This is a genomic window from Phenylobacterium koreense, from assembly GCF_040545335.1.
Taxonomy (GTDB): Bacteria; Pseudomonadota; Alphaproteobacteria; order Caulobacterales; family Caulobacteraceae; genus Phenylobacterium; species Phenylobacterium koreense.
Genome location: NZ_JBEPLU010000002.1, coordinates 110,733 through 332,629, shown reverse-complemented (window position 1 = coordinate 332,629; position 221,897 = coordinate 110,733). Strand labels below are relative to the sequence as shown.

The window sequence follows — 221,897 nt, the reverse complement described above, 5'->3', positions numbered from 1 at the left end:
TTCGCCGCCGAGCTTTGGGCCAGGCGGCGCGGCCTGACGCCGGCGGAGGGTTCGGCCGCGCGGGAGGTCGCCTTCGACTGCGATCGCTGGTCCTGCGCCCCGCGCCAGGGAAGCGCCGATCCGAAGGTCGCGGCGATCTTCACCCGCCGGGCCTCGACCATAGCGGCCAAGCAGCCGCTGTTTTGCGGATGGGCGGAGGTGGTTATCGTCCGTGGATCTGCCGAACCTTGCAGGAACGCGCTGACGCTCACCGAGGCGGACTTCGCCAGGGGCGGGTCGGCCGAGCTCTACAGAAGCCCGTCCGGCTGGCGGGTCGTGTGGGCCCAGGACCTGCGCGGCCAAAGACCCTGGACGATCAGTGGTAGCGGCGGATGAGGCCGACCAGCCGACCCTGCACCTGAACCTGGTCCGGTCCGAAGATGCGGGTCTCATAGGCCGGGTTCGAGGCTTCGAGCGCGATCGAAGCGCCTTTCTTGCGCAGGCGCTTCAGGGTGGCTTCCTCGCCCATCACCAGGGCCACGACGATGTCGCCCGAATTGGCGGTGTCGGTCTTGCGGATGACCACATAGTCGCCGTCAAGGATCCCGGCGTTGATCATGGAATCGCCCTGGATCTCGAGGACGAAATGCTCACCCGCGCCCAGGATCGTCTCTGGGACCGGAATCCGGTCGCGCTCCTGCTGGATGGCTTCGATGGGCGTGCCGGCGGCGATGCGGCCGAGGATCGGCAGCTCGCGCGTATCGTTGGCGATGGGCAGGGCGTTCGGGTCGCCGCCTTCGACTACCTGGGGCTTGAACGGCGCGCGCCCCTTGGGCGGGGCGGTCGTCGTCGCCTGCTGCGGCAGCTTCACGACTTCGAGCGCGCGGGCCCGGTGCGGAAGACGGCGCAGGAAGCCGCGTTCCTCGAGCGCAGTGATCAGGCGGTGGATGCCCGACTTCGACGCCAAGTCCAGGGCCTCCTTCATTTCGTCGAAGGACGGCGAAACCCCCGTTTCCTTGATCCGCTCATGAATGAACATGAGAAGTTCGTGCTGTTTACGGGTGAGCATGGCTGTCGAGCCCTTGGAGAACAAAGCGCTAACGTCAGGAATGTTCTCTAGGTGTTCTTCATTAATGTCAAGTTACTGCTGAGCCCTTGAAAGGCTTAGGGTTTTCGAAGCTTGACGATAGGTCCGAGGCGACTCAGCCGAGCAGGGCGCGGGTCGCCGCCGTGACATCAGCCTGCCGCATCAGGCTTTCGCCGACCAGCATGGCGCGGGCGCCGACCTGCTCCAGCCGGGCTACGTCCGCCGCCGTGAAGATGCCGCTCTCGGTGACGAGGAGGGCGTCCTTGGGCGCCAGCGCCGCCAGGCGCTCGGTGACGGCCAGGTCGATCTCGAAGGTGCGGAGGTCGCGGTTGTTCACGCCGACCAGGGTGGCGCCGAGCTGGCCCGCGCGGGCCATCTCCTGCTCGTCATGGACCTCGACCAAGGCGTCCATGCCCAGGCGGGCGGCTTCCGACATCAACTCGGCGGCGAGCGCGTCATCGACCATGGCTAGGATCACCAGGATGGCGTCCGCCCCAAAGCCGCGGGATTCGGCCACTTGCCACGGATCGACCAGGAACTCCTTGCGCAGGGCCGGGATCGAGACCGCATCGCGCGCAGCGGTGAGGAAGGCGTCCGCGCCCTGGAAGCTCGGGGTGTCGGTCAGTACCGAGAGGCAGGCCGCGCCGCCGGCCTCGTAGGCGCAGGCCAGGGCCGGCGGATCAAAGTCGGCGCGGATCAGGCCCTTCGACGGCGAAGCCTTCTTGATCTCGGCGATCAGGGCGAGCTTGCCCGGCGCATGGGCGCGTTCGAGGGCGTGACGGAAGCCGCGAGGCGCCGAGGCGGCCTTGGCGGCGGCGTCGATGTCGGACTGGGATCGGGCTGCGCGGCGCGCGGCGACCTCTTCGCGCTTGTAGGCGGCGATCTTCGAAAGCACGTCGCTCACGCCGTCACCTGGACCAGCTTGGCGAGGGCGGCCTTGGCGCGTCCGTCATCGAGGATGTCGCCGGCCAGGGTGACGCCTTCGCGCAGGGTCTCGACCTTGTCGCCGACCAGGAACGCGGCGGCGGCGTTCAGGAGGACGATGTCGCGATAAGGGCCCTTGGCGCCGTCGAGCAGTTCGCGCAGCGCTTTGGCGTTGTCAGCGGGGGAACCGCCGCTGATGTCGGCCAGGGCCGAGCGGGGAAGGCCGACCGCTTCCGGCGTGATGGTGAAGAGGCGGACTTGGCCATCGCGATATTCGGCCACGCTGGTCTCGCCGGTCGTGGTCATCTCGTCCATGCCGCCGCCATGGACGACCCAGGCGCGCTCAGCGCCCAGGGCGCCCAGCACCCGCGCCAGCGGCTCCACCCAGCGGTCGGCGAAGACGCCCATGACCTGGCGCTGGGCGCCGGCGGGGTTGGTCAACGGGCCGAGCAGGTTGAAGATCGTCCGGAAGCCGAGATCGGTGCGGATCGGCGCCACGTGGCGCATGGCGCTGTGGTGGGCGGGAGCGAAGAAGAAGGCGACGTTCGCCTCGTCCAGCGCCCGGCGCTGCTGGTCGGCGTTGACGTCGAGGTTGACGCCCAGTTCGACGAGCACGTCGGCGGCGCCCGAGCGCGAGGAAACCGCTCGGTTGCCGTGCTTTGCGACCTTCAGCCCGCCGCCTGCGGCCACGAAGGCGACGGCGGTCGAGACATTGAGGGTGTGCAGGCCATCGCCGCCGGTGCCGCAGACGTCCATGACCTGGAAGTCGTGCTCCAAGGTGATCGCGGCCTTGCGCATGGCGCGGGCGCAGGCGGTTATTTCGCCGGTCGTCTCTCCGCGCATGCGCATGGCGGTGACCGCGGCGGCGATCTGGGCAGGGGTCGGCTCGCCGCGCAGGCAGGCGGCGAAGAACTCGCCGGCGTCCTCTTCGGTCAGGGTTCCGCCATCGGCCAGGCGGCCGAGAAGGGGCTTGAATGCGTCGGACATGTCTAGGCCTCAGCCTCCTCGGTGAGGCCCGTAAGCTTGAGGAAGTTGGCGAGCATGGCGTGCCCGCCCTCGGTGGCGATGGATTCCGGGTGGAACTGCACGCCATGGACCGGCCGCGACCGGTGGCTGAAGCCCATGATCTCGCCGTCCTCGGTCCAGCCGGTCACTTCCAGCACATCGGGCAGTGTCGACTTCTCGACGGAGAGGCTGTGATAGCGGGTGGCCGTGAACGGGTTCGGCAGGCCGGCGAAGATACCCTTGCCCTCGTGGTGGATCAGGCTGGTCTTGCCGTGCATCAGGGTCTTGGCGCGAACCACCTCGCCGCCGAAGGCCTGGCCGATCGCCTGGTGCCCGAGGCAGACGCCCAGGATCGGCAGGTCCTCCGGCGCGGCCGCCAGAAGGTCCAGGCAGATGCCGGCCTCGTTGGGGGTGCAGGGGCCGGGGGAGAGCAGGACGCCATCGGGTCGGAGGCCCAGGGCCTCCTCCACGCTGAGGGCGTCGTTGCGGTAGACGAGCGTCTCCGCGCCCAGTTCGTTCAGATAGTGAACCAGGTTGTAGGTGAAGCTGTCGTAGTTATCGATCACCAGGATCATGAGCTTCCTCTAGGCTCCAGCCGCTCCCGCGCCAAGCGATTGCGGGGATCGGTCGTTCGAAACATGCTGCGGCCATGACCCCAGGCGATTCCGCCCTCGATCGTGACCGAATGGTCTATGCCCGTGCGCTGCTGCGGATTCCGGTGGCTCGGGAGAGCGCCTGGCCGGCCCTGGCGGCGGCTGCCGCGGCGGCCCTGGCGGCTCTCGCCCTGGCGGCGGCGATGATCACCGCGCCGCCCGTCACCACCACCCACGTGGTGCAGCGCGACCTCTAGAGCACGATGCGATCAGACGGAATCATCTGATCGTTGAATCGTGCTCTAGATTCAAAGTTTGAGCGCGTTCTAGTCGCAAAACCGGTTTCCACTTTTGCGGAACGCGCTCTAGACGAAGCGCCAGGATTCCTCGGCGGCGCGGCGCAGGGCGCGGGCCTTGTGCAGGGTCTCGTCGTACTCGGCGTCGGGATCGGAGTCGGCCACCACGCCGCCGCCGGCCTGGACGTACATCTGGCCGTCCTTGAAGCAGGCGGTGCGCAGCACGATGCAGGTGTCGACCGAGCCGTCGGCGCCGAAATAGCCGACCGCGCCGGCATAGGCGATGCCGCGCTTCTCAATCTCCAGCTCGTCGATGATCTGCATGGCCCGCACCTTCGGCGCGCCCGACAGGGTGCCGGCGGGCAGGGCGGCCATCAGCACGTCGACCGGGTCCAGGCCCTCAGGGGCGTCGCCCTCGACGTTGGAGACCAGGTGCATGACGTGGCTGTAGCGCTCGACGAAGAACGAGTCGGTCACACGCACCCGCGGCGCGCGGCTGGCCGCCGCCGGCTCGTTGGCGCCGGCGCTCTTCAGCATGGCCACTCGGCCGACGTCGTTGCGGCCCAGGTCCAGCAGCATGAGGTGCTCGGCCCGCTCCTTCGGGTCGGCCTTCAGCTCGGCCTCCAGCGCGCGGTCCTCCTCGGGGGTGGCGCCGCGCGGGCGGGTGCCGGCGATGGGGCGGATGGTGATTTTGCCGTCGCGCAGCCGCACCAGGATCTCCGGCGAGGAGCCGGCGAGCTGGAAGTCGCCGAAGTTCAGGTAGAACAGGAACGGCGAAGGGTTCATGCGCCGCAGCGAACGATAGAGCGCGAACGGGTCGCGCTCGAAGGGTGCGCGGAACCGGTGGCTCGGCACCACCTGGAAGATGTCGCCGGCCAGGATGTAGTCCTTCGCCCGGGCGACGATCTGGCGATAGTCCTCGCGGCTCACCGGCGTGGTGAAGCGGTCCGGCTCGGGACCGGCGTTTCCGGTCAGGGCCGGCGCGGAGGTCTTGAGGTCGGCGACCACCTCGGCAAGGCGAAGCTGAGCGTCGTCATAGGCCGCGCGGGCGGTGATCTCCGAGGGGCGCACGGTCGTGACCAGGATGATCTCCTGGGCGATGGCGTCGAAGATCGCGACCATGGAGGGCCGGATCATCAGTCCATCGGGCAGGTCCAGCGGATCGGGATTGATGTTCGGCAGCTTCTCGACCAGCCGGATCATGTCGTAGCCGATCGCGCCGAACACGCCGGCCGACATCGGCGGCAGGCCCTCGGGTAGGTCCAGCCGCGAGCGGGCGACGAGGTCGCGCAGCGAATCCAGCGCTCTGCCGGCCTGCGACTGGAATCGGCCGGCCTCGATGTCCGGACCCACGGCGATTTCCGCCTTGTCGCCGCGGCACCTCCAGACAAGGTCGGGCTTCATGGCGATCACCGAGTAGCGTCCGCGGTGCGCGCCGCCTTCGACCGACTCGAAAAGGAACGCGTAGGGCCGGCCGTGGGCGATCTTCAGGTAGGCCGAAACCGGCGTCTCCAGATCGTCGATCAGGCGGGTCCAGACGACCTGCGGCGCGCCTTGAGCATACTTCGCCTCAAAGTCCGCAAACGCAGGGTCGATCGTCACTTGGCCTTCTCCGCCTTGCCCGCCGTGGCGGGCGCCTTTTCTTCTTTGGTCAGGGGCGGCAGGCCGAGGGCCGCACGCGCCTTGTCGGGATAGATTCTCGCGCCGACTTCGGTCCGGGCCGCCTTGCGGGCCGCCACGCCAAGGTCCTGGAACAGCGCCATGGTCACCTGCGGGCGCACTTCCTCGGTGATGCGGGCGACGGTCGGGCCGGTCGGGGCGCGGACGGCCTCCAGCTTGCCGACGATCAGGCCGAACTGGGTGTGCTCGGCGGTGAACACGTCACCGGGCTTGGCGCTGAAGGCCTTGCCAAGTCCATCGCGGGAAAGCTGGGTGCTCTGGGCTGCGGTGCGGCGATCGAGGTTGGTCACATGGACGACCTTGGCGCCGGCGGCGGCTGCGACGGTCTCCAGGCTCTCGCCCTTGCGCACGCGGGCGGCGAACTCGTCGGCGCGCGCCTGCATCCGCTTGACCATCTCGCGCATCATCCAGAACCGGGTGAGCTGCGGTTTGACCTCGGCGAGCGGGGGCAGGGCCTTCGGGATCACCCGATCGACGCGGACGGCGAAGTAGGAGCCTTCGCCGGCGTCCTGCAGCTCGCTCTCGGCGCCAGCGGCCAGGCCGAAGGCGGTCTCGAGCATCTTCGGAGTGACGCCCTGCAGGGGCTGGCCCTGCTGGCCCTGGCCCGCCTGGGTGACCGGGCCGATGGTCACCGCCGGCACGCCGGCCTTCTTGGCGGCGTCCACGAGGTTGGCGCCTTCGTCGCGGGCGGCCTCATAGGCCTGGGTGAGGGCGTAGACCTTCTCGGCCGCGGCGTCCTTGCGAACCTCGGCCTCGATCTGCGGCCGGACCTGTTCGAGGGTGACGGCCTGGCCGGGAGTGACCTTGGTCACCTTGACCACCGCCATGCCCAGGTCGCCCTGGATCGCCGAGGAGACCTGGCCGGCCTGCAGGGCGAAGGCCGCGACGCCGACGCGTTTGTCGGAGACGGCGCTTTGCGGCTTGTCGACATAGCTCACCGCCTCGACGCCAAGCGACTTGGCGATGGCGGCGGGATCTTCGCCCTTGGTCAGGCGCGCGGCGACGGCCTGGGCGGTGGCGGCGTCCTTGACGGGAATCTGGACCAGCGAGCGGGTTTCCGGACGCGACAGGGTATCCTTGCGGAAGTCGAAGCGCTTCTTCACCTCGGCCTCGTCGACCGGGATCTCGCCGGAAAGCTGGGCGGGCGTGAAGGCGACGACGGTCAGAACCCGGAACTCCGGCAGCGTCAGCCGGTCGGCGTTTTCCTTCATCAGCGTCGTGAGCTGGGCGTCGGTCGGCTGCGCGGGCGGCTGCACGCTGCGCGGGTCGATCACGAAGTAACCGACGTCGCGCGCCTCCAGCTCGAAGATGGCGCCGAGCGCGCTATAGGCCCGCGGCACGTTCAGGCCGTTGAGCATGGCGGTGCCGACGTGCTGCACGGCGATCTGGTCGCGCATCAGGTTCTCGAACCGAGCGGGCGTGAAGCCGTTCTCGCCCAGCCGCTGCTGATAGAGCTCTCTGTCGAATGCGCCGGAGATCGGATTGAAGAAGGCGGGAATCTTCCGCAGCTCGGCTTCCATCAGCCGGTCGGAAGGCCGAATCCCGATGCGGCTCAGCATTTCGCCAAAGGATTCGCGGGTGGCGATCTCTTCCAGGAGGCGGCGGTCGAGCCCGGCCTGGACGGCCTCCTCGATGCTCACCGGACGCTTGGCCTGCTCCTCGGCGTTCTTGCGGAAGTTGTCGAACTCCTGGCGGAAGACGGGGCCGGACACCCGACGCGAGCCCGCACGGACCACATCGTTGGTGTAGTTGCCCTTGAACGCGTCATTGACGCCGAAGATCGCGAAGCTGACGACCAGGAGGCCGATCAGAACCGCGGCGACCCAGGATTTGGCGAAGTTGCGTGTGGCGGACAGCATTTGACCTACCGGGAGCCCTTTCGGCGCGAACGTGGAACGGCGGGTATAGTTGAGGCGGCTTCCCCCCCGCAAGCGCGTGACAGAACAAGCCGCTTGGCTTAACGCCGCTGCGACCCATCAAACACGAGGCAGGACATGACGTCACCGACCCCTTTGATCGCCGGCAATTGGAAGATGAACGGACTGGCTTCAGGCCTGTCCGAGGCGCAGGCCGTCGCGGCGGGGATCGGAGCGTCCAAGGCCCGGGTGGCGATCTGCCCGCCGGCGACGCTGGTCGAGCGCGCCGCCGCGGCTCTTAAGAACACCAAGGTCGCGGTCGGCGGCCAGGACTGCCGCGCCGAGGTTTCCGGCGCCTTCACGGGCGACGTCGCCGCCGAGATGCTTGCTGACGCCGGCGCCAGCCTGGTGATCCTGGGCCACTCCGAGCGCCGCGCCGGCTACGGCGAAACCGACGCGGTCGTGGCGGCGAAGGTCGGCGCGGCCCTGCGTGCGGGCCTGGAACCGATCATCTGCGTCGGCGAAACCCTGGACGAGCGCAAGGCCGAGCGCGCCATCGAGGTCGTCACCGCCCAGGTGAAGGGCTCGCTGCCTGCCGAGCTGGCCGGCAAGGCGTTCTCGGTGGCGTATGAGCCGGTCTGGGCCATCGGCACCGGCCTGACGCCCACCACCCCCGAGATCGAAGAGATCCACATCGCCATCCGCGCGACTCTGGTCGAGCGCTTCGGCGAACACGGCAAGACCGCGCCGATTCTCTACGGCGGCTCGGTGAAACCCTCGAACGCGGCCGAAATCCTCCATGCGGCCGAAGTCGGCGGCGCCCTGGTCGGCGGCGCCTCCCTGAAGGCCGAGGACTTCCTGGGAATCATCAACGCACTCTAGATCCTGGGCGCTTATGGGTCCCGGTCTCGCTTCGCAAACCGGTATGACACAGTGGTCGGAGCGGCGTGGCCCCTAGCCGACGGGTCAGCCCTCCGAGGGCCCCTTCAGCTCGACCGTGTTGCCTTCGGGATCGAGCACATAGATGGACGGACCTTCGCCCTCGGCGCCGTAGCGGGGGCCTTCATCGGCGATCCGGATGCCGTGTGCGGCCAGGTGCGCGCGGATGGCCGGCTCGTCGAATGGCCGGATAGCGAGGGCGAAGTGGTCGAGATTGCGCCCCTCCTTGCCGGGAGCAGCCCCGCCGACGGCGCCGAGCTTCCCGTCCACGGTCACCAGATCGATGAGTGAAGCGCCGGCTCGAATATGCGTGAGGCCAAGTTCGGGCCGGTCCCAGTTGACCTCACAGCCCAGGACGTCGCGATAGAAGGCGATCATCGCGTCCTTGTCGACGACGCGAAGGACGATGTGGTCGAAACCGGCGGGGCGGATCGGGTGGGTCATATCGATCAGCTAGGATCGGCAGTCCCCGGCGGCTAGAGCAGCAGGCCGAAAAGCCGGCAGTCGCGGTGTTCGCCGTCGCGCAGCACATGGCCGCGCAGCAGGCCTTCCTGTTCGAACCCCAGCTTCTCCAGAACCGAGTCGGAGCGCTTGTTCCCAAGGTGGGTGCGGGCCGCCAGCCGCCGCACGCCCTTCGCCGCAGCGAAGGAGATGACCGCCCGCATGGCCTCCAGGGCGTAGCCATTGCCCCAGGCGCCGCGTCCGAGCAGAAACCCGATTTCCCCGCGCTTGTGCCACCAGTCGATGTCCGAGAGATCGCAGGCGCCGATCACCTGGTCGTCCTCGAGGGCGCGGATGGTCCAGTGAAAGGCGCGCCCGGCCTCCACCGCCGCCACCTGGCCCTCGACGATGGCGCGCACCAGGTCGGGATCGTCGATTTCCGGGACGTCCCAGTGCGCCATCACCTCCGGATCGTTGAGGATCGGGAACAGCCATTGAGCGTCGGCGGCCTCCAAGGGACGCAGGCGGAGACGTTCGGTTTCGAGTATCATGGACTTGCCTGCCCGATGCGACGCCCTAGCTATGGCCTTATGCGCCGCCTAGTGGTAGAGCGCGCGCTTCATTTCGGCGCGGGTTTCCGGCCGGAGGCATTGGATAGGTCATGCTGCTCGGCATTCTGCTCACGGTTCACGTCCTCGTCTGCATCGCGCTGATCGCGGTGGTCCTGCTGCAGCGCTCCGAAGGCGGCGCGCTTGGCATGGGCGGCGGCAACGCCGGCTTCATGACGGCGCGTGGGGCAGGGGACCTCCTGACCCGCACCACCTGGATCCTCGGTTCGATCTTCTTCGTGCTCAGCCTGGTGCTGACCATGCTGGCCGGCCAGCAGCGCGGCTCATCGTCGGTCGTCGACCGGATCAAGGTCCAGGGCATCGACATGGGCAAGCTGAACCAGCCCGCAGCTCCGGCTCCAGCCGCCCCGGCGCCGACCAGCCCCAGCGACGCTCCCGCGCCGCTGACCGCCCCGACCCCGCAGGTCCGCAATCCCTTCACCGGCGCAGCCCAGCCCGCGCCGGCGCCCGGCCAGACCGCGCCCGCCCCGACCGCGCCGTCCAACCCCTAAGCCCCAGAGTGATCGTGAATCTCGACCAAAAGCCGCTTCGGCGGCTCGTTTGGCGTTTGTGCGCCGTTCCGAAAGCTGAACAACGGCTTCAATCCACAAGCTTCGGCGATACGTCGCAGAGCTTTCTGTCCGAATCACTGGTACTCTGAACGCCCATGGCCCGGTACATCTTCATCACCGGCGGCGTGGTTTCCTCTTTGGGAAAAGGTCTCGCGTCCGCCGCCCTTGGCGCGCTCCTGCAGGCTCGCGGCTACAAGGTCCGCCTTCGCAAGCTGGACCCCTATCTCAACGTCGATCCGGGCACGATGAGCCCCTATCAGCACGGCGAGGTCTTCGTGACCGACGACGGCGCCGAGACGGATCTCGACCTGGGGCACTACGAGCGGTTCACCGGGGTGAACGCCACCAAGGCGGACAACATCACCACCGGCCAGATCTACAAGACCATCATCGAGAAGGAGCGCCGCGGCGACTATCTCGGCGCGACGGTCCAGGTGATCCCTCACGTCACCGACGAGATCCGTAACTTCGTGCTCTCCGATCCGGGCGAGGGCGTCGATTTCGTCCTGGTGGAGATCGGCGGCACGGTCGGCGACATCGAGGGTCTGCCGTTCTTCGAGGCGATCCGCCAACTGGGGCAGGAACTGCCGCGTGGCCACGCCTGCTACATCCATCTGACGCTGCTGCCGTACATCAAGACGGCGGGCGAGATGAAGACCAAGCCGACCCAGCACTCCGTGAAGGAGTTGCGGTCGATCGGCATCCAGCCCGACATCCTGCTCTGCCGCTGCGAGCAGCCGATTCCGGCGAGCGAGCGCCGCAAGATCGGGCAGTTCTGCAATGTGCGGGAAAGCGCCGTGATCCAGGCGATGGACTCGCCGAACATCTATCACGTGCCGCTCGACTACCACGCCCAGGGGCTGGACCGCGAAGTGCTCTCGGTCTTTGGCCTGCTGGACACCGCGCCCGCCCCGGACCTCTCGCGCTGGCAGTCGATCTCGAACACCCTGACCAATCCGGACGGCGAGGTGAACATCGCCATCGTCGGCAAGTACACCGGCCTGACCGACGCCTATAAGTCGCTGGTCGAAGCCCTGGTGCACGGCGGAGTCGCCAACAATGTCCGCGTCCGCTTCGACTGGATCGAGGGCGAGGCCTTCGAGCGCGAGCAGGGGCTGATCTCCGAGCGGCTGACCGGCGTGCACGGCGTGCTGGTGCCCGGCGCCTTCGGCGAGCGCGGCTCGGAAGGCATGATCCGGGCGGTCCAGTTCGCCCGCGAGCACGAGATTCCCTATTTCGGCATCTGCTTCGGCATGCAGATGGCGATGATCGAGGCGGCCCGGAACCTCGCCGGCATCAAGCACGCGTCCTCGACCGAGTTCGGCCCGACCTCGGAACCGATCGTCGGCCTGATGACCGAGTGGGTGCGCGGCAACCAGCGCGAGATGCGCCGGGAAGGGGACGATCTCGGCGGCACCATGCGCCTAGGGGCCTACGAGGCGGTGCTGACGCCGGGCTCCAAGGTCTCGGAGATCTATGGCGCGACCACGATCAGCGAGCGCCATCGCCACCGCTACGAGGTGAACATCACCTATCGCGAGGCGATCGAGGGAACCGGCCTGGCCTTCTCCGGCCTCTCGCCGGACGGCGTGCTGCCGGAGATCTGCGAGCGGGGCGATCACCCGTGGTTCGTGGGCGTCCAGTTCCACCCGGAACTGAAGAGCCGCCCCTTCGACCCACACCCCTTGTTCACCGGCTTCATCGGGGCCGCGAAGGAACGCAGTCGGCTGGTCTGACGCTCCTTACATAGGACGTGGTCGCGAACCTCGGTCTTCTCCCGCTTGGGGAGAAGGATTGAGCCGCGTCTGGCCCCGAAGGGGAGGGATGCTATTCTTCCCCATGCTCTCCCGCGACGACATCCGCCGGATCGCGCTGGCGCAACCGGAAGCCTATGAGGCCGATCACTTCGGGATGCCGTCGTTTCGGGTCGGCAAGAAGATCTTCTGCACGATCCACCAGGATCAGCCTCGGACGATGCTCAAGCTGGACGTCGAGGATCAAAGGAACCTGCCGAGGACGCGCCGGGCGTGATCGAGCCGGTTCCCGGATACTGGGGCCGGCAGGGCTCGACCTTCGTCTGGTTCGAGAAGATCGGCGAAGAGCGATTCGCTGAATTGATGCGCATGGCCTGGGTTCAGGTCGCACCAAAGCGCCTGATCAGTAAGTTTTCTTCCAACGCTTGATATTCGAAGGGTTATCGGGCATAGACCCGCGCTCACGTCGGCGGCCCCGTTCGGCCGCCGTCTCCGTTTTTCACGCCTGCGAGATTATCCGATGGCCGTTCCGAAGCGAAAAGTATCCCCCTCGCGGCGCAACATGCGGCGCGCGCACCACGCCCTGGGCGCCAACTCCTATGTCGAAGACAAGGAAACCGGCGAACTGAAGCGTCCGCACCACGTGGACCTGAAGACCGGCATGTACAAGGGCCGCCAGGTCATCACCCCGAAGGCCGACTAAGGCCAGCGGGCGGGGGCCTTCCGCCCCAGCAAAGCTTTCGACCCCGTCCGGTTCACCGGGCGGGGTTTTGCTTTTTGGCCATGCCGGCGTGTTTGCCCCTGGGGGCGAAGGCCGCTAAACGATCCGGCGCCTTCCCAAAACGCCTGGAGCTCCCATGACCGAAATCGTCGACATCACGGCCCGCGAAATCCTCGACAGCCGCGGCAATCCGACGGTGGAGGTCGATGTCATCCTCGAGGATGGCTCGCTCGGCCGCGCGGCCGTGCCCTCCGGCGCTTCGACCGGCGCCCACGAGGCGGTCGAGAAGCGTGACGGCGACAAGAGCCGTTATGGCGGCAAGGGTGTCCTGGCAGCCGTCGAGGCCGTCAACGGCGAGATCTACGACGCCCTGTCCGGTTTCGACGCCGAAGACCAGCGCCGCCTCGACCAGCGCCTGATCGAGCTGGACGGCACCCCGAACAAGAGCCGCCTGGGCGCCAACGCCATCCTCGGCGTCAGCCTGGCCGCCGCCAAGGCCGCCGCGATCAGCGCCGACCTGCCGCTCTACAAGTACGTCGGCGGGGTCTCGGCGCGCGTGCTGCCCGTGCCGATGATGAACATCATCAATGGCGGCGCCCACGCCGACAATCCGATCGACATCCAGGAATTCATGATCCTCCCGACCGGGGCCTCGACCTTCGCCGAGGGCCTGCGCATGGGCGCGGAGATCTTCCACGGGCTGAAGAAGGCCCTCAAGGACGCTGGCCACAATACCAACGTCGGCGACGAGGGCGGCTTTGCTCCCAACATCGGCTCGGCTGAAGAAGCCCTGGCCTTCATCGTGAAGGCGGGCGAGGCGGCCGGCTACCGCGCCGGCGAGGACTTCCAGCTCGGCCTCGACGTCGCCTCGACCGAGTTCTTCAAGAACGGCAAGTACGTCCTGGAAGGCGAGGGCAAGACCCTCGATCCGGCCGGCATGGTCAAGTACCTGGAAGGTCTGGTCGGAAACTTCCCGATCGTGACCATCGAGGACGGCGCGGCCGAAGACGATCTCGAAGGCTGGAAGCTGCTGACCGACGCCCTCGGCGGCAAGGTCCAACTCGTCGGCGACGACCTCTTCGTGACCAACCCCGCGCGCCTCTCCATGGGCATCGAGAAGGGCCTGGCCAATTCGATCCTGGTGAAGGTCAACCAGATCGGCACGCTGTCGGAGACCCTCGACGCTGTCGATATGGCGCACCGCGCGGCATACACCGCCGTGATGAGCCACCGTTCAGGCGAAACCGAGGACTCGACCATCGCCGACCTGGCGGTCGCCACCAACTGCGGCCAGATCAAGACCGGGTCGCTGGCCCGTTCGGACCGCACCGCCAAGTACAACCAGCTGCTGCGCATCGAGGAAGAACTGGGCGACCAGGCGATCTATCTCGGCGCCAAGGCGCTCAAGCGCCTCTAAACCGCCTCAGGGCGAGCGGAAAGATTTGCTTCTCCGCTCGCCTTTTGCGCTTTGTGTAACTGGAAATTAAGCACGTTCGCGTGAAATGCCTCCTATCAGGAGTGACAAGTTTCGATCGTGCTCGCTCGCCTTCGCACATATCTGCCGACAGCGGCGCTCGCCTTTCTGATCGTCTATTTCGGGTTCCACGCCTTTACGGGCGACCGTGGCCTTTTGTCGTCGAAACAAAGGGATGCGACCCTGGCGGCCAAGTCGCAGGAACTCGCGCACCTGCGCGCACAACGCCAGGATCTCGAAGCCCGCGCGCGGCTTTTGCGGGACACCAGCCTCTCCGCGGACCTACTGGAAGAACGTGCCCGTTCCCTGCTAGGTTTCGCCCACCCGAACGACTATGTGATCCGCGTGAAGCCCTAAGGGCGGATTCGACGTTTGATCGAAGAACCTAAGCGCGGAGCGTAACCGCGAAAATGCATTCCTACGGGAGAGACGAATGGCGCGTGGGCAAACTGGCTCCGCAGCTAGGCGGAAGACTCATGAAACCGGTGGCTCCGGCGCCCAAGAGGGCTCCGTAGGCCAGGATGAGCTCCTCCGCTACTACCGCGATATGCTGCTGATACGTCGCTTCGAGGAGCGGGCGGGGCAGCTTTACGGCATGGGGCTGATCGGCGGCTTCTGCCATCTCTACATCGGTCAGGAAGCCATTGCGGTCGGCGTGCAGTCGATCAAGGAGCAAGGCGACCAGGTCATCACCGGCTACCGCGATCACGGCCACATGCTGGCCTGCGGCATGGATCCCAAGGAGGTGATGGCCGAGTTGACCGGCCGCGCCGGCGGCTCCTCCAAGGGCAAGGGCGGATCGATGCACATGTTCTCGACCGCCGAGGACTTCTACGGCGGCCACGGCATCGTCGGCGGCCAGGTGGCGCTGGGCACGGGCCTGGCGCTCGCAAACCGATACCGCGACAACAAGAAGGTCGCCTTCGTCTATTTCGGCGACGGCGCGGCCAACCAAGGCCAGGTCTACGAGAGCTTCAACATGGCCGAGCTCTGGAGCCTGCCGGTGGTCTACATCATAGAGAACAACCAGTACGCCATGGGCACGTCGATCGAGCGGTCTTCCTCCGAGACCCGGCTCTTCAAGCGCGGGGCCTCGTTCCGGATTCCGGGCGAAGAGGTTGACGGCATGGATGTCCTGGCGGTGCGCGAGGCGGCCAAGAAGGCGGCCGAGCACGCCCGTTCGGGCGAGGGCCCCTACATCCTGGAAATGAAGACCTATCGCTATCGGGGCCACTCGATGAGCGACCCGGCGAAGTATCGCACCCGCGACGAGGTCGACGAGGTCCGCAAGACCCGCGACCCCATCGACCATGTGCAGGAACTGCTCTCGAAGAACGGCTGGGCCGACGAGGGGGCGCTGAAGGCCATCGACGCCGAGGTGAAGGCGATCGTCGCCGACGCCGCCGAGTTCGCGCGGACCTCGCCCGAGCCCGAACCATCCGAGCTCTATACGGACGTCTATCTGGAGGCCGCCGAGTGACCGACGTCCTGATGCCCGCGCTTTCTCCGACCATGGAAGAAGGCACGCTCGCCAAGTGGCACGTGAAGCAAGGCGATACGGTCAAGTCCGGCGACGTGATCGCCGAGATCGAGACCGACAAGGCGACCATGGAGGTCGAGGCGGTCGATGAAGGAACCGTCGAGGAGATCCTGATCCCCGAGGGCTCCGAGGGCGTGAAGGTCAACACGCCGATCGCCCGCCTGAGCGGCGACGGCGCGCCGGCCGCCAAGGCCCCGGCCGAAGCTCCGCCCGTCCAGTCGGCCGGCGATCCGGAGAAGAGCCAGCCCGAAACCGCGCGGCCCCAGCCCGAGGGCGAGGCCACGGCGCCGGTGACGCCGAAGGTCGAACTGCGGGACCCGGAAATCCCCGAGGGCGCCAAGCTGGTCAAGACGACGATCCGCGACGCCCTGCGCGACGCGATGGCCGAGGAGATGCGTCGGGACGACAAGGTGTTCCTGATGGGCGAGGAAGTCGCCCAGTACCAGGGCGCCTACAAGGTCTCGCGAGACCTGCTGCAGGAGTTCGGCGACAAGCGCATCGTCGATACGCCGATCACTGAATACGGCTTCGCCGGGCTCGGCGTCGGGGCGGCCATGGCCGGCCTGAAGCCGATCGTGGAGTTCATGACCTGGAACTTCGCCATGCAGGCGATCGACCATATCGTCAACTCGGCGGCCAAGACGCTCTACATGTCCGGCGGCCAGATCCAGTGCTCGATCGTGTTCCGGGGGCCCAATGGCGCCGCCGCCCGCGTGGCGGCCCAGCACAGCCAGGACTATTCGGCCTGGTACGCCCAGGTGCCCGGCCTGAAGGTCGTCGCGCCCTATGACGCGGCCGACGCCAAGGGCCTGCTGAAGGCGGCGATCCGCGACCCCAACCCCGTGGTCTTCCTCGAACACGAGATGATGTACGGCCAGGAGTTCGACGTCCCGGCGGACATCGACTGGGTCGTGCCGATCGGCAAGGCGAAGGTCCGGCGAGAGGGCAAGGATGTGACCATCACCGCCCACTCGCGGATGGTCGGCCTGGCGCTGAAAGCAGCCGAAGAGCTGGCTGCCGAAGGCATCGAGGCCGAGGTCGTCGACCTGCGCACCCTGCGGCCTCTGGATCACGAGACGATCGTCGAGAGCGTCAAGAAGACGAACCGCATCGTCACCGTCGAAGAGGGCTGGGGGCCGATGGGCGTCGGCGCCGAGGTGGTCGCCCGCGTGCTGGAACATGCCTTCGACTATCTGGATGCGCCGCCTACGCGGGTCCACCAGGAGGATGTGCCATTGCCTTATGCGGCCAACCTCGAGGCGCTTTCGCTGCCGTCGGTCGAGAAGATCGTGAAGGCGGCGAAGGCGGTCGCCTATCGGAAATGACGGCGCGGTCTCGTCCATGACGACGCTCGCGGGTCATTGCCACTGCGGCGCCATCCGGGTCGAGCTGGACCCCGGAAGGCCCGTGGACGAGCTGCCCCTGCGCTCATGCCAGTGCGGCTTCTGCCGCCGGCACGGGGCGCGGACCATGAGCGATCCGGCGAGCCGCCTGCACATCGAGGCCGCGCCTGGGGTCCTGAACCGCTATCGGTTCGGCGCCCGGGCCGTCGACGCGCTGCTCTGCGAAGAGTGCGGCGTCTACGTGGCTTCGGTCCTTCAGACCGATGATGGGCGACTACTGGCGACCCTGAATGTCGCCGGCGTCGATCTCGAAGGGTTCGGCGGGCGGACCGCCGAGCCCGTCAGCTACGAACACGAAACCCAGGACGAGCGGCTGGAGCGGCGCATGGCGCGCTGGACGCCAGCGGTGCTTGTCGAAGCCCTGCCCAGCGCCTGAGAAGCTTGAAGATGACCATTGATGTCCTGATGCCCGCGCTTTCTCCGACCATGGAGGAGGGCACGCTCGCCAAATGGCACGTGAAGAAGGGCGACGCCGTGAAGTCCGGCGACGTGATCGCCGAGATCGAGACCGACAAGGCGACCATGGAGGTCGAGGCGGTCGATGAGGGAACCGTCGAGGAGATACTGATCCCCGAGGGCTCCGAAGGCGTGAAGGTGAACACCCCGATCGCCCGCCTGAGCGGTGATGACGCCAGCGCGGCCAAGCCTGCTCCGGCGCCCGAAGCCCCTAAGGCCGAAGCGACCAAGGCTGAGGCGCCGAAGGCCGAGCCGGCCAAGGGCGAGCCCCCTCCGGCGGCTTCCGCCGAAGCACCCAAGGCGGCTGCGCCGACCCCGGCGCCGGCGCGCGTGGCCGGCGCACGCATCTTCGCCTCGCCGCTGGCCCGCCGCATCGCCGAGCAGAAGGGCCTGGATCTTGCGCAGATCGAGGGTTCGGGTCCGCACGGCCGGATCATCAAGCGCGACGTCGAAGGCGCGGCGCCCCGGGCCAAGGCGGCGCCCGTCGCAGCGGCCGCGCCGGCCGGCGCCCCGCGGCCGGTCCAGACCCTGGCGCAGATGGGCATCCCGGACGGAAGCTACGATCTCGTCCCCCTCGACGGCATGCTCAAGACGGTCGCCCGGCGCATGACCGACAGCTTCCGCGACGTGCCGCACTTCCCGCTGAACATCGACCTGGAGATCGACCAACTGCTGGCGGCGCGGGTGAAGATCAACGGCCTGCTGGAGAAGCAGGGTGTGAAGGTCAGCGTCAACGACCTGGTCATCAAGGCCGCCGCCCTGGCGCTGAAGCAGGTGCCGGAGGCCAACGCCTCCTATTCCCCCGAAGGCATCGCGATGCACCACCACGCGGACATCGCCATCGCCGTGGCGCTGGAGCATGGCCTGATCACCCCGATCATCCGCCAGGCGGAGACCAAGGGCCTGGCCCAGATCGCGCTGGAGGCCAAGGACCTGGCCGAGCGGGCCCGGAACAAGAAGTTGAAGCCCGAGGAGTTCCAGGGCGGCACCTTCTCGATCTCGAACCTCGGCATGTTCGGCATCAAGAGCTTCGCCTCGATCATCAACGAGCCTCAGGGCGCGATTCTGTCGGTCGGCGCCGGCGAGAAGCGGCCGGTCGTCCGCGGCGACCAGTTGGCGATCGCCACGGTCATGAGCGTGACGCTCACCTGCGACCACCGCGTGGTGGATGGAGCGATCGGCGCGCGCTGGCTCGCGGCCTTCAAGGCCCTGATCGAAGACCCGATCACGATGATCGTCTGAGGTGAGTGAAATGGATTTTGACGTCATCGTTATCGGCTCGGGGCCGGGCGGCTATGTGACCGCCATCCGGGCGAGCCAGCTCGGCTTCAAGACGGCGATCGTCGAGCGCGAAGCGCTGGGCGGGGTATGCCTGAACTGGGGGTGCATCCCGACCAAGGCCCTGCTCAAGTCGGGCGAGGCCTATGAAACCCTGGGACATCTGGCCGACTACGGCCTGAAGGTCGAGAAGGCGAGCTTCGACTTCGGCAAGGTGATCGAGCGATCGCGCAAGGTCGCGGGCCAGCTGAACTCCGGCGTCGGCTTCCTGATGAAGAAGCACAAGATCGAGGTGATCGAAGGCGTCGCCAAGCTCGAGAAGGGCCAGGGCGCGCCGAAGGTCGTCGTGGCCCTGAAGGCCGGCGGATCGCGCACGGTCCAGGCCAAGCATGTGATCCTCGCCACCGGCGCGCGGGCGCGGACGATCCCGGCCATCGGGCTCGAGCCGGACGGCGAGCGGGTCTGGACCTATCGCGAGGCGATGGTCCCCAAGGCCGCGCCCAAGTCGCTGATCGTCATCGGTTCCGGCGCCATCGGGATCGAATTTGCGAGCTTCTATCGCGCGCTCGGCTCGGACGTGACGGTCGTCGAAGCGCTGCCGCGCATCCTGCCCGTCGAGGACGAGGAGGTTTCCAAGACCGCGCACAAGGCGTTCGAGAAGCGGGGGCTGAAATTCCGCGTCGGCGCCAGCGTCAAGAAGCTCGCAAAGTCCAAGACCGGCGTGACCATCGACCTGGAGGCCGGCGGCAAGGCCGAAACCCTGGAGGCCGAGGTCGCCATCGTGGCGGTCGGGATCGTCGGCAATGTCGAGGATATGGGCCTGGAGGCCTTGGGCGTGAAGATCGAGAAGACCCACGTGGTCATCGACGACCATGGCGCGACCGGCGTGCCGGGCCTCTACGCCATCGGTGATGTGGCCGGTCCGCCCTGGCTCGCCCACAAGGCCAGCCATGAAGGCGTTCACTGTATCGAGCATATCGCCGGCCTGAAGCCGACCAACCTGTCCTCCCCGATCCCGGGCTGCACCTATTCCAACCCGCAGATCGCCTCCGTCGGCCTGACCGAGGCGCAGGCCAAGGAGCAGGGGATCGAGGCCAAGGTCGGCCGCTTCCCCTTCCGCGTGAACGGCAAGGCCATCGCGTCCGGTGAGACCGAGGGCTTCGTGAAGACCATCTTCGACGCCAAGACCGGCGCCCTGATCGGGGCCCACATGATCGGCGCGGAGGTCACCGAAATGATCCAGGGCTTCACCCTGGCGATCACGATGGAAGCGACCGAGGCCGAGTTGCAGGCGACGGTGTTCCCGCATCCGACCATGAGCGAGGCGATGCACGAGGCAGCGCTCGACGCATACGGACGGGTGCTGCACCTCTAGGCTCGGCCGACGCCCTTCGCTCAGCGCGAAGGGCGTTTCGCGTCAGAACCGGCGACGCCTTCCGCGCATGGCGTCCAGGCTCCAGGGGCCCGGACCGGCGAAGACCAGGTAGAGGAAGACGAAACAGAACAGGACGGCCGCGTCGCCGCCGTTGAGACCCGGCCAGAAACCCTGGGCCGCGTGGACGGTGAAGTAGCCAACCGCCATCTGTCCCGAGCAGATGAAGGCCGCGACGCGGGTGAAGAGGCCGAGCGCGATCAGCCCGCCGCCGACCACCTCGATCACCGCCGCCGCCATCAGCATGGTCGGAAGCGGATCGGGCACGCCCGGCTGCGGGCCGGGAAATTCGATCAGCTTCATCAGCCCATGCTCCATGAAGAGCAGGGCGGCGACGATCCTGAGCAGGCTCAGGACTCGCGGGGCCCACGCCTCGAGGCTAGACATCATCGGCAGTCCCTCCCAATCAGCGTCCCGAAAGACGCCAAAGCTTGAGGATCAGGCGGCGCGGCGTCCGTCGGCCTCCGCCATCCGCGTGATCGCGACGTAGTCCGTTTTGCCGGTGCCCAGCACCGGGATTTCGGTGACCCTGATGATCTTCCGCGGGACGGCCAGCTCGGGCGCGCCGATGGTCTGGGCGTGAACGACCAGCGGTCCGGCCTCGGCGTCGCGGCGATCGGTGACCAGGACGAGACGCTCGCCCTTCTTGGGATCGGGCATGGCGATCACCGCATGGCGGCTGTCGGGCCAGACGGCGGTGGCGATGTCCTCGGCCGCCGTGAGGGAGACCATCTCGCCGCCCACCTTCGCAAAGCGCTTCACGCGGCCGAGGATCTTGATCCAGTTGTCGTCGCTGAGATCGACCACGTCGCCGGTGTCGTGCCATCCGCCGGGCGGCGGCTCCAGAACCCCGCCAGCGCCCAGATAGCCGGCCATGACGTTCGGGCCGCGGACATAGAGCCGCCCGCCGCCGGGGATGCCCTCCACCGGCTCGAGCTTCGTCTCGATGCCCGGCAGCACGCCGCCGACCGTTCCGCGGCGGTTGTCGGTCGGCTTGTTCACGGCGATGACCGGCGAGGCCTCGGTGGCGCCGTAGCCTTCCAGCACCGGCACGTCGCCGAACCGGTCACGGACCAGGTTGTGGGTCTCCTCCCGCACCTTCTCCGCACCGCAGACGATGAACTGCAGACCGGACAGTTCGTCCGGTTCGGCGGCGCGCGCGTACTGATTGAGGAAGGTGTCGGTGGCGAACAGGATCGAGGCGCCGGTGTCCTTGATCAGCGGCGGGATCTGCTTGACGTGCAGCGGCGAGGGATACTCGAACGCCTTCATGCCCTTCAGCAGCGGCAGCAGCACGCCGCCGGTCAGGCCGAAGCAGTGGAAGGTGGGCAGGGGATTGAACATCACCCAACTCGGGTCGAGGTCGATGTGGGCGGCCACCTGCTCGACATTGGCGATGAGGTTCGACTGGCTCAGCACCACGCCCCGAGGCGCGCCGAAACTGCCGGAGGTGAAGAGGATGACGCCGGGGTCCGACGGCTTGCTTGGGGTCCGGAAGCGCCGCGGGAAGGCGGCCGCGGTGGCGGCGAAGAGCTTGTCGCCCAGGCCGATCGTTTCGCGGACGTCTTCCAGATAGGTGATCGCGGCCAGCGGCTCGAGCGCGTCGATCAGGTCGTGCAGTTTGCCCTGTTCGATGAAGCGATGCGAGGTCAGCACCCGCTTCACCTCGGCCAGTTCGCAGGCCGCCTTGAGGTTCCGAATGCCGGCTGTGAAGTTCAGCATGGTCGGCGTGCGGCCGAAGGCATGCAGCGCGAAGAAGGTGACCACCGCGCCGGCGCTGGATGGCAGCATGATGCCAACGTGCTCGCCGGGCCTGGTCATTCCGGCGATCTTGCGGCCGAGTGCGAAGGCGGCCCGCATCAGATCGGTGTAGCTGAGGGGGTTGCGCTCCTGGTCCTCTAGGATCGGCTTCTTGGCGCCGTAGGTCGCGCGCGCGTCGATCAGCGCATCGAACAATGAGCGCTCAGTCGAACGCAGGTCAAAAGAAGGCGACAAAGGCGAAAACCTCCCCGAACGTCTCGCCGTTTCCGTTGGCTGCAAAACCTATCGCTCGCCTCCACGGTTGAAAAGATGCGTAACAGGTCGTGAGGTTCGGCCCCAGCGTCAAGGGTTACGCCACGCTAAGCTATTGGGCTGGAGCGAAAAATTCCGTCGCCCGGCGATCCGCGGGGCGTCCGAGCGCGGCGGCCCTGGCGAGCCGTCCGGCCCGAACCATGCTGAAGTTTGAGCCTGCGGCGCCCCTGCGTCCAATGACGCCTTGATCCAGGCGGCCAGAAGGCCGATCTAGGCCGTATGGCGACCGTCATCGACACACTCGGTGGGCAAAGGCCCCGGCATCCTGAGAAGCAGTCACGCCCGGACACGCCGGTCCTGCGAAAGCCGGAGTGGCTCCGCGTCCGCGCGCCCGGCGCACCCGGTTACAACGCCACGCGGGACGTGGTGAAGGCCCATGGCCTGGTGACGGTCTGCGAAGAGGCCGCCTGTCCGAACATCGGCGAGTGCTGGAGCCAGAACCACGCGACCATGATGATCATGGGCGAGATATGCACCCGCGCTTGCGCTTTCTGCAACGTGACCACCGGCAAGCCGAACCCGCTCGATCCGACCGAGCCGACCCGGGTGGCCGACGCCGTGGCGAAGATGGGCCTCAAGCACGTCGTCATCACCTCGGTGGACCGCGACGACCTGGCCGATGGCGGCGGCGCACACTTCGCCGAGGTCGTCCGCGCGATCCGCGCAGCCGCGCCGAACACGACCATCGAGATCCTGACGCCGGACTTCCTGCGCAAGGGGCCGAGCGCGGCGGAGATCGTGATCGACTCCAAGCCGGACGTCTTCAACCATAATCTGGAGACCGTGCCGCGGCTCTACCTCTCGATCCGGCCGGGCGCGCGCTACTATCACTCGCTGCGCCTGCTGGAGCGCGTGAAGGAGCGTGATCCGAACCAGTTCACCAAGTCCGGCCTGATGGTCGGGCTGGGCGAGGCGAAGGAAGAGGTCATGCAGGTCATGGATGACATGCGCTCGGCCGGCGTCGACTTCCTGACCATCGGCCAATACCTCCAGCCGACCCGCAAGCACGCGGCGATCGACCGCTTCGTCACGCCTGACGAGTTCAAGGCCTATGAGGAGATCGCCCGGGCCAAGGGCTTCCTGATGGTCTCCGCCAGCCCGCTGACGCGCTCGTCGCACCACGCCGGCGAGGACTTCGCCCGGCTGAAGGCCGCCCGGCTCGCCAAGGACGCGGCCTGACGCTTGCCGCGCTATCACATTGAAAAGGTGCTGCCTTACAGCCCCGACCAGCTTTTCAAGCTGGTCGGGGACGTGGACGCCTATCCGGACTTCGTGCCGTGGATCCAGTCCATGCGGACCTGGAACGCCAGGGTCGAAAGCGAGGGCGTGACCGTCGTCGACGCCCAGGCCGGCGTCGGCTTTTCGTTCCTGAAAGAGAAGTTCGCCACGCGGGTGCGCCGTGACGCGGGCGAGCGCCAGATCGACGTCCAGCTCCTGTCGGGGCCGTTCAGGCACTTGGTCAACCGCTGGCGCTTCGTCGAAGCGCCGGGCGGGACCAAGATCGAGTTCGACATCGACTTCGAGTTCAAGTCGCGCCTGCTGTCAGGGATCCTGGCGGCGAACTTCCATCACGCGGTGGACAAGCTGATGGCCTGCTTCGAAGGGCGGGCGAGGGCGCTCTACGCGGCCTAGAGCATTTTCCGCCGAAGTGGACGCCGGTTCGGCGGAGAAAATGCGCCCCCCCAAAGAGTCTAGGTCATTCGGTCGCGCAGGGCCTGCAGGGCCGCCTGCACCGCCTGCTCCTGAATCTCCGCGCGGGTCACGCCGTCGAACAATTCCCCACGGTGCATCAGCGCCTGGTTCGTACGGGCGGTGGCGATGTGGACCGTGCCCACCGGCTTCATGGCCGTGCCGCCGCCGGGGCCCGCCACGCCGGTGATAGCAACGGCGACGTGCGCGTTCGAGGCTTCCAGCGCACCCTCGGCCATCATCCTGGCCACCGGCTCGGACACTGCGCCGAGGTCGGCGATCAGGTCTCCCGGAACGCCCAGCATCTCCTGCTTGGCCCGGTTGGTATAGACCACGAACCCACGTTCGAAGACGTCAGAGGCGCCGGGGATCGAGCAGATGGCGCCGGCCACCAGCCCGCCTGTGCAGCTCTCGGCGGTGACGATCCGCAAAGAGCGTTCGCGGGCCTCGTCTATCAGCAGCCTCGCCAGGGTTTCGATTTCCAATGAAAACATAGCGCAGCTCCGACGGGCTCTAGAGCCCGATGTGATCAGACGGAGGCGTCTGATCGTTGAATCGTGCTCAAATTCAAAAGCTTGAGCACGTTCTGGTCGCAAAACCGGATTCCACTCTTGCGGAGCGCGCTCTAGGCAAGGACGAAAGCAGACCACAACATCCGGTCGCCCTGCCACACAAGCCGATTCGGAACGATGACAGCAGCAGATCAGGCCCAGCGCCCGACGGCGTCCATCTCTCCAGTCCTCTTTGCGCTGACAACCTTCGCCAGCGCCGGCCTCGTGTTCATGGTCCAACCCATGGTGGCCAAGCTCGTCCTTCCGCTGCTTGGCGGCAGTCCTTCAGTCTGGAACACCTCGATCGCCTTCTTCCAGACGGCGCTGCTTGCGGGCTACGGCTACGCCCACCTCCTGCAGCGAGTGGCGGCGGTGCGGACCCAGGCGATCATCCATGTGGCGGCCCTGGTCTTCGCCGCGCTCTCCCTGCCGCTCCGCGTGAGCGGGGCGCTGGGCGAGCCGTCCTCGGACCATCCGTCGCTGTGGTTGCTGGGTGTCCTGACCTTGTCGATCGGCGCGCCCTTCGCCGTGCTCTCGGCGACCGCGCCGCTGGTCCAGGCTTGGCACGCCCGCACCGTGCACGCCGAGACCGGCGCCGAACCCTACGTCCTCTATTCGGCGTCGAACCTCGGCAGCCTGCTGGCCCTGCTTGCCTATCCGGCGCTCATCGAACCTTTTTCAACTCTCCGCGGGCAATCGTTCGGCTGGAGCAGCGGCTATGTCGCCTTCGTCCTGCTGATGGCCGTGTTGGCCTTGCTGGTGTCGCGCGCGCGGACGGCGGGCGTCGAGGCGGCGGTCAGGGCCGGCCCAGCGCCAAGCTGGACGCGGCGGCTGGCCTGGATCGGGCTGGCGGCCGCGCCGTCGAGCCTCATGCTTGGCGTCACCACCCACATCACGACGGACGTCGCCTCGGCGCCGTTTCTGTGGGTCATCCCTCTGGCCCTCTATCTGGCGACCTTTATCATCGCCTTCTCGGACAGGCCGATCATCTCCCAGCGGACAACGCTGCTGCTCCAGGCCGCCGCGGTGGTGGCCTGCGTCCTGATCCTGCCCTTCCGCAGCGCCAACTTCCCGCTGCAGCTCTTCATCCACTTGGCCACCTTCTTCCTGACCGCGCTCATGTGCCATCAGGCCCTGGTGGCGCGCAGGCCCGACCCGGCGCACCTCACCGAGTTCTATCTCTGGATGTCGTTCGGCGGCGTGGTCGGCGGGTCGTTCAACGCCTTCCTGGCGCCGGTGATCTTCACCAATGTCTGGGAATACCCGCTGGTCCTGGCCCTGGCGTGCCTCGCCCGGCCGGGATTCGGGCCGATCGAGCCCTGGCGCTGGATGACCTTCATCGGCGCCGTTGCCGCGGCCGCGATCGCGCCGATCATCGCGGTCAGGTGGGGCGCCGAGCAGAACCGGTTCCTGATCTTCGCCTTACTGGCGGGCGCGGGTATCTGCGCCTTCCTCATCCGCAGGCGGATGATCGTCTTCTTCGGGCTGGTGGTGATCCTGTCCCTCGCCGCGGAAATGATCGGCGACCGGGTGGACGTACGGCAGAGCTGGCGCAGCTTCTTCGGGGTCCTGCGGCAGTCGGAAATGCCGGTGGGAGCCATGAGGGGGCAGGTGAAGATGCTCTCGCACGGCACCACGCTGCACGGGGCCCAGGCGACGCATCCCGACTATGACTGCCGGCCGCTGGTCTATTACGCGCCGGAGACCCCCATCGGCCAGGTATTCACCCACGGCTACTTCCAGGATCCGCCACGCCGGATCGGGGCTGTCGGGCTGGGGACCGGCGCCGTGGCGGCCTACACCCGTCCCGGTGATCGCCTGACCTTCTTCGAGATCGACCCGCTGGTGGTGCGCATATCCACCGACAAGCGGCACTTCACCTATACGACGGCCTGCGCCCTGGGCCAGATCGACTACGTGATCGGCGATGCGCGTCTGACGCTCGCCAAACAGCCCAACGAGACGTTCGACATCCTGCTGATCGACGCCTTCTCGTCCGACGCCGTCCCGGCGCACCTGCTGACGGTCGAGGCGATGAAGGGCTATCTCGCCAAGCTGAAGCCGGGCGGCGTCCTGATCGTCCACCTCTCCAACCGGAACCTCGAGCTGCGGTCGCCGGCGATGGCGGTGGCGGAGGCGGCCGGCGGCTTCGCCCTGATCCAGCGCCACGACGCGCCGGACAACTCTCCGCCGCTATGGGAGTCCTCCGAGGACGCCATGATCGTCGCGCGGAACCTCGAGGCGCTGACTCCCTATGAGGCCGACAAGCGATGGTCGCAGACCGATCCCACGGAGGCTCGGCCGTGGACCGACGACTACATGAATCTTCCGGGCGCCTTCTACGCCCAGATGAAAATCCTCTGGCCCTGGCTGCCCTAGGCGGCCAGGCCTAGGCGGGCAGGTCGACGGCGACGATCGCCTGGGCCAGAAGGCCCTCCTGACGCCCGGTGAAGCCCATGCCTTCCGTGGTCGTGGCCTTCACGCTGACGCGGTCCAGGGGGATATCCAGCAGCTCGGCCAGGCGCGCCCGCATGGCGTCGCGGTGAGGGCGGATCTTCGGGCGCTCGCAGATGAGGGTGACGTCGGCGTTGATGATCCGGCCGCCCTTGTTCGTCAGGATTTCCACCGCATGACGCAGGAATCTGTCGGAGGCGGCGCCCTTCCACTGGGGATCGGAGGGCGGGAAGTGCTCGCCGATGTCGCCTTCGCCGATCGCGCCCAGGATCGCGTCGGTCAGGGCGTGCAGGCCGGCGTCGGCGTCGGAGTGGCCGACCAACGTCTGATTGTGCTCGACGCGCACGCCGCAGAGCCAGACGGCGTCGCCCGGGCCCCAGCGGTGGGCGTCGACACCCTGGCCGATCCGCGTGACGCGATGCAGGCCAATCAAGCGCTCGGCCATCTCGAAGTCCTCCGGATAGGTCAGTTTCATCAGCATGGGATCGCCCGGCGTCAGGAAGACGCGGCCGCCGAAATGTTCGACCACGGAGGCGTCGTCGGTAGGCTCTTCGTCTGCCGGCCAGGCCTCATAGGCATCCCGCAGATAGCCCAGGCGAAAGGCCTGCGGCGTTTGGACGCGCCACAGATTCTCGCGCGAAACCGTTCCTGTCACCGTCGGTCCGCCGCGCTTCAGCGTGTCGGCGACGGGAACGGCTGGGGCGGCCCCGTCGTTCTCAATCAACGCGGTGAGTAGGGCGGTGACATGGGTGGGTTTTACGAACGGACGCGCCGCGTCGTGCACGAGCACCGGCGTTTGAGCGTCAGACACTAACTCGGAGAGGCCCGCTTGCACCGACTTGGCCCTTGTGGCCCCGCCGATAACGGCCCTTGCTCCTGGAGTCCCAACCAACAAACCGTTGGTGGGTTCCAATCGATCTGCAGTTGTGACGACGACGATTTCCTGTGCGCCGGCGGTGGCCAGTGCCTGGATCGACCAGGAGATGACCGGTCGCCCGCCCAGGGAACGCCAGGGCTTGGGGGCGCCGGGGCCGGCTCTTGTGCTGGCGCCGGCGGCCACGATCACGGCTGAAAAACACATAGCGCTTGTTTAGGGGTCGGAAGCCTTCCGTTCCAGGCTTTACGGCGCCGCACAATTTGCCTAAAAGTAAGGCGATAGGGGTGACTAAAAAATGAGCAATGGGCTCAACGTCGGGAACGTCGAGGTTGGCGGACGCGCATGGATCGCGCCGATGACCGGGGTTTCCGACCTGCCGTTCCGTAAGGCCGCCAGCAAGCTCGGCGCCGCCTATGTGGCGACGGAGATGGTCGCCTGTGCAGAGTTCGCCAAAGGTCGCGCCGATGTGGTTCGCCGCGCTGCAGTCGGCGAGGGGCTGCCGATGATGGTGGTCCAGCTGGTCGGGCGCGACCCGGCGTACATCGCGGCCGGGGCCAGGCTCGCGGCCCAGGCGGGCGCTCAGATCATCGACCTCAACTTCGGGTGTCCTGCCAAGGAAGTGACCGGCGTGCTGTCCGGCTCGGCCCTGATGCGCGAGCCCGACCTGGCGGAAACGTTGGTGGCGGCGGCAGTCGACGCCGTGGACGTTCCGGTGACGGTGAAAATGCGCCTCGGCTGGGACGAGCAGTCGAAGAACGCGCCGGACATCGCCGCACGGGCGCAGGCGAGGGGCGCTCAGGCGGTGACGGTTCACGGGCGGACCCGCTCGCAGTTCTACAAGGAAGCCGCTGATTGGCGCGCCGTTAAAGATGTATCGGCGGCTGTCACAATTCCGGTCATAGTCAATGGTGATATCGCCGACGGCGCCAGCGCGAAAAGCGCGTTGGCGGCTTCGGGAGCCGATGCCGTCATGATCGGACGTGGTGTTTACGGGCGGCCTTGGGTGGCCAGCCAGATCGAGGCGGAGTTGGCCGGCGTTCCGTTCGCTGAACCGGACGTCGAGGCGCGGCTGTCGATCGCGCTCGATCATTTCCGAGATAGCTTGAGCTTCTATGGCGACCGCCTGGGCTTGCGGATCTTCCGCAAACACCTGGCGGCCTATGTCGAGAAGGCGCCGTGGCCGGCCTCTGCCGAGGTCCGCCGCGAGGCGCGATCCACCCTCTGCCGCATGGACGATCCGCTCGAAGTCGAGGCGGGCTTGATCGCCCTGTGGCGTGACCCTGAAACGAGGCTGGCCGCATGAGCACGCAACATTACGCGACCCAGAACCTGATCGACCTTGACCTGTTGAAGGCGTCGGCTTTCGACGCTTCTCCAGAACCTTCCCTTGTGGTCAGCCGCGACGGCGCGTTGCTCGCCGTCAACGAGGCGGCCGAGGCGCTGTTCGGCCAGGGCCTCGCCCTGCTGACGCGCGGCCGGTTCGGCGCGGCCCTGCCGGCCGGTTCGGCGCTCGTCTCGCTGCTGGAGCGGGCTCGCGCCGAGGGGGTGCGGGTGCGTGAACGGGGCGTGGAGATCAGCCTCTTCGGTCACCCCTCCTTTTCCGCCGATGGCGCCGCCGTGCCGCTGGCGGACGGAACGGTGATGCTGACCTTGCATGTGCGGGGCGGCGCGCTGGGCGCCGAAGGGAACGGCGCCGAGCAGGCGGGGCTTCGAACCATTGTCGGGCTCGGCCACATGCTGGCCCACGAGATCAAGAACCCGCTGGCCGGCATTCGAGGCGCAGCCCAGCTCCTGAAGACCGGTGCGCGCGCCGAAGACGCCCCGCTGGCGCAACTGATCGTCGACGAGACGGACCGCATCCGCCGCCTGGTCGACCGGATGGAGGCGTTTTCGGACGACGCCCTGCCGGACAGCCGTCCGATCAACATCCACCAGGTGCTCGATCGGGTGAAGGCGCTGGCCGCCAATGGCGTGGCCGACGGCCTGCAGCTTTCCGACCATTACGATCCGTCCCTGCCGCCGGCCTATGGCGACGAGGACCAGCTCATCCAGATCTTCCTGAACCTGGTGAAGAACGCGGCGGAGGCCGCCCACAGCCGTGGCGACGGTCGTGGGGCGATCACCATCCACACCGCCTATCGGCACGGGGTGAAGGTACGGGCCGCAAAGGGCCAGAGCCTGCGCGGCGCGCCGCTGGAGGTGAGGATCCAGGACAACGGCCCCGGCGTGCCCGGTCACCTGCGCGAAAGCCTGTTCCAGCCGTTCGTGAGCACCAAGACCAACGGCGCCGGGCTCGGGCTGGCGCTGGTCACCAAGCTCGTCTCCGGTCACGGCGGGCTGATCGATTTCGAGTCTGAACCCGGTCGCACGACATTCCGCGTCCTGCTGCCGATCGCGTCTGAAGAGGGAATTCCGGCATGAACGTGGTCACGAACGCCAGCAAGAAGATCCTGATCGCTGACGACGACTCGTCCATCCGGTTGGTCCTGAGCCAAGCCTTCACCCGGCTGGGCTATCAGGTCCGAGCGACCGGCAACGCCACGACCCTGCTGAAGTGGGTGTCGGACGGGGAGGGCGATCTCGTGGTCACCGACGTGGTGATGCCCGACGAAAACGTCTTCGACGTACTGCCGCGCATCCGCAAGGAGCGGCCGCGGTTGCCGGTCATCGTGATGAGCGCGCAGAACACCCTGCTCACCGCGGTGAACGCGGCCGAGGTCGGCGCCTTCGACTATGTCTCCAAGCCCTTCGACCTGGACGACATGACCTCGACGGCGCGGCGGGCCCTGGCGCGGCCGGCCGACGTGGAGGCCTCCAAGGCCCAGGCACGTGCGATCCGCGACGAGCGGCTGCCGCTGATCGGCCGCTCGGGGCCGATGCAGGACGTCTACCGGACCATCGCCCGTCTGGTCGGCGCCGACCTGACGGTGCTGATCCTCGGCGAAAGCGGCACGGGCAAGGAACTGGTGGCGCGGGCGCTGCACGACATGGGGCGGCGGAAGGACGGCAAGTTCGTCGTCATCAACCTGGCCGCCGTTCCCCGAGAGCGCGTCGAGGCCGAGCTCTTCGGACGCGACGACGGCGACTATGGAAAGCTGGTCGAGGCCGACGGCGGCACGCTGTTCCTCGACGAGATCGGCGACATGCCGCTGGATGCGCAGACCAGGCTTCTGCGGGTGATCGACGGCTCCGAGCAGTCGGTGAACCCGAAGACCGGCCGCCCGCCGAACGTCCGCATCATCGCGGCCACGAACCGCGACTTGCGCGCCTTGATCCAGCAGGGCTTGTTCCGGGAAGACCTGTTCTTCCGCCTGAACGTCGCGCCGCTGCGCCTGCCGCCGCTGCGTGACCGGACCGAGGACATCCCGGACCTGGCCCGCGCCTTCCTGCTGCGCGCCAACCGGGAGGGGTTGCCGGCCAAGACCATCGACGCCGGCGCCCTGGAACGGCTGAAGCTGCACGCCTGGCCAGGCAACGTCCGCGAGCTGGAGAACCTGATCCGCCGGATCTGCGCCCTCTATGCCGAGGAGCTGATCACCGCGCGGATCGTCGAGCGGGAACTGGCGGACCAGCAGCCTGCGGTCCCGGGCCACGAAGGGCCGGTGACCTTGGCGACGCTCGTCGAACGCCACCTGGGCGGCTATTTCGCCGAACAGCCTGACGGCATTCCGCCCGCGGGACTCTACGACCGCGTGCTGGAGGAGGTGGAGCGCCCGCTCATCCAGCTCACGCTTTCGGCGACCCGCGGCAATCAGGTCCGCGCCGCCGAGATCCTTGGCCTCAACCGCAACACCTTGCGCAAGAAGATCCAGGACCTCGGCGTCGAGATGGCGCGCAGCCGCCGCTAGGCCTCGACCGCGGCCCGCCGGGCCTTAGTGCTCGCCGCCTGGCGGCGAGCCTCGACGGCCTGGGCCAGTTCCTGAAGAAGCTGGGCCGAGGTCTGCCAGTCGATGCAGCCATCGGTGATGCTCTGGCCGTAGGCCAGGGGCTGGCCCTCGATCAGGTCCTGGCGGCCGGCGACCAGGTGGCTCTCGATCATCACGCCGGTGATGCGCTGGTCGCCGCCGGCGATCTGGGCGGCGACGTCGCGGGTGACGGCGGGCTGGTTCTCCGGCTTTTTGCCGCTGTTGGCATGGCTGACGTCGATCACCAGCGCCTGGCGCAGGCCGCTGGAGGCCAGCTCCGCGCAGGCCCCCGCAACGCCGGCGGCGTCATAGTTCGGGGCCTTGCCGCCGCGCAGAACTACATGGCTGTCCTCGTTGCCCCGGGTGGCGGCGATCGCGGCGCGGCCATCCTTGCCGACGGCCAGGAAATGATGCGGCTGGCTCGCAGCCTTCACCGCATCGACGGCGATGCGCAGGTTTCCGTCCGTGCCGTTCTTGAATCCGACCGGGCAGGAGAGGCCGGAGGCCATCTCGCGGTGGATCTGGCTCTCGGTCGTGCGCGCGCCGATGGCGCCCCAGCTCACCAGGTCGGCAAGGTACTGCGGCGTCGTGACATCCAGGAACTCGACGGCTGTAGGCAGACCCAGTTCGTTGACCTCGAGCAGTAGCTTGCGCGCCAGCGGCAGGCCCTCGTCGATGCGGAAGGTGCCGTCCAGGTGCGGGTCGTTGATCAGGCCTTTCCAGCCGACTGTCGTCCGCGGCTTCTCGAAATAGACCCGCATGATGATCTCGAGCTGACCTGCGAAGCGCTCACGCTCGGCCGCCAGGCGTCGCGCATAGTCCATCGCCGCGACCGGGTCGTGGATCGAGCAGGGGCCGATCACCACGATGAGGCGATCGTCCCGGCCATGCAGGATCTCGTGCATTCGGCGTCGGGCGCCGGCGACGGTGTCGCGTACGCGCTCGCCTGCGGGGAGGTCCGCCATCACCTCCGCCGGACTGGCGAGGGGCTTGATTTCGAGTATCCGTAGGTCGTCGGTCGAGGTGGTCATTTTACGCTCCGGGTGGCTTCAGGCTCCGGCGGCGCAAAAGAAAAGCCGCCAGGTGCTGGCGGCTGGGTGGGTCTTGCGTCCTATGACAGCTTGCTGTCGCGCGATCCCCTTCCTCCGCCAGCGGCATCGGAATAGCCAAAATACCAAAACGAATATTGGCTGGCGGTGAGGATCATTGCCGGCAGCGATAACGCAGTCGCGCGAACTTGTCATCCGTCTCATTCGTCACGCGGCACGGTGACGCTTCGTTGCAACATCGCTGTTGAATTGAGAGCACACTCCAGTAGTTTCGCTGTAGATGGCGTCCCTGAGTCACGATGGCGGATCTCGACCAGCGCCCGCCGCGCGATTCTGGCGGGCGCTTCAGTCGCGCTATGTGCTCGGCGGCGGTTACGCGGTGGCCGCGCTACTGACGGCGGTGGCGATCTTGCTGGCCGCCTCGCCGCCCGAAACCGGGCCGCTGTCGCCGGCGTCCAAGAATATCCTGTTCATCCTGGCGCTGAATCTGGTGCTCATCTTCGCCCTTGCGGTGCAGGTAGGGCTGCGAGTTACGGCTCTACTGCGTGCGCGGTCCAGCGACCCCGCGGCGCGGCTGCACGTGCGGTTTGTCACCCTGTTCGCCTTGGCGGCCATGGCCCCGGCTATGGTGGTGGCGCTGTTCTATACCGTGCTGGTCAACCGGGGCGTCGAAAACTGGTTCTCGGAGCGGGTGCAGACCGTGGTCGAGAACTCGGCGACGGTGATGCGCTCCTATGTCGACGACCAGACGCGGTTCGTCGAAGACCACGTCTCGCTGATGGCGGTAGACCTCAACCGCGCCGCGCCGGCCCTGCAGGCGAGTCCGGTCACTTTCAGCCACTTCCTGGCCTATCAGGCCTCATATCACGCCTTTCCGGCCGCCTATTTGATCGACCGTGAGGGCCGCATCCTGGCGCGCGCCGAGGCGGTGGACGCTCCGCGGTTCCTTTCGCCGCCGCCCTCCAGCTTCGCGGCGGCGGACGAGGAGGGCGTGATCTCCGTCTCGCCCAACCTGACGCGGGCGCTCTACAAGCTGTCGGCCTATCCGGACGCCTATCTCTATGTGACCCGGCCGGTGCAGGCGGGGATCGTCAGCCAGCTCCACGAGGCTGACCGCTCGGTCACCGCCTATCGAGAAGCGGCCGAAAGTCGCCAGCAAATCCAACGGGTTTTCGCACTTTCCTACATCGAGACCGCCTTGCTCGTGCTGGTCGGTGCGGTGTGGCTGGGCATGGGCGCGGCCAGCGCCATCTCGGCGCCGGTCGGGAGGCTTGTCCAGGCGGCGGGCCGCGTGGCCGGCGGCGACCTCGACGTCCGCGTAGACTCCTCCAAGGATCCTGAGGAACTGGCCGTCTTGTCGCGCGCGTTCAATAGCATGACGCACGATCTTCAGGCCCAGCAGGCCGCGCTGAAGCGGGCCGGCGACGAGGCCGAGCAGCGCCGCCAATTCATCGAGACCGTGCTGGCCGAAGTCTCCGCCGGCGTCATCGGCCTGGACCCCGACGGGCGCATTTCGGCGGTCAACCGCCAGGCGCGGCTCCTGCTCGACCTGCCCGAGGGGCCGACGAGCGGCGCACGCCTCACAGACCTGGCGCCCGAGCTGGTCGCTATCGCCGAGCACGCGGACATCGCCGGCGAGGCCGAGGAGGAGGTCGATGTCGCCCGCTCACGCGAGACGCTGCGGCTGCGCGTCCGCGCCAGCCGCTCCGAAAGCGGCCTGGTGCTCACCTTCGACGACATCACGCGCCTGGTCTCTGCCCAGCGGAACGCCGCCTGGCGCGACGTGGCGCGCCGGATCGCCCACGAGATCAAGAACCCGCTGACCCCGATTCAGCTTTCGGCCGAGCGCTTGCGCCGCAAGTTCCGCAAGATCATCGCGGAGGAGGATCTCGAAACCTTCGACCGTTGCACTGACACCATCGTGCGCCAGGTCGACGGCATCGGCCGGATGGTCGACGAATTCTCGTCTTTCGCACGAATGCCTGCGCCCAAGTTCGCCCAGCAGGACGGCGCCGAACTGCTGCGCGCGGCGGTCTTCGCCCAGCGCGTAGCCACGCCCGACATCGACGTCGAACTGCTCGACACGCCCGAGGTCACCCTGCTGGCGGACGGCCGTATGCTGGCTCAGGCGCTGACCAACATCCTGAAGAACGCCTCCGAGGCGGTGGCCGCGCGCACGGCGGTTACGCCGGAGCCCAAGGGGAGGATCAGCGCGCGCATCGTCTCAGACGAACAGGGCGTGCAATTCGTGATCGAGGACAACGGCGTCGGCCTGCCCGACAAGGATCGCGACCGGCTGACCGAGCCCTATGTGACGACGCGGGAGAAGGGCACGGGCCTGGGCCTGGCGATCGTGAAACGTATTCTGGAAGACCACGGCGGCGAACTGATTCTGGCCGATACGGCCGAGGGCCAGGGCGCGCGGGCGATCCTGAAGTTACCTACGACCGCGCGGGTCCAGGGCGCGCAAACCGATGGGCTCGAACGAGCCCGAGATGCGGGAGTGATGTGATGGCGGCTGACGTTCTGGTTGTCGACGACGAGGCGGACATCCGCGAATTGGTCGCGGGAATCCTCTCCGACGAAGGCTATGCGGTCCGTACCGCCAACGACTCCGAGAGCGCGCTTGCAGCGATCAAGTCCCGCAAGCCGGCGCTACTGATCCTGGACATCTGGATGCAGGGCGGCGGCATGGACGGGCTGGAGCTGCTGGATCTGGTGAAGACGCTGGATCCCGATCTGCCGGTGATCATGATCTCCGGCCACGGCAACATCGAGACCGCGGTCAGCGCCATCAAGCGCGGCGCGTACGAGTTCCTGGAAAAGCCATTCAAGTCCGATCGCCTGCTGCTGTGCGTCGAACGGGCGCTGGAGAACAGCAACCTCAAGCGCGAAAACCGCCGGCTGCGCGCCCAGACGATCCAGCCGGACGGCCTGATCGGCAAGTCGGTCGTCACCCAGCAACTGCGCAGCCTGATCGGCAAGCTCGCCTCGGCGAACAGCCGGGTGCTGATCGCCGGGCCGCCGGGCTCGGGCAAGGAAACGGTCGCGCGCCTGATTCACAGCGCCAGCCCGCGCGCGCGCAACGAGTTCGTGGTCATCAGCGCCGCCGGCATGACGCCTGAGCGCGTCGATGCCGAACTGTTCGGGGAGGAAGTGGAGGGCGGTCGTCCCGCCAAGATCGGGGTGTTCGAGCGGGCCCACGGCGGAACACTCTACCTCGACGAAGTCGCGGACATGCCGCGCGAGACCCAGAGCCGTATTCTTCGGGTGCTGGTGGAGCAGCGGTTCCGCCGCGTGGGGGGGGAGCAGGATGTCCAGGTGGACGTCCGGGTCGTGTCGTCGACCTGCCGCGATCTGCGCGAGGAGATCACCGCCGGGCGATTCCGCGAGGACCTGTTCCATCGCCTCAACGTGGTGCCGGTGACTGTGCCCGGGCTCTCGGAGCGCCGCGAGGACATCCCCGAGCTGATCGACTACTTCGTCAATCGGATCTGCGAGGCGACCGGCATGCCGCGCCGCCGCCTCGCCGACGACGCCCTGGCGACCCTGCAGGTCCGCGCCTGGCCGGGCAATCTCAGCCAGCTCCGCAACAATGTGGAGCGGATGCTGATCCTGGCGGCGGGCGATCCGGGCGATCCGATCACCGCCGACATGCTGCCCAACGACGCCCTGGTCGCCGACCAGAGCTCGACCCTGGGCGCGGAGAAGATCATCGCCCTGCCGCTGCGCGAGGCGCGCGAGGCGTTCGAGCGCGAGTACCTGCACGCCCAGATGCTGCGGTTCTCGGGGAATATTTCGCGGACGGCCGCCTTTATCGGCATGGAGCGCTCGGCCCTGCACCGCAAGCTGAAGTCACTGGGCCTGTCGGGGGCCCGGCCCATGGAAGAAGAGGACGCGTAAGGTGGGGCGTATCGCCTATGTGAACGGGCAATTCGTGCGGCACGGCGAGGCCGTGGTCCACATCGAGGACCGCGGCTATCAGCTTGCCGACGCGGTGTATGAGGTCTGGGCGCTGTTCGGCGGCAAGCTCGCCGACGCCGAAGGGCACTTCGCGCGCCTGGAACGCAGCCTGTCCGAACTGCGCATCCCCATGCCGATGAGCCGCCAGGCCTTGACCATCGTCCTGCGCGAAGCCGTGCGACGGAACCGGGTCAGCGAAGGCCTGCTCTATCTGCAGGTCGGCCGTGGCGTCGCTCCGCGTGGGCACGCCTTTCCGGACCAGCCGACCGCGCCCAGCGTCGTCATCACCGTCTCGGCGGTGGACCGCACCGCGGCGGAGGCCAAGGCCGCCAAGGGCGTGAAGGTGATCACCACGCCTGAGGACCGCTGGGGCCGCTGCGACATCAAGACCGTCGGGCTGCTGCCCAACGCCCTGGCCAAGCAGGCGGCCAAGGAGCAGGGCGCGGCCGAGGCCTGGTTCGTGGACGAACTGGGCCTGGTCACCGAAGGCGCCTCCTCGAACGCCTGGATCATCGATGGCGACGGCGTCGTGCGGACCCGCGACACCAACGCCAACATTCTGCGCGGGGTGACTCGCCATACCCTGCTGGACGTCCTGCACGACGAAGGCTTGAAGTTCGAGGAAAGGCCTTTCACCCCTGACGAGGCCGTCGCGGCGAAGGAGGCGTTCATTACCGGCGCGGGCAGCCTGGTTCTGCCGGTGATCGCCGTTAACAATCGGCCAGTGGGCGACGGGAAGGTCGGACCAGTGGCGATGAAGCTCCGTCGGCTCTATATCGAGCGGGCGAAGGCGACCGCCGTCTGATGCGGGCCGGTGCGATTGCGCCGGTCACATACGACGGTCTAGCTTGATGCATGTGTGTGGGAGGCGCCTTGTCTCCCGAAGCAGAAAAAAGGGCGGCAAGCCATGTCCGGCAACGACAAGAAACAGAACCTTCAGGACACGTTCCTGAACAGCGTCCGCAAGTCTAAGACCCCGCTGACGATCTTCCTGGTGAACGGCGTAAAGCTGCAAGGTGTCGTAAGCTGGTTCGACAACTTTTGCGTGCTCCTGCGCCGGGACGGCCAGTCGCAACTGGTCTATAAGCACGCCATCTCCACCATCATGCCCGCCCAGCCCGTTCAGCTTTACGAGCCGGCGGAAGACGAGGCTGATTGACCTCCAAGTCCATTGTTCGCGAAGCGCCCCCGCAAGGGGCGCTCGTCATCCATCCCGAGCGCGAGGGCCGCAGCAGCGCCCGTAGCAGCGAGGCCAGGCTGGAAGAGGCTGTCGGCCTCGCCCAGGCCCTGGACCTCGTGGTCAAGGACGCGATCATCGCGCCCTTGCGCAAGCTCACGCCCGCAACCCTGTTCGGCAGCGGCAAGGTCGAGGAAATCGGCGCGCTCTGCGAAGAGCTCGATGTCGACGCCGCGGTCGTCGATGACGCCCTGACGCCGGTCCAGCAGCGCAACCTGGAGAAGGCGTGGGGGGTGAAGGTCATCGACCGCACCGGCCTGATCCTCGAGATCTTCGCCCGCCGGGCCCGCACTCGCGAAGGCCGGCTGCAGGTCGAACTGGCGCGGCTTTCCTACGAGCGCTCGCGCCTGGTTCGCACATGGACCCACCTTGAGCGCCAACGCGGCGGCTTCGGGGTCATGGGCGGTCCCGGGGAAACCCAGATCGAAACCGACCGCCGGCTGCTGGCCGACAAGATCGGCAAGCTGAAGCGCGAACTGGCCGAGGTGCGGCGCACCCGCGACCTGCAGCGGGGCGCGCGCCAACGCCATCCTTTCCCGGCGGTGGCCCTGGTCGGCTACACCAACGCCGGCAAGTCCACCCTGTTCAATCGCCTGACCAATTCCGAGGTCATGGCCGAGGACATGCTGTTCGCGACGCTCGATCCGACCCTGCGGATGCTCAAGCTGCCGGATGGCCGGCCGGCGATCCTGTCGGACACCGTGGGCTTCATCTCCGACCTGCCGCACGAGCTTGTGGAATCCTTCCGCGCGACCCTCGAAGAGGTGAAGGAGGCGGACGTGATCCTGCACGTCCGCGACATCGCCAGCGAGGAGAGCGACGCCGAGGCCGAGGACGTCCGCGCCGTGCTCGATCGCCTGGGTGTCGACGTCGAGGAGCGCAACGTCATCGAGGTCTGGAACAAGGCCGATCTCGTGGAGCCGGACCTCGCCGAGGAATTGGTCGGGGACGCGCGCCGCCATAACCCTCCGGCGGTGCTGATCTCGGCGGCGACCGGAGAGGGCTGCGACGCCCTCCTGGCGGCGATCGCGCGCATGGTCGACGACGCGCCGCCGGTGTCGATTCACGTCGCGGCCGACCAGGGCGCGGCCATCGCCTGGCTCTATCGCAATGGCCGGGTCATGGACCGGGTGGAGGACGACGACGGCGGGGTTCGCCTGGCCGTGCGCCTCACGCCCCAGGCCCTCGGTCAGTTCGAGCAGCGCTTCCCCGGAACGGACCTGACGCCGCTCTGAGGCCCCTCAGCCGGCGGGCGCTCGCTCGGCGGCCTTGGCCGCATCCCACAGCGCGTCCATTTCGGCGAGATCGGAGTCCGCTGCGGTCTTGCCGCGCTTGGCCAGTTCCGCCTCGATGAACTGGAAGCGCCGCATGAACTTGGCGTTGGTGGAGCGCAGGGCGTCTTCCGGTTCCAGGTCGAGCTTGCGCGCCAGGTTCGCGCAGACGAACAGGATGTCGCCTAACTCGTCGCGAAGCCGGGCGGCGTCGCCCGCCTCGATCTCCCGTTCCAGCTCGGCGGTCTCTTCGCGTAGCTTGTCGAAGACGAACGAGACGTCAGGCCAGTCGAAACCGACGCGCGCGGCCCGTGCCGTGAGCTTCACGGCGCGCGTGAGGGCGGGCAGACCCACCGGCACATCGTCCAGCAGGCTGGCGTTCTTGCCCTTCTCGGCCCGTTCCTTGGCCTTGATGACTTCCCAGGCGCGGGTCTGCTCGGCGCTGGTGCGCTGCTCTTCCGGGCCGAAGACGTGGGGATGGCGCCGGATCATCTTCTCGCAGATGGCGTTGGCGACGTCGTCGAAGGCGAAGGCGCCTTCCTCCTGCGCCATGCGGCTGTGGAACACGACCTGCAGCAGCAGATCGCCGAGCTCTTCCTTCAGGTCCGGCAGGCTGCCGCGTTCGATCGCATCGGCCACCTCGTAGGCTTCCTCGACCGTGTAGGGCGCGATGGTCGCGAAGGTCTGTTCCAGGTCCCAGGCGCAGCCGTCCTGCGGGTCGCGCAGCCGCGCCATGATGGCCAGCAGGCGGTCGATCGGCCGTTCGTCACTCGGCGGGGCGGATGGCGGCATTGATTTCCTTGGTGATCTTCGGCTCTGCGCCCATTTCCGGCGCGGCCTCGGCTAGGCCCGGCTCGGCCAGGTCGCGCGCGGCCAGGGCCTCGCGGATATTGGCGTGGCGTTCGGCGGTGAGCGGGAAGCCCCAGACGATGAGGCCGGCCAGGACGGACATGCCTGCGGGCACGGCGCAGAAGAGGACGGCCAGGCCTTGCAGGCCAGTGTCCAGGCCCTGGCCCTTGGGATCGAAGCCCATGAGCTGCAGCAACGGGAACGAGACGCCGACCGCCACGGCCGAGCCGATCTTCACCGTGCCCGCGAGGATGGCGTAGAGCAGGCCGGTGCGGTCGACGCCGCTCTCCAGCCGCTCTTCGTCGCCGATATCGGCCATCATGGCGCGCAGCAGGAAGGCGCCGGCGGAGAAGGGAACCCCGATCAGGAACATCAGCGCGCCGGCGACCGGCATGGAGCCTTGCGGGATCAGCAGTGAGCACATGGTCATCGCCGCGTAGACCACGCACGAGATCGCCAGGGCCCTGTGCTTGGAGATCCGGTAGGAGAGCCAGGTCCAAACCGGCGCCCCGACCAGGCCGCCGATGAAATAGATCAGGAGCAGCAGGCTGGCTTCGCCGTGGGTGAAGCCTTTCACCCGGCCGAAGAAGAAGAAGAACAGGGCGCCGGTGATAGCCGGGCCGGTTCCGATCAGCAGGTCGGCGACCAGGATGCGCACCACGCTCGGGCGCTTGAAGAGCGCCAGATATTCGCGGAAGCCGGACTTCTTGACCTCCGAAGCCACCTGCGGCTCGGGCACGCGCCACAGCGCAAGGCCGACGGTGATCGGCATCAGGAGGACGACGAACCATCCCATCGCTCGGACCCCGGCCCCGTGGCCGGTGATCCCCGCCAGCGGGAGCAGGGCGGGGAGGGTCAGGACGAAGATCATCCCGACGACGTTGCCGGCTTGCCACCATCCGTAGATGCGCGATCGCTGATCATACTGAGGTGAAAGCACCGCCGCCCAGGCGAGCTGCGAGAGGCTCGCGATGGAGACGCCGGCATAGACGACCAGCAGCCAGAGCCAGAGATAGACGCTGCTGATCCCCGGCTTGGCCATGAACAGCATGTAGGCCGCCAGCATCAGCAGGGGCGCGCTGATGGCGAACCACAGCTTGAAGCGGCCGAACCGCGAGCGGGTCCGGTCCATGACGCCGCCGATATAGGGGTCGAACGCCATGTCCAGGAAACGCACGGCCATGAAGGCTGCGCCGACGGCCGAGAGGCTCAAGCCCAGCTCGCTCGCGTAATATTCGGGGAGGTAGACCACCAGGGGCAGGCCAAGGCCGGCCAGTGGGAGACATGGGGCGGCCAGGGCCGCCAAGGTCCAGTTGGAACGCCGGTCCGCCCGCGCGGTCATTGCACTCATCCCTCAAGCGTCCGGATCTACAACGCGTCCGGCTCGCCGCGCGATGTGACAGGCCCCCACCTGGAGGCGCAAGGCCTATCGACGTTATCTGCGGGCGTAGGCCTTGCCGAGGCTCAAATGCACTGCGAACCGGTTGATGGCGTACTGCGCGTCCGACCAGGTCGTGGTTCGCGACGCGTTGCGGATGTCGGTTTCGTACCAGCGATAGCGGATCGGGGTGACGTCGCCGTCGATCGAGACGGCCTTGCCCTCGATCTCCGCGCCGCCGACGCCGAAGCTCGACATCGAGAGTCCGGGCGTGTCGCCGAGCTGCTTGAAGGTCGGACGGTTGGGCGTGGCGTCGACCAGGGTCAGCTCGATCCTACCGCCGGCCAGCACGCCGGAGCGCTGCATCTCACGCTCGGTCTTCTGCTGCAGGTCGGCGACCAGCCGCTCGACGTCGCGCACGCCGTACTCCTGCTCGGCCTTCTGGCGCAGTTCAGGGCTGATGGTGACCTCGACCGTCGGCGCGGCGTGGGGGCTCTCGGCCTGGGCCGAGCCGGCGATCGCGAGCGCCGCGAGGGCGGGAGCAAGAAGGGGACGCATGCGGAAACTCCAGAGGATGCGAATGGTCACGACCGCATTCGTTAGATGGTGGCGAGAGCGCCATTTTGCAAAGTCTAGGCCCAAGCGTGACCTTAGTGTGGCGCGCGCTCTATCGGCTTGACCTGCACGGCGGGGCGCCCAAGTCTGCGCCGCGGGGGACGGTGTAGCTTAGACGTTCAGATGGAGGCGACCTGTGGCGCACAAGTTCGAAATCTACAAAGACAAGGCGGGCGAGTTCCGCGTCCGTTTCAAGTACAACAGCGAGACGATCTTCTCGACCGAGGGCTATTCCTCCAAGGCCAGCGCCAAGAACGCGATCGAGTCCATCAAGAAGAACGGTCCGGACGCGCCGACCGAAGACAACACCGACTGAATTTAAGCGGTCGCCAGGCGCGCGAGTTCATCGCGCGCCTGCGCGGCGATTTCGAACGAGCGAACCCGCGCGGCGTGGTCATGGATCTGTGCGGTGACCATCAGTTCGTCGGCGGCCGTCCGGCGCGCGAAGGCGTCCAGCCCCTCCCGAACACGATCGGGTGAACCCACGATCGAGCAACTCAGGCTCTGCCGCAGCATGGGCCCTCCGAGCTCATCGAGGCGGCCGTCCGGATCGTCGACCGGCGCGGGCAGGGGGCCGGGCCGTCCCTGGCCGAGATTGATGAAGGCCTGCTTCAGCGACGTGAAGAGGCGCTGCGCCTCCTCCTCAGTCTCGGCGGCGGTGACGTTGACCCCCAGCATCACATAGGGCTTGGCCAGGTGCTCCGAAGGGCGGAACTGGCTGCGATAAACCGCGAGCGCCGTCTCCATCTGGGCTGGGGCGAAGTGCGAGGCGAAGGCGTAAGGCAAGCCCAGAGCGGCGGCCAGTTGCGCGCCATAGGTGCTTGAGCCCAGCATCCAGAACTCGACCTCGAGCCCGGCGCCGGGGACCGCGCGGATGATCTGGCCAGGCTTCTCCGGCTCGAAATAGTTCATCAGCTCGATGACGTCGCGCGGGAAGTCGTCGATGTCGCCGGCCAGGGTGCGGCGCAGCGCACGGGCGGTGGCCTGGTCTGCGCCCGGCGCGCGGCCCAGCCCCAGGTCGATGCGGCCCGGATAAAGCGAGGCCAGGGTGCCGAACTGCTCGGCGATGATCAGCGGGGCGTGATTGGGCAGCATGATCCCGCCGGCGCCCACCCGGATGGTGGAGGTCGCCTCCGCCACGTGGCCGATGACCACGGCGGTGGCCGCGCTCGCCACCCCGCGCATATTGTGATGCTCGGCTAGCCAGTAGCGCTTGTAGCCCAGCCGCTCGGCGTTCTGCGCGAGGTCGCGGGTGTTGCGCAGGGACTGGGCGGCGTCGCCGCCTTCCACGATGGGCGAGAGATCGAGGACCGAGAGATCAACCATGGCCGCCATATAGGAGGCCGCTTCGTCTAGCGGAACAACGCCAGCAGATAGGACGGCGCCTGGTTGGCGATCCGCAGCGCCTCAAGCGCGAGTTGCTGCTTGACCTCGATCGCCGCCAGCCGCGCGGCCTCCTTGGCCATGTCGGCGTCGACCAGGTTGCCGATCCCGGCCTCGTAGTTGTCCTGCAGCTTCGAGCTCATCTCGAACTGGCGGTCGAGCGCCCTGGCGCCCACGCCGATCTTCGACAGCGCCGACGACACCTTCTGGCTGGCGGCCTCGATGGCGGCGATGTCGGCGGTGGCCACGCCGCCGAGCAGGTCGGTGAGCGTGCCGGAGATCGCCGATCCCGTGGTCGAGAGGTCGACATGGTCGATGTTGATCGTCGCGGTCGCGTCGGTGTTGGCGAGCGCCCGAACCGCGCCCGTTGAGCCGGCGGAGATCAGGTTGATCCCGTCGAACACCGCGTTGTTGGCGATGGTGTCGATCTGCTTGCGAAGGGCGACGTATTCGTCGTTGAGCGCCTGGCGCGTCGCCGTGCTCAGCCCCGCCTCGGTGGCGGCCAGCGCCTTTTCCTTCATCTGGCCGAGGATGTCGGAGATCGATTCCGCCGCCGTCATCGCCGTGTCGGCGATCGCCTGGCCGCGTTGGAGCGAGTTCTTGACAGCGTCGAGCGACTTGAACTCGGCGCGCATGTTCTGCGCGATCGCCCAGATGGCCGGATTGTCCTTGGGGCCGGCGACCTTCAGCCCGGTCGCCAGGCGGTTCTGGACTTCGGCGTACTCGCGGTTGATCGCATTGAGGTTCTGCAGCGCAATCATCGCGCCGGTATTCGTATTGACGCTGTTCAGCGGCATGACGAAGCCTCGGTCCAAGGGAGCGGAATGCCCGCGGGCCTTTTGCCCTGCCTCGAAGCTAGGCTGCCTTGGTTGGTGGTTTGTTTACGCCGGCGCGGATTTTCCGGCGGCTTGACCTTCCAACGATTGGAAACTGCATCTGATCGCCATGACCAGACTCGGCCCCATTCATCGACGCCGCTTGCTCGGCGGCATGTCAGCCCTCGGCGGCGCGGGCGCCCTGAACGCCCTACTGCCCGGTTGGGCGCAGAGCGGGACACCGGGCAGGCCCGCCGACCTTCCCACCGTCTCGGGCCCGGACATCGCGCTTAGCGTCGGGCACACGGCCTTCAAGGTCGATGGCCGGGCGGCGCACGCCGTGAGCGTCAACGGCACCGTCCCTGGCCCCCTGGTCCGCCTGACCGAGGGGCAGACGGCGCGGATCTCCGTCACCAACGCCCTGCAGGAAGACACTTCGATCCACTGGCATGGCCTGCTGGTCCCGTTCCAGATGGACGGGGTGCCCGGGGTCAGCTTCCCCGGGATCAAGCCCGGCGAGACCTTCACCTATGAGTTCAAGGTGCGGCAGGCCGGGACCTATTGGTACCACAGCCATTCGGGGCTTCAGGAGCAGTTGGGCCACTACGGTCCGATCGTCATCGAGCCCGCGGCTGCCGATCCGGTGGCGTTCGATCGCGAGCACGTCGTGATGCTGTCGGACTACAGCTTCATGCACCCGCATGAGATCTTCCGGAAGATGAAGGCCCAGTCGGGCTACTTCAATCGCCAGAAGCAGACGGTCGCCGGCCTGCTCGCGGGCAAGGACCAGTCCTTCGTCGAGCGCAAGGAATGGTCGGCCATGCGCATGGATCCGACCGATATCCTCGACGTCACCGGCGCGACCTACGCGTATCTGGTCAACGGCCACGGCCCGCAGGACAACTGGACCGGCCTCTTCGAGCCCGGCGAGCGCGTACGCCTGCGGATCATCAACGCGGGGGCCATGACGATCTTCAACGTCCGCATCCCGGGCCTGAAGCTCAGCGTCGTCCAGGCCGACGGTCAGAATGTCCGGCCCGTCGAGGTCGAGGAGTTCCAGATCTCGCCCGCCGAGACCTATGACGTGATCGTCCAGCCGCAGGACCGCGCCTACACCCTGGTGGCCGAGGCCGCCGATCGTTCAGGCACGGGCCGCGCCACCCTGGCGCCGCGGGCGGGCATGACCGCCGAGGTTCCGCCCCTGCGCGAGCGGCCGCTGCTCAACATGCGCGACATGGGCGTGGACCACTCGGCGATGACGGGGATGGAGGGCATGGCTATGGACCACAGCGCCATGTCCATGCGCGACCCGCGAAACGCGCCCCAGGTCACCCTGGGGCCGGGCGTCCAGATGATCTCGCCCATGCCGGCCGACCGGACGGGCGACCCGGGGCAGGGGCTGGAGAATGTCGGTCACAAGGTGCTGGTCTACACCGACCTCGTCGCCCTGGAGCCCAATCCGGACCCGCGGCCGCCGTCGCGGGAGATGGAGATCCACCTGACCGGCAACATGGAGCGGTTCATGTGGGCTTTCGACGGCGTCGGCTTCAGCCACCTGAAGGACCCGATCCCGTTCCGGCTCGACGAGCGTGTCCGGGTGACCCTGGTCAACGACTCGATGATGGCCCACCCGATCCATCTGCACGGTCATTTCTTCGAGGTCGTGACCGGCAATCCCGGCCGCCATCCGCGCAAGCACACGGTCAATGTGCTGCCTGGCGGTCGCGTCGCCTTCGACCTGACGGCGAGCGATCCTGGCGACTGGGCCTTCCACTGCCACCTGCTCTACCACATGCACGCGGGCATGTTTAACGTGGTCACCATCCGCCCGCTGGAAGGGGCCGGGGCATGAGACTCCTGCTCGCGCTTCTGCCTCTCGCGATCGCGTCCGCCGCCGCGGCGCAGGACCCTCACGCCGGTCACCAGCCGCCGGCGAACGTCCCGGCGGAGACCCATGCCGGACACGTCCAGCCGGCCTGGCCGTCCGACACCCCTGCGGCGCCGCCGCCGGAGCTGGCGCGAGACCACGCCGCCGAGCGCTTCTATTCGCCCGAGGAAATGGCCGCCGCCCGCGCCCAGCTTGCCCGAGAGCACGGCGGCGGGACCGCCTGGAAGGTGATGCTGGATCAGGCGGAGATTCGTCCGTCCGGCGGCGACGACGATTTCGCCTGGAAGGGCGAGGCCTGGTACGGCGGCGACATCAACCGGCTTGTCGTGAAGTCGGAGGGGGACGTCGCCATCGGCGGCGACGTGCATGCGGCCGAGCTCCAATTGCTCTATTCCCGCGCCGTCAGCCCCTATTTCCAGCTTCAGGCCGGCCTACGTCACGACTTCGAGCCGGGCCCCACGCGAACCTATGGGGTCGTGGGCTTCGAAGGCCTTGCGCCCTACTGGTTCGATGTCGAGGGCGCGGCCTTCCTCTCGGAGAAGGGCGACGTCAGCGCCCGCCTGGAGGGCTCCTACGACCTGCGCCTCACCCAACTCCTGATCCTGCAGTCCCAGGCCGAGCTGAACCTCGCGGCCCAGGATGTTCCGGAGCTGGGCCTGGGCGCCGGCTTCACCGACGCCGAACTGGCGCTGCGGCTGCGTTACGAGTTCCGCCGGGAGTTCGCCCCCTATGTCGGCGTTTCCTACGAGCGACGCCTCGGCGAGACCGCAAAATTCAGCCGGGCCGCCGGCGAAGACGTTGAAGATACGCGCCTTGTCGTCGGCGTGCGGACTTGGTTTTGAGGAGCTTATCCATGAAGACCCCTACGCTTTGCCTGATCGCGGTCGCCCTCATGGCCACGCCCGCTGCGGCTCAGCACGCCGGGCATGGCGACCATGCCGCGGCCCCTGCGCCGGCCGCCGTCGCGTCCGCCGAAGGAACCGGTGTCGTGAAGAAGGTCGATACGGGGGCGGGAACCGTGACCATCGATCACGATCCGATCCGCGCCCTGAACTGGCCGGCCATGACCATGGCCTTCAAGGTTCCGGACAAGGCCGTGCTCGATCAGATGAAGGAGGGCGCCAAGGTGCGCTTCCTGCTCAGCGGCGGACAGACGATCGTCGCCGTGCGGCCCCAATAGTCAGAGGTCGACCTTCGCCATCAGCGGGGCGGGCAGCAGCCGGATGATCAGCATCACGTAGCGCCAGCCGAGCTTGGCGGCGGTCACGCAGGAACCTGGTCGGGCTCCAGGGTCCTGACGATCTTCACGCGGGTGAAGTCGTCCGAGGGGGTCTTTACGAAGCCGAGGTTCTTCGCCGTGGCGAGCATTGGGGCGTTCTCGCGCGCGACATCGCCCCAGACTTCCCGAAGCCCTTTGGCCGCCGCGTATTCGAGAATGGCGTTGAGCAGCAACCGACCGAGTCCCTTGTGTTGTTGGTCGGTGCGCACCATCAACGCAAACTCCGCAGTTTCCCCTTGAGGGTCGCCGGCGAGGCGGGAGACGCCGAGGATCTTGCGGTCGCGATCCAGGGCGACCAAGGCCATTTCCCGGTCGTAATCGATCTGGGAAAGCCGCTCTGGCCAACCGGGCGGCAGGGTCCGGAAACCTGAACGGAAGCGCAGTCGGACGTCTTCGGCGCTGCTGGCCTCGACCATGGCGGCGATGGCGGGGCCATCCTGGGGACGGATCGCCCGAACCACGACGCTCTCCCCGCCGATCTCGACCTCACGACGAAGATTCCGCGGATAGGGCAGGATGGCCATGCGCGCCCGCTCCGCGCCCTCCGGGCGCAGTCTCACCCTGGCGTCCAGGACGATTACGCCGTCGGCGTCGGCCAGCAGCGGATTGATGTCGAGCTCGGCGATCTCCGGTTCGCCGACCGCAAGCTGCGACAGCCGGGTCATGACCCCGGTGATCGCTTCCATGTCGGCTGGGCCGTGGTCGCGATAGCCCTGCAGCAGGTGCGAGATGCGGGTGCGGCTGACCATGTCGCGCGCCAGCACGTCATCCAGGGGCGGGAGGCCGACGACGCGGTCGGCAATGACCTCGACGCTGATCCCGCCGGCCCCAAACATGACGATGGGGCCGAAAAGGGGATCCTGGGCGACGCCGACGAGCAGTTCCTGGGCCTGGGGCCGGTGGACCATCGGCTCGACGACGAAGCCTTCGATGCGCGCCTCGGGCCGGGCCTTGGTGATCCGTTGCAGCATGGTGTGGGCTTCGGACAAGATCTCGTCGGCGCCGTTGAGACCCAGCGCCACCCCGCCCAGTTCCGACTTGTGGCTGATGTCGGGCGACAGGATCTTCAGGGCGACCGGCCCCTTCATCTCGACGGCCGCCGCGGCAGCCTCCTCGGGCGTCCTGGCCTCCTGGCTTTCGAGCACCGGGACGCCGTAGGCGCGGAGCAGGGCGCGAGCCTCGGGATCGGTTAGCGTGAGGCGACCATCCGCCCGCGCCGCTGCGATCACACTTCTGGCGGCTTCGAGGTCGGGTTCGCCCGGCAAGCCGGCCGGCGTGCGGACGAGCGCTTCCTGGTTCTTGCGGTGATTGACCAGGTGCATGAAGGCCCGCACCGCTTCGTCCGGTGTTTCGTGAGCCGGCACGCCTGCGGCCGCAAGCCGGCGACGGCCCTCGGCGACCGCGGTCTGCCCAAGCCAGGCGCTGAGGACCGGTCGATGATAACGCTTGGCCTTGAGCGTCTCGACGACGGCGTCCGCGGCGAAGGTGCTGTCTTCGACCGCCGTGGGGCAGTTCATGACCAGCACCGCATCGGCGCCCCGGTCCTCCAGCAGGATTTCCAGCGCTTTTCCGTAAAGGGGGGCGTGGGCGTCGCCGAGGATGTCGACGGGATTGGTTCCCGACCAATGGGCCGGCGCCGCGGCCGCAAGGCGCTGAAGCGTATCTTCCGAGAGTTCCGCTACACGGCCGTTGCGCGCCTCCAGGGCGTCGACCGCCATGACGCCTGCGCCGCCGCCATTGGTCAGGATCGCCAGCCGGTCACCGTAGACCCGCAGGCCGACCCCAAGCGTCGTGACCGCGTCGAAGAGTTCGCGCAGCCCCCCGACTCGCAGCATGCCCGCACGACGAAAGGCGGCTTCGTAGACGAGATCGGAGCCGGCCAGGGCGCCTGAGTGGGTGAATGCAGCCTTGGCGCCGCCCGCGCTGCGCCCGGCCTTCACCACCACGACCGGCTTGGTCCGCGAGGCGATGCGGCCTGCGGTCATGAACTTCCGCGCATCCGAGATGCTCTCGACATAGAGCAGGATGCCGTGGGTCTCATGGTCGAGCGCCAGATAGTCCAGCAGGTCGCCGAAATCGATGTCGGCGGCGTCGCCGATAGTCAGGAGGTGTGAAAAGCCGACGCCCCTCGCATGGGCCCAGTCTATGGCCGCGGCGGCGATGGCGCCCGACTGGGAGACGAGGGCAAGGCCCCCCGGCGAGGGCGACAGGTGCGCGAAGCTGGCGTTGATGCCGCGGCGCGGAGACATGAAGCCCAGGCAGTTTGGGCCAAGGATGCGCATCAGCGAGGGCTTGGAGGCGTCGAGCATAGCCTGGCGCCCTTCGCCTTCCACCCCGGCGCTGATGACGATCGCGGCGCGGCAGCCGCGTTCCGCGAGATCGGCGACGACCCTCGGCACTGCGTGCGCAGGCGTCGCAACCACGGCCAGGTCCGGCGCCATGGGCAGGTCGGCTACCGACTGGTAGGCGATCGAGGACCGGATGGCACGCGCGCTCAGCGAGACCGGGAGCACCGGACCGGCGAAGCCGCTCTCAAGCAGGTTCCGTGAAAGCACCTGGCCGACGGAACCAGGGGCGTTGCTGGCGCCGACCAGCGCGATCGACTTGGGCTGGAACAGTGCGTCCAGGTTGCGGGTGGTCATTAGCCGGTCCTCGGATGGTCGTTCCTAGAGACGAACCTGCTCCGCGCTCCCGATCAAGTCCGGCATGTCCGAAAACGCGCTCGGAACATCGAGCGCCGGGAGGTGGTTTTCGAAGGGTCCGCTGTACGAGGAGATGTCCCATGCCAGCCAAGTCCGCCGCCCAGCAGAAAGCCGCCGGCGCGGCCCTTTCAGCTAAGAGGGGCGAGATTCCAAAAAGCGACCTCAAGGGCGCTTCCAGGTCTATGGTGGAGTCGATGACCGAAAGCGAACTGGAGGAACTGGCTTCGACCAAGCGCAAGGGCAAGCCCGAGCACAAGTCGAAGCCCCACTGAGCTCGCCTCAAGGCAAAGACCTGACCATATCCGCCACGATCGCGTTCACCGTCGCCTGCGCGGCGTCACCCTGATCGACGCGTCGCTGGGAGGTGGATCGCCAGGCCAGCTTGCCGGTCTGGCGGTCGGTCAGGTCGAGCATCATCGTGCCTTCGACGTAGTTTATCGTGCGCACGTCGATGTCCATCGGGGGGCCGTACATCCCCCAGCCGAAGCCGTGAAAGCAGCCGCGGACACCGCAGACGACTGGAGGCCGGCCTCCAGTCGTGGCCACTTGAGTGTCGGTCCGGTCCCGCAGGCCGATATGATAGGAGACGAGCAGGTCGGCCGTGCTCGGATCGGCTTGGCGGTAGCCCCGGGCCGTCAAGGCGCTGACGATCGCGTTTTCGACACGGCCGCGGATGATGTCGTTGTCGACCCTCGGGTCGCCTTGCCCAGGTGTCGCATCGGGCTTCCAGGCGAAGGTCGACCCGGGGCGGATGCCTACGGTGTCGCTCTGAAGCACCGAGACTCTGCCCGCAGGGCCGGCGCAGGCGGCCAGGACCACCAGCGCTCCGAAGACGAGCGCCAACGAAAGATGCTTCCTGATGATCGTGGGGAGCATGGGGGTTCTCCGACTGGCCGACCTTTCGAGAGCGTGTGCGAAAGGATTCGTCGGGCTCCTGGCCTCGGCAATCAGGTCAAACCCTGTGCCGGCATGGGCCGTTAGGTTCAGGGGCGCGAAAGGGTGGTCACCTGCGGCGGGCGCCAATCTCCGTTCAGGACCGAGGCGGTCGGCCTATGGATCCTGAGCAGCAGATTGAATTCGGCTGGCGGCGACGGCAGCCAGTTGGCGACGTCTTCGGTCGGGGCGAGGTGCTGGATCACGAAGTCCGCGACGCCGTCGGGCCCTGGGTCGGCGATGACCTCGTAACCAGGGTGCGATGAACGAAGGGCCAGACTCCATTCAGCGTTCTCGGGGGACGCAAAGGTCAACCGATACTGCTCCGATCCGCGCAAAGGTTGGCCGGCCGCGTCGCGGTCGCAGCGAAAGCAGGCCAGGTCCTCGACCGCCGGTGAGCCCAGGCTGGTGGCTGCGGTCACTGCTCGGGAAAGCGGATCGTTATCGTCGTGTGGCGCATGGAGCAGATCCCAAGGCCCGGCGGGGCTCAGGCGGCGATGCGCTGCGCCTGCGATCTGATCCGCGCCATCCTTGAACCCCCAGGCCACCGCCCCGTCCTGCCCTGCAGTGGCAGGGTCCGGGAAAGCGCTGCCGAGGGCGCAGCCCAAGCGTCCGAGAGCCTCGCCAGTGTCCGGATCGGACGGAGGATGGCGCGCCAGAAGCGCCATCAGCCGATGCAGGAACTTGGCCGGGGCCAGGGCCAAGGCGGCCTCCACCAGATCGCGCGGCGGTCCCTCGATCGTCGCCACGCCCTGATCGGGCCAGGGCTTGGGGGCGGCGATCGAAGGCCCCATGAGAAGCCGAAGACTCGCCGCATGATCATCTGCTGAGCGCGGGGCGATGCGGGTCAACATCCAGGCCGAAGCGCTGGGCAGCCGCCAGACTGCATCCGCGTCCGGCGACTCGCGGACCTGATCTGCCCCGACAATCGCGATGCGCGCCGACGGAAGTGGCGCCGCCAGAGGCGCGATCCTGCGTCCCCATGCGTCATAGAGGACCACGCACAACCGTCGCGCCTGGTCATCCGGCCACCTGAGCGTGGCCGGCCCTTGCGAAATGTCCAGCCAGGCGCTGGTGATCAATGTTCGAGGGGCGTCATCCGCGAGCCCCGGGGCGAGAAGTCCTGCGTGATCCGGCAAGCGACAGAACCGATTGCCTCCCAACGGATGGGCGCGGCGGACCATGTCGGTCAGCACCAGGGGAAAGCCCAACACCATCAACTCGGCCGCGACCTGGCGGATTTCGGCCGCGGTCATACCCGGAGACTGGATCTGGGGCATTTGCGCCTTCCTATGGAAGACCCAGCCTTTCAGGCGCTCGCCGGCGCGGCCATCGGGTCAAACCCCCATCGACAAGGACCCGGCCATCGGATGCAGCCGGGCGTTCTTGCCCTAGGCTCGGATGAGATTGTGCTTGATGGCGAAGCGGACGAATTCAGCCGCCGTCCTCACGTCGGCCTTGCGCATCGCCGCCGCCCGATGGCTTTCGACGGTCTTGACGCTGATCTTCAGCAGGCGCGCGATCTGCTTGTTGGAATTGCCCTCGGCGATCAACTGCGCAACCTCGATCTCGCGCATGGTGAAGCTCTCCAGCCGGGAGCGCTTTCGTTCGCTGATCGCCGCCTCAAGCAGCAGCTCGGAGACAAAGGAGGAAAAGTAGGGGCGGTTCGCGCCGAGGGCCGAGATCGCCGCCTCGAGGTGATCCTCACTGTCGCTCTTGAGCAGGTAACCCCTGGCGCCGGCCGCCAGTCCGCCACTTACTGTCTCGTCGTCGTCGTGCATGGTGAACAGCAGGACGTTGGTGCGCGGCGATTCCTGACGCAAGCGACGGGTGACGATGATGCCGTTCAGCACCGGCAGCGAGATGTCCAGGACCGCCACGTCGGGCTGCTGCTCGATTGCAAGGTCAAGCGCCGCCTGGCCGTCGGCGGCCTCGCCGCAGACCTGCCAGCCGGGGTGGCTCTCTATGATGTCCCTAATTCCGCGGCGGACGATTTCGTGGTCGTCCGCGATCAAAACCCGGAGCATTTCGACCCCTAGTCAGCGAGTTCCGGTCAGGAATACCCCCGAGCTGGGATCAAACGTATCGGTAATATCACTAATATGCACTTTTTGCGCGAAGTATGAAATTATCCTCGCCAAAGTGCAGGGGAGGGCGTTGAGTCCAATAGCTCGTCGCGCCGCATCGCGATTTGCGGCCGGTGGCGGCGGGCGCGGAGGCTGAACGCGATGAGGTCGGGTTACGAGGGTGTTTTTCCCGATAGGGAAGAACCCCATGATCTGCGCGTATTGGGCGTGATCGACGGCTTGCCGTTGCCGTTCGCCTTGGTTGATCCGGCTCAGAGCGGGCTCAAGTTTCTTTCGGCTACGGAACCGTTTCTAGCGACGCTGGGATTGCCGCGCACGGCGGTCGAAGGGCGCGATCTGGCGCAGGTCTTTCTCGCCGAGGCCTTTCCCCGAGTCTCCGACGCCGTCATGCGCTGTGCGGCGACCTGCCAGACCGTCAGGGTGCGCGCTGAACGCCAGACTCCGAAGCGGGACGTCTATGATGTCGTGGCCCATCCGTTGGCCGACCTGGGCGCGGGAGATCTGGTCGCGCTCATTATCGAGGCACCGCTACGTCAACCGTCGCTGATGGCGCAACGGCAGGCTCTGCTGGACTACATCAGTCCACTCAGCCCCAGCATGTACTACATCTACGACCTCCCGAGCAGCCGCACGCAGTACATGCACCGCGATCTTGCCGCGATGCTTGGCTTCGCCGCCGAAAGCATGGAGCTCGCGCAGATCCTGGCCAGGGTGCATCCGGAAGATCAGCCGATCCTCAACGATCACGTCGCGGCCATGAGCTCCCTGTCCGATGGCCAGACGACTGATGCAGTCGTGCGGGTTCACGCGCCGGGCAGCGAGTATCGCTGGGTCCGCTCGCGGTGTCGGATATTGCGGCGGGCTCGCGACGGCGCCGTGCGATTGGTCGTCGGGGCTGCGTCCGACGTCACCGAGCAATACAGGCAGGCCGAGGAACTCGACAGAGCGTCGCGCGCCCTGGCGCTGGCCGAAATAGAGGAGCGGCGCAGGGTCGGTCGCGAATTGCACGACTCCACGGCTCAACACCTCCTCGCGGTCGACCTTTCGCTTGCGGCTATGGAGCGGCGCAACGCGTTTGATTCTGCCGATATGGCGACCCTGCGGGAGCTCCGCAGCGCCCTGTCGGCCGCCCGCAAGGAGATCCGCACGCTGTCCTACGTGCTTCACCCGCCGAACCTGGAGGGAAGGGGGCTGCCCGCGGCGATCAAGGCCTTCGCTGACGGTTTCGCGCGCCGCACGTCGCTCGATATCACGGTGGAGGCGGACCCGACCCTCCGCCTGCCCGAAGAGATCGAGCACGCGCTGTTCCGCATCTTCCAGGAAGCGCTGATGAATGTGCATCGCCACACCGCTGCGACGTGCGTTTGCTGCGCCATGTCCTGGCGCGACGGCGTGGTCCGCTTGGATGTCGAGGACAATGGGCGGCAGCCTGGCGAACTGCCGTTCAATCCGGCCCAGGAAACTGGGGTCGGGATCGCCGGCATGAGGGCCAGACTGAAGCAGTTCGGCGGCCGCCTGATCCTGGAGCGTGGCGCATCCGGGCTGCTCCTTCGGGCCGAAGCGCCGTTCCTGGGCGAACCATAGTCACGGACGCCCGATCTTTACGCGGCCCTTATGTCTAGGCCCCAAGGCCCGTCTCGCCCCCTGATGGCTGTTGGCGCGACCTTCCGCCCCTGATTTTTCACCGAGGGGCTTCGATGCTCGACATCATCTTCCTGGCGCTGGGCCTTGGCGCCTTCGCGCTCTTCGCCGGCTTTGCGGCCGCGCTGAGGCGTCTCTGACATGCTGGAACTCGTGCTGTGGGGCGTAGGCGCCCTCCTGATCGGCGGCTACATGCTCGCCGCCCTGCTGCGGCCGGATCGCTTCTGAGCGACGCCGCGCAACCTCCTTTGCGGACATCCTACAATGAACTGGCAAGGCTGGGCGGAGATCGCCCTGGTGATCGGTCTCGCCATCGGTCTCGGTTGGCCGATCGGCATCTATATGTCGCGCGTCTGGAATGGCGAACGCACCTGGCTTGATCCGGTGCTGAGACCCGTCGAGACGCTGTTCTATCGCGCCTGCGGGGTAGACCCTTCCAAGAGCCAGGGCTGGTTCGGCTATGCCGGCGCGCTCCTGGCCTTCAACGCTGTCGGCTTCGTGCTCGTCTACGGCATCCTGCGTCTGCAAGGCATCCTGCCGCTCAACCCGCAGGGCTTCGGCGCCGTCTCAGAGCACCTTGCGTTCAACACCGCGGTAAGCTTCGTCACAAACACCAACTGGCAGTCCTATGGCGGCGAGACCACCATGTCTCAGTTCAGCCAGATGTCTGCGCTGACTGTTCAGAACTTCGTCTCGGCCGCGACCGGCGCGACGATCGCCGCAGCCCTGGCCCGGGCGTTCATCGCCAACCGCGGCGAAGGACTTGGCAACTTCTGGGCCGACCTCGTCCGCACGACCCTGTGGGTCCTGCTGCCGCTATCGATCCTCGTCGCCCTGACGCTTGTGGCGCTCGGCGTGCCGCAGACGCTCGATGCGTCCGCCACGGCGACCTCGCTGGAAGGCGCGCATCAGAAGATTTCGCTGTTCGCGGTGGCTGACCAGCTCGCAATCAAGCAACTCGGCATCAACGGCGGCGGCGTGTTCAACGTCAACTCATCACACCCGCTCGAGAACCCGACGCCGCTGACCAACCTGATCACGGCAGTCTCCATCAACGTGCTGGGCTGGGCCGCTTTCTTCGCCTTCGGTCGCTCGGCGATGGCGAAGAGGGACGTCCGCGCCCTTGCTGCCGCGGCGGCTATCCTGCTGTCTGCCGGCACGGCCGCGATCTACTGGTCTGAAACTCAACCTGCGCCCGCGCTGGTCGCCGCCCATGCCGACGCTTCGGCGAACATGGAGGGCAAGGAGGTTCGATTCGGCGCTTCGGGCTCGGCCGCCTGGGCCGGCCAGACCACGGGCGCCTCGAACGGTTCGGTCAACTCGATGCATGCGAGCTACATGCCCCTGGGCGGGGCCGTGACCATGTTCCTGATGATGCTGGGCGAGATCCTGCCTGGCGGGATCGGCTCCGGCGTCTCGGTTATGGTGCTGATGGCTGTCCTTGCGGTGTTCGTCGCCGGCCTGATGGTCGGCCGGACGCCCGAGTACCTCGGCAAGAAGATCGAGGCCCGCGAGGTGAAGGGCGCCATGCTGGCTATCCTCGTGATCCCGCTGTCGATGCTGGGCTTCACGGCGGTCGCCGCGGTCCTGCCCGAGGCCCTGAAGGGGCTGCTGAACTCCGGCCCGCACGGCCTTTCCGAAATGCTCTACGCCTACACTTCGGCGACGGCGAACAACGGGTCGGCCTTCGCGGGCCTCACCGCCAACGCGCCCTGGTGGAACACGACGCTGGGAATCGCGATGCTGATGGGTCGCTTCGTTCCCATCGTGGTCGTCCTGGCCGTCGCCGGCGCCATCGCCGCCAAACCCAAGCTCGCCCCGACGGCCGGCACCTTGCCGACCGACTCCGGCCAGTTCGTCTGCCTGCTGATCGGGGTGATCCTGATCCTTGGCGGCCTGCAATTCTTCCCGGCTCTCGCCCTCGGCCCGATCGTGGAGCACTTCCAGATGCTCCTGACGCTGAGCGGCGGCCGCTGATCCCGAAGGATACCTTTCAATGACCGCTGATTATGCTCCCCAAGGGGGGCCGCTGGGCGAGAACCGCCGCAAGGCCTCGTCCCTCGCCGTCGGCTTCAATCCTGCCCTGGCGGGGCGCGCGATCCGTGACGCCGTCGTCAAGCTGGATCCGCGCCGGCTGACCGGCAATCCGGTGATCTTCGCCACATGGCTCGTGGCGGCGCTCGCCAGCATCTCGGCCGGAATAGCCATCGCTGGCGGCGCGCAGTGGAGCTTCGCGCTGCAGATCGCCCTCTGGCTCTGGGCCACCGTGCTGTTCGCCAACTTTGCCGAGAGCATCGCCGAGGGCCGTGGCAAGGCCGCCGCCGACAGCCTGCGCGCCACGCGGGTCACCACCAAGGCCAAGCTGCTCGTCGACGACAAGACCGGCACGATCGTTCCCACTCCGGCGCACAAGCTCGGCGTTGGCGAGGTGGTGCTGGTCGAGGCCGGTGATGTCATCCCGGCTGACGGCGAGATTATCGAGGGCGTGGCTTCGGTGAACGAAGCGGCCATCACCGGCGAATCCGCGCCCGTCATCCGCGAGAGCGGCGGCGACCGGAGCGCCGTGACCGGCGGCACCACGGTCGTTTCCGACTGGATCAAGGTTCGCGTCACCTCCGAGGCCGGTAACACCTTCCTCGATCGCATGATCGCGATGGTCGAGGGCGCCGACCGGCGCAAGACGCCGAACGAGATCGCCCTGGCCGTGCTGCTGGCGGGCCTGACCCTGGTGTTCCTCATCGCGGTCGTAACGTTGCTGGGCCTGGGCAAGTATTCCGGCGTGGAGCTCCAGCCGATGGTCCTGGGCGCTCTGTTCATCACGCTCATTCCGACGACCATCGGCGGCCTGCTTTCGGCGGTCGGCATCGCCGGCATGGACCGGCTGCTGAAGGTCAACGTGCTGGCCACCTCTGGCCGTGCGGTCGAGGCCGCGGGCGACGTCGACACCCTTCTATTGGACAAGACGGGCACCATCACCTTCGGCAATCGCATGGCCACCGAACTGATCCCGGTTCCCGGCGTGCGGCCCGACATGATCGCTCGCGTGGCCTATCTGGCCTCCCTGGGCGACGAGACGCCGGAAGGCCGCTCGATCCTCGAGCTGGTCCGTGCGCAGGGCCTCGACATCGCCCCGCCGGCCGACGCCAAGGTCGTCCCGTTCAGCGCCGTCACCCGCCAATCGGGACTCGAAGCCGGCGGCCAGGTCTGGCGCAAGGGGGCGGTGGACGCCGTGCTCAAGAGCTCCGGGCTGCGGCCCGAGCAGGTCCCGGTCGAGTTCACCAACGCGGTGGACCGCATCGCCCGATCGGGAGGCACGCCGCTGGCGGTCACTGAGAACGGCGCCCTCATCGGCGTCATCCACCTCAAGGATGTGGTGAAGCCTGGTGTGAAGGAGCGGTTCGCGGACCTGCGTCGCATGGGCCTGCGGACGGTGATGATCACCGGCGACAATCCGGTGACCGCCGCAGCCATAGCCTCGGAAGCCGGCGTCGATGACTTCCTTGCCGAAGCCACGCCCGAGGACAAGCTGCGGCTGATCCGCGAGGAGCAAGGCCGTGGCCGGCTGGTGGCCATGTGCGGCGACGGCGCCAATGACGCCCCCGCGCTCGCCCAGGCCGACGTCGGGGTGGCCATGCAGACCGGCGCCCAGGCGGCCCGGGAGGCCGGCAACATGGTGGATCTCGACTCCGACCCGACGAAGGTCATCGAGATCGTCGAGGTGGGGAAGCAGCTCCTCATCACCCGCGGGGCGCTGACGACGTTCTCGATCGCCAATGACGTGGCTAAGTACTTCGCGATCATTCCGGCGATGTTCGTGGCTTCGCTGCCGGCCCTGGGCGCGCTCAACATCATGGGGCTCCACAGCCCACAGAGCGCGATCCTATCGGCGGTGATCTTCAACGCCCTGATCATCGTACTGCTGATCCCGCTGGCGCTGCGCGGCGTCCGTTATCGGGCCATCGGTGCGGCCAAGCTCCTGTCGCGAAACCTGCTGCTCTACGGGGTCGGCGGCCTGGTGGCGCCGTTCGCGGGGATCAAGCTGATCGACATGATCGTCGCCGGCCTGGGCCTCGCCTGATGGACCCCCAACTCGTCCGGGCCGCTCTCGTGAGCACCGGCCTTGTTCTTCTCCTTGTCCTGGTCGCGGTCGCCAGTCCGCGACCGGACACCGCGGCGGACGCGGACCTCCCTCGGGCCGGGTCCGCCGCCCCAATTCACAAAGAAGACTCTCTGCAATGATTTCGCTTGCTCTCAACAACCGTTACGACGCGCTCCGCCTGATGGCTGGCGTTTCCGGAGGCGTGATCGCCGCCGTCGCTCTCGGCGCCGCTCAAGCCAAGGCGCAGGAAGCGACCGATCCGGTGTCGCTCTCCTTCAACCTCGGCGCGGCCACGGATTACGCATTTCGCGGGGTTAGCCAGACCGACACCGATCCTCAGGTGTTTGGCGGTGTGGACGCGACATTGGGGCCCATCGGCTATGCCGGCGCCTGGGCCTCCAACGTCGACTTCGGCGACTCCACCGATTTCGAATACGACCTCTATACCGGGGTGAGGCCAAGCCTCGGCCCGGTGAGCCTCGACCTCGGCGTCATCTATTACGGCTATGCGGGCCAGCCCTCGGGCGCGAACTGGGATTACTGGGAGGGGAAGATCGCCGCCTCGATCCCGGCGGGCCCGGCGATCCTGGGCGCCGCGGTCTACTACTCGCCGGAGTTCACCGGCGAGACCGGTCACGCCTGGTACTATGAGGCCAACGGCAGCGTGCCGATCCCGAACTCCAAGTTCACCGTTTCAGGCGCAGTCGGCCGTCAGACGATCGAGGAGGCCGGTGACTACACCACCTGGAATCTCGGCGTCGGCTACGCCTTGACCGACCACGTCGGCCTGGACGTCCGGTACGTGGACACCGACGCCCATGACTTCGGCCAACTCTACGACAGCCGCGTCGTCGGCGGCCTGAAGCTCGTTTTCTGAGGAGCGCCTCCATGATTGCTCTAATACGACCGGCCCTCGTCTCCATGGGCCTCTTCACCCTGATCCTGGGCGTGGCCTATCCGTTCGCCATCACCGGCATCGCGCAGGGGCTGATGCCTAGCCAAGCCGGCGGCAGCCTCATCCGTCGCGACGGCCACGTCGTGGGTTCGGCCTTCGTCGGGCAGAACTTCACCAGCCCGGCCTACCTGCATGGCCGTCCCTCGGCGGCTGGCAGCGATGGCTATGACGCCTCGTCGTCCTCGGGCTCCAATCTCGGCCCGATGAGTGAGGACCTGATCGCGGCGGTGAAGGAACGAGCCGACGCGCTGCGGCCGGAAGCGGCTGGAGCGGAGATTCCCGCCGATGCCGTAACCGCCTCGGGTTCGGGGCTCGACCCGGAAATCTCCCCGGCCTTCGCCAGGCTTCAGGCGGCTCGGATCGCGCAGGCGCGAGGCGCGCCTGTTGACCGCGTCCAGCAGGTCATCGACCGGCAGGTCGTCGGGCGCACCGCTGGCGTTCTCGGCCAGCCCCGCGTGAACGTGCTGGAGACCAACCTGGCGCTCGACGCGGCCTTCGGCAGGATGCAACCTCCGCCGCGATGACTGGTGAAGAGCCCCGCAGGCCCGACCCCGATGCGCTCCTGGCCGCAGCCTCTCACGGCCAGGGACGTCTGAAGGTCTTCCTCGGCATGTCGCCGGGGGTCGGCAAGACTTACGAGATGCTGCGCGCCGCCCGACGCCGAAAGGCCGAGGGCGGCGATGTCGTTGTCGGCCTTGTCGAGACGCATGGCCGCAAGGAAACTCAGTCGCTGCTGCGCGGCCTCGACGTGATGCCTCGCAAGCCGGTCGAGCATCGTGGTCGCACGCTGCTGGAGTTCGATCTGGACGCCGCATTGGCGCGCAAGCCCGAGTTGCTGCTCGTCGACGAGTATGCGCACTCCAACGCGCCCGGCTCGCGGCACCCCAAGCGCTGGCAGGACATCGAGGAACTGCTGCGGGCGGGCATCGACGTCTGGACGACCCTGAACGTCCAGCACCTCGAAAGCCTGGTGGACGTGGTCTGGAAGATCACCGGCGTGCGTCAGCGAGAGACGGTGCCGGATCTGGCGCTCTCCCGCGCGGACGAGATCGAGCTGATCGACATCACTCCGGCCGAACTCCGCGAGCGGATGGCGGAGGGCAAGGTCTACGTGCCGGAGACCGCCCGGCTGGCGGCTGACCGGTTCTTCAAGATCGAGAACCTGACGGCGCTTCGCGAACTGGTCCTGCGCCGCGCCGCCCAGGCCGTCGATGATCAGCTTATCGGCGCCATGAAGCGCGCTGGCGTGGAGGGGCCGTGGGCCGCCGGCGAGCGGATCCTGGTGTTGGTCGGTCCGGACACCATGGCCAGCAGCCTGGTTCGCGCGGGCCGGCGATTGTCCGACATGATGATGGACGCACCCTGGACCGTCGCCCACGTAGAACGGCCGAACGCGCCGGTGATCTCCGCGGTCCAGGCTCAGAAGCTGCGCGATGCGCTGAAGCTTGCCGAACAGCTCGGCGGCTCGGTCATTACCTTGACGGGGGATGATCTGGTCGCGACCGTGCTCGATTACGGCCGGCGCAACAACACGACGCAGATCGTCGTCGGCAAGACCGCGCGCACACGCCGCAATCCCTTCCGTCGCAACCTGATCAACGCCTTGCTTGGGGAGGCGGACGGCGCCGCGCTGCATGTCATCACTGAAACCGCCGAAGGCCATGAACCCGAGCCGAAGCCGCGACGCGACCTGCACGACATGCCCTGGAGCGGCCACGCCGGCGCGATGGCGCTGGTTGCGCTCGCGGTTGGAATTTCGTGGCTGATCGACGCCCATGTCGAGAGCGGCAAGCTCGCAATGGTCTTCATGCTGAGCGTGCTGATCTCCGGCCTGGCGTTCGGCCTGTGGCCGGCGGTGCTGGCGGCGGCGGCGTCGGCCTTCGCCTACAACTTCTTCTTTCTGGAGCCGCGACTGACCATGCGCATCGGCCAGGCCGCCGACGTGCTGACCTTCGTGGTGTTCTTCGCCGTCGCGATGACGACCGGCTGGCTGACCGGGCGGGTGCGCGACCAGACGCGTGCGGTGGCTCGCCGGGCCTCGGCCATCGCCGCCGTCCTGGCCTCGACGCGCAGGCTGTCCTCGGCGGCCAAGGCTGATGAGGCGGCGGCCGCCCTGGCCGAACAACTCGCCGCGGCCACAGGCTGCAAGGCCGTCGTCCTGACGCCACAGAGCGAAGACCTGTTCCTCGCGGCCGCGGCGCCCACGAGACCGGCCCTGTCGGCGGGAGACATGGCTGCGGCGCGATGGGCCTGGGAGAAAGGGGAGGCGGCCGGCGCCGGCACCGGCACCATGCCCAATGTCGGCTGGACCTTCCGTCCGCTACAGGGGGTTAAGTCGAGGGCGGGGGTGGTCGGTGTTGAACCGGCGGCCGTCGCGACGGAGGAGGGGGAGCGCTTCGTGGCGTCCCTGCTCGACCAAGGGGCCGTGGCGCTTGAGCGCGCCGAGTTGGCGGCTGTCGCCGCCGACGCCGAGGCTCTGCGCCGGACCGACCAAGTCCGATCAGCTCTCCTGAATTCGGTCAGCCACGATCTTCGCACCCCGCTCTCGACGGTGCTGGGGTCGGCCACGACGCTGATCGACTACGGCAAGACCCTGCAACCCAAGGTCCGCGACGACCTCCTGCTCTCGATCCGGGAGGAGGCCGAGCGGCTCAATCGCTATGTCGGCGACCTTCTCGACATGACCCGGCTGGAGGGCGGAGCCCTGGTGACGCGGCGGGAGTGGAGCGATGTACGCGACGTCCTGCGCGCGGCGGTCGATCGCGTGCGGCGGCGGCTGGAAAACCGGCGAGTCGTGTGGGACTTCCCCGACAAGGTCACCATGGTGATGGCCGACCCGTCGTTGCTGGAGCAGGCGCTGGTGAACATCCTGGAAAACGCCATCGCCTACAGCCCTGACGGCGCCAAGATCGAGATCGCGGCCTATGAGGACCGCAACAACGTGGTGATCAGCATCGAGGACGAGGGGAGGGGCATCCCCACGTCCGAGCTGGAGCGTGTGTTCGAGAAATTCCGGCGCATGGACGAGTCGACCGATCGGGGGAAGGGGGCCGGCCTCGGCCTCGCCATCTCAAAGGGCTTCGTTGAGGCGATGCGCGGCCGGATCGCCGCCGCCTCGCCGATCCACGATGGCCGCGGCACACGCATTCTGATCAGCTTGCCGAAGGAGCGGGCGACGCCTGTCGGCCTCCTATGACGGACTATCGCCCCCGCATCCTGGTCATCGACGACGAGCCGCAGATCCATCGGTTCCTGTCGCCGGCCCTCGATGCGGCCGGCTATGAACCTGTTCGCGCCGACACCGCGGCCCAGGGGCTCAAGGAAATCGCCCGCAAGGCGCCGGACGCTGTCGTTCTCGACCTCGGCCTGCCGGACCTGGACGGCAAGGAGGCCTTGGTGAAAGCCCGTGCCTTCTACGCTGGGCCAATCTTGATCCTCTCGGCGCGGGACAAGGAGACCGAGAAGATCGACGCATTGGATCTCGGCGCCGACGATTACGTCGAAAAGCCTTTCGGCGTCGGCGAATTGCTGGCGAGGCTTAGGGTCGCGCTCCGTCACCGGCTGCGGGACGAGGGGGCAGAGCCGATCGTCACGACGGGGGATCTGACCGTCGATCTTGTGAAACGCCTAGTCACCCGCGCCGGTGAAGTCATTCGCCTTTCGCCGCGGGAGTACGATCTCCTGGCCCAACTCGTGAGGGGCGCGGGCAAGGTGGTGACCCATAAGCAGCTCCTGACCGCCGTCTGGGGTCCGGCGCACGAGCATGACGTGCAGTACCTGCGGGTCTTCGTCGGCCAGCTTCGCCAGAAGATCGAGCCGGACCCGGCCCAGCCGACGCTGATCCTCACCGAACCGGGCGTCGGCTATCGTTGGATGGGATAGGCGGCGGCACGGCTGGTTCCGTCGGCGGCTCGGGACGCACTGTCACAATCATCCGTTGACGCTGGACGCGGGCGGGCGCGCCAATCTTCGTCAGTACGGCCGCCGCGCGCTTGATCTAGCGCAATAGCAGGACGTCGAACGCATGCTAACGTGCTGCCCATACCCGCCGCCGGCGGGATTCTCGGGTCGGCTTGGCGTGGTGAGCAGCACAATCGACGTCTCTCATGCCTGGTACGAGGACGGGCTGGCGCTTGTCACCGGGTCGGCGTTAACCGCGTTCGGGCTGCTGATGCTCAAGAGCGCCGGCCTGGTTGTCGGAGGGATGGCCGGACTGGCGCTGAACCTGTCCTACTTGACGCAGATGAACGTCGGCGTGCTGTTCATGCTGCTGAGCCTGCCGTTCTTCGTGTTTGGACAGCGCACGCTGGGCTGGCCGTTCACGCTCAAGTCGCTGCTGGTGTCGGCGTTCTTGGTGATTTTCTCGCTGGTCTTTCCGCAGCTCGTCACGCTCGACGACATCCATCCGCTATTTGCGGCCGCATTTGGCGGCGCGCTCTGCGGAGTCGGCATCCTGGCGGTCATTCGCCATCACGCCAGCGTTGGCGGCCTTGGTGTGCTGATCATCTATCTGCACGAGCGCCGACATATCCCGGCCGGAGTCACGCAGTTCATTGCCGACGGGCTGATTGTACTGTCAGCCCTGGCGGTGATCGGACCTCGGGCGGTTGCTTACTCCGTGATCAGTACGGCCGTGCTGAGCGTCGTGCTGCTCACCAACCACAGGCCGGGGCGGTACATGGGGTGAGTCACCCTTGGCTAAGTCGTTCATCGCCTAAGGAATATTATCAGAAATAATATGGCGCTGCTTGGCGCGGTCAACCCGCACGCTCATCGAAAAATCGGGCGTCAGGCTCATCACTATCCCAATCTGCCCTCGAAGCGCAGAACAGGTGCGTTCGAACGCCCTTGCCGAGCGGCACATCGAGCGTTCCGGCCGTGACGTAGACATTCCGCGCGTCCAACTCGGCTGGGAGCGGCGTGCCGCAGGTCTTGCAGCGAGTGATCGTGTAGGTCGGGCGCAGTGCGAAGGTGACGGCGTGATGCTCTCCCTTCATCCATCGAAAGCGATCCCGCGGGACAATCAGAATCCAGTTTCCGTTCGAACCGGAAGCTTTTCGGCACAGTGAACAGTGGCAGACCCAGACGCCATCGATGTCGCCATCGATCTCGTAAGCTCTCGCGCCACAGAGACAACTGCCTGTCCGAACGGTCATTCGCTCCCCCTTGCGGATTGCCGGTCGGCTCATGCTCGGCATGGCCACTGGAACGTGAAGCGCACCGGAATGCAACGTCGCTGCGACCGCCGGGCGGGACGTTCGCACGGCCCCTGCCCGGTTTCCTACGCTCCAGATCAGCAAGCAGTGCTAGCACGTCCGCTGCATAAGCGTCCTGCGGCCGGTCCGGCGAAGCATGGCGCCGAGGCCGGCGAGCCCGACGATCATCATGGCCCAGGTCGACGGCTCGGGAACGGCGCTGCCCGGGGGAACGAAGATCGATCCGCCATCGACGAGCAGATCGATCTTGTCGATGCGGTGTCCGAAGAAATCGGCCGCATAGAGATATCGTCCATCGAAGGCGAGGTCTTCATAGCGGCTGTTGGGCAAGGTCGAGCATCCCACCTCGGCCGCGTTTGTCTGATGTATGCAGAGCCTCCGAGGGCTGCTCGCATCATTGACCACGATAATGTAGTCCGTGGCGCCGGCGGTGAGGTACTCGACCCCCGAATATCCGCCCGCGCCTCCAAGGAATTCCGTGCGGGCGCCGCTTCCATCGACCGGCGAATGGTAGACCTTGTCGACATCGGGCGACCACCACAGGGTCGATCCCTGGACATCCAGGCCGTCGATCAGGCCGCCATAGCCGCCGGCCACCCCCGTGATCGTGGGATTCAGGCTCGCATAGTTCATCCCCGCCGCGCCTGGACGGTCGAAGGATATGGTGTTGGCGCCCTGCATCACGACGAGCTTGGAGTTCGCGCCGTTATAGGCGAGAGCGGACCAATAGGGTCCCTGAACCGACTTGCCGGTGTCGACCCCGGCAGTGGTCATCTCGTGGATCGTGCCGCTGCTGTTGCTCCACCAGATGTTGGCGCCGTCGTAGGCGAGGCCAAAGGCGTTGGGCCTCGCGAAACTATCGACGATCTGCAGGGTCACAGCCGCTCCAGCGGGGGCAGCCGTCAACATGGCGGCAGCGCAAGCGGCGACGAAAAGCAGCTTCTTCATAACAGCCTCCAGCCTTTGGGATAACGCCGTTCGTCAGAATGCGCGCCGGAGGGTTAATGAGGCAACTTCTTAATTTCAACCTGTGAATGTTGCGCATTCCAATATTCGCCTATCACCTATATTGAGGTCTCCTTTAGGTGGTAGGTGATCGCTATATTTAGCGACGCCAGTCGTTCGACGACTAAATCGCGATACGTGACGGAAACCTCGCCCGTACGGGTTGATCGCCCACTGGCGACTTAAGCAGGCCCTGTTCCTCGCAGTTCACTGCTGCAAGGGGGCCTCGCCTGCATGGCGGACCGGTCGCCGAGGTTTCTTGCGACCGTATGGCGCGGCGACCGCTTGGGGCTTGACCATCACAACTGATGCAAAATACATCATCGTCTATGCTGACGCCTCCTCAGTTGCGTGCGGCCCGGGCCCTGCTGGGCATCGACCAACGCACCCTCGCCGCTCGAGCTGGCGTTTCCTTGCCGACCATACAGAGGATGGAGGCAAGCGAGGGTTACGTCCGCGGCGTTGTGGAAACCCTGACCAAGGTGGTCGCGGCCCTTGAGCGCGACGGGATCGAGTTGATTAGAGAGCACCGCGTAAGCGCGGGCGGCGGTCTCGGGGTCCGGCTTCGCGATCCAGCCGAGCCGGAGCCGCGGACAACGAGGTCGCGGCGCGAGACCGTGGAGGCCTAAGACGTGCCAGACGGCGGCGCTTCCACGGCTCATCTGGTTCGCCCGAAATTGGCGACCACACTTGCCGAGGGCTACAGCCTTGCCGCCTTCAGAGCTGACGCAGCTGCCGGGCTCACCGTGGCGATCGTGGCTCTACCGTTGTCCATGGCCATCGCCGTCGCCTCAGGTGTCTCGCCCGAGCGCGGGCTTTACGCGGCGATCGTCGGCGGCTTCGTGGTTTCCGCGCTTGGCGGCAGCCGGGTGCAGATCGGGGGGCCTGCAGGCGCCTTCATCGTCCTGGTCGCCTCCACCGTGGCCCAATACGGCGTTTCTGGCCTCCTCACCGCCGTAATGCTGTCGGGGCTCATGCTCATGGCGCTCGGCGCAATCCGCATAGGGGCGCTCATTCGATATATGCCCCACACGGTGACAGTGAGCTTCACCTGCGGCATCGCGGCAGTGATCGCCGCCAGTCAGTTGAAGGATTTCGCGGGCCTCCATCTGAAAGGCGCCGAGCCTGGCGCATTCCTTCCCAAGCTTGCGGCGCTGGGCGCGGCGCTGCCGACGCTCAACCTCACCGCGCTGGCGCTGGGCATGAGCACGGTCGCGATCATCCTGGGCCTTCGCCGCCTGCGGCCGACCTGGCCTGGCATGCTGATCGCGGTCATCGCGACGTCGGCCGTCGCATGGGCCTTGCGCCTCCCGGTCGAGACCATCGGCAGTCGTTTCGGCGCCCTTCCCCACGGCCTGTTGGCGCCGGCCCTGCCTCCGCTCGATCCGACGTCGGTGATGCGCCTTGCGCCAGCGGCGGTGTCCTTCACGCTTCTCGGGGCGATCGAGAGCCTCCTGTCGGCGAAGGTCGCCGACGCCATGACCGGCCGCAAGCATCGCTCGAACATGGAACTGATCGCCCAGGGCGCAGCAAACGTGGCGTCTGCGCTGGTTGGCGGGGTCAGTGTCACAGGAACCATCGCGCGCACGGCCACGAACGTTCGCGCCGGCGCGCGCACTCCGGTCTCCGGCATTCTGCACTCGGCGTTCCTGCTGGGTTTCCTGCTCGTGGCCGCGCCGCTGGCCGGGTACGTGCCGCTGGCCGCGTTGGCGGGCGTGCTGCTGGTGGTCTGCTGGAACATGGCCGAGAGGGCCGAGTTCGCGCGTCTGCTCGGCCAGTGGCGCACGGCGGCCGTCGTCATCGCCACCTTCGCCGTCACGCTCCTGCACGATCTTACTGCGGGGATCGTTGTCGGGTGTCTTGTGGCGGCCGGCTTTGCGCTCTGGCGAAGGTTCGGACCCGCTCGCCGCTACTAGCTAGCGAGCCAATCAATCACGCCGATCCAGTGCAGGCCGACGCCGATGGCGGCGCAGGTGAGCAGCACTGGAATGACCCCCGCTTTGAAACGGAAGATCGCCAGCGCCGCCGCCAGGGTCAGCAGCAGCGCCGCGAGGTTGAGGCTCGAGACGACAGGCGCATCGATCTTGACCCAAAGGGTCCGAACTTCACGCACCTGGCCGAAAAGCGTGTGTGCTCCGAACCAGATCGCCAGATTCAGGATCACGCCGACGACGGCCGCGGTGATCGCCCCGAGCGCCGCATTGAGCGCCCTGGCGCCCCGCAGCGCCTCGACAAACGGCGCGCCGAGGAAGATCCAGAGAAAGCATGGCGTGAAGGTCACCCAGGTCGTCAGCACACCGCCCAGCACGCCAGCCAGCAGCGGCGGCAGATCATCGGCGTTGCGGAAAGCTCCCATGAACCCCACGAATTGGGTGACCATGATCAACGGGCCGGGCGTCGTCTCGGCCATCCCGAGGCCGTCGAGCATCTCGCCGGGCCTCAGCCAGCCATAGGTGTCGACCGCTTCCTGAGCGACATAGGCCAGCACCGCGTAGGCGCCGCCGAAGGTCACCACGGCCATTTTGGAGAAGAAGACCGCGATCTGCGAAAAGACGTTGTCCCAACCTAATGCAAAGCCCAGCAGCAAAACCGGAGCGAGCCAGAGCCCGAGCAGAACGCCGCTGATCTTCATCGACCAGGTGAAGCTCGGCCGCGCGTGAGCGGGGGTCCCCTCCCCCAGCAAGGTCTCGCCCTCGGGAGCCTCAGGCTTCGATGCTGGCGCGCCGTTACCCGCCCCAGCGAGAAATGCATCGGCGCCGGCTCTTCCACCGACAAAGCCGATCAGGGCTGCGATACCAATCACCAAGGGAAACGGCACGTCGAAGGCGAACAGGGCAAGGAACGCCCCGGCGGCGACCCCGACCATCGTTCCGTTCTTCAGAGCTCGCCTTCCCACGCGGACCACCGCTTGGATGACGATCGCCAGTACAGCGGCTTTCAGCCCGAAGAACAGTCCGCTCACCAGGCCCACGCCCCCCAGCATGGCGTAGAGAATGCTCAGGGCCATGATCGCCAGAAAGCCAGGCGCGACGAAGAGCAGGCCGGCGATGAACCCGCCGGCCGTTCCATGCATCAGCCAGCCGACATAGATGGCCAGTTGCTGCGCTTCGGGGCCCGGAAGCAACATGCAGTAGTTGAGCGCATGCAGGAAACGGCCCTCGCTGAGCCAGCGGCGTTCCTCCACCAGGATGCGGTGCATCACGGCGATCTGGCCCGCCGGCCCGCCAAAGCTCAAGGCCGCGATCTTCGCCCAAACCTTGGTGGCGTCCGCGAGGCTGACCTCTTGAGGCCGGCCGGTATGGGCAGTCATGGCGTCACTCGCGCTGATCGCTTCACCCCGGCGGCGCAGCCTTGGCTCCGCGATTCTTGTGACCGGCGGGTTCGGACATGTCGAGCGCTTGTCGTCACATGAGCGAGCGATCTTTCGTTCCGTAGCTTGCCCCAGGGTTCTTTCGCCCAGTCTCGGCGTAGATGTGACGAACGCCGCACCAGATCGCGAAACTTATTTGCCGGCGGCTACGGTGCGTACACGCCGCACGAGTTCCGGAACAGGAACGAGGCGGCCCCCAATGTCGCGGTCGGCATGGATGTGCCAGGCTACCAGACCAGTTCCCTCAAGCCCGGCACGTTGGACACCAAGGGAACCCGCGGCGGACCATGCGCCACACGCTCAAGGCCGCAGGCCGCGACCTCTATCTGCGGGTGCGGGGCTCCAGCACCGATGAACTGGAGCCGCAGGTCGACCCGGCCGGCGAGGATCCTTGGAGCGACCTGTGCTTCTATTCGAACCCGGTCTTCATCCAGGTCGCGCGCTAGGCGCCGGCGTCAGACCGCCGCCCCGACGAAGTTGCCGATGATCGCGGTGACGGCCATAGCCAGGGCGCCCCAGAGCGTGACGCGCACGACACCTCGCCATGGCTGCGCCCCTCCGGTCCTGGCGCCGGCGTAGCCCAGCAGCGCCAAACCGGCCAGCGAAGCTGCGGAAACGGCCGCCGTCAGCACGCCCCGCGGCGCGGCGACTGCGACAGCCAGCGGCAAGACCGCTCCCGCTGCGAAGCTGGCCGCTGACGAAAGCGCGGCCTGCACCGGCCGCGCGCCGGTCAGGTCCGAGAGGCCGAGTTCGTCCCTGGCGTGCGCGCCGAGGGCGTCCTTCGCCATGAGCTGAGCCGCGACCTGGCGGGCGGTCTCGGGCTCGACGCCGCGATTCACATAGATCTGCGTGAGTTCCTCCAGCTCAGCGTCCGGCAGGTCGCGCAGTTCCTGGACCTCGCGGGCGAGTTCGGCCTTTTCCGTATCCGCCTGGGAGCTGACCGAGACGTACTCGCCGGCGGCCATCGACATGGCGCCGGCGACCATCGCCGCGACGCCCGCCACCACGACCTCGCTTGGCGACTTCGCCGCCGAGGCCACGCCCACGATCAGGCTCGCTGTAGAGACCAAGCCGTCATTGGCTCCGAGCACGGCGGCGCGGAGCCAGCCGATCCGCGACACCTTGTGGCGCTCGATGTGTCCATGAACCGCGCGCATTGCGCCCCCTTGCCTTACGCTTCAAGTTTCCTGAACGACAGGATCACACGAAGTCCACCAAGCGGCGAAGCGTCCAGTTCGACCTGTCCCTCATAGAGGCCTACCAGATCCCTCACGATCGCCAGGCCCAGGCCATGCCCGGGCATTCGCTCGTCCAGCCGTTCGCCCACGCCGAAGACGTGCTCGTAGCTCTCCGGCGGCAGGCCGGCTCCATCGTCGTCGATGACGATCTCGACCCTCTCCTCCCCAGCTCCACGCGCGGTGATCTGGACGACGGACTTCGCCCACTTGCCGGCATTGTCGAGGATGTTGGCGAGGATCTCGCTCAGGTCCTGGGGATCGACCGCGACGATCAGGCCCGGCGCGCACTGGACCTTGTAGGTCACGCCGCGCCGTCCGTGCAGGCGCGACATGGCCGAGACCAATGGCTCCAGCGTCACGCCGACCTCGGCCGCGACGCCCGGGGCCCGCTTGAGCGCTGCGGCGCGAGCGCGGGCGATCTGGTAGTCGATCTGGCGGCGCATACGCTCGCACTGCAGGCTGACCACGTCAGCGGCCTCGGTCTGGCCCGCCGCCCGCAACCTCTCGGCCTCGTCGACCAGGATCGCTAGCGGCGTCTTGAGGGCATGGGCTAGGTTGCCGGCCTGGGTCCTGGCCCGGCGCAACATTTCGAGGTTGGCTTCCAAGAGGGCGTTGAGGTCGACCGCCAGCGGCAAAACCTCGCTCGGCAGATCCTCGGGCAGCCGGCTGGCGCGGCCAGTGCGCACCGCCGCCAGCGCCCCGCGCATGCGTGAAAGCGGACGCAGGCCGAACCAGACCTGCAGGATCGCGGCGCCCACCAAGCCCAGGGCGATGATCGTCAGCGACAGGAACAGGGTCCAGTTGAAATGCGTCAGCACCTGGTCGAGCAGGCGCTGGTCGGCCCCGATGCCGATCCGCAGCAGCGGCGCGCCGGGCATGGAGACCGAGCGCTCCACCAGGCGTAATTGCCCCGATGGCCCCTCGACGAAGACGTGGCGCTCCGTCCCCGGCGGCGGGAACGGTTCAGGCATCGGCAGCCGCTGGCCGGCCAGCGACGGCGAGCCGATCCCGGCGCCGCCCTCGGACTCGACCCGCCAGTAGAAGCCGGAATCCTTGGGCAGGAAGCGAGGGTCGCTGAGACGCCTGTGTAGGATGAGTTCGCCGTCAGGCTCGACCCCGATCAATGCGGCGAGCTCAGCCGCATGGCCGTGCAACTCGTCGTCGAACTGCTGGGTCACGTGCGCGCGAAACAGTTCCGACAGCAGGAAGCCGCTCACGGCCAGGCCCGCGATGATCCAGATCACGGCGCCGGCGATCAGGCGGGTGCGGAAGCTGGTCCAAAGGTCGCGCATCAGGCGAACTTGTATCCCAGGCCGCGAATGGTGCGGATCGCGTCCTTGCCCAGTTTCTTGCGCAGGCGACCGACATAGACCTCGATCGTGTTGGACTCTCGCGTCTCGTCCAGGCTGTAGACGTGATCGATCAGTTCGGCTTGCGAGACCAGCCGTCCGGCCCGGTGCATCAGATAGGCCAGCACCTTGAGTTCGCGCGCGGTCAGCTCGACGACCTGGTCGCCGCGCCGCACGGTTCCGGCCACCGGATCGAGGACGATGTCGCCCCGCTCGATGACCGGCGAGGACCGTCCCGCCGAGCGCCGGGTCAGGGCCCGCAGGCGAGCCACCACCTCGGCGTTCTGAAATGGCTTGCCCAGGTAGTCGTCGGCCCCGGCGTTCAGGCCGTCCACCCGATCGGTCCAGGCGTCGCGCGCCGTCAGGATCAGCACGGGCATGTCGCGTCCTTCCCGGCGCCAGCGCTTGAGAACCTCGATCCCCGACAGCAGCGGGAGGCCCAGGTCCAGCACCACGGCGTCGAAGTCGTTGGTCTGGCCCAGCAGAAGCCCCGTCTCGCCATCGCCCGCGCTCTCCACCACGAACCCGGCCTCGGTCAGCGCGCCGCCCAGGCGGCGGGCGATCTCGTGATCGTCTTCGACCAGAAGGATGCGAATGGGCGGACTCCCTGAAAGCGGAGCCGTTGTAGCACCGGTGGCTGAAACGAAACTGATTTCGCTGCTGTCAGCTTCACTTCAGCTTCGCTTCAGGCGGGCTTCAGCCTGACGGCGCATGGGGAGTGATCAAAACCCCGAGGAGTCCATGCCCCCCGTCCGCTCCAGCCTCGTCGCGTTCGCGGCCCTGATGCTGTCCGCTACCTCCGCCACGCCCGCGACCCGGCCGATCGCCGTCACCGCCACTCAGGCGAAGGCGATGGGGATCACCCTGGCGACGGCGCGGCCGGCCTCGGGGGCGCCCATCGCCGCGGTTCCCGCCACAGTGACCCCGCCCTTGAACGATCGCCGCGTCGTCGCTGCGCCGTTCGCTGGCGCCGCACTGCGCGTGCACGTCCTGGAGGGACAGGCGGTGAAGGCTGGCGCGCCGCTGGTCACCCTGTTCAGCCGCGACGCCCTGGCCGTTTCCTCCGAACTGGCCCAGAGCCAGGCCGAACTGCGCGTCGCGGACGCTGCGGCCCGCCGGACCCGCCAACTGGCCAAGGAAGGCGTCATCGCCGGCGCCCGCGCCGAGGAAGCGGAGGCTCGCTCCGCGCAAGCCCGGGCCATGGTTAATGAGCGGCGGCGACTGCTGGCTGGCGCGGGCGGCCAGGCCGGGGAATATGTGCTCCGCGCGCCGATCGCCGGCCGCGTCGCGGCCCTGAACGTTCAGCCTGGCGGCGGGCTCGACGCGATGGCCTCGGCCGTCGTGATCGATCGGACCGACAAGCTTTGGGTCGAGGCCAGGATCTCGCCTGCCGTCGGCCAGAGGATGAAGGTCGGCTATCCGGTCCGTGTCGGAAACACGAACGGCCGCGTCGTCGCAGTCGGCGCCAGCATCGATCCTCGCACCCGCTCCCTGCCGTTGCGCGCCGAGCTCGAAGGCGGCGCCGGCGTGGTTCCGGGACAAACGGTCTCGGTCACCCTGATGAACCCGGCTCCAGCCGGCGCCCAGGTGATCCCACGCGCGGCCTTGGTCCAGGACGCCGCCGGGGCGCGGGTCTTTGTACGCACGTCGGCAGGCTATCAGGCCATGCCGGTCAAGGTGATCGGGGCTGCGGGGCTTGACGCCGTGGTCACCGGCCTGCCCGTCGCGGCCAAGGTCGCGGCCAACGGCGCGGCCCAATTGAAGTCGGCGGCGGGACAGTAGGCGATGCGCAAACTGATCGCCTTCGCGCTCTCGCAGCGTCTGCTGGCGGCCGTCCTGGCCATCGCCTTGGTGGGGCTGGGGGCCAACGCCTTCCTGAAGCTCCCGGTCGACGCCTTTCCCGACATCTCGCCGACCCAGGTGAAGATCATCCTCAAGGCGCCGGGCATGACCCCCGAGGAGGTCGAGAGCCAGGTCATCACGCCGCTGGAGATGGAGCTGCTGGGCATCCCCCGGCAAGCCATGCTGCGTTCGACGGCCAAGTACGCGATCGCCGACCTGACGATCGATTTCGAACCGGGCGCGGACGTCTATTGGGCGCGCCAGCAGACCGCGGAGCGTCTCTCCAACGCCATGAACGCCCTGCCGGGCGGAGTCAGCGGCGGCCTGTCGCCGATTTCGACGCCGCTTTCGGACGTCTTCATGTTCACGATCGAGGGCGACGGCCTGACGCTCGAACAGAAGCGGACCCTGCTGGACTGGACCATTCGCCCGGCCCTGCGCGGCCTGCCTGGCGTGGCCGACGTCAACGTCCTCGGCGGCCGGGCGCGGACCTTCGAGGTTTCGCCGGATCCCGCCGCACTGGCGGCGTCGGGCGTGACCGCCCAGGCGATCGTCGACGCAATCCCCGCCTCCAACCGCAATGACGGCTCGGGCCGGCTGAGCGAGGGCGAGGAGGCCCTGGTGGTGCGCGTCGCCGGTGCGATCGCCAGTCTGGACGACCTGCGCGAGACGGCCGTGGCGTTGCCCGGCGGCGGAACGGCCCGCCTCGGTGACCTGGCCGATGTGCGCGAAGGCGCCCTCACCCGCTATGGCGCGGTTACGCAGAATGGCAAGGGCGAGGCCGCAGAGGCCATCGTCATCGCCCTGCGAGGCGCTGACGCCAAGTCCGTCGTCAGGTTGGTGGAGGCGAGGCTGAAAGAGATCGAACCCTCCTTGCCCGCCGGCGTGAAGGTCTCGCCCTTCTACAACCGCTCGGAGCTGATCGAGCGCGCCACCGGTACGGTGAACAAGGCCCTGCTGGAAGCCACCGTGCTGGTGGTGATCCTGCTGCTGATCTTCCTCGGCGACCTTCGCGCAGCGGCCGTGGTGGCGGTCACCCTGCCGTTGTCGGCCCTGACCACCTTCCTGCTGATGCGGACCTTCGGCCTCTCGGCCAATTTGATGAGTCTGGGCGGTTTGGCCATCGCCATCGGCATGCTGGTCGATGCGGCCGTCGTAGTGGTCGAAAACACCGTCGAGCGACTGCACGACCCCGCCATCAAGAGCTCGCGCCGGTTGCACGTGATTTATGAGGCGGTCGCCGAGGTCGCGGCGCCGGTGGCCTCTGGCGTCCTGATCATCTGCCTCGTCTTCCTGCCCCTGCTCAGCCTGCAGGGCCTGGAGGGGAAGCTGTTTGCGCCTGTCGCCCTGACGATCGTCTTCGCCCTGGGCTCCTCGCTCTTCCTGTCCTTCACGGTGATCCCGGTCCTGGCATCGCTGCTGCTCAAGGCCCACCCGCATCGGGAGTCCTGGGTCATGCGCCGGATCGGCCCCTTCTACGAACGGCAGCTCGTCAAGGCGCTGGCCAAACCCAAGCCGGTGTTCGCCGCAGCGGGCGCCGGGGTGGCCCTTGCCGCCGTCGCCTATGTCCTGATCGGAAAGAGCTTCATGCCGACCATGGACGAGGGCGCGATCCTCATGCAGCTCGCCAAGCTGCCCTCGATCAACCTCGACGCCAGCGCCGAGCAGGACATGGCGGTCCAGCGCGCCATTCTGGCTCAGGTGCCGGAGGTCAAGCGCATCGTCGCCCGCGTGGGCTCCGACGAGCTGGGCCTCGATCCGATGGGGCTCAACGAAACCGACAGCTTCCTGGTCCTGGCCGACCGCAAGGACTGGCGAAAGCAGGACAAGGTCTGGCTGACCGAAGAGATCCGCAAGGTCGCCGCTCAGTTCCCCGGCGTCGACGCCACCTTCACCCAGCCGATCGAGATGCGGGTGTCGGAGATGCTGACCGGCAGCCGCGGCGACCTAGCTGTGAAGGTGTTCGGCCCGGACCTCAAGACGCTCGACGATCTGGCCGGTCGCATCGAGGAAACCCTGAAGAAGACCCGCGGCGCATCTGACGTCTACACCGTGGCCGGCGATGGCGTGGCCTACCTGCAGCTCGATGTCGACCGTGCGGCGGCGGTGCGAGCTGGCCTGTCGGCGCAAGAGTTGCAGCAGGAGCTTCGCGCCCAACTGGAGGGCACGCCGGCCGGCGTGGTCTTCGAGCAGGGCAAGCGCACGCCGATCCTGGTCCGCGGACCGCAGGAGCTGCGTGAAGATCCGCTGCTTTTCGAGCAAGCCCAGATCGCTACGCCCGACGGCGGCCTTCTTCGCGCCGGCGACATCGCCCGTGTGCAGCGTCGCGAAGGGCCGGTGAAGATTGACCGGGAGAACGCCTCCCGTTTCGCCGTGATCCAGGCCTACGTCTCGGGCCGCGACCTCGTCGGCTTCGTCAAGGAGGCTCAGGCCAACGTCGCCCGCGACGTCCCCCTGCCCCCTGGTTACCGCATCGCCTGGGGCGGGCAGTTCGAGAACCAGAAACGGGCGGCCGCCCGCTTGGGCATCGTGGTGCCGATGGCGCTGGCCCTGATCTTCCTTGTTCTCTTCATCAGCCTAAAGTCGGTGCGCCAATCGCTGCTGATCCTGGCCAATATCCCCTTCGCCTTGATCGGGGGGATCGTCGCCCTGTGGGCGTCAGGCGAGTACCTGTCGGTGCCCGCCTCGGTGGGCCTGATCGCCCTTCTCGGCATCGCGGTCCTGAACGGGCTCGTGCTGGTCTCGCACTTCAACGAGTTGGTCCAGCGAGGCCGAGACGTAGCGGTGGCCGTCACCGAGGGCTCCCGCCGCCGTCTGCGCCCGGTCCTGATGACCGCCAGCATCACGGCCTTGGGCCTCGTTCCCCTGCTCACGGCCACCGGCCCCGGCTCGGAGATCCAGCGTCCACTGGCGATCGTCGTGGTCGGCGGCCTGATCAGCTCGACCCTGCTCACCCTGATCCTGCTGCCCATCCTCTATCGCCAGTTCGGCGTGGAGCCCGGAGCGGCCATCCTGGAGTCCGAAACGTGAAAGCCCTTCTCCTCGCCGCCGCGGCCGGTGTGACGCTGGCCTGCGCTGCGCCCGCCGCTTCGTCCGAGCCGGGCTGGGCGCGACCGGCCTTCCTGCCGCAGGACGCACAGATTCTCGCGGTGCTGGACGCTTCGCCCGAGCTCGGCGAGGCCCGCGCCATGGCCCGCCGCGCGGAAGCCGAGCATCGCGGCCTGGCCGCCGGCCCGTACGAGACGACCTTCGGCCTCACCGGCGACCGTCGTTCGGTGCGGGGCGAAGGCGACTATTCCGAGTGGTCGCTGCAGGCCAGCCGCGCCCTCCGTTTGCCGGGCAAGCGCGCCTTCGATCTCAAGGCTGGCGAGGCCGGCGCCCTGGCCGCGCGCGACGGCGTCGACGATGCGCGCCACCAAGCTTCGCTGCGCCTCGGCGCTCTGTGGATCGAATGGCTGCAAGCCGAAGGCCAGGTGCTGATCGACCGCGAGGAGATCGCCGTCGGCGAGAAGGAGGTCGCCGCGCTCAGGCGGCGCGTGGAGCTTCAGGACGCTTCGGTGCTCGAGCTTGAGCTTTCCCAGGCCGCCCTGGCCAGAGCTCACGCCTTGCTCGCCGAAACGCAGGGCCGTGCGGAAGCCGCTCGCGCGAGTCTCGACATGCTCTATCCCGGCCTGGCGCCCACACAGGCGCCGGTGCTTCCGGCGCCTGTGGCCCCAACTCGCCCGCTGGATGCGTGGGTTCCTGTCGTCATGGAGCGCAGCCATGAGATCCTCATCGCCAGGGCGTTCGCCGATCGCGACGCGGCCCTGGCGCGCCGAGCCAGGCTGGACCGGCGGCCGGACCCGACCGTGGGCCTGCGCGTGTTCGATGAGCGTGGCGGCGCGGAGACCGGCGCAGGGCTTACCGTCAGCATTCCATTCGGGGGCTCTGGCCGGTCCGCGACCGCAGACCGCCAGGCGGCGGCCGCTTCGGCCGCCGAGGCACGTTACCTGATGGTCGTCCGCGACGTCGAGGCAGGCGGACGCGATGATGTCGCCAAGGTGAGGTCTGGTCTAGCGGGCTGGTCCCGCGCCCAGGAGGCCGCGGTCGCTGCGGCGCAGGCCGCCGGACGCGTTGCGCGCGCCTACGAACTCGGTGAGCGCGACCTGACCGACCTTATCGCCGCTCGCCGCCAATCCTTCGAAGCCGCTCGGGCCGAACTTGCCGCCCGAGCCGCCGCCCAGGGCGCGATGCTGAAGCTGGCGCTCGATGCGCACGAGCTCTGGCTTTCGGAGGAAGCGCCTCATTGATGGAGATCAAGGAAGAGCTCGTGTCCAGTGCAGAAGCTGCCCAGAGACCAGAGGAGGTCGCCAAATGTCGCTGATCAATACCCGCCAGGCCTATGGCTGGATCGCGATCGCTCTTCATTGGGTTTCGGCCGTCGGGGTGATCACGCTCTACCTGCTCGGAGAGCAGATGGAGGAAGCCACGACTCGGCCGGACCAGATCGCTGCGCAGGCGACCCACGTGTCGGTCGGACTGTTGTTCATCACCTTCCTTGCGACGCGCCTCTTCTGGAGCTTTTCGCAGCCGCATCCGGAATCGCTCGAACGCAACCTGTGGCTCCGCCGCCTGGGAACCGCGGTGCACGTCGTCTTCCTGCTGATGGTCCTGGCCCTCATCGTGAGCGGCCCGCTCACCGTGCTGTCGACGGGGCGGCCGCTCGCCGTCTTCGATTGGTTCGCCATCCCGAATCCATTCGGGCGCGTCGGCTGGCTGCATGAGGCGGGTGAGGTGGTCCACAAGGCGGCCGCCAAGCTCTTCTGGCCGCTGATCGCCCTGCATGTGGGCGGCGCGCTCAAGCATCTGGTGGTCGATCGCGACCGGACGCTGGTGCGGATGCTCTGGGCCCGCAGCTAGGGCTGTGCTTCCTCGGCCTGCCGGTGCTCGTCACGGGCCGCTTCGAGCACCTCCTTGGCGGCGTCGAGATTCATGAGGGCGATCCCGGCCCCGACGACGATGTCCGGCCAGATCGAGTGGGTCGCCAAGGTCGCAAGCCCGGCGCCGACGATCGCCACATTGGCCAGCACGTCGTTGCGGGCCGAGAGGAAGGCCGCCTTGGTCAGGCTGCCGCCATGATGCCGGAACCTGGCCAGCCTGAACGCGCAGTAGAGGTTGACGCACATCGCCCCAAGACCGGTCAGGGTAAGGATTTCGGGGACTGGCGGGGTCGGCGTCTGGAGCTTGTGCACGAGCGTCAGGACGAAGGCGATAGCCGGAACCAGAAGCACCCCAGCCAGCAGCATGCCGACTTTGGCCCGCTTGCGGGCGCTCCATCCAAGCGCGGCGAAGATCAGGAAATTCACCGCCGCGTCTTCGAAGAAATCGGCGCTGTCGGCGAGCAGCGAGACGCTGTGAATCGACAGAGCGGCGGCTAACTCGACGCCAAAATACGCGAAGTTGAGGATGGCGACCAAGCGAACCGTTCGCTGCAAATCGCTTTGGTCGTGCATCTCGTCCCCCACGGCTGCGGCCGCAAGATGGCCGTTGCACAAGGACCTGTCAGCTTGGCAGTTCCAGATCGCCCGCGGCGATACGTCTCAGAGTGTCGATGAAGAACCCCGGTTCCATGGCCGTCACGCGGGCTTCCAAGCTCTCGGGCGTGTCTCCCGCGTGCACCGGGACCGTGCGCCGGTCGACGATCGGACCGTGGTCGTAGATCTCGTCGACGAGGTGGATCGTGGCGCCGCTGGCCCCCGCGCCGGCCCCTATCACGGCCTCGTGGACCTTGCGGCCGTACATGCCCTCGCCGCCGAATTCGGGCAGCAGGCCAGGGTGGATGTTCAGGATCCGGTTCTGGTAGCGCGCGAGGGTGCGCGGCCCAAGCCGACGCAGGTAGCCCGACAGCACAACGAGTTCGACACCTGCGTTTTCAAGGGCTTGCGCCAGCATCTCGTCGGCGGCGACCGGGTCCGCCTGGGTCGGAATCACCGCGGTGGCGACGCCGTGCGCGGCCGCGAATTCGAGGGCGGCGGCCTTTCGATTATTGCTCACCGCGATCAGCGGACGGGCCTGGAGGTCGCCGGATTCGATGGCCGAAATGATCGCCCGCATGGCCGAGCCGTTGCGAGATGCGAGAAATCCTAGATTAAGCATTGATTCGTCGTCAATTTTTGCCACCCACATCATGTTCGAACCTGAGGCCGTCATAGGCCGGCTCGACACCGGGCGGGAGCTTGGAAGCCAGGTCGTCGAAATCGAGATCGACGTGCATGTTCGTCAGGATTACGCGCCGAGGCCGCAGGATATCTGCCCATTGAAGGGCCAAATCGACGTGAGCGTGGGTCGGATGCGGCCTCCAGCGCAGCGCATCGACGATCCAAACGTCGAGATTCTGCAAGGCTTCCATCGCCCTGTCGTCCAGAGCAACGACGTCGCTCGAATAAGCAACGTCGCCAAAGCGATAGCCGATAGACTTCACAGGCCCATGGTCCTGCTCGAAAGTCCTTACAGGCACCGCTCCGGAGGGCCCATCCACCCGCCAATCGTCACCATGGGCAGGTAAGACGCAGATCCTGCCGATAGCGGGATATCCAGCGTCTCCCTCAAAGACGTAGCCGAAGCGGCTCTTCATGGTCGCGGCGGTCGCCTCGTCCATGTGGCAGTCGATCCGCGCGCGCTGGCGGATGAAGAAGGCGCGGATGTCGTCGACGCCATGGGTCTGGTCGGCGTGGTCGTGGGTGAACAGCACCGCGTCCAAGCGCTTGGCCCCGGCCTGAGATGTCTGCCAGACGAGATCCGGCGATGTGTCGACGATCAGGGTGGTTTCGGTTTCCGGGCTCTCGCCCCGACGGCGCACCAGCAGCGAGCAGCGGCGCCGGCGGTTCTTCGGATTGGCCGGGTCGCAGGCCCCCCAGTCTCCGTCCGCGCGCGGCACCCCGCCGGAAGAGCCGCAGCCCAGGATCGTGAATTCGAGGGTTGCTGTCATGGGCGGGGAATCCGATCAAACAGGGCGAAGAACGCGTCTTCGGTCTTCTGCTCGGCCTCGTCCAGCGACCAGCCGCGGATTTCCGCGAGCTTGGCGAGCACGGCGGGAAGATAAGCCGGCTCGTTGCGCCGGCCCCGGTGCGGAACGGGAGCGAGATAGGGACAGTCGGTTTCGACGATGATCCGGTCGGCCGGCATGTCGGCGATCACGTCGCGAACATCCTGCGCCGCCTTGAAGGTCGCGATGCCCGACACCGAGAACCAGGCGCCCAGGGCCGCCGCCCGCCGCGCGAGCTCCGCGCCGGAGGTGTAGCAGTGCATGAGCATCTTGAAGGGGCCGCGGGCGAACTCCTCCTCGAGGATCGCGCCCATGACTTCGTCGGCCTCGCGGGTATGGACGATCAATGGCAGGCCGGTTTCGCGCGCCGCGGCCACATGGGCCCGGAACACCTTGGCCTGGATGTCGCGGGGGCTGAGGTCATAGTGGAAGTCGAGGCCGGTCTCGCCGATCCCGACCACGCGCGGATCGGCGGCCAACGCCATGACGTCCTGCGGCGTGAGGTCCGGATTCTCCTTGGCCTCGTGCGGATGTGTGCCGACGGTGCACCAGATGTCCGGATGGTCGGCGACGGCGCGGACCGCCGCAAAGCCGGAGATCTTGTCGCTGATATTCACCATCAGGCCGATGCCGGCGGCCCAGGCGCGTTCGATGACCGCGGCCCGGTCCTCGTCGAACTGGTGGGCGTGCAGGTTGACGTGGCTGTCGATCAGCATGTGGAATTCTTAGGCGCGCGTGAGGGCGCGCAACTCAGCTAAGGCGGTGAAGAATGCGTCGGCGCGGTCGAGATTGACCGCCTCGACCTCTCGGGGAAGACGCTGGAGCATCTCCCATGCAGAGGCCCAGCGATCAAGGCCGCCATAGCCTTCCGCGGCCAGCCGGACGACGTGGGCGTGAACCCGTTCGGCCAGGCGCTCGAAGAGCAGGTTGAACTGGGCCGCGCCCTCCCCGCCCCGGAACCGGTCCGCCAGGGCCTGAGCCAAGGCCTCGTCAATCGCGGGCATGGACTGGAGCAGTTCCTTGGCGGCGTCGTCCACGCCGACCGCGCCGGCCAGAGCCAGAGCCAGCGCCTTGCCCGGGGCGCCCTTGGACATGCGGGCCAGGCGAATCGCGTCTTCCTCGTTGGCGGTCGTGCGCGAGGAGACGAAAGCCACGACCTCTTCCTCAGGCAAGGCCCCGAAGGTCAGGCGGCGGCAGCGGGAGCGGATGGTCGGCAGAAGGCCGCCCGGAGAGTGCGAGACCAGCAGGATCACCCCCCGCGGCGGCGGCTCCTCCAGGGTCTTCAGCACGGCGTTGGCGGCGTTGACGTTCAGATCGTCGGCCGCGTCGATTATGGCCACGCGATGCGGCGCGGAGGCCGGGGACTTCGAGAAGAAGTCGGTCAGCTTGCGGGCCTCGTCCACGGGGATGGTCTTGCGGACCTTGCCGTCCTCGCCGATGCGCTCCAACACCATGAGATCCGGGTGCGAGCGGGCGATGATCTGACGGCTCACCGGATGCTCGGGCGAGGATCCCAGGACGCCATAGGCAGGCTCAAGCGGAGCGCCGAGCAGGCGACGGGCGGCGCGATAGGCGAATGTCGCCTTGCCGACACCCTCGGTTCCGGTCAGCAGCCAGGCGTGATGCAGTCGGCCGCGGCCCCTGGCCTCCTCGAAGGCGGCCTCGGCGGCCTGGTGGCCGATGAGGTCGAAGACCTCGCGCGGATGCGGCGCGGCCTCAGCCACCGAGATCGAGACGGCGAGACACCGTTTCCCAGACCTGGGCCTCGACCGCGTCGATCGTCGCGGCGGCGTCGATGATCGCGCAGCGTTCCGGCTCGCCCGCGGCGATCTGCGAGAAGGCGGCGCGCAGGCGCTCATGGAAGGCCAGGCCCTTAGATTCGAAGCGGGTCTCGGCATGGCCATCGGCGGCGGCGAAGGCCTCGGCGCGGGCCAGGCCGACATCTACCGGCAGATCGAAGACCAGGGTCAGATCCGGCCGGGCGCCGTCGAGCACATGGGTCTCCAAGGCGGAGATGAACTGCGGATCGACCCCGCCGGCCGCGCCCTGATATGCGCGGGTGGAATCGGCGAAGCGGTCGCAGACCACCCAGGCGCCGCGGGCCAGGGCCGGTTCGATGGTCCGCTCGATATGGTCGCGCCGGGCGCCGTACATGAGCAAGGTTTCGGTCACAGGGCTCCAGCGGTCGGCGTCACCCTTGAGCACCAGGTTGCGAATCGCTTCGGCCCCGGGCGAGCCGCCCGGCTCGCGGGTCGCCACCACATCGATGCCCCGTGCGGCAAGGCGCGCTACAAGGCGTCGGACCTGGGTAGACTTCCCAGCTCCTTCGCCGCCCTCGAAAGTGATGAACCGCCCGCGCGTCACGCGGCCAAAATGGCCGGTTCGGCCCGTTTGTCCAGTGGCGCCGGTCAGGCGCCTGGGCGCACCACGCGAGCCTCGGTGAATCCGTAGGCGGCGACGCGGTCACGCAGCGCCCAGGTCTCGCCCTCGTCCGCCGAGCCCTGCACCATCACCCGATAGAGGGTCATGCCGTCGGCGCGGGTGAAGGGTTCGATGGTGGCGTTCATGTCTCCGCCGAGTTGGCTGACCACCCGCTGGGCGTTGGCCTGATCGGCGAAGGCTCCGGCCTGCACGCGGAAGGCGCCGCTGCTTGCTCCGGCGGAGACGGGCGCGCTGGTGACTGGAACAGGCGCCGAGGCGCTGGGCGTGGAGGCGATCGGCGCCAGCGGCTGCGAGCCGACCGCGACTTCCGCCGGCGCGGGGTTGAGCCCCGAATAAGGAACCGGGCTCGCCGGCGGCTGCTGGGCGGACGGCGTCGGGCTCGGCGTGTAGGCGGCGTGCCGCAGGCCGGCGTCCGGCGCGCCGAGCGTGGCCGGGCCGACATAGCGCACCCTTACCCGCGCCTGGCCCTGCTGTTCGAAGCCAAGCTGGCGGGCGGCCTCCTGGGAGAGGTCGATGATCGCGCCGTTCTTGAAGGGGCCGCGGTCGTTCACCCGGACCTGCAGGCTGCGGCCGTTGTCGAGATTGGTCACCTCGACGATCGAGGGCAACGGCAGGGTCGTGTGGGCAGCCGACAGGGCGTAGCGGTCGAAGACCTCGCCATTGGCGGTGGACTTCAGGTGATGCTCGGAGCCGTACCAGGTGGCCGTGCCCTCCTGGTCATAGTTCGGCTCCTCCTTGGGAACGTACCAGACGCCAGCGACCTCGTAGGGCGCGCCGACCTTGTAGCGCCCGCCGGCGCCGTTCGGCATCTGGCCAGGGGTCGGCCCGGTCGCCGGATATTTCGAAGCGAACTTCGGCTGGGGCGTAGCGCAGGCCGCGAGCGAGCCGGCGCCCATGAGAACCACAAGGACGCCGCGAACCGGCGCACGCGAACGGATGCGGGACATGGCCGCCCCCTCTTTCAAAAAGCTACGCTCCCCAGCGCTGGGACCATGTTCGCAGGCTGAGCCTTGCGGCGTGGTTAACGCCGCCGGCGATTTCATTAAACATTCGCTGTGGGTAGAGCCGCCGCGCGACCCCTGCTATAGGCCCCTCCTCCTGGCGGCGACCTAGCGGCTCGCCATGGCCCAGGCAGTCCGGGTAGGTGGCCGAGCGGTTTAAGGCACCGGTCTTGAAAACCGGCGAAGGTTAATAGCCTTCCGTGGGTTCGAATCCCACCCTACCCGCCATCGTCCGAGCCGCTGGCGCCGCCGGCAAGGGGTGCTTAGGCGAGCGTCTCAGCGATCATGTCCAAGATCTTCGCCTTGGCCGCCTTTGCGGGGATCTCGACGAGCGGAATCCCGGCGCGACTGAGCGCCAGACGCTTGACCTCCATCCGGCCAGGCGCGTCGTTGGAGAGATCGTGGCCAGTGCCATGATACTCCACGGCCAGCATGGGCTGTCCGAACCTGTCGATCAGCAAGAAATCGACGCGCTTGCTGTTGTAAGAACTGAATGCGGCCTGCAACACACGATCGTCGGGGTCATAGGCGGCGGTCTTGATGAAGGCGCCCATGGAGACCTCGAACGACATCCGCCAGTCGGGCTGATTGGCGGCGATCCATTCATCGAGCGCGTAGAGAACACGAACGGCCTCTTTGTTGACGGGACGAACGGCCCGCAACTCGGCCTGACCGATGAATCTGATCTGGTTCTCGATGTCGGTAACATCATTCTCCTCGAAATAGCGCTTGCGGCTGGCAAGCCCTTCGAGCCGTCGCGCTTCAATATCATGCAGCGCGACAATTTCCTGGCGAAGGCTCGCGATCTCTCGTTCGAGCGCGGCCGCATGTTGCTCGGCCCTGGCGGCCGCGGCTTTGGCGCGCAGCCCCCTGAAATAGAATCCGCCGCCGACGCCAATCAGCAGCAGCAATATCGCCGTCTCCATCGTCGAGGACTCGCAAATCAGATAATAGCCGAGCCCACCTTATGAGGTTACTCCCCCATAGGTCGATCATCACTACGCTAGGGTGTCCACCCTCCTCGAAGGTCAGCCATTCGTCATCAGCCCTGGCGAAGCTGGGCGGGCCGAGGCGCGGGGGCGCGGACATGTTCGCGCGTAGGTTCGGGACCCAGTCTTAGGCGGTGAGGACGAGAGCGGTCATTGGCCAGCTCCCGGAGCGGTCGGCGTGAAGCCAGCGACGCCGAGGGTCACCTGCCGCAGATCGGTCTTCAGGGCCTGCTTGGCCTCGGCGTAGATCGCGTCACTGGTCTGCTGCTTCAGCTTGGGGCCGGTCGTGGCGGCGGCTTCCATACGCAGTTCGTTGAAGACGCCCTGCAGGAACATCGTATCGGCGACGAACTGCTTGTCCCGGTCGGTCATGGTCGCGACGGCTGGATCGGCCGCGAGGACGCCGGCAAGCTGGTCGCGCGCGGCCTTGGCGACCTTGGGGTCGGTTTCGCTTCCGACAATGCCGTTCGCACCTTCCCAGGCGGTGATCCAGTAGACCGCCGTCATGTCGGCCATGTCGTCGTCCCGCAGTCCCAGGCGCTTCAGCTCGGGTCCGATCACAGCGAGCAGGTCCTGGGAAAAGAGCGGCGTCAGCTCGTTGGCGACCTGTGGCGAACGTTGGCGGATGGCGGCGAGAACCTGTTGCTGGGCGCGCCGGAGCTGGGCCGGGTCGCGCACGAAGCGCGTGCCACCGCTCCGTTGCTGCGGCGGCTGCTGCTGCGGACGCAGAGCGTTGGCGATAGGCCCCTGGCCCAGAGTGGCTTCGAAGGCGCCGGCGCTGAGCGGTCCGGTGAAGGTCGCCTGGGCGGCGGCCGGGCCGGCGCAGGCCGAGGCCGTCAACACGAACAGGATCAGCCGGCGGATCATGGTTGGGCTCCCGCAAAGACGCCCGCCAAGATTGCAGAAGCGCTACGAAGGGGCGATGACAGACGACGCGTGGCTCGCACGATCGCGTTACGGCTACGTACAAGACCTCGGTTTTCCGGCGGCCGCACTCCTGGCCTTATGCAGTCATACCGGAGAGGCCCAATGCTCACGACTGAAGATCTGTTCAATCGCGTCGGCATAGCGATGCGCTTTGCCAAGGACGAAGAGATCTATGGCGAAGGAGAAGCGGCTGATCATGTCTATCGCATGATCAGCGGAACGGTCCGCACCTCGCGTTTCATGGCGGACGGGCGTCGGCCGATCGGTGACTTCTACTACAAGGGCGATATCTTCGGCCTGGAGCTGGGCGAGACGCACGAGATGGCGGCCGAAGCGCTGAGCGACTGCGCAGTGATGGTCGCGCGGCGCGAAGCGATCATCCAACTCGGTGGCGAGAAGGCGTTGCAGGCCCTGGTGCTGGAGAGCACGGCGCTGGCGCTCACCAACGCTCGCGAGCATCTCAGCCTCCTGGTGCGCAAGAGCGCGAGCGAGCGGGTGGCGAGCTTCCTGCTGGGCATGGCCCGGCGCGGCGGCGACAACCCGATCGAGCTGGTGATGGGCCGGCAGGACATCGCCGACTACCTCGGCCTGACAATCGAGACCGTCTCGCGGATGATCACTCAGCTTCAGGGCCAGGGGGTCGTCCGCTTCGAAGGATGCCGTCGATTTCGAATCTGCAACCGCGACGCCCTGCTCGAGCTGGCCGCCGCCGCCTGAGCCAAGCGGGCGTCTCGACGACGCCCCCTCCCCTTGCCCGGAGGCTGCGACGCCGCCAAAGCTCTGACAGGGCCTTGGCGGCGTGGGGGGATTTTCGATGTTCATAACCAAGGCAGTCGCCGCGACCAGCGTGGTCGCCCTGCTGGCCTCGGTCAGCCCGGCGCAGGCGCAGCAGGCGATGGACGTCCTGATCAAGGGCGGCGTGGTCTATGACGGCGGCGCTGGCGCTGGCGTGGTCGCGGACGTCGGTGTCAAGGACGGTAAGATCGCCTTCGTGGGCGATGCGGCCAAGGATAGGGTCACCGCGGCCACGACCATCGAGGCCCGCGGCAGGATCGTCTCGCCGGGCTTCATCGACCCGCACACCCACTATTTCGAAGACCTGACTTCTCCTGATCCGGCGGTGCGCCGCAATCTCGGGGCGGCCATGCAGGGCGTGACGACGGTGTTCGTCGGCAGCGATGGCGGCGACGGTGGCGGCGGTCCGGACGTGAAGGCGACCTTCGACAGGATGGAGGCCCTGGGGTTCGGCACGAACACCGCCACCTGGGTCGGCTTCGGCGATGTGCGCTCCAGGGTGCTGGGCGAATCGGACCGCGCGCCGACGGCTGCCGAGCTGGAGGCGATGAAGGGCATGGTGGCGAGCGCCATGTGCCAGGGCGCGCTCGGGCTCTCCACCGGGCTGTTCTATCCGCCGCAAAGCTACGCCAAGACGGCCGAGGTCATCGAACTGGCCAAGGAAGCCGCCAAGCGCGGCGGCCGCTACGATTCGCACATCCGCGACGAGTCCACCTACACGATCGGCCTGAAGGGCGCGGTCCAGGAGGTGTTCGATATCGGTCAAGCCGCGAACATTCCGGTCAATATCAGCCACATCAAGGCCCTCGGCGTCGACGTCCAGGGCCAGTCCGGCGAGGTGATCGCGATGGTCGAGGCGGCCCGGGCCGCGGGCCTGCAGGTGAGCGCCGACCAGTACCCGTGGCTGGCGTCCGGTTCGAGCGTGGCCGATGCGCTGCTGCCGCGGTGGGCGCAGGCGGACGGCGGCGAGGCGACGCTAAGGCGGTTGGCCGATCCGGCCCTTGGCCCGAAGATCCGCGCCGAAATGGCCGAGAACCTGCGTCGCCGCGGCGGCGCCTTGTCCATCCTGCTGACGGCCGGCCCGGTGAAGGCGGTGCTCGGCAAGACGCTCGACGAGGTCGCGGCCGAATGGAAGGTCGATCCGATCGAGGCGGCGGTGCGCATCCTGCTGCAGGGCGGCTCGCACATCGCTTCGTTCAACCAGAGCGAGGCCGACGTGAAGGCCTTCATGCGCCAGCCCTGGGTGATGACCTCGTCAGACGGGTCCGAAGGCCATCCGCGCAAGTACGCAAGCTTCGCCGAGAAGTACGCCAAGTACGTCAAGGCCGAGAAGGCCATCAGCCTGAGTGACTTCATCCACCGCAGCACCGGCCTGACGGCCGACACCTTCGGCCTGACCGGCCGTGGCTATCTGAGACGAGGCTATGTGGCCGACGTGGTGGTGCTCGATCCGCAGACCTACGGCCCGAAGGCCACCTATGTGCAGCCCGAGCTGCTGTCGGTGGGCGCAGAGCAGGTGCTGGTGAACGGCAGGTTCGTGGTCCGCGACGGCGAGCCGACCGGCGAGTTGGCTGGGAAGCGCGTGCTTCACTCACCAGCTTCCTGTGACTGACAGTCGGCGCGTCGATGCGTAGGATCCCTTGATGGGGACCGATGAAGACGTACATGGGACCGCCGCGGGCGCGAGGTCCGGCAGCCTGATCCGCCGCTACTGGTTCGACGTCGTGCTCTGGAAGCGGGTGCTGCTGGCCCTGGTCCTGGGCGCCGTCGTCGGCACGCTGGTCGGGGAATCGGCTGTGCAGATCAAGTGGATGGGTGACGTCTTCATCCGCCTTATCCGGATGGTCGTCGCGCCGCTGGTGTTCTTCTCGATCGTCTCGGGAATCGCCAGCATGGGCGATCCCAAGCGCCTGGGCTCCATCGGCGTCAAGACGCTGGCGCTCTATCTCACCCTGACCGTCATCGCGGTGGCGGTGGGCCTGGCCATGGGCACGATCTTCCAGCCGGGCGTCGGCATGAACTTCGTCGGCGCGACCCCGCAGGAGGTGACCCAGGCGCCGCCGAGCCTGGGCGAGCACCTGATCGGCATCATTCCGACCAATCCGATCGGCGCCCTGGCCGAGGGCGACGTCCAGTCGATCATCTTCTTCGGGATACTGGTCGGGCTCGGCATCCTGACCATCGCCCCCCGTGCCGAGCCGGTGGGCCGCCTGTTCCAGATGGGCGCGGACATCATGCTGCAGATCGTGCGCTTCGTGATGGAGGTCGCGCCGTTCGGGGTGTTCGCCCTGGTGGCCTGGGTGATGGGTACGACCGGGCCGAGCGCTTTCGTCCACGTGCTGAAACTGGCCGCCGCCCTCGTGCTGGGCTGCGCATTCCAGACCCTGGTCGTCCATGGCGGGCTGGTGCGCGTGATCGCGCGGATGCCGGTGTGGCCGTTCTTCCGCGACATCACCGACGCGGTGGCGATCGCCTTTTCCACCTCGTCGAGCGCCGCGACCCTGCCGGTCGCCATGCGGGTGGCGGAGAAGAACCTGGGCGTCAGCCACGCCGTGGTCTCCACCGCCCTGCCCCTGGGCGTGACGCTGAGCATGGACGGCACGGCGCTTTACGTCGCCCTCCTGGCCGTGCTGTCGGCCCAGGCCTTCGGGGTGGACCTGCACTTCGCCCAATACGTGATGCTGGCCCTGGCGACGACGGTCGTGGCGCTGGGCACCGCCCCGGTGCCCTCGGCTTCGCTGTTCATGCTGGCTGCGGTGCTTCAGGTGATCGGCCTGGGCGCCGAGCAGACCGCCCTGGTGGTGGGCTTCATCCTGCCCTTCGACCGGCTGCTGGACATGACCCGGACCATCACCAGCGCCACCAGCGACCTGTCCACCGTGGTGACGGTGGCCAGGTGGGAAGGTGAGCTGGACCGCGAAGCCTACCTTCGCAAGCCGGTCGAATAGGCAGCCCTAGGCGGCCCCCTACCAGAAGCGGCGCGGCGCGGAGGCCGGCTCAGCCTGCGAAGCCGGCGCCGCCGACTCGGCCGGCTGAGCAGCGGGAGTGACCTCGGCGCCGTTCAGCGAGTTCATCCCGGTCGCCACGACCGAGACCCGCAGCTTGCCCTCGAGCGAGGAATCGAAGGCTGCGCCGAAGATGATGTTGGCTTCCGGGTCGGCCTGGTCGGCGATGATGTTGGCCGCCTCGTCCACCTCCAGCAGGGTCATGTCCGTGCCGCCGGTGACGTTGATGAGCACCGCCTTGGCCCCGGCTAGCGACGTTTCGTCGAGCAGCGGGTTCTGGACGGCGTTGTGAGCGGCGACGACGGCGCGATCTTCGCCGTCCCCCTCGCCCGTGCCCATCATGGCGTTGCCCATGCTGCCCATGACGCTTAGCACGTCGGCGAAGTCGAGGTTGATCAGGCCCGGCAGCACCATCAGGTCCGTGATGGAACGCACGCCCGAATGCAGGACCTGGTCGGCCATGCCGAACGCCTCGGCGAAGGTGGTCTGCTCGGTGGCGATACGGAACAGGTTCTGGTTCGGAACGATGATCGAGGTGTCGACGTACTGCTGGAGCTCGCCAAGGCCGGCCTCGGCCAGGCGCATGCGGTGGCGGCCCTCGAAGCGGAACGGCTTGGACACGACAGCGACGGTCAGAATGCCGCGCTCGCGGGCGCAGCGGGCGATGAAGGGCGCTGCGCCCGTGCCGGTGCCGCCGCCCATGCCGGCGGTGATGAAGACCATGTCGGCGCCGTCGAGATAGCGGACGATGTCCTCCGCCGATTCCTCGGCCGCGCTGAGCCCAGCGTTCGGATTGGCCCCGGCGCCGAGGCCCTGCGTGACGCGCATGCCCAGTTGGATGCGCTGGCTGGCGAGGGAGAGCGAGAGCTGCTGGGCGTCAGTGTTCGCAACGACGAAATCGACGCCTTCCAGACCGGATTCGATCATGTTGTTGACGGCGTTCACCCCGGCGCCGCCGACCCCGAACACGACGATTCGCGGTTTCAGTTGCGAAACGGCCGGCCGTGTATCGAAGGGGAAGGTCATGCTCATGCTCTGAAAACTCCTTAGTACGTCCTGCCGCGGCGCTCATCGATTCCGCAATCGAGCACAGAGCGGTTCCACAGGAATGTGGTCTGAAACAGGCGCGGCCGACGCCCTGGGGCATGGACTTGGCCCATTGTGGGCCAAACGGCAAGCTGAGCCCTAGAGCCGGGACTTCACGCGGCCGCGGAAAGGCTGCGGCGGGGCGCGGCGATGACGCCTCGCAAACTCGACCGGACGAAGTCGATGAGCGTCTGTGCACGAGCGTCGCCGTCAAGCGCCTGAGCGGCTGCAAGCCGGTCGGTCAAGGCTCCTCCGCGATGGAAGAGCTCTCGGAAGACCCGCTTCAGCCGCAGTATCTCGTCGGGCGACAACCCGGCCCGGCGCAGGCCCACGAGGTTCAGCGACACGAGACGGGCCCGGTCGCCCTGAACCAGGCAATAGGGCGCGACGTCCTGGGTGGCGATGGCGCCGCCGGCGACGAAGGCGAGCGCGCCGATTCGCACGTGCTGGTGGATGGCGCATAGCCCGCTCAACTGAGCAGCGTCACCGACCTGGACGTGCCCGGCCAGGGTCGCGCCATTGGCCATGATCACGTCGTCGCCAATCTGGCAGTCATGAGCGACGTGGGCGGTGGCCATGAAGAGCCCACGCGAGCCGATGCGGGTCGTCGCCTCTCCGCCCGAATGGACCGTCACGAACTCCCGGAAAACGTTGCCATCGGCGATGATCAGGCGCCCCGCCTGGTTGACGCGGCCGATGATCTGGGGGCTGGCGCCGATCGCGCAGGAGGCGAGGAAGCGATTGCCCGCACCGATATCGGCGACGCCGTCCAGCACCACATCCGGCCCCACCACATTGCCCGGCGCCAGAGTCACGTGCGGGCCGATCACCGCGTAGGGGCCTATCTCGCAGGACGAATGGATCCGTGCGCCGGGTGCGATGACCGCCGTGGGATGGATGTTCGCCATGCCTGGAAGCTACGCCGACCGGGGCCCGCGCCAACTCAACTTGCATGTCCGATTGCGACGCTTTGGGCGCCAGCGGCGTTGTCTAGCCATCTGGCTTTCGGAGGACGTCATGAAGATCCACCTCGTTCCGTTCGCCGTGGTGGCGGCGCTTTCCGTCCCCGCCGTGGCCCTCGCTCATCACGGCTGGAGCTCCTACGACGCCGAACAGGTGATCAAGATCACCGCACCGCTGATGGAGGTCAGTTGGGGCAACCCGCACGGCATGGCCAAGGTCCGTTATCGGAATAAGGTTTGGGACGTGGTCCTGGCCCCGACCGCGCGGATGGAGGCGCGCGGTCTGACCAAGGGCATGCTGACGACCGGCAAGCCGGTGACGCTGGTAGGTTACCCGCGCAAGGACGGCACGGCCGAGATGCGCATCGAACGGGTAACGGTGGGCGGCGCCGTGATCGAGCTGCGCTAGGTTGGAGACGATATTCGGTCTGGCGGAGGCCCTGGAAGGCTCGGCGTTCGGCGGCTGGGCCCGCGGCTCGTCGCTGGCCTATCCGGTCGCGAACCTCGTCCACCTGCTTGGCCTGGTGATGCTGGTGGGGGCGATCGGCGTCCTGGACCTGCGGCTGGCCGGTCTCTGGCGGAGTCTGCCGCTGCCCGAGCTCTCCCGCGCGCTCACCCCGATCGGCGTGGCGGGCCTGCTGGTAATGCTTCCCAGCGGCTTCGTCATGTTCGCGGCCGACGCCGGTTCGCTGATCGGCTCTCCGGTGTTCCAGGCCAAGCTGGCGGTGATCGCGCTTGGGATCGCCAACGCCCTGGCGTTTCGCGTGCTGTGGCGCGGCGATGAGCCCGCGGGCCTGGGACGACTGATGGTGATAGGCTCGGTCGGGGCCTGGCTGATGGTCGCGGCGCTAGGGCGACTGATCGCGTACACATAACCGCCTTCGAAGAATCGCCTGGATCCTGATTTGCCCACCGCCCTCTACGGACACCCGCCGCGTGACGTGATCGAACCGCCCGCCGGGGCCGTGCAGCTATCGCCGCTCAGCCCAGGCTCGAGCGACATCGCCAACCTGCAAGATGGCGGTCTGGATGAGGTCGCAATCCTGGCGCCGCCAGGAGCCATCGAGGCGCGCTATGTCCTGGCCCAGGGCCTGCGAGTGCTGCGCCCCGGCGGCGAACTGATCGCCGCCGCGCCCAAGGATCGGGGCGGACTGCGGCTGAAGAAGATCCTGCAAGGCTTCGGCTGCAAGGTCAGCGAGACCTCGCGACGGCATCATCGGATCTGCGTGGTCGAACGGCCAGCCGAGTTGACGGGGCTGGAGCAGGCCATCGCTGAGGGCGCTCTGCGCCGTCTGCCGTCAGGGCTGTGGTCCCAACCGGGGGTGTTCAGTTGGGATCGCCTGGACCCGGGCAGCGACCTGCTGCTGCATAACCTGCCGCCGCTGGCGGGCGCCGGGGCCGATCTCGGATGTGGGATCGGCTGGCTGGCCCGCCAGGTTCTCTCTTCCCCGCAGGTGATAAGCCTCGCCCTCATCGACATCGACCGACGGGCGGTGGAATGCGCGCGGCGCAATGTCGAGGATACGCGGGCAAGCTTCGAGTGGGGCGACGTGCGCAGCGCCGCGGCCAAGCTCTCCGATCTCGACTTCGTGGTGATGAACCCACCGTTCCATGACGGCGGCCAGGAGGATCGAGCGCTGGGCCAGGCCTTCATCAAGGCCGCGGCCGGCGCACTCAGGAACGGCGGCTCGCTCTGGCTGACGGCCAATCGGCATCTGCCCTACGAGGCGATCCTGGCCGAAGCGTTCAAGAACGTGCGGCCGGTGGCGGACCAGGGTGGATACAAGGTCTATGAGGCCCGCCGATGAGCAAGACGCCGACCATGCGCCTGGACCGGCTGCTGTCGAACCTGGGCTATGGCAGCCGCAAGGAGATGCACACCCTGGCCGCGGCCGGACAGATCGTGCTGGACGGGAAGCCGTTGAGGGACGCCGGCGACCGGATCGCCATAGGACCGGACCTGCCGTCGCGGATGACGGTTCAGGGACGGCCGGTCGATCCGCCGCCGCCCGTAGTGATCCTGATGCACAAGCCGGTCGGGGTGGTCTGCTCTCACAAGGAGACCGGCGAGCGGATCTACGACCTGCTGCCGGGACGCTGGCGGGTGCGCGATCCGGCGCTGTCGAGCGTGGGGCGGCTGGACAAGGACACCTCCGGCCTGCTGCTGATCACCGACAACGGCGACTTCCTGCATCGAGTGATCTCGCCGCGCCGGCATGTGCAGAAGAGCTATGTCGCGGAGCTGGACCGACCGCTGACCGGAGAGGAAGGCGCAATCTTCGCCTCGGGCGAGATGATGCTGGAGGGCGAGGAAAAGCCACTGCTCCCCGGGCGGCTGGAGCCCCTGGGCGAGCGCCGTGCGCGGCTGATCATCGAGGAAGGCCGTTATCACCAGGTGCGGCGGATGTTCGCCGCGGTCGGCAACCACGTCACCGCCCTGCACCGCGACCGCGTGGGCGGGCTCGTCCTGCCGGACGATCTGAAGCCCGGCGGCTATCGGGTGCTGGATGCAGCGACCGCGGAGACGGTGTTCGAGACCTGAAGCCTCACCACATGGTCTTGGCGGCGCGCTCGGGCCATTCCTCATCATAGGCCTTGCCGCCGACGCGAGCGTCGCTCATGGCCGCCAGGATGTCGCCTGGGGTCGGGATCTGCGCCGGATCGACGTAGCGCTCGGGGTTCCAGAGGTCGGAGCGGACGATGGCGCGGGCGCACTGGAAGTAGACGAGTTCGACATCGATCACGATCACCGAACGCGGCGGCTGACCCTTCACCGCGAACGAGGCCAGCAGGTCGGGCTCGATGGAGAGGTGCGCGCGGCCGTACATCCGCAGGGTGGTTCCTGAGCCTGGGATCAGGAACAGAAGCGCCACGCGCGGATCGCGGATGATATTGCGCAGCGAGTCGCAGCGGTTGTTGCCGCGCCGGTCCGGCAGCAGCACGGTCCGCTCGCCTGCGATCCGCACGGCCTGGCCGGCGTCGCCGCGCGGCGAGCAGTCGAGCCCTTCGGGGCCTGCGGTGGCCAGGGCGACGAAGGGCGAAGCCTCGATCAGCCGGCGATATTCCGGAGTGATCCGGTCGGCCTCCTTGACCGTAGAGGCCTCGCCCGGACGGCCATAGAGGGCCTCCAACTGCTCGATCGTAGAGATGACGGTCATCGGCGCCTCCTGGGCTCTTGTAGCGGCAAGGAAGCCGTCAGCCTATGGCGCGTCATCAAGGGAAAGCGGCGGAGCCACCTCCTCCAGCGGCTTGCGTTCGGCGGCGACGCCGAGGATCAGTTCGACGACGGCGGCGAGCAGCATGAGGAGGCCGCCGAACAGGTAGCCGATGAAGATCTGGCTGCGCTCGCCTGTGTCGATCAGAGCCCCGAACAGGGCCGGGCCACCGACACCGCCCAGCAGAGTCCCGAAGGCGTAGAACAGCGAAATGGTCACCGCCCGGGTCTCCAGCGGGAAGCTCTCGCCGACGGTCAGATAGGCCGCGCTCGCCCCGGCCGAGGCGAAGAAGAAGATCACCGTCCAGGCGGCCGTCTGCGCCGGAGCGCTGAGGGCGCCGATGGCGAACAGCCAGCCGGTAATGCAGAGCAGCGCGCCGGCAAGCCCGTAGGTCAGCGAGATCATCGGCTTTCGACCGATCGAGTCGAAGAGATGGCCCAGCAGCAATGGCCCGAGGAAGTTGCCGGCCGCGAAGGGCAGGATGAACCACCCGATCGCCGAGGCCGGGACATCGTAGAACTTTGTGAGGATCAGGGCGTAGGTGAAGAAGATGGCGTTGTAGCAGAAGGCCTGGGTGGACATCAGCACCACGCCCAGGATCGTGCGCTTCGGGTGCCGGACCACCAGCGAGCGGGCGATGTCGAACCAGGAGGTCTTCATCGGGCGCAGGCGCAGGGTCGGAAGCTCCGAGGCCGGGCTGAGCGGCTTGCCGGTGTCGCTTTCCACCATCTGCTCGATGGTTTCGACCACGGCGAGGGCTGCGGCCGGATGGCCATGGGTCATCAGCCAGCGCGGGCTCTCGGGGATGTAGCGGCGGATATAGATGACCGTCAGGGCCAGCACGCCGCCGATGATGAAGGCGAGCCGCCAGCCCCAGGCCTGGTCGATGACCTCGGGGTTGAGGACCACCAGTGAGCCCATGGCGCCCAGGGCTGCGCCGACCCAGAAGCTGCCGTTGATGGCGAGATCGGTGTAGCCGCGGCGGCGGGCGGGAATGAGCTCCTGTATCGCGGAATTGACCGCTCCGTACTCCCCGCCGATGCCGGCGCCGGTCAGGAACCGGAAGAACATGAACGACCAGAAGTCCCAGGAGAACCCGGTGAGGATGGTGGCCAGGAGATAGACACCAACGGTGATGGTGAAGAGCCGTCGGCGGCCGAAGGTATCGGTCAGCCGGCCAAAGACCAGGGCGCCGAGGACGGCGCCCAGGATATAGGCGCTGCCGGTCAGGCCGATCTGGGTGGTGGAGAGGCCGAGCCCGTCGGAAATCGCAGGCGACAGAGAGCCCACCAGGGTGACTTCGAGGCCGTCGAGAATCCAGGTGATCCCCAGGGCCGTCACCACGAGCCAGTGAAACCTGCTCCAAGGCAGCCGGTCCAGCCGCGCTGGGACGTTGGTGGTGAAGCTTTCCGTCATTCGCCCTCCCCCCTGGGTCTTCGCGTCAAGTGACGCTCAACGCGAAAGCCGGGCTTGGGTTCGGCGCTCCGCGATTGTATTGCCCCGGTCATGTCTTCGACCGAGATCACTGTCGATGCGCGCGGCCACCGCTGTCCGGTGCCGACCTTGCGGCTGCGCCGCGCTCTGGAAGACGCCCCAGCGGGCGCCTGCGTCCGTTTGCTGGCCGACGACCCGCTCGCGCGAATCGACGTTCCTCATTTCGCGGCGGGCGCCGGCCTTGAGATCGTGGAGCGATCCGAGGACAGCGGCGCGCTCAGCTTTCTGGTCCGGAAACCAGCCTAGGCCCACCGTCGCGAAGGTCCGGCAGGGCCGCAAGGCTGCGCCGATGCTCCAGCATGATTTCGATCTCGGTGGCGAAGGCGCCGCCGAAGAAAATGGCGTTGACGCTCCAGGAGAGCCAGATCAGGAACACGACCACGGCGGCGACCGACCCGTAGGTGGCGCCGAGATGCGCGATCTGCTCGACATAGATGGCGCTGGCCCATGACACCCCGACACAGAGCAGGGCCGCGGTGATCCCGCCCAGGATAGATGGCAGCCAGGCGACCTGCCGGCTCGACATGGCGAAGCGGTAGATCAGGCTCATGGCGCAGGTCAGGCCGACGCTGGCCCAGGTCCACTCGCTGTAGAGCCACGACACCCCCGCCAGCGGCCGCAGGCCGAAGGCCGCGGCGACGAAGCGGAAATAGAAGAACACGGTCGAGAAGAAGGCCAGCATCACGAAGGCCGCGATCAGAACCGCCAGCGCCAGCAGGTTGAAGCTGAGGAAGCCGCGGGGGGCCTCTTCGTCATGGATGAAGGAGAGCCCCGCCAGCAGAGCCTTGAACCCGCGGTGGGAGGCGTAGGCGCCGATCACCAGGGCCACGCCGCTCTGAGCCGACACGGCCTGCAGCGGGGCCTGGGCCAAGCGCTCGAGCTCACCCTGGAAAAGCCGCTGGGCGCCGGTGGGCAACATGCGCGCCAGGACCTCGGCCTGATGCGCCACCTCGCTGGGGTCGACCAGGAAGCTATAGAGCCCGATGCCGATGGCCAGCGCAGGGAACACGGCCAGCATGGCGAAGAAGGATACGCCGCCCGTGTAGAGCATCACGTCGCGGCCCCAGAGCCGGCGAAGCGCACGCCCTGTCACCAGCAGCGTAAGACGAAGCCAGTGTACGGGATCCCACTCGATCCTGCGCAGCCATTGGATTCTCTGCGTCAGCGACATGGCGCGGAAGGTGCTCAAGCTCGGCGCCCCACGCAAGCCAAGATCGAAACACACCGATATGCAACGACGCGCCGACCCCGTTCTGGGGACCGGCGCGCCGCCGATGGGCGTGTCGTCCATCAGGTCAGCCGGCGCGTCGAGGGACGGGAGATTGCGACGGCCAACCTGTGGGCAAGACTGAGGTTTCCTGACTGAACCGCGCCTGAACGAGGTTCGAAGACGGCGTTCAGGGAACGAACACCAGTCACCCAACCTTCACATAACCGTCAAACAACGGTGCTAGCGCCTCCACAACACTGGTGCGGAGCCAAACATGAAGCCTTTCGCCTATCTCGCCGTCGCTGCGGTCGCCCTGAGCGCGTGCGGCCAACAATCCTCCAAGACCGGAGCTGAGAAGGCTGCGGGCCCGAGCGCCAGCGGTCGGGACCAAGTCTGGGCGGCGGGTTCGTCCACCGTGTTCCCGTTCGCCACCCGCGTGGCCGAGAACGTCGCCCGCACGACCGGCGGCCAGCCGGCCAAGGTCGAAAGCCTGGGCACCGGCGGCGGCTTCAAGCTGTTCTGCGGCGGCGCCGGCGCGGCCTTCCCCGACATCGCCAACGCCTCGCGCGAGATGAAGAAGTCGGAGTACGACGCCTGTGTCGCCAACGGCGTGACCGACATCGTCGCCATCAAGATTGGCTACGACGGCATCGTGATCGCCAACGCCAAGGGCGGTCCGGCCTTCAACTTCAAGCTGGACCAGGTCTATCGTGGCCTGGCGGCCGAGCTCCCCTCGCCGACCGGCTTCGCCAAGAACACTTCGAAGAACTGGAAGGACGTGGACGCCTCGCTTCCGTCGCAGGCGATCCTGGTCTACGGCCCGCCGCCGACCTCGGGCACCCGTGACGCCTTCTCCGAGCTGGCGATGGAAAAGGGCGCCAAGAAGATCGAGACCCTCGCCACCCTGAGCGGCAAGGACGAAGACGCCTTCAAGGCCAAGGCCCACACCATCCGCAGCGACGGCGCCTGGGTCGACGCCGGCGAGAACGACAACGCAATCGTCCAGACCCTGACCAAGACCCCCAACGCCCTTGGCGTGTTCGGCTACTCGTTCCTCGAGAACAACCTCGACTCGGTGAAGGCGGCCACGGTGGACGGCGTCGCCCCGACCTTCGAGACCATCTCGAACGGGACCTACCCGGTGTCGCGCTCGCTCTACATCTACGTGAAGAAGGCCAATATCGGGGTCATCCCGGGCCTGCGCGAGTACGTGAACGCCTTCGTGTCCGACGCCGCCAGCGGCAAGGGCGGGTATCTGCAACAGCGCGGCCTGATCCCGCTGCACCCCGACGACCACGAGGCGCAGAAGAAAGTCGCCGCCGACATGACGGCGATGACCGCGCCGACGAAGTAAGTCGAGAACAGAAGGGGCTCCGCTCGCCGCGGAGCCCCTTCGAACTTCAGGCCAGCGCGCCGGCCGTGCGCAGCTCGGCGATCTGGGCGTCGGTGAAGCCCCAGTCGCTCAGGGCTTGCTGATCGTGCGCCCCGACCGCAGGCGGCGGCCCCTGGATGGCGCCGGGCGTCGCCGAAAAGCGCGGCGCGGGCGCCGGCTGCACCACCCCACCCAGCTCCACGAAGGTCTTTCGCGCGACGTTGTGCGGGTGCTTGGGCGCCTCGTCCAGGTCCAGCACCGGCGCGAAGCAGACGTCGGTGGCGTCCATGATCTCGCACCACTCGGCCTGCGTCTTCTGGGCGATCACGTGGCCGAGCTTCTCGCGCAGGGAGTCCCAGCGCCCGCGATCCATCTGCGCGGCGAAGTCAGGGTCGTTGATGCCGGTCTTCTCAAGCAACAGGGCGTAGAACTGCGGCTCGATCGAGCCGATGGATATCCACTTGCCGTCGGCGCACTGGTAGGTGTCGTAGAAGTGTGCGCCGCCGTCGAGCAGGTTGGAGCGCCGCCCCTCCTTCCACATGCCGCTGGCCTTAAAGCCGTAGAACATCGCCATCAGCGAAGCTGCGCCATCGCTCATGGCGCAGTCGATGACCTGGCCCTGCCCCGTCTCGCGCGCATGGATCACGCCCGCAAGCAGGCCGAAGGCGAGATAGAGCGCACCGCCGCCGAAATCGCCGACCAGATTCAGCGGCGGAATCGGCTTGTCGCTGGTTCCGATGGCGTGCAGCGCCCCGGTGATGGCGATGTAGTTCATGTCGTGGCCGGCGGCGTTGGCGTAGGGGCCGAACTGACCCCAGCCGGTCATCCGGCCGTAGACCAGCTTGGGATTGCGCTTGAGCGCCACGTCCGGGCCAAGGCCGAGGCGTTCCATGACGCCGGGGCGGAAGCCCTCGAGGATCGCGTCAGCCTCCTCCATAAGCTTCAGGCAGGTCTCGATCGAGGCCGGGTTCTTCAGGTCGAGGCCGACAGAGCGGCGACCGCGGCTGGTGATATCGGAGGGCGAGCCCTTGCCCTGGCCCTTGCGGTCGACCCGCACCACGTCAGCGCCCAGGTCGGAGAGCAGCATGCCGCAGAACGGCCCCGGTCCGATCCCGGCGAACTCGACGACCTTCAGCCCCGCGAGCGGTCCCTGGCGCATGTCCTTCTCTCCCTTTTTCTTGCCGCGAGCCTAGGAGCGATGACGCTCCGTCACGCAAATCGTCAGCCGCCACCGGGCAGGGACTGACCGTCGTCCACGGTGATGACGCTGCCGGTGATCGACCGGGCGGCAGGGCCGCACAGCATCAGCAGCGCTGCATCGAGATCCGTCGCTTCCATCAACCGCCGCCGGGGGAAGCCCTTGAGTTGCTTCTGACCGCCCTCGGTCTTGAACCAGTCGGAGTTGATGTCGGTTTCGATGTAGCCGGGGCAGATCGCGTTGACCGCCACGCCACGCCTCGCCCACTCGCGCGCCAAGCTGCGGGTCATCATCGCCACGGACGCCTTGGACGAGCAGTAGGCCGAAAGGCCGGGCAGGACGGTGTGGGAGGCGATCGAAGCGATGTTGACGATCCGCGCATCGCCGCGCTCGGCCACGGCGGAGGCGATCATTCGGCGCGCCGCCTGCTGGGCGCAAAAGAAGACCCCTCGGACATTGACGTCGAAGGTTCGGTCCCAGTCCTCGGGCGTCAGGTCCAGGGCCAGGCCCTCCCCGCCGACGCCGGCGTTGTTCACCAGGATGTTGATCGGACCGAGCGCGGTTTCGATCTCGTCGAAGGCGGGACCGATCGCGGCGACGTCGGCGACATCGAGCTTCAACGCCATGGCCTGGCGCCCGTCCCCGGCGATGCGCCCGGCCTCGGCCTCGACCATGTCGAGCCGGCGAGCGGTCAGGGCGACCTTGGCGCCGGCGGCCGCCAGAACCTCAGCGAAATGCGCCCCCAGGCCGCCGGACGCGCCGGTGATGACCGCCACCTGGCCTGCGAGAATTGCGCCCATGCCGTTCGTCCCTCCACAGCCGCGTCCACGGCTTAACTGTCTCATGCGGCGCGCGCCTGTATAGTCACGCCGAGCTTCGATTCCCGCGCCAGACCGGCCCGGGCGGCAAGGTGGCCAGGATTTAAGAAAATGACCGCGGGCGTCCAGGCGCGTGTCTTGATCGTCGCAAAGGACGACGCCGTGATCGGGTCCCTAGCCGAGGGACTGGATCGACTCGGCTGGCGAACCGTGACCGCGCGGGGCCCTTACGCGGCCCTGACCGCCCTGGCCGACATGAAGGTCGAGGCTGCGATCGTCGACCTGGCGACCGGCGGAAGCGAGGCGTTGGGCATGGCCGAACGGCTGAAATCGGCCTGCGCGCCGCGACAGTTGCCGGTGATCGCGATCGGTGATCCCGGGCCGGAACTGGAACCCTACGGCTTCGATCTTACCCTGGCCGGCCCGATCCATCCCGCCCAGGCGGCCGCGCGGCTGGAAACCTTGGTGCGCACGGCGATCGAGGAGGAGGAGTTCGAGCTTCGGGTCGACACCTTCGCCGAGCACGGACGCCACTTGGACCCGCCCGAACCCGAGACGACGCCCTACAACGTGCTGGCGATCGGCGAGCCGGCGCCGCAGTTCCTGGCGCTCTCCAACGCCCTGACCCGTTCGGGCGCGGAAGTGGTCGGCGCGTTCACCGCCTACACCGCCTTCGACTATCTGCACGAGCGCCCCTTCGACGCCGTCGTCCTGTGGGGCGGGGACACCACGCAGGAAGCCCTGTCGATCGCCGCCGGGATGCGTCGCAACACGCGGCTCTATCACACCCCCGCCCTGCTCTATCTGCGCGAAGAGACCTACGTCACCCAGTCGGAGGCCTATCATCGCGGCGTCTCCGACGTCGCCTCGCCGGAGACGCCCGAGGGCGAGACGGCGCGGCGAATCCTTGAGCTCGCACGCAGCAACCGTCGACAGATCGCGGTCCGCCGCGCGCTGGAGAACGCCAAGGACACCGGGCTGATGGACCCGGCGACCGGGCTCTTCACCCGCGAGCTGTTCGCCCGGCATGTGGGCCGGCTGGCCCAGGCTTCGCGCGCGCGCAGCAGGCAGCTTTCGGTGTGCGTGCTGAAGGTCGCCGATCGTTCCGACGTCACCGCCGCGCGGGCGGGCGGCTGGCTCGATCGGGCCATCCCGCAAATCGGCTCCATGGTCGGACGGCTGGTCCGGGCCGAGGACACAGCCGCCAGGCTCAGCCCCGAAGTCTTCGCCCTGGCGCTGCCGGCCACCGGCAAGGCCGCCGCGCGGGCCGCTGGGGAGCGGATCGCCGCAGTGATCGGATGCACCGCCTTCGAGGCCGGCGAAGGACGCCCGCCCTTCGTCGTGGAGTTCGACATCGGCGTGGCCGAGGTCGGGCCAGACGAGCCGGTCGGCAAGGCGCTGGAAGAGGCCGCGGCCGAGGCGCAGCGGAAAGTGGGATGATCGGCGGCGGCGATCCGCAGGGCGCATGGACCTACGTCGCGCCGATGATCGCCATCATCGTGATCGTCCTGAGGGGCGTGCGAACCAGGAAGCTGCGCATCGAGCGCATGTGGATCATGCCGGCGCTCATCCTGCTGGTGGTCGGGATCACCCTGGGACTCCAACCGCCGCGCCGGTTCGCCGTGCTGGTCGCGGAGGTCTTCGCCCTCGGCGTCGGACTTGGCATGGGCTGGTGGCGAGGCCGCACGACGAACATCATGATCGATGCGGCGACGCACGAGCTGACCAGCCGGTCGTCCCCGATCGGCATGGCCCTGATCGCCAGCCTCTTCCTGATCCGCTTCGCCCTGAAGGATTACGCCACGCTACACGCGCGGGAGCTGCATGTGGCCGCGGGGGACATCGCCGAGGTGTTCCTGCTGATGGCCGCGGGCCTGATCTGCGCCCAGCGCCTGGAGATGTGGATCAGGGCGCGCCGGCTGCTGGCGCAGGCGCGAGCAGCGCCCTGATCAGGCCGCGAGCTTGGCGAGCTCGGTCAGGATCCGCTCGGCCGCGCCCAGACGCTGTTCCGGCGTCTCCCACTCGCCCTTCACCACCACCTTGTGATCGGGGCGGATCTTCCAAGCGACCTGGTTCTTCTGGACGAAGCCGACCAGGCCCATGGGGTTCTTGAATTCGTCGCCCCGGAAGGTGACGACCGCGCCTTTCGGACCGACGTCGATCTTGGCGACATTGGCCTCGCGGCACATGCCCTTGATGGCCACGACCTTGAGGAGTTGGCCGGCCTCCGCCGGCAGCGGGCCGAAGCGGTCGATCATCTCGGCGGCCAGGGCCTCGCGGTCGCCGGACTTCTCGGCGTCGGACAGGCGGCGATAGAGCGACAGGCGGACGTTGAGGTCGGGGACGTAGTCCTCGGGGATCAGCACCGCGGCGCCGGTGTTGATCTGCGGAGACCAGCCGCGGTCGGCGGCCTCGCCCTTGCCGGCCAGTTCCTTGAGCTCGTTCACGGCGTCTTCGAGCATCTGCTGATAGAGCTCGACCCCGATCTCGCGGATGTGGCCCGACTGCTCCTCGCCCAGCAGGTTACCGCCGCCGCGCTGGTCGAGGTCGTGGCTGGCGAGCTGGAAGCCGGCGCCCAAGCTGTCGAGGGACTGCAGCACCTTCAGCCGGCGCTCGGCCGACAGGGTGATCTGCTTCTCGGCCGGAGTGGTCAGGTAGGCGTAGGCGCGCGCCTTGGCTCGACCGACGCGGCCGCGGAGCTGGTACATCTGGGCCAGGCCGAACATGTCGGACCGGTGCAGGATCATGGTGTTGGCGGTCGGGATGTCGAGACCGCTCTCGACGATGGTGGTCGAAAGCAGCACGTCGTACTGGCCCTCGTAGAAGGCGCTCATCACCTCTTCGAGCTGGGTCGGCGCCATCTGGCCATGGCCGACCACGAACTTCACCTCCGGCACCTGCTCGCGCAGGAATTTCTGGAGATCCGGAAGGTCGCTGATCCGCGGGGCGACGTAGTAGGCTTGGCCGCCGCGGTACTTCTCGCGCAGCAGGGCCTCGCGGATGACCACGGGGTCGAAGGGCGTGATGTAGGTGCGCACCGCCAGGCGATCGACCGGCGGGGTGGCGATGATCGACATCTCGCGGATGCCCGAAAGCGACATCTGCAAGGTCCGCGGGATCGGCGTCGCGGTAAGGGTCAGCATGTGCACGTCGGCGCGAAGCTCCTTGAGCTTCTCCTTGTGCTTGACCCCGAAGTGCTGCTCCTCGTCGACGATGACCAGGCCCAGATTGGCGAAGGAGACCTGCTTGGACAGCACCGCATGGGTGCCGACGACAATTTCGACCTCGCCGTTCTTCAGCGCCTCGCGCGTTTCGCTGGCCTCCTTGGCGGGGACCAGGCGCGAGAGGCGGCGGACCTTGACCGGCCAGCCCTGGAAACGCTCGGAGAAGGTCTTGTAGTGCTGGCGCGCCAGCAAGGTCGTCGGGGCCACGACCGCCACCTGCTGGCCGCTCATGGCCACCACGAAGGCCGCGCGCAGGGCGACCTCGGTCTTGCCGAAGCCGACGTCGCCGCAGATCAGGCGATCCATCGGCTTGCCGGCGCCCAGGTCCTCCAGCACGTCGCCGATGGCGTTGAGCTGGTCTTCGGTCTCCTCGTACGGGAAGCGCGCGCAGAACTCGTCGAAGACGCCGTGTGGCGGGACGACGGGATCGGTCTCCTTGGTGGCGCGCTCGGCGGCGATGCGGATGAGGCCCATGGCCATCTCCCGCAAGCGCTCCTTGGCCTTGGCCTTGCGGGCCTGCCAGGCCGCGCCGCCCAGGCGGTCGAGTTGCACGCCTTCGGAATCGCTGCCGTAGCGGGTCAGAAGGTCGATGTTCTCGACCGGCAGATAGAGCTTGGCCTCGCCGCCGTACTGCAACTCGAGGCAGTCGTGGGGCGCGCCCTGGACGTCGAGGGTCTTCAGGCCCTCATAGCGGCCGATGCCGTGGTCGATGTGGACGACGAGATCGCCCGGCGTGAGCGCCGAGGCCTCAGCCAGGAAGTTCGAGGCGCGACGGCGGCGGCGCGGACGGGCCAGGCGGTCGCCGAGGATGTCGGTCTCGGAGATGACCGCCAGCTTGTCGGTCTCGAAGCCGGTTTCCAGCGGCAGGACCACGCGCTGGAAAAGCTTAGGGTCGGCGGAGCGGGCGGCGTCCCAGTAGGGCGCCAGCGTGATGTTCTTCAGGCCGTGATCGGCCAGCATCGAGCCCAGGCGGTCGGAGGAGCCCTCAGACCAGGAGGCGAAGAGGACTCGCTTGCCCTCCCCCACCAGCCTGCGGGCATGGTCGGCGGTGGCCTCGAAGAGGTTGACCGAGTCCTGCTGGCGTTCGGCCGTGAAGCTGCGGCCCTGCCGCGCGCCCATGTCGATGACGGTCTCGCCCTCGACCTCCTGGAAGGCCGAGAAGCGGCGCGTAGCGCGGACCGCAAGGCGCTCGCGGTACTCGTCGGCGTCCATGTAGAGCCGGGCCGGATCGAGCGGCCGGTAGTGGACCTTCCGATCGGCCTGATTGCGGGCGTCGTAGGCGTCGGCGATCATCGCCAGGCGCTCATCGCGGGCGGCGTCGGCCAGGTGATCCAGAGCGATCAAGGTGTTGGCCGGCAGGTAGTCCAGCAGGCTGGCCATGTCCGGATAGAACAGCGGTAGCCAGTGCTCCATGCCGGCGCGCCGGCCGCCTTCGCTGACGGTGTCATAGAGCGGGTCGCCGCCAGGCGCGCCGAAGGCCTCGACATAGCCGCGGCGGAAGCGGGCGACGGCGTCCTTGTCCAGCAGCGCCTCGCTGACCGGGAGGAGCGAGACCTCCTTGAGCTGGCGGGTCGAGCGCTGGGTCTCGGGATCGAAGCCGCGGATGGATTCGAGGGTATCGCCGAACAGGTCCAGGCGCACCGGCTCGGCGGCGCTGGGCGGGAAGACGTCGATGACCCCGCCGCGGATCGCGAACTCGCCGCGCTCGGACACCGTCGAGGCGCGGCTGTAGCCGTTGATGGCGAAATAGCGTTCGAGGTCGGCGATCTCGACGACGTTGCCGACCTTGGCTGAATAGCCCGCTCCCTCCACCGCCGACTTGGGCGGCACGCGCTGGAGCAGCGCCGGGACGGTCGTGACCAGCAGCGCCGGCTTCTTGGCGTCGAAGCCCTGGGCCAGCCGCGCCAGGGCGGTCATGCGTTCGGCCGCGACGCCCGGCGAGGGCCCGATGCGATCGTAAGGCAGGCAGTCCCAGGACGGGAACCGCACCACCTCGACATTGGAGGCGAAGAATCCGAACGCATCGAGGAAGGCCGAAAGACGCGAGCCGTCACGGGCCACGAAGACCGAGAGGCCGCCGCGGCTCTTGACGATGTCGGCCATGACCAGGGCGTCGAAACCCTCGGGAGCGCCGACGAGTTCCAGGCGGCCAGGGTCCTGCGCGATACGCCGGGTCTCCGCCGCCGTCGGGGCGCGGAAGCCGTCAGCCGCCATGCGGACCCCCGCGCGCCTCGAAAGCATCGAAGCGGAACTGCTTGATCATGCGGAGAATTTCGCCGTCGTGCTCGGGCGGCGTCGGGGTGCGCTCCACGATCCATTCGTAGAGGTCCTGGTCGGGCTGCTCCAGCAGCGCCTCGAAGGCGTCGAGCTGCTCGGGCGTCAGGCTCGGGCCGAACTTGTCCGCGAACGGCCCCAGGATGAGGTCCGCTTCCCGAAAGCCCCGGTGCCAGGCCCGGAACTTCAAACGCTTCAGTCTTGTGTCGTCGGTGCTCATGAGGGAGCGGCCGATATAGGCCGCCCCGTAAGCTCACGCCAGTGGGATCAGCCCCAATCGCCTCCGCGCCAGGTGAAGGACACGGTGTTGAAGGGCGTATCGCCCACCTGCAACGCTCCGGTGACGACGGTCTCGCCGTCCTTGCCCTTGGTCGCCTTGGACTTCTTCAGCGCCGCCGGATCGATCTTGGCGTCCAGCCGGACCTCGCCGAGCTTCGGATGACTGCCGACTAGGCGGACATGGTCGTCGGTCACCAGATAGGCCGTCGGCAGGACTTTCAGCTTCACCGAATAAACCGTGTTGCCCAGGGCGTTGATCCGCGACGGGCTGGTCACGTCGACGAACTCCAGCATGACCGGCGCGTAGGTCTTGGTTCGCTGACCGCTCTCCCAGTCGTTGAAGCCCTGACGGCCGGCGATGTGCAGATTATCGAGCCGGTAGTCCCCGACCTTCACCTCGTTGACGGGCAAGTAATAGCCGAACTGCTCATCGCCCTTGGGGCGGGTCAGGCCGGTGAAACTGGGATCGACCGGGACGGCCGGCGGCGCGACCGGCGCGGCGCTGGCGGTCTTGGCTTCTTCTACGGATTGGCCGCAACCGGCAAGCAAGGCGACACACGCCGCCACGAAGAGCGTCTTACGCATCTGTTTCCCCCCACAGGATTTGTCGAAGTTCAACATGAGCCGGGCGGGCTGTCCATGGTCGCGCTATGTTCCACCCCATGCGGCCCGAGATTCTCTTTCCGCTCTATGCGCCGATCACCTCGTTGAAGGGCGTCGGCGCGCGCGTCGCGCCGCTGCTGGAGAAGCTGGCTGGCCCGATCGTGCGCGACGTGCTGTTCCTGCGGCCGCACTCGGTGATCCGGCGCGAGGTGGCGACAGTCTCAACCGCCACCGAAGGCGCAGTGCAGATCTTCGAGGTCGAGATCGACGCCTACAAGCGGCCGCGCAGTCCCCAGCAGCCGTGGCGGGTGGAGACCTATGACGGGACAGGGGTGCTGAGCCTGGTGTTCTTCGGGAGCTTCGGCGGGCAGCTCGAGGCCAAACATCCCGTGGGGGCCAAGCGGCTGGTCAGCGGCAAGGTCGAGCGGTTCGGCCTCAACCTGCAGATCGCGCACCCGGACTATTTCCTGCCCCTGGACCGGGCGGCGGATATCCCGCTGTTCGAGGCCGTTTATCCGGCGACCGCCGGCCTGCCCGCCCGCACCGTCCGCAAGTTCGCCCAGGAAGCGCTGTCGCGGGCGCCCCACCTGCCCGAATGGCAGGACAGTGCGTGGCTGGTGCAGGAGCGGTTCCCGTCCTGGATCGAGGCGCTGCGGGCCGTCCACGGACCGACCTCGGAGGCGGACCTGTCGCCGCTGTCGCCCGCGGCGCGACGGCTGGCCTATGACGAGTTGCTGGCCCATCAGCTCGCCATGGCCCAACGCAAGGCTGAGCGGCGCACGGAGGCCGCGCCGGCGATCGGCGCCTCGGAGCTTGCCGCACGGATCGCCGCGGATCTTCCCTATGAGCTTACAGGCGCGCAGCAGCGGGCGCTGGCCGACATTCGGCGTGACCTGGCGGCGGGCGAGCGCATGAGCCGGCTGCTGCAGGGCGATGTGGGGTCGGGCAAGACCGTCGTCGCCATGCTGGCCATGGCCGATGTGTCCGGCGGCGGGCAAAGCGCGCTGATGGCGCCGACCGAAATCCTGGCGCGGCAGCACTACGAGACGATCTCCGGGCCGCTGTCGGAGCATGGCGTGACCGTCGTTCTGCTGACCGGGCGGGACAAGGGAGCGGCGCGGGCCGAGAAGCTGCGCGCCCTGGCCTTGGGCGCGGCTCAGGTGGCGGTGGGCACCCATGCGCTATTCCAGGACGAGGTGGCGTTCCAGAACCTGCAGTTGGCGGTGATCGACGAGCAGCACCGGTTCGGCGTGGCCGAGCGACAGCGGCTGCAGGCCAAGGGCGCGGCCACCCACCTGATCGCCATGTCCGCCACGCCGATCCCGCGGACGCTGGAACTGACCATCTATGGCGACCTCGACGTGTCCCGCATCGACGAGAAGCCGCCTGGCCGCACGCCCGTCGCCACCCGCGCAGTACCCATGAGCCGCCTCGCCGAGGTGGAGGCGCGGCTGCGGCAGGTTGTGACCCAGGGCGCGCAGGCCTTCTGGATCTGCCCGCTGGTCTCGGAATCCGAACTGGTCGATCTGAAGGCGGCCGAGAAACGGGCCGAGGAGCTGCGCGCGCAGCTCGGGCCGAGCGTCGGACTGGTCCACGGTAAGATGTCCGGCCCGGAGAAGGACGCCGTGATGGCCGACTTCGCCGATGGGAAGATCGGCGTTCTGGTGGCGACGACCGTCGTCGAGGTCGGGGTGAACGTGCCCAACGCCACGATCATGGTCATCGAACAGGCCGAACGGTTCGGCCTGGCGCAGCTACATCAGTTGCGAGGGCGCGTCGGCCGCGGTTCGCGCGAGAGCGCCTGCGTGCTGCTCTATGACCCGCCGCTGTCGGAGACCGCACAGAAGCGACTGGATATCCTGCGCCGTACGGACGACGGCTTCCTGATCGCCGAGACCGACCTCGAGCTGCGCGGCGGCGGCGACGCGCTAGGCCTGCGCCAGTCCGGGTTCCCAGCCTATGTGTTCGCCGATCCTGCGGCGCATCGAGACCTGATCGCCGCTGCGGGCGACGACGCGCGGATGATCGTGGGTCGCGATCCGGACCTGACCTCAGAGCGCGGCCGCGCCTTGCAGGTGTTGCAGGAACTGTTCGACTGGCGGCCGGCCTCGCCGCTCAAGGATGCCGGCTAGCCCGAAGCGCGGCCGACCGGGCCAGGGCGTCAGCTTCGAGGTCAGCGTAGAAGAGGTTGTATCCGGGCGCCTTCCGACGATCGGTCCATGACCCGGACGCGCGCAGCGACGTCGATTGCGGCCGGGTCACGCGCAGGAGCCCGCGCTCGCAGCGCGCTCCGACTTGGCGCGTCAGGAAGGCCGGTCGCGCGCCCCACTCGAGGCCGGTCGCATTGGTGGCCCCGCGATTGAGGCGGGCGGGCGCCTCGCCGTCGACCACGCCGCCGAACAGCGGGTTGAAGCAGATCGGCGTGCGGCCTTCGAGGTTAACGAGCTGGCCGCCGTGACCCCAGACCAGGGAGCGGTCGAGCACCGACTGCGCCTTCTCCACATCGCCCTCATAGACGGCCATCCAGGCGGCCAGACACCCTGGCTGCTTGGGCGCCAGGCAGGGCGGCAAGGGCGGATTGTCCGAGGGCACGATGGTCTGGATCAGATAGGCCGCCACGATCTTCGACCTGATGGCGGGGTTCGGAGCGACCTCCTCGGCCAGCAGGCGCGTTGCGAGGGTGCCCCCCTGCTCCACCCCGATGATGATGATCGGCCGGCCGTGATTGTAGTTCGCCATGTAGTGGCGGAAGGCCGCGGCGACGTCCCCATAGGCGAAGCGGCGCGCCTCCCGAGCATCTTCGCGCAGGGTCATGAGCGTGTAGAGGCTGGCCTGGCGATGGCGCGGAGCGAAGATCCGGCCCGCTCGCACGAACGGTCCGGCATAGTTGGGCGCCATCACCTCACGGAAGATGCGGTCCGACTCGGGATCGTCGATCGGCGCGTTCCAGTGGCGACCGCCGTCGTAGGTCGTGGGGCTGACGAAGAACACGTCCGCCGGCGGCTCGCCGGCCGTCGGCGTCGCCGGCGCCTGGGGCATCAGCGCCCAGGACGCGCGCTGCGAATAGTCGGGAGGGGGCGGCGGGTCATAGGTCTGGAAAGGCTCGCGCGGGTCCAGGCTGGTGCGCAGGATGTCGTCGCGCCAGACGTAGGCCGCCAGGGCGAGCACCGCGACGGTCAGGGCGACCGCCGCGAAGGCCAGGCGGCGAAAACCTCTGGGCCGATCCGCCATCCGCCTAGCGGTACGGATCCGGCTGGGAGAGATAGGACTTCACGTAGTCCGAGATCCCTTCTTCCAGGCTGGTCATCGGCTGATTGTAGCCGGCTTCCTGCAGCCGCTCCATGTGGGCGCGGGTGTAGTACTGGTACTTGTCCCGGATCATCGGCGGCATGGGAGTGTATTCGATCTCCGGCGCCTTGCCGGCGGCGGCGAACACGGCGCGAGCCATATCCTCGAAGGTCCGCGCCACGCCCGAACCGAGATTGTAGATCCCGTTGACCTGCTCGTTCTTGGCCAGCCAGGCGATCACGTCGGCCACGTCGCGGACATAGACGAAGTCGCGCTGCTGGCCGCCGTCGGCGACGCCCTCGCGATAGCTCTTGAAGAGCTGCACGGCGTGCCCGTCGCGGACCTTCGGCCAGATCTGCGAGGCCACGGACTTCATCGAGTGCTTATGCTCCTCGTTCGGCCCGTAGACGTTGAAGAACTTCAGGCCCACCCATTGCGGCGGCGCATAGTCCCGGGCCGCCTGGCGCGCGGCGAACAGGTCGAACAGCGCCTTAGACCAGCCATAGGTGTTGAGCGGCCGCAGGGCCGTCAGCGAGGCGATGTCCTGCTTGTCGTCGAACTCGCTGGCGTCGCCGTAGGTCGCTGCCGAAGACGCGTAGATGAAACGCCGCTGATGATCCGCGCACCAGCGGAACAGGTCTCGCGAGAGGGTGAAGTTCGAGTGGATGATCTTGTCGGCGTCCGGCTCGGTCGTGGACGACACCGCGCCCATGTGGACCACCATTTCGACGTCGCGCCAGCGCTTCTCCAACCACTCGAACATCGACTCCGGCGCCACGAAGTCGCCGATGGGGTGCTTGGCGATGTTGCGCCATTTGCCGAGTTCGGCCTCGCGCAGACGGTCGCAGACCACCACGTCGAGATCGGGGTCCTCGGTCAGCTTGGCGACAATGTTGGAGCCGATGAACCCGGCACCGCCGGTGACGAAGATGATCCGACGGGTCATGCTTTCTCCTGCATGCGAGCGATGGCGGCGGTCGTGGAATAGCCGTCGACGATTTCGGCGAGCCTGACTTCGCCGCCATAGGATTTCACGAAGTCGCCGCCGACCACCTGGCTTTCGGCATAGTCGGCGCCCTTGATCAGAACGTCCGGACGGGCGGCCTCAATCAGCTCGATGGGGGTGTCCTCGTCGAACGGCGCCACCAGGTCGACAGAGCCCAGGCCCGCCAGGACCATGGCGCGGCTCTCCAGGTCGTTGACCGGACGGCCCTCGCCTTTCAGCGCCCGCACCGAGCGGTCCGAGTTCACGCCGACGATCAGGCGGTCGCACCAGCTACGGGCTTGAGTCAGGTAGGCGACATGGCCGCGGTGCAGGATGTCGAAGCAGCCATTGGTGAAGCCGACCTTCAGCCCCTTCGCGCGCCAGCGGGCGATCTCGTCCACCATCCGCTGAGGCGTGACGACCTTGGCCTCCGCCGGGGCCATGTGCTGGCTGATCGAGGCTTCGATGAGTTCCTCGGGCGAGACCACGGCCGTTCCGGCCTTCCCGACAGCGACGCCGGAGGCGAGCATGGCGAATTCGATGGCGTCTGCGATGTCCACCTTGGCCGCCAAGGCCACGCCCAGGGCCGCCAAGGTCGTGTCGCCGGCGCCGGACGCGTCGAACACCTCGCGAGGCACGCCGGGGAAATGGCGGACCGGCGCTACGCGCGTCGCAAGCGAGATGCCTTTGGCGGCGCGGGTCACCAGGATCGCCTTGGCCTGGCAAAGGGTCAGGGCCCGTTCCAGCGCCGCCTCGACCTCGGCGTCGGTCGAGGTCGGCAGGTCGGTGGCGTGAGCCAGTTCGGCGGCGTTCGGCTTGACGATGTCCACCTCGCCGTAGCCGGCGAAGCTGCGGGCCTTGGAATCGACGATCATCACCGCGCCCGAGGCGCGCGCGGCCTCGATGACCGCAGGGGTGACCACGCCCTTGCCGTAGTCGGAGATCAGCACCACGCCGGCGTCCCGGGTCACGTCGCGCACGGTGCGGACCAGACGTTGTTCGACCTCGCCCGCGGCTGGGCCGCTGGTCTCCATGTCGACGCGGAGCAGTTGCTGGCCGCCGGACACGAAGCGCGTCTTCAAGGTGGTCGGACGCGAGGCGTCGGTGACGACGAACCCTTCCACCCCTGGCTCAGCCTTGATGAGGCGCAGGGCTTCGACGCCCTCGTTGTCGCCGCCGACCAACCCGACCAGGCAGACCTCGCCGCCCAAGGCCGCGGCGTTGCGCGCCACGTTGCCGGCTGCGCCCAGCATCACCAGCTCGCGCTTGCGGGCCAGGACCGGGATAGGCGCCTCTGGTGAGACGCGGGTGACGTCGCCGTAGACGAACCGGTCGACCATCAGGTCGCCGACGCAGGCGATGCGCGCGCCCGGGAGGGCCGAGAGGATCTTCTGAAGCGCCGAAAGGTCCATGGGGCTCACAGCCTAAACCTATTGGCGCACGGCCGCATGAACAGCCTTGAGAGTCGCCAGCAGAGGCCCGGCGTCGGCGAGAGGCAGGCAGCTGGGCCCGTCGCACAGCGCCTTTTCCGGATCGTGGTGGAATTCCAGAAAGACGCCATCCGCGCCCGCGGCGACCGCGGCCTTGGCCAGGATCGGAACGCCGGCGCGCCGACCGCCGGTCGAGGCCCCGTTCGACTTCGGATTGGCTCCAGGAAGCTGCACCGCATGGGTGGCGTCGATGGTCACCGGCGCGCCGAGCTGCTTCATCTCCTGGATGCCCAGCATGTCGACCACGAGGTTGTTGTAGCCGAACGAGACGCCGCGCTCGCAGAGGACGGTCATGTCCTGTTCGACCGCTTCCTTGATCTTGTCGAGGATGTTGCGGCAGTCCCAGGGAGCCAGGAACTGGCCCTTCTTGACGTGCAGGAGACCGCCGGCCTTCTGGGTCGCGCGGGCGGCGGCGACCACGAGGTCGGTCTGGCGGCAGAGGAAGGCCGGGATCTGGACGAGGTCGGCGACTTCGGCGACCGGCTCGGCCTGGTCGATCTCGTGCAGGTCGGTGCAGATCGGAACGTCGAACTCGCTCTTGATGGCCCGCAGGATCTCCAGGCCCTTCTCCAGGCCAGGCCCGCGATAGCTGCGGATCGAGGAGCGGTTGGCCTTGTCGAAGCTCGCCTTGAAGACATAGGGCAGCCCGAGCTCGGTGGTTAGCGCCTTCAGGCGCCGCGCCGCGTCGCGCGCCAGTTCCAGGTCTTCCAGGACGTTGAGGCCCGCGATCACGACCAGCGGCTGGCCTTCCCCAATCGATAGATTCCAGCGGTTAAGCGTCAGTACAGTCATGACATTCCTGGCGTTGTTCGAGTTCGGCGGCGTCCGGCCGAAGCCTAAGTGGCGCGCGCGCGCCGGCTTCACAAGCGCGAAAACGTGACCCCTCACACGGCGTGAACCCGTTGCTCGCACTGGAGTTGATTCAGCGCGAACCCAAATGCAGAGTTACGACGTGAAAAATCGAGGGGTGCGACAATGAGCTTGGCGCATGAACCATCGTTGGCGGCTTTGGCCGCTTCACCACGGGCGTTCGGAAGGCTGCCGGCCCTGGCCGGGGCTCCGGCGACATTTCGGTTCGCCGCCCGGCTGATGGCGCTCAACTGGCGGGTCGGCACGCTCACCTTCATCACGCCCTCCGGACGCGAACTGAGGCTGAAGGGCGTCGAGCCCGGCCCGGAGGGACGGATTATCGTCCACGACTTCGGCTTCATGCGCCGGGTGATGGCCGCCGGGGACATCGGCTTCGCCGAGGGTTACATGGCCGGAGAGTGGGATACGCCCGACCTTTCGGCCGTGCTGTGCGTGGTCAGCCTTAACTTCGACAGGCTGGCGAGATTATTCCGCGGGAACCTGCTGGTGCGCGCGGCCAATTTCGTCGGGCACAGCCTGCACGCCAACACCCGCAAGGGGTCGCGCAAGAACATCCACGCCCACTACGACCTGGGCAACGCCTTCTATGGCGAGTGGCTGGACCGCACGATGACCTACTCTTCCGCCCGCTACGAGCATCCGGGCGAGGCTTTGGATCAAGCCCAGACCAACAAGTACCGCAGCCTGGCCGAGGGAATGGGGCTGTCGCGAGACCAGTCGGTGTTGGAGATCGGCTGCGGCTGGGGCGGGTTCGCCGAGTTCGCGGCCAAGGAGGTCGGCGCGAAGGTGACGGGCATCACCATCTCCCAGGAGCAGTTCGATTTCGCGAAGAAGCGGATGTTCGACCAGGGCCTGAACGAGCGGGTGGAAATTCGCATGGTCGACTACCGCGACGTCGAGGGAAGCTTCGACCGCGTCGCCTCGATCGAGATGTTCGAGGCCGTGGGCGAGCGATACTGGCCGGCCTATTTCGACAAGATTCGGCAGGTGCTGGCCGATGGCGGCCGTGCCGGCCTGCAGATCATCACCATCCGCGACGACATCTTCGCGGCCTATCGGCGTCGGGCCGACTTCATCCAGAAGTACATCTTCCCGGGCGGCATGCTGCCCTCGGAAACCCGCCTGAAGGTGGAAACCGATCGCGCCAGACTCGACTGGACCGGGATCACCCGTTTTGGCCACGACTATGCCGACACCCTGGCCGAATGGGGCAAGCGCTTTGAAAGCGCCTGGAGCGAGATCGCAGCCCAAGGCTTCGACGAGCGCTTCCGCAAGCTCTGGCGGTTCTATTTGAGCTATTGCGAGGCCGGGTTCCGCACCGAACGGACCAATGTCGTGCAGCTTAGTCTGGCCAAGGCCTGATCACCCCCCTGTTCTTGGCCGGCGGCGGCGCTTAAGTAGACGGCCATGACCGTCGCAAGCAGCGTCCTCGACGCCATCGGAAACACGCCGCTCATCCGCCTCCGCCGCGCCAGCGAGGCGACCGGATGCGAAATTCTCGGCAAGGCCGAGTTCATGAACCCGGGGGCCTCGGTCAAGGACCGCGCCGCCCTCTACATCGTGCGGGACGCCGAGCGGCGCGGCCTGCTCAAGCCCGGCGGGCGGATCGTCGAGGGGACGGCTGGCAACACCGGTATCGGCTTGGCCATGGTCGGGGCGGCGTCCGGCTATCAGACCACCATCGTCATCCCTCGCACCCAGAGCCAGGAGAAGAAGGACGCCATCCGGCTTCTTGGAGCCGAACTGGTGGAGGTGGACGCGGTCCCCTACTCCAACCCCGACAACTATGTCCGCTATTCCGGACGCCTGGCCGAGGAGCTGAACGCCAAGGAGCCAGCCGGAGCCATCTGGGCCAACCAGTTCGACAACGTCGCCAACCGCCAGGCTCACGTCGCGACGACCGGTCCGGAGATCTGGGAGCAGACTGGCGGAAAGGTGGATGGCTTCATCTGCGCGGTCGGCTCGGGTGGCACGCTTGCGGGCGTGGCCGAAGCCCTGCGCGCGCGCAATCCGGACATCAAGATCGGCCTGGCCGATCCGCACGGGGCTGCGCTCTATTCCTGGTACGCCGACGGCGAGCTGAAGTCCGAGGGCGCCTCGATCAGCGAGGGCATCGGACAGGGCCGGATCACCGCAAACCTGGAGGGCCTGAAGGTCGATCAGCCCTATCGCATCGACGACGTGGAAATGCTCAACGTGATCTTCGACATGGTCGAGCACGAAGGGCTGGTCATGGGCGGGTCGACGGGGATCAACGTGGCCGGCGCGATCCGGATGGCGCGAGAACTCGGCCCAGGGCACACCATCGTGACCATCCTGTGCGACCAGGGATCACGCTATCAGAGCAAGATCTTCAATCCCGCCTTCCTCAAGGAGCGCGGCTTCCCCATCCCCAAGTGGCTGTAGCGACCATGGATCCCGTCGTCTCGACCGCCTGGCTCTCCGATAAGCTCCGCACGCCGGAGACACGGATCGTGGATGGAAGTTGGCACATGCCAGCGGAAAAGCGGAACGGGCGCGAGGAATACCTCCAGGCGCACATTCCCGGCGCGGTGTTCTTCGACATCGACGCCATCGCCGATCATGCGACTGACCTGCCGCACATGCTGCCCAGCCCCGAAGAGTTCGCGCGGGCGGCCGGTGAGCTTGGCCTGTCGCGGGACGCCGACATAGTGGTCTACGACACCCATGGCATACGGTCGGCGGCGCGAGTCTGGTGGACATTGCGGGCCATGGGGTACACGAAGGTCCACGTCCTAGACGGCGGCCTGCGCAAGTGGATGGCCGATGGGCGCCCGATCGAGAGCGGCGAGGTCTATCCCGCCAAGGCTACGGTCGAGCCAGCTTTCGACGCAGATCTCGTGCGCAGTGCGGCCGACGTCCGGCGTATCATCGAGAGCGGCGAGGCGCGGATGGTCGACGCCCGTTCGGCCGGACGTTTCGCCGGTTCGGCGCCCGAGCCTCGCGCCGGCCTCCGTTCGGGCCACATGCCGGGCGCGGCCAACCTGCCTTTCGAGCAGGTGATCGCGCAGGATGGCACGCTCAAGGACACGTCCGAGCTGAAGGCGGCCTTCAAGTCCGCCGGGGTCGATCTGGGCAAGCCGATCGTCACCTCTTGCGGGTCGGGAGTGACCGCTTCTGTGCTCGCCCTGGCGCTGGCGCGGCTTGGTCTCGATCGCACAGCGGTCTATGATGGGTCCTGGACCGAGTGGGCGTCGCTGCCCGATACGCCGATCGTCACCGGCGCCTAGCGGATCGGCGGGGCGTAGATCAGGCCCGGCTGGGCCGCATTCCACTGAGCATTATGGCCTCGCTCGAGCTTCAGCGCCGACTGCGCGCCGACATTGCGCTCGAAAATCTCGCCATAGGCCCCGACCTGCACGATCGCCTGGTAGCCGAAATCCGGCTTGAGCCCGAGCATGCCGCCGAAGTCCTCGCCCTTGCCGAGCAGACGGCGGATGCGAGGGTCGGTCGAGGTTTCCGCAAGTTGTGGCGCGGACTTCGAGGTTACGCCGAGTTCTTCGGCCAGGATCAGGGAATTGACCGTCCAACGGACGATGTCCGTCCAGACAGGGTCGTCCTGTCTGACCACGGGCCCGAGCGGCTCCTTCGAGATGATCGTCGGCAGGATGACGTGGGCGTTCGGGTTGTTCATCACCGAGCGCGACGAGGCCAGGGCGGAAACATCGGCGGTGAAGACGTCGCACCCATCGTTCTGGTAGCGGGCCCGCGCGTCGGCTTCGTCCTTCACCAGCACCGGCTGGTATTGCAGGCCGCGCGCGCGGAAATAATCGGCGAGATTCACCTCGCTGGCCGTACCCTGCTGCACGCAGATCTTCGCGCCGTTGAGCTCGTCGGCGCTGGTCAGGGCGAGCGCCTTGGGGGCCAGGAAGCCCTGGCCGTCGAAATAGGTGATCGCGGCGAAATCGACCCCCTCGCCAGCGTCACGCCCCATGGTCCAGGAGGTGTTCCGGGCCAGGACGTCGACCTTACCGTTGCGCAGCAGGTTGAACCGCTCCTCGGCGCTGACCGGCGTAAAGCGCACGGCCTTCGCATCACCCAGCGCCGCGGCGGCCACGGCCCGGCAGATATCGACATCGAAGCCCCGCCATCCGCCATGATCGTCTGGAAAGGCGAAGCCGGCCAAGCCTGCATTCACGCCGCACGACACCCAACCTCGGGCGCGGACAGCCTTGAGCGTCGGGCTCGGCTTGGGTTGAGCGCTCACGACGGCCGGCGGGACATCCAGCTTCGGCGGAGGCGGCGGCTCTTCCTTTTTCCCACAGGCAGCCAAGGCGAGCGCGACGATCAGCGCGCTATGGATCCGCACAGAAATACTGGGCCGGAAGATTGACCGTCCTCCTTGATTGGAAAGCTGGGCAGGCTCTAAGTGCCAGCCGATCATGGCTCAAGTTCGTACCACCCCGTCAACCGGGATCGCCGAAGAAACCCGCCTCATTCGCGCCGGCGCCAAGGCGTGTGACCTTGTGAAGACAGTCGGGCCGCCGATCCAGAAGGGATCGACCGTCCTGCTGCCCAACGCAGCGGCGCTCTATGACGACGACAACCACCTGACCTACGGCCGCGCCGGCCTGGCGGCCCATCAGGCGCTGAAGAGCGCGCTGGCCGAGATGGAGGGCGCGTCGGGCGTCTGCCTCTACCCTTCGGGCCTGGCGGCGATCACCGGAGCCTTGCTGGCGGTGCTGAAAGCCGGGGATGAGGTGCTGGTCGCCGATAATGTCTACAAGCCGACACGCCGGTTCTGCGACAACGTCCTCAGGCGCTACGGGGTCGCCGTCCGCTATGTCGATCCGCGACTGTCACCGGAGGAGTTGGTAGCTTCCGCGTCCGACTCGACCCGGCTGATCGCGCTGGAGTCCCCCGGCTCGCTGACCTTCGAGATGATGGATCTGGCGGCGGTCTCAGCCTTGGCCAGGGCGCGGGGCATCCTGACCCTGACCGACAACACCTGGGGCGCAGGCTATCTCTACAAGCCGCTTGAGCATGGCGTCGACATCAGCATCCAGGCGCTGACCAAGTATGTCGGCGGCCACTCCGACGTCTTCATGGGCTCGGCGGCCGCCCGCGACGCCGCGGTGCTCAACGCCCTGGAAAGCAGCGTCCACGACCTGGGCTGGTCCGTGGCGGCGGAAGACGCCTATCAGATGCTTCGCGGCCTGCGCACCCTGCCCACCCGCCTGGAACGGCAGGGCGCGACCGCACTGGCCGTCGCCGAGTGGCTCCAGGCGCAGCCGGAAGTGGCCGAGGTCATCCATCCCGCATTGCCGAGCGATCCGGATCACGCGATCTGGAGCCGTGATTATAAAGGGGCCTGCGGCCTGTTCGGCTTCGTCCTGAAGGCTGGCCGTCCCGAGGCCGTGGACGCCTTCCTGAACGCGCTGCAGCTCTTCGGGCTCGGCTTCTCGTGGGGCGGGTTCGAGAGTCTGGCGATCCACAGCGATCCGCAGCTCGGCAAGCGCAAGTACGCCCGCGCCTATGCGGGCCCCTTGATGCGCCTGCATATCGGTCTGGAGGCCGAGGAGGACCTGATCGCCGACTTGCGCCAGGCCCTCGACGCCTACGCCGCAGCCTAGGGCCGGGCCATCCGGCTCATGAACAGGGCCGCGCGCTTGGTCTGACGGGTCAGGCTGCCGAGTTCCATGGTCTCGCCCGGCGCGTGCGAGCCTTCGCCAGCCGTGCCGAAGCCGATGAGACCGGGAAGCAGGTCGCCGACGAAGCCGATGTCGCCCGCCCCGCGCTTGAGCGGATCCAGTTCGGCCATCGGCTCCAGGCCGAGGTCGCGGTTGACCTCGTTGAGCTTTCCCAAAAGGGCGCGGGACGCTTGCGTCGGGGCCATGGCCGGATAGCCTTCGCCGAATTCGATGCTCGCACTCGCGCCGGCCAGGGGCTTCTCGACGATAGCCTTCATCTTGGCCCGGACGCTGTCGGTCTGGCTGTTCGACAGGGTCCGCAGGTCGCCGCGGGCGATAGCCTGGGCCGGAATGATGTTGGTCTTGCCGGTCGCCGTCGCGCCGGTATCGGCCTCGTTGGCGGCGGCCGTCGTGCCGGCGGCCATGTAGCCGACGTTGAAGGTGGCGTTGGGCTCCCTCGCGGTCTCGCGGAAGGCGTCGACGATCCGGGCGAGCTCATAGGCCGCGCCGTAGCCGACGGCGTCGTCGAAGATGCCGGACGAGTGTCCGGACTTGGCCGTGACGGTCACCTTCCACTCGGTGGACGAACGACGGGCGATGGAGGCCATGTCGTTGCCGTTCTCCTGGGCGAGGCCCTCGAACTCCAGGGCGAGATCGCTCTTCTTGGCGGCTTCGATCAGGGGGCCGCGAGAGACGCTCAGCGGCCGCCCTGCCCGCTCCTCGTCGCCGGTCAGCACGATGGTGATGTCCGCGTCCTTCAGCGTGCCGGCCGCCTGCATCGCACGCAGCGCGCCGACCATCACGACCAGGCCACCCTTCATGTCGTTGACGCCCGGCCCCTCGATAACATCGCCGCGGCGCACATACTTCTGGAAGGGGCTGTCGGGTTCGAACACGGTGTCCATGTGCCCGATCAGCAGCATGCGCTTGCCCTTGCCCGAGCCCTTGTGGGTGGCGACGATGTGGCCGGCGCGGCCAACCTCCGTCATCGGGATCCATTGGACATCGAAGCCGAGCGTCTTCAGCTCGCTCTCCATCTTCCGCGCCACCTGCTCGACGCCGGCGCTGTTGAGCGTGCCGCTGTTGATGTTGACGATGGCTTCGAGGAGCTGGAGCGAGCGGGCTTCCTCTGCGCCCGCAGCCTGCACCAGCCTGGTTTCCTGGCCGCTGAGTCCGGCGGCGAGGGCGGGGCCGCCGCTGACGATGGCGAGCGCCGCCAGGGCGGCGGCTGTGGTTCTGAAGCGGATCATTCTCGTCCCCCCGGGATACTGACTCTCGGCGAGGACAATCCCTGGCCTGGGAGGCGAACTCAAGCCTTCGCCTTAGGAACCTGCCTGCCGATGGCGCGATAGCCCTGTTGAACCCGCGAGACTGGAGCGCCGCCATGTCCCATCCCACCCCCGAGGACCGCTTCTCCCAGCAGGCGGACCGCGTCGCCGACAAGCATCGTGACGTCCAAGCCAAGGTCGATGCGGCCGAGGAAAAATCCTTCTCGCCGAAGAACGACGACAAGGCCATGCAGGCTGGAGCGCGGCCATATCCCGTCCCGCCCTTCCCGCAACAGCATCAACCCAAGCCGGGCGAGGAATACCGGCTGGATCCCGAGCCGCTGTACGACGCCCCATTCTATCGGGGCTCGGGCAAGCTGGAGGGCAAGGCGGCCCTGATCACCGGCGCCGATTCCGGAATCGGCCGGGCCGTCGCCGTGCTATTCGCTCGTGAGGGCGCGGACGTCGCCATCGCCTACCTCTCGGAAGATCGGGACGCCGAACGCACGCGCGCCGCGGTCGAGGCTGAAGGGCGGCGGACCATCCTTCTTCCGGGCGACGTGGCCGATCCGGCCTTCGCACGTCATGCGGTCAGGCAGACGATCGAGGCTTTCGGTCGCCTCGACGTGCTGGTGAACAACGCCGCGTTCCAGGAGCACGTCAGCGACATCGAAGAGCTCAGCGAAGAGCATTTCGACCGGACGCTGAAGACCAATCTCTACGGCTATTTCCACCTGGCGAAGGCGGCCATCCCGCATCTGCGGCCCGGTTCGGCGATCATCATGACGGGTTCGATCACTGGGATCGACGGCTCCAAGGAGCTTCTGGACTACTCCATGACCAAGGGCGGCATTCACGCCTTCACCCGCTCGCTGGCGGCGCACCTCATTCCAAAGGGGATCCGCGTGAACGCGGTGGCGCCCGGCCCGGTCTGGACGCCACTTAATCCTGCCGACCGACAGGCTCCCGATGTCAGCAAATTCGGGGCGCAGACGAAGATGAAGCGTCCCGCCCAGCCCGAGGAGATCGCCCCGGCCTATGTCTTCCTCGCCTCGCCCCAGTGCTCCAGCTTCATCACCGGCGAGGTCCTGCCGATCATCGGCGGGTACTGAACCTCCCGGCAAGCGGGGCGGCGGTTGGCGCGCCCAGCAGGACTCGAACCTGCAACCGTCCGCTTAGAAGGCGGATGCTCTATCCGGTTGAGCTATGGGCGCTCTCTGGCCGTCAGTGCGTCCAGGGCTGTTTGCGGCCGTAGGCGAAGTTGTCCGCATAGGCCTTGATAATGCGCTTGGGCGTCTTCGCCTCGGTGATCTGGAAGGGAATGCCGTGGGCCTGGGCGTAGGACACCGCTTCGTCCTTGGTTTCGAAGGACAGGCGAATCTGGCCGTCGGTGTCGCTGGTCAGCGTCCAGCCCATCAGCGGATCGGACCGGCGGGCGGAGGCCGGCTCGAATTCCAGCACCCAATCCTTGGTCTTCGCCTTGCCGGACTGCATGGCGTTCTTGGCCGGACGATAGATGCGCGCGAGCATGCGAACCCTCTTGAAAATCACTCCGGCGCTGGTCGGGGCGGCAGGATTCGAACCTGCGACCCTCTGCTCCCAAAGCAGATGCGCTACCAGGCTGCGCTACACCCCGAAAGCGCCGGTTCGCGGGGGATATAAGGCTTTGGCCTTTCCCGCAATTGAACAAAGCGCGCGGAAGGCCTAGTCGCGCCGGCGCATGAGCTTGAAGATCCCCGAGGCGCGCACGAGATCGACGCCTTGCACGTGGGCGCGGGCCTCCACGAAAGCGACGTCCTTGGTCGAGCGGGTCACCTTGGCCTCGCCCATGATCCACTCGCCAACCCGCCCCATATGCAGGAAGTCGACCGAGAGATGGATCGTGACGCCGGTCTGGCGGGTGGTGCGATAGGCCGCCGAGCCCATCAGGCCGTCGAGAAACGCCGTCAGCATACCGCCGTGCACCAACCCGATGCCGTTCGCATGGCGCGGCAGGGCGTAGAAGGCCTGCTCCGTCAGCTCGCCCATCTCCGCACGATGGAAATAGGGGCCGTTGTGGCTGGAAAAGGCGCCGCGGTTTCCGGACGGTACAAAGCCGGCCGGCGGGTCCGGCACGCGGTCACGATCAGTCACGCTTGAAGATCCGATGCTCGATGCGGTCGCCTGGCAGCAGGCCGATCTCCTCGGCCCGACCGCCGGCCAGTTCCAGCACGCCGACAATGGGGCCGCCTGACGGAATGGGCGTTTCCGACAGAGGCGTCGCATTACGAGCGATCGAGAGGACCGTCCCGTCGCGCTGGATATAGATGATGTCCAGCGGGATCAGGGTGTTCTTCATCCAGAAGGCGGCCGGTTGCGGCGTCTTGAAGTCGAACAGCATCCCTCGGTCGGGAGCGAGTTCCTTGCGGAACATCAGCCCGCGTTCGCGTTCGGCGTCATTATCGGCGACCTCGACGAAAAACCGGGTGCGCCCTTTGGAGGTCACCACCTCCAGCGCTTCGAATCCGGCCGGCGGCTGTCCGACGGCGCCGGCCACGGCCCTCGCGTTCGGCTCGACGGCCGGAGCCTGCGCAGCGGGCTGAGCCGCCGGCTGCGCGCTGCAGGCCGCGGTGAGGATCAATGCGCCGGCAAGCGCGAACAGGCCGCTTCGTGGCCGCATAGGGCTGGTCACCGGAAGGCTCCGAATGCTGCTGGTCAGACGGGCGCAAAAACGCGCCCGCCGTCGGCCCCAGCATCGCTGCGCCAAGGCTCAGGCCAGACCTACAGACTCGATCTCGGCTACGACAAGCCCTTTCGGGCCCTCGGCGAAACGGACCATGACGTCATCGCCCGGTTGCAGATCCTCGATACCGGAGCGGCGCAAGGTCTCGATGTGGACGAAGATGTCGCCGATCTCGCCGTCGCGGATCACGAAGCCGTAGCCCTTGGCGCGGTTGAACCACTTCACCTTGGCCCGCTCCAGCGGTCCTCTCGGCGCCATCGGTCGACGCGATGGTCGCGAATGCAGGCCGCCACGGTCGAAGTCGCGCCGCGGACCATCGTCAAATCGCCTTCGCTCCGAAGGCGGCGGAGCAGCGCTCTCGTCCACCTCCAGCACCTCGGCGACTTGCCAGCCCTTCGGCCGCCTGATCACGTCACAGACGATGACCGCGCCTTCCAGGGCGCTTTCGCGTCCGGAATTGCGCAAGCTGGTGACGTGAAGCAGCACGTCCTTGAGTCCCGTTTGATTGGGATCGTCAGGAACGACAAATCCATAACCCTTGCCGGCGTCGAACCACTTCACCCGCCCGCTGATCCGCACGGCTTGTTCGTGTGGACCCACTCCCTCGAATTCGTACCCAGACATCTGCCCCTCTGGCCCGGTCTCCCCCCGATCCTTTCGGATATGGCCAACGTGAACAGTGTTCTCGTGCCGCAACGTCGTCAATGGGGCATTTTACGGAGGCTGCACGCATTAGTCGCATTTTGCGCGAACAAGTCGTCCTTCGCGCAGCTCTCCGCGAAAAATGACGACCGGCGGCGCCTCGAACGCCTGAGGAGCGCATGCCATCTGCTTATGCAGACTAGCTTTTCCGATGCCGTGGAGGAAGCTCGCGATGGCAGTCCCTAGGGGAGTCGAACCCCTCTCTCCAGGTTGAAAACCTGGCGTCCTAACCGATAGACGAAGGGACCGCGTCGGCGAGAGCGGCGTCTATATCTACGATTCTGAGGGTGCGCAAGCGCCTGAAAAGCAGGCGACATTTGCTTGCGCAGATCGGCTTTTTCAATGCAGTGGGAGAAGCTCGCGATGGCAGTCCCTAGGGGAGTCGAACCCCTCTCTCCAGGTTGAAAACCTGGCGTCCTAACCGATAGACGAAGGGACCGCGCGCGAGAGCGGCGTCTATATCTACGATTCCGGGGGTGCGCAAGCGCCCCTTCGAAACTTCTTGGCCAAGAGCGAGATTTCGTCGCTGGGGCGGCGTTCAGCCGACCCGACGAGGGTCGGCGACATCCTCGATTTCCAGCTCGACGCTTTGCCGGCCCTGCCAGTCGTCCGGGCGCAGCTTGCCGGCGACATGGACCGCGCCCGCGCCGTTAAGCAGTTGCTGGCCAAGCTCAGTGTCCTCGGCGCGCCATGCGACGGCCTTCAGGCGGCCCCCGGAGCCATCGGTGAGCGTCACCCGCACATGCCCTCCACGAAGCGCCATGGGCCTTTCCACGCGCACATTGGCGGCCGCGAACATCGGCTCAGGGTTTCCAGGTCCGAACGGGGCCAGATCCTGGAAGCTCTGATAGAGGCCCCTGTCGCAACCGCCGGCGGTCACCAGGGCGTCGATGTCCAGGCGATCCTCCGCAGCCGCAAGTTCGGCCTCCTGGGCGAGCTTCTGGTTCAGGAAGTCGCGCAGTTCCGGGATGAGCTCCGGCCGCACCGAGAGGCCAGCGGCCATGGCGTGGCCGCCCCCGGCCAGAAGCAGCCCCTCCTCAAAGGCGGCCTGCACGGCACGACCGAGATTGACCCCGGGTTGCGATCGGCCGGACCCCTTGCCGACATTGGCCGCCCGATCGACGCCGATCACCAGGGCGGGCTTGCGATAGCGCTCACGCAAGCGGCTGGCGACGATGCCGATGACGCCCGGATGCCAATCGTCGGCCGCGACCAGGACGAGCGGGGCGTCACCGAAATTGCTCTCGCGCTCGGCGATGCGGACGGCTTCCTCGAAGATCTCCTTCTCCACCTCCTTGCGGGACGCGTTGAGGGCGTCGAGCTCGGTCGCCAGGGCCGCCGCCTCCTCGGGATCGTCGGTCGAGAGCAGGCGGGCGCCAAGATCGGAGCGCCCGATCCGGCCGCCGGCGTTGATCCTGGGGCCCAGAATGAATCCCGCGTGGAAGACGCTGGCCGGACCTGAGCCCTTGGCGACCTCCAGCAGGGCCTTGAGCCCCGGATTGCGCCAGGCGGACATCACCTTCAGGCCCTGCGCCGTCAGGGCGCGATTGAAGCCCACGAGCTGGGTCACGTCGCAGATGGCGCCCAGGGCGGCCAGGTCCAGCCATTGGCGCAGATCGGGCTCGGCCCGTCCAGAGAAGAGCCCCCTGCCCCGCGCCTCGCGGTTCAGCGCGGCAAGCAGGACGAAAGCGACGCCAGCGGCCGCCAGCACACCTTGACCCGAACCGCAGCCGGGCCGGTTCGGGTTCACCAGGGCCGAGACCTCGGGAATCTGGTCGCGCATCAGGTGGTGGTCGATGACCACGACCTCGAGGCCGATCTCCTTGGCGCAGGCCAAGGCCTCGTAGGCGGCGGCCCCGCAATCGACGGTGACCACCAGCTCGACGCCGGATTCCCGTATCCGCCGGAAAGCCGCGGGCGAGGGGCCATAGCCTTCGGTCAGACGGTCGGGAACATAGATCGACAGCTCCTTGCCCATGGCCCGGAACCAGCGAACGAGCTGGGCGGCGCTGGAGGCGCCGTCGACGTCGTAGTCGGCGAAGACCGTCATCGGCCGGTCGGCCAGCAGGGCGTCGATCAGAATGGCGGCGGCGCGATCCATGTCGAGGAAGCTCGACGGGTCGGGAAACAGCGCCTTGAGCGTCGGATTCAGATAATGCTCACCGGCCTCGCCGGACACTCCGCGGGAGGCCAGGGCGCGGGCCAGGGGCTCTGAGAGGCCAAGGCTCAACTGGTGGCGGCGCACGAGGCCCGGATCGGCCGGCCGCTCACGCCAAGCGCGCCCGGTCAGCGAACGGACGACGCCGAGATAGGCCAGCGGCGAGCCGTCATCGGCCATGGCTAGACCGGCCGCTTCATCCGCACTTCGCGCACCGTGCGGGTGGATGAGTTCATGACCAGGGTGTGGGTATGGACGAAGCCGCGCTCCAGCCGCACCCCGTCGAGCAGGGCGCCGTTGGTGACGCCGGTGGCGGCGAAGATCGCTTCGGCCCGCACCATCTCGTGCAGGTCGTACTTCTTGTCGAGTTCGGTGATGCCGATGCGGGTGGCGCGCGCCTTCTCGTCGGCGTTACGAAAGACCAGCCGGCCCTGAAATTGGCCGCCGACGCACTTGAGCGCGGCGCAGGCCAGCACTCCTTCGGGCGCCCCGCCCTGCCCGAGATAGAGATCGACGCCCGTGGTCGGATCGGCGGTGTTGATCACGCCCGCCACGTCGCCGTCGGTGATCAGGTAGACCCGCGCGCCGACCGATCGCACCGAAGCGATGATGTCAGAATGCCGCGGACGATCGAGGACGCACACCGTGATCTCGGTCGGATCGACGCCCTTGACGGCCGCCAGCGCCTTCACGTTGTCGGCGGGCGACTTGTCGAGATCGATCGTCCCTTCAGGATAGCCCGGCCCACAGGCGATCTTGTCCATATAGGTGTCGGGGGCGTTCAACAGGCTGCCCTTGGGCGCCCATGCCATCACCGTCAAGGCGTTGGACATGGCCTTGGCGGTCAGGGTGGTGCCTTCGAGCGGATCGAGGGCGATGTCGATGGACGGCCCCCTCCCTGTACCGACCTTCTCGCCGACGTAGAGAACCGGCGTTTCTTCGCGCTCGCCCTCGCCGATGACGATCTCGCCGTCGATGTTCAGTTCGTTGAGCGCCGTGCGCATGGCGTCGACGGCGGCCTGGTCGGCGGCGCGCTCATCGCCGCGGCCGACCAGCTTCCAGGCGGCGATCGCCGCAGCTTCGGTCACCCGGACCGCGTCCAGCACCACTCCGCGATCCAGATCGTCCGAACTCATAGCTCTCTTCCCTTCACGCGCGGCGCGAAAGTATTCGCAGATTCTCAGGTACGCGCGATGCGCAACAGCCGCGGGCGGTCGAGGACCGCCGGCAGGCTGGCGATCTGGTCGATGGCCGCAGTCAGGACCGCCTCGGCCACGGCGTGCGTGGTCAGAACGATCGGCACGCCATCGGCGTTCTCCACCGGCTTCTGCAGGAAGCTCTCGATGGAGACCCCCGCCCCGGCCAGGGTCTCGGAGACCGCGGCGATGACGCCGGGCTCGTCCTTGACCAGGAAGCGCAGATAGGCCCGGGTGGTGGACCTGGCCGGGTCGATCGGCACGAAGGGCGTCAGAACCGCAGCCGGACGCTGGAAGACCGGCCGGGCCGCGCGGGTCATCACGTCGGCGATGTCCGCCGCCACGGCCGCGGCGGTCGGACCGGAGCCCGCGCCCGGCCCCTGGATGAAGATCCGGCCGATCCGGATCCCCTCGATAAACAGCGCGTTGAGCGCCCCGCCGGCCTGAGCCAGCGGGTGGTTCTGCGCCACCAGCGTCGGATGCACTCGCACCAGAACGCCTTCTTCCGAGCGGTCGGCGGAGGCGATCAACTTGATCTTGTAGCCGAGGTCCTTGGCAAGCTGGATGTCCAGCAGCGCGACCTGATCGATGCCCTCAATCTCGGCAGCCGCGTAGTTCGGCGCGCAGCCAAAGGCCAGAGCCGCGAGGATCGAGATCTTGTGCGCGGCGTCGAAGCCGCCGACATCCATCGTCGGGTCGGCTTCGGCATAGCCGAGCCGCTGGGCTTCCGAGAGGACGTCGGCGAACGAGCGCCCGCCGGAGTCCATTTCCGACAGGATGTAGTTGCAGGTGCCGTTGAGGATGCCGGCCACCGACTTCACGTCGTCGCCGACCATCGCCTCGCGCAGCATCTTGACCGCCGGCGTGCCCCCCATCACGGCGGCCTCGAACAGCAGCGGTACGCCCTTGGCCTCGGCCAGGGCGGCGAGCTCGGCCCCGTGCTCAGCGATGAGGGCCTTGTTGGCGGTCACGACCGGCTTGCCAGCGTTCAGCGCCGCCTCGACGGCGGCCTTGGCCGGACCGTCGGAGCCGCCGATGAGTTCGACGAAGATGTCGTTGTCCGGTGAGGTCGCCAGGGCGACCGGATCGTCGAACCACGGCAGGTTCGAAATATCGAACGGGCGCGGACGCGAGCGCGAGCGCGCTGAGACGCCCGTCACCACGGCCCGGCCGCCGGCTGGGGCGAAATCAGGCGCTTCAGCCAGGAAGTTCAGCAGTCCGCCGCCAACCGTGCCCAGTCCCGCGACGCCGACGCGCCACTCCGTCTTACTCATTGCGCAGCCATATTGTTATGGGCCCGGGCGAGAATCTCGTCCGCATTGGCCAGGAACTTCTTCACATTGCGAGCCGCCTGCCGAATCCGGTGCTCGTTTTCCACCAGGCCGACCCGCACGTAACCTTCACCATATTCGCCGAATCCGACGCCCGGCGCCACCGCGACGCCCGCCTCCTCGATGAGCAGCTTCGAGAAGAGCAGCGAGCCGGCCTCCCGGAACTTCTCGGGGACAGGCGCCCATGCGAACATGGAGGCCGGCGGCGAGGGAATATCCCAGCCCGCACGCGCCATGGACTCGACCAGGGTGTCGCGACGCGACTTGTAGATGCCGCGGATTTCCTCGACGCAATCCTGCGGACCGTTCAGCGCCGCCGCGGCCGCCACCTGGATCGGCGTATAGGCGCCATAGTCCAGATAGGATTTCACCCGCGCCAGGGCCGCACAGATGCGGGCGTTGCCGACCACCATGCCGACGCGCCAGCCAGCCATGGCGTAGGTCTTCGAGAGCGAATTGACCTCGACCGCGATCTCCTTGGCGCCTTCGACCTGCAGCACGGAGGGCGGGGGATTGTCGTCGAAATAGATCTCGGAATAGGCGATGTCCGAGATGACCAGCATCTCATGCTTCCGCGCCAGGGCGATCGCTTCCTTGTAGAAGTCGAGGTCGACGCACTGCGCCGTCGGGTTCGACGGATAGGAGAGGATCAAGACGCTGGGCGGCGGCGCCGAGTGCTTCACGGCGCGGCTGACACCGGCGAGGTATTCCTCCGGCGACTGCGCAGGCACATGCCGGATGACCCCTCCGGCCATGATAAAGCCGTAGGCGTGGATCGGATAGGCCGGGTTCGGGCAGACGATGACGTCGCCGGGAGCGGTCAGCGCCTGGGCGAGGTTGGCGAAGCCTTCCTTGGAGCCCAGGGTGGCGATGACCTCGCTGTCCGGGTCGAGGCTCACGCCGAAGCGGCGCTTGTAATAGCCGGCCATGGCCTTGCGCAGACCAGCGATGCCCTTGGAGGCCGAGTACCGCCCGGCCTTGGGGTCCCGCGCGGTCTCGATCATCTTCTCGACGATATGCTTGGGGGTCGGCATGTCAGGATTGCCCATGCCGAAGTCGATGATGTCGACGCCGTCAGCGCGAAGCCGCGCCTTGATGCGGTTCACCTCTTCGAGGACGTAGGGCGGCAGGCGACGAATACGATGGAATTCGGGAGTCATTTAGAGCTCTGGCCGCGACGCTCGCGACGTTAGGGAGCCAAAGTCGCGCATGGATAGCCTCCCGGCGGGGGCCAGCCAAGCAGGTTCGAGATGATGAGCCCCCGCCGACCGCGCTATCTGGGCGGCGGAGGCGGTGTAGCTCGCTCCCGGAGCTGACGCGCGAAAGCCTCGGTGGCCGGCGTCGTGCTGGTGGTGTCGATGGTCGGGCCGGCCTGGGTGCGGGCGCGCGCGGCGAAGGCCGCAGTGCCTTGCAGGGTCCAAGTGTTGTCGGCGGTGGCGCGCTCGAGCTGCGCGCCCGCCGTCTTGAGCTGGGCGACCTGCCGCCCCCACTCGGCCACCGGCCGCTGATCGGTCGGCACGGGCGGAATGTCGGCGAAGGTCGGGAATGGCCGCCGCACGCTCGCCATCTGCTCGACCTCCGCGGCGACCGGCGAGTTGGGATCGACCTGGGCGGTGGCGAACGGATTGGCGCAACCGGCGAGCAAGACAGCCAGACTTACGCATCCGACGACCGCTCCAGCGGAGCGTCGGGCCTGCGGACGAGCGAAAAGTCGAAGCAGCGCGTTCATTTCCACACCGGTCTTATGCCATGATCGGCTTGGGCGAAAGAGCGTCGAGGCGCCGGCGCTCCAACGACGCGTGAGGAGGAACTGCGGGATGAGCGACCAGACGGCGGCCCCGACCAAGTCGAAGGCGAAGCGGAAGCCTCGCGCCGCCAAGGCCGCCGCGGCAACCACGCTCAAGCCAGCCTCCGAGCCCCAGGCCGAGCCTGCGCCCGTCCCCTCCCCGATCGAGCAGCTCAGCGCCGACCAGCGGAAGGTCCTGGAAGAGCTTTCCGCCAACCTCGCCCGCGCGGCCCTGACAGCCCAGGGCGCCATCGCCGAGGCCGCCCTGCGTCAGGCCGAGCGCCCGGCGGGCCTCCAGCCCGATCCGTTCCACGTGGCCCCAGCGCTGACCGACGTGATGGGGCGGCTCATCGCCCAGCCGGAGCGGTTGGTTCGAGCCCAGGCCGACCTGTTTCAACGCTATCTCGAACTCTGGCAGCGCGCCGCGCGGCGCGCTGGCGGTGAGAGCGTCGAGCCGGTCGTTCAACCTGAGAAGGGCGACAAGCGCTTCACCGATCCCGAGTGGGCCGACAATCCGGTCTTCGACGTCATCAAGCAGTCCTACCTGCTGACGTCGAACTGGCTGAACAGCCTGGTGGCCGAGGTCGATGGCGTCGATCAGATGACCAAGCGGCGGGTCGAATTCTTCATGAAGATGCTGACCGACGCCTTCTCGCCGTCGAACTTCCTGGCCTCGAACCCGGTCGCTCTCCGCGAGGCGATGCAAAGCCGCGGCGAATCCCTGGTGAAGGGGATGGAGAATTTCGCCGAGGATCTGGCCCGGGGCGGCGGCCAGCTCGCCATCAGCCAGACCGACTACGCCATGTTCAAGATCGGCGAGAACGTCGCCACGGCGCCAGGAAAGGTCGTCTTCCAGAACGACATCCTGCAACTGCTGCAGTTCGCCCCGACCACGGAGCAGGTCTACGAGGTCCCGCTGCTGATCTTCCCGCCCTGGATCAACAAGTTCTACATCCTCGACCTGCGGCCCGAGAACTCGATGATCCGCTGGCTGACGGACCAGGGCTTCACGGTCTTCGTCGCATCCTGGGTCAATCCGGATATCGAGTTGGCTGGAAAGACCTTCGAAGACTACATGCGCGAGGGCATCTATGCAGCCACCGAGGCCGCGATGCGTCAGTCCGGGACCGAGCGCGTCAACACGGTGGGCTACTGCATCGGCGGCACCCTGCTGTCGGCCACCCTCGCGCACATGGCCGCGGCCAAGGACGAACGAATCTCGTCGGCGACCTTCTTTGCCGCCCAGCAGGACTTCGCCGAGGCCGGCGACCTCCTGCTCTTCACCAGCGAGGACTGGCTGGCGGCTCTAGAGCAGCAGATGGACGCCGCAGGCGGCGTGCTCTCGGGCCAGGCCATGGCCGAGACGTTCAACGCCCTGCGCGCCAACGACCTCATCTGGTCGTTCTTCGTGAACAACTACCTTCTGGGCAAGGAGCCAAAACCCTTCGACCTGCTGTTCTGGAACTCGGACCAGACCCGCATGCCCAAGGCGCTCCACCTCTTCTATCTGCGCAAATTCTACAGCGAAAACGCACTGGCCAAGGGCGAACTGACGCTCGACAACGTCAAGCTCGATCTCAGCCAGGTGAAGATCCCGATCTATGTGCAGTCGTCGAAGGAGGACCACATCGCTCCTGCCCGCTCGGTCTATCGCGGCGCGCGACTGTTCGGCGGGCCCGTGACCTTCACGCTCGCAGGTTCGGGCCACATCGCCGGCGTTATCAATGCGCCGGCCGCCAAGAAGTACCAGCACTGGACCAACAATCAGTTGCCGACCTCGGTCGAAGAATGGATGGGCGGAGCCGTCGAGACGCCCGGCTCCTGGTGGCCGCACTGGGCCGAATGGCTCAAGGCCAAGTCCGGCGGGCTCGTCCCGGCCCGAGACCCCGCCAAGGGTGTGTTGCCTTCGCTGGAAGACGCGCCCGGCAGCTACGTCAAGGTGAAGTCGTAAGGCCAAACCCCCGCCACGCTCGTCGAGCGCAGCGTTGATAACAGCGGCACCAGCGCGTGTTAGATGTCCCCTGGAGGCGAGTCGGGGATTCCATGCTGAAGACTATCCTGCTCTGTCTCGGAGCCTTGCTCGCCCTGTGGATCGGCGTGGGGCTGGTTATCGTGGCGCTCGCCGGGCCATTCGAACCCAGCGGGCGGTTCGTCGATATCGGCGGACGCAAGCTGCGCTTGGTCTGCCAGGGGCCGAAGTCCGACAAGCCGGTCATCTGGATGGAGGCCGGCGCCTGGGGGCTGGCCGCAGACTTCGCGGCGATCCAGCAACGCCTCACCGAGCGCGGCCTGCGCTCCTGCGCCTACGACCGCGCCGGCATGGGCTTCTCCGACCCGGGGCCGAAGCCACGCGACAGTTCCGCCATCGTCTCGGATCTCGCCAAGCTGATCGCCGCCTCAGGCGAGCCTGGGCCCTTTATCTTCATGGCTCATTCGATGGCCGGGCAGCACGTTCGGCTCTATGCCGGCAGCCATCCGGACCAGGTCGCCGGTCTCGTGCTACTCGAGGCGACAACGCCTGAGATGATGCAGAACCCGCAGGCCGAGAAATTCCTGCATGGCGTCCAGACGCTCGCACGGGCCTCCGCGGTCGCCGGAACGCTGGGGCTTTCGAAGATCGCCTATTACTGGGGCGAGCACATCGGCCTGCCGCCACAGGGCCAGGCTGAGAAGCGCCACGCCTTCGTTTCCGGCCGCCATGCCCGTACCGCCGCCGATGAGGTGATGGTCTGGCCGCAGGGCGCTGTCGAGGCGGCCAGGGTCACGCTCGATCCGAAGTGGCCGGTCGCGGTCATCACGGCCGGAGATCGGCGCGCCATGTCCGCCTGGAACGTCGCCCGCCGCGCCCCCGAGCGGAACTCACGCGCCGGCTATTACGAGAACGAGCCGGCCGCCGGGCATGCCACTTTGTTGGGCCTCACCCATTCGGACGCCGTACTGCGCGGCGTCGATTACGTCCTGAAGGCGCTCGGCTACCAGCCGGCGTCGACGTCCTAGGTCGGGATGAATCTCAGGGCGTCGCCGTTGTTGCAGTAGCGCAGGCCCGTGGGCCGCGGGCCGTCCGGGAAGACATGGCCTTGGTGCCCGAGGCAGCGGGCGCAGTGATACTCGGTTCGGGCGACGCCGATCTTGTGGTCGGTCTTCTTGCCCAGCGAGCCTTTGATGTAGGTGTAGAAGCTGGGCCAGCCGGTGCCGCTCTCGAACTTCCAGTCCGATTTGAAGAGCGGCAGGGCGCAGCCGGCGCAGGCATAGGTCCCTCGCCGCTTCTCCCGGTTCAGCGGGCTTGTGCCAGCGAGTTCGGTCCCCTCCCGGCGCAGGACATTGTAGGTCCCAGCGTCGAGCCGCTTGCGCCACTCGGCGTCGCTCAGCTTGCGCCATGGTGAGGCCGCATAGGGATCGGTCGCGCCCAGCGCCATTCCCGGCGCTGCGACCAATGCCGATCCTGTCAGAAATACACGTCGATCGATCCTGTTCATAGGAAGATACGATGCCCTTCCAAGCCAGGATGCAAGCTTAGCCGCCCGGCCACTCGTAGCGGGCGTCCGGCTCCTTTTCGCGGTTGCCTGCGCCGTCGGTCAGCTCGACCAGTCGCCAGCCGCGGCTTTCGTAGAAGCGCCGCGCGCGAGTGTTCTTCTGGAAGGTCCAGAGGAAGCGCGGCGTCCCGTCCTCCAGGGCCTTCGCCAGCAGGGCTGGGCCTACGCCCTGCGCTTGATGGTCTGGCAGCACATAGAGATGCTCCACCCAGCCGGGATGGAAGGCGACATAACCCACCGGCGCGCCGCCCTCGTCGGCCACCCAGACCTCGTTCTCGGCGAACAGGACATTCGCGAAGAATTCAAGGATGCCAGGGCCGAACGGCTCGGCCGGCAGGAAAGGCAGCGAAACGCGGTTCGCGTCCCACTGGATGCGGGCGCAGGCGGCCGATTCATCGGCTCGCGCCCGCCGCAGGATCACAGCCCTGAGCCCTCCGGCAGGCCCAGCATGATATTGAGGTTCTGGACCGCCGCACCTGAAGCGCCCTTGCCGAGGTTGTCGAGCAGAGCCACCAGCCGCGCCTGTTTGCGCTCGGCGTTACCGAAGACGAAGAGACGCATGCGGTTGCTGCCGTTCAAGGCCTCCGGATCGAGCTCGGCCACATGGCCGGCCGCCCCTGCCCGCGCCTTCTGCAGGCTGGCGCATTCCTCGGCCGAGGCCACCTCGACGAAGGTCTCGCCTTCATAGGCAGCGGCCAGGGCGGAGCGCAGGTCCTCGGGATTCGGCTGGCCGGGCAACGACCAGAGCTGCAGCGGAACCTCGACGATCATGCCCTGGGCGTAGCGCCCGACCGCAGGCGCGAAGAGCGGCGGGTGTTCCAGGCCGCCATAGACCTGCATCTCACCCAGATGCTTGTGCTGGAGCGTCAGGCCGTAGGTGCGGAAGGCGTCGGTCGCCGGCTCATCGCCCTCGAATTCGGCGATCAGACCCTTGCCGCCGCCGGAGTAGCCGGAAATCGCATTGACCGTCACCGGCCAGTCCCGCGGCAGCAGGCCTGCCGCGGTCAGCGGCCTGACCAGGCCGATGAAGCCGGTGGGATAGCAGCCCGGATTGCTCACCCGGGTCGATTCCGCAATGGCGCCCCGCTGAGCCTTGTCCATCTCGGCGAAGCCATAGGTCCAGCCCGGCGCTGTCCGATAGGCGGTCGAGGCGTCGACGACCTTGACGGCGTTGGAACTGATCAGGCTCACAGCCTCCTTCGCCGCCTCGTCCGGCAGGCAGAGGACGACGGCGTCCACGCTGTTCAGCAGTTCGGCCCGGGCCGCGGCGTCCTTGCGCCTTGCAGGATCGATGGAGACGACTTCCAGGTCACGCCGGCCCTCCAGGCGCTGACGGATCTGCAACCCGGTCGTGCCGGCTTCGCCATCGATGAAGACTGTGTGTGCCATCTGCAAACTCCGCCATGCGGTAAGGCAAAAAGAAAGGGCGCTTCGGCTTCCCGAAGCGCCCTCCCAAACGCGATTGCTCGCGCAGCTATTAGCGCTTCGAGAACTGGAAGCTGCGGCGAGCCTTAGCCCGGCCGTACTTCTTACGCTCGACGACGCGGCTGTCGCGGGTCAGGAAGCCGTGCGGCTTCAGAACCGGACGCAGGCCCGGCTCGTAATAGGTCAGAGCCTTCGACAGGCCGTGACGGATGGCGCCGGCCTGGCCAGACAGGCCCGAGCCGTGCACCGAAACGATCACGTCGAACTGGCCGAGGCGGTCGGTGACCTGCAGCGGCTGAGCGATCATCATGCGCAGAACCGGGCGAGCGAAGTACACTTCCTGGTCGCGGCCGTTGATGGTGATCGAACCCTTGCCCGGCTTGATCCAAACGCGAGCGACGGCGTTCTTCCGCTTGCCGGTGGCGTAGGCGCGGCCTTGGGCGTCGATCTTCGGCTCGGCCGGCGCGACTTGCGGGTTGGACGAGAGGCCTTGCAGGGCCTCGAAACCTTGGGTCTCGGACATCTGTCTTACAGGCTCCGCACGTTCTTGGCGTTCAGCGAGGCGAACGCGATGGTCTCGGGGTTTTGCGCCTCGTGCGGGTGCTCGCCGCTGTTGTAGATGCGCAGGTGCGTCATCTGCTTGCGGGCCAGAGGGCTTTCCTTGGGCAGCATGCGCTCAACGGCTTTTTCCAGGATGCGCTCGGGATACTTGCCGCCGAGGATCTTGTCCGCGGTGCGCTCCTTGATGCCGCCCGGATAGCCGGTGTGCCAGTAGTACTTCTTGTCGGTCAGCTTGGCGCCGGTGAACTTCACCTTGTCGGCGTTGACCACGACGACATAGTCGCCGCAATCGACGTGCGGGGTGTAGTCCGGGCGGTGCTTGCCGCGAAGACGCATGGCGATGAACGAGGCGAGACGGCCGACCACGGCGTTCTCAGCGTCGATCACGATCCACTTCTTCTCGACGTCGGCGGGCTTCAGAGAAGCCGTCGTCTTCATCATGGGAACGGGTCCGTTAAGTTGGCGGGACAGAACGGTCCCGGCGAAGGCGCGGCTAGTACTGTTCCTGGCGGGGCCTGTCAACACCGATTGCGTGCGGCATCGCGCAAACCGTTATTTCACAAGGCTTTGCCGCGCTAGGTAATATAATACCGCGCGCTTATGGACGACGAACGCGCCATGCGAAGGCCACCGCGACGGCCAGGACCAGGGCCGCGGCCACCTGATGGGCCATGCCAAGGCCGATCGGCACCGCGAAGACCAGGGTCGTCACGCCCAGCAGGGCCTGGAGAACGACCACCACGCCTACCGCTGAGCCCAACGCCTTGGCCTCGAACGGCAGATAGGACGACCTGTTCGCCGCCCACGCGGTCAGCAGGCCGATGACGGTCAGCAGATAGGCCACGACGCGGTGATTGAACTGCACCGCCGCCTGGCTGTGCGCGATGGTCGCCCAAAGCCCGTCGCCTGCGTAGTCACGCGGGAACAGCGCGCCGTTCATCAGCGGCCAGTCGTTATAGATCAGCCCGGCGTCGTTGCCGGCCACCAGCGCACCCAAGAGGATCTGCAGGAAGATCAGCCCTATGAGCGCGATGGAGCCCCCGCTCCACGGGCTCGGCACTTTCTGGCGCGGCGCGCCGGCCCAGGCGTCGAGCGCCGTCCAGACCAGAGCCGCAAGCAGGGCGAAGGCGAGGCCGAGGTGGATCGCCAGGCGCTCGGGAGCCACGGAGACCCGCTCGGAAAGCCCACTGGCCACCATCCACCAGCCCACCGCGCCTTGCAGGCCGCCCAGGACGAACAGACCAAGGCAGCGGACGATCAATCGACGGGGCAGTTGCCTGCGGATCAGGAAATAGACGAACGGCGCGGCGAACACGAAGCCGACCAGTCGCCCCAGCAACCGGTGGCTCCACTCCCACCAGTAGATGGTCTTGAACTCCGCCAGGCTCATGCCCCGGTTCACCTGCTGGTACTGCGGAATCTCCTTGTACCTGGCGAACTCGTCGGCCCAATCCCGCGCCGACATGGGCGGCAGCGCGCCGGTCACCGGCTTCCACTGGGTAATGGAGAGGCCCGAATCCGTCAGGCGGGTCGCCCCTCCGACGACAACCATGGCCAGCACCAGGGCGGCCACGACGAAAAGCCAGATCGCAACCGGACGCGACCGATCTGAACGGAGAAACGAAGTCATGTCTTACGAGGCGTAGCTCTTTCGGAACATTCGTGCAGCGTTCCGCTATCGGAGATCGACGCCAAGGTCCATGCCGGGGCGACGGAACCACGGAAGCTTGACCGCATTTGGTTAGCGAGACTCAACCGGAGGGCTTCATATGCAAGGCGTCGGTATCATTGGGTGGATCGTTATCGGCATCGCTGCCGGCTTCGTGGCCGAGAAGGTCATGAAACGGGACCATGGCCTGCTGACCAACCTTCTTGTCGGCGTGGTCGGCGCCCTGCTGGGCGGTTGGATCGCCAGCCTGCTCAACATCGGCTTCGGCGGGTGGATCGGAAGCTTCGTCGTCGCCACGATCGGCGCGATCATCCTGCTGTTCCTGCTCGGCATGATCAAGCGGCGCTAGCGCCTAGTGACGGACGCCGCCTCGGCGCCTATAGGCAGGGCATGAGCGCACGCGTCCGTAAATTCATCGGCGGCATTGGCATCGTCGTCTTCCTGGGGTTCTACGCCTGGGCGTTGACGATGATCGGGGAGCGCTTGCCTGACCACTGGGCCGCGCAGCTCGCCTTCTATGGGATCGGCGGTCTGGCCTGGGGGATTCCAATCCTGCCCCTCATCTCCTGGATGAACCGCGGACGGCTATAGGGCGTTAGTGGGAAATTCGCCGATGGTCGGAGCGACAGGATTCGAACCTGCGACCCCTTGACCCCCAGTCAAGTGCGCTACCAGGCTGCGCCACGCTCCGACATCGGCGAGCGGCTCTTCTAACCGCTTGCGCTCGCCGGGCAAGCTGAATCTCAACAAAGGCGATACGAAGGTGATCGCCGTCCTGGTCAGGACCGCTTGAGCAGGGCGTCGAGCCGCTGCTTTGCGCCTTCCAGATCGTCGAGGGCCGCGCCCAGGCGTTCGCGCCCCTCTTCGGTGAGCTTGCTCCCGCTGAGGCCCGCCCGATCCTCGTCCATCCCCGCCGGCGCCGACAGGTCGCCCTCTCCGGCGGCCACGAGACGCCTGAGACCCTGTTCCTTGTGCAGCTTCTGGACGCCCTTGATCGTATAGCCCGCGTCGTGCAGCAGGGTCCGCACGCCGCGCAGGATGGCGATGTCCTGCGGGCGGTAGAAGCGCCGGCCCCCGGCGCGCTTCATCGGGCGAATAAAGGAGAACTTGGTCTCCCAGAACCGCAGCACGTGCTGCGGCACGTTCAGCTCGTCGGCGGCTTCCGAGATCGTACGAAAGGCGTCCGGGCCCTTGGCCACGAGCCTGCCTTCCTCACTTCGCGAGGGCGCGGTCCACCCGCGCCTTCATGACCTGCGAGGCCCGAAAGCCGATGACCCGGCGCGGTTCGATCGCGGCGGGCTCTCCGGTCTTCGGGTTGCGCCCCATCCGGGCGCGCTTGGCGCGGACTTGGAAGACGCCGAATCCGGACAGCTTCACCTGCTCGCCCTTCTCGAGGGCCTGAGCCATCAGCTCCAACGTCCTCTCGACCAGCTCGGAGCAATCTTGGCGAGTCAGCCCCACTTCCTCATGAACCGCCTCGCACAGGTCGGCCCGTGTCACCGTAGCGCCTTTCATGAACGCCCCTACCCCGGAAAAACACCGATAACTTGTTATATCGACTTTTCGTCATGACCTGAATGTCGCATCAGGTCAAAGACTTCAAGGCAATCTCCACCCTCGCGCCTTAGGAGCGAGGACGCAAGCGTCGCCTTTTTCACCTTACAGGCGAAGGACGCAGGCGCCCCAGGTGAGACCGCCTCCCATGGCCTCCAGTAGCAGGACCTGGCCAGGCTTGATCAGGCCTTCGTCCACGCCCTTAGCCCAGGCCAGCGGGATGGAGGCGGCCGAGGTGTTGGCGTGCTCGGCGACCGTCGAGATCACCTTGCCCTCCTCGATGCCCACCCGACGCGCCACGCCTTCGAGGATGCGCTGGTTGGCCTGGTGCGGGATGAACCAGTCCACGTCGGCGATCTCGATCCCGGCGTCCGTCGCGGCGGCGAAGATCGCCTCGGAAATATTCACCACGGCGTGGCGGAAGACCTGGTTGCCCTGCATGCGCAGGTGGCCGACCTTGCCGGTCGAAACACCGCCGTCGACATAGAGCAGGTCCTGCTTGGTCCCATCGGCGCGCAGGGCGAAGCCGAGCAGGCCGCGGTCGGCCGTAGTCCCCTCCCCTTCCTGCGGCTCCAGCACCACGGCGCCGGCCCCATCGCCGAACAGCACGCAGGTGCCGCGGTCGGTCCAGTCCATGAGCCGGGTCATGGTCTCGGCGCCGATGACCAGCGCGCACTTGGAGCGACCACGCGCGACGAACCCGTCGGCGGTGGAGAGCGCGTAGACGAAGCCCGAGCACACGGCCTGGACGTCGAAGGCGATCCCCACGGGGCATCCGAGCTTGCGCTGCACGATCGTCGCCGTGGCCGGAAAGGTCAGGTCCGGCGTGGTGGTCGCCACCACGATCAGGTCGATGTCGGCCGGCGTCTTGCCCGCCGCGGCCAGGGCCCGCTTGGCGGCCTCGACCGCCAGGTCGGACACCAACTGGCCCTCGGCCGCACGATGGCGCTGGTGAATGCCAGTGCGCTCGACAATCCATTCGTCCGAGGTGTCGACGATCTTGGCCAGGTCGTTGTTGGTGACGACCTCGTCGGGCAGATAGCCTCCGACCCCCGTCACAACGCTACGCAGAACTTTCGTCACTCAGGCGGCTCCATCCACAGCCGGCGGCTGCTGTTCGGCGACCGCGGCGGTCAGCCGGGTCATGTTCCGTTCGATTTCAGTAGCGAAGTCGCTTTGGGCGAGCTTCGCAGCCATGCGGATCGCCGCGGCGATGTCCCGCGCCGACGCTCCTCCATGGCTCTTCACCACCACGCCATTGAGGCCAAGCAGCGGCGCTGCGGCGTCGGGGCTAAGCTTTTCGCGGAATTTCATCAAGCCGGATCGCGCCAGCAACGCGCCCAGCTTGGCTGCCAGCGATCCGGTCAGCGCTCCGCGCAGTTCGCCGCCGATGTAGCGCGCGGCGCCCTCGGCGGTCTTCAGCGCGACATTGCCCGTGAAGCCATCGGTGACGACCACGTCGACCTTGTTCTGGAAGAGCTCGTCGCCTTCCACGAAACCCCGATAGTCGATGTCGAACTTGCCGCTGCGCAGGATCGCATTGGCCTGGCGCACCTCTTCGTGGCCCTTCATCTCCTCGGAGCCGACATTGAGCAGCCCGACCGTCGGCTTGGCCATGCCGTGGGCCGCGCGGTGAAACGCCTCGCCCAGGATGGCGAACTCGACCAGCCGCTCTGCGTCGCAATCCACATTGGCGCCGACGTCGAGCACGGTGGTGACGCCACTGACGCCCGGCCACTGAACCACCAGGCAAGGCCGCTCGACGTCCACGCTCATGCGCAGAATCAGCAGTGAGATGGCCATCAAGGCGCCGGTGTTCCCCGCCGACACGGCGGCGGCGGCCTCTCCGCCCTTCACCGACTCGATCGCGGCCCACATCGAGGTGCCCTTTCCGCGACGCAGCGCCTGGGCAGGCTTCTCGTCCATGGCGACGACGCGGTCGGCGTGCCGAATCTCGACGCGATCCTTCAGCCCTGCATGTTTGGCGAGCTCGGCGACGATCGCCGTCTCGTCCCCATGCAGCAGGAAGCGCAGGCCACCAGCCTCGGTGGCCGCCTGCGCCACTCCGGGCACGACGACGGATGGGCCATGGTCGCCGCCCATAGCATCAACTGAAATGACCAGGGATTTCGTCACGACGCGCGCCACCTCTTACAGCGAAGCGCCGCAAGTCGAGGGCAGGATACAAGCGAGGCGCCCTGATGCAACCTCAGAGCAGATCATGCATCTTTGTCCTTCAAGTTCCGTAGGACGGCGAATGGAGATTCCTCCTTCACCTCGGGCTCGTACTCGAATGTGACGCCGGGCTTGCGCGGAAACGGATCTATCTCCAGCGCCAGGTGCTCGGTCAGATAGGCGGCCAAGTCGATGTCGTCGCTGGCGAGCATGTCCGGCGGCTCGGGAGCCTCGAGATCGAACTCGACCTCGGAGCCGGGCGATTCAACCGGCGCGTTGGGACTGCCCGCGGGAACCACCTTCACGTCTATGTCGCCGGAAAGATCCGTCTCGAACGGGTCGAGGCTGATTCCGCAAATCTGCTCCACGCGCGCCTCGAACCGGCCGACGATCTCTGCGCCGTCCAGCCACGGTCTCACAGTGAGTCGGCCCCTGAAGAGCGGAAGGCTCTCGATTCCCAGGTCGCGCGCGATCTCCGCACGAGTCGTATCGTCGGGGGCGAGATCGACGTTCACCGCCCCGCGCGAAACGTCCGACAGCCGGACGACGTGACGCCAGCCGCTCATGCCGCGCTCCATTCGGCCTGGCCTTCCAACAGCCGATCGAGCTTCTGGCCCGCGAGTTCGGCGCGCTTCTGGACGATGTAGTCGGCCAGCTTGGCCACGTTTTCCGCGCCGCCCTGAGCGTAGACGGTCCGCCCTAGCAACGCCTGCAGATGATCGGTCTGTGGGAGGGCCGCAAAAGCCGACTCATAGGATTTCACCCGGCCGTAGAAGGCTTCGCCAAGCTTGCGCATCTTCTTGCCGACCGAGAGGTCGCCCACGCCCATTTCGCGCAGCGCATCGTCAAGTGCGCTCAGATAGGTGTCGAACAGGGCCTGGGAGGTCTCAGAGGCCCGCGAACCCTGCCCCCGCAGCCGATCCAGCAGCAGGAAGACGTGGGCCGTATAGAGTTCGAAGCGTCCCTCGACTGTGTCGGGGACGCCATAGGATTCGTAAAGCGCAGGCGTCCGCGCCTGAGCGACAACGCCTGCATAGAGCTTTTGCCCCATCGCCAAGGTCGTTCGGGGGCGGAAGAAGCGGTCAAGGAACATATCGGCCTCGATTTCGCCGTCAGGCGCAGATACAGGCGGCATTGAACTAAGGGGCCGCGAGCGATAGGTCAAAGCCTCCAAGATTTTAACAGGTCCGGTTCGCACATGTTTCGCCGCGTCGCCTATGTCGCATTCGCCGCCGGCCTGCTGGGCTCGGTCGCCGCCTGTGCGCCAATCACCACCTATTCCGGCTTTCAGGCCATCGAGGCCAACCCCAAGGACGTGAAGGTCGGCACCGACACCAAGTCGACCGTGCGCGCCAGCCTCGGCTCGCCCTCCGCCACCTCGACCTTCGATCCGAACGTCTGGTTCTACATCGACCAGGTGAAGCAGCGCGTGGCCTTCCGCCGCCCGGTCATCACCTCGCGTCACGTTGTCGCCGTAACCTTCGACAAGGAGACGGAGGTCGTGAAGAACGTCGACACCCTGAGCCTGAAGGATGGCAAGGTCATCGCGTTCAACGGCCGCGAAACGCCGACCCGCGGCCGCGAGCTGACCATCCTCGAGCAGTTGCTCGGCAACGTCGGACGCGGCGGGATGCTACCGCCCTCCGAAGACGAGCAGGTCCCCGGCGGACGTCCGGGCGACCGGCGCTAAAAAGCCTCACAACGAAACAAACCCCGGAGATTGCTCTCCGGGGCTTTTTCTTGTCGTTGACCGACGTCCTTAGCTGACGGCGCTGTGAGCGAGCACGGCCAGCAGCAGCAGGGCGACGATGTTGGTGATCTTGATCATCGGGTTCACCGCCGGGCCGGCGGTGTCCTTGTAGGGATCGCCGACGGTGTCGCCGGTGACCGCCGCCTTGTGGGCGTCGGACCCCTTGCCGCCATGGTGGCCTTCCTCGATCAGCTTCTTGGCGTTGTCCCAGGCGCCGCCGCCCGAAGTCATCGAGATCGCCACGAAGAGGCCGGTGACGATGACGCCCATCAGCATGGCGCCGAGGCTGGCGAAAGCGTTCACCTTGCCGGCGATCATGTTGATCACGAAGAACAGCACGATCGGCGAGAAGACCGGCAGCAGCGAAGGAACGATCATCTCCTTGATCGCCGCGCGGGTCAGGATGTCCACGGCCTTGCCGTACTCAGGCTTGACCTCCCCGGTCATGATGCCCGGGTTTTCCTTGAACTGACGGCGCACCTCGGCGACCACCGACTCCGCCGCCCGGCCGACGGCGGTCATCGAAAGCCCGCCGAACAGGAAGGGCAGCAGGCCGCCGACCAACAGGCCGACCACCACGTAGGGATTGGAAAGGTCGAAGGCGACGGCGCCGAGACCGTCGAAGAAGGATCCCGGCGTCGCATTGGCCGCGAAGTAGCGCAGGTCCTCGGTGTAGGCCGCGAACAGCACGAGGGCGCCCAGGCCCGCCGAACCGATCGCGTAGCCTTTGGTGACCGCCTTGGTGGTGTTGCCGACCGCGTCGAGGGCGTCGGTGGTGACCCGAACCTCCGGCGGCAGGCCAGCCATTTCGGCGATGCCGCCCGCGTTGTCCGTGACCGGACCGAAGGCGTCGAGGGCGACGATCACCCCGGCCAGCGACAGCATGGAGGTCGTGGCGATGGCGATCCCGAACAGGCCCGCCAGGCTGTAGGTGACAATGATGCCGACCACGATGACCAGCGCCGGCGCCGCGGTCGATTCCAGCGACATGGCCAGGCCCTGGATGACGTTGGTGCCGTGACCGGAGACCGAAGCCTTGGCGACCGACTTCACCGGCCGGAAGCCCGTGCCCGTGTAGTATTCGGTGATCACCACGATCAGGGCGGTGACGACCAGGCCCGTCACGCCGCACCAGAAGAGGTTCATGGCGTCGAAGGTCTTGTCGCCGACCGTGACCGGCGCCGTGACCAGCGAGGTGACGACCCAGTAGATCGCCGCGATCGAAAGGACGCCGGTGATGATCAGGCCCTGGTAGAGCGCGCCCATGATGTTGTTGGACTTGCCCAGGCGCACGCCGAAGGTGCCGATGATTGAGGTGACGATGCAGACCCCGCAGATAGCCAGCGGCAGCAGCATCATCGAGCCGACGACCTCCGTCCCGCGGAAGAAGATGGCGGCGAGCACCATGGTCGCGACCGTGGTCACCGCGTAGGTTTCGAAGAGGTCGGCGGCCATGCCGGCGCAATCGCCGACGTTGTCGCCCACATTGTCCGCGATGGTCGCGGCGTTGCGGGGATCGTCCTCGGGAATGCCGGCCTCGACCTTGCCCACCATGTCGCCGCCCACGTCGGCACCCTTGGTGAAGATGCCCCCGCCGAGACGGGCGAAGATCGAGATCAGCGAGGCGCCGAAGCCCAGGGCGACAAGCGAGTCGACCACTTCGCGGCTGGTGTTCTCGTGGCCCAGCGGCCCGACCAGGAAAGCGTAGTAGCCCGACACGCCGACCAGGGCGAAGCCGGCGACCAGCATCCCGGTGATGGCGCCGGACTGGAAGGCCAGCGACAGGCCCCGCGCCAGCCCCTCGGACGAGGCCTGGGCGGTACGGACGTTGGCTCGCACCGAGATCAACATCCCGATGAAGCCGGCCGAACCGGAAAGAATGGCGCCGATGGCGAAGCCCACGGCCGCCAGCGGTCCAATCAGGACGGCCGCGAGGATCAGAACGACCACGCCGACGATGGCGATGGCGGTGTATTGTCGGCGGAGATAAGCCTGCGCGCCTTCTTGGATCGCCGCGGCGATCTCCTGCATGCGCGCGCTCCCCGGAGAAGCACGTAACAACTGCGCCGTTCGGACGATGCCGTAGAGCACCGCCAACAAGCCAGCGGCGATCACCAGCGTAAGCGTAAGACTCATGTTCTAAGCGCCCCTATCGATTGCACGAAACGCCGCTCACCGCCCACGATTGGACGGCGTTCGACGTCCAGGCCCTGTCGTTTTTTCCCTAGGTGGGAGCTGCGTTGGTCCGCGGCTCCTTATTAGTGGTCGAGACGTTGCCAGTTGTAACCGACGCGCGCAACGGCCCGTTGACCACGGTTACGCCGCGGCGCCTCAGGGATTGTCCTAGGGTTGGATCTCCGCGCGCGGCGGACGCGGGACGCGCGGAGGAAGGCCGAGCCTCTGCTTGGGGGTCTGGGACATCAGCGTGACGGCCTTGACGCTCCGGCCGCCGATCGCCGCGGCCTCGCGATAGAAGGCCGCCGCCAGGCGAGGCGCATCGACGCTCACATAGTCCTTTGGACTGGTGAACGAGATCCGGTTGCACAGCCGCGCCAGGGCGTCGCGGAAATAGGGCTCCTTGGCCCGCCACCTGGCCGGGTCGACGCCTGGCATCAGTTGCACGCGCATGACCACGAAGACGTAGTTCACGATCCGCCCGTCCGCCAAAATGGGGACGGCCACCGGCGTCACGTCCACGTACTGCGCGATCGCGGCCAACTTTTCCTCGGCCGCCAGCGCGGGCGCTGCGTAGGCGGCGGCAAGGCTGGCGATCAGAACCTGGCGGCGAAGCATGCCGACCACCTAGCAGGGAAACACTTTCAGGAAGCTTAGCCGTGCTTCCAGCCGCTCTTCGCCGGGCGCCGGGTCTCGCCCCGCCATGAGAGTTCGACGCCCTCCCCCTGCTCTATCGCACCGATGACCGTGAAGCCTTCCAGTGGGCGGGGAGCTGTGCAGACCACTTCATAGTCGTCGCCTCCGGCCGCCAGTTCGCTCAGGGCTTCGAAGAGATCGGCTTGAGCGGCGGCCCAGGCCCGCGCCGCGGCCGAGAGCGGAACGCGCTCCAGCTCGATCCTCGCCCGAACCCCGCTCGCCTTGGCGATATGGCCCGCGTCGGCGATCAGCCCGTCGGAGACATCCGCCGCCGCAGTGGCCGTCGCTCTCAGGAATTCGCGCAGGTCCAGGCGCGGATTCGGCACGCGATAACGGCCCGCGAGGTAGCCATCGGGGTCCGAGACGTCCCCATGCGCCGCCTTCAGGCCAAGGAGCCCGTCCCCGATCGTTCCCGAAACCATCAGCAGATCGCCGGGCCGAGCGCCGCTCCGCCGCACCATGCGGCCCGTGGGAGCCCACCCCAGCATCGTCAGCGAGAGACTCAAGGGGCCTGGCGTCGAGACTGTGTCGCCGCCCAGCAGCACCAGGCCGAACCTTTCGCCGTCCACGGCCAGGCCGGAGGCGAATTGCTTGCGCGCTTCCCACCCGAAGGTCCTGGGCCAGGCCGTCGCCAGGAAGTAGCCGTAGGGCTCGGCGCCCTTGGCCGCCAGGTCGGACAGGTTCACCCGCAGGAGTTTCCGCGCCACGAGGTCCGGCGGATCGCTGGGGAGGAAATGCACCCCCTCGACCATCGCATCCTTGGTGACGATTAGATCATGTCCGGGACGGCCGGGAATGGCCGCGGCGTCGTCCAGCAAGTCGAACGCTTCCGGCGCGCCTCTGGTGAGCGGCCGGAACAGGCGTTCTATCTGTCCAAACTCGTCCGGAGCCTGGTCAGCCCCGGACATCGCGGGCCACCGCGTCCAGGGCTCCGTTCACGAAGCCAGCCTCCGGGCCGTCGAAGAACGACTTGGTCAACTCGACATACTCGTCGATGGCGACCTCGGTCGGCACGTCCGGACGATGGGAAAGCTCGAAGGCGCCGGCGCGAAGGATGGCGCGCACCGTGGCGTCGATCCGCTCCAGCCGCCAGTTGCTGGCCAATCGCTTGACGATCGCGGCGTCGATCTCGCGCTGGTGGCCGACGACGCCACGCACCAGATCGGCGAAGAAAGCCTCGTCGGCGGCCGCCAGGGTCGCGCCCTCGCTCTCGGCCTCGCCTTCGATGTTGCGGTCGAACCGGTGATCGGAGAATTCCCGGATCACCGCCTCGACGCCGACGCCGGAGACTTCCATCTGGTAGAGCGCCTGGACCACGGCCAGCCGCGCAATGGATCGCGGACCGCGGCTCATCGGGCCTGTCCGAGCAGACGGCGCTTCAGCCCGACCATCTCCAGCGCCGCGCGAGCGGCCGCGCCGCCCTTGTCGCCTTCGCTGGCCTTGGCGCGGGCCCAGGCCTGGTCTTCATCCTCGACGGTGAGGATGCCGTTGCCGATCGCCAGTTGCTTGTTGACCGTCAGGTCCATCAGGCCACGAGCCGACTCGTTGGAGACGACCTCGAAGTGATAGGTCTCGCCGCGGATCACCGTGCCAAGCGCCACATAGCCGTCATAGCGCTTACCGGCCGGACTACGGCCGCCCTCTTCGGCGATGGCGATCGCTCCCGGAATCTCCAGGGCGCCGGGCACGCTGATGACGTCGTACTCGGCGTCATGGGCCGTGATCACGTCGGCGGCGGCTTTCAGCATCGAGTCGGCGAGGTCGTCGTAGAAGCGCGCTTCGACGATGAGGATGCGGATCTTTTCTTCGAGCATGGGGCTCCAGTCTCTGTTCGGAGCGATCCTTTAGGCCGTTTCTCGCCAACGGGCGAGATATCGCGCCAACATGTCGATCTCGAGATTGACCTTCGCACCCGGCGTCAGGCGGCCGAGAGTCGTCACATCCCAGGTGTGCGGGATCAGATTCACGCCGAAGACGTCGTCCTCCACCTCGTTCACCGTCAGGGAAACGCCCTCGACCGTGATGGATCCTTTCGGCGCGATATAACGGTGCAGCGGCTTCGGAACGCGGATTTTCACGCGGTGCGAACCGCCCTCGGCCTCCACCGAGACCACCTCACCCACGCCGTCCACGTGGCCAGAGACGATGTGACCGCCCAGTTCGTCGCCAACCCGCGCCGCTCGCTCGAGATTGACGGGATCACCCTCCTTCCAGCCCGACAGCGTCGTCAGGCCCAACGTCTCGCCCGACACCTCGACGGCGAACCAGCCCTCGCCCTTGTCGACGACGGTCAGGCAGCATCCCGCGTGGCTGATCGAGGCGCCGAGATCGACGGTCGACAGATCGAACTTCGTCTCGATTTCGAAGCGCGTGTCGCGGTTGGTTTCGCGGATCGCGCGGACGCGGCCCACATCGGTGACGATGCCAGTGAACATTCAGATCCTCTCGTAACGCTCCCAAAGGTCGTCACCGACCTCGCGGATTTCAATACGGCGCAGCCTGGGCGCGTCGGCAAGGGCGCTCAAGGCCAACGCGCCGATGCCCGGTCGCCCTTCCCCGCCGATGACGATCGGAGCGCGGAACCATTCAAGGCGATCCACCAGGCCGCAGCGCAGGAAGCTGCCGGCCACCTGCCCGCCGCCTTCGACGAACAGGCGCACCAGGCCCTCCTCCGCCAGGGCGGCCACGACGTCGCGCAGCTCGGGACGCTCTTCCCCCACCGCATGAACCTGCAGCACTCGGACGCCCTGGTCGGTCAGGCGCGGCTCGGGTGGCGTGGTCGAGACGACATAGGTCGGAACGTCCCGCGCCGTCGCGACGAGCTTGCAGCCATCCGCCAGCCTCTGGCGGCTGTCGAGGACCACCCGAGTAGGTTGACGGCCGCTCCAGCCCTCGAGCCGCACCGTGAGTTCGGGATCGTCGGCCAGCGCCGTCTCCACGCCCACCAGCACGGCGTCGTGTTCTGCACGCAGGCGATGGGTCGCCTGGCGCGCCTGTGGACCAGTGATCCATCGGCTTTCCCCGGTCGCGGTCGCGATCCGGCCGTCGAGCGAGGTCGCAAGCTTCAGGGTGATCATCTGCGCCGCCCGTGCATCGCGAGCGGCGGCCGGGACGGGCTAGCGCCCATCCTCTTCACCGTCGCTCAGCCCCTCCTGGCCCAGGAAGGTGGCGAACTCACCGGCCTCACGGAAGTCCCGATAGACTGAGGCGTAGCGCACGTAGGAGACGTCATCGAGCTCCTTCAGGTGCTTCATGATCAGCTCGCCTACGACGGACGAGGCGATCTCGGTCTCGCCCATGCTCTCGAGCTGACGCGTGATGGCCGAGATCATCTTCTCGACCCGCTCCGGCTCGATCGGCCGCTTGCGAATGGCGAGGCCGATGGAGCGCGCGAGCTTGTCACGGTCGAACGGCGTGCGCCGCCCCGACCTCTTGACGATCGTCAGTTCGCGCAGCTGCACCCGCTCGAAGGTGGTGAACCGCCCCTCGCACTCAGGGCAGAGGCGACGGCGACGGATAGCCGCGCCGTCTTCCGACGGGCGGCTGTCCTTCACCTGGCTTTCGGCGTGACCGCAGAACGGGCAACGCATGATCTAGACCCTTCCGGCCGCAAAAACCCTAGATACAGGGCTTAGGCGTAGATGGGGAAGCGTTTCGTCAGCGCCAGGACCTCATCGCGGACTTTGGCCTCCACCGCGGAGTTGTCGCCGCCGGTCGCAAGGCCATCCAGCACTTCGCCGATCCAAGCCCCGATCTGACGGAATTCAGCCGTGCCGAAGCCGCGCGTGGTGCCCGCCGGCGTGCCGACACGCAGGCCCGAGGTCTGCATCGGGGGAAGCGGGTCGAACGGGATGCCGTTCTTGTTGGTCGTGATGTGGGCGCGCTCAAGGGCCACCTCGGCATCGGCGCCCGAAACGCCCTTCGGCGTCAGGTCGACCAGCATCAGGTGGCTGTCGGTGCCGTTGGAGACGATCTTGAATCCGGCCGATTGCAGGCTGTCGGACAGGGCGCGAGCGTTGTCGACGATCTGGCGGGCGTACTGCTTGAACTCCGGCTGCAGCGCCTCACCGAACGCCACAGCCTTAGCGGCGATGACGTGCATCAGCGGGCCGCCCTGCAGGCCGGGGAACACCGCCGAGTCGATCTTCTTGGCCAGCTTCTTCGAGTTGGTCAGGATCATGCCGCCGCGCGGACCGCGCAGCGTCTTGTGCGTCGTGGTGGTGACGATGTCGGCATGGGGGAACGGGTTCGGGTAGACGCCGCCGGCGACCAAGCCGGCATAGTGCGCGATGTCGACCATCAGCACCGCATCGACGCTGTCGGCGATTTCCTTGAAGCGCTTGAAGTCGATATGGCGGCTATAGGCCGATCCCCCGGCGATGATGACCTTCGGCTTTTCGGCGAGAGCGACCTCGGCCGCCATGTCGTAGTCGATCAGGTGGTCCTGCTGGCGCACGCCGTAGGCGACGGGACGGAACCACTTGCCCGATTGGTTCACGTTCTTGCCGTGCGTCAAATGGCCGCCGGCGGCCAGGTCCATGCCCATGAAGGTGTCCCCCGGGGTCATGGTCGCCATGAACACCGCTTGGTTCGCCTGGCTGCCCGAGTGCGGCTGCACGTTGGCGAACTCGCAGCCGAAGATTTCCTTGGCGCGGGCGATGGCGATTTCCTCGGCCACGTCCACGACCTCGCAGCCGCCGTAGTAGCGCTTACCGGGGTAGCCCTCGGCATATTTGTTCGTCAAAACAGAGCCTTGCGCCTCCATGACGGCGCGCGAGACGATGTTTTCGGAGGCGATCAGCTCGATCTGATCCTGCTGGCGCTTGAGCTCGCCGGAAAGGACCGCCGCGATTTCCTTGTCGGTGTCGGCGACGCCGGACGTGAAGAATGCGTCGGCGGGGGTCTGGGGGTGGACGGTCATGCTGGGGCCTTTCGGGAACTTGCGGAAGCGATTGGGAGAAGAGCGCTTCGTTGCGCGCTCTTTAACGCCATCGGCCTTCCGGGCCAACGGCATGGAACGATCTTCAGCCTACGACGTTGAACCGCGCACGGAGGCGCACGCGCTCGCGTAACGCCCGTTTTTGTTGTCGCGTCGTCAGGGGGTCCTGAATGAGTATAGAAGCCGAGCCCGAGGGCCGTTCGGGCGAGGAGCTGATGCGGCTTGGCGCCGATATCGTCGCCGCCTACGTAAGCCGTAACCCCGTCGCTGCCGATGCGGTTCCGGAGATCATCAGATCGGTCTACGGGGCTCTCGAGGGCCTCAGCAAAACCACTGTGGCGGTCCAGGAGGAGCGCCCGAAGCCGGCGGTGCCGATCAGCCGTTCGGTGCAGCACGACTTCATCGTCTGCCTCGAAGACGGCAAGAAGCTGAAGATGCTGAAGCGCTATCTGCGCTCGCGCTATGACATGAGCCCCGAGGACTATCGTCGTCGGTGGGGTCTGCCGCCGGATTATCCGATGGTGGCGCCGGCTTACGCAGCGCGTCGTTCCGACTTCGCCAAGAAGATCGGATTGGGCCGAGGCGTTCGCCGCGGCAAGTGAGGTGTGCGGCTTGGCCGCTTCCTGAAAATCAGCGAACCCGTGAGGTCTCCGCTAAGGGCTGGGATTTCGCGGGTATGCGCTTGTTTCGGCGAAGGCGCAACCTTCGCCGAAAACATCCCCGCGCCCCAGCGCGATCAGGCGGCTTGGCCGCCCACCCGCGCGATGTTGCAGTGGACCCACAGCTTTTCGAGCGCCTCGGCCAGGGAATCCATCATCTCGTCCGTATGAGCCGGTGACGGCGTGAAGCGCAGGCGCTCAGTGCCGCGCGGCACGGTCGGATAGTTGATCGGCTGCACGTAGATCCCGTAGTCGCTGAGCAGAATGTCCGAGATCATCTTGCAGTGAACGGGGTCGCCAACCAGCACCGGCACGATGTGGCTGACCGACGGCATGACCGGCAGGCCGGCCCGCGCCAGGCGCGCTTTCAGGGCGGCCGCGCGCTCTTGGTGAGCGACGCGGACTTCGTCGTGTTCCTTGAGGTAGCGGATCGAGGCCACCGCGCCCGCGGCCAGGGACGGCGGCAGCGAGGTCGTGAAGATGAAGCCGTCGGCGTAGCTGCGGATAGCGTCGACGATCATGGCGTCGGCCGCGATATAGCCGCCCATCACGCCGAAAGCCTTGCCCAGCGTGCCCTCGATGATGTCGATCTCGGACATCATGCCGTCGCGCTCGGCGACGCCCGCCCCACGGGGGCCGTACATGCCGACCGCGTGGACCTCGTCCAGATAGGTCATGGCGCCGTACTTCCTCGCCAGGGCCACGGTGCCCTTCATGTCCGCGATGTCGCCGTCCATCGAGTAGACGCTTTCGAAGGCGATCACCTTCGGCGCATCCGCGGGGGCGGCGGCCAGCAGTTCCTCGAGATGCGCAAGGTCGTTGTGGCGGAACACCCGGCGCTGCTCGCGCTTGCCGGCCCGGATGCCCGAGATCATCGAATTGTGGTTCAACTCGTCGGAGAAGATGATCAGGCCCGGAAGGATCTTGTAGAGGGTCGAGAGCGACGCCTCGTTGGACACATAGCCCGAGGTGAACAGCAGCGCCGATTCCTTGCCGTGCAGATCGGCGAGTTCACGCTCCAGTTCAACGTGATAGGCGGTCGTGCCGGAAATGTTGCGGGTGCCGCCCGAGCCGGCGCCGGCTTCCTCGATCGCCGTGTGCATGGCGTCGAGCACGATCGGATTCTGGCCCTGGCCGAGATAGTCGTTCGAGCACCAGACCACCACGTCCGACTGCGTGCCGTCCGCCTGCGTCCAGGTGGCGCGCGGAAACTCGCCGCGATGGCGCTTCAGATCCGCGAACACCCGGTAACGGCCTTCCGAACGAATCTGCTCGAGGGCGGTGCGGAAGGCGCTCTTGTAATCCATCGACCTTGAATACCGCCCCAGACGCTCGACGATCGCGCGGCCGCGGCGGTCCCCTTGATTATGGCGGGCTTATCGCGCCGCCCGTTCTGATTGTCCACAATTCGTCATGGACAGATAATTAGAATTCGTAAGCGCTCGATCAGGCTTGGTGATCAGCCGCCCAGCTCATTCAAGCGGCCGCGAAGCATCTGTAGAATTCCGGAAAAGTCCTTAGAGCCGTAACCAAGACGGTCAAATAGGGCAAAAAGCCCTTCCGCCTGTGCTCCCATCGGCGCGGCGGCGCCGGCTGCGGCGGCCGCCTGCTGGGCCAGTTTCAGGTCTTTCAGCATCATCGCCGTGGCGAATCCGCCCTCGTAGCCGCGATTGGACGGCGCGTTCTCCACAGGCCCGGGCCAGGGATAATAGCTTGTGATCGACCAGCATTGACCCGACGACTTCGAGGCGATCTCGAAGAAGCGCTCCGGATCGAGCCCCAGCTTCTCGGCCATCGCGATCGCCTCGCATACCCCGATCATAGAGACACCCAGGACCATGTTGTTGCAGATCTTGGCCGCCTGGCCAGCGCCGTGGTCGCCCGCGCGGATCACGGCCCGGGCCATTGGACCGATGGCGGTCTCGACCTCGGCGAAGTCGGCTTCGTCGCAGCCGACCATGAAGGCCAGCGTTCCGGCGTCGGCGGCGGCGGTTCCGCCCGAGACCGGGGCGTCGGCGAAACGGAAGCCCTGCCCCCTCGCCTGCTCGGCCACCGCCCTGGCGCTCTCGACATCGATGGTCGAGCAGTCGATCAGCAACGCGCTCTTCGGGGCGTTGGGCAGGACCTGCTCGGCATAGACCTGCCGCACGTGCGGGCCGGCCGGCAACATGGTGATCACGGCGTCTACGTCGCGGACGGCGTCGGCGACGCTGGCGGCGGGCGCGCAGCCCGCCGCCTTTGCTCGGTCGAGGGCCGCCTGGGAAAGATCGAAGGCCAGCACCTCATGACCCGCCTTCGCCTGGTTGGCGGCCATGCCGCCGCCCATGTTTCCCAGGCCGATGAACCCGATACGCATGAAGGCTCCTAGCTAGGCTTCTGGAACTTGTAGACGAACTGGTCAGTCTTGCCGCGGATGGACGGATCGAAGACGCTGGCGGTCTTGGGATCAGCTGGGTTTCGCACAGTGTTGTTTTCGCTGACGAACTTGAAGCCGGCGGCCTCCACTTCGCGCTTCACCACGGCTGGGTCGATCCGGTGCAGCGTGTCCGCCGTCTCGATCGGCGCGCCGGGCACGGCGGCATGGTCGATGATCAGCAGCACCCCGCCGGGCTTCAGGGCGTCGTAGAGCCCCTTGTTGACCGCGGCCACGTCCAGGTTCAGGCGCTTCAAGTGAAAGTCGTGATAGTTCTGAGCCGTGAAGATCAGGTCCACCGGCTCGGGAAGGCCCAAGGCGCCGGGCCTCATGGCGACGGCTTCGACATTGCCCTTGGCGGCGGCCTTGGCCTTTTCCAGGTCGGCGGCGGGCACGCCGGCATAGACCTTGCCGGCCGGCCCGACAGCCGCGCTGAGCAAGCGGGTGAAATAGCCGCCGCCCGGGATCAGTTCGCTGACCTTGTCGCCGGGCTTCACGCCGGCAAACTCCAGCATTTCCGCGGGCTTACGCGCCGCATCCCGCGCCTTGTCGGCGTCGGTGCGGTCGGTCGAGGCGACCGCGGCGGCGATGTTGGGGGGCGGCGCAGCCTGGGCGCCCGATACGCTAAGCAACAGAGCCGCGCTTGCGGCCATCCACAACGTGCGCGTCATCGCTTTTTTCCTCCAGCGGCGGCTCTGCGGCCCCCGTGAGGCTTCAGCCTAGCGGGGTCCACTCCTCGTTGGAAGGAAGCGGCGCGAAAATCCCGTCGAGCAAGGTCTCGCTGACGCCCTCGGGCGTCGGCGGGTTCCAGCGAGGCGCGTTGTCCTTGTCGACGATGACCGCGCGGACCCCCTCCAGGAAATCGTGCCGCTGCACCACACGGGCGCCGATGCGATATTCCATCGTCATGTTTTCCGCCAATGTCTCCATCTTCCCGCCGAGACGGAGCTGACGAAGCGCCACCTTCATCGTCTGAGGCGATTTCGTCGCCATCACCTTGAGCTGCTCGGAGGCCCATTCGGTCCGCGCAGCCTTCAGGCCCGCGATGATCGCCTCCAGACTGTCGGGAGCGAAGAGCCGGTCGATCTCATCCTGGTGGGCGGCGAGCGGCGGACGCCCGGCGTCGGCTTCGTAGTCGACCAGCAATCCTTCGATGTTGTCGGGGTCGGCGACGACCGCTGCCTTGAGGTCGGCGATCCTGGCGCTTTCCACATAGTCGGTGGCGATCCCGGCCAGCTCGCAATCGGCTGCCTTGATCCGCGCGCCGGTGAGCGCCAGCCAGGTTCCGATGTGGCCCGGCATCCGCGGCAGGAACCACCCTCCGCCGACATCCGGGAAGAGGCCGATACCGGTCTCGGGCATGGCGAAGGTCGTCCGCTCGGTGGCGATGCGATAGCGGGAGGGCATGGCGAGCCCGACGCCGCCGCCCATGGTCACGCCATCCATCACGGCGACAACCGGCTTGGCGTATTCGAACAGCAGGTGGTTCAGACGGTACTCTACGAAGAAGAACTCGCGGGCGGCCGAGCCGTCGCCGGCGCCGCTCTCGGCCAGCATGCGGATGTCGCCGCCGGCGCAGAACCCGCGCTCACCGGAATGATCCAGCAGCACAAGCTTCACCGACGGGTCCTCACGCCAGGCCAGCAGCGCGTCGGTCATCGCCTGGCACATGGCGGTCGTCAGCGCATGCAACGCCTGGGGCCGGTTCAGCGTGATGCGGCCGACCTGGCCCTCGATACGCGTCAGAACCTCATCGGTCATTGGCGGAACATCTCCCGGGCGATGATCACCCGCATGATCTCGTTGGTCCCCTCGAGGATCTGATGGACCCGCAGGTCGCGGACGACGCGCTCGAGGGGATAGTCCTTCAGATAGCCGTATCCGCCATGCAGTTGCAGCGCCTGATTCGCCACTTCGAAACCGGCGTCGGTCGCGAAGCGCTTGGCCATGGCGCAGTACTTGGTCGCCGACGGATCACGATTGTCGAGGGCGTGGGCGGCCCGCCGCACCATCAGCCGCGCGGCCTCCAACTCGGTCGCCATGTCGGCGATCTTGAACTGCAGGGCCTGGAAGTCGGCGAGCTGCCGCCCGAACTGCTTGCGCTCGGTCATGTAGGCCTGGGCAGTGTCGAGGGCGAAGGCCGCTCCGCCCAGGGAACACGAGGCGATGTTCAGCCGCCCGCCGTCCAGCCCCATCATGGCGAAGCGGAAGCCCTCCCCTTCCCCGCCGATGCGGTTCTCGACCGGGACACGGACGTTGTCGAAATTGACCTGGGCGGTGGGCTGGGCGTTCCAGCCCATCTTCCGCTCCTGGGCGCCGAAGGAGAGGCCCGGCGTTCCGTTTTCCACCACGATGGCCGAGACGCCCTTGGGGCCTTCCGGCCCGGTGCGGACCATGACCACATAGAGATCGGAGACTCCGCCGCCGGAAATGAAGGCCTTGGAGCCGTTCAGGACATAGTGGTCGCCGTCCAGGGTCGCCGTGGTGCGCAGCGCCGCCGCGTCCGAGCCGGAGCCCGGTTCGGTCAGGCAGTAGGAAGCCACCAGTTCCATGGTCGTCAGCCGCGGCAGGAAGCGCTTGCGCAGTTCGTCCGAACCGAACCGGTCGATCATCCACGAGGCCATGTTGTGGATGGTCAGGTAGGCCGCTGTCGCGACATCGCCGTAGCTCAGGGCCTCGAAGACGATGGAGGCGTCCAGGCGCGAGAGCCCCGAACCGCCCACGTCCTCGCCGATATAGATGCCGGCAAAGCCCAGTTCGGCGGCCTTGCGCAGCACGTCGACAGGGAAGTGCTTATGCTCGTCCCATTCGGCTGACCTAGGGGCAAGTTCAGCCTCGGCGAAGGCTCTCGCCGCGTCCTGTATTGCGCGCTGATCGTCGGAGAGCGTGAAATCCATTCGCATCGACCTCGTTTTGCGGGGTGACTTGAGCAAGTCGCTCCGCTGGCGCAACCTGTCAACGATACGGGCGCCATTGGGGGGCGTCTTTGTTGAGGTCCAGTCATGGCAGTCCCGGAGGACCACGGCGGGCGCAAGGCGGAGACCGCGCGCAACGTCGCCTACATCAACTACGCCCTGCTGTTCGCCGCCGTGCTGTTCGCAGGCGTGCCGGCCGTGGCCGCCGCCGTGATCGCCTACGCGCAGCGTGACGAAGCCCCGGAGACGCTGGCCTCGCACTTCGCTTTCCAGATCCGGATATTCTGGGTCGCCTTCGCCCTGGCGATGGCCGCCGCCGCCGCGTTCCTGGGCGTCATGATCAAGATCGCTGCGGCGATGTTCGACGTCACGCGCATCGAAGGCTGGAACGCGCCGGACATCGTCCAGATCGACCTGACCCGGTTGACGCTCGATGCGCCGCTCGTGTTCCTGCTGGCGCTGACCTCGCTGTTTGCGGCCATCGGCGGCCTTTGGCTGATCTTCGCGCCCGCCTTGGGCGTGATGAGGCTTGCGTCCGGCCGGCCTATGGGCCACAGCGCGCGCTCATGAGCCTGCCCCCACTCGCCTCCTATCCCGCCCTTCGCCTCCGCCGCCTTCGCCAGGCCGACTGGATTCGCCGCCTGGTGCGCGAAAGCGTCCTCACTCCCGCCGACCTGATCTGGTCCATGGTCGTGCACGAGGGCGACGGCGAAGTCCCCGTCGCCTCCATGCCGGGCGTCTCGCGCCTTTCGGTCAAGGACTGCGCCAAGGCCGCCATCGAGGCCCGTAAGCTGGGCATTCCGGCCATCGCCATCTTTCCGCACATCGACGGCTCCAAGAAGGACGCGGCCGGCTCGCTGGCGGCCGATCCGAACGGAGTCATCGCCACCGTCGTCAAGGCGATGAAGGACGCGGCCCCCGAGGTCGGCATCATGTGCGACGTAGCCCTCGACCCCTTCACCGACCACGGCCACGACGGGATCATCGAAAACGGCAAGATCGCCAACGACCCGACCATCGAGCGCCTGGTCGAACAGGCCCTGGTCCAGGCCAAGGCCGGCTGCGACATCCTCGCCCCGTCGGACATGATGGACGGCCGCTGCGCCGCCCTGCGCTCGGCCCTTGAGGCCGAGGGCCTGCAGGACGTGATGATCATGTCCTACGCCGCCAAGTTCGCCTCGGCCTTCTACGGCCCCTATCGCGACGCCATCGGTTCCGGAAAGCTCGGCACGCTGGGCCCGTCCGACAAGAAGACCTACCAGATGGACTCGGCCAACACCGAAGAGGCCCTGCGCGAGGTGGCGCTGGACATCGCCGAGGGCGCCGACATGGTCATGGTCAAGCCGGGCATGCCCTATCTCGATATCGTCAGCCGCGTGGTCGAGGAATTCCACATGCCGACCTTCGCCTTCCAGGTGTCGGGCGAGTACGCGATGATTATGGCTGCGGCCCAGAACGGCTGGATCGACGAAGAGCGGGCGATCCTGGAAAGCCTGGGCGCCTTCAAGCGGGCCGGCGCGGCCGGGATCATCAGCTATTTCGCACCCCGGGCTGCGAGGATGCTCGGGGCGTGAAGGCCGTGGAGGTCGTCGCCGGCGTCATCCGCGACCGCGGGGGACGCGTCCTGACCGTGCGCAAGCGCGGAACCAGCGCTTTCATGCTGCCTGGCGGCAAGCGCAATCCGGGCGAGGCCGACATCGACACCCTTTCGCGCGAGCTGGGCGAGGAACTGGGCTGCGACTTGGTCAGCGCCCAGCACCTGGGGACCTTCGACGCCCCAGCCGCCAACGAGCCGGAGACCCGGGTCTACGGTTCGATCTACCTGGCGGACGTGGCCGGCGGCCTGGTCGCCCAGGCCGAGATCGAGGAACTGCTCTGGATCGAGCCCAAGTCACCGCCGAGCGTGCGCCTGGCGCCGCTGCTGGAGCGGCAGGTGTTGCCACGGCTGGCGTGAGGCGAACCGCGCTGAGAGTGTCGCGGCGGCCCCACCCATCCGTCTCTCCTTCGGAGAGGCGCCTCCCCCAGGGGGAGGATCTGAGTCATTTTTCCAGGCGGGCGATGAGGCTGGAGGTGTCCCAGCGGTTTCCGCCCATGGCCTGGACTTCGGCGTAGTAGCCGTCGACCAGGGCGGTCATGTCGAGGCGGGCGCCGTTGGACCTGGCCTCGTCGAGGACGAGCCCCAGGTCCTTGCGCATCCAGTCGACCGCGAAGCCGAAGTCGAACTTGCCATCGGCCATGGTCGGCCAGCGGTTTTCCATCTGCCAGGACTGGGCCGCGCCCTTGGAGATCGCCGCCAGCACCTCGGCCGGATCAAGGCCTGCATGCTTGGTGAAATGCAGCGCCTCGGCGAGACCCTGGACAATGCCGGCGATGCAGATCTGGTTGACCATCTTGGTGAGCTGACCCGCGCCCGGGCCGCCCATCAGGCGGCTGGCCTTGGCGAAGGCGGCCATCACCGGCTCGGCGCGGGCGTAGGCGGCCGGATCGCCGCCGCACATGATGGTGAGCTGGCCGTTCTCGGCTCCGGCCTGGCCGCCGGACACCGGAGCGTCGACGAACCAGCGGCCGGCCGCCTGCGCCAGCTCGGCCATTTCGCGAGCCACCTTGGCCGAGGTGGTCGTGTGGTCGACTACGATCCCGCCCGCGGCCATCGCCGGCAGGGTTTCCTTCACGACGCCGCGGACGTCGTTGTCATTGCCGACGCAGAGGAAGACAAGCTCGGCGTCCTTGGCCGCCTCGGCCACCGTGGCGGCCGCCCGTCCCGGGTGACTTGCGGCCCAGCGCTGGGCCTTTTCCGGACTGCGGTTGAACACCGCGACCTCATGCCCGGCCCTGGCCAGGTGGCCCGCCATGGGAAAGCCCATGACCCCAAGACCCACAAAAGCGACCTTCATGGAAACTCCTTTACACGCTCAACGCCATCTTAACGGCCGCGCTTCACCTTGACGACCAATCAGGGCCTCCGAGGTAGAACACCATGGCGATGGGCGAAGCGCCTATCCTGATCAAGAAGATCAAGAAGGCGAACGGGCACGGCCACCACGGCGGCGCCTGGAAAGTGGCCTATGCGGACTTCGTGACCGCGATGATGGCCTTCTTCCTTCTGATGTGGCTGATCAACACCACCAGTCCCGAGCAGAAGCGCGGGATCGCCGACTATTTCGCCCCCGCCAGCGTGGCCGAGTCCACGTCCGGCTCCGGCGGCATCCTTGGCGGCACGGCCCTGGGCGACGAAGGCGCGATGGGCGCCGGCTCCCAGGCGATCATCGAGGAGATGGCCCCGGAATCGCGCACGCCCAACGAGGGATCGCGCGAGGACGCCGCCAAGGAAATGGCTCCGGAAGCGTCCACCGAGGCGCTGCGCGAGGCTCTCCTCCAACGCGAGCAGGCGGCCTTCGCCTCGGCCGCGCAGTCGCTGCGCCAGGCGCTGCAGGACATGCCGGAACTGGCCGAGCTTTCGAAGAACATCCTGATCGACCAGACGCCCGAGGGGCTCCGGATCCAGCTCGTGGACCAGGAAGGCCGTTCGATGTTCGCCAACGGCTCGGCCGAGCCCAACGACCGCGCCAAGCTGCTGCTGCGGGCGGTGGCGCGGATCATCAACCAGCTTCCGAACCGCATCACCATCGCCGGCCACACCAACATGTCGACAAATGGCGCGACGGCGGACTCCGACTGGCGACTGTCGGCCGGCCGCGCTGACGCCGCCCGGCGGATCCTGCAAGGCGCCGGGGTCGATCCGGATCGCGTCTACCAGGTGTCGGGCAAGGCCAATTCCGAACCGCTCTATCCAGACGACCCAACCCTGGCGGGTAATCGACGGATAGCTATCGTGCTGTTGCGCGAGGCCCCAGTTCTGCCCCCAGGACACGGACTTCAGTAACGAGTTCGTTCGCGTGGCGTAATGGGAACTTGCGTGCAAGCTTCCCATGACGCCTAATCGCGTCAGGCGCACTGTTTTGAGAGCGGTCCGTGACGCAACACTTCCCGACGCGACAGCTCAGGTTCTTCCTGACGGCGCCAAGTCCTTGTCCCTATCTGCCCGACCGGCATGAGCGGAAGGTGTTCGCACACCTGCCCCTGTCGGAAGGCGCGATCGTCAACGACAGCCTGACCCAGGTCGGCTTCCGCCGTTCGCAAAACATCGCCTATCGCCCGGCGTGCGAAAGCTGCTCGGCCTGCGTTTCGGCGCGGATTCCGGCCAAGGACTACATCTTCTCGCGCTCCGAGCGCCGGGTGCTGTCGCGCAACGAAGACCTGGAACGCCATCTGGTCGAGGCCGAGGCGACGATGGAGCAGTTCGACCTGCTTCGCCGCTACCTGCTCACCCGGCATGCCGACGGCGGCATGGCCGAGATGACCTGGCCCGACTACGTCGCCATGGTCGAGGACACCGCGGTCCGGACGCACATCATCGAGTATCGCCAACGCTCGCAGGACGGCGGCCCGGGCGACTTGGTCGCCTGCGCCCTGGTCGACCTGATGAACGACGGGCTCAGCCTGGTCTATTCGTTCTACGACCCGACGATCACCCGTCGCAGCCTGGGCTCGTTCGTGATCCTGGACCACGTGGTGCAGGCCGCCCTGACCGAGATCCCTTACGTCTATCTCGGCTACTGGGTCCGCGGCTCGGAGAAGATGGACTACAAGATCCGCTTCTCCCCGCTGGAACTGTTGCGTCCGGAGGGCTGGTCGCTGTTTTCGGCCCGTGACCTGGCCAAGAACACCCCGAGTTCTTCCACCTAATTCGCAAGTCATCCCCAGGCCGCGAGCGCCGGCGCGTCGACCCGCGCGGCTCCGGTTGGTAGATTCAGGGGCAGTTCCACTTCGTTTGGGGCCCACCATGCGGCAGTTGCGCCTGGAGCTCAGGCGTCCGGTTTCCTTCGCCCGCGAGGAGTTCGTCACGGGCCCTTCCAACGCCCAGGCGCTCGCCGCCCTGGATGCGTGGGAAGCCTGGCCGGGCGGCGCTTTGGCCCTGATCGGTCCCGAGGGCGCGGGCAAGACCCATCTCGCCCGGGGTTGGGCGCAGACCACCCAGGCCGTGCTCGTCGATCGTTCGAACCCGGACGTTTCGGCCGTCGACGGCCGCCCGGCGCTGGTGGAAGACATCGACCGAGGGATCGACGACGAGGCGCTGTTTCACCTGATCAACATCGCCGGGCGGTCGGGCAGCCGGCTGCTGCTCACCGCACGCACCCCGCCGACCGCGTGGCGCGCCGCCCTGCCCGACCTGCGCTCGCGCCTCAACGCCCTGTTCGTCGCCGAGATCGAGGAGCCGGACGACGAAGTTCTCGAAGGCGCGCTGAGAACATTCTTCCGTGAGCGGAGCATTCGCCCGCCGGAGGATGTCTTCCCCTACCTGCTCCGGCGCATGGAGCGGTCCATTCCCTGCGCCCGCGAAATCGTGAAGCAGCTCGACGAAGCCGCCGACCATGAACGGCGACCGATTTCCAGGCTGCTGGCGCGACAGATTCTTGAAGATAGTGTGGAGACTCTTGACCTTTTCGAGGGATGACTTGCACGCTTTCCGGGGCTGGTTCAGAACCAATCCATGCCGAACGATGCTCAGTCCATGACCTACGCGGCCCCCCGACCTCGACCTGACGACACCCATCCGCTTGCGCTCGACCCCGAGCTGGCCGCATCGCCCGAACGGTTCTTCAATCGCGAGCTTTCCTGGCTGGCCTTCAACGAGCGGGTGCTCGACGAGAGCAAGAACCCGCGCCATCCGCTGCTCGAGCGCCTGCGCTTCCTGTCGATCTCGGCCAACAACCTCGACGAATTCTACATGGTGCGGGTGGCGGGCCTGAAAGCCCAGGCTCGCGAAGGCGTCCGCACGGTGTCGCAGGACGGCCTGACCGCCGCCGAGCAACTCCTGCGGGTCAACGCCGAGGCCGCCAACCTGATGGCCGACCAGCAGTCCGAATGGCGCCGGCTGCGCCAGGAACTGGCCAAGGAAGGCCTCGCGGTCGTCATGTCCGACGAGGTCACGACCGCCGAGAAACAGGCGCTGGAGACGACCTTCCTGTCGCGGGTGTTCCCGGTGCTGACCCCGCTGGCCATCGACCCGGCGCATCCCTTCCCCTTCATCCCGAACCTGGCCTTCTCGATCGTCCTGAAGCTGAAGGGGCTGGTCGACGGGCGGCTGCTCTACGCCCTGGTGCCGATCCCGGCCCAGGTCGCGCGCTTCTGGGAGCTGCCGGCCCCGCCCTCGCGCCGCAAGCGGCCAGAGCGGCGGTTCATCAGCCTGGAGAGCCTGACCGCCCTGTTCATGGACCACCTCTTCCCCGACTCCGAGGTCGAGGCGATGGGCGTGATCCGCCTGATCCGCGACAGCGACGTCGAGATCGAGGAAGAGGCCGAGGACCTGGTCCGCGAATTCGAGGAGCGGCTCAAGCAGCGCCGGCTCGGATCGGTGGTGCGCGTCGAGATCGAGGCGGCCATGCCGGTCGAACTGCGCAACTTCATCGTCGAGAACCTGCACGCCAAGCGCGAAGACATCATCCTCATCGACGGCCTGCTCGGTCTGGACGAACTCTCGCAGCTCATTCCGTCGAACCGGCCGGACCTGAAGTTCAAGCCGTTCGAGACCCGCTTCCCCGAACGAATCCGCGATTATGGCGGGGACTGCTTCGCCGCCATCCGCGCCAAGGACATCCTGGTCCACCATCCGTTCGAAAGCTTCGACGTGGTGATCCAGTTCATCCGCCAGGCTGCGCGCGATCCCAACGTCCTGGCGATCAAGCAGACGCTCTATCGGACGTCCTCGGACAGCCCGATCGTCGCCGCGCTCATCGAGGCGGCCGAGAACGGCAAGAACGTCACGGCCCTGGTGGAGATCAAGGCCCGCTTCGACGAGGAAGCGAACCTCAAGTGGGCCCGCGACCTGGAACGGGCGGGCGTCCACGTCGTCTTCGGCTTCGTGGAGTACAAGACCCACGCCAAGCTCTCGATGGTGGTCCGCCGCGAGGGCGACCAGCTCCGCACCTACTGCCACTTCGGCACCGGCAACTATCACCCGGTCACCGCGCGCATCTATACCGACCTGTCGCTGTTCACCTGCGATCCGGCGCTGGGCCGGGACTCGGCCAAGCTGTTCAACTTCATCACCGGCTATGCGCGGCCCGAGGGGCTGGAAAAGCTTTCGCCCTCGCCCCTGACGATGAAGACCGACCTGCTGAGCTTCATCAGCCGCGAGGTGCAGGCCGCCCGCGAGGGGCGTCCGGCGGGCATCTGGGCCAAGCTGAACTCGTTGGTCGATCCGGTGATCATCGACGCGCTCTACGAGGCCAGCCAGGCCGGGGTGCCGATCGAACTGGTCATCCGCGGCATCTGCTGCCTGCGTCCTGGCGTTCCCGGCCTCTCGGAGAACATCCGGGTCAAGTCGATCGTCGGCCGCTTCCTGGAGCACGCCCGCATCGTGGCCTTCGCCAACGGCGCGCCAATGCCCTCGCCGGAGAATCGGCTGTTCATCTCCTCGGCCGACTGGATGCCCCGCAACCTGGACCGGCGGGTTGAGTGCCTGACACCTGTCGAGAACCCGACAGTGCACCAGCAGGTCCTGCAGCAGATCATGGTCGCCAACCTGAAGGACGAAGCTCAAAGCTGGACGCTGGACGGCGACGGCCGCTATACCCGCGATCCATCATGGGACCACCCGGGCGCCTTCTCTGCGCACGAGTACTTCATGACCAATCCCAGCCTGTCGGGCCGGGGCCAAAGGGTGAAGGACATGCCGCGCGCAATCGATCATGTGGCCTCGCGCGGATAGCCGCCTCTCGCGGGACGAGCCCGCCGCGCAGCAAGACCCCGGCTTCCGCCAGGCCGCCGTCATCGACGTCGGCTCCAACTCCGTCCGCCTGGTCATCTACCGGCTGGAAGGCCGGGCGATCTGGACGATCTTCAACGAAAAGGCGCTGGCCGGCCTAGGCCGTGACCTGCCGAGGACCGGGCGGCTTTCGCCCGAGGGCGTGGAGACCGCGCTGGCCGCCCTGCGCCGCTTCCGCGCCACCCTGACCGGCTGGGACCGGGCAGAGATCTTCGCGGTCGCCACCGCCGCCGTGCGCGAAGCGGCCGACGGTCCCGACTTTCTCGCCCGCGTCGAAATGGAGACCGGCATCCGGCTGCGGGTGCTGTCTGGCGCAGAGGAGGCGCGCTACGCCGCCCTGGGGGTCATCGCCGGGCAGCCGGACGCCGCCGGCGTGGTCGGAGACCTGGGCGGATCCAGCCTGGAACTAGTCCACCTCGATCCCAGCGCCCCACCGGACGGGATCACCCTGGCGCTGGGGCCATTCGCCCTTGGCGCGCCCCAGGCCCTCGACATCGACAAGGTGCGCAGGCTCATCGATCAGCGCATCGAGGCGGCCGCCCTGCGGTTCCGGACGCGCGAATTCCATGCGGTCGGGGGCGCCTGGCGCAACCTCGCCCTGCTGCACATGGAGATGGCCGACTATCCGCTGAAGGTGGCCCACCAGTACGAGATGAACCGCTCGGACGCCTTGGACGTCGCCCGCTTCGTGGCGCGCCAGTCGAAGGGCAGCCTGGAACGCATCCAGGGGCTCTCCAAGAAGCGCTTTGACACCCTGCCCTACTCGGCCCTGGTCCTGGACGCGCTGATCGAGCGCCTGGGCATCGAGCGGCTGGTGATCTCCGCCTACGGCCTTCGCGAGGGCCTGCTGCTGGAATCCATGTCGCCGGAGGAGTCCGCGCGCGATCCCCTGATCGAGGGATGCGAGGCCCTGACTACGGTCCGCGGCCTGTCGGCCGACCTGGGCCCGGCGCTCCACGCCTGGCTGGCGCCGGCTTTCGACCAACTCCCACCGGTGTTCGGCGCCCGCGAACCCGTATTGACCGCAGCGGCCTGTCGCCTGGCCGATCTCGGCGCACGCCTACATCCCGACCATCGCGGCGAACTGGCCTTCGAGCAGGTGCTTCGAGCGCCGCTTGCGGGCATGAATCACCCCGAGCGGGCCTTCCTGGCCAGCGCCGCCTTCGCCCGGCATTCCTCCGCCCCGACCACGCCGAACATGACAACGGTCGGCAAGGTGCTGTCCGCCGACCGACGCCAGCGCGCCCGCGCCCTGGGGACGGCCATCCGCCTGGGCTGCGACCTGTCGGGGCGCAATGCGGCCCTGCTGGACCGCTGCAGCCTGGCGATCGATGGCGACCGGCTGGTGCTCACCCCGCAAGCCGGCTGGGGCGATATCCTGCTGGGCGAGCAAACGGCAAAGCGGGCGCAGACGCTCGCCCAGTCCCTACGCCTCAAGTTGCTGCTCGCCTAAGAATCGCAGCGCCGACCAGCGACACGAATTCGTCACGGCTGCTTCATGGCGCGGTGATCAACGCCGCCGATGAGTACGCCGGTCAAATCACCGGGGCGGCCTCGGCCGCACCCATGCAGAAGCGAACGGAACAGGCGTCGATGAGCGTGAGTAGTGTGATGAGTTATCGGCGCGTGTTGAAGGCCCTGATGCTGGCCGGGGCGGTCTGCGCCGCAGCGGCCCCCGCCCATGCGGCGGAGCGGGCCAAGAACGTGATCCTCTTCGTGGGCGACGGGATGGGCGTCTCCACCCTCACGGCCGCCCGCATCTACGAGGCGCAGCAGCGCGGCGCGGACGGCGCCTCGAACCTGCTCTCGTTCGAGCATTTTCCGGACCTGGCGCTGGTGCGCACCTATTCGGCCAACAGCCTGGTCACAGATTCCGCCAACGGCGCCTCGGCGCTGCTGACCGGTCATCGCACGATCAACGGCGCGCTGGGCGTCACCGACCAGATCCGCGCGGGCGACTGCGCCTCGGCCAAGGGCCAGGCCGTGCCGACCCTTGCGGAACTGGCCAAGAAGCAGGGCCGCTCGACGGGCGTGGTCTCCACCGCGGAGATCACCGACGCCACCCCGGCCTCGCTCTACGCCCACACGCCGTCGCGGCGCTGGCAATCCGACAGCGATCTGCCCCCCGCAGCCAAGGACGCCGGCTGCGTCGACATCGCCCGCCAAATGCTGGACATCCCGAAGGCGCAGCAGCTCGACGTCATGCTCGGCGGCGGCCGCGAGGCCTTCAAGCCCGAAGGGCGCCAAGACGCGCGCGACCTTGTCGCCGAGTGGCGCAAGGCGACCGGCGGCGCCTATGTCGAGACCGGGTCGGCCCTGGCGGCCCTTCCGGGCGACCAGCCGCGCGTGCTGGGCCTGTTCGCCAAGGGCAACATGCTTCGTGAGAGCCAGCGTCTGGCCGCCAAGGCCGACGCTCCGACCCTGACGGCCATGACCACCAAGGCCATCGAGCTGCTTTCCCACAATCCGAAGGGCTATTTCCTGGTCGTCGAAGGCGCGCTGATCGACAAGTCGCACCACGCCAACCTGGCCGGCGACGCGCTGAACGAGACCGTGGAGTTCTCCAAGGCCATCGCCGCGGCAGCCGCCCTGACCGATCCGAAGGACACCCTGATCATCGTCACCGCCGACCACAGCCACGGCCTGACCATCAGCGGCGGCGCGCGGGAAACCTCGGTCCTCGGCGTGCTGCCCGGCAATGACGAAGACCCGGCCGTGGCGCTCGACGGCAAGGCGATCCCGATCTTGATGTACGCCACGGGTCCGGGCGGCCCGGCCAAGGGCGAGCCCCGCGCAAATCCCGATCCGGCGAACATGAGACAGGTCGCCCAGGCCGCCGTTCCCCTGCCCAGCGCCGCCCATACCGGTGAGGATGTCGCCGCCTACGCCCGCGGCCCGAACGCTTCGGCGATCCGCGGCCTGATGGACCAGCCGGCCGTCAATCAGGTGATGCACGACGCGCTCGGCCTCTAGGCTCTCTCCCAGCCCCCTCGACCTGCCGCGAGGGGGCTACCGCCCATGGCTTGGATCGAGCTGGCTCCATCGTTCAGATCGTCATCCCCGCCCGCCCGAGCGTGCGTGGATTGGGCGCGGCAGATCTGCTGCAACGAGGGGCCATGGCCGTGGCCCATACCCCAAGCTAGAATGCGCTCAATAAAGAGCGAATCCCTAGGGGGGAACGACCATGTCCGTCACGCGAAAGCGTCTGCTTGCCCTATTGCTCGCCTCGGTCGCCTTGGGCGCGAGCCCGTCCTGGGCGGAAGTCTCGATCGCCCCGCCGGCGTCGGTCGGCGTCTCGTCCACGGGACTTGAAGCCCTCAACAAGACCTTCCACGGCCTAGTGGACGAGGGCCGTCTGGCCGGCGTCGCCACCCTTCTCGCGCGCCACGGCAAGGTCGTGCATTTCGACGCCTACGGCGTGCAGGACGTGAACACCAAGGCCCCGCTCCACCGCGACACCATCTTCCGCATCGCATCCATGACCAAGCCGGTGACCGGCGTCGCCATGATGATCCTCTACGAGGAAGGCAAGTGGAAGCTGGACGACCCTGTCGCCAAATACGTGCCGGAGTTCGCGAACCTCAAGGTCAAGGGACCGGATGGAACGCTGGTCGCGCAGGACCATCCCATGACCATGCGCGAGCTGATGAGCCATACGGCCGGGTTCGATGTCTCCGCCGGATACGCGCCAGACGTCACCAATCGCGACGAGCCGCTGCAGGCGATGATCGACAAGCTCGGCAAGCTACCGCTCGCCACCCAGCCGGGAACCGACTGGCGCTATGGCCCCAGCGTGAACATCCAGGGGCACATCATCGAGAAGCTGTCGGGCCAACCGCTCGACCAGTTCTTCGAGCAGCGCATCTTCAACCCGCTGAAGATGGCGGACACCGGCTTTTCCGTTCCGGCGGCCGAGCTGCCGCGCGTCACCTCGGTCCATACCTATGACGCCCAGAAGAAGCTCATCGCAACGCCAAGCGTCAACGATCCGTCGGTGAAGCCGGCCTTCCTGTCCGGATCGGGCGGACTGCTCTCGACGACCGAGGACTACTGGCGCTTCAGCCAGATGCTGCTGAACGGCGGAGAGTTGGACGGGACGCGGATACTGAAGCCCGAGACTATCAAGCTGATGCGCCAGAACGTCCTGAAGGACGGGGTGCTGGTGGACCTCTACGGCCCAAGCCAGCAGGGGATCGGCTTTGGCATGGATGTCGCCGTCGTCCTCGATCCGGCCAAGGCCACGACCCCGCAGGGCAAGGACAGCTTTTACTGGGGAGGCGCGTTCGGCACCTGGTTCTGGATCGACCCGACCAACGACCTAGTCTTCATCGGCATGATTCAGAACCTCAACGGCTCGGTTCCCGGCCGCGACACGCCGGAGGTTCGGTCCATCTCCTATCCGCTGGTCTACGACGCACTCACCGACGTGAAGTAGCCAACGGCAAGAAGGCGGCGCTGCGGTCACCCACGGCGTCGCCTCCATCCAGGTCATGGGACCTGATGCCGGAAGGTCGTTGACGGTTCGGGCGGCGAGATCGCTCTGGCCGGCCTGGTCGTCGCCGTGGTTCCGAGAGGCGCCGGCCTTGGGTCGCCCCTTGGCCTGACGTCTCCTGGAGCCTTCTGCCCGCTTCCGCTCCGGGGGCTCCCCGGCTCGCCGCGCTGCGTTTCCCTTCGACGGGTTCAGGCTCGCGCCGATCCGAACCGCTGGCAAGGATCAAGCACGACCGGAATATCCGCGTTCGGTGGATAATCGGTGCGCAACCGACTTGAAGAACATCGCTACGCCAACCGCCGCAAGCCGTTCAACTTATCCACAAGTTCCTCACACCGGCCAGGTCGGCAGGCGCAGGTTGGCGGCCAGGTAGTCGATCACCGCCCGCACCCGCGCCGGCAGACGCCCGCCCTGGCCGAGAAACACGGCGTGGACCTCGAGCTTGTCGCCGGGATGGAACTCTTCCAGCACCGGCACGAGCCGCCCGGCTTCCAGGTCCGCCGCGGCCGAGAACACGCTGAGCCGGGCGAGCCCGGCTCCTTCCACCGCCAGTCGACGCAGGCTTTCCCCGTCGCTCACCTGTACGCCGCCGACGCCCGGCAGATAGACGATCTCCCCGTCGGCATTGCGGAACGGCCAGTTGCGGACGCTGCGGGCGAAGGTGAAGTCCATCTGGTGATGGCCAGCCAGATCCTCCAACCTGGTCGGGGTTCCACGGCGCGCCAGGTAGTCGGGCGAAGCCACGACGATCGTGCGGCTTTCGCCCAGCTTGCGCGCCGTCAAGTTCGAGGATCGCAACGGCCCGACCCGGACGGCGATATCGGCGCGCTCCTCCAGCAGGTCCACTACCTGGTCGGTCAGGACGATGTCGAGGGTGACGTCCGGATGCTGGGCCAGGAACCCCGGAACCAGCGGCAGCAGCAGGTTGCGGCCCAGGTCCACGACGCTGTTCACCCTGACCCGCCCGCGCGGAGCCGCGCCCGCCAGCACTTCGCGCTCGGCCTCCTCGATGTCGGCCAGCACCTGGACGCTGCGGGCGTAGAAGCCCGCGCCCTCGGGGGTGAGCTGCAACTTGCGGGTCGAGCGGTTGAGCAACCTGGCGCCCAGGCGCGCCTCAAGCCTGGTCATGAGCTTGCTGACTGCGGACGGGGTCAGCCGCAGAGCCCGCGCCGCAGCCGACAGCCCGCCGGTCTCCACGACCCGAACGAAGACCTCCATCTCGGTCGAACGGTTGATCTCCGGCCTAGACATTGAGTTCAGCTCATAAGTGATGTGCCTTCATGCACTCTACTTCATAGGCTTGAACGGCTCCATCTAGCGCAGGCTCGCCCCACGCCCTTGGAGAAAGCCGTGCCTATCGCCCTCTATGCCCTCACCGCCGGAGCCTTCGGCATCGGCGTTACCGAATTCGTGATCATGGGCCTGCTGTTGCAGGTGTCGGGGGATCTCGGGGTCTCGATCCCCGCCGCGGGCCTGCTGATCACCGGATACGCGCTGGGCGTCTTCGCCGGCGCGCCCTTGCTCACCATCGCCACCCGCCGACTGCCGCGGAAAACGACGCTCATCGCCCTGATGGCGATCTTCACCATCGGCAACCTCGCCTGCGCCCTGGCGCCGAACTACGAGGTCCTGATGATCGCGCGGGTGATCACCGCACTGGCGCACGGCACCTTCTTCGGCGTGGGATCGGTGGTCGCAGCCGGGCTTGTCACGCCCGAGCGCCGGGCCTCGGCCATCGCCCTGATGTTCACCGGCCTGACCGCCGCGACCCTGGTGGGCGTTCCGTTCGGCGCCTGGCTGGGCGAATCCTTCGGCTGGCGCTCGACCTTCTGGGCGGTGGGCGGCATCGGCGTCTTCGCCGCCGCCGTGCTGGTGCTCTTCGTCCCCCGGGCCGAGCAGCCGGTCGAGGCCGGCTCGCTGGCCGAGGAGTTGTCGGTCCTGCGCCGGCCGCAGGTGCTGCTGGGCCTCCTGATGACCGTGCTGGGCTTTGGCGGGGTGTTCGCCGTCTTCACCTATATCCAGCCGATCCTGACCCAGATCACCGGCTTTCCGATCGCCGCGGTCTCGCCCATCCTGCTGGTGTTCGGCGGCGGCCTGGTCGCCGGCAACTTCCTGGGCGGCAAGGCGGCCGACCGCGCCCTGACCCCGGCCCTGTTCGGCACGCTCGGGGCGCTGACCATGGTCATGCTGGCCATGACCTTCATCCTGGATAACAAGCCCGCCGCGGTCGTCTTCACCGGCCTGCTCGGCGCCGCGGCCTTCGCCACGGTCGCGCCGCTGCAGCTTCGGCTGATGGAGGCGGCGGGCGGGGCCGGCCAGACCCTGGCCTCCAGCCTGAACATCGCCGCGTTCAACCTGGGCAACGCCCTGGGCGCCTGGCTCGGCGGGGCGGTGATAGACCATGGACCGGGGCTGGGCGCGGTGACCTGGATCGGGGCGCTGATGCCGGCGGCGGCGATCGTCACCGCGCTGCTGAGCCAGCGGCTGGCCACGCGAGAAGCAGCGGCCTGCTGAGTTGGAGGCGGCCTACTCGGCCGCTTCCGTCGCCTTCTTCGGGGCGCGCCGCACCTCGACCACCCGCACGCGGGCGCCGTCGAGCACCAGGGCCAGTTCACCGCGCTTCAGGCGCAGGGCGTCCTCGCCGAACGCCTCGCGGCGCCAACCGGTCAGGGCCTGGGTCTTGGCGTTGTCGTCGTTGGCGATCTGCTCGAGGTCGGACACGGTTGCGATCAGCTTGGACGCCACGCCGGCGTCCTCCGAGCGGGCCTTGAGCAGCACCTTCAGCAGTTCGACCACAGCGCCGGCCGCGGGCGAGTTCTGCGGCTTGTGCCGCTCGATCACCGGCGCGTAGGCTTCCGGATCCTTCAGCGCCTCGCGGACGGCGGCCAGCAGGTCCGGTCCGAACCGCGAGCCCGAGAAGCCCTTCGGCACCGAGCGCAGGCGATCCAGCGCCTCGGCGTCGGTGGGGGCCTGGGTCGCGATCTCGTCGATGGCGTCGTCCTTGAGGATCCGGCCGCGCGGCTGGTCGCGCTGCTGGGCGGTGCGCTCGCGCCAGTCCGCCACCGCCTTGAAGATCGCCAGGTACTTGGCCGTGTGCCGGCGCGGGCGCAGCCGCTTCCAGGCGTTTTCCGGGCTGGTGTCGTACATGGCCGGATCGATCAGGCCCTGCATTTCGTCGACCACCCAGGCCAGGCGGCCTTCCTTCTCCAGCCGCGCGCGCAGCATGGGATAGAGCTTGGCGAGGTGCGTCACATCGCCCACGGCGTAGATGAGCTGAGCGTCAGTCAGCGGGCGGCGCGCCCAGTCGGTGAAGCGCGAGGACTTGTCGATCTCCACCTTCAGCATCTGGCGGACCAGGGCGTCGTAGGCGATCTGCTCGCCGAACCCGGCGGCCATGCCGGCCACCTGGGTGTCGAACAGCGGCGTCGGCATCGCGTTCAGATTATTGAAGATTTCGACGTCCTGCCGGGCGGCGTGGAACACCTTCTCGATGCTCGGATCGCGCATCAGCTGCAGGAACGGCTCCAGGTCGATGCCGTCGGCCAGCGGGTCGATGACCGCTTCGGCGGTGGGGGTCGCAGCCTGGATGAGACAGAGCTTCGGCCAGTAGGTCGTTTCGCGCATGAACTCGGTGTCCACGGCGATAAAAGGCTGACCTTTGACCTTGTCGCAGAACCCTTGCAGTTCGGCGGTGGTTGTAATCGGCGTCATCAAGTAGCTATACGCTCGCGCAAAGCCGAGTCTGCAAGCGCCTGATGCGCGCAGCGGCTGATTTCTTACTCGTCCTGGTACTAAAGGCGTCACATGACCGAGCGGCCCAATGGCCTCACCTACGCCCAGGCCGGCGTCGACATCGACGCCGGAAACGCCCTGATAGAGCGTATCAAGCCGCTGGCCAAGGCGACGCGTCGCCCCGGCGCCGATGCGGCCCTTGGCGGCTTCGGCGCGCTGTTCGACCTGAAGGCCGCCGGCTACGAAGATCCGCTGCTGGTCACCACGACCGACGGCGTGGGCACCAAGCTGAAGATCGCCATCGAAACCGGCATGCACGACACGGTCGGCATCGACCTGGTCGCCATGTGCGTGAACGACCTGCTGGCCCAGGGCGCCGAGCCGCTGATGTTCCTGGACTACTTCGCCACCGGCAAGCTGGACGTCGATGCGGCCGCGCGGGTCGTGGCCGGCATCGCCGAGGGCTGCTCGCAGGCGGGCGCCGCGCTGGTGGGCGGCGAGACCGCCGAAATGCCGGGCATGTACTCCGAAGGCGACTACGACCTGGCCGGCTTCTGCGTCGGGGCCGTCGATCGCGGCGGCGTGCTGCCCAAGCTCGACGCCCAGCAGGCCGGCGACGTGCTGATCGCCATCGGCTCGTCCGGCCCGCACTCCAACGGCTATTCGCTGGTTCGCCGGATCGTGGAACGCTCGGGCCTGGCCTGGGACGCGCCGGCGCCGTTCGAAGAGGGCAAGACGCTGGCGCAGGCGCTGATGGCGCCCACGCGAATCTACATCAAGAGCGTGCTGCCCCAGATCAAGGCCGGCCGCATCAAGGGCGTCGCGCACATCACCGGCGGCGGCCTGATCGAGAATCCGCCGCGCGCCATCGCCGAGGGCCTGGTTCCCAGGTTCGACTGGGAGGCCTGGACCCTGCCGCCGGTCTTCCAGTGGCTGGCCGAGGTCGGCGGCGTGGCCGAGCACGAAATGCGCCGGACCTTCAACTGCGGCGTCGGCCTAGTGCTGATCGTCGATCCGCACGATCTGCCCGACGTGCTCGACGGCCTGCTGCACGCGGGCGAAGAAGCCTTCGTCTGCGGCGAACTCGCCAAGGCCTGACGCCACTCAAAGAACACCGGGTGGTTGAATCCCGGACCGGCCGGCATATCCTCCCAGGCGATCTGGGGGGATGCGCATGGCGAAGAAGCCCGAGGCGAAGCAGGATGAAGCCCGCCTGGACGTCATGGGTCCTGCCCTCGTTCCCGCCAGCAGCTCGGCCGTGGTCCTCGGCCAGGTCGAGGCGGGCGAGGTCTGGCGCTTCTCTGCGGACGGCCGCTGGCGCGACACGCTGATCCCCTGCGGTCCGAACGGCTACCGCAACTTCGCCTTCGACATCCTCGATATCCATCCGCGCGAGCCGGAGCACGACTGGTTCTGCCTGATCGGCCAGGTGGAGGGCGGCGAGACCTTCGCCATCGGCGCGGGCCGCGAGCATCAGTTCCAGACCTCCGGTCAGCTCGTCGCCTTCGCCAACGACCGGCAGGACGGGCAGAGCGGCGCCGCCGGCGCGGTGGAGGTGCGCGGCGCCCGGCTCGCGGCGCCGACCGATCCCGTAGATCCGGAGACCGACCCGCGGCGCTTCAAGGGTCTGTTCGGACTTTGGCGGCTCACCCAGCTCGCCGTGAAGCAAAGCCAGGGCGCGGGCATTGTCGCCGCGCTCGTGCTGCTGGTTGGGTTCGCACTGGCAGGCCTGACCCAGGGCCGCGACCTGGTCCGGACGGTCGCGGAGGACGGCTTCTCGGTCAGCGGCGACGCCATCTGGAAGCAGATCGCCTTCTGCCTGGGCCTGGTGCTGTTCGCGACCCAGGCCTGGATATGGCCGCGGATGATCATCAACAGCAATTGCGGACTCGATCGCACCAAGTGGGGCCCGGCGCGCGGTTATCTGGAGCTGATGCCGCGGCTGCTGGCCACCGTGCCGTTCCTGGCCGCGGCCGTCGGCCTGATGATCACCGACGATCCGGACGCCTGGTTCCTGCGGGCGCTGCTGGTCCTGGCCGCCGCGGTCTTCTTTCCGCTGGTCATCTGGCGCAACAGGATCGGGCCGGCGATCACCGGGAAAATGCCGAAAGCGCCGCGCGCGCCGAAGCTGGGCCGCCGCTGGGTGATCTTCTCGGCGGTGCTGGGCGCGATCGGGATGGCGGCGTTCATCGTCTGGCCGGTCTCGGTTCCACGCTTCCTGGGCGCGCCGACCGTGGTCTTCCTCGGGGTCGGGCTGCTGATCCCCTATCTGGTGATCGCCAACCAATTCGGGCGGATTTTCCAGATCCCGGTGGTGCCGGCCTTGCTGCTGCTGGCTTTCGTCGTCAGCCTGTTCCCGGCCTTGGATAATCACGCGGTGGGACGCCGGGCTCTCGCGGCCAAGCCCGCCGCGCAGGCCTTGCCCCGCCGCCTCAACCTGCAACAGGCCTACGCCCTCTGGCGTGACCAGGCGCCGCGTGACGCGCAGGGACGGCGCGTGATGGTGCTGGTGGCGGCCGAGGGCGGCGCCTCGCGCGCCGGCTTCTGGACCGGAGAGGTGCTCTCGACGCTCCACCAGCAGACCGGCGGCCGGCTCCGCAACGCAGTCTTCGCGATCAGCTCGGTTTCCGGCGGCAGCGTTGGGGCGGTGGGATATGCCGCCGCCCTGCAGGATGACCCAGCCATCGCGCCCGACGCCGTGGCCCCGGCGGTCGAGCAGCTCACCGGGGCGGACGCGCTCAGCCCGGTGATCGGCGGCCTCCTCTTCCCCGACCTGCTGCACCGCTTCCTGCCGCTGCCGATCCTGCCCGACCGCGCCGAGGGGCTGGAACGCTCATGGGAAGCGGCCTGGCGCAAGGGCCGCAAGGATCGGCCCCTGACCCTCGATGAGCCGTTCCTGGAGCTGCGGCCGGTGGCCGGCGAGCCCTGGCGTCCCATCCTGATGATCAACGGCGCCAGCGAGCAGACCGGCCGCCGCATCCTGACCAGCACGCTCGCCCCACCCCGCCGGATCGACGCCCACGACTTCCACAGACTGACCCGGCGGGACATTCCGATCTCCTCAGCGATCCACAACGGCGCGCGCTTTCCCTGGGTCAGTCCGGCGGGAACTCTGACCAGGGACGGTCAGCCGACGTCGCAGGCCCGGGGTCACGTCATCGACGGCGGCTATTTCGATACGGTCGGGATCGAGGCGCTGCGAGAACTGGCCGACGCGGTCACCCAGGGACCCGGCAAGACCGACCCGCTGCACATCGTCTTCGTGGTCGCCGCCTATAGCGGCCAGCCCCAGAAGGCGGCCGATCCGGCGGCGCCGGCCACGACAAGGAGCCCTTCTGCTCCACTCAACCTGGGTGCTTCGCAGATCAAGCCGGTCTGGTGGCTCAACGAGGCGCTCGCACCGGCCCGCGGTTTCTTCGCCAGCCGAGCGGGCCACGGCTATCACATGGCCCGGGAGCTGCGGACCCTGGTCGCGCAGCGCAGCCTGCAGGCGCCGCTGGACGCCGCCGGCGGAGGTTCCATCGCGCTCTATGCGCCGGTCATGCTGTGCGAGGACAAGAGCTTCCGAAACCCGATGAACTGGGCGCTCTCCAAGCGTTCGCAGGATCACATGCGCTGCGCCGCCGGTCGCGCGCCGCTGGACGAGAAGACCTGCCGCATCGACTGCCCGGAAACCCGCCGGCAGATCGCCGAGGTCGCCCAGATCATCAACTCGGCGACTACGCCCCCTTGAAGACCGCCGTCCGTTTCTGATTGAAGGCCGCCACGCCTTCGCGGCGATCGGCCGTCGTGAAGAGGCGATTGTATTCGGTGAGCTCGAGCTCCATGGCCGCCGCCAACGGCAGCTCGGCGCCGCCCCGGACCACCTTCTTCAGCGCCTTGACCGACAGCGGCGCCTTGCCGGCGATGACGTGGGCGCGCTCCAACACCTGCGGCATCAGCTCGTCGGCGGCGATGACCCGATTGACCAGGCCGAATTCGAGCGCCTGGGCGGCATCGATCGGCAGGCCCGACATCAGCAGTTCGGCCGCACGCCGCTCGCCCGCCGCCCGTACCACGTACTGGGTGCCGCCGAGTCCGGGGATGATGCCCAGCCCCACCTCCGGCAGTCCCAGCCTCGCCCCCGCCGCAGCCCAGGCGAAGTCGCAGGCCAGCGCCATCTCGCAGCCCCCGCCCATGGCCGCGCCGTTCACGGCGGCGATGATCGGGAACGGACAGGCGAGCTGGGCGCGGATCATCGCCTCGAACATGACGTGCTGCGTCGACCAGGCCTCGTCGGACATGCCGTCGCGTTCCTTCAGGTCCGCGCCGGCGCAGAAGAAGCGGCCAGCTCCGGTCAGAACCGCCACCCGGACGGCGGGGTCCTGGGCCAGGGCGCCCCACAGGGCCAGCAGTTCTTCGCCCATGGCGGTGTTCAGGGCGTTGGCCGCGTCAGGCCGGCTGAGGGTAATGACGCGGACGCCGGGCGAAGGCTCGCTGATCTCGATGGTCTTCATCATCACTCCTTGGCGCCGGCAACGATCCCTGCGTCGTGCAAGCGGGCGATCTCTGCGCCGGGCAGCCCGAGCACCTGCGAGAGCACCTCATCAGTGTGTTCCCCGAGCCGGGCCGCCCGCCGGGCAGGCCCACGTATCTCTTGCGGGATTGTCCCGGCGAACCCGGCCGCCGGATAGGTCGCGCCGCTGGGATGGGTGAGGTCGGCGAAGACCGGGTTGCCCTTGATCAGGCGCGGATCCTGGGCCGCCGCGCTCATCGGCTGATACGGCCCCCAGCATACCCCCTCGGCGTCGAAAGACGGCTTCAGCTCGTCCAGTGTCTTGCGGGCGAAGGCGGCCTCGAAGATCGGAAAGAGCCTGCCGCGATGGTTGAAGCGCAGGCCCTCGTCGGTCGCGAAGCTGACCCCCAGCTCCGCCTCCAGGGCCGCGACCTCGGCCTCGATCTCCAGCACCTGCAACAGGCCCTTCCACTGGCGAGGCGTGATCGCCACCAACATGATGCGCTGGCCGCCCTTCAGCATGAAGTCGCGGCCGAAGGCGCCGAAGAGGTCATTGCCCATCCGCGGCCGGTCCTGGCCCATCAAGCTTTCGGCCAGGTAGCCGAGATTGGCCATGGTCGAGCCGGCGATGTCGGAGAGGGGGATGCGGATCTCGCGCCCCTTCCCGTCCCGCTGGCGCGCATGCAGCGCCGAGACGATCGCAAAGGCGGCATAGGCGCCCGTGAGCAGGTCCCAGGCCGGCAGGACGTTGTTCACCGGCCGCGCCTCTTCAGAGAAGCCGTTCAGCATCGGCACGCCGACGGCGCTGTTGACGGTGTAGTCGACGGCCGGCCCGCCATCAGCCCAGCCCATGACCCGCGCGCAGATCAGGTCCGGTCGCAAGGCGCTGAGCCTTTCGTAGGAAAGGAAGCCCTCGACCGGGAAGTTGGTCACGAAGACCCCGCCCTCCTCGCCCGGCGCCGCCGCCAAGCGAGCCGCCAGCTCGCGGCCTTCCGGGCGGGACAGGTCGATGGCGATCGATTTCTTGGCCTTGTTGAGCCCTTCCCAATAGAGGCTGGCGCCGCTCTCGCTCAGCGGCCAGCGGCGGAAGTCCGGCCCGCCGCCGATGTTGTCGAACCGGATCACCTCGGCGCCCAGTTGCGCAAGATAGAGCCCGCAGGTCGGCCCCGCGACAAAGGCTGAGCCCTCGACCACGCGCAGGCCTTTGAGAAGGTCGTACATCCTACGCCCCGGTCTAAAACGACTTCGGCATCCCCAGCACATGCGTCGCCACATGGCTGAGGATCAGGTTCGTGGAGATCGGCGCGACTTGGTAGAGGCGCGTTTCGCGGAATTTGCGCTCGATGTCGTAGTCCTCGGCGAAGCCGAAGCCGCCATGGGTCTGCAGTGCGGTGTCCGCGGCGAACCAGGACGCCTCCGATGCCAGCATCTTGGCCATGTTCGCCTCCGTGCCGCAGGGCTCGCCAGCGTCGAACATGGCTGCCGCCTTATCGACCATCAGCGAGGCGGCGACGACCTGCACGTGGGCGCGGGCGATGGGGAACTGGACGCCTTGGTTCTGGCCGATCGGCCGGCCGAACACCTCCCGCCCGGTGGCGTAGGCGCTAGCGCGATCGACGAAGAACCGTCCGTCGCCGACGCACTCCGAGGCGATGAGGATGCGCTCGGCGTTCATGCCGTCGAGGATGTATCTGAAGCCCTTGCCTTCCTCGCCCACCAAGTTGGCGGCCGGGACCTTCAGCCCGTCGAAGAAGAGCTCGGTCGTGGCGTGGTTCAGCATGGTGCGGACCGGCCGGATGGTCAGGCCGTTCTCGACCGCCTCTCGCAAATCCACGATCAGCACGCTCATGCCGTCAGACGGCCTGGCCGCGTCCTCGCGCGCCGTCGTACGGCAGAGCAGCACCATCAGGTCGGAATGCTCGGCGCGGCTGATCCACAGCTTCTGGCCGGTGACGACATAGTGGGCGCCCTCGCGCCGGGCGAAGGTCGAGATGCGGGTGGTGTCCGTGCCGGCGGTCGGTTCGGTGACGCCGAAGGCCTGCAGCCGCAGCTCCCCGCTGGCGATCTTCGGGAGATAGGCCTCCTTCTGGGCGGCGCTGCCGTGCCGAAGGATCGTGCCCATGGTGTACATCTGGGCGTGACAGGCGCCGCCATTGCAGCCGGACCGGTGGATTTCCTCCAGGACAGCCGTCGCGGCGGCCAGCCCCAGCCCTGAACCGCCATAGGCCTCCGGGATCAGTACGGAGAGGAAACCCGCCTGGGTCAGCGCCTTCACGAACTCTGTCGGATAGGTCCGCTCGCGATCGAGGGCGCGCCAGTATTCGCCCGGGAACTGAGCGCACAGCTTGCGCACGGACTCGCGGATCTCGGGAAAGCTCTGGCCGCTGGTCAACTCAGTCCTCCTGCTCGCTCCGGAGCTAATGCAAAGGCGGACCAGGCGAAAGGCATGCCGCAGCGTCAGCCGAAGCCAGAATCACGGCGGTGGCTTTCGTGCGCCATCGTTTGCCCAAGCAGTCGCGAGGTTGCGAATGTTTACCTGCGGTTAATCCTAACTGCGCGGAACTTAGATTGAACTTGGTTGTTCGAAGCGAATGAACATGGATCGCAACGAACGCGTACACCGGGAGGCGGTGAATCTTTGGCGGGCGCTTAGCGCCGATCCGCCTCCACCGGGCCTGCGCGGCACGATGTTGCTCGACGCGGCGCTGCATCTGAAGAACGCCGACGCCTACGACCGCCTGCACTCGCCGCACCTGCGGCCCAGTCAGATCAGCCGGCCCCGCTGAATAAAAGACCCCGCCCGACGGTGTCGAGCGGGGCCTGAAAGCAGGAACTCGCGAGCGAGATCAGCCGACGATCTGATCGTCGGTGAAGAACTGAGCGATCTCGATCTTGGCGTTTTCCAGGCTGTCCGAGCCATGGACGGAGTTCTCGCCGACCGACAGGGCGAACAGCTTGCGGATGGTGCCTTCCGCGGCTTGTTCCGGGTTCGTGGCGCCCATGACTTCACGGTACTTGGCGACGGCGTTGTCGCCTTCCAGCACCTGAACGACGACCGGGGCGGAGGTCATGAACTCGACCAGTTCGCCGAAGAACGGGCGTTCCTTGTGGACTTCGTAGAACTTCTCGGCTTGAGCCTGGCTCATCTGGATGCGGCGCTGAGCGACGATGCGCAGGCCGGCGTCTTCGATCACGGCGTTGACCTTGCCGGTCAGGTTCCGCTTGGTGGCGTCCGGCTTGATGATCGAGAAGGTGCGTTCGGTCATGTGTCTGGCTTTGTCTTATTGTTGGGGAGGCGCAGGGGGCTCCCCGCGCGAGTGCGCGGCTTATAGCGGCCGCTTGTGACATCGCCAAGCGCGGTCACCTCTGATAAACGCCCCGCTCCGCCATGCTGCAGATCAACGACCTTACCTTCGACTCCTGGGGCCGCCGCTTCTTCGACCATGCGAGCGTGAGCGTTCCCGTGGGCGCAAAGGTGGGGCTGGTCGGTCGCAACGGCGTCGGCAAGTCGACACTGTTCAAGCTCATACTGGACAAGCTGCACGCCGGCGACGGCGAGATCGGCTATCCCAAGCAGGCGCGTATCGGCTCGGTGGACCAGGAGCACCCGGCCACGCCCGTGCCGCTGATCGACACGGTGCTGGCGGCCGACGAGGAGCGCGCGAGCCTGCTTCACGAGCTGGAGACCGCCGCGCCCGAGCGCATGGGCGACATCTACGGACGCCTGGCCGAGATCGGCGCCGACCGCGCCCCCAGCCGCGCCGCCGAGATCCTCTCCGGGCTGGGCTTCTCGAACGCCGACCTGACGCGGCCCATGGCCGAATTCTCCGGCGGCTGGCGGATGCGGGTGGCCCTGGCCGCGGCCCTCTTCGCCGAGCCGGACCTGCTGCTGCTCGACGAACCGACCAACTATCTGGACCTGGAAGGCGCGCTCTGGCTGGAAAGCCGGCTGAAGAAATACCCGCACACTGCGGTGGTCATCAGCCACGACCGCGAGATCCTGAACAATAGCTGCGACCACATCCTGCACCTGATCGACGGCAAGCTGACCCTCTATGTCGGCGGCTACAACCAGTTCGAGCGCCAGCGCGAGGAAAAGGCCCGGCTGCAGGAAGCCACCAAGGCCAAGGTCGAGGCGCAGCGCGCCCACCTGCAATCCTTCGTGGACCGCTTCCGCGCGAAGGCGTCCAAGGCGACCCAGGCCCAGTCGCGCCTGAAGATGCTGGCCAAGCTGCCGCCGGTCTCCGCGGTCGCCATCGAGCACACCGCGCCCTTCATCCTGCCTTCGCCCGAGCGTCCTTTGGCTCCGCCGCTGGTGCGGCTGGAAGGGGTTTCGACCGGCTATGGCGATGGGCCGCCGATCCTGAAGAACCTGAACCTGCGGTTAGACCTGGACGACCGCATCGGCCTGCTGGGCGTCAACGGCGCGGGCAAGTCGACCTTCGCCAAGCTGGTCGCCGACGCCCTGCCCGCTCAGGTCGGCGACCTCAAGCGCTCGGCGCGGCTGAAGGTGGGCTGGTTCCACCAGCACCAGATCGAGGCGCTGGATCCGGACGAGACGCCGCTGGACATCATCCGCCGCGAGATGCCGGAAGCCTCCGAGGCCAGCCGGCGCTCGCGCCTGGCGCAGTACGGCCTTGGACACGAGAAGGTCGAGACCCGGATCGCGAACCTGTCCGGCGGCGAGCGGGCGCGGCTGCTGCTCAATCTGGTGGCGGCCAGCGCCCCGCATCTGCTGATCCTCGACGAACCGACCAACCACCTCGACATCGACAGCCGCCGTGCTCTGCTGGACGCGTTGAACGACTACGAGGGCGCGGTGATCCTGATCACCCACGACCGCTCGCTGATGGAGCTGGTGGCCGACCGGCTGTGGTTGGCCTCAGACGGGACGATCGCGCCGTTCGACGGCGACATGGACGACTATGCCCGCTTCGTCATCGAGCGCGCCAAGCAGGCCGGCAAGGCGCCGACCCAGGTCCGCGAAGAGGCTCCGCCGCCAAAGCCCGCGCCGGCCCCGCGCGCCAAGGCTCCGACCGGGACCGTTCGCCGCCGGGCCGAAGCCGCCGAGGCCGCCCTCGCCCGCGCGAGCCAGGCCCTGGCCCGCATCGACCAGGCGCTGACCGATCCCAAGGTGTTCGCTGAAAATCCCGCCAAGGCCGCCCAACTCGGCCGCGACCGGGAGGCGGCGGAGGCCGCCCTCGAGGCCGCCGAACTGGAATGGCTCGAAGCCAACGAGGCCTACGAAGCGGTTCGCAACGACGCCTGAGCCACCCTGGAGCACGATGCGATTAGCTCTGGCGGGAAGTCTGTGCAGCCACGCGAGGTTCGCGATAGCATCGGGCGATGACCTCCCCGGCCCAGCCGCTTCCCGATCCCGATCAGCGCCGCCGGGCGCCGCGCATCCGCGCGCGGCTTCATGAGCTCTACTACGGGCGCTCGGACAGGTCCCTGCGCTTCCGCCTGGCGGTGATCGCGATCGACTTCGTGATGATCGCCTTCTTCATCGCCGGCCCGTTGCTGCGCGATACGCCAGTCTTCCTGTTCATCGACTATCTGCTGGCGCTGGTCCTGACCGTGGATCTTTCGGCTCGGGCCCTGGCGACCACGAACGTGATCGGTTGGCTCAAGCGCCCGACGACCTGGGTCGACCTCTTCGTCTGGCTCACCCTGATCTTCCCGTTCTGGCTGTTCAACCTGGCCTTCCTGCGGGTGATCCGCCTGTGGAGCCTGATTCATTCGGAGTTTTTCTGGGACACCGTCGGGCGGCGCTATGACGAGACCCGCTGGGAGGACGTGATCCGCGCGGTGGCCAACCTGCTGACCTTCCTCTTCGTGATGACGGGGTTCGTCTATACGAGCTTCGCGCGCACCGAGGGGATCAGCGGCTATATCGATGCGCTCTACTTCACCATCGCAACCCTGACGACGACCGGCTTCGGCGACATTACCCTGCCGGGGACCTGGGGCCGGGTCATCTCCATCGTCACCATGCTGGCCGGGATCACGCTGTTCGTGCGGCTGGCCCAGACGCTGTTCCGTCCGCACAAGATCCGCTTCGCCTGCCCGAGCTGCGGCCTGCGCCGGCATGACGTCGACGCCGTGCACTGCAAGGCTTGCGGCGTGCTGCTGAACATCCCCAACGACGAGGAGTGAGCCATGCCCGACGAGGCGCGCATCGTCTATCTGCTGCTGGCGGCGATCCTGGTGGCGCCAGCAGCCATCGTCGCGTTCCGGCGGCTGTTCGGAAAGAAGGACAAGTAAGGCGGCGTCAGCCGCACTTGGCCTGCTGAACGACGCCGGTCTTTTCGTCGAACACGAAGTTCAGGCGACGCGGGTTGTAGTCCATCGTCGCCGCGCAGGTCGAACAGAGGATCCGCTGCAGGCGGGGGTCCACCGGCGCGGGGATTTCGCTCCGGGGACGGCCGACGAACCTCTGCGCCTCGGCCGCGCCGCACTGGTCCGGCTCGGGAGCCGGACCAGGGGCCGGAGCTGACGCGGACGGAACCGTGGGCGCCGGGGCGGACGGCTCGCCGGCGCAGGCGGCCAGCAGGATCATCGCAGCGCCGAATAGGATCGTGGTCTTCATGCCTGTTTCTCCCAACCCCTGTCCTGCTGCCTCCAGTACGAGGCTGGATGTCCCTTGGCCCTGACCGCCTTCCAGTGACTGCGCGCCACGGCGAGCTGAGCCTCGTCCCTGCCGTCGAACACCACCATGCAACGGGCGTATCCGGCAAGCGCTCCCGGATCGGCCCCGTCCACGAGGAACAGGGCTTCGGCGCCGTTGGGATTGTCGAATCCGGTGGTCAGCAGCACCGGCTGGCGTGGGGCCTGAGGTTCATCGGCCGGCGCGTGCGGCAGGAAGCTGTCTTCACGATACGACCAGAGCCAGCCGTCGAGATGTTCAATCCGTTCCGGCAAGCGCGTGCGTACGATGGCCTTCCAACCGCGCGCCAGGGTCCGCTCCAGCAGCTCGGGCAGCACCTGGTCGAGGCTGGACCGTTCCAGGTGGTAGAACCAGACTTCGCAGGGCGTGTCGCTCACGCCCCCACCTTAAGCCCCAAAAGCCGCGTCAGGGCCAGCATGGCGCTCGCGACTTCCTGCGGATGGGCGGCCATGGAGAGGTGGTGCAGATCCCGGCGCAAGGTCGGCCAGCCGAGACGCCGCGCCTCACCGGCCTCGCGCTCATAGGCCTTGGAGAGCCGCAGGAAGCCCCAGCCGACGTCCGACGGCAGGTCGATCTCCGGCGCCTTCTCCTCGAACCAGCCGAGCGGCGTGGGGGCCAGTTCGCCGATGAATCGGCTCCGCAGCTCGCCTTCCGGCAACAGGCTTTCCAGGGCTCCGGGAGGGAACCACTTGTCCCAGGCCGGAATCTGGCCGTTCTCGGCCTTGGATTTCAGGGTCGCGACCAGGCCGTCGCCAGCGGTCTCGAACCAGCAACGGCCGGGATATGGCGGGACAGCGTCCACATAGAGCACGCCCCGGACCGGCTTTCCGACCGCCGCCACGACCGCAGGGGCGAGGCCGCCCGCCGCCGAATGGACGGCCAGCACGAAGGGACCCTCCTGGCTCAGCACCTGGGCCGCCACCGCCCGCGCCGCGCTCTCGTAGAACGGCTGAGCAAGCGCCACGATCGGCGGAATGACCGGCCGCGTCGACTCGATCCCACGCGCCGCCAGGGCCGCGGCCAATGGCGCCCAGGCCGCCGGCCCGGTCAGCGGGCTGTGAAGCAGGATGAATCGCATGGCGACGTTCTAAGGGCGCCCAGGGCGCGAGCGCCACAACGAACACAGCCACATTTGAAGGGGCGCCCGAAGGCGCCCCTGCCCTTTAGCCCTCGTACTTATCCTGAACCATGCGGTTCAGCAGGCGCACGCCGTAGCCCGTCGCGCCTTCCGGCAGGGTCGGAACCGACGACGGCTTCTTCCAGGCGGTCGAGGCGATGTCGAGGTGCGCCCAGGGCACGTTGTTCACGAAGCGCTGGATGAACAGCGCCGCCGTGATCGAACCAGCCGGACGGCCGCCGGTGTTCTTCATGTCGGCGATCATCGAGTCGATGTTCTTGTCGTACTGAGCCGGCAGCGGCATGCGCCACAGCGGTTCGCCCTCGGCGCCCGACGCAGCGAGCAGGTTCCCCGACAGCTCCTCGTTGTTGGAGAACAGGCCGGCATAGTCGTTGCCGAGGCTGATGATAATCGCCCCCGTCAGGGTGGCCAGGTCGACCATGAACTTCGGCTTGAAGCGGTCCTGGCAGTACCAGATGGCGTCGGCCAGGACGAGGCGGCCCTCGGCGTCAGTGTTGATGATCTCGATCGTCTGGCCCGACATCGAGGTGACAACGTCGCCCGGTCGCTGGGCGTTTCCGTCGGGCATGTTCTCGACCAGGCCCAGGATGCCGATCGCGTTCACCTTGGCCTTGCGGCCGGCCAGGACGTGCATGACGCCGGCCACTGCGCCGGCCCCGCCCATGTCCCACTTCATGTCTTCCATGCCGTCAGCCGGCTTGATGGAGATGCCGCCGGTGTCGAAGCAGACGCCCTTGCCGACGAAGGCGACGGGCTGGGCGTTCTTGTCGTCGGCGCCGTACCACTTGATGACCGCAAGCTGGCTTTCGCGGCTGCTGCCCTGCCCCACGCCCAGCAGCGAACCCATGCCCAGCTTGGCCATCTCGGCCTCGCCCAGGATCTCGACTTCCAGGCCGAGCTTCTCCAGGGCCTTCACCCGCGTCGCGAATTCGGCGGGATAGAGGACGTTCGGCGGCTCAGAGACCAGATCGCGGGTGAAGGCGATGGCGTCGGCCAGGGCGGCCAGAGGCGCAAAGCCGGCCAGGGCGGCGTCGGCGTTGTCCGCCACCACCTGGGTCTTCACGATCGAGGGCTTCTTCTCCGCCGGCTCCTTGGTCCGGTAGCGATCGAAGCGATAGGAGGCGAGCCGCACGCCCAGCGCCGCGCGCGGAGCCGACCCACCGGCGGGAAGCACCACACGCAGCGTCGTGAGGCCCGAGTTCTTGACCGCCGCATAGGCCGAGGCCGCGGCGTGTTCGGCAGCGATGTCGTCGAACGCGTCAGTCTTGCCCGCCCCGACCAGCAGGATGCGCGCCGCATCACCGGCCGCGCCCAGCACGTCCAGGACCTGGCCCTTGGCGCCGGTGAACCGCTGCGCGCTTGCCGCACGAGCGAGCGCCCCGCCAGCCTTGGCGTCTGCGTCCGCCGCAGCGCCGCCGAGCACCGCACCTTCGAACACCACCAGGGCCAACGCGCTCTTCTCGCCAAGCGCAGCGCCCGCCGCGACGAACTCGATCTCCATCAGTCTCGAACTCCAGAGGTAAAATGGACCGCGTCCGACGCCCAGGCCGCTTCTGCGACTGTTGTACGACGCGACGACGCATGATTTAGAGCAGGTTCACGTTCCGGGCGCGTAAAATCCCCGGTCGGAATCAGATTTTTCCCAATGCCGCTGATTGACCGCTACCTGCTACGCCAGCTCCTGGGACCGACCGTGCTCGCCACGGCCGCGCTCACGGCCGTGGCGCTGCTCTCGCAGAGTCTTTCAGCCCTCGACATCATCGTCAGCCAACGCCAGAGCGCGCTGATCTTCGCCAAGGTCACGCTGCTGGCCATGCCGCAGTTGCTGAACATGGTGATGCCGATCGCCATCTTCGTCGCGGCGCTGGTCTCCCTCAACCGGCTTCATACCGAGCAGGAGATCGTCGTCTGCTTCGCCGGCGGGATGAGCCGCTGGCGCGTCATCGCCCCGGCTCTGCGGCTCGCCTCGATCATCGCGGTCCTGGCGCTGGTGGTGAACCTCTGGATCCAGCCGCTCGCCGCCCGCGAGATGCGCCAGACCCTGTTCGAGGTCCGCACGGACCTTGCTTCCACCCTGATCCGGGAAGGCGAATTCACCAGCCCCGCGCCGGGCCTGACCGTCTACGCCCAGTCGGTGGACGCCACCGGCCTGATCCGCAACCTCTTCATCCACCAGGAGAAGGAAGGCGGCTCGGCCACCACCTACACCGCCGACGAGGGCCGGCTGGAGAAGCGCAATGGCCGCCCGGTGCTGGCCATGCACCGCGGATCCATGCAGGAGTTCAGCGACGAGGACGTGCTGAACTACCTCACCTTCGACGACTACCCCTACGACCTGACGCCGTTCATGCGCAGCGACGAGCTGATTCATTACAAGCCGTCGGACCGCTACCTGCGCGAACTCCTGTTCCCCGACCTCACCCAGGACTGGGAAAAGCAGAACCGGCTCAAGCTGCTGGCCGAGGGACATAACAGGATCGCCAGCCCGCTCTACAACATCGCCCTGATGGCCCTGGCGCTGTCGGCGATCATCGGCGGCGGATTCAGCCGGATGGGCTACGGCCGCCGCATCGCCGTCGTCTCGGCGGTGGCCGTCGGCGTCCGCATCATCGGCTTCGTGGTGCAGGCGGCTTCGGAGGAAGCAGCCTGGATCAACGTCTTCCAGTATCTGGTTCCGATCTTGGCCACCTATCTGGCCCTGCGCGGGATATTCCGGGAAAAGGTTTCGCGTTTCATAGACATGCGCCTGAAACCTCACCGCATCAGTCGCCGCCGGGAAGCCGTCGCATGATCGGCCTCGGCAAGCTTGAGCGCTATGTCATGAGCCGCATGCTGACCAGCGTCGGCTCGGCCCTGGCGGTAATCGCCGCGGTGATCATCCTGGTCTCCTTCGTCAACCTCTCGCGCGAGGTCGCGGTGCGGGCGGACGTCGGTGTCGCCCAGCTCTTCGCCCTCACCCTGCTGCAGACGCCGTCGATCGTGCTGCTGCTGCTGCCCTTCGTCTTCCTGTTCGGCGGGATGGCGGCCTATGTCGGCCTCAACCGTCGATCCGAGCTGGTGGCCATGCGTGCCGCGGGCATCTCCGCCTGGCGCTTCATCCTGCCCTCAGCGATGGTCGCAGCCGTCATCGGCGCGCTGGTCGTGCTGGTCTTCAACCCGCTCGCGGCTGCGGCCAGCGCCCGGTACGAGTCGGACCGCGCCAATCTGATGGAGAACTACCTCACCGACGCGCCCAAGGAGGTCTGGCTGCGGCAGGGCGACGACCGGACCCAGATGGTCATCCATGCGCGCCAGCGGGACACCGCTGAGGGCCGGGTCCGGCTGAAGGGCGTCTCGCTGTTCGTCTATCAGAAGAACCAACAGGGCCGGCCCGAATTCAAACGCCGGCTGGAGGCCGCCGAGGCCCAACTCTATCCCGGCTATTGGAAGCTCACCGACGTAAAGGAAGCCTCCGCAGGCGAAAGCTCCGTGCGCTCGGATTCGCTCTCGATCCGCTCGAGCCTGGACGCCGAATCGGCGATGGAGCGGTTCGCCGCCCCGGAATCGATCGCGTTCTGGCGTTTGCCGGCGGCCATCCGGTTGACCGAGCAGGCCGGTTTTTCCGCCAACGGCTATCGCCTGCGGTTCCAGCAACTGCTGGCTACGCCCGTACTGTTCGCCGCCATGCTGATCCTGTCGGCAGCCTTTTCCTTGCGCCTGGCGCGGCTTGGGGGCCTTGCCGGGCTTGCCGGAGCCGGCGTCGGCCTTGGTTTCGTCGTCTTCTTCTTCAACGAGTTTTCGGGAGCTCTGGCCGATGCGGACATCATCCCGCTCTTCGCAGCGGCCTGGGCGCCGCCAGTCGTGGCCCTGCTGTCCGGGCTTGCGCTGCTCTGCTACACCGAAGACGGTTGAATCGCCGGGCTGTCCGGCTATGCATCCCGGCTTGAACCGCGACGAGGGGAGTTCATGAGTCTCGGCAGGCGTTCAGCCTCAGCCAAGCGCGGCCTGCTCGCAGGTGTCGCGCTCATGGTGCTCTGCGGCGCGGCCGCTCACGCGCAGGAGGCCACGCCTCCTGCGGCGGCGGCTCCATCTCCGGACGGCATGACGCCCGACCAGCTTTATATGGAAGCCGACCTCGTCATCCGTAATGACAAGACCAAGGTCACGACCGCGCGCGGCTCGGTCGAGGTGCGCTACCAGGGCCGGACCCTGCGCGCCGACGAACTGGTCTATGACGAGCCCAAGGCCCAGATGAGAGCCAGGGGCCACACCGTCATCATCAACTCGGATGGCACGGTCCAGTACGCCGACGAAGTGGTGCTCGACGACCAGATGACCGCCGGGGTCGCCACGGGCTTCGCCGCCCGCCTGGGGGCCAACGCCAAGCTGGCGGCCGCCAGCGCCGTTCACCGCTCGGCGACGGTCAACGAACTCAATCGCGCGATCTACACGCCTTGTGAGATCTGCGCGCCCGACGGGACGCCCAAGGCGCCCACCTGGTCCATCAAGGCCGATAAGGTCGTGCAGGATAAGGAGCGCCAGCTCGTCTACTACCGCAATGCGGTGGTGAAGATCCTGGGCGTGCCGCTGTTCTACTCGCCGATCTTCTGGCACCCCGACCCGCAGGCCGAGCGCAAGTCCGGCCTGCTGACCCCTGAAGTCTCGCTGTCGGACCGCCGCGGGGCGTCCTACGAACAACCCTATCTGTGGGTCATCTCGCCATCTGCGGACTTGACCATAAGCCCGCAGATCAACACGGAAGTTAATCCGTTCCTCAACGGCCATTTCCGTAAGCGCTTCTATTCCGGCGCCCTGGATGCGCGGTTCGGCTACACCTACGACAAGGACTTCGACGGCAGCGGCAACCGCTTCGGCGAGGCGACCAACCGCAGCTACATCCTGGCCGCCGGCGCCTTCGCCATCAATGAGAAGTGGCGTTGGGGCTTCACCGCCGAGCGCACCTCCGACGACCTGTTGTTCGACAAGTACGATCTGGGCGGCGTCTACGAGCAGCGCGGTCCCTACGTGGCCGACGATCGCCGCCTGATCAGCCAGATCTACGCCACCCGGGAAGCCCAGAACTCCTACTTCTCCGCAGCGGCCTTCTCGATCCAGGGCCTGCGCCCGGAAGACAACGACCGCACCTTCCCCATCGTCGGCCCGCTGATCGAGAGCCGCTGGGAGCCTATCCAGGAGGTCGCCGGCGGCCGCCTGCGGGTCCGGGGCAGCGCCGTGGTTCTCACCCGCGAGCAGGCGCCCGAAGCGCCCGAGCTGCGTCTCGACGGCCTCGACAGCCGCCGGGCGACCGGCGAGCTCGACTGGCGGACGACCTATACGACGGCCAACGGCCTGCGCGTCGCCCCCTTCATCCAGGCCCGCCTCGACGCCTACTCGATCGACGACAATCTGGTCGGCTTCCTTTCGAACGCCTCGCGCTCGGACACCATGACCCGCGCCCTCGGTGTCGCCGGGGCAGACATCAGCTACCCGTTGTTCCGTAGATACAATAACTTCACGGCAGTTATTGAACCATTGGTTCAGATCGCCGTATCGCCGGACGTCAAGCAGATCGAACTCGGCAGGAGTCTGATCGGCGACGTGGTCTACCTCAACGAGGACTCGCTGACCTTCGAGTTCGACGAGACCAACCTGTTCCGGCCGAACAAGCTTCCCGGCTATGACCTCTACGAGGACGGCCTACGCGCCAATGTGGGCCTGCGCGGATCGGTGCTCTGGGACGATGGCCGTCGCGCCACCCTGCTGGTCGGTCGCTCCTTCCGTAGCGAACGCAACGACATCTTCACGGCCTCCAGCGGCCTGCGGGATCGCTCGTCAGACTGGATCGTGGCGACGACCGCCGAGCCCATGCCGGGCCTCTCCTTCTTCGGCCGCGCCCGCCTCGACGGCGACGACCTGAGCCTGGCGCGGGCCGAAACCGGTGTGAACGTCTCAAACTCCCGCTGGGGCTACGGCTATGTCCGCTACCTGCGCGACCGCTCGAACCCCAACGCCATCGACAACAACGGCAAGGTCGAAAACCTCGATCTGGGCGGCGAGATCTACCTGACCAAGAACTGGGGCGTGACGCTCTACGGAAACCGCGATCTCGTGCAGAGCGGCTGGGTCATCCGAGACATCGGCGTGGTCTACCGCGACGATTGTACGCGGGTGGACTTCGTCTATCGCCGCGAGGACACGGTGCTGAACAGGCTCGGCCCCTCCGAATCGTTCTCGATTCGCCTAACCCTCGCCACATTGGGCGAACCGATATATGGCAACTGACAACCGCGGCAGCTCACGGCGCGCCGCCGCTACGGCTACGCTGAGGAAGACCCCATCCATGAACCGCGCGCGTAAAGTCACGGGCCTTGCGGCGCGGAGCGTCGCCCTGGCCGCCGCCTTCGCCGCGGCGGCGGTTCCGATCTGCGCCTCCGCCCAGGACGCCCAGCCCGCCGCCCCTGCCCCGGCCCCCGCCACGGAGACCGCTCCGCCCCCCGGGCTCAGCGAGTCGGTCGCAGCGGTCGTCAACGACGACATCATCTCGACCTACGACCTGGCCATGCGGATGCGGCTGCTGATCGCCACCTCCGGCATCCAGCCCACGCAGCAGAACATCGCGCAGTTCCAGCGCGAGGCCCTAGTCTCGTTGGTCGACGAGCGCCTGCAGCTCCAGGAACTGCGCCACCAGGAACGCGAGCAGAAGTTCCAGATCGTCGCCACGGACGAGGAGATCAACGAAGAGATCGCCGACATGGCCCGCGGCAACAACATGTCGACCGAGCAGTTCATCGCCTCGCTCGCCGGCCAGGGCATCGCGGTCAGCACGCTGAAGGAGCAGATCCGCGCCCAGGTCAGTTGGCAGCGCTGGATCCGCGGACGCTATGGTTCGCGCCTGCGGGTCGGCGACGACCAGGTGAAGGCCATGCAGCAGCGGCTGGAGGCCGCCGCCTCCAAGCCGCAGTTCCAGATCAGCGAGGTGTTCCTGGACGCCGGCCGCGTCGGGGGCATGGAGACCGCCATGAACGGCGCCCAGCAACTGGTCGCCCAGATGCAGCAGGGCGCGCCGTTCCCGGCCGTTGCGCGGCAGTTCTCCGCCTCGGCCACGGCGGCCAACGGCGGCGACGCCGGCTGGGTCACCCCCGGGGAAATGGCGCCGGAGGTCGACGCCGCTCTGGAGAACATGCGTCCGGGCCAGCTCTCCCAGCCCATCCCGGTGCGCGACGGCGTCTACATCGTCTACCTGCGCGATAAGCGTTCGGGATCAACGGCTTCTGTCGTCAGCCTGAAGCAGGCGGCCGTCAGCCTGCCGCAGAACGCCACTGACGGGCAGGTCGCCCAGGCGACCGCCACGCTAGAGACGCTTCGCGGGCAGATCACCGGCTGTGGCGACATCGAGGCCAAGGCGGCCAACGTCAACGGCGTCGTCGCCGGCGACCTCGGCGAGACCGAGATCAAGGACCTGGCGCCGGCTTTCCGCACGGCCGTGGAAGCGATGCAGCCGGGGCAGATCTCGCAGCCGATCCGCACCAACGCCGGCCTGCACCTGCTCGCCGTCTGCGGCAAGAAGACCGGCGGGGCCGAAGCCCTGACCACCGAGCAGATCGAGAACCGCCTGTTCGGCCAGCAACTCAGCATGATCGCGCGGCGCTACATGCGCGACCTCAGGACCTCGGCGACGATCGAAACCCGGTGAGCCCGCTCGCTCCCAAGCCCCCCGCGCCGCGCCCGCTCGCCCTGACCATGGGCGATCCGGCCGGGGTGGGGCCTGAGATCATCTTCAAGGCCTGGACCCAGCTTCGCGACAGCGGCCCGCCCTTCGTGGTGGTGGGCGATGTTCAATCCATGGCCTCGGTCTCCGGCGCCGGCATGCGTGCGGTGCGGCGCGTCACTAGCCCCAAGGAAGCGCTAGGGGTCTTCCCGAACGCCCTCCCGGTGCTCGACCTGCCGCTGCGCTGCCCGGTCGTGGCCGGCAAGCCATCGTCGGCGGCGGCCCCGGCGATCATCGGGTGGATCGAAACGGCCGTAGGCCTGGCCCTCTCCGGCGCGGTCAGCGGGGTCGTCACGGCGCCGATCTCGAAGGCCCCGCTCTACGAGGCCGGCTTCGGCTTTCCCGGCCACACCGAGTTCCTCGGCGAGCTGACGGCCGGAGCGCGCTTCGAAGGCGCACGTGGCCCGATCATGATGCTGGCGGTTCCGGGGCTGCGGACCACGCTGGTCACCGTCCACGAGCCGCTCTCGAAGGTCGGGGCCCTGCTCTCGGTGGAGCGGATCGTCCATGCCGGCCTGGTCACCGCTCAGTCGCTGGTCCGCGACTTCGGGATCGCCGCGCCTCGCCTGGCGATCGCCGGCTTCAACCCGCACGCCGGCGAGGACGGGACCATCGGCCGAGAAGACGCCGAGATCATCGCGCCGGCGGTCGAGGCCTTGCGCGCCCAGGGCGTCGCAGCCACGGGCCCCTCGCCCGCCGACAGCCTGTTCCATCCCACCGCCCGGGAGAAGTACGACGCCGTCGTCTGCATGTACCACGACCAGGCGCTGATCCCGGTGAAGATGCTGGACTTCTGGGGCGGCGTGAACCTGACCCTCGGCCTGCCGATCGTGCGCACCTCGCCCGATCACGGCACCGCCTTCGACATCGCCGGACGCGGCCTCGCCCGGCCCGACAGCCTGATCGCCGCGATCCGTGCGGCTGAGGAGATCGCGGCCAACCGCGCCGCTTGAGACTTGCCGACTCTACCGAGCCGTGCGCTCCTGCGGCCTCATCGGGGGAGGTCTCTTCATGCTCAATCGCCGCCATCTGCTCGCTGCTTCGGCCGCCGCCATCGGCCTTGGCGTCAACCAGCAGGTCGCCGCCCAGAGCCCGACCGCCGTCCAGGCCCGCCTGCTTTATGATCAGATCTTCGAGGGCATGCTGGCGGCCGATCCGCTCAACGCCTCGGGCCTTGGCCTCGACACCGGCCGCCGCGCGGTCCTGAAGACCAAGGTCGGAGACCGCTCGGAAGCCGGCCGCCTCGGCGCCTTCCGTCCGCTGATCGACGCCCGTTCCCAGCTCAAGGCCATCAATCGCCAGAGCCTCTCGGGCCGGGACCTGACCCAGTACGACACGGTCGTCTGGTTCGCCGACCACTGCGCAGAAGCCGAGAAATTTCCGTTCGTTGGCGTCGATTCCTACGACTACCCGGTGCCCTATGTGCTGACCCAGCTCAGCGGCGCCTACCAGGAAGTGCCGGACGCCCTGGCGACGAAGCACGGCATCGAAACCCGAGAGGACTGTGAGGCCTATCTCGCGCGCCTGAACGATTTTGCGAAAGCGCTCGGCGACGAGGTCGCCCGCGCCAAGGACAACGCCGCCCGCGGCGTCGTTCCGCCCGACTTCATCATCGACAAGGCCGTGGCCCAGTTGAAGGCGCTGGCCGCCGAGACCGGCGAGACGTCTGGCCTGGCCTCCTCGCTCGGGCGGCGCGCTCAGCAGAAGGGGCTCGGAAGCGACTGGGGCGCGAAAGCGGCGGCCATAGTCGACGGGCCCGTGGCCAGCGGGCTCGCCGCCCAGATCGCGCTCCTCACCGCGCAACGCCGCACCGCCGGCCACGAGGCCAGCGTCACCCGCGGCCCGATCCCGGCAGGGTTCTATGAGTATGCCCTGCGCTTCCATACGACGACGAAACTGACGCCGGATGAGGCGCACAAGATCGGCCTGACCCAGGTGGCTGACCTCACCGCCAGGCTCGACCCGCTGCTCAAGGCCCAGGGCTACACGCAGGGCTCGGTGGCGCAGCGGCTCGACGCCTTCGCCAAGGACCCGGCGCAGCTCTACCCGAACACCGAGGCCGGCCGCGCCGAACTGCTGGCGGAGCTCAATCGGCAGATGGCCGCGGTCAAGGCCGAGTGCCCGCGGGTCTTCAACACCATTCCGAGAGCCGGCATGGAGATTCGGCGTGTCCCGCCCGCCATCGAGCTGGGCGCGCCGCGCGGCTATGCCGAGAGCGGCTCTCTGGACGGCGTCCGCCCCGGCGTCTTCTACATCAACCTGCGTGACACCAACGACTGGGCCAAGTGGGCGCTGCCCACCCTCACCTATCACGAGGCCGTCCCCGGCCACCTCTTCCAGGGCGCGCTGCTGCTGGAGGCGGGAGATGCGCCGCTGCTCTTCAAGAACCTGGGCTTCACCGCGTACGGCGAAGGCTGGGGCCTCTATGGCGAGCAACTGGGCGACGAGCTCGGCATGTACGACGCCTATCCGGCGGGCCGGATCGGCTGGCTGCAGTCGTTCCTCTACCGGGCGGCCCGCATCGTGCTGGACACCGGCATCCACTCCAAGGGCTGGAGCCGCGAACGGGCCATCGCCTATATGAGCGAGAATGTCGGCCTGCCCCAAGGCGCCGGCGAGAACGAGATCGACCGCTACGTCGTCTGGCCGGGCCAGGCCTGCGGCTACAAGATCGGCCACACCGAGATCGATCGCCTGCGGACGAAAGCCAAGCAGGCGCTCGGCGCACGCTTCGACATCAAGGGCTTCCACGACGCCGTGCTGCTGGGCGGCTCGCTTCCGCTGGACGTGCTCGAGCGCGTGGTGGACGAGTGGACGGTCGCGCAGGGACGCGCCTGACGCAAAGCCCTTGGCCTTGGCTGGATCAGGCGCCAGATAAGCGCGGCTGACCGGAGCCGCGCCCTGACACCAGACCCCGCCAACCCCGCCGAGCTTGCCGACGAACTTACGATTGATTTCGTCGGCGGTGCCGTGGGCCATCGTCATCGGTTCGGCGGCGGTCGCGGCCAGGACCTGCCCCGCGCGGCCGGCTTCGCCAAGGGTGTGACGCCCAGCGTGGTCGACGCCACCGCCGGTCTTGGACGCGACGCCTTCCTGTTGGCCTCGCTGGGCGCCGAGGTGACGCTCATTGAGCGCTCGCCCTACGTCCATGCCCGCCTGGCCGCGGCCCTGCAGGCGGCCGCCGAGGACCCGGCCGCCGCGCCGGTCGTGGCGCGCATGACCCTGCTGCAGGGAGACGCGCGCCTGCTGCTGCCGACGCTCTCGCCGGATGTGGTGATCGTCGATCCCATGCACCCGGAGCGCACCTCGACCGCCCTGGTGAAGAAGGATATGCGCCTGCTGCGCGACCTGGTCGGCACGGATCCGGACCAGCTTGAGCTGATGCAGGCCGCCCTGGCCGTCGCGCGAAAGCGGGTGGTGCTGAAATGGCCGCGCAAGGCCCCGTCGATGCCGGGACTTCCCGCCCCTTCCCACCAGATCGTCGGCAAGACGCTCCGCTACGACGTTTTCATGACGCACCGGACCTGAGACAATGGCGCCATGAGCGTCGCCTTCACCAAGGAAGAGGACAGCGAGTCGGCGGCCGCCGACCTGCCGGACCGTCCGATCTCCCCGCATCCCAACCTGGTCACCGCCAAGGGACTGGCCCAGCTCGACGGCGAGCTGGCCAAGGCGCGCGCCGCCTACAACGCCGCCCAGGCCAGCGGCGAGGTCGGGGCCGATCGCACCGCCATGGCGCGGGCGACCCGCGACCTGCGCTATTTCTCGGCGCGCCGGGCCAGCGCCCAGCTCGTGGTTCCGGATCCGGACAGCGACAAGGTCCAGTTCGGCCGCACCGTCACCTTCGAACGCGAGGACGGCCGTAGCCAGACCTTCGCCATCGTCGGCGAGGACGAGGCTGATCCGACATCCGGTTCGGTCTCCTACATCTCGCCGCTGGCTCGCGCGCTCCTGGGCAAGACCCTCGGGGACACCGCCATGGTCAATGGCGCAGAGGTGGAGATCACAGGCCTCGAATAGGCGGCTCGGCCAGGATCTCCAGCAAGGCTTCGACGCAGAGCGCCGAGTTGCGCGCCGCCATGGCGGCCATCTCGCCATAGGTGACGTGACTGTCCTCGCCCGCCAGGTCGGACAATGTGCGGATCACATAGAGCGGGCGCGACCAGGCTTGCGTCACCACGGCCACGGCTCCCGACTCCATGTCGATCGCGTCCGCGCCCAGGCGCTCGTGCAGTTCGTCCCGGGTCTGGCCGCAGTTGAGGAAGTAGTCGGCCGTCACGATCCCGCCCAGTCGTGGAGAAATCGAGCTCCGCGCCCCCAGCGTGCGGGCCAGCCGGCGCAACGCTCCCTGCACCTCTTCGGAAACCGGCTTCAGGGTCGACAGCTCCGGCGCGCCTACCGGGATCACCCCATAGTCCGTCGCAGTAAAGCGCCCGGCCGAGATGATGCCGTAGTCGTGGACCGCAAGCCGCTCGGCGAGCAAGACCGCGCCCACCTCCAAGGCCGGGTTGAGGCCGCCCGCCACGCCCGAAAAGATCAGGCCGCGCGCGCCGAACGCCGACAGCAGCAAGGTGGCCGCCGCCGCCGCATTCACCTTGCCGATCCCGGCCTGAGCAAGCACGATTTCCTCGCCCGCGAACCGGCCCCGCCAGACCGCCGTCGGCCCATGGCGTTCGGCTTCGCCCTCGGTGCGCAGCACGGCGCGCAGGGCGGTCATTTCCTCGGAAGTGGCGCAGAGCACGGCGTACATGCGCCAGCCTTAGCACCGATCTACTCGACGGGCGCGGGCGCCTCGGCGGTTCGCAGGACGAAGGCGAGGATTTCGGCGACCGCGCCATAGAGGCGGTCGGGAATTTCCGTCTCCAATTCGATATTGGAGAGCGCCTCGGCGAGCACCGCGTTCTTCTCGATCGGCACGCCGTGGGCCTCGGCCGCCTCGATGATCTTCTGACCGACCAGCCCATGGCCGCTGGCCACCACGCGTGGCGCCCGCGGCGTGTCGTAGCTCAGCGCCAACGCAACGGTCTTCTTCTCGTTCATGAAGTCTGATCCACCAATCGCCCCGCCTCGGGAGCCCGCATCGGCGGAGAGCCGGCCTGGATGGCGATCTCTGCTGAAAGGTCCGCCTGCCGCAGCGCATGAGCAAGCAGGTCCTGCCCTTGGCGCAACCGATCGAGACCCACTTCCCGCTCGGCCCAGAGGCCCACGGTCATCTGCGCCGCACGCAAAGAGACGCGGGCGTGTATCGGTCCGAGCGGCTCGATATCCAGCGAGAACGCCACGCGCCAGGCAGGCTCCTCGCCCTCCTGCGTCCCGCGACGGTCCCGCCCGACCTCGAACTGCGCCACCGCAGCGCCCTGCGGCGTGGTGAAGGGCATCTCGAACATCCAGCGCGTCACCAACTGGGTTTCCAGCGGCTCGTCCGCACCGGCAGGCATAGAGGCGATCTGCAACAGTTCTTGCCGCGCGACCGCGCCTTCGGTCTCGGCCAGCAACCTCTGCCCCACCGCGCTGAGCGGCGCATCGGAGGGCAGGCTCGGGCTCGCCGCAGGCTGGGTCGATGCGCCGGCGCCCCGATAAGGCGGCGGCGGGGCGCGTCCTGGCGTCCGCACGGGTGCGCGCGGCGCGCCGGCGAGCCATGCGGCCAGCGCCTGGCGCAGCACCAGAAGTTCGGCCTTGAGATCCTGCCCGCGGGGATTCGCTCTGGGTTCGCTGGCGAGTCGCGCTTCGAGGAACAGCCCGGACTGCGCCAGGGCCTTGGCGATGTCAGCGCCACTGACTCGGCCGTCGGCCGGCCGCGCCTGCGCCAGAACCAGGGCGGCGGCGGATCGGACCTGCGCCGGCAACATCGGATTGCGCAGCGCCTGCGAGAGATCGGCGACCAGCGGCGCAAGGCCTCCCTGGCGGCCCGCGGCCTCTTGCGCGGTCTTGGCGATGAGCTGGGCCCGGACCTGTCCGGAGTTGATTTCGATCGACGGCGCAGCCGGCGGCGTCACCGGAATCACCGGTCGCACAGGCGTGACCGGTAAGGTCACCTGCGGCGTCAGCGGCCCTTGGATCGGCGCGATGGTCACGGGCGTTTTGCCCTTCCGCCAATAATCTTCTCTTCACCATTCGCGCAAAGGCGTGAAGCTAGACTTAAGAGCCTCCGAGCACGCCCACGCTTTGGGGAAGCGTTCCGGCCTGCTATTGCGGCGACGAATGACCCTGGACCAACTGCCGCCCCTGCGCGACACCCTCGCCGAACATGGCCTGCTCGCTAAGAAGAGCTTTGGTCAGCACTTTCTGCTGGACCTCAACATCACCCGCAAGATCGCCCGGCTGGCGCAGGTGGGCGAAGGCGACCACGTCATCGAGGTTGGTCCTGGCCCTGGCGGCCTGACCCGCGCCCTGCTGGAGACCGGCGCACGCGTCACCGCGGTCGAAGCCGACCCCCGCTTCGCCCCCCTGCTGGAAGAGCTGTCGGCGGCGTCGGGCGGGGCCCTGACCTTGCGCCTGGAAGACGCCCTCACCACCGACGAGGCGGCCGTGGCGGCAGGCGCGCCGGCGCATATCGTCTCCAACCTGCCCTACAACGTCGGTACGCCGCTGCTGATCAAGTGGCTGACCGGCGCCTTCACGCCGGCCTCGATGACACTGATGTTCCAGAAGGAAGTGGCCGATCGCATCGCCGCAGCTCCCGGGACCGAAGCCTACGGCCGTCTCTCGGTGCTCGCCCAAGCCACCAGCCATGCGCAGGTGGTGATGGACGTCCCGGCCCGCGCCTTTACCCCGCCGCCGAAGGTCGCCTCCGCCGTCGCCCGACTAACGCCCCGCGAGGACCGGCCAGAGCCCGTTCGGCTGACCGCTCTTCAGCAGGTGACCGCCGCGGCTTTTGGCCAGCGCCGCAAGATGTTGAGATCGAGCCTCAAGGCCCTGGGCGGCGAAGCCCTATGCCTGGCCGCCGGCCTGTCGCCGGAAGCGCGCGCCGAGACCATTGACGTGCCCGGCTTCCTCGCCCTGGCGGACGCCTATCGCATCAGGTCGTAGTCGAGGGGCGACATCCCCGGGCTCCGAGGCCAGTAGCTGGGTCCCAAGCCGTAGCCATAAGGGCGAAAGCCGTTCTTCTCCTGGCCGACGCTGAGCGCCAAGGTCCCCGTCTTGCCGAGCGGCATGACGCTGTCGATGTAGGCGCTACGATAACCGCCGGTGCCGATAGCGACACCGACCTGGCCGTGAATCTTGCGGTCCGGCTCTCCGACCAGCCCCGCCAGGACGCCTTCTTCCTGCTCGCGGGCCGCGGGCGAGTCGGCGAACCAGCGTTCGATCTGGCGGGAGGTTTCGTCGGTGGGCGGCGTTCCGGAGGCTCCGGCCGTCGACATCGCCTCCTGGGCATGGGCGGCGCTCGCCAGCGCCAGGGCGGCCGCGGTCAGGATCGCAACTCTATGCATCGCTTCACTCCACCAGAAGCTCAAGCATAGCGCCCGCAAAGCGGCAGGCATAAGGCGCCTCACGCCAGGAGCGACGCGGCTCCATCCCAGGCGAGCTTGGAGCCCACGGCGATCAGCAGCAGATAGATGATCCGATAGAACCTCGCCGCCGGCACGCGACGCACCAGCCAGACCCCGGCATAGGTCGAGACGATCGCCAACGGCAGCAGCACCGCGGCGGTCGTGAGCGCCTCCCGCGTGAACTGTCCGAGCGCCCAATAGGCGGGGACCTTCATCCAGTTCACCACAGCGAAGAAGATGGCGCTGGTGCCGATGAACACGTCGCGCGGGAGGTTCTTCGGCAGCACGTAGATCTGGAACGGCGGTCCGCCGGCATGGGCGATCTGGCTGGTGAAGCCGGCGGCGACGCCTGCCAGCACGCCGCGCCAGGGCAGGCGCTCGGGCTTGCCCGTCCTCACCGGCGCGGCCGCGCGCTCGGCCCACAGCCGCATCACCGCGAACACGATCGAGATGGCGCCTACCGCAAGCTCCACCGCGCCGGGATCGACGAACGCGGCCAGCAGGTAGCCGAGCAGGATGCCGCCCGCCGCGCTGGGAAGCATGATCGCGAGCACGCGCTTGTCCCAGGTCCTGCGGAAGGCCCACACGCTGACCACGTCCTGGACGATGAGGATCGGCAAGGTGATGGAAGCCGCCAGCACCGGCGACACCGCCAGGGCCATCAGCGGAACGGCGATCACGCCGATCCCCGCGAACCCGCCCTTGGCGAGGCCGAGCAGGATCACGGCCGGGATCGCCACCGCGTAGAAGAACGGATCGGTCAGCACAGCTTGGGCTTAAGCCGATTCAGCTACTGCGGCGCGCTCGGGCGCGACACCACGAAGGCGGCGCAAGCGCCCAGGCCTGCGGCCACCAGCAGGGCGAGCCATGCCGCCGGATGCGCCGAAAGGAAAAAGATCAGGAAGCCGATCGCCATCCCGATGCAGGCCAGAACCTTCGCCCGCCGGGGAATGACGCCATGCGAGCGCCAATCCCGCACCAGCGGGCCGAACCGGGCATGGCTGAGGATCCGAGCCTCCAGCCGCGGGGAGGACTTGGCGAAGCACGCCGCCGCCAGGATCAGGAACACCGTCGTCGGCAATAGCGGCAGGAACGCGCCGACGACGCCCAGCGCCGTAAGCGCCAACCCCAGGACCAGATAAACCGCGCGCGCCATGAAGTTGAGAGTCTCTCTCAAAATGCGCCGAAGCGATAGGGGCTAATGCACAGGGCCTGCAGCATCTGGCCGGAGGCCCCCGATCCGTTGTACCGCTCCCCGCCTGAGCGGGGACGAATGGTTTTCTCATCGATCATCTTCATCTTCTACTTCCTGCCCGTCCTGCTGCTCGCCTATTACGCGAGCGGCTGGCGAACGGCTGTCCTGCTGCTGGGCAGCGTGGTCTTCTACACATGGGGTGAAGGCAAATATCTCGGCCTTCTCGGCGGCCTCATCCTGCTCAATTTCAGCCTGGTCCGCCTCCTGACGCGCACCACCGCGGAGCGTCGGCGCGTTCTCCTTTTGAGCGGGATCGTCGGCCTCGACCTCGGCGTGCTCTGCTGGTTCAAGTACGCCGGCTTCATCGCCGAAAGCATCAACGCCCTGTTCCCGAACACCCTTCCCCGGGTCGAGCATCACCTGCCGCTGGGCATTTCGTTCTTCACGTTCCAGCTCATCAGCTATGCCGTGGATGTCTATCGCGGCGCAGTCCCGGGAGAGCCGTCGCTCCGGCGCTTCGCCACCTACATCCTGATGTTCCCGCACCTCATCGCCGGCCCGATCGTGCGCTACGCCGACATCGCCGATGAACTGCACGCCGACCGGCGCGGGTCGGGGCGCATCGGCCTGGGTGTGCAGTACTTCATCGTCGGGCTCTGTCAGAAGGTGCTGATCGCCAACACGGTGGCGCCCCTCGCCGACTACGCCTTCGGGCTCGACACGGGCGCGCTCGACGCCACCACCGCATGGCTCGGCGCCCTCGCCTACACGCTGCAGATCTATTTCGACTTCTGCGGCTACTCGAACATGGCCATCGGCCTGGCCTTCATGCTGGGCTTCACCTTCCCGAAGAACTTCGACTATCCCTACGCCGCGCGATCGCTCACCGACTTCTGGCGGCGCTGGCACATCTCGCTGTCCACCTGGTTCCGGGACTATGTCTACATCCCCCTGGGCGGCAATCGGCATGGCCGCTTCAAGACCGTTCGTAATCTCCTGGTCGTCTTCCTGCTGACCGGCCTTTGGCACGGCGCGGCGTGGACGTTCATCGTCTGGGGCATGTTCCATGGCGCATTCCTGATGGCCGAACGGATCGGCCTGGGCCGCGTCCTCGATCGAAGCCCGCGGATTCTCGCCCACTTCTACGCGGTGATCGTGGTGATGGTCGGCTGGGTCATCTTCCGCGCCGAGACCCTTGCGCAAGCGGGCGACTACATCGCCGCCATGGGCGATATCCGGACATTCGCGCCTCCCGATGTCCGGCTGCGGCAGCTCCTTGACATCGAACTGCTGGCCGCCCTGGGAGCGGGCGTCGTCCTGTCGTTTCCGCTGCTGCCGGCATGCCTGCACAAGCTTCGACGCCCACGGGCGGACGCGCCTTCGCCGCACCTCTCCTCACGCCTGGACACCCGCAGCGTTCACGCCATCCCGACCGCCGCCCTTCTGTGCGGCTTCGTCCTGAGCGTCGCGGTCCTGGCGGGAACGAGCCTCAACCCCTTCCTCTATTTCAGGTTCTGACCGCGATGGATGCTCCGCTGCCCCGCCGCGGCCTGATCGCGGCCGTCGCCTTGCTGATCCTTGCAGCCTTCGTCGCGCCGCGGTTTCTGCCTGCGGCGGACCTGCGCGAGGGCCGCAAGCCCGCGGCCGTTCCCCAGTGGCGGGGCGGTCTCGAAAAGTTCAGGACCGACACCGACTCCTATATCGCCGACAACTTTCCCGCCCGAACGCGGCTGATCGCCAGCGTCAACTATCTTCGCCTGAAGCTCGGCGTAAGCGGTTCGGAGAAGGTGCTGATCGGGCAGGACGGCTGGCTGTTCTACAACGACGGCTCGCTGCTCGGGCCGACCCGAGGCGAGAACCCGCTCACCCCCGACCTGGCCGAGCGCCTTATGCTGAACCTCGCGGGTCGGGTCGAACGCCTGCAGGAGCACAGGGCCGCCTATCTCGTTGTGGCCGCGCCACTGAAGGAGACGATCTATCCCCAGTACGCGCCGTCCTGGTTCCATCTCGAGCCGTACCGGTTCAGCCGGCAGATCGCAGCCGCGGCGGATCGAGCCGTACCCAGCGCCGTCCTCCACCTTTACGAACCGGTGGCCCGCGCGCGCGCCGACGGCGCCGTCACATTCAGCCGTCATGACACCCACTGGACCGGCGCGGGCGCCTATGCCGGCTACGTCGCCATCATGCAGGCCCTGCGCGCGCGAGGCCTAGACCAGGAAACGCGCCCGCTCTCGGCGTTCCGCTCCAAGCCCGACGATCCTCGCCGGCCTCACGACCTGGCGCAGATGATCGGCGTGGGGGGCTTCGTGCCGATCGAATACGTCCGATATGAAGACCCTGCCTCCGATGGTTGGGAGACGACATGGCTGGCCGCCGGCCGGCGCGACTTCACGACGCCCCAGGTGATCGACACCCATCAGCCGTCGAAGCCGGTCCTCCTGATGCAAAGGGACTCGTTCTCGACCGCGCTGCTGCCCTTCCTCACAGGCCACTTCGGCAAGGTGATCCTCACCCACATCGACGACGGCGCCTGGCGCCCCGACCTCGTCGAGCTCTATCGGCCGGATTTCGTCCTTCTGGAGGTCCAGGAAAACGGGCTCGGCGCGGTATTGTCGTCCGGCCCGGCCGCATCAGAAGCTGCGCGCATCCGCATCGGTGAAGCCTTCCAGGCAGCGCCGAGCCTGGCGCCGATCGCCGAGGATGCGCTGGCGACGCCCTTGCGTCGTTGAGCCAATTTGAGCGCCTCGGTCCGGCAGTCGTACGGCAGGTCCGGCTCGCGGCAGAAATCGGGCCAGCGGCCGCTCTCCAGCCAGTAGTCGGTCAGGCCCAGGCGCCCGGCGAGCGGCATGAAGCGTGGATCCCGCCGAAACGCCTTCATCTCCGGATAGTAGAGGAAGGCCAGCGTTCGCCGCGCGTTGGGGAGCGGCGCGCTCATAGCCGCGTATGCTGCGTTCAGGTCGCCTTCCCTGGCCAGCAGCCTGATGCGCCAGTCCGGCGCCAGGCGCTCGCATTCTGGCGGCAGGCCCTTCACCCCGTTGGCGCGCCGATCAGGCAGCTCACGCAGATAAATCAGGAGGCATGGGGCGTCGTCGTCATCGGCGGCCAAGTCTCTTATCTTGGCGATGGCGACCGGTGGGTCCTCCCACCAGGCGGCGATCGCCACCCTGACCTCTCGGTTGGCGCCAGGCGCCTCCTGGTCCAACAGCGTGATCAGCCGCTCCGCCTCGCGCAAATAGCCCTTCTGGGCAAGCAGCATGGCCTGCAGGCTGCCGCCTTCCGCCCCTCTCGGATCGGCCGCCCTGCCGGCCCGGCCCACCAGCTCTATCGCCTCGTCAAGCCGACCGACCTCGCGCAGGAATTGCGGATAGGAGGTCAAGGCCAACGTCAGGTCCGGGTCCAGGGCGAAAGCGCGCTGATAGGCTCGCTCCCTTTGCGTCCAGCGTCCGCCCTCCCCCTCGCTGAGAGCCAGGGCGACGTGAGCCTTCGCGGTGCGTGGATCCAGCTCCAGCGCACGCCGTGCGGCCTCCTTGGCCTCCATTCTCAGAGCCGCCGCCCCCTCTTCGGCGAACCCGGTCTCACTGGCGACGCGCGCGGCGGCGATACCATGCATGGCGTGTGCGTCGGCCATCTCAGGCGCGACCACGACCAGGCGACGAGTGGCGCTCAGCATTCGGGCGTTCCAATAGTTGAGCGCCGCATCGCAGACCTGCAGATAAAGTCCTATGGCCTCCGCCGGCATCCGCCGGGAGCCGCGGTCGCGCAACAGGCACGCCAAGGCGCTCGACACCCGCCGCGCACCCTCCTTCGCCAGGCTCTGGCGCTGCGACGCGGGGCGTTCGAGGCGATCCGACCATAGGATGAGGCCGGTCGCGCGATCGATCACGCGCGTAATCAGCGAATAGCCGTCGCCTTCCCGCGCGATCGATCCGGTGACCTGGAACTCGGTATCATCCTGCTGCGGCGAGACATCCCGGAACCTCGTCTGGACACCCGCCTCATCCATCCGCCGCGCGATCTCCTCCGAGGCTGCGATCGCCAGGCGCTCGGTCTCACGGTCCCCCTTCTCGCCCACGAAGGCCTCGACCGCCGTATCGCCCCGCCGCCCCGCGGCCAGGGGCCAGACGCCGTCGTTCGACGCCCACAGGCCGCCGGCGACCGCCGCCGCAAGGATCACGGTCACGGGAACGAGCCAACCGCGCCAGGCTGGAGGCGCGCGTCCCGGCGGCGCCACGCCCGCCGCGGCGACGACCAATCTGAACCCCACTTTTGGGACCGTCTCCAGGACGAAGGCCGGCGGTTCGCTTGCGGCTGCAAGAGTGCGGACCTTCGCCACCACTCGCGTGACCGCATCGTCGCTGACCGTCCGGCCCTGCCAACAGGCGGCGATGAGCTCGTCCCGCGAAACCGTTCGCCCTTCGGCGCGGGCCAGCAGGACCAGCACCTCCATGACCCTCGGCTCGACCCGGATCTCCCTGTCGCCGCGCACCCGGCAGAGCGACGGACTCACCTCCAGCCGCCCGAGGCGGAAGTCGGGCTCCCGCGCCAACTCGACCTTCTTGTGCGTCTCCACGGTCGTCATCGCGAAAAGTCGGCGTCTGATGGGCTGAAAGTCGGAACTCGGTCGGAAAATCGTCCTGCGAAAAAACGGGGAACGGACTGGGCTAGGCGCATCGATACGGCGTCAGCCGGTCGAGGTAGCCAAGGGAGACCATATCATGAAGACGCCCATCACGTTCGCCATGGCCGCCATTGCTTTCCTCTCCGTCACGGGAGGCGCCAGGGCCGAGTACAGGCCGGCCCTGCGGACCGCGACGGTGGCTTATGAGGACCTGGACCTCAGCCGCTCCGGGGGCCGGGCCATGCTCGAACGACGCATCGCCCTGGCAGTGCGCAAAGTCTGTCCCGACATCCCCCACCCGCTGCGCCTGGAGGAGCAGTTCTTCTACAGCCAGTGCCGCAAGGCTGCGTGGGACAGTGCTGCGAGCCAGGTCGCCGCCGCCTCGACGGGAACTCAGCTCGCCAAGGCGACGATCACGTTGAGTGGAAAACCGCGCCGGTGACGGCGCACGAGGGGGCCGCGTCCCGGCCCCCTCTTCTCGCCTCAGCGACGGCCGATGTCGGCCATGTCGAAGGGGGTCGTCTGATAGAGCTGGTTGATCCAGTTGCCGAACAACAGGTGCGCGTGGCTGCGCCAATGATTGAGCGGGGCCTTCGTCGGATCATCGCCCGGGAAGTAGTTGGCCGGAACGGCGATCGTCTTCCCAGCCTCCACGTCGCGGAAATACTCCTCGGCCAGCGAGTTCGAGTCGTACTCGATGTGGTTGAACATGTGCAGCGAGCGATTGACTGGGTCGTCCAGCAGGCAAAGCCCCGCCTCGTCGGACTCCATCAGCACCTGTATGCCGCTATCGGCCGGAATGTCGCCCCGGCGCATTTCGGTCCAGCGTGAAACGGGTATCGCGAAGTCGTCCGAGAAGCCCCGCAGATAGGGCGAAGCCGGCGCCAGGTTCCGATGCTGGAAGACGCCGAACGCCTTATGCTCCAGCTCGTACTTCGGCATCCCGTGGAAGTGATGCGTCGCCGCCTGCGCGCCCCAGCAGATGTTGAAGCTGCTGTGCACGTTGGTCTGCGTCCAGTCGAAGATCCGGCGCAGCTCGTCCCAATAGGTCACCACCTCGAAGGGCAGGGTCTCCACCGGCGCCCCAGTGACCACCAGGCCGTCGAAGCGCTCGGCCTTCACGTCCTCCCAGTCGCGATAGAAGGACAGCATGTGTTCGCTCGGCGTGTTGCGGGCGACATGGTTGGTGATCTTGATCAGGGTGAGTTCTAGCTGCAGGGGCGTCGCCCCCAGCAGGCGCGCGATCTGGGTCTCGGTCCTGATCTTGTTCGGCATCAGGTTCAGGAGCCCGATGCGCAAGGGACGGATGTCCTGGCGGATCGCATCCGCCTCTCCCATCACCATCACACCCTCGGCGTCGAGCGTCGCCCGCGCGGGGAGGTCGTCAGGTATCTTGATCGGCATGGCGTCGCTTAGCCGCAAGCACCCCGCCACCGCAAGCCCTGCCGGCGCCGCAGACGCTCCTCAGGCCTCGCCAAGCACCTGGCCGATGGTCCGCCGAGCGTTGGCCGCGATGACCGGGTTGCTGTCCTGGTAGTAGGGCAGTTGGATCAGCGCCACCGACAGCGCCCAACCCCGCCCGCGCGCCCAACTCGCCTCATCGGCGCCGGAGGCTTCGCGGAACGCCGCGCGTCCCTCCCCCGCCAGCAGGTTCCAGCCCGGGATCAGGTCGCAGGCCGGATCGCCAACGCCCATGCACCCGAAGTCCAGCACCCCGGCCAAATGGCCATCGCGCAGCAACAGGTTGCTCGGCATCAGATCGCCATGCAGCCAGACCGACGCGGCCTCCCATGCGGGCGCGTCGAGGGCCGCCTCCCATGCCGCCAGCGCCGCCTTCGAGTCGATCCGATCGCCAAGTTCGTCGATAGCCCGCCGGGTGGCCTTGTCGCGCGCTTTCAAGGCGACGCCGCGCCAGGCGTTGTGCTGGCCCGGGCCTGGCGCGTTCTCCGCAGGCGTCGATCGCAGGGCGGTGACAAAGGCGCCCAACTCCCTCCCCAGCCCTACGTCGCCCGAAAGCTCCAGCTCGGCCGCGGTTTCGCCCTCCAACCAGGGGCTGATCGACCACGGATAGGGATAGGCCTCGGACGGCGCGCCTCTTCCCATCGGCGCAGGGATGGGAGCCGGCAGGCGCGGCGCCAGCCATGGCGACCACCGACCTTCCTTCTCGACCTGCTCCGCCGCGCCCGGATGGCGCGGCAGCCGCACCGCCAGGTCATCGCCGAGCCGGAAGATCGCATGATCGGTTCCGTGCGCGCCGGTCCGGCTCAGCGGCAGCCGCGCCCACTGCGGGAATTGCGCCTCGACCAAATGGGCGACCAGGCCGACGTCGATCTCGATTTCATCCTTATGCAAGCTTGGTCTCTCGCCTAAGCGGCCCAGTTGAGGGCGTTGCGCAGCCTGATGCCGCTGGCGTGCAGGCTGCTCGACCAGACGCCCTTCAACGGCGTCAGGTCATCCATCAGCCGCAGTTCCACGCCGCTCTGCCGCAGCGCTTCGGGCAGATCCGTGAGCGTCTCGCGCGCGATCGGCGTGACGCCCTGGCGGGCCACCCACATGCCTGCATCGTCGAGGCTCTCGAACGCCTGCCGCGGCAGCTCATAACGGTGCAGGACGCTGCTCTTGAGGGCCTCGAACCAGGCCCATTCCACATGGGCGATCATCCGACAGTCGCGTCCGCCCCACCAGTGCTGCACATCGGCGGCGCTGCTTGTCGCCAATGGCCAGATCAGGATCCGAGGGCAGTCGCGCGGAAACAGGTACATCGGGGCGTGCCAGTCATCGATGGCCCAGACCAAAGGCCCGTTCAGCCAATCCCGCCCCGGCGGCCGCGCAGAAGGCACACGCACTGGCCGCGGCTCGAACCGCTCGATCCCCGGATCGTCGCTGAAATGGAACAGGCGCATCCGAAGACTATGACGCAAGGCCCCGGTCCCGCGTCAATCTCGGGATGATGACGTTCGAGGTGACCATGTGCATCGCCACGGTCGCCGACGCCGCCGAAATCACCGAGGTGGTTCGTCAGGCCTACTCGAAATGGATCGCGCTCACCGGCCGCGAGCCTCTGCCGATGCAGATCGACTATGCCGACGCCGTCCTGCGCCATTGCTTCGATCTCCTGCATCTGGAGGGCCGGCTGGCCACGCCCATCGAAACCCGCCCCTAGCGAACCGAACCGCTGCTGTCGGAGGCCGAGACCCCGGTGTTGTCTGGCTGCTCCGTCACTTCCGTAGGCGCAGCTCCCGGCTGGCCGTAGGGCGGAGTCTGGCCCGCCGGCCCGCCGGAGGTCGTAGGAATTTCGGAGGGCGACGGCGCTGTCGCTGACGCGGTCGGGCTTTCCTTCGGCGGGAAAGGCCCATCGTCGATAGGCTTGTCGCAGGCGGCCAGCAAGGCTCCGCTTCCCAGTGCGACGGCGAGGTGAAGGGTCGAACGGCGCATCCTTCTTCTCCCTGGTGCACCAACGGAACTCGCAAGATCACGGTCCGTTGCCTCGCTTGCACGTACACCTTGGGAGGTTCGCATGAGGAGCTACGCCTATGGCTGGCTGACGGCCGCCTTTTTCCTGATCTCGATCATCGGACACTGGCTGTTCGGCTGGTTCGCCTATCTCGACGAACAAGCGACGCTGCACGCCCCGCCAGAAATCTCCGGCTACGTCGTCGAGATGATGCGGGACACGTTCGAGAACTGGCAGTCGGAGTTCCTGCAGCTCATCTGGCAAGTCGTGGGCCTCGCCTACTTCCTCTATGTCGGCTCACCGGCCTCGAAGGAGAACGACGACCGGGCCGAGGCCAAGCTCGACGCCCTCATCCATCTGGTCGGCAAGGAGAAGGCCGACGCGATCATTTGGGAGCTCGACGAAAAGTACCTCCGCCACAAGGGCCATTCCAAGCCGCACGGCCATGCCGACCTATAGCAGGCCCGGCCCCACCACGAGGCGTGTGAAGCCGGAAAGCCCGGCCACGGCGCGCGCACCATCGGCGCTGTACGGCGGCCACTCGACGTCCGGCTCGCCGTCGCGGTCGCGGGCCATCACCTCGAGCAGAGTTCGGAGGGCCGGCGGATCCGGCGCGCGCGCCGCGCCGCCTTCCAACGCGAGCGCCCCGAAGGGACCAGCCCCAAAGACTGCAAACTGGGTCATCGCCGCTCCTTCCGGCCCCCATAAGAAGAACCCTCCGCGATCGGCCTGGGTTTCAGCTCGACTTCTCGACAAGGGATGACCGATGGCCGAAGCGCTCAGCCCCATTCTTCCGCCCGAGATCGAGGCGGCAACCCACCGGCTGCTACAGGAGGCCTGCGACCGCAAACTTCGCCTGGCCACCGCCGAGAGCTGCACCGGGGGCCTCATCGCCTCCTTGCTGACCGACGTGCCGGGATGCTCCCACGCCTTCGAACGCGCCTTCGTGACCTATACCAACGAGGCGAAGGAGCAGCTTCTTGGCGTGACCTCAGGAACGCTCGCCGCCCACGGCCCGGTCTCCGAGGAGACCGTACGACAGATGGCGGCCGGCGCCCTTGCCGGGTCCCCGGCCGATGTCGTCCTGGCCGTCACCGGCTGGACCGAGAGCGGCCCAGACCCCAGCCAGCCAGCCGGCCTCGTATGGTTCGGCGCCGCCCGTCGTGGCGGCCCGATTACCGTGCGTCAGGCGCATTTCGGCGATGTGGGCCGCGCCGCCATCCGCTTGGCCTGCCTCGAGGTCGCGCTTGAGATGATGGCCCGCGCCGTGATGCGGGCGCCTTAGCCCTCGGCGGAAACCCCGGTCCCGACCAGCGATCGCGCCGGCGGGCCGAAGCGGTTTTCGCCCGGCTGGCTCGCGGTCAGCCCGATCCACAGGAGGAAGGCCAGACCGACCAGGAACGACAACATGAAGGCGAGCCCAGTGGCCATCATCGCCGCGCCGTGCACGGCTCCGAAGTCGCCGCTCATCGCCGCGAGGCCGCCCATCATCGTGGCCACGATCATCGCGCCCAGGAACACCGCCCCGGGGATCAGCATCAACCAGGCGGTGCGGCCCATGTCGTGCAGCCGTTTGGCGTGGACGCAGACTTGCGGATAGATCAGCAGGAACCCGATGAGCGGGCCGAGCAGCGGGATGACGCCCGCGACGACGCCCGCCGCAAAAATTATCGCAAAGCCGATCCAGAAGTCGCGCCGGCCAATCCGCCCTTCCGGCGTGAGGAACAAGGTCTTCCAGTCCATTCAACAGCCCTTTCGACGTTCGTCGAACGCCGACTTTCCACCTGGGGCGCGAGACACGCAACACGATATGCCTTTGCCGCTGCAACCACGCTCAATCCGCTGGCTGCAAAGCGGCGCAGTCCATGTTCTAGTCCCGCCATGTCCGCGTTCACCGACATCGCGACCCGCACCTACAATCACGGCTGGCGGTTGGATCCTATCGTCCGCAGCTTGCTGGACACCGACTTCTACAAGCTGCTCATGCTCCAACTCATCTGGGAGCGGCATCCTGAGATCGACGTCACCTTTTCACTGATCAACCGCAGTCGCTCCGTGCGGCTGGCCGACGTCGTCGCCGAGGAGGAGCTGCGCGCCCAACTCGACCACGCCCGCACCCTCGCCTTCACCAACCGCGAACTGGTCTGGCTAGCCGGCAACACCTTTTACGGCGAGACCCAGATGTTCAAGCCGGGCTTCATCGCCTGGCTGCGCGACTTCCGCCTGCCGCCCTACGAGCTTTCGCGGCGCGAAGGCCAGTACGAGCTAACCTTCTCCGGCCCCTGGACCCACACCACGATGTGGGAAATTCCGGCCCTGGCGATCATCAACGAGCTGCGCACCCGCGCCGTGCTGCGCGGCGAGGGCCGGTTCTCGCTCGATGTCCTCTATGCGCGAGCCAAGGCGAAGCTCTGGGAGAAGGTCGAGCGCCTGCGCGCTTTGGACGGCCTGCTGATCTCCGATTTCGGGACGCGCCGGCGCCATTCCTTCCTGTGGCAGCGCTGGTGCGTGGAGGCGCTGAAGGAAGGTCTCGGCTCGGCCATGATCGGCTCGTCCAATGTGCTGATCGCCATGGAGAGCGATCTGGAGGCCATCGGCACCAACGCTCACGAGTTGCCCATGGTGGCCGCGGCCCTGGCCCCCGATGACGAGGCCCTGCGCCAGGCGCCCTATCGCGTGCTCGACGAGTGGCGCAGCGCCTATGGCGGCAATTTGCTGATCGTCCTGCCCGACGCCTTCGGCACCCACGCCTTCCTGAAGGACGCGCCCGACTGGGTCGCCGACTGGACGGGCTTTCGGCCCGATAGCGCCCCGCCGATCCCCGCCGGCGAGGAGATCATCGCCTGGTGGGCGTCCAAGGGCCGCGATCCGCGTGAGAAGCTGCTGGTCTTCTCGGACGGCATGGACGTGGCCTCCATCGAAGAGACCCACAGGCGCTTCGCGGGCCGCGTGCGCACCAGCTTCGGATGGGGAACCAACCTGACCAACGACTTCAAGGGCTGCCTGCCAGGCGGCGGCTCGGCGCTCGATCCCATCTCCTTGGTCTGCAAGGTCACGCAGGCTGACGGCCGCCCGGCGGTCAAGCTTTCGGACAATCCGGAAAAGGCTACCGGCGACGCCGGCGAGATCGCCCGCTATCTGCGCGTTTTCGGGCGATCGGGGCTCGTCTCCACGCCCGTCACCGTCTGACCTGCGCCAATCCACCTCACCCCCAATTTGGCAACCAAGAGCGTTGAGGAGGCTTTCTCTAGCTTCGCAGCCTCGGCTTGGAGGTCCCCGCGTCGATCCGGACGTCGGGGCGCTCTCGCATACCCACTGCTATATTTTTACTCACCAACTGTTGCTATTCAAGCACTTATGGGCTGCATAAATCGTACCGTCGCCAAGATTTCGCCCCATCGTGGTCTTTTGGCGACCTCAAAGCCCCGTCAATCTGACATCCGTCGGGGGAGGCCTCGCAGAATCACAGGGAGACCCTCATGCGTTCCATTCTCGCCCTCGGGGCTGCGGCCCTCGCTCTTTCCATCACCGCGCCGGCTTTCGCACAGGGCACTGAAGCCCAGGAACCGGCCACCAGCGCCAGCCCGTCGGCCGATCCGTCCGCCGGCGCTTCGAGTTCGTCCATGAGCGGCTCGGCCGCGGGCGCCGGGGCTGACGCCAGCGCCACGGCCTCCGGCCTCGCCGTGGGCGCCACGGTGAAAGACAACACCGGCGCATCGATCGGCACCGTGACCGATCTGAAGGCGGACGCCACCGGCAAGCAGGTCGCCACCATCAAGATGGGCGCCGACAGCTTCGCCGTCGAAACGGACAAGCTGGCCATCGCTGATGGCTCTGCGACGATCAACGCCACCCAGGCTGAGCTTAAGGCGATGCTTCAGAAGTAGCGTCTTTTCGATCGGCGCCCCGTTTTCTCCAGTCGCGGGGCGCCGATCACCTAATCTCGCGGGGCGCCGTCAGCGAAACACGTAGACGTCGCCGCCCGACTGGTTCGGCAGCGGTCCGCTGGCAACGGTCAATTGCGCACGGCGACCGCCGCACACGCAGCGCATCCGCTCGGAAAACACCCGCAACGGCAGGCCGCCGAGCCCTTGCGCCACCCAATGCGTCGGGTCGCAGGGCGCCGTCCGCTCACACCCCGGCGTCGCGCACCGGGCCACCAGATGTCGATCCAGCCCCACGCAGGCCAGAAGCGGTTCGTGCTGCATGTCGCTTTTGCCCATGGTCGCCTCCATAGGCGGAACAAAAGCAGAACTTATCAACATGCGCCACTCCGCCAAGGTTGCGCCCGGCGGCTATCCACAAGGATCTCGCCGGTCCTGACCGAACCATCGAAGGAGTCGCGCCGGCGCCAAACAGGGCGCCTCAGATTTTCCTGTGAGCCACGCCCAGCGCGCGCCGCCGCAACGCCGTCCCGGCCAATCCGAACCCGACGATCATCATCGCCCAGGCGCCGGGCTCCGGCACTGCCGAAGGCGGCGGTTCATAGGTGGAAACCTGGAACGTACCGCTCCAGATTTCGCCGTCGCCGGTGGAATAGGCGAAGTTAAGCGGCAGCGGGCTCAGGGGATCGGCGCCCGCGCCAAGGAACGACAGGACGAAGTCGCTGGCGCCGGGCGAAACGCTGCCGACCCCGCCGACCGTGCCGCCGACGACCAGATTGCTGAACTGCGGCGTTCCGCCGAAACTGTAGGCGAAGCCGGTGTTGGCCACGGTCATGGTCAGGCTAGGTTCGGAGATACTCAGCGCGTCCAGCGAACCTGCGGAGCTGACCAACGGATCAAAGGTCAGGCTGAACGTGCCCGTGACCTCCGAAAGCGGCCCGCCGAAAGTACTGGCGACGAATTCGAAGTGCCGGGTGATCGTCGCGGCCGAGGCGGTCGAGACGGAAAGGCAGGCAGCCGCCAGGGCGCCGCCGAGAACGGGAAGCAACTTCATAACCGACCCTTCCCTAGGGAATTTTCTGAAAAATCTGCGCTTTAGATCTAAGCCGAGCACACTTGAGCCCGCGCCAACACACGGCGACAGGCGTCAGCGCTCATGGTTAATCATAAGTTGCACCAAGGCAAGAGACGCGCACCGCCGGCCCGGCGACGCCGACGTCTCGGAAGTCTTGCGACTATTCGCGCAGCAGGGCTTGGACGAAGTCGGGAAGCCAGGGATTTCGGCCCGGTTTCATGCGCTCCGACCGGTAGATGTGGCCGAGGTCCGCATAGGCGCGGTCGAAGTTCTTGTTGACGATGACGTAGTCGTAGAGCCGCCAGTGCTCGACCTCGTCCTTGCCTTTCACGAGGCGCTTCTGGATCACTTCCTCGCTGTCCTGGGCTCGCGCATGCAGACGGCGCGATAGGTCCTCCCACGACGGCGGCAGGATGAAGACCCGCACACTGTCCTGCGGCGCGGCGTCCGCGACCTGCTTGGCGCCCTGCCAGTCGATATCGAACAGTACGTCCTTGCCCTGTTCCAGGGCCTCCATCACCGGCGCCTTGGGCGTGCCATAGCGGTTGTCGTGCACGTCCGCCCATTCCAGGAACTCGCCGCGCTCGATCATGGCGTCGAAGGTCGGGCGGTCGACGAAATAATACTCGCGCCCCTCCTCTTCTCCCGGCCTCGGGGCGCGGGTCGTGCAGGAGATCGACAGCATCAGGTCGGCATGGTCGGACACCAGCCGGCGCGACAGCGAGGTCTTCCCCGCGCCTGACGGGCTGGAGACCAGCAGCATCATGCCCCGGCGGGTGGTTTCCCAGGGCCTGGGATGGTCTTGACCGTCAGTCATGGACGAAAGTCCTACTCCACATTCTGCACTTGTTCGCGGAACTGCTCGATCGTGGCCTTAAGCTCGAGCCCCACGGTCGTCAAAGCGCTGAGCGCCGACTTCGAGCAAAGCGTATTGGCCTCGCGCATGAACTCCTGGGTCAGGAAGTCCAAGCGCCGGCCCTGCGGCCCATCGGCGGCCAGATGCGAGCGCGCCGCCTCGACGTGCGCGCGCAGGCGGTCGAGTTCCTCGCGCACGTCGGCCTTCACGGCCATGGCGGCGGCCTCGTTCACGATCTTGTCCTGGCTGACCACCTCGCCCGCCAACTCGACCATCCGCCGCTCGAAGCGCTCCTTGATCGCCGCCGGCTGGCCTTCCGCCAGATCCCAGGCCTGGCCGACCAGCGCCTCGATCTTGTCGGTCAGGCCGATCAGCACCGCGGTCAGGGCCAGCCCCTCCTCGCGCCGCGAAACGGCCAGGGCTTCCAAGGCCGCGCCGATCGAGAGGGCGATGGCGTTCTCCAGCGTCGCCTGCGCTTCCGGATCGTCCACCGCCTCGGCGGCTTCGATCACCCCGCGCAGCGCCAGCAGCCCGTCGACGCTGGGCGGAGAGGCCTTGCCCGCCGTCACCAGCGAGGAGCCCATGGAGAGATAGCGCTCCAGCACCGCCTGGTTGATCTGGACATCTATCGAGCCTTCCGACCGCTTGGCCTGCACGCCCACGGTCAACTGTCCCCGGGCGAACTTCGCCTGCGCCGCATCCCGCGCGACGCGATCCAGTCCGTCGAAGCCGGGCGGTCCGCGAAACCGGATCTCCAGGTTGCGGCCGTTGACCGAGCGCGCCTCGACGGCCCAGCTCCAATCTCCCGCCGCGCCCTCGGCGCGGCCAAAGCCCGTCATTCCGCTAAGTGGCATCCAAGACTCCACGATCGAAGGGCGGAGGGGTCGCACAGCCGACCGGGGTTTGCCAAGCTTTACGGGGCTCTGCGGCCTAATGCTCCGCCAGGTGATCGTGACCGCCGACCCGGCCGGGCCGCCAATAGCCCTCCCCGAAAATCTGGTCCTTGCCGAAGCCGCGGTCGAGCAGGTCGTGGCGCTGACGACGGATCGTACCCGTCTCGCCCAGGACATAGATGTGACCATGACCGGCCGGGGTTTGGTAGTTCGCCAGGCGCTCGATAAGGCCGGCGCTCATCGGCGCGGCCGGCGCGCCGGCGCGGGTCAGCCAGTCGATCGTCACGCCGTCGCTGGTCGCCAGCGCCTGCTTCTCGCCTTCGTCGGCCACCTCGATGATCGCATGCGCCGTGGCGCCGGCCGGCAGGGCTTCGATCATACCGAATATGGCTGGGATGCAGGTCTCGTCGCCGACGAAAAGCCGCCAGTCCGCACCCGGCCGGATCACATTGCGCCCGCGCGGGCCGAACGCACTCACCGTGTCCCCCGGCGCCGCTTCCAGCGCCCATCGCGCGCCCGGTGAGGTCTTGCTGTGGATGACGAGGTCGATGTCCGCCAGCCCACTGGCCGGGTCGTAGCGCCGGATGGTGTAATGCCGCCGCCCCAGGTTCCCCGTCAGGTCCGGCAGCAACAGCACCATGTCCTGCCCCGGCGTCGGCTCGAAGGCCTCCTTGCCCTCCACCTTCACGGTCACGCGACGCATGAGCGGTGTCACCGGAGCGGTCGCGGCCACCGTCAACCACCACTCCTTGAGGCCACGGCGGCGCATCATCTCAGCGATCTGGCTCTCGGCGGGCGGACTTTGGGCGTCTTGCGTACTCATGGGTGTCCCTTCGGCTTCGTCGCGCTCAGTTATATCGATATATCTTATGAATGTCTCGTCTGTATCTGATGGGCTGGCGCGTGCGAAGTTGGCGGTTACGGACGCTCAGGTTGGCGCCGCTACCGAGGCCGGCGCGTTCAATGCGCGGGATAACCAAAAGGACGACCTATGGACGCAGCCCCCATCCCCGCCGCACAGCTCGCCGCCAAGGCCCGCACGCCCTTTCCGGGCGAGAGCCAAGACTATCGCCTCGCCCGCCAGGCGCTGCTGGCGGAGGAGATCGAGTTCCGACGCCACATGACCCGCGTCGCGGCGCAGCGCCAGGCGCTGCCCGAGGGTCCTGTCGTCGCGAAGAACTACCGCTTCAAGGATGAGAACGGCGCCGAGCTCGGCCTGATCGACCTGTTCGGCGACAAGCAGACCTTGGTGACCTACTTTTGGATGTTCGGGCCACAGCGCGAGCGGCCCTGCCCCATGTGCACCAACTGGCTGGGCGCGGTGAACGGGAACGCCGCCGACATCAAGCAGCGTGTGGCGCTCAAGATTCTCGGCCGCAGCCCGGTCGAGCGCCAACTCGCCTTCGCCCAGGAGCGCGGCTGGCGCGATCTCGACTTCGTGCAGACCGTCGGCGACGACTATGCGCGCGACCTCGGCCTCATCAATCCGGACGGCTCGGAGAACCCGGCCCTCGTCGTCTTCCGCCTCGACGGCGACGAGGCGCGCCTCTTCTGGGCCAGCGAAATGACCCGCGAGATGGCCGATCCCGGTCAGGACCCGCGCGACGCGCCCGATATCGCTTCGCTATGGTCGATGCTCGACCTCACGCCCGAGGGACGCGGCGGCGACTGGTATCCGAAGCTAAGCTATTAGGCGGCTTCGAGCGCGTATTTCTGGGCCTCACGGGCGATCAGCACGTCGGCCAGGAGGTTGTAGGCTTCGCCCCAGGCTTCCAGCACTTCGTCGGTGGCGGCCTCGCCCAGCACATCGCGGATGGCCGGCAGCAGGGCAGCGGCCACGATCGGATAGTGCTCGGGCTTCACCTTCGTCTCGACGTGACGGTCGGCCATCTTCTCGACGGCCCCGGCCAGCGCCGGCAGGTTGTCCACATTCTGGGCGAAGGCGACGATGGCGGCGGCTAAGCGCCGCGGTTGCTCGCCCGACTGCTGGGCCGCGACATCGAACATCGCCTTGATCTCGGCGTTCACGAACAGCCGTTCATACATGCGCGTGGTGATCGCCACTCCGTGCTGCACCAGCACCGGCGCCGTGGCCTTAACGATGGTCAGGGTCTTGGGGGATAGTTCGCGCATGTTCGATTCAGGCTCCGTGTAGACACCGGCGCCTCTAGCATGCGTCCCTAGGGGCTTCCACGTCAGGAAACCTACGTAGGTCTCGCCATTTTATGGCTTCGATAACTGCGTTATATTTCACTGATACTCAGCGCATGGGCGACCGTCTGGAGTTTGTCGAAAGGAACCGGGGTGATGTCACTTCGTATCAACAGCGAGGCGCCGAACTTCACGGCCGAGACAACTGAAGGCAGGATCAACTTCCACGACTGGATCGGGGACAGTTGGGCGATCCTCTTTTCCCATCCCAAGGACTTCACCCCCGTCTGCACGACGGAACTCGGCTATATGGCCAAGCTGAAGCCCGAGTTCGATGCGCGGAACACCAAGATCATCGGTCTCAGTGTCGATCCGGTAGCCAATCACGCCCGCTGGGCCCAGGACATCGGCGAGACCCAGGGCGTCGCGCCCAACTATCCGATGATCGGCGACACCGATCTCCACGTCTCCCAGCTCTACAACATGCTCCCCGAGCAGATCGAAGGCGGCTCGGAAGGCCGCACCGCGGCTGACAACGCCACGGTGCGCACGGTGTTCATTATCGGCCCGGACAAGCGGATCAAACTGATGCTCAGCTATCCCATGACCACGGGCCGCAACTTCGACGAGATTCTGCGGGTGCTGGATTCGATCCAGCTCACCGCCCGGCATCGCGTCGCGACGCCGGTGAACTGGAAGAGTGGCGACAAGGTGATCATCGCCGGATCGGTCTCCGACGACGAGGCCAAGACGCTCTACCCGGATGGGTGGGAGGCGCCGCGCCCCTATCTGCGCATCGTGCCCGAACCGCGATAGCCTCGCGCTCTTCGAAACGAGGCGCTACGCGTCGGAACGCTAAAGCCGCTCCATCCGCAGCCAGGACCGATCACCCGCCCAGGCTCGTGAAAAGGCCATCTGCGCCGCCGCGGCGTCCACATCGCGCCCCAGAGCCGCCTCGCTACGGGCCAGGCCATAGAGGGCCCAGCCGTTGTTGGGCGTCTGCGCCAGGGCGGCCCGGAAAGCGCTGCTGGCCTCGTCGTAGCGTCCGGCCAGGAACAGCGCCGCGCCGAGCGACTGGTTCACTGGATAGTACCAGTAAGGCGGCTCCTGGTATGGAACGCCGGCCTCGATCGCGCCGGCCCTCTGATAGTGGCCGATGGCGTCGTCATAGCGGCCTTTGGCGGCCGCCATCCGCCCACGCGCCACGTTCTCGGCCAGGGCGATCAACTCCGGCGCAGGCACGCCCTGTTGGATCATCCCCTCGAACGCACCGGACTTCGCCAACGCCTGCATGGCCGCGATTTCCCGGTCAAAGCCGCCCTGGTCCCTGAGCTGGGCGTAGGCGACCGCTCTCGCATAGTGGCGCATGGCGACGGCATAGGGCAGTCGCACATCGGCCGCCGGCATGGTCAGGATGGCGCTCGGCTCGGCGAACTGGGCCATCGCCTGATAGGGTGCCGCCTCGATGACCTGAACCCATGCGATCCTGGCCGAGGTCACAGGATCCAGGATCGTCGCCAGGCGTCTCGCCTCCCCGATCGCCGTGTCCATGTCGCCGGCCATCTGGGCGGAGATGACGATGAAGTGGACGTTGTGCGGATAGTACCCGTAGCGCACCAGGCTATGGTCGTTGGCGCTGCGAATGAAGGCTTCGTCCGCTCGCGCCGCGGCGATGTTCACGCGGATCGAGTCCGCGTATCGCCCGCGGACCTGGTAGATGTGCGAGGGCATGTGGACGAGATGCGCGGCGCTCGGCGCATCCGGGCTGGAAAGCCGGTCGGCCGCGGCCTCGGCGCGCCTGGCGTCGCTGGCCTCCAGCAGATGGATGTAGAGGTGCCCGGCCTGCACGTGAGCCGGATTGCGGGCAAGAACCGTCTCGACCAGCCGCACGGCCTCACCACTTCGTCCGACCGGTGTCTTCTTGTCGGCCTCCCAATAATTCCACGGGCTGGTGTCCATCACCGCTTCGGCCGCCAGGACGGCGACGTCATCGTCGGCCGGGAAGCGTCGCGCGACCTCCAGCATGGCGTCGGCATAGGCGCCGTCGAGCGTGGCGCGGTCAGCCTGGGGATCGCGTGAATAGCGGCGGGCCACCGCCTCGATCAGCGCGCGCTCGACCGGCGAGGCCCGCTCGCGCAAGGCCATCGCTCGATCCATGGCGGCCAGCGCCGCATCGCGGTCCCGCTCGTCCATCGGCGCATTGATGTTGGGACCCAGCGCGACCGCCTCGCCCCACCAGCAACTCGCACAGTCCGGATCGAGCTTCTGAGCCTCTCTGAATGAACGGACGGCGCCCGAGTGGTTGAAGCCATAGGTCATCAGCAGACCTTGGCTGAAATAGCGCCGCGCCTGCTGATTGGACGTCGTCACGGGAAACGGCGACCTTGTCAGGTCCTCGTAGAGCGGAATGGGCCCGGCCTGGCTGGCCGGCGCCGCCACCGCTTCGGCCATAACGAGAACCCGCGCCAAGGCCCCACCCGCTCGAGGCGCGCTGCAAAGCGACGAAGCCATACGACTGGGATCCAGCGCCGCCAGGAGTTCGGGCGAGAAGCGAGCCTGGGGAGTGAAGCTTGCGAGCGAAAACCCAAGTCCGACTACGGCG

At 67.4% G+C, this 221,897-nt stretch carries 222 protein-coding genes, 6 tRNA genes and 2 pseudogenes (1 of these 230 only partly in view); 106 read left to right on the top strand and 124 right to left on the bottom strand.

The window, feature by feature from the left end; genetic code table 11:
• Positions 1-375: the 3' end of a ComEC/Rec2 family competence protein gene (locus ABID41_RS13415; RefSeq protein ID WP_354297851.1), read on the top strand. It extends 1,692 nt beyond the left edge of the window; only the last 375 of its 2,067 coding nucleotides appear in the window; its start codon lies off the left edge, out of view; the stop codon is at positions 373-375.
• Here ABID41_RS13415 and lexA read toward each other — a convergent pair.
• The 4 genes from lexA to ABID41_RS13395 form a co-directional block, all read right to left on the bottom strand.
• Positions 356-1,048, bottom strand: coding sequence for a transcriptional repressor LexA (gene lexA / locus ABID41_RS13410; RefSeq protein ID WP_331932843.1), 693 nt, complete (start codon positions 1,046-1,048; stop codon positions 356-358). The two genes, ABID41_RS13415 and lexA, sit on opposite strands and share 20 nt — an antisense overlap.
• Positions 1,049-1,181: 133 nt before the next feature.
• Positions 1,182-1,970 carry an indole-3-glycerol phosphate synthase TrpC gene (trpC, locus tag ABID41_RS13405; RefSeq protein ID WP_354297850.1) on the bottom strand — a complete coding sequence of 263 codons (789 nt, stop codon included), beginning with the start codon at positions 1,968-1,970 and terminating at the stop codon, positions 1,182-1,184.
• A complete protein-coding gene (gene trpD, locus ABID41_RS13400) occupies positions 1,967-2,977 on the bottom strand; it encodes an anthranilate phosphoribosyltransferase (RefSeq protein WP_354297849.1) in 1,011 nt (336 codons plus the stop codon). The genes trpC and trpD overlap by 4 nt, the downstream gene beginning before the upstream one ends.
• A 2-nt stretch (positions 2,978-2,979) precedes the next feature.
• Positions 2,980-3,570 (bottom strand): anthranilate synthase component II, encoded by a 591-nt coding sequence (locus ABID41_RS13395; RefSeq protein WP_331932846.1) that lies wholly within the window; start codon positions 3,568-3,570, stop codon positions 2,980-2,982.
• A gap of 74 nt (positions 3,571-3,644) precedes the next feature.
• Between ABID41_RS13395 and ABID41_RS13390 the strand changes: the two genes are divergently transcribed.
• Positions 3,645-3,845, top strand: coding sequence for a hypothetical protein (locus ABID41_RS13390; RefSeq protein ID WP_354297848.1), 201 nt, complete (start codon positions 3,645-3,647; stop codon positions 3,843-3,845).
• A gap of 108 nt (positions 3,846-3,953) precedes the next feature.
• Here the strand turns inward: ABID41_RS13390 and trpE are convergent, their stop codons facing one another.
• Together trpE and ABID41_RS13380 are read right to left on the bottom strand one after the other, a co-directional pair.
• Positions 3,954-5,486, bottom strand: a complete 1,533-nt coding sequence (trpE, locus tag ABID41_RS13385) for an anthranilate synthase component I (protein WP_354297847.1) — start codon at positions 5,484-5,486, stop codon at positions 3,954-3,956.
• On the bottom strand, positions 5,483-7,423 hold the full coding sequence (locus ABID41_RS13380) for a peptidylprolyl isomerase (protein WP_354297846.1): 1,941 nt from the start codon (positions 7,421-7,423) through the stop codon (positions 5,483-5,485). Before ABID41_RS13380 ends, trpE begins: the two co-directional genes overlap by 4 nt.
• A 135-nt stretch (positions 7,424-7,558) precedes the next feature.
• Here ABID41_RS13380 and tpiA point away from each other — a divergent pair, with 135 nt between their 5' ends.
• Entirely contained in the window at positions 7,559-8,302 is a 744-nt protein-coding gene (gene tpiA, locus ABID41_RS13375; protein ID WP_354297845.1) for a triose-phosphate isomerase, read from the top strand.
• 84 nt (positions 8,303-8,386) lie between these two features.
• On the opposite strand, the gene ABID41_RS13370 is transcribed toward tpiA, so the two are convergent.
• Positions 8,387-8,803 carry a VOC family protein gene (locus ABID41_RS13370; RefSeq protein ID WP_354297844.1) on the bottom strand — a complete coding sequence of 139 codons (417 nt, stop codon included), beginning with the start codon at positions 8,801-8,803 and terminating at the stop codon, positions 8,387-8,389.
• Positions 8,804-8,835: 32 nt separating this feature from the next.
• Positions 8,836-9,351 (bottom strand): GNAT family N-acetyltransferase, encoded by a 516-nt coding sequence (locus tag ABID41_RS13365; protein ID WP_331932852.1) that lies wholly within the window; start codon positions 9,349-9,351, stop codon positions 8,836-8,838.
• A 110-nt stretch (positions 9,352-9,461) separates the two neighbouring features.
• On the opposite strand from ABID41_RS13365, the gene secG reads away from it, so the two are divergent.
• The 12 genes from secG to lpdA all read left to right on the top strand — a co-directional run bounded on the left by secG (position 9,462) and on the right by lpdA (position 19,981).
• Positions 9,462-9,920 (top strand): preprotein translocase subunit SecG, encoded by a 459-nt coding sequence (gene secG, locus ABID41_RS13360; protein ID WP_354297843.1) that lies wholly within the window; start codon positions 9,462-9,464, stop codon positions 9,918-9,920.
• A gap of 155 nt (positions 9,921-10,075) precedes the next feature.
• On the top strand, positions 10,076-11,716 hold the full coding sequence (locus tag ABID41_RS13355; protein WP_354297842.1) for a CTP synthase: 1,641 nt from the start codon (positions 10,076-10,078) through the stop codon (positions 11,714-11,716).
• 88 nt (positions 11,717-11,804) lie between these two features.
• Positions 11,805-12,011, top strand: coding sequence for an MmcQ/YjbR family DNA-binding protein (locus ABID41_RS13350; protein ID WP_354297841.1), 207 nt, complete (start codon positions 11,805-11,807; stop codon positions 12,009-12,011).
• Positions 12,008-12,163, top strand: coding sequence for a hypothetical protein (locus ABID41_RS13345; protein WP_354297840.1), 156 nt, complete (start codon positions 12,008-12,010; stop codon positions 12,161-12,163). Before ABID41_RS13350 ends, ABID41_RS13345 begins: the two co-directional genes overlap by 4 nt.
• A 91-nt stretch (positions 12,164-12,254) precedes the next feature.
• Positions 12,255-12,437 carry a 50S ribosomal protein L32 gene (rpmF, locus tag ABID41_RS13340; RefSeq protein WP_331930039.1) on the top strand — a complete coding sequence of 61 codons (183 nt, stop codon included), beginning with the start codon at positions 12,255-12,257 and terminating at the stop codon, positions 12,435-12,437.
• A 154-nt stretch (positions 12,438-12,591) separates the two neighbouring features.
• A complete protein-coding gene (gene eno / locus ABID41_RS13335; protein ID WP_331930041.1) occupies positions 12,592-13,872 on the top strand; it encodes a phosphopyruvate hydratase in 1,281 nt (426 codons plus the stop codon).
• 117 nt (positions 13,873-13,989) lie between these two features.
• Complete coding sequence (locus ABID41_RS13330; RefSeq protein ID WP_331930043.1) at positions 13,990-14,286, top strand: FtsB family cell division protein; 297 nt, start codon at positions 13,990-13,992, stop codon at positions 14,284-14,286.
• Between the two features lie 76 nt (positions 14,287-14,362).
• A complete protein-coding gene (gene pdhA / locus ABID41_RS13325; RefSeq protein ID WP_354297839.1) occupies positions 14,363-15,409 on the top strand; it encodes a pyruvate dehydrogenase (acetyl-transferring) E1 component subunit alpha in 1,047 nt (348 codons plus the stop codon).
• Entirely contained in the window at positions 15,406-16,794 is a 1,389-nt protein-coding gene (locus ABID41_RS13320) for a pyruvate dehydrogenase complex E1 component subunit beta (protein ID WP_354297838.1), read from the top strand. Before pdhA ends, ABID41_RS13320 begins: the two co-directional genes overlap by 4 nt.
• Before the next feature lie 16 nt (positions 16,795-16,810).
• Positions 16,811-17,248, top strand: a complete 438-nt coding sequence (locus ABID41_RS13315; RefSeq protein WP_354297837.1) for a GFA family protein — start codon at positions 16,811-16,813, stop codon at positions 17,246-17,248.
• Positions 17,249-17,259: 11 nt separating this feature from the next.
• Positions 17,260-18,570, top strand: a complete 1,311-nt coding sequence (locus ABID41_RS13310) for a pyruvate dehydrogenase complex dihydrolipoamide acetyltransferase (RefSeq protein ID WP_354297836.1) — start codon at positions 17,260-17,262, stop codon at positions 18,568-18,570.
• 10 nt (positions 18,571-18,580) lie between these two features.
• A complete protein-coding gene (gene lpdA / locus ABID41_RS13305; protein WP_354297835.1) occupies positions 18,581-19,981 on the top strand; it encodes a dihydrolipoyl dehydrogenase in 1,401 nt (466 codons plus the stop codon).
• Between the two features lie 42 nt (positions 19,982-20,023).
• Here the strand turns inward: lpdA and ABID41_RS13300 are convergent, their stop codons facing one another.
• Entirely contained in the window at positions 20,024-20,428 is a 405-nt protein-coding gene (locus tag ABID41_RS13300) for a DoxX family protein (protein ID WP_349257572.1), read from the bottom strand.
• A gap of 48 nt (positions 20,429-20,476) precedes the next feature.
• On the bottom strand, positions 20,477-22,033 hold the full coding sequence (locus tag ABID41_RS13295) for an AMP-binding protein (protein WP_354297834.1): 1,557 nt from the start codon (positions 22,031-22,033) through the stop codon (positions 20,477-20,479).
• Positions 22,034-22,330: 297 nt separating this feature from the next.
• On the opposite strand from ABID41_RS13295, the gene lipA reads away from it, so the two are divergent.
• Together lipA and ABID41_RS13285 are read left to right on the top strand one after the other, a co-directional pair.
• Entirely contained in the window at positions 22,331-23,290 is a 960-nt protein-coding gene (lipA, locus tag ABID41_RS13290) for a lipoyl synthase (protein ID WP_354297833.1), read from the top strand.
• 3 nt (positions 23,291-23,293) lie between these two features.
• Positions 23,294-23,743 (top strand): type II toxin-antitoxin system RatA family toxin, encoded by a 450-nt coding sequence (locus ABID41_RS13285; RefSeq protein WP_331932973.1) that lies wholly within the window; start codon positions 23,294-23,296, stop codon positions 23,741-23,743.
• 59 nt (positions 23,744-23,802) lie between these two features.
• Here the strand turns inward: ABID41_RS13285 and ABID41_RS13280 are convergent, their stop codons facing one another.
• Positions 23,803-24,294 carry a CinA family protein gene (locus ABID41_RS13280; protein WP_331932974.1) on the bottom strand — a complete coding sequence of 164 codons (492 nt, stop codon included), beginning with the start codon at positions 24,292-24,294 and terminating at the stop codon, positions 23,803-23,805.
• Between the two features lie 195 nt (positions 24,295-24,489).
• On the opposite strand from ABID41_RS13280, the gene ABID41_RS13275 reads away from it, so the two are divergent.
• The gene (locus ABID41_RS13275) at positions 24,490-26,730 is read left to right on the top strand and encodes a spermidine synthase (protein ID WP_354297832.1); all 2,241 of its coding nucleotides are present in this window, start codon (positions 24,490-24,492) and stop codon (positions 26,728-26,730) included.
• 10 nt (positions 26,731-26,740) lie between these two features.
• Here ABID41_RS13275 and ABID41_RS13270 read toward each other — a convergent pair whose 3' ends face one another.
• On the bottom strand, positions 26,741-27,886 hold the full coding sequence (locus tag ABID41_RS13270) for a bifunctional 2-C-methyl-D-erythritol 4-phosphate cytidylyltransferase/2-C-methyl-D-erythritol 2,4-cyclodiphosphate synthase (RefSeq protein ID WP_354297831.1): 1,146 nt from the start codon (positions 27,884-27,886) through the stop codon (positions 26,741-26,743).
• Positions 27,887-27,977: 91 nt separating this feature from the next.
• Here ABID41_RS13270 and dusB point away from each other — a divergent pair, with 91 nt between their 5' ends.
• From dusB to ABID41_RS13255, 3 genes are read left to right on the top strand one after another with little or no spacing between them, the layout of a single operon-like run.
• Positions 27,978-28,985 (top strand): tRNA dihydrouridine synthase DusB, encoded by a 1,008-nt coding sequence (dusB, locus tag ABID41_RS13265; RefSeq protein ID WP_354297830.1) that lies wholly within the window; start codon positions 27,978-27,980, stop codon positions 28,983-28,985.
• Positions 28,982-30,103 (top strand): two-component system sensor histidine kinase NtrB, encoded by a 1,122-nt coding sequence (locus tag ABID41_RS13260; RefSeq protein WP_354297829.1) that lies wholly within the window; start codon positions 28,982-28,984, stop codon positions 30,101-30,103. The genes dusB and ABID41_RS13260 overlap by 4 nt, the downstream gene beginning before the upstream one ends.
• Entirely contained in the window at positions 30,100-31,530 is a 1,431-nt protein-coding gene (locus tag ABID41_RS13255) for a sigma 54-interacting transcriptional regulator (protein ID WP_331929495.1), read from the top strand. Before ABID41_RS13260 ends, ABID41_RS13255 begins: the two co-directional genes overlap by 4 nt.
• Here ABID41_RS13255 and ABID41_RS13250 read toward each other — a convergent pair.
• On the bottom strand, positions 31,527-32,618 hold the full coding sequence (locus tag ABID41_RS13250; protein ID WP_354297828.1) for a 3-deoxy-7-phosphoheptulonate synthase: 1,092 nt from the start codon (positions 32,616-32,618) through the stop codon (positions 31,527-31,529). The two genes, ABID41_RS13255 and ABID41_RS13250, sit on opposite strands and share 4 nt — an antisense overlap.
• 298 nt (positions 32,619-32,916) lie before the next feature.
• On the opposite strand from ABID41_RS13250, the gene ABID41_RS13245 reads away from it, so the two are divergent.
• From ABID41_RS13245 to hflX, 5 genes are all read left to right on the top strand, one after another.
• Positions 32,917-35,148: a sensor histidine kinase NtrY-like gene (locus ABID41_RS13245; protein WP_354297827.1), complete on the top strand. Its 2,232-nt coding sequence runs from the start codon at positions 32,917-32,919 to the stop codon at positions 35,146-35,148.
• A complete protein-coding gene (gene ntrX / locus ABID41_RS13240; RefSeq protein ID WP_354297826.1) occupies positions 35,148-36,539 on the top strand; it encodes a nitrogen assimilation response regulator NtrX in 1,392 nt (463 codons plus the stop codon). Before ABID41_RS13245 ends, ntrX begins: the two co-directional genes overlap by 1 nt.
• A gap of 1 nt (position 36,540) precedes the next feature.
• On the top strand, positions 36,541-37,404 hold the full coding sequence (locus ABID41_RS13235) for a D-amino-acid transaminase (RefSeq protein WP_354297825.1): 864 nt from the start codon (positions 36,541-36,543) through the stop codon (positions 37,402-37,404).
• Between the two features lie 102 nt (positions 37,405-37,506).
• Positions 37,507-37,758, top strand: coding sequence for an RNA chaperone Hfq (gene hfq, locus ABID41_RS13230; protein WP_331929050.1), 252 nt, complete (start codon positions 37,507-37,509; stop codon positions 37,756-37,758).
• A complete protein-coding gene (gene hflX, locus ABID41_RS13225; RefSeq protein WP_354297824.1) occupies positions 37,755-39,071 on the top strand; it encodes a GTPase HflX in 1,317 nt (438 codons plus the stop codon). The genes hfq and hflX overlap by 4 nt, the downstream gene beginning before the upstream one ends.
• Positions 39,072-39,077: 6 nt before the next feature.
• Here hflX and mazG read toward each other — a convergent pair whose 3' ends face one another.
• The 3 genes from mazG to ABID41_RS13210 form a co-directional block, all read right to left on the bottom strand.
• Positions 39,078-39,899, bottom strand: a complete 822-nt coding sequence (gene mazG / locus ABID41_RS13220) for a nucleoside triphosphate pyrophosphohydrolase (protein ID WP_354297823.1) — start codon at positions 39,897-39,899, stop codon at positions 39,078-39,080.
• Positions 39,874-41,298, bottom strand: a complete 1,425-nt coding sequence (locus ABID41_RS13215) for an MFS transporter (RefSeq protein ID WP_354297822.1) — start codon at positions 41,296-41,298, stop codon at positions 39,874-39,876. Before ABID41_RS13215 ends, mazG begins: the two co-directional genes overlap by 26 nt.
• Before the next feature lie 93 nt (positions 41,299-41,391).
• Positions 41,392-41,892, bottom strand: coding sequence for a hypothetical protein (locus tag ABID41_RS13210; RefSeq protein ID WP_354297821.1), 501 nt, complete (start codon positions 41,890-41,892; stop codon positions 41,392-41,394).
• Between the two features lie 193 nt (positions 41,893-42,085).
• Between ABID41_RS13210 and ABID41_RS13205 the strand changes: the two genes are divergently transcribed.
• Positions 42,086-42,265: a YegP family protein gene (locus tag ABID41_RS13205; RefSeq protein ID WP_331929041.1), complete on the top strand. Its 180-nt coding sequence runs from the start codon at positions 42,086-42,088 to the stop codon at positions 42,263-42,265.
• Between the two features lie 2 nt (positions 42,266-42,267).
• Here ABID41_RS13205 and ABID41_RS13200 read toward each other — a convergent pair whose 3' ends face one another.
• Together ABID41_RS13200 and ABID41_RS13195 are read right to left on the bottom strand one after the other, a co-directional pair.
• Positions 42,268-43,275, bottom strand: coding sequence for an LLM class flavin-dependent oxidoreductase (locus ABID41_RS13200; protein ID WP_354298075.1), 1,008 nt, complete (start codon positions 43,273-43,275; stop codon positions 42,268-42,270).
• A gap of 26 nt (positions 43,276-43,301) precedes the next feature.
• Positions 43,302-44,129: a flagellin gene (locus tag ABID41_RS13195; protein WP_331929040.1), complete on the bottom strand. Its 828-nt coding sequence runs from the start codon at positions 44,127-44,129 to the stop codon at positions 43,302-43,304.
• A 193-nt stretch (positions 44,130-44,322) separates the two neighbouring features.
• Here ABID41_RS13195 and ABID41_RS13190 point away from each other — a divergent pair, with 193 nt between their 5' ends.
• Genes ABID41_RS13190 through ABID41_RS13180 form a run of 3 tightly spaced genes read left to right on the top strand, consistent with a single transcriptional unit; the run spans position 44,323 to position 47,215 of the window.
• The gene (locus ABID41_RS13190) at positions 44,323-45,999 is read left to right on the top strand and encodes a copper resistance system multicopper oxidase (protein ID WP_435530011.1); all 1,677 of its coding nucleotides are present in this window, start codon (positions 44,323-44,325) and stop codon (positions 45,997-45,999) included.
• Positions 45,996-46,877: a copper resistance protein B gene (locus tag ABID41_RS13185; RefSeq protein WP_354297818.1), complete on the top strand. Its 882-nt coding sequence runs from the start codon at positions 45,996-45,998 to the stop codon at positions 46,875-46,877. Before ABID41_RS13190 ends, ABID41_RS13185 begins: the two co-directional genes overlap by 4 nt.
• Positions 46,878-46,888: 11 nt before the next feature.
• Positions 46,889-47,215 carry a copper-binding protein gene (locus ABID41_RS13180; protein WP_354297817.1) on the top strand — a complete coding sequence of 109 codons (327 nt, stop codon included), beginning with the start codon at positions 46,889-46,891 and terminating at the stop codon, positions 47,213-47,215.
• Positions 47,216-47,298: 83 nt separating this feature from the next.
• Here ABID41_RS13180 and ABID41_RS13175 read toward each other — a convergent pair whose 3' ends face one another.
• Complete coding sequence (locus ABID41_RS13175; protein ID WP_331929033.1) at positions 47,299-49,956, bottom strand: bifunctional acetate--CoA ligase family protein/GNAT family N-acetyltransferase; 2,658 nt, start codon at positions 49,954-49,956, stop codon at positions 47,299-47,301.
• Between the two features lie 140 nt (positions 49,957-50,096).
• Between ABID41_RS13175 and ABID41_RS13170 the strand changes: the two genes are divergently transcribed.
• The gene (locus tag ABID41_RS13170; RefSeq protein ID WP_331929031.1) at positions 50,097-50,288 is read left to right on the top strand and encodes a DUF3008 family protein; all 192 of its coding nucleotides are present in this window, start codon (positions 50,097-50,099) and stop codon (positions 50,286-50,288) included.
• Between the two features lie 7 nt (positions 50,289-50,295).
• Here ABID41_RS13170 and ABID41_RS13165 read toward each other — a convergent pair whose 3' ends face one another.
• From ABID41_RS13165 to ABID41_RS13155, 3 genes are all read right to left on the bottom strand, one after another.
• Positions 50,296-50,892 carry a DUF4136 domain-containing protein gene (locus tag ABID41_RS13165; protein ID WP_331929029.1) on the bottom strand — a complete coding sequence of 199 codons (597 nt, stop codon included), beginning with the start codon at positions 50,890-50,892 and terminating at the stop codon, positions 50,296-50,298.
• A 107-nt stretch (positions 50,893-50,999) separates the two neighbouring features.
• Entirely contained in the window at positions 51,000-52,229 is a 1,230-nt protein-coding gene (locus ABID41_RS13160) for a DUF1214 domain-containing protein (protein WP_354297816.1), read from the bottom strand.
• Positions 52,230-52,340: 111 nt separating this feature from the next.
• Complete coding sequence (locus tag ABID41_RS13155; RefSeq protein WP_331929025.1) at positions 52,341-52,976, bottom strand: response regulator transcription factor; 636 nt, start codon at positions 52,974-52,976, stop codon at positions 52,341-52,343.
• Between the two features lie 267 nt (positions 52,977-53,243).
• Between ABID41_RS13155 and ABID41_RS13150 the strand changes: the two genes are divergently transcribed.
• From ABID41_RS13150 to ABID41_RS13110, 9 genes are all read left to right on the top strand, one after another.
• Positions 53,244-54,620: a PAS domain-containing protein gene (locus ABID41_RS13150; protein ID WP_331929056.1), complete on the top strand. Its 1,377-nt coding sequence runs from the start codon at positions 53,244-53,246 to the stop codon at positions 54,618-54,620.
• A gap of 198 nt (positions 54,621-54,818) precedes the next feature.
• Positions 54,819-54,905 carry a potassium-transporting ATPase subunit F gene (locus tag ABID41_RS13145; RefSeq protein WP_354298074.1) on the top strand — a complete coding sequence of 29 codons (87 nt, stop codon included), beginning with the start codon at positions 54,819-54,821 and terminating at the stop codon, positions 54,903-54,905.
• Positions 54,906-54,941: 36 nt separating this feature from the next.
• Positions 54,942-56,654: a potassium-transporting ATPase subunit KdpA gene (kdpA, locus tag ABID41_RS13140; protein WP_354297815.1), complete on the top strand. Its 1,713-nt coding sequence runs from the start codon at positions 54,942-54,944 to the stop codon at positions 56,652-56,654.
• Positions 56,655-56,673: 19 nt separating this feature from the next.
• Positions 56,674-58,755, top strand: a complete 2,082-nt coding sequence (kdpB, locus tag ABID41_RS13135; RefSeq protein WP_354297814.1) for a potassium-transporting ATPase subunit KdpB — start codon at positions 56,674-56,676, stop codon at positions 58,753-58,755.
• A gap of 157 nt (positions 58,756-58,912) precedes the next feature.
• Positions 58,913-59,653: a TorF family putative porin gene (locus ABID41_RS13130; RefSeq protein ID WP_354297813.1), complete on the top strand. Its 741-nt coding sequence runs from the start codon at positions 58,913-58,915 to the stop codon at positions 59,651-59,653.
• Positions 59,654-59,664: 11 nt separating this feature from the next.
• Positions 59,665-60,255, top strand: a complete 591-nt coding sequence (gene kdpC / locus ABID41_RS13125; RefSeq protein ID WP_354297812.1) for a potassium-transporting ATPase subunit KdpC — start codon at positions 59,665-59,667, stop codon at positions 60,253-60,255.
• Positions 60,252-62,927: a sensor histidine kinase KdpD gene (locus ABID41_RS13120; protein ID WP_354297811.1), complete on the top strand. Its 2,676-nt coding sequence runs from the start codon at positions 60,252-60,254 to the stop codon at positions 62,925-62,927. Before kdpC ends, ABID41_RS13120 begins: the two co-directional genes overlap by 4 nt.
• Complete coding sequence (locus ABID41_RS13115) at positions 62,924-63,613, top strand: winged helix-turn-helix domain-containing protein (protein WP_354297810.1); 690 nt, start codon at positions 62,924-62,926, stop codon at positions 63,611-63,613. Before ABID41_RS13120 ends, ABID41_RS13115 begins: the two co-directional genes overlap by 4 nt.
• A gap of 199 nt (positions 63,614-63,812) precedes the next feature.
• The gene (locus tag ABID41_RS13110; RefSeq protein WP_354297809.1) at positions 63,813-64,418 is read left to right on the top strand and encodes a YitT family protein; all 606 of its coding nucleotides are present in this window, start codon (positions 63,813-63,815) and stop codon (positions 64,416-64,418) included.
• Positions 64,419-64,488: 70 nt separating this feature from the next.
• Here the strand turns inward: ABID41_RS13110 and ABID41_RS13105 are convergent, their stop codons facing one another.
• Both ABID41_RS13105 and ABID41_RS13100 read right to left on the bottom strand, forming a co-directional pair.
• Entirely contained in the window at positions 64,489-64,887 is a 399-nt protein-coding gene (locus tag ABID41_RS13105; protein ID WP_331929383.1) for a GFA family protein, read from the bottom strand.
• Positions 64,888-65,037: 150 nt separating this feature from the next.
• The gene (locus tag ABID41_RS13100) at positions 65,038-65,895 is read right to left on the bottom strand and encodes a PEPxxWA-CTERM sorting domain-containing protein (protein WP_331929382.1); all 858 of its coding nucleotides are present in this window, start codon (positions 65,893-65,895) and stop codon (positions 65,038-65,040) included.
• 386 nt (positions 65,896-66,281) lie between these two features.
• On the opposite strand from ABID41_RS13100, the gene ABID41_RS13095 reads away from it, so the two are divergent.
• Together ABID41_RS13095 and ABID41_RS13090 are read left to right on the top strand one after the other, a co-directional pair.
• Positions 66,282-66,581 (top strand): helix-turn-helix domain-containing protein, encoded by a 300-nt coding sequence (locus ABID41_RS13095; RefSeq protein WP_354297808.1) that lies wholly within the window; start codon positions 66,282-66,284, stop codon positions 66,579-66,581.
• 48 nt (positions 66,582-66,629) lie between these two features.
• A complete protein-coding gene (locus ABID41_RS13090; protein WP_354297807.1) occupies positions 66,630-67,868 on the top strand; it encodes a SulP family inorganic anion transporter in 1,239 nt (412 codons plus the stop codon).
• On the opposite strand, the gene chrA is transcribed toward ABID41_RS13090, so the two are convergent.
• Positions 67,865-69,262 (bottom strand): chromate efflux transporter, encoded by a 1,398-nt coding sequence (gene chrA / locus ABID41_RS13085; RefSeq protein ID WP_331929376.1) that lies wholly within the window; start codon positions 69,260-69,262, stop codon positions 67,865-67,867. The genes ABID41_RS13090 and chrA overlap by 4 nt on opposite strands.
• 347 nt (positions 69,263-69,609) lie before the next feature.
• On the opposite strand from chrA, the gene ABID41_RS13080 reads away from it, so the two are divergent.
• Complete coding sequence (locus ABID41_RS13080) at positions 69,610-69,768, top strand: hypothetical protein (protein WP_331929374.1); 159 nt, start codon at positions 69,610-69,612, stop codon at positions 69,766-69,768.
• A 9-nt stretch (positions 69,769-69,777) separates the two neighbouring features.
• Here the strand turns inward: ABID41_RS13080 and ABID41_RS13075 are convergent, their stop codons facing one another.
• Genes ABID41_RS13075 through ABID41_RS13065 form a run of 3 tightly spaced genes read right to left on the bottom strand, consistent with a single transcriptional unit; the run spans position 69,778 to position 72,493 of the window.
• Positions 69,778-70,479, bottom strand: a complete 702-nt coding sequence (locus ABID41_RS13075; RefSeq protein ID WP_331929372.1) for a VIT1/CCC1 transporter family protein — start codon at positions 70,477-70,479, stop codon at positions 69,778-69,780.
• 14 nt (positions 70,480-70,493) lie between these two features.
• Positions 70,494-71,852: an ATP-binding protein gene (locus tag ABID41_RS13070; protein WP_331929370.1), complete on the bottom strand. Its 1,359-nt coding sequence runs from the start codon at positions 71,850-71,852 to the stop codon at positions 70,494-70,496.
• Entirely contained in the window at positions 71,852-72,493 is a 642-nt protein-coding gene (locus ABID41_RS13065) for a response regulator transcription factor (protein ID WP_435530022.1), read from the bottom strand. Before ABID41_RS13065 ends, ABID41_RS13070 begins: the two co-directional genes overlap by 1 nt.
• 157 nt (positions 72,494-72,650) lie before the next feature.
• Between ABID41_RS13065 and ABID41_RS13060 the strand changes: the two genes are divergently transcribed.
• The 4 genes from ABID41_RS13060 (at position 72,651) to ABID41_RS13045 (ending at position 78,650) form a co-directional block, all read left to right on the top strand.
• Positions 72,651-73,691 (top strand): efflux RND transporter periplasmic adaptor subunit, encoded by a 1,041-nt coding sequence (locus ABID41_RS13060; protein ID WP_331929368.1) that lies wholly within the window; start codon positions 72,651-72,653, stop codon positions 73,689-73,691.
• A 3-nt stretch (positions 73,692-73,694) separates the two neighbouring features.
• Positions 73,695-76,781 carry an efflux RND transporter permease subunit gene (locus ABID41_RS13055; RefSeq protein WP_331929366.1) on the top strand — a complete coding sequence of 1,029 codons (3,087 nt, stop codon included), beginning with the start codon at positions 73,695-73,697 and terminating at the stop codon, positions 76,779-76,781.
• A complete protein-coding gene (locus ABID41_RS13050; protein WP_354297806.1) occupies positions 76,778-78,040 on the top strand; it encodes a TolC family protein in 1,263 nt (420 codons plus the stop codon). The genes ABID41_RS13055 and ABID41_RS13050 overlap by 4 nt, the downstream gene beginning before the upstream one ends.
• Before the next feature lie 64 nt (positions 78,041-78,104).
• The gene (locus ABID41_RS13045) at positions 78,105-78,650 is read left to right on the top strand and encodes a cytochrome b (RefSeq protein ID WP_331927784.1); all 546 of its coding nucleotides are present in this window, start codon (positions 78,105-78,107) and stop codon (positions 78,648-78,650) included.
• On the opposite strand, the gene ABID41_RS13040 is transcribed toward ABID41_RS13045, so the two are convergent.
• From ABID41_RS13040 to ABID41_RS13010, 7 genes are read right to left on the bottom strand one after another with little or no spacing between them, the layout of a single operon-like run.
• On the bottom strand, positions 78,647-79,243 hold the full coding sequence (locus ABID41_RS13040) for a cation transporter (protein WP_354297805.1): 597 nt from the start codon (positions 79,241-79,243) through the stop codon (positions 78,647-78,649). The two genes, ABID41_RS13045 and ABID41_RS13040, sit on opposite strands and share 4 nt — an antisense overlap.
• Before the next feature lie 49 nt (positions 79,244-79,292).
• The gene (locus tag ABID41_RS13035; protein WP_354298073.1) at positions 79,293-79,886 is read right to left on the bottom strand and encodes a formyltransferase family protein; all 594 of its coding nucleotides are present in this window, start codon (positions 79,884-79,886) and stop codon (positions 79,293-79,295) included.
• A 10-nt stretch (positions 79,887-79,896) separates the two neighbouring features.
• Positions 79,897-80,718, bottom strand: a complete 822-nt coding sequence (locus ABID41_RS13030) for an MBL fold metallo-hydrolase (RefSeq protein ID WP_331927778.1) — start codon at positions 80,716-80,718, stop codon at positions 79,897-79,899.
• Positions 80,715-81,491, bottom strand: a complete 777-nt coding sequence (locus ABID41_RS13025; RefSeq protein ID WP_331927776.1) for a TatD family hydrolase — start codon at positions 81,489-81,491, stop codon at positions 80,715-80,717. The genes ABID41_RS13030 and ABID41_RS13025 overlap by 4 nt, the downstream gene beginning before the upstream one ends.
• A 9-nt stretch (positions 81,492-81,500) precedes the next feature.
• A complete protein-coding gene (locus ABID41_RS13020) occupies positions 81,501-82,499 on the bottom strand; it encodes a DNA polymerase III subunit delta' (RefSeq protein ID WP_331927774.1) in 999 nt (332 codons plus the stop codon).
• The gene (gene tmk, locus ABID41_RS13015) at positions 82,492-83,139 is read right to left on the bottom strand and encodes a dTMP kinase (RefSeq protein WP_331927772.1); all 648 of its coding nucleotides are present in this window, start codon (positions 83,137-83,139) and stop codon (positions 82,492-82,494) included. Before tmk ends, ABID41_RS13020 begins: the two co-directional genes overlap by 8 nt.
• 44 nt (positions 83,140-83,183) lie before the next feature.
• Positions 83,184-84,164: a septal ring lytic transglycosylase RlpA family protein gene (locus tag ABID41_RS13010; RefSeq protein WP_354297804.1), complete on the bottom strand. Its 981-nt coding sequence runs from the start codon at positions 84,162-84,164 to the stop codon at positions 83,184-83,186.
• A 191-nt stretch (positions 84,165-84,355) separates the two neighbouring features.
• On the opposite strand from ABID41_RS13010, the gene ABID41_RS13005 reads away from it, so the two are divergent.
• Positions 84,356-84,446: transfer RNA gene (locus ABID41_RS13005), tRNA-Ser, on the top strand.
• Positions 84,447-84,481: 35 nt separating this feature from the next.
• On the opposite strand, the gene ABID41_RS13000 is transcribed toward ABID41_RS13005, so the two are convergent.
• Positions 84,482-85,129, bottom strand: a complete 648-nt coding sequence (locus ABID41_RS13000; RefSeq protein WP_331928544.1) for a DUF2726 domain-containing protein — start codon at positions 85,127-85,129, stop codon at positions 84,482-84,484.
• A gap of 228 nt (positions 85,130-85,357) precedes the next feature.
• Positions 85,358-86,074 carry a DUF6683 family protein gene (locus ABID41_RS12995; RefSeq protein ID WP_331928542.1) on the bottom strand — a complete coding sequence of 239 codons (717 nt, stop codon included), beginning with the start codon at positions 86,072-86,074 and terminating at the stop codon, positions 85,358-85,360.
• Positions 86,075-86,236: 162 nt separating this feature from the next.
• Between ABID41_RS12995 and ABID41_RS12990 the strand changes: the two genes are divergently transcribed.
• The 3 genes from ABID41_RS12990 (at position 86,237) to ABID41_RS12980 (ending at position 89,877) form a co-directional block, all read left to right on the top strand.
• Positions 86,237-86,851: a helix-turn-helix domain-containing protein gene (locus tag ABID41_RS12990; protein WP_331928540.1), complete on the top strand. Its 615-nt coding sequence runs from the start codon at positions 86,237-86,239 to the stop codon at positions 86,849-86,851.
• A gap of 97 nt (positions 86,852-86,948) precedes the next feature.
• Positions 86,949-88,541: an N-acyl-D-amino-acid deacylase family protein gene (locus ABID41_RS12985; RefSeq protein ID WP_331928538.1), complete on the top strand. Its 1,593-nt coding sequence runs from the start codon at positions 86,949-86,951 to the stop codon at positions 88,539-88,541.
• Positions 88,542-88,572: 31 nt separating this feature from the next.
• A complete protein-coding gene (locus ABID41_RS12980; protein WP_331928536.1) occupies positions 88,573-89,877 on the top strand; it encodes a dicarboxylate/amino acid:cation symporter in 1,305 nt (434 codons plus the stop codon).
• A 24-nt stretch (positions 89,878-89,901) separates the two neighbouring features.
• On the opposite strand, the pseudogene ftsZ reads toward ABID41_RS12980, so the two are convergent.
• Both ftsZ and lpxA read right to left on the bottom strand, forming a co-directional pair.
• Positions 89,902-90,960 (bottom strand): annotated as a pseudogene (ftsZ, locus tag ABID41_RS12975) (cell division protein FtsZ); the annotation flags it as partial.
• Between the two features lie 173 nt (positions 90,961-91,133).
• On the bottom strand, positions 91,134-91,928 hold the full coding sequence (gene lpxA / locus ABID41_RS12970; RefSeq protein WP_354297803.1) for an acyl-ACP--UDP-N-acetylglucosamine O-acyltransferase: 795 nt from the start codon (positions 91,926-91,928) through the stop codon (positions 91,134-91,136).
• 109 nt (positions 91,929-92,037) lie between these two features.
• On the opposite strand from lpxA, the gene ABID41_RS12965 reads away from it, so the two are divergent.
• The 4 genes from ABID41_RS12965 to ABID41_RS12950 are packed head-to-tail and all read left to right on the top strand — an operon-like array spanning position 92,038 to position 94,524.
• A complete protein-coding gene (locus ABID41_RS12965; protein WP_331928532.1) occupies positions 92,038-92,391 on the top strand; it encodes a DUF6152 family protein in 354 nt (117 codons plus the stop codon).
• Position 92,392: 1 nt separating this feature from the next.
• Complete coding sequence (locus ABID41_RS12960) at positions 92,393-92,857, top strand: hypothetical protein (RefSeq protein WP_331928531.1); 465 nt, start codon at positions 92,393-92,395, stop codon at positions 92,855-92,857.
• A gap of 30 nt (positions 92,858-92,887) precedes the next feature.
• A complete protein-coding gene (locus tag ABID41_RS12955) occupies positions 92,888-93,790 on the top strand; it encodes a class I SAM-dependent methyltransferase (protein WP_331928529.1) in 903 nt (300 codons plus the stop codon).
• Positions 93,787-94,524, top strand: a complete 738-nt coding sequence (locus ABID41_RS12950; protein WP_331928527.1) for a pseudouridine synthase — start codon at positions 93,787-93,789, stop codon at positions 94,522-94,524. Before ABID41_RS12955 ends, ABID41_RS12950 begins: the two co-directional genes overlap by 4 nt.
• 4 nt (positions 94,525-94,528) lie before the next feature.
• Here the strand turns inward: ABID41_RS12950 and ABID41_RS12945 are convergent, their stop codons facing one another.
• Together ABID41_RS12945 and ABID41_RS12940 are read right to left on the bottom strand one after the other, a co-directional pair.
• The gene (locus ABID41_RS12945) at positions 94,529-95,140 is read right to left on the bottom strand and encodes a pyridoxamine 5'-phosphate oxidase family protein (RefSeq protein ID WP_331928525.1); all 612 of its coding nucleotides are present in this window, start codon (positions 95,138-95,140) and stop codon (positions 94,529-94,531) included.
• A 42-nt stretch (positions 95,141-95,182) separates the two neighbouring features.
• On the bottom strand, positions 95,183-96,613 hold the full coding sequence (locus tag ABID41_RS12940; RefSeq protein WP_331928523.1) for an MFS transporter: 1,431 nt from the start codon (positions 96,611-96,613) through the stop codon (positions 95,183-95,185).
• Positions 96,614-96,703: 90 nt separating this feature from the next.
• Between ABID41_RS12940 and ABID41_RS12935 the strand changes: the two genes are divergently transcribed.
• Complete coding sequence (locus ABID41_RS12935) at positions 96,704-96,937, top strand: sulfurtransferase TusA family protein (protein WP_331928521.1); 234 nt, start codon at positions 96,704-96,706, stop codon at positions 96,935-96,937.
• Here the strand turns inward: ABID41_RS12935 and ABID41_RS12930 are convergent.
• Positions 96,909-97,862 (bottom strand): YihY/virulence factor BrkB family protein, encoded by a 954-nt coding sequence (locus ABID41_RS12930; protein WP_414695908.1) that lies wholly within the window; start codon positions 97,860-97,862, stop codon positions 96,909-96,911. The two genes, ABID41_RS12935 and ABID41_RS12930, sit on opposite strands and share 29 nt — an antisense overlap.
• 313 nt (positions 97,863-98,175) lie before the next feature.
• Between ABID41_RS12930 and ABID41_RS12925 the strand changes: the two genes are divergently transcribed.
• Complete coding sequence (locus tag ABID41_RS12925) at positions 98,176-99,255, top strand: substrate-binding domain-containing protein (RefSeq protein WP_331928517.1); 1,080 nt, start codon at positions 98,176-98,178, stop codon at positions 99,253-99,255.
• Positions 99,256-99,301: 46 nt separating this feature from the next.
• On the opposite strand, the gene ABID41_RS12920 is transcribed toward ABID41_RS12925, so the two are convergent.
• Complete coding sequence (locus tag ABID41_RS12920; protein WP_331928515.1) at positions 99,302-100,432, bottom strand: CaiB/BaiF CoA transferase family protein; 1,131 nt, start codon at positions 100,430-100,432, stop codon at positions 99,302-99,304.
• 62 nt (positions 100,433-100,494) lie between these two features.
• On the bottom strand, positions 100,495-101,271 hold the full coding sequence (locus ABID41_RS12915; RefSeq protein ID WP_331928513.1) for an SDR family NAD(P)-dependent oxidoreductase: 777 nt from the start codon (positions 101,269-101,271) through the stop codon (positions 100,495-100,497).
• A gap of 129 nt (positions 101,272-101,400) precedes the next feature.
• Here ABID41_RS12915 and ABID41_RS12910 point away from each other — a divergent pair, with 129 nt between their 5' ends.
• Both ABID41_RS12910 and ABID41_RS12905 read left to right on the top strand, forming a co-directional pair.
• Positions 101,401-102,729 (top strand): diguanylate cyclase domain-containing protein, encoded by a 1,329-nt coding sequence (locus ABID41_RS12910; RefSeq protein WP_331928511.1) that lies wholly within the window; start codon positions 101,401-101,403, stop codon positions 102,727-102,729.
• Complete coding sequence (locus ABID41_RS12905; protein WP_331928509.1) at positions 102,726-103,238, top strand: hypothetical protein; 513 nt, start codon at positions 102,726-102,728, stop codon at positions 103,236-103,238. The genes ABID41_RS12910 and ABID41_RS12905 overlap by 4 nt, the downstream gene beginning before the upstream one ends.
• Here ABID41_RS12905 and mfd read toward each other — a convergent pair whose 3' ends face one another.
• From mfd to ABID41_RS12890, 3 genes are read right to left on the bottom strand one after another with little or no spacing between them, the layout of a single operon-like run.
• Positions 103,239-106,727: a transcription-repair coupling factor gene (gene mfd / locus ABID41_RS12900; RefSeq protein ID WP_331928507.1), complete on the bottom strand. Its 3,489-nt coding sequence runs from the start codon at positions 106,725-106,727 to the stop codon at positions 103,239-103,241. It abuts the gene before it with no gap.
• Positions 106,717-107,007, bottom strand: coding sequence for an FAD assembly factor SdhE (locus tag ABID41_RS12895; RefSeq protein ID WP_331928505.1), 291 nt, complete (start codon positions 107,005-107,007; stop codon positions 106,717-106,719). The genes mfd and ABID41_RS12895 overlap by 11 nt, the downstream gene beginning before the upstream one ends.
• Before the next feature lie 47 nt (positions 107,008-107,054).
• Positions 107,055-107,651, bottom strand: coding sequence for a hypothetical protein (locus tag ABID41_RS12890; RefSeq protein ID WP_331928503.1), 597 nt, complete (start codon positions 107,649-107,651; stop codon positions 107,055-107,057).
• A gap of 77 nt (positions 107,652-107,728) precedes the next feature.
• On the opposite strand from ABID41_RS12890, the gene recG reads away from it, so the two are divergent.
• Positions 107,729-109,801 (top strand): ATP-dependent DNA helicase RecG, encoded by a 2,073-nt coding sequence (gene recG / locus ABID41_RS12885; protein WP_331928548.1) that lies wholly within the window; start codon positions 107,729-107,731, stop codon positions 109,799-109,801.
• Here recG and ABID41_RS12880 read toward each other — a convergent pair.
• From ABID41_RS12880 to kdsA, 4 genes are read right to left on the bottom strand one after another with little or no spacing between them, the layout of a single operon-like run.
• Positions 109,785-110,900 (bottom strand): DUF3089 domain-containing protein, encoded by a 1,116-nt coding sequence (locus tag ABID41_RS12880; RefSeq protein ID WP_354297802.1) that lies wholly within the window; start codon positions 110,898-110,900, stop codon positions 109,785-109,787. The two genes, recG and ABID41_RS12880, sit on opposite strands and share 17 nt — an antisense overlap.
• Positions 110,901-110,904: 4 nt before the next feature.
• Entirely contained in the window at positions 110,905-111,903 is a 999-nt protein-coding gene (gene rfaD / locus ABID41_RS12875) for an ADP-glyceromanno-heptose 6-epimerase (protein ID WP_331932523.1), read from the bottom strand.
• Complete coding sequence (gene rfaE2, locus ABID41_RS12870; protein ID WP_331932524.1) at positions 111,900-113,354, bottom strand: D-glycero-beta-D-manno-heptose 1-phosphate adenylyltransferase; 1,455 nt, start codon at positions 113,352-113,354, stop codon at positions 111,900-111,902. Before rfaE2 ends, rfaD begins: the two co-directional genes overlap by 4 nt.
• A gap of 18 nt (positions 113,355-113,372) precedes the next feature.
• Positions 113,373-114,224, bottom strand: coding sequence for a 3-deoxy-8-phosphooctulonate synthase (gene kdsA, locus ABID41_RS12865; protein WP_331932525.1), 852 nt, complete (start codon positions 114,222-114,224; stop codon positions 113,373-113,375).
• 183 nt (positions 114,225-114,407) lie between these two features.
• On the opposite strand from kdsA, the gene ABID41_RS12860 reads away from it, so the two are divergent.
• The 3 genes from ABID41_RS12860 to sseA are packed head-to-tail and all read left to right on the top strand — an operon-like array spanning position 114,408 to position 117,553.
• The gene (locus tag ABID41_RS12860) at positions 114,408-115,664 is read left to right on the top strand and encodes a cyclopropane-fatty-acyl-phospholipid synthase family protein (protein WP_331932526.1); all 1,257 of its coding nucleotides are present in this window, start codon (positions 114,408-114,410) and stop codon (positions 115,662-115,664) included.
• Between the two features lie 45 nt (positions 115,665-115,709).
• Positions 115,710-116,708 carry a cysteine synthase A gene (locus ABID41_RS12855; RefSeq protein WP_331932527.1) on the top strand — a complete coding sequence of 333 codons (999 nt, stop codon included), beginning with the start codon at positions 115,710-115,712 and terminating at the stop codon, positions 116,706-116,708.
• Between the two features lie 5 nt (positions 116,709-116,713).
• Positions 116,714-117,553: a 3-mercaptopyruvate sulfurtransferase gene (sseA, locus tag ABID41_RS12850; protein ID WP_331932528.1), complete on the top strand. Its 840-nt coding sequence runs from the start codon at positions 116,714-116,716 to the stop codon at positions 117,551-117,553.
• Here sseA and ABID41_RS12845 read toward each other — a convergent pair.
• The gene (locus ABID41_RS12845; protein WP_331932529.1) at positions 117,550-118,530 is read right to left on the bottom strand and encodes an amino acid ABC transporter substrate-binding protein; all 981 of its coding nucleotides are present in this window, start codon (positions 118,528-118,530) and stop codon (positions 117,550-117,552) included. The genes sseA and ABID41_RS12845 overlap by 4 nt on opposite strands.
• Positions 118,531-118,738: 208 nt before the next feature.
• Here ABID41_RS12845 and metC point away from each other — a divergent pair, with 208 nt between their 5' ends.
• A complete protein-coding gene (metC, locus tag ABID41_RS12840; RefSeq protein WP_331932545.1) occupies positions 118,739-119,896 on the top strand; it encodes a cystathionine beta-lyase in 1,158 nt (385 codons plus the stop codon).
• Here the strand turns inward: metC and ABID41_RS12835 are convergent.
• Positions 119,893-121,203 (bottom strand): M20/M25/M40 family metallo-hydrolase, encoded by a 1,311-nt coding sequence (locus tag ABID41_RS12835; RefSeq protein WP_331932530.1) that lies wholly within the window; start codon positions 121,201-121,203, stop codon positions 119,893-119,895. The two genes, metC and ABID41_RS12835, sit on opposite strands and share 4 nt — an antisense overlap.
• Positions 121,204-121,337: 134 nt before the next feature.
• Between ABID41_RS12835 and ABID41_RS12830 the strand changes: the two genes are divergently transcribed.
• Positions 121,338-122,333 carry an SDR family oxidoreductase gene (locus ABID41_RS12830; RefSeq protein ID WP_331932531.1) on the top strand — a complete coding sequence of 332 codons (996 nt, stop codon included), beginning with the start codon at positions 121,338-121,340 and terminating at the stop codon, positions 122,331-122,333.
• Between the two features lie 25 nt (positions 122,334-122,358).
• On the opposite strand, the gene ABID41_RS12825 is transcribed toward ABID41_RS12830, so the two are convergent.
• The 13 genes from ABID41_RS12825 to ABID41_RS12765 form a co-directional block, all read right to left on the bottom strand.
• Positions 122,359-122,435: transfer RNA gene (locus ABID41_RS12825), tRNA-Arg, on the bottom strand.
• A 10-nt stretch (positions 122,436-122,445) separates the two neighbouring features.
• Positions 122,446-122,751 carry an ETC complex I subunit gene (locus tag ABID41_RS12820; RefSeq protein ID WP_331932532.1) on the bottom strand — a complete coding sequence of 102 codons (306 nt, stop codon included), beginning with the start codon at positions 122,749-122,751 and terminating at the stop codon, positions 122,446-122,448.
• Between the two features lie 29 nt (positions 122,752-122,780).
• Positions 122,781-122,857 (bottom strand) — tRNA-Pro (locus ABID41_RS12815).
• A 68-nt stretch (positions 122,858-122,925) separates the two neighbouring features.
• Positions 122,926-123,354, bottom strand: coding sequence for a PaaI family thioesterase (locus tag ABID41_RS12810; RefSeq protein ID WP_331932533.1), 429 nt, complete (start codon positions 123,352-123,354; stop codon positions 122,926-122,928).
• Complete coding sequence (locus ABID41_RS12805; protein WP_331932534.1) at positions 123,347-123,892, bottom strand: DUF192 domain-containing protein; 546 nt, start codon at positions 123,890-123,892, stop codon at positions 123,347-123,349. The genes ABID41_RS12810 and ABID41_RS12805 overlap by 8 nt, the downstream gene beginning before the upstream one ends.
• Positions 123,893-123,970: 78 nt before the next feature.
• The gene (locus tag ABID41_RS12800) at positions 123,971-124,567 is read right to left on the bottom strand and encodes a cold-shock protein (RefSeq protein WP_331932535.1); all 597 of its coding nucleotides are present in this window, start codon (positions 124,565-124,567) and stop codon (positions 123,971-123,973) included.
• A gap of 251 nt (positions 124,568-124,818) precedes the next feature.
• Positions 124,819-124,893: transfer RNA gene (locus ABID41_RS12795), tRNA-Glu, on the bottom strand.
• Between the two features lie 116 nt (positions 124,894-125,009).
• Positions 125,010-125,084 (bottom strand) — tRNA-Glu (locus tag ABID41_RS12790).
• A 99-nt stretch (positions 125,085-125,183) separates the two neighbouring features.
• Positions 125,184-126,983, bottom strand: a complete 1,800-nt coding sequence (recJ, locus tag ABID41_RS12785) for a single-stranded-DNA-specific exonuclease RecJ (protein ID WP_331932536.1) — start codon at positions 126,981-126,983, stop codon at positions 125,184-125,186.
• Between the two features lie 2 nt (positions 126,984-126,985).
• Positions 126,986-127,939 carry a class II fructose-bisphosphatase gene (gene glpX / locus ABID41_RS12780; protein WP_331932537.1) on the bottom strand — a complete coding sequence of 318 codons (954 nt, stop codon included), beginning with the start codon at positions 127,937-127,939 and terminating at the stop codon, positions 126,986-126,988.
• A gap of 44 nt (positions 127,940-127,983) precedes the next feature.
• Positions 127,984-129,273, bottom strand: coding sequence for a homoserine dehydrogenase (locus ABID41_RS12775; RefSeq protein WP_331932538.1), 1,290 nt, complete (start codon positions 129,271-129,273; stop codon positions 127,984-127,986).
• On the bottom strand, positions 129,270-130,490 hold the full coding sequence (locus tag ABID41_RS12770; RefSeq protein WP_331932539.1) for an LL-diaminopimelate aminotransferase: 1,221 nt from the start codon (positions 130,488-130,490) through the stop codon (positions 129,270-129,272). Before ABID41_RS12770 ends, ABID41_RS12775 begins: the two co-directional genes overlap by 4 nt.
• A gap of 113 nt (positions 130,491-130,603) precedes the next feature.
• Positions 130,604-130,975: a hypothetical protein gene (locus ABID41_RS12765; protein ID WP_331932540.1), complete on the bottom strand. Its 372-nt coding sequence runs from the start codon at positions 130,973-130,975 to the stop codon at positions 130,604-130,606.
• A 172-nt stretch (positions 130,976-131,147) separates the two neighbouring features.
• Between ABID41_RS12765 and phaC the strand changes: the two genes are divergently transcribed.
• Positions 131,148-133,067, top strand: a complete 1,920-nt coding sequence (gene phaC, locus ABID41_RS12760) for a class I poly(R)-hydroxyalkanoic acid synthase (protein ID WP_331932541.1) — start codon at positions 131,148-131,150, stop codon at positions 133,065-133,067.
• 92 nt (positions 133,068-133,159) lie between these two features.
• Positions 133,160-134,113 (top strand): alpha/beta hydrolase, encoded by a 954-nt coding sequence (locus ABID41_RS12755; RefSeq protein WP_331932542.1) that lies wholly within the window; start codon positions 133,160-133,162, stop codon positions 134,111-134,113.
• Here the strand turns inward: ABID41_RS12755 and msrB are convergent.
• The 6 genes from msrB to ABID41_RS12725 all read right to left on the bottom strand — a co-directional run bounded on the left by msrB (position 134,110) and on the right by ABID41_RS12725 (position 138,265).
• Positions 134,110-134,550 (bottom strand): peptide-methionine (R)-S-oxide reductase MsrB, encoded by a 441-nt coding sequence (gene msrB, locus ABID41_RS12750; RefSeq protein ID WP_331932543.1) that lies wholly within the window; start codon positions 134,548-134,550, stop codon positions 134,110-134,112. The two genes, ABID41_RS12755 and msrB, sit on opposite strands and share 4 nt — an antisense overlap.
• Positions 134,551-134,629: 79 nt before the next feature.
• The gene (locus ABID41_RS12745; RefSeq protein ID WP_354297801.1) at positions 134,630-135,070 is read right to left on the bottom strand and encodes a GNAT family N-acetyltransferase; all 441 of its coding nucleotides are present in this window, start codon (positions 135,068-135,070) and stop codon (positions 134,630-134,632) included.
• Positions 135,067-136,044, bottom strand: a complete 978-nt coding sequence (gene argC / locus ABID41_RS12740) for an N-acetyl-gamma-glutamyl-phosphate reductase (RefSeq protein WP_414695905.1) — start codon at positions 136,042-136,044, stop codon at positions 135,067-135,069. Before argC ends, ABID41_RS12745 begins: the two co-directional genes overlap by 4 nt.
• Before the next feature lie 82 nt (positions 136,045-136,126).
• A complete protein-coding gene (rpsI, locus tag ABID41_RS12735; RefSeq protein ID WP_331928069.1) occupies positions 136,127-136,597 on the bottom strand; it encodes a 30S ribosomal protein S9 in 471 nt (156 codons plus the stop codon).
• A 5-nt stretch (positions 136,598-136,602) separates the two neighbouring features.
• Complete coding sequence (gene rplM, locus ABID41_RS12730; protein WP_331928067.1) at positions 136,603-137,076, bottom strand: 50S ribosomal protein L13; 474 nt, start codon at positions 137,074-137,076, stop codon at positions 136,603-136,605.
• Positions 137,077-137,233: 157 nt separating this feature from the next.
• Positions 137,234-138,265, bottom strand: coding sequence for a COX15/CtaA family protein (locus ABID41_RS12725; RefSeq protein ID WP_331928065.1), 1,032 nt, complete (start codon positions 138,263-138,265; stop codon positions 137,234-137,236).
• 139 nt (positions 138,266-138,404) lie between these two features.
• On the opposite strand from ABID41_RS12725, the gene ABID41_RS12720 reads away from it, so the two are divergent.
• Positions 138,405-138,653 carry a GlsB/YeaQ/YmgE family stress response membrane protein gene (locus tag ABID41_RS12720; RefSeq protein WP_331928063.1) on the top strand — a complete coding sequence of 83 codons (249 nt, stop codon included), beginning with the start codon at positions 138,405-138,407 and terminating at the stop codon, positions 138,651-138,653.
• 41 nt (positions 138,654-138,694) lie between these two features.
• Positions 138,695-138,895: a DUF2842 domain-containing protein gene (locus ABID41_RS12715; RefSeq protein ID WP_331928061.1), complete on the top strand. Its 201-nt coding sequence runs from the start codon at positions 138,695-138,697 to the stop codon at positions 138,893-138,895.
• Positions 138,896-138,918: 23 nt separating this feature from the next.
• Here the strand turns inward: ABID41_RS12715 and ABID41_RS12710 are convergent.
• The 7 genes from ABID41_RS12710 to ABID41_RS12680 form a co-directional block, all read right to left on the bottom strand.
• A tRNA-Pro gene (locus tag ABID41_RS12710) sits at positions 138,919-138,995 on the bottom strand.
• Positions 138,996-139,083: 88 nt separating this feature from the next.
• Positions 139,084-139,503, bottom strand: coding sequence for a MerR family transcriptional regulator (locus tag ABID41_RS12705; RefSeq protein WP_331928059.1), 420 nt, complete (start codon positions 139,501-139,503; stop codon positions 139,084-139,086).
• Positions 139,504-139,516: 13 nt separating this feature from the next.
• Entirely contained in the window at positions 139,517-139,819 is a 303-nt protein-coding gene (locus tag ABID41_RS12700) for an integration host factor subunit alpha (protein WP_304812003.1), read from the bottom strand.
• Between the two features lie 144 nt (positions 139,820-139,963).
• Entirely contained in the window at positions 139,964-140,941 is a 978-nt protein-coding gene (locus tag ABID41_RS12695; RefSeq protein ID WP_331928054.1) for a beta-ketoacyl-ACP synthase III, read from the bottom strand.
• Positions 140,942-141,994 carry a phosphate acyltransferase PlsX gene (gene plsX / locus ABID41_RS12690; protein WP_331928052.1) on the bottom strand — a complete coding sequence of 351 codons (1,053 nt, stop codon included), beginning with the start codon at positions 141,992-141,994 and terminating at the stop codon, positions 140,942-140,944. It lies immediately after the preceding gene.
• An 83-nt stretch (positions 141,995-142,077) separates the two neighbouring features.
• A complete protein-coding gene (locus ABID41_RS12685; RefSeq protein WP_331928050.1) occupies positions 142,078-142,599 on the bottom strand; it encodes a YceD family protein in 522 nt (173 codons plus the stop codon).
• On the bottom strand, positions 142,596-143,126 hold the full coding sequence (locus ABID41_RS12680) for a ubiquinol-cytochrome C chaperone family protein (protein ID WP_331928048.1): 531 nt from the start codon (positions 143,124-143,126) through the stop codon (positions 142,596-142,598). The genes ABID41_RS12685 and ABID41_RS12680 overlap by 4 nt, the downstream gene beginning before the upstream one ends.
• 105 nt (positions 143,127-143,231) lie before the next feature.
• On the opposite strand from ABID41_RS12680, the gene ABID41_RS12675 reads away from it, so the two are divergent.
• Positions 143,232-143,723, top strand: coding sequence for an outer membrane protein assembly factor BamE (locus ABID41_RS12675; RefSeq protein ID WP_331928046.1), 492 nt, complete (start codon positions 143,232-143,234; stop codon positions 143,721-143,723).
• 69 nt (positions 143,724-143,792) lie between these two features.
• Here the strand turns inward: ABID41_RS12675 and ABID41_RS12670 are convergent, their stop codons facing one another.
• The 9 genes from ABID41_RS12670 to glyA form a co-directional block, all read right to left on the bottom strand.
• The gene (locus tag ABID41_RS12670) at positions 143,793-145,919 is read right to left on the bottom strand and encodes a sodium-translocating pyrophosphatase (RefSeq protein WP_331928044.1); all 2,127 of its coding nucleotides are present in this window, start codon (positions 145,917-145,919) and stop codon (positions 143,793-143,795) included.
• Between the two features lie 207 nt (positions 145,920-146,126).
• Positions 146,127-146,576 carry a hypothetical protein gene (locus ABID41_RS12665; RefSeq protein WP_331928042.1) on the bottom strand — a complete coding sequence of 150 codons (450 nt, stop codon included), beginning with the start codon at positions 146,574-146,576 and terminating at the stop codon, positions 146,127-146,129.
• 35 nt (positions 146,577-146,611) lie between these two features.
• On the bottom strand, positions 146,612-147,562 hold the full coding sequence (gene thiL / locus ABID41_RS12660; RefSeq protein WP_331928040.1) for a thiamine-phosphate kinase: 951 nt from the start codon (positions 147,560-147,562) through the stop codon (positions 146,612-146,614).
• Positions 147,549-148,007, bottom strand: a complete 459-nt coding sequence (nusB, locus tag ABID41_RS12655) for a transcription antitermination factor NusB (protein ID WP_331928038.1) — start codon at positions 148,005-148,007, stop codon at positions 147,549-147,551. Before nusB ends, thiL begins: the two co-directional genes overlap by 14 nt.
• Positions 148,004-148,468 carry a 6,7-dimethyl-8-ribityllumazine synthase gene (ribH, locus tag ABID41_RS12650; protein WP_331928036.1) on the bottom strand — a complete coding sequence of 155 codons (465 nt, stop codon included), beginning with the start codon at positions 148,466-148,468 and terminating at the stop codon, positions 148,004-148,006. Before ribH ends, nusB begins: the two co-directional genes overlap by 4 nt.
• Positions 148,469-148,498: 30 nt before the next feature.
• Positions 148,499-149,089 (bottom strand): riboflavin synthase, encoded by a 591-nt coding sequence (locus ABID41_RS12645; protein ID WP_331928034.1) that lies wholly within the window; start codon positions 149,087-149,089, stop codon positions 148,499-148,501.
• Complete coding sequence (locus ABID41_RS12640; RefSeq protein WP_331928032.1) at positions 149,090-149,731, bottom strand: RibD family protein; 642 nt, start codon at positions 149,729-149,731, stop codon at positions 149,090-149,092.
• A 39-nt stretch (positions 149,732-149,770) separates the two neighbouring features.
• Positions 149,771-150,244, bottom strand: coding sequence for a transcriptional regulator NrdR (gene nrdR, locus ABID41_RS12635; protein WP_331928030.1), 474 nt, complete (start codon positions 150,242-150,244; stop codon positions 149,771-149,773).
• Positions 150,245-150,285: 41 nt separating this feature from the next.
• Entirely contained in the window at positions 150,286-151,575 is a 1,290-nt protein-coding gene (gene glyA, locus ABID41_RS12630) for a serine hydroxymethyltransferase (protein WP_331928028.1), read from the bottom strand.
• A 188-nt stretch (positions 151,576-151,763) separates the two neighbouring features.
• On the opposite strand from glyA, the gene ABID41_RS12625 reads away from it, so the two are divergent.
• Positions 151,764-152,195: a Ros/MucR family transcriptional regulator gene (locus tag ABID41_RS12625; protein ID WP_331928026.1), complete on the top strand. Its 432-nt coding sequence runs from the start codon at positions 151,764-151,766 to the stop codon at positions 152,193-152,195.
• Positions 152,196-152,329: 134 nt separating this feature from the next.
• Here ABID41_RS12625 and hemA read toward each other — a convergent pair whose 3' ends face one another.
• From hemA to ABID41_RS12600, 5 genes are all read right to left on the bottom strand, one after another.
• On the bottom strand, positions 152,330-153,559 hold the full coding sequence (hemA, locus tag ABID41_RS12620; protein WP_331928024.1) for a 5-aminolevulinate synthase: 1,230 nt from the start codon (positions 153,557-153,559) through the stop codon (positions 152,330-152,332).
• A 152-nt stretch (positions 153,560-153,711) separates the two neighbouring features.
• Entirely contained in the window at positions 153,712-154,608 is an 897-nt protein-coding gene (gene mmsB / locus ABID41_RS12615) for a 3-hydroxyisobutyrate dehydrogenase (RefSeq protein WP_331928022.1), read from the bottom strand.
• A gap of 8 nt (positions 154,609-154,616) precedes the next feature.
• On the bottom strand, positions 154,617-155,336 hold the full coding sequence (locus ABID41_RS12610) for a class I SAM-dependent methyltransferase (protein ID WP_354297800.1): 720 nt from the start codon (positions 155,334-155,336) through the stop codon (positions 154,617-154,619).
• Between the two features lie 43 nt (positions 155,337-155,379).
• Positions 155,380-156,426 carry an enoyl-CoA hydratase/isomerase family protein gene (locus ABID41_RS12605; RefSeq protein WP_331928018.1) on the bottom strand — a complete coding sequence of 349 codons (1,047 nt, stop codon included), beginning with the start codon at positions 156,424-156,426 and terminating at the stop codon, positions 155,380-155,382.
• Complete coding sequence (locus tag ABID41_RS12600) at positions 156,423-157,568, bottom strand: isobutyryl-CoA dehydrogenase (protein WP_331928016.1); 1,146 nt, start codon at positions 157,566-157,568, stop codon at positions 156,423-156,425. The genes ABID41_RS12605 and ABID41_RS12600 overlap by 4 nt, the downstream gene beginning before the upstream one ends.
• A 99-nt stretch (positions 157,569-157,667) precedes the next feature.
• On the opposite strand from ABID41_RS12600, the gene ABID41_RS12595 reads away from it, so the two are divergent.
• Genes ABID41_RS12595 through ABID41_RS12585 form a run of 3 tightly spaced genes read left to right on the top strand, consistent with a single transcriptional unit; the run spans position 157,668 to position 159,534 of the window.
• The gene (locus ABID41_RS12595) at positions 157,668-158,150 is read left to right on the top strand and encodes a hypothetical protein (protein WP_331928014.1); all 483 of its coding nucleotides are present in this window, start codon (positions 157,668-157,670) and stop codon (positions 158,148-158,150) included.
• A complete protein-coding gene (hemB, locus tag ABID41_RS12590; protein WP_331928012.1) occupies positions 158,147-159,154 on the top strand; it encodes a porphobilinogen synthase in 1,008 nt (335 codons plus the stop codon). Before ABID41_RS12595 ends, hemB begins: the two co-directional genes overlap by 4 nt.
• The gene (locus ABID41_RS12585; protein ID WP_331928010.1) at positions 159,151-159,534 is read left to right on the top strand and encodes an NUDIX hydrolase; all 384 of its coding nucleotides are present in this window, start codon (positions 159,151-159,153) and stop codon (positions 159,532-159,534) included. Before hemB ends, ABID41_RS12585 begins: the two co-directional genes overlap by 4 nt.
• 85 nt (positions 159,535-159,619) lie before the next feature.
• Here the strand turns inward: ABID41_RS12585 and ABID41_RS12580 are convergent, their stop codons facing one another.
• The gene (locus ABID41_RS12580) at positions 159,620-160,474 is read right to left on the bottom strand and encodes an NAD(P)-dependent oxidoreductase (RefSeq protein WP_331928008.1); all 855 of its coding nucleotides are present in this window, start codon (positions 160,472-160,474) and stop codon (positions 159,620-159,622) included.
• An 83-nt stretch (positions 160,475-160,557) separates the two neighbouring features.
• Between ABID41_RS12580 and ABID41_RS12575 the strand changes: the two genes are divergently transcribed.
• The 7 genes from ABID41_RS12575 (at position 160,558) to ABID41_RS12545 (ending at position 169,843) form a co-directional block, all read left to right on the top strand.
• Positions 160,558-161,463, top strand: coding sequence for a flagellar motor protein MotB (locus tag ABID41_RS12575; RefSeq protein ID WP_331928006.1), 906 nt, complete (start codon positions 160,558-160,560; stop codon positions 161,461-161,463).
• Between the two features lie 89 nt (positions 161,464-161,552).
• Positions 161,553-162,326, top strand: a complete 774-nt coding sequence (locus ABID41_RS12570) for an arginyltransferase (protein ID WP_331928004.1) — start codon at positions 161,553-161,555, stop codon at positions 162,324-162,326.
• A gap of 97 nt (positions 162,327-162,423) precedes the next feature.
• Positions 162,424-163,095: a P-loop NTPase family protein gene (locus ABID41_RS12565; protein WP_331928002.1), complete on the top strand. Its 672-nt coding sequence runs from the start codon at positions 162,424-162,426 to the stop codon at positions 163,093-163,095.
• A gap of 57 nt (positions 163,096-163,152) precedes the next feature.
• Positions 163,153-165,351: an RNA degradosome polyphosphate kinase gene (locus ABID41_RS12560; RefSeq protein ID WP_331928073.1), complete on the top strand. Its 2,199-nt coding sequence runs from the start codon at positions 163,153-163,155 to the stop codon at positions 165,349-165,351.
• Positions 165,332-166,861 carry a Ppx/GppA phosphatase family protein gene (locus ABID41_RS12555; protein WP_331928000.1) on the top strand — a complete coding sequence of 510 codons (1,530 nt, stop codon included), beginning with the start codon at positions 165,332-165,334 and terminating at the stop codon, positions 166,859-166,861. Before ABID41_RS12560 ends, ABID41_RS12555 begins: the two co-directional genes overlap by 20 nt.
• Before the next feature lie 158 nt (positions 166,862-167,019).
• A complete protein-coding gene (locus ABID41_RS12550; protein ID WP_354297799.1) occupies positions 167,020-168,381 on the top strand; it encodes an alkaline phosphatase in 1,362 nt (453 codons plus the stop codon).
• A 211-nt stretch (positions 168,382-168,592) separates the two neighbouring features.
• On the top strand, positions 168,593-169,843 hold the full coding sequence (locus ABID41_RS12545; RefSeq protein WP_331927996.1) for a serine hydrolase domain-containing protein: 1,251 nt from the start codon (positions 168,593-168,595) through the stop codon (positions 169,841-169,843).
• A gap of 387 nt (positions 169,844-170,230) precedes the next feature.
• Here the strand turns inward: ABID41_RS12545 and ABID41_RS12540 are convergent, their stop codons facing one another.
• Positions 170,231-171,151, bottom strand: coding sequence for a LysR family transcriptional regulator (locus ABID41_RS12540; RefSeq protein ID WP_331927994.1), 921 nt, complete (start codon positions 171,149-171,151; stop codon positions 170,231-170,233).
• A 99-nt stretch (positions 171,152-171,250) separates the two neighbouring features.
• On the opposite strand from ABID41_RS12540, the gene ABID41_RS12535 reads away from it, so the two are divergent.
• Positions 171,251-172,414: an MFS transporter gene (locus ABID41_RS12535; protein ID WP_331927992.1), complete on the top strand. Its 1,164-nt coding sequence runs from the start codon at positions 171,251-171,253 to the stop codon at positions 172,412-172,414.
• A gap of 12 nt (positions 172,415-172,426) precedes the next feature.
• On the opposite strand, the gene rnd is transcribed toward ABID41_RS12535, so the two are convergent.
• Positions 172,427-173,611 carry a ribonuclease D gene (rnd, locus tag ABID41_RS12530; RefSeq protein WP_331927990.1) on the bottom strand — a complete coding sequence of 395 codons (1,185 nt, stop codon included), beginning with the start codon at positions 173,609-173,611 and terminating at the stop codon, positions 172,427-172,429.
• 93 nt (positions 173,612-173,704) lie between these two features.
• On the opposite strand from rnd, the gene purM reads away from it, so the two are divergent.
• Positions 173,705-174,730: a phosphoribosylformylglycinamidine cyclo-ligase gene (gene purM / locus ABID41_RS12525; RefSeq protein ID WP_354297798.1), complete on the top strand. Its 1,026-nt coding sequence runs from the start codon at positions 173,705-173,707 to the stop codon at positions 174,728-174,730.
• Positions 174,731-174,806: 76 nt separating this feature from the next.
• Complete coding sequence (locus ABID41_RS12520; RefSeq protein ID WP_354297797.1) at positions 174,807-177,365, top strand: hypothetical protein; 2,559 nt, start codon at positions 174,807-174,809, stop codon at positions 177,363-177,365.
• Here the strand turns inward: ABID41_RS12520 and ABID41_RS12515 are convergent.
• From ABID41_RS12515 to ABID41_RS12505, 3 genes are read right to left on the bottom strand one after another with little or no spacing between them, the layout of a single operon-like run.
• Positions 177,352-178,131 carry an enoyl-CoA hydratase/isomerase family protein gene (locus tag ABID41_RS12515; RefSeq protein ID WP_354297796.1) on the bottom strand — a complete coding sequence of 260 codons (780 nt, stop codon included), beginning with the start codon at positions 178,129-178,131 and terminating at the stop codon, positions 177,352-177,354. The two genes, ABID41_RS12520 and ABID41_RS12515, sit on opposite strands and share 14 nt — an antisense overlap.
• Positions 178,131-179,348 carry a CoA transferase gene (locus ABID41_RS12510; RefSeq protein WP_331930562.1) on the bottom strand — a complete coding sequence of 406 codons (1,218 nt, stop codon included), beginning with the start codon at positions 179,346-179,348 and terminating at the stop codon, positions 178,131-178,133. Before ABID41_RS12510 ends, ABID41_RS12515 begins: the two co-directional genes overlap by 1 nt.
• A 13-nt stretch (positions 179,349-179,361) precedes the next feature.
• Positions 179,362-180,519 carry an acyl-CoA dehydrogenase family protein gene (locus ABID41_RS12505; protein ID WP_331930560.1) on the bottom strand — a complete coding sequence of 386 codons (1,158 nt, stop codon included), beginning with the start codon at positions 180,517-180,519 and terminating at the stop codon, positions 179,362-179,364.
• 205 nt (positions 180,520-180,724) lie between these two features.
• Here ABID41_RS12505 and ABID41_RS12500 point away from each other — a divergent pair, with 205 nt between their 5' ends.
• The gene (locus ABID41_RS12500; protein WP_331930558.1) at positions 180,725-180,913 is read left to right on the top strand and encodes a hypothetical protein; all 189 of its coding nucleotides are present in this window, start codon (positions 180,725-180,727) and stop codon (positions 180,911-180,913) included.
• A 60-nt stretch (positions 180,914-180,973) separates the two neighbouring features.
• Here ABID41_RS12500 and ndk read toward each other — a convergent pair whose 3' ends face one another.
• On the bottom strand, positions 180,974-181,393 hold the full coding sequence (gene ndk, locus ABID41_RS12495; RefSeq protein ID WP_331930556.1) for a nucleoside-diphosphate kinase: 420 nt from the start codon (positions 181,391-181,393) through the stop codon (positions 180,974-180,976).
• A 122-nt stretch (positions 181,394-181,515) separates the two neighbouring features.
• Here ndk and ABID41_RS12490 point away from each other — a divergent pair, with 122 nt between their 5' ends.
• Together ABID41_RS12490 and ABID41_RS12485 are read left to right on the top strand one after the other, a co-directional pair.
• Positions 181,516-183,396: an ABC-F family ATP-binding cassette domain-containing protein gene (locus ABID41_RS12490; RefSeq protein WP_354297795.1), complete on the top strand. Its 1,881-nt coding sequence runs from the start codon at positions 181,516-181,518 to the stop codon at positions 183,394-183,396.
• A 77-nt stretch (positions 183,397-183,473) separates the two neighbouring features.
• Complete coding sequence (locus ABID41_RS12485) at positions 183,474-184,283, top strand: potassium channel family protein (protein WP_331927682.1); 810 nt, start codon at positions 183,474-183,476, stop codon at positions 184,281-184,283.
• 115 nt (positions 184,284-184,398) lie between these two features.
• On the opposite strand, the gene ABID41_RS12480 is transcribed toward ABID41_RS12485, so the two are convergent.
• The 4 genes from ABID41_RS12480 to ABID41_RS12465 form a co-directional block, all read right to left on the bottom strand.
• Complete coding sequence (locus ABID41_RS12480) at positions 184,399-184,716, bottom strand: peptidase inhibitor I78 (RefSeq protein ID WP_331927684.1); 318 nt, start codon at positions 184,714-184,716, stop codon at positions 184,399-184,401.
• Positions 184,713-185,171 carry a DNA polymerase III subunit chi gene (locus ABID41_RS12475; protein ID WP_331927686.1) on the bottom strand — a complete coding sequence of 153 codons (459 nt, stop codon included), beginning with the start codon at positions 185,169-185,171 and terminating at the stop codon, positions 184,713-184,715. Before ABID41_RS12475 ends, ABID41_RS12480 begins: the two co-directional genes overlap by 4 nt.
• Complete coding sequence (locus tag ABID41_RS12470) at positions 185,168-185,872, bottom strand: alpha/beta hydrolase family protein (protein ID WP_331927688.1); 705 nt, start codon at positions 185,870-185,872, stop codon at positions 185,168-185,170. The genes ABID41_RS12475 and ABID41_RS12470 overlap by 4 nt, the downstream gene beginning before the upstream one ends.
• An 85-nt stretch (positions 185,873-185,957) precedes the next feature.
• Positions 185,958-187,433, bottom strand: a complete 1,476-nt coding sequence (locus tag ABID41_RS12465; RefSeq protein ID WP_331927690.1) for a leucyl aminopeptidase — start codon at positions 187,431-187,433, stop codon at positions 185,958-185,960.
• A 144-nt stretch (positions 187,434-187,577) separates the two neighbouring features.
• Here ABID41_RS12465 and lptF point away from each other — a divergent pair, with 144 nt between their 5' ends.
• Genes lptF through greA form a run of 8 tightly spaced genes read left to right on the top strand, consistent with a single transcriptional unit; the run spans position 187,578 to position 197,699 of the window.
• Complete coding sequence (lptF, locus tag ABID41_RS12460; RefSeq protein WP_331927692.1) at positions 187,578-188,723, top strand: LPS export ABC transporter permease LptF; 1,146 nt, start codon at positions 187,578-187,580, stop codon at positions 188,721-188,723.
• Positions 188,720-189,823 (top strand): LPS export ABC transporter permease LptG, encoded by a 1,104-nt coding sequence (gene lptG / locus ABID41_RS12455; protein WP_331927694.1) that lies wholly within the window; start codon positions 188,720-188,722, stop codon positions 189,821-189,823. Before lptF ends, lptG begins: the two co-directional genes overlap by 4 nt.
• A gap of 54 nt (positions 189,824-189,877) precedes the next feature.
• Entirely contained in the window at positions 189,878-192,193 is a 2,316-nt protein-coding gene (locus ABID41_RS12450; RefSeq protein WP_331927696.1) for an LPS-assembly protein LptD, read from the top strand.
• 58 nt (positions 192,194-192,251) lie between these two features.
• Positions 192,252-193,604, top strand: coding sequence for a peptidylprolyl isomerase (locus ABID41_RS12445; protein WP_331927698.1), 1,353 nt, complete (start codon positions 192,252-192,254; stop codon positions 193,602-193,604).
• On the top strand, positions 193,601-194,632 hold the full coding sequence (pdxA, locus tag ABID41_RS12440) for a 4-hydroxythreonine-4-phosphate dehydrogenase PdxA (protein WP_331927700.1): 1,032 nt from the start codon (positions 193,601-193,603) through the stop codon (positions 194,630-194,632). The genes ABID41_RS12445 and pdxA overlap by 4 nt, the downstream gene beginning before the upstream one ends.
• A 58-nt stretch (positions 194,633-194,690) precedes the next feature.
• The gene (locus tag ABID41_RS12435) at positions 194,691-196,517 is read left to right on the top strand and encodes a DUF885 domain-containing protein (RefSeq protein WP_331927702.1); all 1,827 of its coding nucleotides are present in this window, start codon (positions 194,691-194,693) and stop codon (positions 196,515-196,517) included.
• A gap of 24 nt (positions 196,518-196,541) precedes the next feature.
• The gene (locus ABID41_RS12430; RefSeq protein WP_354298072.1) at positions 196,542-197,207 is read left to right on the top strand and encodes a class I SAM-dependent methyltransferase; all 666 of its coding nucleotides are present in this window, start codon (positions 196,542-196,544) and stop codon (positions 197,205-197,207) included.
• A 12-nt stretch (positions 197,208-197,219) separates the two neighbouring features.
• A complete protein-coding gene (greA, locus tag ABID41_RS12425; RefSeq protein ID WP_331933010.1) occupies positions 197,220-197,699 on the top strand; it encodes a transcription elongation factor GreA in 480 nt (159 codons plus the stop codon).
• On the opposite strand, the gene mtnN is transcribed toward greA, so the two are convergent.
• From mtnN to fliK, 3 genes are read right to left on the bottom strand one after another with little or no spacing between them, the layout of a single operon-like run.
• The gene (mtnN, locus tag ABID41_RS12420) at positions 197,683-198,429 is read right to left on the bottom strand and encodes a 5'-methylthioadenosine/S-adenosylhomocysteine nucleosidase (protein ID WP_331933009.1); all 747 of its coding nucleotides are present in this window, start codon (positions 198,427-198,429) and stop codon (positions 197,683-197,685) included. The two genes, greA and mtnN, sit on opposite strands and share 17 nt — an antisense overlap.
• 20 nt (positions 198,430-198,449) lie before the next feature.
• Complete coding sequence (locus ABID41_RS12415) at positions 198,450-198,719, bottom strand: EscU/YscU/HrcU family type III secretion system export apparatus switch protein (protein WP_331933008.1); 270 nt, start codon at positions 198,717-198,719, stop codon at positions 198,450-198,452.
• A complete protein-coding gene (gene fliK, locus ABID41_RS12410; RefSeq protein WP_354297794.1) occupies positions 198,716-199,753 on the bottom strand; it encodes a flagellar hook-length control protein FliK in 1,038 nt (345 codons plus the stop codon). The genes ABID41_RS12415 and fliK overlap by 4 nt, the downstream gene beginning before the upstream one ends.
• Positions 199,754-199,880: 127 nt before the next feature.
• Here fliK and rsmA point away from each other — a divergent pair, with 127 nt between their 5' ends.
• Positions 199,881-200,708, top strand: a complete 828-nt coding sequence (gene rsmA / locus ABID41_RS12405; protein WP_331929151.1) for a 16S rRNA (adenine(1518)-N(6)/adenine(1519)-N(6))-dimethyltransferase RsmA — start codon at positions 199,881-199,883, stop codon at positions 200,706-200,708.
• Here rsmA and ABID41_RS12400 read toward each other — a convergent pair.
• From ABID41_RS12400 to ABID41_RS12390, 3 genes are read right to left on the bottom strand one after another with little or no spacing between them, the layout of a single operon-like run.
• Positions 200,690-201,109, bottom strand: a complete 420-nt coding sequence (locus tag ABID41_RS12400; protein ID WP_331929152.1) for a hypothetical protein — start codon at positions 201,107-201,109, stop codon at positions 200,690-200,692. The two genes, rsmA and ABID41_RS12400, sit on opposite strands and share 19 nt — an antisense overlap.
• A 59-nt stretch (positions 201,110-201,168) precedes the next feature.
• The gene (locus ABID41_RS12395) at positions 201,169-201,936 is read right to left on the bottom strand and encodes a sulfite exporter TauE/SafE family protein (RefSeq protein WP_354297793.1); all 768 of its coding nucleotides are present in this window, start codon (positions 201,934-201,936) and stop codon (positions 201,169-201,171) included.
• 23 nt (positions 201,937-201,959) lie between these two features.
• Positions 201,960-202,325, bottom strand: coding sequence for a YbaN family protein (locus ABID41_RS12390; RefSeq protein WP_331932942.1), 366 nt, complete (start codon positions 202,323-202,325; stop codon positions 201,960-201,962).
• A gap of 117 nt (positions 202,326-202,442) precedes the next feature.
• Between ABID41_RS12390 and ABID41_RS12385 the strand changes: the two genes are divergently transcribed.
• Positions 202,443-203,882, top strand: coding sequence for an MBOAT family O-acyltransferase (locus tag ABID41_RS12385; protein ID WP_331932941.1), 1,440 nt, complete (start codon positions 202,443-202,445; stop codon positions 203,880-203,882).
• Positions 203,883-203,887: 5 nt separating this feature from the next.
• Positions 203,888-204,655 (top strand): annotated as a pseudogene (locus ABID41_RS12380) (alginate O-acetyltransferase AlgX-related protein); the annotation flags it as partial.
• Between the two features lie 263 nt (positions 204,656-204,918).
• Here ABID41_RS12380 and ABID41_RS12375 read toward each other — a convergent pair.
• On the bottom strand, positions 204,919-206,943 hold the full coding sequence (locus ABID41_RS12375; RefSeq protein WP_354297792.1) for a winged helix-turn-helix domain-containing protein: 2,025 nt from the start codon (positions 206,941-206,943) through the stop codon (positions 204,919-204,921).
• Positions 206,944-207,079: 136 nt separating this feature from the next.
• On the opposite strand from ABID41_RS12375, the gene ABID41_RS12370 reads away from it, so the two are divergent.
• Positions 207,080-207,424, top strand: a complete 345-nt coding sequence (locus tag ABID41_RS12370; RefSeq protein ID WP_331930686.1) for a UrcA family protein — start codon at positions 207,080-207,082, stop codon at positions 207,422-207,424.
• Positions 207,425-207,465: 41 nt separating this feature from the next.
• Here ABID41_RS12370 and metA read toward each other — a convergent pair whose 3' ends face one another.
• From metA to ABID41_RS12355, 3 genes are read right to left on the bottom strand one after another with little or no spacing between them, the layout of a single operon-like run.
• Positions 207,466-208,386 (bottom strand): homoserine O-acetyltransferase MetA, encoded by a 921-nt coding sequence (metA, locus tag ABID41_RS12365; RefSeq protein WP_331930688.1) that lies wholly within the window; start codon positions 208,384-208,386, stop codon positions 207,466-207,468.
• Between the two features lie 60 nt (positions 208,387-208,446).
• Entirely contained in the window at positions 208,447-209,334 is an 888-nt protein-coding gene (locus ABID41_RS12360; RefSeq protein WP_331930690.1) for an aminoglycoside phosphotransferase family protein, read from the bottom strand.
• 14 nt (positions 209,335-209,348) lie between these two features.
• Entirely contained in the window at positions 209,349-209,885 is a 537-nt protein-coding gene (locus ABID41_RS12355) for a DUF6886 family protein (RefSeq protein WP_354297790.1), read from the bottom strand.
• 44 nt (positions 209,886-209,929) lie between these two features.
• On the opposite strand from ABID41_RS12355, the gene ABID41_RS12350 reads away from it, so the two are divergent.
• Positions 209,930-210,145, top strand: coding sequence for a hypothetical protein (locus ABID41_RS12350; protein ID WP_331930694.1), 216 nt, complete (start codon positions 209,930-209,932; stop codon positions 210,143-210,145).
• On the opposite strand, the gene ABID41_RS12345 is transcribed toward ABID41_RS12350, so the two are convergent.
• A complete protein-coding gene (locus ABID41_RS12345) occupies positions 210,142-210,417 on the bottom strand; it encodes a hypothetical protein (protein WP_331930696.1) in 276 nt (91 codons plus the stop codon). The genes ABID41_RS12350 and ABID41_RS12345 overlap by 4 nt on opposite strands.
• A gap of 82 nt (positions 210,418-210,499) precedes the next feature.
• Between ABID41_RS12345 and ABID41_RS12340 the strand changes: the two genes are divergently transcribed.
• Entirely contained in the window at positions 210,500-210,895 is a 396-nt protein-coding gene (locus ABID41_RS12340; RefSeq protein WP_331930698.1) for a DUF6766 family protein, read from the top strand.
• Here the strand turns inward: ABID41_RS12340 and ABID41_RS12335 are convergent.
• Positions 210,890-211,120 carry a hypothetical protein gene (locus ABID41_RS12335; RefSeq protein ID WP_331930700.1) on the bottom strand — a complete coding sequence of 77 codons (231 nt, stop codon included), beginning with the start codon at positions 211,118-211,120 and terminating at the stop codon, positions 210,890-210,892. The genes ABID41_RS12340 and ABID41_RS12335 overlap by 6 nt on opposite strands.
• A gap of 82 nt (positions 211,121-211,202) precedes the next feature.
• On the opposite strand from ABID41_RS12335, the gene ABID41_RS12330 reads away from it, so the two are divergent.
• Positions 211,203-211,721 carry a CinA family protein gene (locus ABID41_RS12330; protein WP_331930702.1) on the top strand — a complete coding sequence of 173 codons (519 nt, stop codon included), beginning with the start codon at positions 211,203-211,205 and terminating at the stop codon, positions 211,719-211,721.
• Here the strand turns inward: ABID41_RS12330 and ABID41_RS12325 are convergent.
• A complete protein-coding gene (locus ABID41_RS12325; protein WP_331930704.1) occupies positions 211,718-212,179 on the bottom strand; it encodes a DUF805 domain-containing protein in 462 nt (153 codons plus the stop codon). The two genes, ABID41_RS12330 and ABID41_RS12325, sit on opposite strands and share 4 nt — an antisense overlap.
• A 138-nt stretch (positions 212,180-212,317) precedes the next feature.
• Between ABID41_RS12325 and pncB the strand changes: the two genes are divergently transcribed.
• Positions 212,318-213,625 carry a nicotinate phosphoribosyltransferase gene (pncB, locus tag ABID41_RS12320; RefSeq protein WP_331930706.1) on the top strand — a complete coding sequence of 436 codons (1,308 nt, stop codon included), beginning with the start codon at positions 212,318-212,320 and terminating at the stop codon, positions 213,623-213,625.
• 290 nt (positions 213,626-213,915) lie between these two features.
• Positions 213,916-214,323 (top strand): hypothetical protein, encoded by a 408-nt coding sequence (locus ABID41_RS12315; RefSeq protein WP_331930708.1) that lies wholly within the window; start codon positions 213,916-213,918, stop codon positions 214,321-214,323.
• 69 nt (positions 214,324-214,392) lie between these two features.
• Here the strand turns inward: ABID41_RS12315 and ABID41_RS12310 are convergent, their stop codons facing one another.
• From ABID41_RS12310 to ABID41_RS12290, 5 genes are all read right to left on the bottom strand, one after another.
• Entirely contained in the window at positions 214,393-214,659 is a 267-nt protein-coding gene (locus ABID41_RS12310) for a hypothetical protein (protein ID WP_331930710.1), read from the bottom strand.
• A 142-nt stretch (positions 214,660-214,801) separates the two neighbouring features.
• Entirely contained in the window at positions 214,802-215,374 is a 573-nt protein-coding gene (locus ABID41_RS12305; RefSeq protein WP_331930712.1) for a PEPxxWA-CTERM sorting domain-containing protein, read from the bottom strand.
• Positions 215,375-215,555: 181 nt separating this feature from the next.
• Positions 215,556-216,212, bottom strand: coding sequence for a guanylate kinase (gmk, locus tag ABID41_RS12300; RefSeq protein ID WP_331930714.1), 657 nt, complete (start codon positions 216,210-216,212; stop codon positions 215,556-215,558).
• A gap of 11 nt (positions 216,213-216,223) precedes the next feature.
• Positions 216,224-217,105, bottom strand: coding sequence for a YicC/YloC family endoribonuclease (locus ABID41_RS12295; RefSeq protein ID WP_331930716.1), 882 nt, complete (start codon positions 217,103-217,105; stop codon positions 216,224-216,226).
• A 76-nt stretch (positions 217,106-217,181) separates the two neighbouring features.
• Entirely contained in the window at positions 217,182-217,967 is a 786-nt protein-coding gene (locus ABID41_RS12290) for a siderophore-interacting protein (protein ID WP_331930718.1), read from the bottom strand.
• A 168-nt stretch (positions 217,968-218,135) separates the two neighbouring features.
• Here ABID41_RS12290 and ABID41_RS12285 point away from each other — a divergent pair, with 168 nt between their 5' ends.
• Positions 218,136-218,837 carry a DUF899 family protein gene (locus tag ABID41_RS12285; RefSeq protein WP_331930720.1) on the top strand — a complete coding sequence of 234 codons (702 nt, stop codon included), beginning with the start codon at positions 218,136-218,138 and terminating at the stop codon, positions 218,835-218,837.
• Here ABID41_RS12285 and ABID41_RS12280 read toward each other — a convergent pair.
• Entirely contained in the window at positions 218,834-219,277 is a 444-nt protein-coding gene (locus tag ABID41_RS12280; protein ID WP_331930722.1) for a globin domain-containing protein, read from the bottom strand. The two genes, ABID41_RS12285 and ABID41_RS12280, sit on opposite strands and share 4 nt — an antisense overlap.
• 174 nt (positions 219,278-219,451) lie before the next feature.
• Here ABID41_RS12280 and ABID41_RS12275 point away from each other — a divergent pair, with 174 nt between their 5' ends.
• Positions 219,452-220,111 (top strand): peroxiredoxin, encoded by a 660-nt coding sequence (locus tag ABID41_RS12275; RefSeq protein ID WP_331930724.1) that lies wholly within the window; start codon positions 219,452-219,454, stop codon positions 220,109-220,111.
• Positions 220,112-220,150: 39 nt separating this feature from the next.
• Here the strand turns inward: ABID41_RS12275 and ABID41_RS12270 are convergent, their stop codons facing one another.
• Positions 220,151-221,746, bottom strand: coding sequence for a tetratricopeptide repeat protein (locus ABID41_RS12270; protein ID WP_331930726.1), 1,596 nt, complete (start codon positions 221,744-221,746; stop codon positions 220,151-220,153).
• Between the last annotated feature and the right edge of the window lie 151 nt (positions 221,747-221,897).

Coding starts and splice junctions, on each gene's coding strand:
- lexA (WP_331932843.1), bottom strand. CDS start 1,048: ATGCTCACCCGTAAACAGCACGAACTTCTCATGTTCATTCATGAGCGG.
- trpD (WP_354297849.1), bottom strand. CDS start 2,977: ATGTCCGACGCATTCAAGCCCCTTCTCGGCCGCCTGGCCGATGGCGGA.
- ABID41_RS13395 (WP_331932846.1), bottom strand. CDS start 3,570: ATGATCCTGGTGATCGATAACTACGACAGCTTCACCTACAACCTGGTT.
- ABID41_RS13390 (WP_354297848.1), top strand. CDS start 3,645: ATGACCCCAGGCGATTCCGCCCTCGATCGTGACCGAATGGTCTATGCC.
- ABID41_RS13380 (WP_354297846.1), bottom strand. CDS start 7,423: ATGCTGTCCGCCACACGCAACTTCGCCAAATCCTGGGTCGCCGCGGTT.
- tpiA (WP_354297845.1), top strand. CDS start 7,559: ATGACGTCACCGACCCCTTTGATCGCCGGCAATTGGAAGATGAACGGA.
- ABID41_RS13370 (WP_354297844.1), bottom strand. CDS start 8,803: ATGACCCACCCGATCCGCCCCGCCGGTTTCGACCACATCGTCCTTCGC.
- ABID41_RS13365 (WP_331932852.1), bottom strand. CDS start 9,351: ATGATACTCGAAACCGAACGTCTCCGCCTGCGTCCCTTGGAGGCCGCC.
- secG (WP_354297843.1), top strand. CDS start 9,462: ATGCTGCTCGGCATTCTGCTCACGGTTCACGTCCTCGTCTGCATCGCG.
- ABID41_RS13355 (WP_354297842.1), top strand. CDS start 10,076: ATGGCCCGGTACATCTTCATCACCGGCGGCGTGGTTTCCTCTTTGGGA.
- ABID41_RS13350 (WP_354297841.1), top strand. CDS start 11,805: ATGCTATTCTTCCCCATGCTCTCCCGCGACGACATCCGCCGGATCGCG.
- rpmF (WP_331930039.1), top strand. CDS start 12,255: ATGGCCGTTCCGAAGCGAAAAGTATCCCCCTCGCGGCGCAACATGCGG.
- eno (WP_331930041.1), top strand. CDS start 12,592: ATGACCGAAATCGTCGACATCACGGCCCGCGAAATCCTCGACAGCCGC.
- pdhA (WP_354297839.1), top strand. CDS start 14,363: ATGGCGCGTGGGCAAACTGGCTCCGCAGCTAGGCGGAAGACTCATGAA.
- ABID41_RS13315 (WP_354297837.1), top strand. CDS start 16,811: ATGACGACGCTCGCGGGTCATTGCCACTGCGGCGCCATCCGGGTCGAG.
- ABID41_RS13310 (WP_354297836.1), top strand. CDS start 17,260: ATGACCATTGATGTCCTGATGCCCGCGCTTTCTCCGACCATGGAGGAG.
- lpdA (WP_354297835.1), top strand. CDS start 18,581: ATGGATTTTGACGTCATCGTTATCGGCTCGGGGCCGGGCGGCTATGTG.
- ABID41_RS13300 (WP_349257572.1), bottom strand. CDS start 20,428: ATGATGTCTAGCCTCGAGGCGTGGGCCCCGCGAGTCCTGAGCCTGCTC.
- lipA (WP_354297833.1), top strand. CDS start 22,331: ATGGCGACCGTCATCGACACACTCGGTGGGCAAAGGCCCCGGCATCCT.
- ABID41_RS13280 (WP_331932974.1), bottom strand. CDS start 24,294: ATGTTTTCATTGGAAATCGAAACCCTGGCGAGGCTGCTGATAGACGAG.
- ABID41_RS13275 (WP_354297832.1), top strand. CDS start 24,490: ATGACAGCAGCAGATCAGGCCCAGCGCCCGACGGCGTCCATCTCTCCA.
- ABID41_RS13270 (WP_354297831.1), bottom strand. CDS start 27,886: ATGTGTTTTTCAGCCGTGATCGTGGCCGCCGGCGCCAGCACAAGAGCC.
- dusB (WP_354297830.1), top strand. CDS start 27,978: ATGAGCAATGGGCTCAACGTCGGGAACGTCGAGGTTGGCGGACGCGCA.
- ABID41_RS13260 (WP_354297829.1), top strand. CDS start 28,982: ATGAGCACGCAACATTACGCGACCCAGAACCTGATCGACCTTGACCTG.
- ABID41_RS13255 (WP_331929495.1), top strand. CDS start 30,100: ATGAACGTGGTCACGAACGCCAGCAAGAAGATCCTGATCGCTGACGAC.
- ABID41_RS13250 (WP_354297828.1), bottom strand. CDS start 32,618: ATGACCACCTCGACCGACGACCTACGGATACTCGAAATCAAGCCCCTC.
- ABID41_RS13245 (WP_354297827.1), top strand. CDS start 32,917: ATGGCGTCCCTGAGTCACGATGGCGGATCTCGACCAGCGCCCGCCGCG.
- ntrX (WP_354297826.1), top strand. CDS start 35,148: ATGGCGGCTGACGTTCTGGTTGTCGACGACGAGGCGGACATCCGCGAA.
- hfq (WP_331929050.1), top strand. CDS start 37,507: ATGTCCGGCAACGACAAGAAACAGAACCTTCAGGACACGTTCCTGAAC.
- mazG (WP_354297823.1), bottom strand. CDS start 39,899: ATGCCGCCATCCGCCCCGCCGAGTGACGAACGGCCGATCGACCGCCTG.
- ABID41_RS13215 (WP_354297822.1), bottom strand. CDS start 41,298: ATGACCGCGCGGGCGGACCGGCGTTCCAACTGGACCTTGGCGGCCCTG.
- ABID41_RS13210 (WP_354297821.1), bottom strand. CDS start 41,892: ATGCGTCCCCTTCTTGCTCCCGCCCTCGCGGCGCTCGCGATCGCCGGC.
- ABID41_RS13200 (WP_354298075.1), bottom strand. CDS start 43,275: ATGGTTGATCTCTCGGTCCTCGATCTCTCGCCCATCGTGGAAGGCGGC.
- ABID41_RS13195 (WP_331929040.1), bottom strand. CDS start 44,129: ATGCCGCTGAACAGCGTCAATACGAATACCGGCGCGATGATTGCGCTG.
- ABID41_RS13190 (WP_435530011.1), top strand. CDS start 44,323: ATGTCAGCCCTCGGCGGCGCGGGCGCCCTGAACGCCCTACTGCCCGGT.
- ABID41_RS13185 (WP_354297818.1), top strand. CDS start 45,996: ATGAGACTCCTGCTCGCGCTTCTGCCTCTCGCGATCGCGTCCGCCGCC.
- ABID41_RS13180 (WP_354297817.1), top strand. CDS start 46,889: ATGAAGACCCCTACGCTTTGCCTGATCGCGGTCGCCCTCATGGCCACG.
- ABID41_RS13175 (WP_331929033.1), bottom strand. CDS start 49,956: ATGACCACCCGCAACCTGGACGCACTGTTCCAGCCCAAGTCGATCGCG.
- ABID41_RS13170 (WP_331929031.1), top strand. CDS start 50,097: ATGCCAGCCAAGTCCGCCGCCCAGCAGAAAGCCGCCGGCGCGGCCCTT.
- ABID41_RS13165 (WP_331929029.1), bottom strand. CDS start 50,892: ATGCTCCCCACGATCATCAGGAAGCATCTTTCGTTGGCGCTCGTCTTC.
- ABID41_RS13160 (WP_354297816.1), bottom strand. CDS start 52,229: ATGCCCCAGATCCAGTCTCCGGGTATGACCGCGGCCGAAATCCGCCAG.
- ABID41_RS13155 (WP_331929025.1), bottom strand. CDS start 52,976: ATGCTCCGGGTTTTGATCGCGGACGACCACGAAATCGTCCGCCGCGGA.
- ABID41_RS13145 (WP_354298074.1), top strand. CDS start 54,819: ATGCTGGAACTCGTGCTGTGGGGCGTAGGCGCCCTCCTGATCGGCGGC.
- kdpA (WP_354297815.1), top strand. CDS start 54,942: ATGAACTGGCAAGGCTGGGCGGAGATCGCCCTGGTGATCGGTCTCGCC.
- kdpB (WP_354297814.1), top strand. CDS start 56,674: ATGACCGCTGATTATGCTCCCCAAGGGGGGCCGCTGGGCGAGAACCGC.
- ABID41_RS13130 (WP_354297813.1), top strand. CDS start 58,913: ATGATTTCGCTTGCTCTCAACAACCGTTACGACGCGCTCCGCCTGATG.
- kdpC (WP_354297812.1), top strand. CDS start 59,665: ATGATTGCTCTAATACGACCGGCCCTCGTCTCCATGGGCCTCTTCACC.
- ABID41_RS13120 (WP_354297811.1), top strand. CDS start 60,252: ATGACTGGTGAAGAGCCCCGCAGGCCCGACCCCGATGCGCTCCTGGCC.
- ABID41_RS13115 (WP_354297810.1), top strand. CDS start 62,924: ATGACGGACTATCGCCCCCGCATCCTGGTCATCGACGACGAGCCGCAG.
- ABID41_RS13105 (WP_331929383.1), bottom strand. CDS start 64,887: ATGACCGTTCGGACAGGCAGTTGTCTCTGTGGCGCGAGAGCTTACGAG.
- ABID41_RS13100 (WP_331929382.1), bottom strand. CDS start 65,895: ATGAAGAAGCTGCTTTTCGTCGCCGCTTGCGCTGCCGCCATGTTGACG.
- ABID41_RS13095 (WP_354297808.1), top strand. CDS start 66,282: ATGCTGACGCCTCCTCAGTTGCGTGCGGCCCGGGCCCTGCTGGGCATC.
- chrA (WP_331929376.1), bottom strand. CDS start 69,262: ATGACTGCCCATACCGGCCGGCCTCAAGAGGTCAGCCTCGCGGACGCC.
- ABID41_RS13080 (WP_331929374.1), top strand. CDS start 69,610: ATGCGCCACACGCTCAAGGCCGCAGGCCGCGACCTCTATCTGCGGGTG.
- ABID41_RS13075 (WP_331929372.1), bottom strand. CDS start 70,479: ATGCGCGCGGTTCATGGACACATCGAGCGCCACAAGGTGTCGCGGATC.
- ABID41_RS13070 (WP_331929370.1), bottom strand. CDS start 71,852: ATGCGCGACCTTTGGACCAGCTTCCGCACCCGCCTGATCGCCGGCGCC.
- ABID41_RS13060 (WP_331929368.1), top strand. CDS start 72,651: ATGCCCCCCGTCCGCTCCAGCCTCGTCGCGTTCGCGGCCCTGATGCTG.
- ABID41_RS13055 (WP_331929366.1), top strand. CDS start 73,695: ATGCGCAAACTGATCGCCTTCGCGCTCTCGCAGCGTCTGCTGGCGGCC.
- ABID41_RS13045 (WP_331927784.1), top strand. CDS start 78,105: ATGTCGCTGATCAATACCCGCCAGGCCTATGGCTGGATCGCGATCGCT.
- ABID41_RS13040 (WP_354297805.1), bottom strand. CDS start 79,243: ATGCACGACCAAAGCGATTTGCAGCGAACGGTTCGCTTGGTCGCCATC.
- ABID41_RS13035 (WP_354298073.1), bottom strand. CDS start 79,886: ATGCTTAATCTAGGATTTCTCGCATCTCGCAACGGCTCGGCCATGCGG.
- ABID41_RS13030 (WP_331927778.1), bottom strand. CDS start 80,718: ATGACAGCAACCCTCGAATTCACGATCCTGGGCTGCGGCTCTTCCGGC.
- ABID41_RS13025 (WP_331927776.1), bottom strand. CDS start 81,491: ATGCTGATCGACAGCCACGTCAACCTGCACGCCCACCAGTTCGACGAG.
- ABID41_RS13010 (WP_354297804.1), bottom strand. CDS start 84,164: ATGTCCCGCATCCGTTCGCGTGCGCCGGTTCGCGGCGTCCTTGTGGTT.
- ABID41_RS12995 (WP_331928542.1), bottom strand. CDS start 86,074: ATGATCCGCCGGCTGATCCTGTTCGTGTTGACGGCCTCGGCCTGCGCC.
- ABID41_RS12990 (WP_331928540.1), top strand. CDS start 86,237: ATGCTCACGACTGAAGATCTGTTCAATCGCGTCGGCATAGCGATGCGC.
- ABID41_RS12985 (WP_331928538.1), top strand. CDS start 86,949: ATGTTCATAACCAAGGCAGTCGCCGCGACCAGCGTGGTCGCCCTGCTG.
- ABID41_RS12980 (WP_331928536.1), top strand. CDS start 88,573: ATGGGGACCGATGAAGACGTACATGGGACCGCCGCGGGCGCGAGGTCC.
- lpxA (WP_354297803.1), bottom strand. CDS start 91,928: ATGGCGAACATCCATCCCACGGCGGTCATCGCACCCGGCGCACGGATC.
- ABID41_RS12965 (WP_331928532.1), top strand. CDS start 92,038: ATGAAGATCCACCTCGTTCCGTTCGCCGTGGTGGCGGCGCTTTCCGTC.
- ABID41_RS12950 (WP_331928527.1), top strand. CDS start 93,787: ATGAGCAAGACGCCGACCATGCGCCTGGACCGGCTGCTGTCGAACCTG.
- ABID41_RS12945 (WP_331928525.1), bottom strand. CDS start 95,140: ATGACCGTCATCTCTACGATCGAGCAGTTGGAGGCCCTCTATGGCCGT.
- ABID41_RS12940 (WP_331928523.1), bottom strand. CDS start 96,613: ATGACGGAAAGCTTCACCACCAACGTCCCAGCGCGGCTGGACCGGCTG.
- ABID41_RS12935 (WP_331928521.1), top strand. CDS start 96,704: ATGTCTTCGACCGAGATCACTGTCGATGCGCGCGGCCACCGCTGTCCG.
- ABID41_RS12930 (WP_414695908.1), bottom strand. CDS start 97,862: ATGTCGCTGACGCAGAGAATCCAATGGCTGCGCAGGATCGAGTGGGAT.
- ABID41_RS12925 (WP_331928517.1), top strand. CDS start 98,176: ATGAAGCCTTTCGCCTATCTCGCCGTCGCTGCGGTCGCCCTGAGCGCG.
- ABID41_RS12920 (WP_331928515.1), bottom strand. CDS start 100,432: ATGCGCCAGGGACCGCTCGCGGGGCTGAAGGTCGTCGAGTTCGCCGGG.
- ABID41_RS12915 (WP_331928513.1), bottom strand. CDS start 101,271: ATGGGCGCAATTCTCGCAGGCCAGGTGGCGGTCATCACCGGCGCGTCC.
- ABID41_RS12910 (WP_331928511.1), top strand. CDS start 101,401: ATGACCGCGGGCGTCCAGGCGCGTGTCTTGATCGTCGCAAAGGACGAC.
- ABID41_RS12905 (WP_331928509.1), top strand. CDS start 102,726: ATGATCGGCGGCGGCGATCCGCAGGGCGCATGGACCTACGTCGCGCCG.
- mfd (WP_331928507.1), bottom strand. CDS start 106,727: ATGGCGGCTGACGGCTTCCGCGCCCCGACGGCGGCGGAGACCCGGCGT.
- ABID41_RS12895 (WP_331928505.1), bottom strand. CDS start 107,007: ATGAGCACCGACGACACAAGACTGAAGCGTTTGAAGTTCCGGGCCTGG.
- ABID41_RS12890 (WP_331928503.1), bottom strand. CDS start 107,651: ATGCGTAAGACGCTCTTCGTGGCGGCGTGTGTCGCCTTGCTTGCCGGT.
- recG (WP_331928548.1), top strand. CDS start 107,729: ATGCGGCCCGAGATTCTCTTTCCGCTCTATGCGCCGATCACCTCGTTG.
- ABID41_RS12880 (WP_354297802.1), bottom strand. CDS start 110,900: ATGGCGGATCGGCCCAGAGGTTTTCGCCGCCTGGCCTTCGCGGCGGTC.
- rfaD (WP_331932523.1), bottom strand. CDS start 111,903: ATGACCCGTCGGATCATCTTCGTCACCGGCGGTGCCGGGTTCATCGGC.
- rfaE2 (WP_331932524.1), bottom strand. CDS start 113,354: ATGGACCTTTCGGCGCTTCAGAAGATCCTCTCGGCCCTCCCGGGCGCG.
- kdsA (WP_331932525.1), bottom strand. CDS start 114,224: ATGACTGTACTGACGCTTAACCGCTGGAATCTATCGATTGGGGAAGGC.
- ABID41_RS12860 (WP_331932526.1), top strand. CDS start 114,408: ATGAGCTTGGCGCATGAACCATCGTTGGCGGCTTTGGCCGCTTCACCA.
- ABID41_RS12855 (WP_331932527.1), top strand. CDS start 115,710: ATGACCGTCGCAAGCAGCGTCCTCGACGCCATCGGAAACACGCCGCTC.
- sseA (WP_331932528.1), top strand. CDS start 116,714: ATGGATCCCGTCGTCTCGACCGCCTGGCTCTCCGATAAGCTCCGCACG.
- ABID41_RS12835 (WP_331932530.1), bottom strand. CDS start 121,203: ATGATCCGCTTCAGAACCACAGCCGCCGCCCTGGCGGCGCTCGCCATC.
- ABID41_RS12830 (WP_331932531.1), top strand. CDS start 121,338: ATGTCCCATCCCACCCCCGAGGACCGCTTCTCCCAGCAGGCGGACCGC.
- ABID41_RS12820 (WP_331932532.1), bottom strand. CDS start 122,751: ATGCTCGCGCGCATCTATCGTCCGGCCAAGAACGCCATGCAGTCCGGC.
- ABID41_RS12800 (WP_331932535.1), bottom strand. CDS start 124,567: ATGTCTGGGTACGAATTCGAGGGAGTGGGTCCACACGAACAAGCCGTG.
- recJ (WP_331932536.1), bottom strand. CDS start 126,983: ATGGCCGATGACGGCTCGCCGCTGGCCTATCTCGGCGTCGTCCGTTCG.
- glpX (WP_331932537.1), bottom strand. CDS start 127,939: ATGAGTTCGGACGATCTGGATCGCGGAGTGGTGCTGGACGCGGTCCGG.
- ABID41_RS12775 (WP_331932538.1), bottom strand. CDS start 129,273: ATGAGTAAGACGGAGTGGCGCGTCGGCGTCGCGGGACTGGGCACGGTT.
- ABID41_RS12770 (WP_331932539.1), bottom strand. CDS start 130,490: ATGACTCCCGAATTCCATCGTATTCGTCGCCTGCCGCCCTACGTCCTC.
- phaC (WP_331932541.1), top strand. CDS start 131,148: ATGAGCGACCAGACGGCGGCCCCGACCAAGTCGAAGGCGAAGCGGAAG.
- ABID41_RS12755 (WP_331932542.1), top strand. CDS start 133,160: ATGCTGAAGACTATCCTGCTCTGTCTCGGAGCCTTGCTCGCCCTGTGG.
- rpsI (WP_331928069.1), bottom strand. CDS start 136,597: ATGTCCGAGACCCAAGGTTTCGAGGCCCTGCAAGGCCTCTCGTCCAAC.
- rplM (WP_331928067.1), bottom strand. CDS start 137,076: ATGATGAAGACGACGGCTTCTCTGAAGCCCGCCGACGTCGAGAAGAAG.
- ABID41_RS12725 (WP_331928065.1), bottom strand. CDS start 138,265: ATGACTTCGTTTCTCCGTTCAGATCGGTCGCGTCCGGTTGCGATCTGG.
- ABID41_RS12720 (WP_331928063.1), top strand. CDS start 138,405: ATGCAAGGCGTCGGTATCATTGGGTGGATCGTTATCGGCATCGCTGCC.
- ABID41_RS12715 (WP_331928061.1), top strand. CDS start 138,695: ATGAGCGCACGCGTCCGTAAATTCATCGGCGGCATTGGCATCGTCGTC.
- ABID41_RS12700 (WP_304812003.1), bottom strand. CDS start 139,819: ATGAAAGGCGCTACGGTGACACGGGCCGACCTGTGCGAGGCGGTTCAT.
- ABID41_RS12685 (WP_331928050.1), bottom strand. CDS start 142,599: ATGAGCGGCTGGCGTCACGTCGTCCGGCTGTCGGACGTTTCGCGCGGG.
- ABID41_RS12680 (WP_331928048.1), bottom strand. CDS start 143,126: ATGTTCCTTGACCGCTTCTTCCGCCCCCGAACGACCTTGGCGATGGGG.
- ABID41_RS12675 (WP_331928046.1), top strand. CDS start 143,232: ATGTTTCGCCGCGTCGCCTATGTCGCATTCGCCGCCGGCCTGCTGGGC.
- ABID41_RS12670 (WP_331928044.1), bottom strand. CDS start 145,919: ATGAGTCTTACGCTTACGCTGGTGATCGCCGCTGGCTTGTTGGCGGTG.
- ABID41_RS12665 (WP_331928042.1), bottom strand. CDS start 146,576: ATGCTTCGCCGCCAGGTTCTGATCGCCAGCCTTGCCGCCGCCTACGCA.
- thiL (WP_331928040.1), bottom strand. CDS start 147,562: ATGTCCGGGGCTGACCAGGCTCCGGACGAGTTTGGACAGATAGAACGC.
- nusB (WP_331928038.1), bottom strand. CDS start 148,007: ATGAGCCGCGGTCCGCGATCCATTGCGCGGCTGGCCGTGGTCCAGGCG.
- ribH (WP_331928036.1), bottom strand. CDS start 148,468: ATGCTCGAAGAAAAGATCCGCATCCTCATCGTCGAAGCGCGCTTCTAC.
- ABID41_RS12645 (WP_331928034.1), bottom strand. CDS start 149,089: ATGTTCACTGGCATCGTCACCGATGTGGGCCGCGTCCGCGCGATCCGC.
- ABID41_RS12640 (WP_331928032.1), bottom strand. CDS start 149,731: ATGATCACCCTGAAGCTTGCGACCTCGCTCGACGGCCGGATCGCGACC.
- nrdR (WP_331928030.1), bottom strand. CDS start 150,244: ATGCGTTGCCCGTTCTGCGGTCACGCCGAAAGCCAGGTGAAGGACAGC.
- glyA (WP_331928028.1), bottom strand. CDS start 151,575: ATGACCGTCCACCCCCAGACCCCCGCCGACGCATTCTTCACGTCCGGC.
- ABID41_RS12625 (WP_331928026.1), top strand. CDS start 151,764: ATGAGTATAGAAGCCGAGCCCGAGGGCCGTTCGGGCGAGGAGCTGATG.
- hemA (WP_331928024.1), bottom strand. CDS start 153,559: ATGGATTACAAGAGCGCCTTCCGCACCGCCCTCGAGCAGATTCGTTCG.
- mmsB (WP_331928022.1), bottom strand. CDS start 154,608: ATGCGTATCGGGTTCATCGGCCTGGGAAACATGGGCGGCGGCATGGCC.
- ABID41_RS12610 (WP_354297800.1), bottom strand. CDS start 155,336: ATGACGCGCACGTTGTGGATGGCCGCAAGCGCGGCTCTGTTGCTTAGC.
- ABID41_RS12605 (WP_331928018.1), bottom strand. CDS start 156,426: ATGACCGATGAGGTTCTGACGCGTATCGAGGGCCAGGTCGGCCGCATC.
- ABID41_RS12600 (WP_331928016.1), bottom strand. CDS start 157,568: ATGCGAATGGATTTCACGCTCTCCGACGATCAGCGCGCAATACAGGAC.
- ABID41_RS12595 (WP_331928014.1), top strand. CDS start 157,668: ATGGCAGTCCCGGAGGACCACGGCGGGCGCAAGGCGGAGACCGCGCGC.
- hemB (WP_331928012.1), top strand. CDS start 158,147: ATGAGCCTGCCCCCACTCGCCTCCTATCCCGCCCTTCGCCTCCGCCGC.
- ABID41_RS12580 (WP_331928008.1), bottom strand. CDS start 160,474: ATGAAGGTCGCTTTTGTGGGTCTTGGGGTCATGGGCTTTCCCATGGCG.
- ABID41_RS12575 (WP_331928006.1), top strand. CDS start 160,558: ATGGCGATGGGCGAAGCGCCTATCCTGATCAAGAAGATCAAGAAGGCG.
- ABID41_RS12565 (WP_331928002.1), top strand. CDS start 162,424: ATGCGGCAGTTGCGCCTGGAGCTCAGGCGTCCGGTTTCCTTCGCCCGC.
- ABID41_RS12560 (WP_331928073.1), top strand. CDS start 163,153: ATGACCTACGCGGCCCCCCGACCTCGACCTGACGACACCCATCCGCTT.
- ABID41_RS12555 (WP_331928000.1), top strand. CDS start 165,332: ATGTGGCCTCGCGCGGATAGCCGCCTCTCGCGGGACGAGCCCGCCGCG.
- ABID41_RS12550 (WP_354297799.1), top strand. CDS start 167,020: ATGAGTTATCGGCGCGTGTTGAAGGCCCTGATGCTGGCCGGGGCGGTC.
- ABID41_RS12545 (WP_331927996.1), top strand. CDS start 168,593: ATGTCCGTCACGCGAAAGCGTCTGCTTGCCCTATTGCTCGCCTCGGTC.
- ABID41_RS12540 (WP_331927994.1), bottom strand. CDS start 171,151: ATGTCTAGGCCGGAGATCAACCGTTCGACCGAGATGGAGGTCTTCGTT.
- rnd (WP_331927990.1), bottom strand. CDS start 173,611: ATGACGCCGATTACAACCACCGCCGAACTGCAAGGGTTCTGCGACAAG.
- purM (WP_354297798.1), top strand. CDS start 173,705: ATGACCGAGCGGCCCAATGGCCTCACCTACGCCCAGGCCGGCGTCGAC.
- ABID41_RS12520 (WP_354297797.1), top strand. CDS start 174,807: ATGGCGAAGAAGCCCGAGGCGAAGCAGGATGAAGCCCGCCTGGACGTC.
- ABID41_RS12515 (WP_354297796.1), bottom strand. CDS start 178,131: ATGATGAAGACCATCGAGATCAGCGAGCCTTCGCCCGGCGTCCGCGTC.
- ABID41_RS12510 (WP_331930562.1), bottom strand. CDS start 179,348: ATGTACGACCTTCTCAAAGGCCTGCGCGTGGTCGAGGGCTCAGCCTTT.
- ABID41_RS12500 (WP_331930558.1), top strand. CDS start 180,725: ATGGATCGCAACGAACGCGTACACCGGGAGGCGGTGAATCTTTGGCGG.
- ndk (WP_331930556.1), bottom strand. CDS start 181,393: ATGACCGAACGCACCTTCTCGATCATCAAGCCGGACGCCACCAAGCGG.
- ABID41_RS12490 (WP_354297795.1), top strand. CDS start 181,516: ATGCTGCAGATCAACGACCTTACCTTCGACTCCTGGGGCCGCCGCTTC.
- ABID41_RS12485 (WP_331927682.1), top strand. CDS start 183,474: ATGACCTCCCCGGCCCAGCCGCTTCCCGATCCCGATCAGCGCCGCCGG.
- ABID41_RS12480 (WP_331927684.1), bottom strand. CDS start 184,716: ATGAAGACCACGATCCTATTCGGCGCTGCGATGATCCTGCTGGCCGCC.
- ABID41_RS12470 (WP_331927688.1), bottom strand. CDS start 185,872: ATGCGATTCATCCTGCTTCACAGCCCGCTGACCGGGCCGGCGGCCTGG.
- ABID41_RS12465 (WP_331927690.1), bottom strand. CDS start 187,433: ATGGAGATCGAGTTCGTCGCGGCGGGCGCTGCGCTTGGCGAGAAGAGC.
- lptF (WP_331927692.1), top strand. CDS start 187,578: ATGCCGCTGATTGACCGCTACCTGCTACGCCAGCTCCTGGGACCGACC.
- lptG (WP_331927694.1), top strand. CDS start 188,720: ATGATCGGCCTCGGCAAGCTTGAGCGCTATGTCATGAGCCGCATGCTG.
- ABID41_RS12450 (WP_331927696.1), top strand. CDS start 189,878: ATGAGTCTCGGCAGGCGTTCAGCCTCAGCCAAGCGCGGCCTGCTCGCA.
- ABID41_RS12445 (WP_331927698.1), top strand. CDS start 192,252: ATGAACCGCGCGCGTAAAGTCACGGGCCTTGCGGCGCGGAGCGTCGCC.
- ABID41_RS12435 (WP_331927702.1), top strand. CDS start 194,691: ATGCTCAATCGCCGCCATCTGCTCGCTGCTTCGGCCGCCGCCATCGGC.
- greA (WP_331933010.1), top strand. CDS start 197,220: ATGAGCGTCGCCTTCACCAAGGAAGAGGACAGCGAGTCGGCGGCCGCC.
- mtnN (WP_331933009.1), bottom strand. CDS start 198,429: ATGTACGCCGTGCTCTGCGCCACTTCCGAGGAAATGACCGCCCTGCGC.
- ABID41_RS12415 (WP_331933008.1), bottom strand. CDS start 198,719: ATGAACGAGAAGAAGACCGTTGCGTTGGCGCTGAGCTACGACACGCCG.
- rsmA (WP_331929151.1), top strand. CDS start 199,881: ATGACCCTGGACCAACTGCCGCCCCTGCGCGACACCCTCGCCGAACAT.
- ABID41_RS12400 (WP_331929152.1), bottom strand. CDS start 201,109: ATGCATAGAGTTGCGATCCTGACCGCGGCCGCCCTGGCGCTGGCGAGC.
- ABID41_RS12390 (WP_331932942.1), bottom strand. CDS start 202,325: ATGGCGCGCGCGGTTTATCTGGTCCTGGGGTTGGCGCTTACGGCGCTG.
- ABID41_RS12385 (WP_331932941.1), top strand. CDS start 202,443: ATGGTTTTCTCATCGATCATCTTCATCTTCTACTTCCTGCCCGTCCTG.
- ABID41_RS12375 (WP_354297792.1), bottom strand. CDS start 206,943: ATGACGACCGTGGAGACGCACAAGAAGGTCGAGTTGGCGCGGGAGCCC.
- ABID41_RS12370 (WP_331930686.1), top strand. CDS start 207,080: ATGAAGACGCCCATCACGTTCGCCATGGCCGCCATTGCTTTCCTCTCC.
- metA (WP_331930688.1), bottom strand. CDS start 208,386: ATGCCGATCAAGATACCTGACGACCTCCCCGCGCGGGCGACGCTCGAC.
- ABID41_RS12355 (WP_354297790.1), bottom strand. CDS start 209,885: ATGCGCCTGTTCCATTTCAGCGACGATCCGGGGATCGAGCGGTTCGAG.
- ABID41_RS12350 (WP_331930694.1), top strand. CDS start 209,930: ATGATGACGTTCGAGGTGACCATGTGCATCGCCACGGTCGCCGACGCC.
- ABID41_RS12345 (WP_331930696.1), bottom strand. CDS start 210,417: ATGCGCCGTTCGACCCTTCACCTCGCCGTCGCACTGGGAAGCGGAGCC.
- ABID41_RS12340 (WP_331930698.1), top strand. CDS start 210,500: ATGAGGAGCTACGCCTATGGCTGGCTGACGGCCGCCTTTTTCCTGATC.
- ABID41_RS12335 (WP_331930700.1), bottom strand. CDS start 211,120: ATGACCCAGTTTGCAGTCTTTGGGGCTGGTCCCTTCGGGGCGCTCGCG.
- ABID41_RS12330 (WP_331930702.1), top strand. CDS start 211,203: ATGGCCGAAGCGCTCAGCCCCATTCTTCCGCCCGAGATCGAGGCGGCA.
- ABID41_RS12325 (WP_331930704.1), bottom strand. CDS start 212,179: ATGGACTGGAAGACCTTGTTCCTCACGCCGGAAGGGCGGATTGGCCGG.
- pncB (WP_331930706.1), top strand. CDS start 212,318: ATGTCCGCGTTCACCGACATCGCGACCCGCACCTACAATCACGGCTGG.
- ABID41_RS12315 (WP_331930708.1), top strand. CDS start 213,916: ATGCGTTCCATTCTCGCCCTCGGGGCTGCGGCCCTCGCTCTTTCCATC.
- ABID41_RS12310 (WP_331930710.1), bottom strand. CDS start 214,659: ATGGGCAAAAGCGACATGCAGCACGAACCGCTTCTGGCCTGCGTGGGG.
- ABID41_RS12305 (WP_331930712.1), bottom strand. CDS start 215,374: ATGAAGTTGCTTCCCGTTCTCGGCGGCGCCCTGGCGGCTGCCTGCCTT.
- gmk (WP_331930714.1), bottom strand. CDS start 216,212: ATGACTGACGGTCAAGACCATCCCAGGCCCTGGGAAACCACCCGCCGG.
- ABID41_RS12295 (WP_331930716.1), bottom strand. CDS start 217,105: ATGCCACTTAGCGGAATGACGGGCTTTGGCCGCGCCGAGGGCGCGGCG.
- ABID41_RS12290 (WP_331930718.1), bottom strand. CDS start 217,967: ATGAGTACGCAAGACGCCCAAAGTCCGCCCGCCGAGAGCCAGATCGCT.
- ABID41_RS12285 (WP_331930720.1), top strand. CDS start 218,136: ATGGACGCAGCCCCCATCCCCGCCGCACAGCTCGCCGCCAAGGCCCGC.
- ABID41_RS12280 (WP_331930722.1), bottom strand. CDS start 219,277: ATGCGCGAACTATCCCCCAAGACCCTGACCATCGTTAAGGCCACGGCG.
- ABID41_RS12275 (WP_331930724.1), top strand. CDS start 219,452: ATGTCACTTCGTATCAACAGCGAGGCGCCGAACTTCACGGCCGAGACA.
- ABID41_RS12270 (WP_331930726.1), bottom strand. CDS start 221,746: ATGGCCGAAGCGGTGGCGGCGCCGGCCAGCCAGGCCGGGCCCATTCCG.